The sequence below is a fragment of the Streptomyces cylindrosporus genome (assembly GCF_022698165.1).
In the GTDB taxonomy this organism is placed as follows: Bacteria; Actinomycetota; Actinomycetes; order Streptomycetales; family Streptomycetaceae; genus Streptomyces; species Streptomyces cylindrosporus.
In genome coordinates, this window is record NZ_JALDAY010000011.1 from 1 (window position 1) to 230,686 (window position 230,686).

Annotated in this window: 193 protein-coding genes, 5 pseudogenes and 2 riboswitches (1 of these 200 cut by a window edge); of the genes and pseudogenes, 87 read left to right on the forward strand and 111 right to left on the reverse strand. The window is 70.9% G+C overall.

The genetic code is table 11. The features are described 5' to 3' along the window. Positions 1-202 precede the first annotated feature (202 nt). A complete protein-coding gene (locus tag MQP27_RS32995; RefSeq protein ID WP_242771311.1) occupies positions 203-1,192 on the reverse strand; it encodes a response regulator transcription factor in 990 nt (329 codons plus the stop codon). 201 nt (positions 1,193-1,393) lie between these two features. Here MQP27_RS32995 and MQP27_RS33000 point away from each other — a divergent pair, with 201 nt between their 5' ends. Then, positions 1,394-1,942 (forward strand): TetR/AcrR family transcriptional regulator, encoded by a 549-nt coding sequence (locus MQP27_RS33000; RefSeq protein ID WP_242772754.1) that lies wholly within the window; start codon positions 1,394-1,396, stop codon positions 1,940-1,942. Positions 1,943-2,038: 96 nt separating this feature from the next. Here the strand turns inward: MQP27_RS33000 and MQP27_RS33005 are convergent, their stop codons facing one another. Next, positions 2,039-3,007 (reverse strand): DeoR/GlpR family DNA-binding transcription regulator, encoded by a 969-nt coding sequence (locus tag MQP27_RS33005; protein ID WP_308290026.1) that lies wholly within the window; start codon positions 3,005-3,007, stop codon positions 2,039-2,041. A 166-nt stretch (positions 3,008-3,173) separates the two neighbouring features. Further along, positions 3,174-4,622 (reverse strand): NAD(P)H-quinone dehydrogenase, encoded by a 1,449-nt coding sequence (locus MQP27_RS33010; protein ID WP_242771315.1) that lies wholly within the window; start codon positions 4,620-4,622, stop codon positions 3,174-3,176. A gap of 106 nt (positions 4,623-4,728) precedes the next feature. Here MQP27_RS33010 and MQP27_RS33015 point away from each other — a divergent pair, with 106 nt between their 5' ends. From MQP27_RS33015 to MQP27_RS33025, 3 genes are all read left to right on the forward strand, one after another. Next, complete coding sequence (locus MQP27_RS33015; protein ID WP_242771318.1) at positions 4,729-5,166, forward strand: gamma-glutamylcyclotransferase family protein; 438 nt, start codon at positions 4,729-4,731, stop codon at positions 5,164-5,166. Between the two features lie 146 nt (positions 5,167-5,312). Then, complete coding sequence (locus MQP27_RS33020) at positions 5,313-6,137, forward strand: purine-nucleoside phosphorylase (RefSeq protein ID WP_242771349.1); 825 nt, start codon at positions 5,313-5,315, stop codon at positions 6,135-6,137. Positions 6,138-6,392: 255 nt separating this feature from the next. After that, positions 6,393-8,024 carry a phospho-sugar mutase gene (locus MQP27_RS33025; RefSeq protein WP_242771352.1) on the forward strand — a complete coding sequence of 544 codons (1,632 nt, stop codon included), beginning with the start codon at positions 6,393-6,395 and terminating at the stop codon, positions 8,022-8,024. Positions 8,025-8,297: 273 nt separating this feature from the next. Here the strand turns inward: MQP27_RS33025 and MQP27_RS33030 are convergent, their stop codons facing one another. Beyond that, positions 8,298-9,944 carry a hypothetical protein gene (locus MQP27_RS33030; RefSeq protein WP_242771368.1) on the reverse strand — a complete coding sequence of 549 codons (1,647 nt, stop codon included), beginning with the start codon at positions 9,942-9,944 and terminating at the stop codon, positions 8,298-8,300. 164 nt (positions 9,945-10,108) lie between these two features. Beyond that, positions 10,109-10,747 carry a PH domain-containing protein gene (locus MQP27_RS33035; protein ID WP_242771371.1) on the reverse strand — a complete coding sequence of 213 codons (639 nt, stop codon included), beginning with the start codon at positions 10,745-10,747 and terminating at the stop codon, positions 10,109-10,111. 204 nt (positions 10,748-10,951) lie between these two features. Here MQP27_RS33035 and deoC point away from each other — a divergent pair, with 204 nt between their 5' ends. Genes deoC through MQP27_RS33050 form a run of 3 tightly spaced genes read left to right on the forward strand, consistent with a single transcriptional unit; the run spans position 10,952 to position 14,222 of the window. Next, the gene (gene deoC / locus MQP27_RS33040) at positions 10,952-11,905 is read left to right on the forward strand and encodes a deoxyribose-phosphate aldolase (RefSeq protein WP_242772756.1); all 954 of its coding nucleotides are present in this window, start codon (positions 10,952-10,954) and stop codon (positions 11,903-11,905) included. Positions 11,906-11,911: 6 nt separating this feature from the next. Then, positions 11,912-13,342 (forward strand): aldehyde dehydrogenase family protein, encoded by a 1,431-nt coding sequence (locus tag MQP27_RS33045; protein ID WP_242771374.1) that lies wholly within the window; start codon positions 11,912-11,914, stop codon positions 13,340-13,342. After that, complete coding sequence (locus MQP27_RS33050) at positions 13,335-14,222, forward strand: aldehyde dehydrogenase family protein (protein WP_242771390.1); 888 nt, start codon at positions 13,335-13,337, stop codon at positions 14,220-14,222. Before MQP27_RS33045 ends, MQP27_RS33050 begins: the two co-directional genes overlap by 8 nt. Positions 14,223-14,297: 75 nt before the next feature. Here MQP27_RS33050 and MQP27_RS33055 read toward each other — a convergent pair whose 3' ends face one another. Next, positions 14,298-14,705, reverse strand: coding sequence for a hypothetical protein (locus tag MQP27_RS33055; RefSeq protein WP_242771392.1), 408 nt, complete (start codon positions 14,703-14,705; stop codon positions 14,298-14,300). A gap of 138 nt (positions 14,706-14,843) precedes the next feature. Here MQP27_RS33055 and MQP27_RS33060 point away from each other — a divergent pair, with 138 nt between their 5' ends. Further along, a complete protein-coding gene (locus MQP27_RS33060; RefSeq protein ID WP_242771394.1) occupies positions 14,844-15,482 on the forward strand; it encodes a uridine kinase family protein in 639 nt (212 codons plus the stop codon). Here MQP27_RS33060 and MQP27_RS33065 read toward each other — a convergent pair. Then, complete coding sequence (locus MQP27_RS33065) at positions 15,464-15,748, reverse strand: hypothetical protein (RefSeq protein WP_242771396.1); 285 nt, start codon at positions 15,746-15,748, stop codon at positions 15,464-15,466. The genes MQP27_RS33060 and MQP27_RS33065 overlap by 19 nt on opposite strands. Positions 15,749-15,819: 71 nt before the next feature. Further along, the gene (locus tag MQP27_RS51475) at positions 15,820-22,395 is read right to left on the reverse strand and encodes an RHS repeat domain-containing protein (RefSeq protein WP_308290027.1); all 6,576 of its coding nucleotides are present in this window, start codon (positions 22,393-22,395) and stop codon (positions 15,820-15,822) included. 472 nt (positions 22,396-22,867) lie between these two features. Here MQP27_RS51475 and MQP27_RS33080 point away from each other — a divergent pair, with 472 nt between their 5' ends. Continuing rightward, positions 22,868-27,901, forward strand: coding sequence for a LamG-like jellyroll fold domain-containing protein (locus MQP27_RS33080; protein WP_242771411.1), 5,034 nt, complete (start codon positions 22,868-22,870; stop codon positions 27,899-27,901). Between the two features lie 225 nt (positions 27,902-28,126). Here the strand turns inward: MQP27_RS33080 and MQP27_RS33085 are convergent, their stop codons facing one another. Further along, a complete protein-coding gene (locus tag MQP27_RS33085; RefSeq protein ID WP_242771414.1) occupies positions 28,127-28,870 on the reverse strand; it encodes a SigE family RNA polymerase sigma factor in 744 nt (247 codons plus the stop codon). A gap of 231 nt (positions 28,871-29,101) precedes the next feature. Between MQP27_RS33085 and afsQ1 the strand changes: the two genes are divergently transcribed. From afsQ1 to MQP27_RS33110, 5 genes are all read left to right on the forward strand, one after another. Next, positions 29,102-29,779, forward strand: a complete 678-nt coding sequence (afsQ1, locus tag MQP27_RS33090; protein ID WP_242771417.1) for a two-component system response regulator AfsQ1 — start codon at positions 29,102-29,104, stop codon at positions 29,777-29,779. Continuing rightward, positions 29,776-31,338: an ATP-binding protein gene (locus MQP27_RS33095; RefSeq protein ID WP_242771420.1), complete on the forward strand. Its 1,563-nt coding sequence runs from the start codon at positions 29,776-29,778 to the stop codon at positions 31,336-31,338. The genes afsQ1 and MQP27_RS33095 overlap by 4 nt, the downstream gene beginning before the upstream one ends. Before the next feature lie 398 nt (positions 31,339-31,736). Next, positions 31,737-32,300, forward strand: coding sequence for a hypothetical protein (locus tag MQP27_RS33100; RefSeq protein WP_242772758.1), 564 nt, complete (start codon positions 31,737-31,739; stop codon positions 32,298-32,300). Between the two features lie 225 nt (positions 32,301-32,525). Further along, complete coding sequence (locus MQP27_RS33105) at positions 32,526-33,083, forward strand: VanZ family protein (RefSeq protein WP_242772760.1); 558 nt, start codon at positions 32,526-32,528, stop codon at positions 33,081-33,083. Between the two features lie 93 nt (positions 33,084-33,176). Beyond that, entirely contained in the window at positions 33,177-33,380 is a 204-nt protein-coding gene (locus tag MQP27_RS33110; RefSeq protein ID WP_242771423.1) for a PspC domain-containing protein, read from the forward strand. Between the two features lie 80 nt (positions 33,381-33,460). On the opposite strand, the gene MQP27_RS33115 is transcribed toward MQP27_RS33110, so the two are convergent. Next, complete coding sequence (locus MQP27_RS33115; RefSeq protein ID WP_242771426.1) at positions 33,461-33,820, reverse strand: ATP-binding protein; 360 nt, start codon at positions 33,818-33,820, stop codon at positions 33,461-33,463. Between the two features lie 139 nt (positions 33,821-33,959). Continuing rightward, positions 33,960-35,117, reverse strand: coding sequence for an adenosine deaminase (locus MQP27_RS33120; RefSeq protein WP_242771429.1), 1,158 nt, complete (start codon positions 35,115-35,117; stop codon positions 33,960-33,962). A 113-nt stretch (positions 35,118-35,230) separates the two neighbouring features. Between MQP27_RS33120 and MQP27_RS33125 the strand changes: the two genes are divergently transcribed. Further along, positions 35,231-35,992 carry an alpha/beta hydrolase gene (locus MQP27_RS33125; protein ID WP_242771432.1) on the forward strand — a complete coding sequence of 254 codons (762 nt, stop codon included), beginning with the start codon at positions 35,231-35,233 and terminating at the stop codon, positions 35,990-35,992. A 70-nt stretch (positions 35,993-36,062) separates the two neighbouring features. Here MQP27_RS33125 and MQP27_RS33130 read toward each other — a convergent pair whose 3' ends face one another. Next, the gene (locus MQP27_RS33130) at positions 36,063-37,013 is read right to left on the reverse strand and encodes a LysR family transcriptional regulator (protein WP_242771435.1); all 951 of its coding nucleotides are present in this window, start codon (positions 37,011-37,013) and stop codon (positions 36,063-36,065) included. A gap of 63 nt (positions 37,014-37,076) precedes the next feature. Here MQP27_RS33130 and MQP27_RS33135 point away from each other — a divergent pair, with 63 nt between their 5' ends. Both MQP27_RS33135 and MQP27_RS33140 read left to right on the forward strand, forming a co-directional pair. Continuing rightward, positions 37,077-38,345: an MFS transporter gene (locus MQP27_RS33135; RefSeq protein ID WP_242771452.1), complete on the forward strand. Its 1,269-nt coding sequence runs from the start codon at positions 37,077-37,079 to the stop codon at positions 38,343-38,345. 105 nt (positions 38,346-38,450) lie between these two features. Continuing rightward, positions 38,451-39,473, forward strand: coding sequence for a sigma-70 family RNA polymerase sigma factor (locus MQP27_RS33140; RefSeq protein WP_242771455.1), 1,023 nt, complete (start codon positions 38,451-38,453; stop codon positions 39,471-39,473). On the opposite strand, the gene MQP27_RS33145 is transcribed toward MQP27_RS33140, so the two are convergent. After that, the gene (locus tag MQP27_RS33145) at positions 39,357-39,743 is read right to left on the reverse strand and encodes an STAS domain-containing protein (RefSeq protein WP_242771471.1); all 387 of its coding nucleotides are present in this window, start codon (positions 39,741-39,743) and stop codon (positions 39,357-39,359) included. The two genes, MQP27_RS33140 and MQP27_RS33145, sit on opposite strands and share 117 nt — an antisense overlap. A 120-nt stretch (positions 39,744-39,863) precedes the next feature. On the opposite strand from MQP27_RS33145, the gene MQP27_RS33150 reads away from it, so the two are divergent. Beyond that, the gene (locus MQP27_RS33150; RefSeq protein WP_242771474.1) at positions 39,864-40,784 is read left to right on the forward strand and encodes an AEC family transporter; all 921 of its coding nucleotides are present in this window, start codon (positions 39,864-39,866) and stop codon (positions 40,782-40,784) included. Positions 40,785-40,791: 7 nt separating this feature from the next. Here MQP27_RS33150 and MQP27_RS33155 read toward each other — a convergent pair whose 3' ends face one another. The 8 genes from MQP27_RS33155 to MQP27_RS33190 form a co-directional block, all read right to left on the reverse strand. Next, the gene (locus MQP27_RS33155; protein ID WP_242771477.1) at positions 40,792-41,379 is read right to left on the reverse strand and encodes a Uma2 family endonuclease; all 588 of its coding nucleotides are present in this window, start codon (positions 41,377-41,379) and stop codon (positions 40,792-40,794) included. A 95-nt stretch (positions 41,380-41,474) separates the two neighbouring features. Continuing rightward, positions 41,475-42,758: a thymidine phosphorylase gene (locus MQP27_RS33160; protein WP_242771507.1), complete on the reverse strand. Its 1,284-nt coding sequence runs from the start codon at positions 42,756-42,758 to the stop codon at positions 41,475-41,477. 21 nt (positions 42,759-42,779) lie between these two features. Beyond that, the gene (locus MQP27_RS33165; protein ID WP_242771526.1) at positions 42,780-43,172 is read right to left on the reverse strand and encodes a cytidine deaminase; all 393 of its coding nucleotides are present in this window, start codon (positions 43,170-43,172) and stop codon (positions 42,780-42,782) included. Further along, positions 43,169-44,455 (reverse strand): ABC transporter permease, encoded by a 1,287-nt coding sequence (locus tag MQP27_RS33170; RefSeq protein ID WP_242771529.1) that lies wholly within the window; start codon positions 44,453-44,455, stop codon positions 43,169-43,171. Before MQP27_RS33170 ends, MQP27_RS33165 begins: the two co-directional genes overlap by 4 nt. Next, positions 44,455-45,582, reverse strand: coding sequence for an ABC transporter permease (locus MQP27_RS33175; protein WP_242771532.1), 1,128 nt, complete (start codon positions 45,580-45,582; stop codon positions 44,455-44,457). Before MQP27_RS33175 ends, MQP27_RS33170 begins: the two co-directional genes overlap by 1 nt. Then, on the reverse strand, positions 45,579-47,126 hold the full coding sequence (locus MQP27_RS33180; RefSeq protein WP_242772761.1) for an ABC transporter ATP-binding protein: 1,548 nt from the start codon (positions 47,124-47,126) through the stop codon (positions 45,579-45,581). The genes MQP27_RS33175 and MQP27_RS33180 overlap by 4 nt, the downstream gene beginning before the upstream one ends. Before the next feature lie 203 nt (positions 47,127-47,329). Next, entirely contained in the window at positions 47,330-48,388 is a 1,059-nt protein-coding gene (locus MQP27_RS33185) for a BMP family lipoprotein (protein ID WP_242771535.1), read from the reverse strand. 387 nt (positions 48,389-48,775) lie between these two features. Beyond that, on the reverse strand, positions 48,776-49,996 hold the full coding sequence (locus tag MQP27_RS33190) for an amidohydrolase (RefSeq protein WP_242772762.1): 1,221 nt from the start codon (positions 49,994-49,996) through the stop codon (positions 48,776-48,778). A 295-nt stretch (positions 49,997-50,291) separates the two neighbouring features. On the opposite strand from MQP27_RS33190, the gene MQP27_RS33195 reads away from it, so the two are divergent. Together MQP27_RS33195 and MQP27_RS33200 are read left to right on the forward strand one after the other, a co-directional pair. Beyond that, positions 50,292-50,549 (forward strand): hypothetical protein, encoded by a 258-nt coding sequence (locus MQP27_RS33195; protein ID WP_242771538.1) that lies wholly within the window; start codon positions 50,292-50,294, stop codon positions 50,547-50,549. A gap of 14 nt (positions 50,550-50,563) precedes the next feature. Continuing rightward, a complete protein-coding gene (locus MQP27_RS33200; protein WP_242771541.1) occupies positions 50,564-51,232 on the forward strand; it encodes a class I SAM-dependent DNA methyltransferase in 669 nt (222 codons plus the stop codon). 24 nt (positions 51,233-51,256) lie between these two features. Here MQP27_RS33200 and MQP27_RS33205 read toward each other — a convergent pair. Further along, positions 51,257-51,382 (reverse strand): annotated as a pseudogene (locus MQP27_RS33205) (ATP-binding protein); the annotation flags it as partial. 31 nt (positions 51,383-51,413) lie between these two features. On the opposite strand from MQP27_RS33205, the pseudogene MQP27_RS33210 reads away from it, so the two are divergent. Both MQP27_RS33210 and MQP27_RS33215 read left to right on the forward strand, forming a co-directional pair. After that, a pseudogene (locus MQP27_RS33210) lies at positions 51,414-51,551 on the forward strand (DUF397 domain-containing protein); the annotation flags it as partial. A 40-nt stretch (positions 51,552-51,591) separates the two neighbouring features. Next, positions 51,592-51,952, forward strand: a pseudogene (locus tag MQP27_RS33215) (hypothetical protein). Positions 51,953-52,157: 205 nt separating this feature from the next. Here the strand turns inward: MQP27_RS33215 and MQP27_RS33220 are convergent. From MQP27_RS33220 to MQP27_RS33245, 6 genes are all read right to left on the reverse strand, one after another. After that, positions 52,158-52,655 (reverse strand): hypothetical protein, encoded by a 498-nt coding sequence (locus MQP27_RS33220; RefSeq protein ID WP_242771560.1) that lies wholly within the window; start codon positions 52,653-52,655, stop codon positions 52,158-52,160. After that, a complete protein-coding gene (locus MQP27_RS33225) occupies positions 52,655-58,858 on the reverse strand; it encodes a DNRLRE domain-containing protein (RefSeq protein WP_242771579.1) in 6,204 nt (2,067 codons plus the stop codon). The genes MQP27_RS33220 and MQP27_RS33225 overlap by 1 nt, the downstream gene beginning before the upstream one ends. A 347-nt stretch (positions 58,859-59,205) precedes the next feature. After that, a complete protein-coding gene (locus MQP27_RS33230; RefSeq protein WP_242771582.1) occupies positions 59,206-60,270 on the reverse strand; it encodes a hypothetical protein in 1,065 nt (354 codons plus the stop codon). Between the two features lie 40 nt (positions 60,271-60,310). Continuing rightward, positions 60,311-61,249, reverse strand: coding sequence for an N-acetylneuraminate synthase family protein (locus tag MQP27_RS33235; protein ID WP_242771585.1), 939 nt, complete (start codon positions 61,247-61,249; stop codon positions 60,311-60,313). 15 nt (positions 61,250-61,264) lie between these two features. Then, a complete protein-coding gene (locus tag MQP27_RS33240; protein ID WP_242771588.1) occupies positions 61,265-62,530 on the reverse strand; it encodes an N-acylneuraminate cytidylyltransferase in 1,266 nt (421 codons plus the stop codon). Between the two features lie 140 nt (positions 62,531-62,670). Beyond that, positions 62,671-64,017: a DUF6716 putative glycosyltransferase gene (locus MQP27_RS33245; protein ID WP_242771592.1), complete on the reverse strand. Its 1,347-nt coding sequence runs from the start codon at positions 64,015-64,017 to the stop codon at positions 62,671-62,673. A gap of 198 nt (positions 64,018-64,215) precedes the next feature. Between MQP27_RS33245 and MQP27_RS33250 the strand changes: the two genes are divergently transcribed. From MQP27_RS33250 to MQP27_RS33275, 6 genes are all read left to right on the forward strand, one after another. After that, a complete protein-coding gene (locus MQP27_RS33250; protein ID WP_242771595.1) occupies positions 64,216-65,202 on the forward strand; it encodes a glycosyltransferase family 2 protein in 987 nt (328 codons plus the stop codon). Further along, positions 65,202-66,539, forward strand: a complete 1,338-nt coding sequence (locus MQP27_RS33255) for an alpha-2,8-polysialyltransferase family protein (RefSeq protein WP_242771610.1) — start codon at positions 65,202-65,204, stop codon at positions 66,537-66,539. The genes MQP27_RS33250 and MQP27_RS33255 overlap by 1 nt, the downstream gene beginning before the upstream one ends. A 142-nt stretch (positions 66,540-66,681) precedes the next feature. Continuing rightward, on the forward strand, positions 66,682-67,656 hold the full coding sequence (locus MQP27_RS33260; RefSeq protein ID WP_242771613.1) for a class I SAM-dependent methyltransferase: 975 nt from the start codon (positions 66,682-66,684) through the stop codon (positions 67,654-67,656). Between the two features lie 74 nt (positions 67,657-67,730). After that, positions 67,731-68,723: a glycosyltransferase family 2 protein gene (locus MQP27_RS33265; protein ID WP_242771616.1), complete on the forward strand. Its 993-nt coding sequence runs from the start codon at positions 67,731-67,733 to the stop codon at positions 68,721-68,723. Next, a complete protein-coding gene (locus MQP27_RS33270; protein WP_242771619.1) occupies positions 68,713-69,114 on the forward strand; it encodes a GtrA family protein in 402 nt (133 codons plus the stop codon). Before MQP27_RS33265 ends, MQP27_RS33270 begins: the two co-directional genes overlap by 11 nt. Next, the gene (locus MQP27_RS33275; RefSeq protein WP_242771622.1) at positions 69,111-70,382 is read left to right on the forward strand and encodes an NAD(P)/FAD-dependent oxidoreductase; all 1,272 of its coding nucleotides are present in this window, start codon (positions 69,111-69,113) and stop codon (positions 70,380-70,382) included. The genes MQP27_RS33270 and MQP27_RS33275 overlap by 4 nt, the downstream gene beginning before the upstream one ends. Here the strand turns inward: MQP27_RS33275 and MQP27_RS33280 are convergent. Genes MQP27_RS33280 through MQP27_RS33290 form a run of 3 tightly spaced genes read right to left on the reverse strand, consistent with a single transcriptional unit; the run spans position 70,372 to position 75,868 of the window. Next, a complete protein-coding gene (locus MQP27_RS33280) occupies positions 70,372-72,078 on the reverse strand; it encodes a hypothetical protein (protein ID WP_242771636.1) in 1,707 nt (568 codons plus the stop codon). The genes MQP27_RS33275 and MQP27_RS33280 overlap by 11 nt on opposite strands. A 2-nt stretch (positions 72,079-72,080) precedes the next feature. Beyond that, entirely contained in the window at positions 72,081-74,405 is a 2,325-nt protein-coding gene (locus MQP27_RS33285; RefSeq protein WP_242771652.1) for a glycosyltransferase, read from the reverse strand. Continuing rightward, a complete protein-coding gene (locus tag MQP27_RS33290; protein ID WP_242771668.1) occupies positions 74,402-75,868 on the reverse strand; it encodes a glycosyltransferase family 29 protein in 1,467 nt (488 codons plus the stop codon). The genes MQP27_RS33285 and MQP27_RS33290 overlap by 4 nt, the downstream gene beginning before the upstream one ends. A gap of 142 nt (positions 75,869-76,010) precedes the next feature. Here MQP27_RS33290 and MQP27_RS33295 point away from each other — a divergent pair, with 142 nt between their 5' ends. After that, complete coding sequence (locus MQP27_RS33295) at positions 76,011-77,126, forward strand: acyltransferase family protein (protein ID WP_372511392.1); 1,116 nt, start codon at positions 76,011-76,013, stop codon at positions 77,124-77,126. 13 nt (positions 77,127-77,139) lie between these two features. On the opposite strand, the gene MQP27_RS33300 is transcribed toward MQP27_RS33295, so the two are convergent. Then, entirely contained in the window at positions 77,140-77,793 is a 654-nt protein-coding gene (locus MQP27_RS33300; protein ID WP_242771671.1) for a TetR/AcrR family transcriptional regulator C-terminal domain-containing protein, read from the reverse strand. Positions 77,794-77,864: 71 nt separating this feature from the next. On the opposite strand from MQP27_RS33300, the gene MQP27_RS33305 reads away from it, so the two are divergent. Further along, the gene (locus MQP27_RS33305) at positions 77,865-79,295 is read left to right on the forward strand and encodes an FAD-dependent oxidoreductase (RefSeq protein ID WP_242771674.1); all 1,431 of its coding nucleotides are present in this window, start codon (positions 77,865-77,867) and stop codon (positions 79,293-79,295) included. Here the strand turns inward: MQP27_RS33305 and leuE are convergent. From leuE to MQP27_RS33320, 3 genes are read right to left on the reverse strand one after another with little or no spacing between them, the layout of a single operon-like run. After that, the gene (leuE, locus tag MQP27_RS33310; protein WP_242771677.1) at positions 79,292-79,939 is read right to left on the reverse strand and encodes a leucine efflux protein LeuE; all 648 of its coding nucleotides are present in this window, start codon (positions 79,937-79,939) and stop codon (positions 79,292-79,294) included. The genes MQP27_RS33305 and leuE overlap by 4 nt on opposite strands. Positions 79,940-79,983: 44 nt before the next feature. After that, complete coding sequence (locus MQP27_RS33315) at positions 79,984-80,562, reverse strand: Uma2 family endonuclease (protein WP_242771680.1); 579 nt, start codon at positions 80,560-80,562, stop codon at positions 79,984-79,986. A gap of 56 nt (positions 80,563-80,618) precedes the next feature. Next, a complete protein-coding gene (locus MQP27_RS33320) occupies positions 80,619-82,199 on the reverse strand; it encodes an acyl-CoA mutase large subunit family protein (RefSeq protein ID WP_242771683.1) in 1,581 nt (526 codons plus the stop codon). Positions 82,200-82,348: 149 nt separating this feature from the next. Between MQP27_RS33320 and MQP27_RS33325 the strand changes: the two genes are divergently transcribed. Beyond that, positions 82,349-83,218, forward strand: coding sequence for a L,D-transpeptidase family protein (locus tag MQP27_RS33325; RefSeq protein ID WP_242771686.1), 870 nt, complete (start codon positions 82,349-82,351; stop codon positions 83,216-83,218). A gap of 229 nt (positions 83,219-83,447) precedes the next feature. Here MQP27_RS33325 and MQP27_RS33330 read toward each other — a convergent pair whose 3' ends face one another. The 6 genes from MQP27_RS33330 to MQP27_RS33355 form a co-directional block, all read right to left on the reverse strand. After that, a complete protein-coding gene (locus MQP27_RS33330; protein ID WP_242771690.1) occupies positions 83,448-84,185 on the reverse strand; it encodes a hypothetical protein in 738 nt (245 codons plus the stop codon). A 662-nt stretch (positions 84,186-84,847) separates the two neighbouring features. After that, positions 84,848-85,510, reverse strand: a complete 663-nt coding sequence (locus MQP27_RS33335) for an RNA polymerase sigma factor (RefSeq protein ID WP_242772763.1) — start codon at positions 85,508-85,510, stop codon at positions 84,848-84,850. Positions 85,511-85,811: 301 nt separating this feature from the next. Further along, positions 85,812-86,489, reverse strand: coding sequence for a hypothetical protein (locus MQP27_RS33340; protein WP_242771706.1), 678 nt, complete (start codon positions 86,487-86,489; stop codon positions 85,812-85,814). Between the two features lie 144 nt (positions 86,490-86,633). Next, the gene (locus MQP27_RS33345; RefSeq protein WP_242771709.1) at positions 86,634-87,017 is read right to left on the reverse strand and encodes a hypothetical protein; all 384 of its coding nucleotides are present in this window, start codon (positions 87,015-87,017) and stop codon (positions 86,634-86,636) included. A gap of 162 nt (positions 87,018-87,179) precedes the next feature. Then, positions 87,180-87,797 carry an RNA polymerase sigma factor gene (locus MQP27_RS33350; RefSeq protein ID WP_242771712.1) on the reverse strand — a complete coding sequence of 206 codons (618 nt, stop codon included), beginning with the start codon at positions 87,795-87,797 and terminating at the stop codon, positions 87,180-87,182. A 100-nt stretch (positions 87,798-87,897) separates the two neighbouring features. Next, complete coding sequence (locus MQP27_RS33355) at positions 87,898-88,347, reverse strand: hypothetical protein (RefSeq protein WP_242772764.1); 450 nt, start codon at positions 88,345-88,347, stop codon at positions 87,898-87,900. A gap of 254 nt (positions 88,348-88,601) precedes the next feature. On the opposite strand from MQP27_RS33355, the gene MQP27_RS33360 reads away from it, so the two are divergent. After that, a complete protein-coding gene (locus tag MQP27_RS33360; protein WP_242771715.1) occupies positions 88,602-90,710 on the forward strand; it encodes a peptidoglycan recognition protein family protein in 2,109 nt (702 codons plus the stop codon). A gap of 28 nt (positions 90,711-90,738) precedes the next feature. On the opposite strand, the gene MQP27_RS33365 is transcribed toward MQP27_RS33360, so the two are convergent. Next, positions 90,739-92,211, reverse strand: coding sequence for an MFS transporter (locus MQP27_RS33365; protein WP_242771718.1), 1,473 nt, complete (start codon positions 92,209-92,211; stop codon positions 90,739-90,741). A gap of 108 nt (positions 92,212-92,319) precedes the next feature. Next, complete coding sequence (locus MQP27_RS33370) at positions 92,320-92,724, reverse strand: hypothetical protein (protein WP_242771721.1); 405 nt, start codon at positions 92,722-92,724, stop codon at positions 92,320-92,322. Between the two features lie 167 nt (positions 92,725-92,891). Between MQP27_RS33370 and MQP27_RS33375 the strand changes: the two genes are divergently transcribed. Beyond that, positions 92,892-93,377 (forward strand): DUF1877 family protein, encoded by a 486-nt coding sequence (locus tag MQP27_RS33375; RefSeq protein ID WP_242771724.1) that lies wholly within the window; start codon positions 92,892-92,894, stop codon positions 93,375-93,377. Between the two features lie 23 nt (positions 93,378-93,400). Here the strand turns inward: MQP27_RS33375 and MQP27_RS33380 are convergent, their stop codons facing one another. The 3 genes from MQP27_RS33380 to MQP27_RS33390 all read right to left on the reverse strand — a co-directional run bounded on the left by MQP27_RS33380 (position 93,401) and on the right by MQP27_RS33390 (position 96,346). Next, a complete protein-coding gene (locus MQP27_RS33380) occupies positions 93,401-93,991 on the reverse strand; it encodes a hypothetical protein (RefSeq protein WP_242771741.1) in 591 nt (196 codons plus the stop codon). A gap of 116 nt (positions 93,992-94,107) precedes the next feature. Continuing rightward, on the reverse strand, positions 94,108-94,611 hold the full coding sequence (locus tag MQP27_RS33385; protein ID WP_242771744.1) for a hypothetical protein: 504 nt from the start codon (positions 94,609-94,611) through the stop codon (positions 94,108-94,110). 109 nt (positions 94,612-94,720) lie between these two features. Then, positions 94,721-96,346, reverse strand: coding sequence for a beta-N-acetylhexosaminidase (locus MQP27_RS33390; RefSeq protein ID WP_242771775.1), 1,626 nt, complete (start codon positions 96,344-96,346; stop codon positions 94,721-94,723). Positions 96,347-96,555: 209 nt separating this feature from the next. Here MQP27_RS33390 and MQP27_RS33395 point away from each other — a divergent pair, with 209 nt between their 5' ends. The 7 genes from MQP27_RS33395 (at position 96,556) to MQP27_RS33425 (ending at position 101,807) form a co-directional block, all read left to right on the forward strand. Beyond that, positions 96,556-97,104, forward strand: a complete 549-nt coding sequence (locus MQP27_RS33395; RefSeq protein WP_242771791.1) for a 2-oxo-4-hydroxy-4-carboxy-5-ureidoimidazoline decarboxylase — start codon at positions 96,556-96,558, stop codon at positions 97,102-97,104. Between the two features lie 191 nt (positions 97,105-97,295). Beyond that, entirely contained in the window at positions 97,296-97,676 is a 381-nt protein-coding gene (gene sdhC, locus MQP27_RS33400; protein ID WP_308290031.1) for a succinate dehydrogenase, cytochrome b556 subunit, read from the forward strand. Positions 97,677-97,681: 5 nt separating this feature from the next. Continuing rightward, a complete protein-coding gene (locus tag MQP27_RS33405; protein WP_242771794.1) occupies positions 97,682-98,164 on the forward strand; it encodes a succinate dehydrogenase hydrophobic membrane anchor subunit in 483 nt (160 codons plus the stop codon). Positions 98,165-98,186: 22 nt separating this feature from the next. Further along, a complete protein-coding gene (gene sdhA, locus MQP27_RS33410; protein WP_242771813.1) occupies positions 98,187-99,941 on the forward strand; it encodes a succinate dehydrogenase flavoprotein subunit in 1,755 nt (584 codons plus the stop codon). Beyond that, complete coding sequence (locus tag MQP27_RS33415) at positions 99,941-100,702, forward strand: succinate dehydrogenase iron-sulfur subunit (RefSeq protein WP_242771816.1); 762 nt, start codon at positions 99,941-99,943, stop codon at positions 100,700-100,702. The genes sdhA and MQP27_RS33415 overlap by 1 nt, the downstream gene beginning before the upstream one ends. 158 nt (positions 100,703-100,860) lie before the next feature. After that, positions 100,861-101,463 carry a hypothetical protein gene (locus MQP27_RS33420; RefSeq protein WP_242771819.1) on the forward strand — a complete coding sequence of 201 codons (603 nt, stop codon included), beginning with the start codon at positions 100,861-100,863 and terminating at the stop codon, positions 101,461-101,463. Beyond that, complete coding sequence (locus MQP27_RS33425) at positions 101,460-101,807, forward strand: hypothetical protein (protein WP_242771822.1); 348 nt, start codon at positions 101,460-101,462, stop codon at positions 101,805-101,807. The genes MQP27_RS33420 and MQP27_RS33425 overlap by 4 nt, the downstream gene beginning before the upstream one ends. Positions 101,808-101,826: 19 nt before the next feature. On the opposite strand, the gene MQP27_RS33430 is transcribed toward MQP27_RS33425, so the two are convergent. Next, complete coding sequence (locus tag MQP27_RS33430; RefSeq protein WP_242771825.1) at positions 101,827-102,720, reverse strand: hypothetical protein; 894 nt, start codon at positions 102,718-102,720, stop codon at positions 101,827-101,829. A gap of 289 nt (positions 102,721-103,009) precedes the next feature. Here MQP27_RS33430 and MQP27_RS33435 point away from each other — a divergent pair. Together MQP27_RS33435 and MQP27_RS33440 are read left to right on the forward strand one after the other, a co-directional pair. Then, a pseudogene (locus tag MQP27_RS33435) lies at positions 103,010-103,330 on the forward strand (hypothetical protein); the annotation flags it as partial. An 86-nt stretch (positions 103,331-103,416) separates the two neighbouring features. Then, the gene (locus MQP27_RS33440) at positions 103,417-103,959 is read left to right on the forward strand and encodes a hypothetical protein (RefSeq protein WP_242771839.1); all 543 of its coding nucleotides are present in this window, start codon (positions 103,417-103,419) and stop codon (positions 103,957-103,959) included. A gap of 3 nt (positions 103,960-103,962) precedes the next feature. Here the strand turns inward: MQP27_RS33440 and MQP27_RS33445 are convergent, their stop codons facing one another. Further along, positions 103,963-106,452, reverse strand: a complete 2,490-nt coding sequence (locus tag MQP27_RS33445) for a DUF4132 domain-containing protein (protein WP_242771841.1) — start codon at positions 106,450-106,452, stop codon at positions 103,963-103,965. Continuing rightward, entirely contained in the window at positions 106,452-106,844 is a 393-nt protein-coding gene (locus MQP27_RS33450; RefSeq protein WP_242771844.1) for a hypothetical protein, read from the reverse strand. The genes MQP27_RS33445 and MQP27_RS33450 overlap by 1 nt, the downstream gene beginning before the upstream one ends. A gap of 68 nt (positions 106,845-106,912) precedes the next feature. Between MQP27_RS33450 and MQP27_RS33455 the strand changes: the two genes are divergently transcribed. The 4 genes from MQP27_RS33455 (at position 106,913) to MQP27_RS33470 (ending at position 109,138) form a co-directional block, all read left to right on the forward strand. After that, on the forward strand, positions 106,913-107,323 hold the full coding sequence (locus tag MQP27_RS33455; protein WP_242771847.1) for a VOC family protein: 411 nt from the start codon (positions 106,913-106,915) through the stop codon (positions 107,321-107,323). A gap of 129 nt (positions 107,324-107,452) precedes the next feature. After that, on the forward strand, positions 107,453-107,860 hold the full coding sequence (locus MQP27_RS33460; RefSeq protein ID WP_242771850.1) for a hypothetical protein: 408 nt from the start codon (positions 107,453-107,455) through the stop codon (positions 107,858-107,860). A 5-nt stretch (positions 107,861-107,865) separates the two neighbouring features. After that, the gene (locus MQP27_RS33465; RefSeq protein WP_242771853.1) at positions 107,866-108,366 is read left to right on the forward strand and encodes a thiol-disulfide oxidoreductase DCC family protein; all 501 of its coding nucleotides are present in this window, start codon (positions 107,866-107,868) and stop codon (positions 108,364-108,366) included. 10 nt (positions 108,367-108,376) lie between these two features. Further along, a complete protein-coding gene (locus MQP27_RS33470) occupies positions 108,377-109,138 on the forward strand; it encodes a TetR/AcrR family transcriptional regulator (protein WP_372511379.1) in 762 nt (253 codons plus the stop codon). Positions 109,139-109,143: 5 nt separating this feature from the next. Here MQP27_RS33470 and MQP27_RS33475 read toward each other — a convergent pair whose 3' ends face one another. Next, a complete protein-coding gene (locus MQP27_RS33475; RefSeq protein WP_242772768.1) occupies positions 109,144-111,549 on the reverse strand; it encodes an MMPL family transporter in 2,406 nt (801 codons plus the stop codon). A gap of 167 nt (positions 111,550-111,716) precedes the next feature. Between MQP27_RS33475 and MQP27_RS33480 the strand changes: the two genes are divergently transcribed. Both MQP27_RS33480 and MQP27_RS33485 read left to right on the forward strand, forming a co-directional pair. Beyond that, the gene (locus MQP27_RS33480; RefSeq protein WP_242771856.1) at positions 111,717-112,406 is read left to right on the forward strand and encodes a response regulator transcription factor; all 690 of its coding nucleotides are present in this window, start codon (positions 111,717-111,719) and stop codon (positions 112,404-112,406) included. Beyond that, positions 112,403-113,866, forward strand: coding sequence for a sensor histidine kinase (locus MQP27_RS33485; RefSeq protein ID WP_242771859.1), 1,464 nt, complete (start codon positions 112,403-112,405; stop codon positions 113,864-113,866). Before MQP27_RS33480 ends, MQP27_RS33485 begins: the two co-directional genes overlap by 4 nt. 175 nt (positions 113,867-114,041) lie before the next feature. Here MQP27_RS33485 and MQP27_RS33490 read toward each other — a convergent pair whose 3' ends face one another. The 4 genes from MQP27_RS33490 to MQP27_RS33505 all read right to left on the reverse strand — a co-directional run bounded on the left by MQP27_RS33490 (position 114,042) and on the right by MQP27_RS33505 (position 118,201). Further along, on the reverse strand, positions 114,042-114,443 hold the full coding sequence (locus MQP27_RS33490) for an ATP-binding protein (protein WP_242771862.1): 402 nt from the start codon (positions 114,441-114,443) through the stop codon (positions 114,042-114,044). 96 nt (positions 114,444-114,539) lie between these two features. Further along, a complete protein-coding gene (locus MQP27_RS33495) occupies positions 114,540-116,096 on the reverse strand; it encodes an ABC transporter substrate-binding protein (RefSeq protein WP_242771865.1) in 1,557 nt (518 codons plus the stop codon). Positions 116,097-116,309: 213 nt separating this feature from the next. Beyond that, positions 116,310-117,902 (reverse strand): metallophosphoesterase, encoded by a 1,593-nt coding sequence (locus tag MQP27_RS33500; protein WP_242771868.1) that lies wholly within the window; start codon positions 117,900-117,902, stop codon positions 116,310-116,312. Positions 117,903-117,961: 59 nt separating this feature from the next. Continuing rightward, complete coding sequence (locus tag MQP27_RS33505; RefSeq protein ID WP_242771871.1) at positions 117,962-118,201, reverse strand: SCO4848 family membrane protein; 240 nt, start codon at positions 118,199-118,201, stop codon at positions 117,962-117,964. A gap of 91 nt (positions 118,202-118,292) precedes the next feature. On the opposite strand from MQP27_RS33505, the gene MQP27_RS33510 reads away from it, so the two are divergent. Then, complete coding sequence (locus MQP27_RS33510) at positions 118,293-119,639, forward strand: D-alanyl-D-alanine carboxypeptidase family protein (protein ID WP_372511380.1); 1,347 nt, start codon at positions 118,293-118,295, stop codon at positions 119,637-119,639. On the opposite strand, the gene MQP27_RS33515 is transcribed toward MQP27_RS33510, so the two are convergent. The 4 genes and pseudogenes from MQP27_RS33515 to MQP27_RS33530 form a co-directional block, all read right to left on the reverse strand. Then, positions 119,587-120,540, reverse strand: a complete 954-nt coding sequence (locus MQP27_RS33515; RefSeq protein WP_242771877.1) for a YihY/virulence factor BrkB family protein — start codon at positions 120,538-120,540, stop codon at positions 119,587-119,589. The two genes, MQP27_RS33510 and MQP27_RS33515, sit on opposite strands and share 53 nt — an antisense overlap. Continuing rightward, positions 120,528-120,941, reverse strand: a pseudogene (locus MQP27_RS33520) (GtrA family protein); the annotation flags it as partial. The gene MQP27_RS33515 and the pseudogene MQP27_RS33520, both read right to left, overlap by 13 nt. A gap of 173 nt (positions 120,942-121,114) precedes the next feature. Further along, entirely contained in the window at positions 121,115-122,128 is a 1,014-nt protein-coding gene (locus MQP27_RS33525) for a decaprenyl-phosphate phosphoribosyltransferase (RefSeq protein ID WP_242771880.1), read from the reverse strand. Continuing rightward, a complete protein-coding gene (locus tag MQP27_RS33530; RefSeq protein WP_242771883.1) occupies positions 122,121-122,639 on the reverse strand; it encodes a phosphatase PAP2 family protein in 519 nt (172 codons plus the stop codon). The genes MQP27_RS33525 and MQP27_RS33530 overlap by 8 nt, the downstream gene beginning before the upstream one ends. A gap of 133 nt (positions 122,640-122,772) precedes the next feature. Between MQP27_RS33530 and dprE1 the strand changes: the two genes are divergently transcribed. Together dprE1 and dprE2 are read left to right on the forward strand one after the other, a co-directional pair. Further along, the gene (gene dprE1, locus MQP27_RS33535; RefSeq protein WP_242771886.1) at positions 122,773-124,128 is read left to right on the forward strand and encodes a decaprenylphosphoryl-beta-D-ribose oxidase; all 1,356 of its coding nucleotides are present in this window, start codon (positions 122,773-122,775) and stop codon (positions 124,126-124,128) included. 11 nt (positions 124,129-124,139) lie between these two features. Then, the gene (gene dprE2, locus MQP27_RS33540) at positions 124,140-124,895 is read left to right on the forward strand and encodes a decaprenylphospho-beta-D-erythro-pentofuranosid-2-ulose 2-reductase (protein ID WP_242771889.1); all 756 of its coding nucleotides are present in this window, start codon (positions 124,140-124,142) and stop codon (positions 124,893-124,895) included. A 203-nt stretch (positions 124,896-125,098) separates the two neighbouring features. Here dprE2 and MQP27_RS33545 read toward each other — a convergent pair whose 3' ends face one another. Together MQP27_RS33545 and trpS are read right to left on the reverse strand one after the other, a co-directional pair. Further along, complete coding sequence (locus MQP27_RS33545; protein WP_242771903.1) at positions 125,099-125,677, reverse strand: 2'-5' RNA ligase family protein; 579 nt, start codon at positions 125,675-125,677, stop codon at positions 125,099-125,101. Positions 125,678-125,814: 137 nt separating this feature from the next. Then, a complete protein-coding gene (gene trpS, locus MQP27_RS33550; RefSeq protein WP_242771906.1) occupies positions 125,815-126,828 on the reverse strand; it encodes a tryptophan--tRNA ligase in 1,014 nt (337 codons plus the stop codon). An 89-nt stretch (positions 126,829-126,917) separates the two neighbouring features. On the opposite strand from trpS, the gene MQP27_RS33555 reads away from it, so the two are divergent. The 4 genes from MQP27_RS33555 to MQP27_RS33570 all read left to right on the forward strand — a co-directional run bounded on the left by MQP27_RS33555 (position 126,918) and on the right by MQP27_RS33570 (position 130,341). Continuing rightward, positions 126,918-127,520, forward strand: a complete 603-nt coding sequence (locus tag MQP27_RS33555) for an RNA polymerase sigma factor (protein WP_242771909.1) — start codon at positions 126,918-126,920, stop codon at positions 127,518-127,520. Continuing rightward, complete coding sequence (locus tag MQP27_RS33560; RefSeq protein ID WP_242771912.1) at positions 127,507-128,511, forward strand: hypothetical protein; 1,005 nt, start codon at positions 127,507-127,509, stop codon at positions 128,509-128,511. Before MQP27_RS33555 ends, MQP27_RS33560 begins: the two co-directional genes overlap by 14 nt. Before the next feature lie 403 nt (positions 128,512-128,914). Then, a complete protein-coding gene (locus tag MQP27_RS33565) occupies positions 128,915-129,343 on the forward strand; it encodes a hypothetical protein (protein WP_242771915.1) in 429 nt (142 codons plus the stop codon). 338 nt (positions 129,344-129,681) lie between these two features. After that, positions 129,682-130,341 (forward strand): hypothetical protein, encoded by a 660-nt coding sequence (locus MQP27_RS33570; RefSeq protein WP_308290045.1) that lies wholly within the window; start codon positions 129,682-129,684, stop codon positions 130,339-130,341. A 51-nt stretch (positions 130,342-130,392) separates the two neighbouring features. Here the strand turns inward: MQP27_RS33570 and MQP27_RS33575 are convergent, their stop codons facing one another. Continuing rightward, entirely contained in the window at positions 130,393-131,844 is a 1,452-nt protein-coding gene (locus tag MQP27_RS33575; protein ID WP_242771918.1) for a glycine hydroxymethyltransferase, read from the reverse strand. A gap of 43 nt (positions 131,845-131,887) precedes the next feature. After that, positions 131,888-131,977: riboswitch (ZMP/ZTP riboswitch) on the reverse strand. A gap of 102 nt (positions 131,978-132,079) precedes the next feature. On the opposite strand from MQP27_RS33575, the gene rocD reads away from it, so the two are divergent. Beyond that, entirely contained in the window at positions 132,080-133,285 is a 1,206-nt protein-coding gene (rocD, locus tag MQP27_RS33580) for an ornithine--oxo-acid transaminase (RefSeq protein ID WP_242771922.1), read from the forward strand. Between the two features lie 7 nt (positions 133,286-133,292). On the opposite strand, the gene MQP27_RS33585 is transcribed toward rocD, so the two are convergent. Together MQP27_RS33585 and MQP27_RS33590 are read right to left on the reverse strand one after the other, a co-directional pair. Next, complete coding sequence (locus MQP27_RS33585; RefSeq protein WP_242771925.1) at positions 133,293-134,477, reverse strand: glutathionylspermidine synthase family protein; 1,185 nt, start codon at positions 134,475-134,477, stop codon at positions 133,293-133,295. A 34-nt stretch (positions 134,478-134,511) separates the two neighbouring features. Then, positions 134,512-134,865 (reverse strand): hypothetical protein, encoded by a 354-nt coding sequence (locus MQP27_RS33590; RefSeq protein WP_242771928.1) that lies wholly within the window; start codon positions 134,863-134,865, stop codon positions 134,512-134,514. 152 nt (positions 134,866-135,017) lie between these two features. On the opposite strand from MQP27_RS33590, the gene MQP27_RS33595 reads away from it, so the two are divergent. Continuing rightward, positions 135,018-135,839, forward strand: a complete 822-nt coding sequence (locus MQP27_RS33595; protein ID WP_242772772.1) for a DMT family protein — start codon at positions 135,018-135,020, stop codon at positions 135,837-135,839. A gap of 99 nt (positions 135,840-135,938) precedes the next feature. On the opposite strand, the gene pdxR is transcribed toward MQP27_RS33595, so the two are convergent. Next, positions 135,939-137,327 (reverse strand): MocR-like pyridoxine biosynthesis transcription factor PdxR, encoded by a 1,389-nt coding sequence (gene pdxR / locus MQP27_RS33600; RefSeq protein ID WP_242771931.1) that lies wholly within the window; start codon positions 137,325-137,327, stop codon positions 135,939-135,941. Positions 137,328-137,373: 46 nt separating this feature from the next. Between pdxR and MQP27_RS33605 the strand changes: the two genes are divergently transcribed. Genes MQP27_RS33605 through MQP27_RS33615 form a run of 3 tightly spaced genes read left to right on the forward strand, consistent with a single transcriptional unit; the run spans position 137,374 to position 139,045 of the window. Then, positions 137,374-137,871, forward strand: a complete 498-nt coding sequence (locus MQP27_RS33605; protein ID WP_242771934.1) for a carboxymuconolactone decarboxylase family protein — start codon at positions 137,374-137,376, stop codon at positions 137,869-137,871. Beyond that, positions 137,868-138,317, forward strand: a complete 450-nt coding sequence (locus MQP27_RS33610) for a carboxymuconolactone decarboxylase family protein (protein WP_242771937.1) — start codon at positions 137,868-137,870, stop codon at positions 138,315-138,317. Before MQP27_RS33605 ends, MQP27_RS33610 begins: the two co-directional genes overlap by 4 nt. A gap of 5 nt (positions 138,318-138,322) precedes the next feature. Next, complete coding sequence (locus tag MQP27_RS33615; RefSeq protein WP_242771940.1) at positions 138,323-139,045, forward strand: isocitrate lyase/PEP mutase family protein; 723 nt, start codon at positions 138,323-138,325, stop codon at positions 139,043-139,045. Positions 139,046-139,048: 3 nt separating this feature from the next. Here MQP27_RS33615 and MQP27_RS33620 read toward each other — a convergent pair whose 3' ends face one another. The 5 genes from MQP27_RS33620 to MQP27_RS33640 form a co-directional block, all read right to left on the reverse strand. After that, positions 139,049-140,011, reverse strand: coding sequence for an ABC transporter substrate-binding protein (locus MQP27_RS33620; RefSeq protein ID WP_242771943.1), 963 nt, complete (start codon positions 140,009-140,011; stop codon positions 139,049-139,051). 1 nt (position 140,012) lies between these two features. Further along, positions 140,013-141,953, reverse strand: coding sequence for an ABC transporter permease subunit (locus MQP27_RS33625; RefSeq protein ID WP_242771954.1), 1,941 nt, complete (start codon positions 141,951-141,953; stop codon positions 140,013-140,015). Continuing rightward, a complete protein-coding gene (locus MQP27_RS33630) occupies positions 141,953-143,020 on the reverse strand; it encodes a quaternary amine ABC transporter ATP-binding protein (RefSeq protein ID WP_242771956.1) in 1,068 nt (355 codons plus the stop codon). Before MQP27_RS33630 ends, MQP27_RS33625 begins: the two co-directional genes overlap by 1 nt. Positions 143,021-143,025: 5 nt before the next feature. Continuing rightward, the gene (locus MQP27_RS33635) at positions 143,026-144,555 is read right to left on the reverse strand and encodes a GMC family oxidoreductase (protein ID WP_242771958.1); all 1,530 of its coding nucleotides are present in this window, start codon (positions 144,553-144,555) and stop codon (positions 143,026-143,028) included. A 113-nt stretch (positions 144,556-144,668) separates the two neighbouring features. Beyond that, on the reverse strand, positions 144,669-146,198 hold the full coding sequence (locus MQP27_RS33640) for an aldehyde dehydrogenase family protein (protein WP_242771960.1): 1,530 nt from the start codon (positions 146,196-146,198) through the stop codon (positions 144,669-144,671). 228 nt (positions 146,199-146,426) lie between these two features. Between MQP27_RS33640 and MQP27_RS33645 the strand changes: the two genes are divergently transcribed. Then, on the forward strand, positions 146,427-147,197 hold the full coding sequence (locus tag MQP27_RS33645; RefSeq protein WP_242771968.1) for a hypothetical protein: 771 nt from the start codon (positions 146,427-146,429) through the stop codon (positions 147,195-147,197). A gap of 22 nt (positions 147,198-147,219) precedes the next feature. Here MQP27_RS33645 and MQP27_RS33650 read toward each other — a convergent pair whose 3' ends face one another. The 3 genes from MQP27_RS33650 to MQP27_RS33665 form a co-directional block, all read right to left on the reverse strand. After that, a complete protein-coding gene (locus MQP27_RS33650; protein ID WP_242771982.1) occupies positions 147,220-147,870 on the reverse strand; it encodes a serine/threonine kinase C-terminal domain-containing protein in 651 nt (216 codons plus the stop codon). A 1,130-nt stretch (positions 147,871-149,000) separates the two neighbouring features. Continuing rightward, positions 149,001-149,387 (reverse strand): hypothetical protein, encoded by a 387-nt coding sequence (locus MQP27_RS33660; protein WP_242771985.1) that lies wholly within the window; start codon positions 149,385-149,387, stop codon positions 149,001-149,003. Beyond that, entirely contained in the window at positions 149,377-151,158 is a 1,782-nt protein-coding gene (locus MQP27_RS33665; RefSeq protein WP_242771988.1) for an AbeC-like domain-containing protein, read from the reverse strand. Before MQP27_RS33665 ends, MQP27_RS33660 begins: the two co-directional genes overlap by 11 nt. Positions 151,159-151,331: 173 nt before the next feature. Here MQP27_RS33665 and MQP27_RS33670 point away from each other — a divergent pair, with 173 nt between their 5' ends. Further along, positions 151,332-152,243, forward strand: coding sequence for a bifunctional helix-turn-helix transcriptional regulator/GNAT family N-acetyltransferase (locus MQP27_RS33670; RefSeq protein WP_242771991.1), 912 nt, complete (start codon positions 151,332-151,334; stop codon positions 152,241-152,243). Between the two features lie 54 nt (positions 152,244-152,297). On the opposite strand, the gene MQP27_RS33675 is transcribed toward MQP27_RS33670, so the two are convergent. After that, positions 152,298-153,266 carry a LysR family transcriptional regulator gene (locus MQP27_RS33675; protein WP_372511382.1) on the reverse strand — a complete coding sequence of 323 codons (969 nt, stop codon included), beginning with the start codon at positions 153,264-153,266 and terminating at the stop codon, positions 152,298-152,300. A 118-nt stretch (positions 153,267-153,384) separates the two neighbouring features. On the opposite strand from MQP27_RS33675, the gene MQP27_RS33680 reads away from it, so the two are divergent. Next, positions 153,385-154,788: an MFS transporter gene (locus MQP27_RS33680; protein WP_242772001.1), complete on the forward strand. Its 1,404-nt coding sequence runs from the start codon at positions 153,385-153,387 to the stop codon at positions 154,786-154,788. 60 nt (positions 154,789-154,848) lie between these two features. Further along, positions 154,849-155,544, forward strand: coding sequence for a siderophore-interacting protein (locus tag MQP27_RS33685; protein ID WP_242772003.1), 696 nt, complete (start codon positions 154,849-154,851; stop codon positions 155,542-155,544). Positions 155,545-155,550: 6 nt separating this feature from the next. Here the strand turns inward: MQP27_RS33685 and MQP27_RS33690 are convergent, their stop codons facing one another. The 6 genes from MQP27_RS33690 to MQP27_RS33715 form a co-directional block, all read right to left on the reverse strand. Continuing rightward, positions 155,551-156,597, reverse strand: coding sequence for a serine/threonine kinase C-terminal domain-containing protein (locus MQP27_RS33690; RefSeq protein WP_242772005.1), 1,047 nt, complete (start codon positions 156,595-156,597; stop codon positions 155,551-155,553). Positions 156,598-156,764: 167 nt separating this feature from the next. Continuing rightward, positions 156,765-157,754 carry a malate dehydrogenase gene (locus MQP27_RS33695; RefSeq protein ID WP_242772016.1) on the reverse strand — a complete coding sequence of 330 codons (990 nt, stop codon included), beginning with the start codon at positions 157,752-157,754 and terminating at the stop codon, positions 156,765-156,767. A 370-nt stretch (positions 157,755-158,124) separates the two neighbouring features. Beyond that, positions 158,125-159,375: a helix-turn-helix domain-containing protein gene (locus tag MQP27_RS33700; protein ID WP_242772019.1), complete on the reverse strand. Its 1,251-nt coding sequence runs from the start codon at positions 159,373-159,375 to the stop codon at positions 158,125-158,127. A 238-nt stretch (positions 159,376-159,613) separates the two neighbouring features. Continuing rightward, positions 159,614-160,078, reverse strand: a complete 465-nt coding sequence (locus MQP27_RS33705; protein ID WP_242772022.1) for a helix-turn-helix domain-containing protein — start codon at positions 160,076-160,078, stop codon at positions 159,614-159,616. Positions 160,079-160,298: 220 nt separating this feature from the next. Then, complete coding sequence (locus MQP27_RS33710; RefSeq protein ID WP_372511393.1) at positions 160,299-160,772, reverse strand: DUF3017 domain-containing protein; 474 nt, start codon at positions 160,770-160,772, stop codon at positions 160,299-160,301. A gap of 388 nt (positions 160,773-161,160) precedes the next feature. After that, positions 161,161-162,015, reverse strand: coding sequence for a bifunctional methylenetetrahydrofolate dehydrogenase/methenyltetrahydrofolate cyclohydrolase (locus MQP27_RS33715; protein ID WP_242772025.1), 855 nt, complete (start codon positions 162,013-162,015; stop codon positions 161,161-161,163). Between the two features lie 245 nt (positions 162,016-162,260). Here MQP27_RS33715 and MQP27_RS33720 point away from each other — a divergent pair, with 245 nt between their 5' ends. The 5 genes from MQP27_RS33720 (at position 162,261) to MQP27_RS33740 (ending at position 166,938) form a co-directional block, all read left to right on the forward strand. Continuing rightward, the gene (locus MQP27_RS33720; protein WP_242772028.1) at positions 162,261-162,974 is read left to right on the forward strand and encodes an RDD family protein; all 714 of its coding nucleotides are present in this window, start codon (positions 162,261-162,263) and stop codon (positions 162,972-162,974) included. Positions 162,975-163,105: 131 nt separating this feature from the next. After that, positions 163,106-163,867, forward strand: coding sequence for an FHA domain-containing protein (locus MQP27_RS33725; RefSeq protein ID WP_242772031.1), 762 nt, complete (start codon positions 163,106-163,108; stop codon positions 163,865-163,867). Further along, the gene (locus tag MQP27_RS33730; protein WP_242772037.1) at positions 163,864-165,396 is read left to right on the forward strand and encodes a protein kinase domain-containing protein; all 1,533 of its coding nucleotides are present in this window, start codon (positions 163,864-163,866) and stop codon (positions 165,394-165,396) included. The genes MQP27_RS33725 and MQP27_RS33730 overlap by 4 nt, the downstream gene beginning before the upstream one ends. Positions 165,397-165,529: 133 nt before the next feature. Then, positions 165,530-166,429, forward strand: a complete 900-nt coding sequence (locus tag MQP27_RS33735; RefSeq protein WP_242772040.1) for a hypothetical protein — start codon at positions 165,530-165,532, stop codon at positions 166,427-166,429. Positions 166,430-166,467: 38 nt separating this feature from the next. Beyond that, entirely contained in the window at positions 166,468-166,938 is a 471-nt protein-coding gene (locus MQP27_RS33740) for a hypothetical protein (protein ID WP_242772043.1), read from the forward strand. Between the two features lie 64 nt (positions 166,939-167,002). Here MQP27_RS33740 and MQP27_RS33745 read toward each other — a convergent pair whose 3' ends face one another. Further along, complete coding sequence (locus tag MQP27_RS33745; protein WP_242772045.1) at positions 167,003-167,425, reverse strand: ATP-binding protein; 423 nt, start codon at positions 167,423-167,425, stop codon at positions 167,003-167,005. Positions 167,426-167,628: 203 nt separating this feature from the next. Here MQP27_RS33745 and MQP27_RS33750 point away from each other — a divergent pair, with 203 nt between their 5' ends. Further along, positions 167,629-168,471, forward strand: a complete 843-nt coding sequence (locus MQP27_RS33750; protein ID WP_242772054.1) for a helix-turn-helix domain-containing protein — start codon at positions 167,629-167,631, stop codon at positions 168,469-168,471. An 8-nt stretch (positions 168,472-168,479) separates the two neighbouring features. Then, a complete protein-coding gene (locus tag MQP27_RS33755; protein ID WP_242772056.1) occupies positions 168,480-168,695 on the forward strand; it encodes a DUF397 domain-containing protein in 216 nt (71 codons plus the stop codon). A gap of 14 nt (positions 168,696-168,709) precedes the next feature. Here the strand turns inward: MQP27_RS33755 and MQP27_RS33760 are convergent, their stop codons facing one another. The 5 genes from MQP27_RS33760 to purN form a co-directional block, all read right to left on the reverse strand. After that, positions 168,710-169,666 (reverse strand): DUF3710 domain-containing protein, encoded by a 957-nt coding sequence (locus tag MQP27_RS33760; RefSeq protein WP_242772059.1) that lies wholly within the window; start codon positions 169,664-169,666, stop codon positions 168,710-168,712. Positions 169,667-169,737: 71 nt separating this feature from the next. Beyond that, positions 169,738-170,070 (reverse strand): hypothetical protein, encoded by a 333-nt coding sequence (locus tag MQP27_RS33765; RefSeq protein ID WP_242772073.1) that lies wholly within the window; start codon positions 170,068-170,070, stop codon positions 169,738-169,740. 98 nt (positions 170,071-170,168) lie between these two features. Beyond that, complete coding sequence (locus MQP27_RS33770; RefSeq protein WP_242772075.1) at positions 170,169-170,726, reverse strand: hypothetical protein; 558 nt, start codon at positions 170,724-170,726, stop codon at positions 170,169-170,171. Between the two features lie 17 nt (positions 170,727-170,743). Then, the gene (purH, locus tag MQP27_RS33775; protein WP_242772085.1) at positions 170,744-172,318 is read right to left on the reverse strand and encodes a bifunctional phosphoribosylaminoimidazolecarboxamide formyltransferase/IMP cyclohydrolase; all 1,575 of its coding nucleotides are present in this window, start codon (positions 172,316-172,318) and stop codon (positions 170,744-170,746) included. After that, entirely contained in the window at positions 172,315-172,953 is a 639-nt protein-coding gene (purN, locus tag MQP27_RS33780) for a phosphoribosylglycinamide formyltransferase (RefSeq protein ID WP_242772087.1), read from the reverse strand. Before purN ends, purH begins: the two co-directional genes overlap by 4 nt. 305 nt (positions 172,954-173,258) lie before the next feature. On the opposite strand from purN, the gene MQP27_RS33785 reads away from it, so the two are divergent. Next, positions 173,259-174,080, forward strand: coding sequence for a hypothetical protein (locus tag MQP27_RS33785; protein ID WP_242772090.1), 822 nt, complete (start codon positions 173,259-173,261; stop codon positions 174,078-174,080). 24 nt (positions 174,081-174,104) lie between these two features. On the opposite strand, the gene MQP27_RS33790 is transcribed toward MQP27_RS33785, so the two are convergent. After that, entirely contained in the window at positions 174,105-175,937 is a 1,833-nt protein-coding gene (locus MQP27_RS33790; RefSeq protein WP_242772100.1) for a cell division protein PerM, read from the reverse strand. 45 nt (positions 175,938-175,982) lie between these two features. On the opposite strand from MQP27_RS33790, the gene MQP27_RS33795 reads away from it, so the two are divergent. Beyond that, entirely contained in the window at positions 175,983-176,909 is a 927-nt protein-coding gene (locus tag MQP27_RS33795; RefSeq protein WP_242772111.1) for an RNA polymerase sigma factor, read from the forward strand. A 51-nt stretch (positions 176,910-176,960) separates the two neighbouring features. Here MQP27_RS33795 and sucD read toward each other — a convergent pair whose 3' ends face one another. The 7 genes from sucD to MQP27_RS33830 form a co-directional block, all read right to left on the reverse strand. Further along, a complete protein-coding gene (sucD, locus tag MQP27_RS33800) occupies positions 176,961-177,845 on the reverse strand; it encodes a succinate--CoA ligase subunit alpha (protein WP_242772113.1) in 885 nt (294 codons plus the stop codon). 22 nt (positions 177,846-177,867) lie between these two features. Beyond that, on the reverse strand, positions 177,868-179,046 hold the full coding sequence (gene sucC, locus MQP27_RS33805) for an ADP-forming succinate--CoA ligase subunit beta (protein ID WP_242772115.1): 1,179 nt from the start codon (positions 179,044-179,046) through the stop codon (positions 177,868-177,870). 748 nt (positions 179,047-179,794) lie between these two features. Further along, positions 179,795-181,897: a hypothetical protein gene (locus MQP27_RS33810; RefSeq protein WP_242772118.1), complete on the reverse strand. Its 2,103-nt coding sequence runs from the start codon at positions 181,895-181,897 to the stop codon at positions 179,795-179,797. 321 nt (positions 181,898-182,218) lie between these two features. Beyond that, positions 182,219-183,367: a hypothetical protein gene (locus tag MQP27_RS33815; protein WP_242772120.1), complete on the reverse strand. Its 1,149-nt coding sequence runs from the start codon at positions 183,365-183,367 to the stop codon at positions 182,219-182,221. A 212-nt stretch (positions 183,368-183,579) separates the two neighbouring features. Then, on the reverse strand, positions 183,580-184,734 hold the full coding sequence (locus MQP27_RS33820) for a VWA domain-containing protein (protein ID WP_242772774.1): 1,155 nt from the start codon (positions 184,732-184,734) through the stop codon (positions 183,580-183,582). A 256-nt stretch (positions 184,735-184,990) separates the two neighbouring features. Further along, complete coding sequence (locus MQP27_RS33825) at positions 184,991-187,495, reverse strand: DUF5682 family protein (protein ID WP_372511384.1); 2,505 nt, start codon at positions 187,493-187,495, stop codon at positions 184,991-184,993. Between the two features lie 202 nt (positions 187,496-187,697). Further along, positions 187,698-188,837 (reverse strand): ATP-binding protein, encoded by a 1,140-nt coding sequence (locus MQP27_RS33830; RefSeq protein ID WP_242772124.1) that lies wholly within the window; start codon positions 188,835-188,837, stop codon positions 187,698-187,700. Between the two features lie 158 nt (positions 188,838-188,995). On the opposite strand from MQP27_RS33830, the gene MQP27_RS33835 reads away from it, so the two are divergent. Together MQP27_RS33835 and MQP27_RS33840 are read left to right on the forward strand one after the other, a co-directional pair. Continuing rightward, positions 188,996-190,351 carry an SWIM zinc finger family protein gene (locus MQP27_RS33835; RefSeq protein WP_242772126.1) on the forward strand — a complete coding sequence of 452 codons (1,356 nt, stop codon included), beginning with the start codon at positions 188,996-188,998 and terminating at the stop codon, positions 190,349-190,351. Between the two features lie 79 nt (positions 190,352-190,430). Further along, on the forward strand, positions 190,431-192,047 hold the full coding sequence (locus MQP27_RS33840) for a DUF5691 domain-containing protein (protein WP_242772128.1): 1,617 nt from the start codon (positions 190,431-190,433) through the stop codon (positions 192,045-192,047). Here the strand turns inward: MQP27_RS33840 and icmB are convergent. After that, positions 192,044-192,478 carry a coenzyme B12-dependent isobutyryl CoA mutase small subunit gene (icmB, locus tag MQP27_RS33845; protein WP_242772130.1) on the reverse strand — a complete coding sequence of 145 codons (435 nt, stop codon included), beginning with the start codon at positions 192,476-192,478 and terminating at the stop codon, positions 192,044-192,046. The two genes, MQP27_RS33840 and icmB, sit on opposite strands and share 4 nt — an antisense overlap. Positions 192,479-192,828: 350 nt before the next feature. Between icmB and MQP27_RS33850 the strand changes: the two genes are divergently transcribed. Together MQP27_RS33850 and MQP27_RS33855 are read left to right on the forward strand one after the other, a co-directional pair. Then, positions 192,829-193,686 (forward strand): lipase family alpha/beta hydrolase, encoded by an 858-nt coding sequence (locus MQP27_RS33850; protein ID WP_242772132.1) that lies wholly within the window; start codon positions 192,829-192,831, stop codon positions 193,684-193,686. A gap of 198 nt (positions 193,687-193,884) precedes the next feature. After that, entirely contained in the window at positions 193,885-195,417 is a 1,533-nt protein-coding gene (locus MQP27_RS33855; RefSeq protein WP_372511385.1) for a M23 family metallopeptidase, read from the forward strand. 60 nt (positions 195,418-195,477) lie between these two features. Here the strand turns inward: MQP27_RS33855 and pcrA are convergent, their stop codons facing one another. After that, positions 195,478-198,000: a DNA helicase PcrA gene (gene pcrA, locus MQP27_RS33860; RefSeq protein WP_242772135.1), complete on the reverse strand. Its 2,523-nt coding sequence runs from the start codon at positions 197,998-198,000 to the stop codon at positions 195,478-195,480. A 242-nt stretch (positions 198,001-198,242) separates the two neighbouring features. Further along, a riboswitch (cyclic di-AMP (ydaO/yuaA leader) is annotated at positions 198,243-198,414 on the forward strand. Positions 198,415-198,422: 8 nt separating this feature from the next. Between pcrA and MQP27_RS33865 the strand changes: the two genes are divergently transcribed. Continuing rightward, positions 198,423-199,565 carry a C40 family peptidase gene (locus MQP27_RS33865; RefSeq protein ID WP_242772138.1) on the forward strand — a complete coding sequence of 381 codons (1,143 nt, stop codon included), beginning with the start codon at positions 198,423-198,425 and terminating at the stop codon, positions 199,563-199,565. 113 nt (positions 199,566-199,678) lie between these two features. Further along, a complete protein-coding gene (locus MQP27_RS33870; protein WP_242772140.1) occupies positions 199,679-200,668 on the forward strand; it encodes a tellurite resistance/C4-dicarboxylate transporter family protein in 990 nt (329 codons plus the stop codon). Here the strand turns inward: MQP27_RS33870 and MQP27_RS33875 are convergent. After that, the gene (locus MQP27_RS33875; protein ID WP_242772142.1) at positions 200,646-200,999 is read right to left on the reverse strand and encodes a hypothetical protein; all 354 of its coding nucleotides are present in this window, start codon (positions 200,997-200,999) and stop codon (positions 200,646-200,648) included. The genes MQP27_RS33870 and MQP27_RS33875 overlap by 23 nt on opposite strands. 436 nt (positions 201,000-201,435) lie before the next feature. Between MQP27_RS33875 and MQP27_RS33880 the strand changes: the two genes are divergently transcribed. Next, complete coding sequence (locus MQP27_RS33880; RefSeq protein ID WP_242772144.1) at positions 201,436-202,509, forward strand: C40 family peptidase; 1,074 nt, start codon at positions 201,436-201,438, stop codon at positions 202,507-202,509. Here MQP27_RS33880 and MQP27_RS33885 read toward each other — a convergent pair whose 3' ends face one another. Continuing rightward, the gene (locus tag MQP27_RS33885; RefSeq protein ID WP_242772146.1) at positions 202,510-203,232 is read right to left on the reverse strand and encodes a LuxR C-terminal-related transcriptional regulator; all 723 of its coding nucleotides are present in this window, start codon (positions 203,230-203,232) and stop codon (positions 202,510-202,512) included. Continuing rightward, positions 203,229-204,521, reverse strand: a complete 1,293-nt coding sequence (locus MQP27_RS33890) for an ATP-binding protein (RefSeq protein ID WP_242772148.1) — start codon at positions 204,519-204,521, stop codon at positions 203,229-203,231. Before MQP27_RS33890 ends, MQP27_RS33885 begins: the two co-directional genes overlap by 4 nt. Positions 204,522-205,000: 479 nt before the next feature. Here MQP27_RS33890 and MQP27_RS33895 point away from each other — a divergent pair, with 479 nt between their 5' ends. Together MQP27_RS33895 and MQP27_RS33900 are read left to right on the forward strand one after the other, a co-directional pair. Continuing rightward, positions 205,001-206,416, forward strand: coding sequence for a PspC domain-containing protein (locus tag MQP27_RS33895; protein WP_242772778.1), 1,416 nt, complete (start codon positions 205,001-205,003; stop codon positions 206,414-206,416). Further along, complete coding sequence (locus MQP27_RS33900) at positions 206,403-206,648, forward strand: hypothetical protein (RefSeq protein ID WP_242772150.1); 246 nt, start codon at positions 206,403-206,405, stop codon at positions 206,646-206,648. Before MQP27_RS33895 ends, MQP27_RS33900 begins: the two co-directional genes overlap by 14 nt. A 57-nt stretch (positions 206,649-206,705) precedes the next feature. Here MQP27_RS33900 and MQP27_RS33905 read toward each other — a convergent pair whose 3' ends face one another. Then, positions 206,706-207,236: a DoxX family protein gene (locus MQP27_RS33905; protein WP_242772153.1), complete on the reverse strand. Its 531-nt coding sequence runs from the start codon at positions 207,234-207,236 to the stop codon at positions 206,706-206,708. A gap of 140 nt (positions 207,237-207,376) precedes the next feature. Then, positions 207,377-208,666: a hypothetical protein gene (locus MQP27_RS33910; RefSeq protein ID WP_242772156.1), complete on the reverse strand. Its 1,290-nt coding sequence runs from the start codon at positions 208,664-208,666 to the stop codon at positions 207,377-207,379. Positions 208,667-208,855: 189 nt separating this feature from the next. Here MQP27_RS33910 and MQP27_RS33915 point away from each other — a divergent pair, with 189 nt between their 5' ends. Then, complete coding sequence (locus MQP27_RS33915; RefSeq protein ID WP_242772159.1) at positions 208,856-209,737, forward strand: DUF4429 domain-containing protein; 882 nt, start codon at positions 208,856-208,858, stop codon at positions 209,735-209,737. On the opposite strand, the gene MQP27_RS33920 is transcribed toward MQP27_RS33915, so the two are convergent. After that, a complete protein-coding gene (locus tag MQP27_RS33920; protein ID WP_242772174.1) occupies positions 209,734-210,528 on the reverse strand; it encodes a class II aldolase/adducin family protein in 795 nt (264 codons plus the stop codon). The genes MQP27_RS33915 and MQP27_RS33920 overlap by 4 nt on opposite strands. Before the next feature lie 152 nt (positions 210,529-210,680). On the opposite strand from MQP27_RS33920, the gene MQP27_RS33925 reads away from it, so the two are divergent. Continuing rightward, the gene (locus MQP27_RS33925) at positions 210,681-211,154 is read left to right on the forward strand and encodes a pyridoxamine 5'-phosphate oxidase family protein (protein WP_242772184.1); all 474 of its coding nucleotides are present in this window, start codon (positions 210,681-210,683) and stop codon (positions 211,152-211,154) included. 20 nt (positions 211,155-211,174) lie between these two features. Here MQP27_RS33925 and guaA read toward each other — a convergent pair whose 3' ends face one another. Then, positions 211,175-212,743 carry a glutamine-hydrolyzing GMP synthase gene (guaA, locus tag MQP27_RS33930; RefSeq protein ID WP_242772203.1) on the reverse strand — a complete coding sequence of 523 codons (1,569 nt, stop codon included), beginning with the start codon at positions 212,741-212,743 and terminating at the stop codon, positions 211,175-211,177. Between the two features lie 279 nt (positions 212,744-213,022). On the opposite strand from guaA, the gene MQP27_RS33935 reads away from it, so the two are divergent. Beyond that, positions 213,023-213,289 carry a chorismate mutase gene (locus MQP27_RS33935; protein ID WP_242772206.1) on the forward strand — a complete coding sequence of 89 codons (267 nt, stop codon included), beginning with the start codon at positions 213,023-213,025 and terminating at the stop codon, positions 213,287-213,289. A gap of 569 nt (positions 213,290-213,858) precedes the next feature. Here MQP27_RS33935 and MQP27_RS33940 read toward each other — a convergent pair. Then, positions 213,859-215,004: a hypothetical protein gene (locus MQP27_RS33940; protein WP_242772209.1), complete on the reverse strand. Its 1,146-nt coding sequence runs from the start codon at positions 215,002-215,004 to the stop codon at positions 213,859-213,861. 197 nt (positions 215,005-215,201) lie between these two features. On the opposite strand from MQP27_RS33940, the gene MQP27_RS33945 reads away from it, so the two are divergent. Then, entirely contained in the window at positions 215,202-216,257 is a 1,056-nt protein-coding gene (locus MQP27_RS33945; RefSeq protein ID WP_242772212.1) for an LAETG motif-containing sortase-dependent surface protein, read from the forward strand. 111 nt (positions 216,258-216,368) lie between these two features. Here MQP27_RS33945 and MQP27_RS33950 read toward each other — a convergent pair whose 3' ends face one another. The 4 genes from MQP27_RS33950 to MQP27_RS33965 all read right to left on the reverse strand — a co-directional run bounded on the left by MQP27_RS33950 (position 216,369) and on the right by MQP27_RS33965 (position 223,305). Beyond that, positions 216,369-218,141, reverse strand: coding sequence for a GMC family oxidoreductase N-terminal domain-containing protein (locus tag MQP27_RS33950; RefSeq protein ID WP_242772223.1), 1,773 nt, complete (start codon positions 218,139-218,141; stop codon positions 216,369-216,371). Positions 218,142-218,161: 20 nt separating this feature from the next. Further along, positions 218,162-219,775 carry a succinic semialdehyde dehydrogenase gene (locus MQP27_RS33955; RefSeq protein WP_242772225.1) on the reverse strand — a complete coding sequence of 538 codons (1,614 nt, stop codon included), beginning with the start codon at positions 219,773-219,775 and terminating at the stop codon, positions 218,162-218,164. A gap of 159 nt (positions 219,776-219,934) precedes the next feature. Continuing rightward, complete coding sequence (locus MQP27_RS33960; RefSeq protein ID WP_242772228.1) at positions 219,935-222,352, reverse strand: serine/threonine-protein kinase; 2,418 nt, start codon at positions 222,350-222,352, stop codon at positions 219,935-219,937. A 47-nt stretch (positions 222,353-222,399) separates the two neighbouring features. Further along, positions 222,400-223,305, reverse strand: coding sequence for an MBL fold metallo-hydrolase (locus tag MQP27_RS33965; protein ID WP_242772231.1), 906 nt, complete (start codon positions 223,303-223,305; stop codon positions 222,400-222,402). Between the two features lie 72 nt (positions 223,306-223,377). On the opposite strand from MQP27_RS33965, the gene MQP27_RS33970 reads away from it, so the two are divergent. Next, positions 223,378-224,280, forward strand: coding sequence for an AraC family transcriptional regulator (locus MQP27_RS33970; RefSeq protein ID WP_242772233.1), 903 nt, complete (start codon positions 223,378-223,380; stop codon positions 224,278-224,280). Here MQP27_RS33970 and MQP27_RS33975 read toward each other — a convergent pair. From MQP27_RS33975 to MQP27_RS33990, 4 genes are all read right to left on the reverse strand, one after another. Further along, on the reverse strand, positions 224,249-225,802 hold the full coding sequence (locus MQP27_RS33975; protein ID WP_242772237.1) for a serine/threonine-protein kinase: 1,554 nt from the start codon (positions 225,800-225,802) through the stop codon (positions 224,249-224,251). The two genes, MQP27_RS33970 and MQP27_RS33975, sit on opposite strands and share 32 nt — an antisense overlap. Before the next feature lie 92 nt (positions 225,803-225,894). Further along, positions 225,895-227,499, reverse strand: coding sequence for a serine/threonine-protein kinase (locus tag MQP27_RS33980; protein WP_242772240.1), 1,605 nt, complete (start codon positions 227,497-227,499; stop codon positions 225,895-225,897). Between the two features lie 81 nt (positions 227,500-227,580). Then, a complete protein-coding gene (locus MQP27_RS33985; protein ID WP_242772243.1) occupies positions 227,581-229,293 on the reverse strand; it encodes a serine/threonine-protein kinase in 1,713 nt (570 codons plus the stop codon). Between the two features lie 154 nt (positions 229,294-229,447). Further along, positions 229,448-230,686, reverse strand: the end of a protein-coding gene (locus MQP27_RS33990) for a serine/threonine kinase C-terminal domain-containing protein (protein WP_242772246.1). 1,980 nt of this gene lie beyond the right edge of the window; 1,239 of the gene's 3,219 nt are visible here — the last part of the coding sequence; its start codon lies beyond the right edge, outside the window — the gene reads right to left on this strand; the stop codon is at positions 229,448-229,450.

The window sequence follows — 230,686 nt, forward strand, 5'->3', positions numbered from 1 at the left end:
AGCCACCCGCACCTCGACGAGGCGCCCGCCGGACCGGAGCAGTCGGTCCAACGGGCGCCTCGTCTTTCTCCCCGTCCCCCGCGACGGTGGTCGAAGGCGGGGGCGCCGACGACAGCGAGCCCCCGCTGATCCCAGTGAAACGGCACCCACCACGGACCACCAGCCGTCAATCTGACGTATCGCGACATGACGCCACGCCGGCTCAGTCACCGATCAGCCCGAGATCCCGTCCCCTCCTCAGCAGCGCGGCCGTGTGTCCCGCCTCCAGCTTGCGGTGAAGGGAGGCGATGTAGCCGCGCACGGTGGCGGGCGCGAGCCGCATCCGGCGGGCCGCCTCGGTCGCCGTATGCCCCTGGTGGAGGTGGAGAAGTGTGCGGTGCTCCTGCTCGGTGACCCCCAGCACCCGTGCGACGGCCCGCGCCCGGGCGAGGTCCCGCAGGAGCAGCATGGCGGGCAGTCCGGGCGTGGCGGCCGGGACGTACCGCACCTCGATGTCCCGCGCGGTGAACGACTCCCCGCGGGACAGCCGGGGATCGTCCTGTACGACGGCCAGCAGGCCCGCGGCGACGGCGTTGAGGGCGTAGGGCCGGCCTTGTCCGTCGAAGGAGACGACGCCTTTCTCCTGTCCGCCCGCGAGTTCCAGGGCGAGGGCGGACAGCAGCCGCAGTTGCTCGCGCTCCCGCAAGGTCCGCTCGGCGACGGAGAGTTGGAGCTGGGCGAAGCCGAAGAGGTCCCGGTCCCGTTCGCTGAACTCGGTGCCCGAGCGGGTGAGCGCGTATCCCTCCACGACGGTCATGTCCGAGCCGGCGGAGGCGACCAGGTGGCGGCGCATGCCGAAGGGCCGGAAGTCCAGGTTGTAGCAGTGGGTGCGCTGCCACTGCCGGTCCCCGGCGACATCGCTCACCCGCCATGCCTCCGAGGTCGGCGTCTGAAGCATCACCTCGGTCAGCGGGTGGTCGAGCGGATGGTCGTAGATGACCATCGGGTCCGCGTGGAAGGATTCCTGAGGCAGTGACAGGGTGGTCAGGCCCACCCCGTCCACCGAGAGGCGGTAGCACTGAGCGGCGTCGGCCGCGATCAGCCCCAGTAATCCGGGCAGGGCCCGTTCCTGCAACTCGCGGACGGAGTCCGCCTCTTCTAGCTCTCGTACGAGCGTCAGCACGCGACGCGCGTCCACACCGCTGATGTCCATCGCATTCCCCCGGCGCTGCTCCCGCCTGAGAAGAAGGTACGGCTTCCGCGGGGCGCGGGGAGCCCGTGTGCGTGTGCTCGATGGCATCCTTGAAGCACGAACGGCGCACAGAGGGAGCAGGTGGGAGGCATGGTGGGCGCAACCTCGTCCGAGGCCCGGGAGGACCGGGGCACGACGGTGACCCCTGAGCCTCCGCGCGCCATGCGTGCCGACGCCCGCCGCAACTACGAGCGGCTGCTCGCCGAGGCCCGCGCGGCCTTCGCGACGCACGGCACGGACGCCTCCCTGGAGGACGTGGCGCGCCGGGCGGGCGTGGGCATCGGCACCCTGTACCGCCATTTCCCCAACCGGCACGCCCTGCTCAGCGCGGTCTTCGAGGACGCGGTGAACGATCTGCTGACCCGCGCGCAGGAGCTGCGGCACGCGCCCGAGCCGTGTACGGCCCTGGTGACCTGGCTGGGCGAGATGGTCGCCCAGGCCGGGGAGTACCGGGGTCTGTCCCGGGCCCTGATGGCGGTGACGTCGGACCGGACCTCACCGCTGTCCCGGTGCAGCGCGCCCATCCGCGAGGCGGGCGAGGCCCTGCTCAGACGGGCTCAGGAGGCGGGCAGGGTGCGGAAGGACGTGGCGATCACGGACCTCCTCCAACTGACCCACGCGATCGCCCTGGCCGCGGAGGAGTCCCCAACAGACCCCCAACTGGCCGACCGCTTGCTCCACTTGACGCTGCGGGGCTTGAAGGCGACTTGAGGAGCAGCCAACCCAAGGGGCGCGGGGAACTGCGCAACCAGCCACGACGGCGCCGCACCCGACCCACGAGCCGTCGCCGCCCACCCAGCGGAGCGCCTAGCGTCGCCGCAGATCAGCAACCCGCGCCCGCTGCTCGGCCCCCGGCCCGGTCTCACCGAGCACCGTCGCGGCCCGCAGTCCCGGTCCCGCCCCGGGCACCTGTCCGCGTCGAGGCCCCGGCAGAGCCACGTCCCGGCGCGGTTGACGCGGGGGGACGGAATCACCGCCCGTACCCGAGCCCCCCGAACCTCCGGCGACGGCGATCTGCACACCCTGGTCGGCGAGGGCCTGGAGCTCGGTGGCGGCGCGGTCGTCATGCCCTGGCGGCTCGTCGGTCACCAGCCGCGTGATCACATCCGTGGGCACGGTCTGGAACATGGTGTCCGTACCGAGCTTGGTGTGGTCGGCGAGGACGACGACCTCCGCGGCGGCCTGCACCAGCGCCCGGTCGACGGACGCGGAGAGCATGTTGGAGGTGGACAGCCCGCGTTCGGCGGTGAGCCCGCTCCCGGACAGGAAGGCCCTGGAGACCCGCAGCCCCTGCAGGGACTGCTCGGCCCCGCTGCCCACCAGGGCGTAGTTGGAGCCGCGCAGGGTTCCGCCGGTCATCACGACCTCGACCCGGTTGGCATGGGCCAACGCCTGTGCCACCAGAAGGGAGTTGGTGACGACGGTCAGCCCGGGGACCCGGGCGAGCCGGCGGGCCAGCTCCTGTGTGGTGGTCCCCGCCCCCACGACGATGGCCTCGCCCTCTTCCACGAAGCCCGCGGCAAGGTCGGCGATGGCCGTCTTCTCGGCGGTCGCGAGATGTGACTTCTGCGGAAAGCCGGACTCCCGCGTGAAACCGCCCGGCAGTACCGCACCGCCGTGCCGGCGGTCGAGGAGTCCTTCTGCCTCCAGCGCGCGCACGTCCCGCCGTACGGTCACTTCGGAGGTCTGGACGACGCGGGCGAGCTCACGGAGCGATACAGCCCCATTGGCTCGCACCATTTCGAGGATCAATTGGCGACGTTCTGCAGCGAACACGAAACTGACAGTAACCCCAACGACCGTCTGCTTTCAGCAGTATGCGCCGAATAAACGAAGTTGTTCGCACACAAGGGCGGGAAGTGGTATAGGGCCTACCCGCCCCGACTATGCCGTACGCATGCTCGACAACTCCCCGTGACCAGCGGGGAATCGGTTTCGGCCGTCAGACGTCCCCGCCCGTCTTACGGGTGTGCAGCTGCCGCGCGACCTCCGCGATCGACCCCGAAAGGGAGGGATACACGGTGAACGCGTTCGCGATCTGTTCGACCGTCAGATTGTTGTCGACGGCGATCGAGATCGGATGGATCAGTTCCGAGGCACGCGGCGAGACGACCACACCGCCCACGACAATGCCCGTTCCCGGCCGGCAGAAGAGCTTCACGAAGCCGTCCCGGATGCCCTGCATCTTGGCGCGCGGGTTGCGCAGCAGCGGCAGCTTCACCACCCGGGCGTCGATCTTCCCCGCGTCGACGTCGGCCTGCGTGTACCCGACGGTCGCGATCTCGGGATCGGTGAACACGTTCGAGGACACGGTCTTCAGGTTCAGCGGAGCCACCGCGTCACCGAGGAAGTGGTACATGGCGATACGGCCCTGCATGGCGGCGACCGAGGCGAGCGCGAAGACCCCGGTCACGTCACCGGCGGCGTACACGCCCGGAGCGGTGGTCCTGCTCACCTTGTCGGTCCAGATGTGCCCGGACTCGCGCAGCCGCACCCCCGCCTCCTCCAGCCCCATCCCCGCGCTGTTGGGGATGGCGCCGACGGCCATGAGGCAGTGCGACCCGCTGATGACCCGCCCGTCCGACAGGGTCACCTCGACCCGGTCGCCGACGCGCTTGGCGGCGGCGGCCCGGGACCGGGCCATGACGTTCATCCCCCGGCGCCGGAAGACGTCCTCGAGAACCGCGGCGGCGTCCGGGTCCTCCCCCGGCAGCACCCGGTCCCGGGACGAGACGAGGGTGACCTTCGACCCGAGCGCCTGATAGGCGCCGGCGAACTCGGCACCGGTGACACCTGACCCGACCACGATCAGCTCTTCCGGCAGCTCGGTGAGGTCGTAGACCTGGGTCCAGTTCAGGATCCGCTCGCCGTCGGGCTGCGCGTCGGGCACCTCACGGGGATGCCCGCCGGTGGCGATGAGCACGGCGTCGGCGGTGAGCGTCTCCTCGCTCCCGTCCGCGGCGCTCACCACGACCTTCCGGGACCCGTCGAGCCCCTGCATGCCTTCGAGCCGCCCGCGCCCGCGCATGACCCGCGCACCCGCACGCGTCACCGAGGCGGTAATGTCGTGCGACTGGGCAAGCGCAAGCCGCTTCACACGCCGGTTGACCTTCCCCAGGTCGACCCCCACCACCCGCGCCGCCTGCTCCAGAGGCGGAGTGTCATCGGCGACGATGATCCCCAGTTCCTCGTAGGACGAGTCGAAGGTCGTCATGACCTCAGCCGTTGCGATAAGGGTCTTCGACGGCACGCAGTCGGTGAGCACCGACGCCCCGCCCAGACCGTCGCAGTCGACGACGGTCACCTCCGCGCCGAGCTGGGCGGCCACCAGGGCCGCCTCGTATCCGCCGGGTCCGCCACCGATGATCACGATCCGAGTCACGTACCCCATTGTCCCGCACGCTTCAAGGTGCTACCGCCCGGGGGCGGGGCAACGGGTCGGCAAGGGGCGCCTGATCCCTGTGAGTCCCCTGTTGCCACTGCCGTACCCTCGACCCATGTCGCTCTACGCCGCGTACGCCGGCAATCTCGACGCGCGGCTGATGACCCGCCGCGCTCCGCACTCGCCCATGCGTGCCACGGGCTGGCTGAACGGATGGCGGCTGACCTTCGGCGGCGAGCACATGGGCTGGGAGGGCGCCCTGGCGACGATCGTCGAGGACCCGCTCTCCCAGGTCTTCGTGTCGCTGTACGACATCGCCCCGCCGGACGAGGAGTCGATGGACCGCTGGGAGGGCGTGGGCCTGGACATCTACCGCCGCGCCAGGGTCCGCGTGCACACCCTGGAGGGCGAGGAGCAGGCGTGGGTGTACGTCCTCAACGGCTACGAGGGCGGCCTCCCGTCGGCCCGCTACCTGGGCGAGATCGCCGACGCGGCGGAGTCCGCGGGAGCCCCGCACGACTACGTGATGGAGCTACGGAAACGCCCCTGCTGATGCCACAGCGGACCCACACCGAACCCACAGACGCCACAAAGGTCCCCTTCCTCCCCATCTTTCGTTGGAAACGACAAGACAACGATCGCCATCCCGTGAGCTCTGTCATCTACGCGCGTAGGCCCTGACCGGCTACCCTCGACCGCGTGAACGCATCTCTTCTTCCGGACGACATCCAGGGCGACCCCCACGCCGCCGCCGACGCCGCCGCCGCGCGCCTGCGCGAACTGACCGGCGCCGAGACCCACGACGTCGCCCTCGTGATGGGCTCCGGCTGGGGCCCGGCCGTCGACGCGCTCGGCAGCCCCGATGCCGAGTTCCAGGTCACCGAGCTGCCGGGCTTCCCGCCGCCTGCGGTCGAGGGGCACGGCGGCAAGATCCGCTCGTACAGGATCGGCCAGAAGCGCGCGCTCGTCTTCCTCGGCCGCACCCACTACTACGAGGGCCGCGGCGTGGCCGCCGTCGCCCACGGCGTCCGCACGGCCGTGGCCGCCGGCTGCAAGACAGTGGTCCTCACCAACGGCTGCGGCGGCCTGCGCGAGGGCATGCGCCCCGGCCAGCCGGTCCTCATCAGCGACCACATCAACCTGACGGCGACCTCCCCCATCGTCGGCGCCAACTTCGTCGACCTCACCGACCTGTACTCGCCGCGCCTGCGCGCGCTGTGCAAGGAGATCGACCCCACGCTCGAAGAGGGCGTGTACGCGCAGTTCCCCGGCCCGCACTACGAGACGCCGGCCGAGATCCGCATGGCCCGTGTGATCGGTGCGGACCTGGTGGGCATGTCGACAGTGCTGGAAGCGATCGCCGCGCGCGAGGCGGGCGCGGAGGTGCTCGGCATCTCCCTGGTGACCAACCTCGCCGCGGGCATGACCGGTGAGCCGCTGAACCACGAGGAGGTTCTGCAGGCGGGGCGTGACTCGGCGACGCGGATGGGGGCGCTGCTGGCGCAGGTACTGGGCAGGATCTGATCGTCGCAGGAGGGGGTGCCAGGATCGGTCACAGGGCGACTGCGGGTCCGTAGGGGCTGGTCGCGCCCACGCGGCGGAGCCGCAAATCGATACAGCCCCGCGCCCCTTTGGGGCGCTGCAGCCGCCGTCACCTTCTCGGTCGACCGATTCCGCCCCGACCCACAACCGAACCGGCGGCGCTACGCGCACCCCCACCGAAGCCGCAGCGGCGCCGCAGGCATCCCCACCACGCACCCGAGATCTTGGAGACCGACCGTGCACGACGATCTCATCGCCCGCGCCAGGACCTGGCTCGCCGAGGACCCCGACGCGGACACCCGCGACGAACTCGCCAAGCTCATCGAGGCCGGCGATGTCACCGAGCTCGCCGACCGCTTCGCCGGCACGCTCCAGTTCGGCACCGCGGGCCTCCGGGGCGAACTCGGCGCCGGCCCCATGCGCATGAACCGCTCCGTCGTCATCCGCGCCGCGGCCGGCCTCGCCGCGTACCTCAACGCCAAGGGCCAGACCGGCGGCCTGGTCGTCGTCGGCTACGACGCCCGCCACAAGTCCGCCGACTTCGCCCGCGACACCGCGGCCGTGATGACCGGCGCCGGCCTCCGGGCCGCCGTACTCCCCCGCCCCCTCCCCACCCCGGTCCTCGCGTACGCCATAAGGCACCTCGGCGCGGTGGCCGGCGTGGAGGTCACCGCCAGCCACAACCCGCCCCGCGACAACGGCTACAAGGTCTACCTCGGCGACGGCTCCCAGATCGTGCCCCCCGCGGACGCGGAGATCGCAGCCGAAATCCAGGCGATCACGTCCCTCCACGACGTCCCCCGCCCCGACACCGGCTGGGAGACCCTCGACGACTCCGTCCTCGACGCCTACCTGGTCCGCACGGACGCCGTACTCGCGCCGCACTCCCCCCGCACGGCCCGCACGGTCTACACGGCGATGCACGGAGTGGGCAAGGACGTCCTCCTCGCGGCCTTCGCCCGCGCGGGCTTCCCGACCCCCGCCCTGGTCACCGATCAGGCCGACCCCGACCCGGACTTCCCGACCGTCGCCTTCCCCAACCCGGAAGAGCCCGGCGCCATGGACCTGGCCTTCGCCAAGGCCCGCGAGACGGACCCGGACCTGATCATCGCGAACGACCCGGACGCGGACCGCTGCGCCGTGGCGGTCAGGGCGGACGACGACTGGCGCATGCTCCGCGGCGACGAGGTCGGCGCACTGCTCGCCGCCCACCTGGTGGCCCGCGGAGCGCAGGGCACCTTCGCGGAGTCGATCGTCTCCTCGTCCCTCCTCGGCCGTATCGCCGAGAAGGCGGGCCTCCCCTACGAGGAGACCCTCACCGGCTTCAAGTGGATCGCCCGCGTGGACGGCCTGCGCTACGGCTACGAGGAGGCCCTCGGCTACTGCGTGGACCCGGACGGTGTAAGGGACAAGGACGGCATCACAGCCGCCCTCCTGATCACGGAACTGGCGTCCACCCTGAAGGAGGAGAACCGCACCCTCCTCGACCTCCTGGACGACCTCGCGGTCGAGCACGGCCTGCACGCCACCGACCAACTCTCGGTCCGCGTGGAGGACTTGGGGATCATCGCCCAGGCCATGAACCAACTCCGCGAACACCCGCCCACCCACCTCGCGGGCCTGCCGATCACCAACGCGGAGGACCTCACCCGGGGCACGGACAAGCTCCCGCCCACGGACGGCCTGCGCTACACCCTCGACGGCGCCCGGGTGATCGTCCGCCCGAGCGGCACGGAACCAAAGCTCAAGTGCTACCTGGAGGTGGTGGTCCCCGTCCCGACGCACGCCGACCTCCCCACGGCCCACGCCACCGCGACCGGCCTCCTCACCGCGATCAAGCGCGACCTGTCGGCGGCGGCGGGCATCTGAAGCCAGTGTCCGGCCTGCGTACCGCCTGTTCAGCATGGGGCGGACGCGGCCGGGGCGGGCTGCCGGGGAGCATGCGGCAAATCGGCGGTGCGTTTGTCTGCCACCGTTTCCCGGGCTCCCTGGCGGGCCGTACAGCCTGCGTCAGCAGTCCTCGGCAAATCACCCGATGGGGTGCTCCGCCGCCGTATCGCTGCCGGGTGCACGGTCCCAGAGCGGCCGGGTGCCGTCCCCGGCGGAGCCGACCCCGCACAGCAGTCAGGGCACCTACCGCGCTCACGGCCCGTACAGCAGCAGCGCCAGCCAGGCCAGGAGGACGAGGACGCCCGCCGGCCACAGCAGCCGCCCGCGCTCCCGCTCGCCGGCGGCGCCGAGCGGCCGTAGCGAAGGATCGCGCCACATCGCGTCGATCTCGGCGGCAACGCGCTCGTAGGGGTGGACCATCCCCAGCTTCCGCTCCAGCCACGGCCAGCGGAAACCGAAGACCGAGAACTCGTCGAACGACGCCCGGTGACTGTCGATCTTCAGCTCGCTCCCCTTGCACCGGACGACCCGTATGTGGTCCCAGGCGACGTGCTGGGCACGCCGGAACCCGTTGAACCACAGCCCCTCCTCGTCGGCCGTGACGCGCCACGCCAACCAGCGCGGTGCCACCAACGCGACCACGACACCCACGGCACCGCCGACGACGTACCGGAACACCCCGGTCTCGCCCCAGACCGAGAAGTGCACGGCCCACACCAGGGCCGACGCCCCGGTCAGCCAGTCGGGCCAGCCGGCCCGCCAGCGCAGTACGCCCTTGCCGCCGAGCCGGTACGGATCCCCGGCCACGGCCTGCTCCGCCGACCGGCTCAGCTCCTCGTACACCGCGTCGAGCTTCGCCTTCTGCTTCTCCAACCGGAGCCCGAACCGCACCCGCCCGTCCGACACGGGCCGTACGGGCCCGATCGACCGCTCCACCACGGGCGGCGCGCCCGGCCCCTCGGCGGCGCTGACGATCAGCACCTCGGCGCCCTCGTAGGGGGCGCCGTAGAGAACCGCCTCACGGAGGGACCCGGGCTGCTCATGTTCCGCGTCGGGGTCGTCGTCCACCTTCGTCACGGCGACCGTGAACAGCGGCCGCAGCGCCCCCAGGTCGTCGGAGGCGAACACCTCGGTGTCCACGGAGTTCCCTTCCCGCACCAGCACCTTGAGCACCGGCGCGGGCGCCGACCGCAGCGCCGCGGCCCTACGGCGTCCCAGGAACCCGGAGAACGACACGGTGAGGCCGACCCCGGCGAGGAAGAGGCCCGCGACCGCCCCCGCCCGCCGGTCGTCCGCGGCGGCGGCCAGCGGCGCTGCGGCGGTCAGCGCGGCCCCGGCGGCGAGGAGCACCAGCCCGAGCCGGCCGAACAGCTTCCCCCGCCGAAGCGGGCGCTTCGCGTCCGGGAGTACGGCCGTGACGCCGCCGACCGCCGCGAGCGCCTCGTCCCGCTGCCGCTCCCGGGCCCGCAGCCGCACGTGGGCCGCCCAGGCGAAGGCACCCGCCAGCAGCACGCCGGCGGGCTCCAGCAGCCGGGCCGGGTCCGGCGGCAGCCAGACGACCAGGGCGATCTGCAGTACGGCGGTGAACCGGACGACCTCGGGCCGCACCAGCAGCCACAGCAGCTGCAGGGCGAGGACCGCGGCGACGGCCGGGGCCGCCGTGCCGCCGACTGCGAGCCCGCAGCCGCCGAGCAGGGCGAGGACGGCGAACGCGAGGACGAGCCGGCGGGGCACCCGCACCGGGACCCAACGGGGTGCGAGCGCGCGCGTCCAGCGGAGCGTCTGCGTGCTGTCCCAGGGCAGGCAGCCGTCGGGCAGCGCAGAGACGGGCAGCCGCGAGGGCCGCCGGGGCGTCGTATTCGGCGTATTCGGCGTATTCGGCGTATTCGTCGGACTCATGGATTCCCAGCCGGTCGGGACCACCGAGGTGGCAGCGGTCCTCGGTTCCGTCCGGGTGGGGGGCGGCCGTCGTGGCCCGAGGTGTGACGTGGCGCAGAGCATGCCCGGGAAACCTGTGAAGTTCCAGGTCGGGGCAGTACCGGTGCGGGCGTGGAGGGCGGTCGTCAGCCGACGGCGAAGAGGATCGCCAGTACGACAGCGCCCGCGAGCGCCGGGCCCACGACCTCGTACGCCCAGCGGACGGTGATCTCGCCCTGGGCGCTCTCCTTCTCGCCGCGGGCCTCAAGGAGCTCGCGCAGGTCGTCCATGGCACGGTCGGACTCGGCGCGGTCGGCGCCCTCGGGGAACTGCCGGGTGGCGGTGAAGCCGCCGATCCCGCCGATGCCGGGGCGTACCTGGCCGCTCGCCTGCGCGGCCCTGCGGGTGGCGCGCCGGGCGGCCTTCTTGCGGGCGCGCAGGGAGACCGGGAGGGCCCACAGCTGGTACTTGGTGCCGGACTTGGCGACGACCTCGTTCGAGTACGCCGATCGCAGGGTGGCGATCTCGGTCCACGGCAGGACGATCACCCGGAAGGGGTTGCGGATGCGGAGGCGTTCGTCGTTGGTGTGGACGGCGGGGCGGAGGGTGAAGGCGACGATCAGGGGGACGGCGAGGATCAGGCCGGCCAGGGCGAACCACGGGGTGCGGCCGTGGCCGGTGACGAGTGCGTCGATGCCCAGCCAGGCGGCGATGGCCAGCAGTACGGCTCCGCCGATGATGCCGGCGCTGGAGCGGTAGGTGCGGTCGCTTTGCTGGGTCGTCATGTGGGCGATTGTGCCTTAGAGGTTCGCCTAATCGCCGCGGGGGCGTGTGTACGTGTGCGAGTGCGCGTTGTGTGTGGCTGGTCGCGCAGTTCCCCGCGCCCCTTTGGGGGCGCTCACCTTCCCTGCGCCGAGAGGAACCGCATATCCAAGAGACCCACCGGGCTGTACAGCCGCTACGCGCGTAGATATGCTCGTCTGGTGACCATGCCCACCACTGCACCCCACGCACTTGCTGACGTCACCGCGTCCGGCAGCACGCTGCGCCGTTTCCTTCACGGGCTGCCCGGCGTCGACGCGGTCGGACTGGAGGCGCGTGCCGCCTCGCTCGGCACCCGTTCCATCAAGACCACCGCGAAGGCGTACGCCATCGACCTCGCCATCTCGATGGTCGACCTGACGACGCTGGAAGGCGCGGACACCCCGGGCAAGGTCCGGGCGCTCGGCGCCAAGGCGGTCCACCCCGACCCGACCGACCGCACGACCCCGGCGACCGCGGCCGTCTGCGTCTACCCGGACATGGTGGCCACCGCCAAGGAGGCCGTCGCCGGGTCGACCGTGAAGGTCGCCTCCGTCGCCACCGCCTTCCCGGCGGGCCGCGCGGCCCTGTCCGTGAAGCTGGCCGACGTGCGGGAAGCCGTCGCCGCGGGCGCCGACGAGATCGACATGGTCATCGACCGCGGGGCCTTCCTGGCGGGGAACTACCTGAAGGTGTACGACGAGATCACCGCCGTGAAGGAGGCCTGCGGGGCGTCGGCCCGGCTCAAGGTCATCTTCGAGACCGGTGAGCTGTCGACGTACGACAACATCCGGCGGGCGAGCTGGCTCGGCATGCTGGCGGGCGCCGACTTCATCAAGACGTCCACCGGCAAGGTGGCGGTGAACGCGACGCCCGCGAACACCCTGCTGATGCTGGAGGCGGTGCGCGACTTCCGCGCCCAGACCGGGGTACAGGTGGGCGTGAAGCCCGCCGGCGGGATCAGGACGTCCAAGGACGCGATCAAGTTTCTGGTTCTGGTCAACGAGACCGCGGGCGAGGACTGGCTGGACAACCACTGGTTCCGCTTCGGCGCCTCCTCGCTTCTGAACGATCTGCTGATGCAGCGCCAGAAGCTGGCCACCGGCCGCTACTCCGGCCCCGACTACGTGACGGTGGACTGATCGATCATGGTTTTTGAGTACGCACCCGCACCCGAGTCCCGTTCCGTCGTCGACATCGCCCCCTCCTACGGCCTGTTCATCGACGGCGAGTTCACGGAGGCGGCGGACGGCAAGGTCTTCAAGACGGTCTCCCCCGCGACCGAGGAGGTTCTCTCCGAGATCGCGCAGGCCGGTGCCGAGGACGTCGACCGCGCGGTGAAGGCCGCCCGCAAGGCCTTCGAGAAGTGGTCCGCGCTGCCGGGCTCCGAGCGCGCCAAGTACCTGTTCCGCATCGCGCGGATCATCCAGGAGCGCAGCCGTGAACTGGCCGTCCTGGAGACCCTGGACAACGGCAAGCCCATCAAGGAGACCCGCGACGCCGACCTCCCCCTGGTCGCCGCGCACTTCTTCTACTACGCGGGCTGGGCCGACAAGCTGGAGCACGCCGGGTACGGGACGAACCCGAGGCCCCTGGGCGTGGCCGGCCAGGTCATCCCCTGGAACTTCCCGCTGCTGATGCTGGCGTGGAAGATCGCCCCGGCGCTCGCGACCGGCAACACGGTCGTCCTGAAGCCCGCGGAGACCACCCCGCTGTCGGCGTTGTTCTTCGCGGACATCTGCCGCCAGGCGGGCCTGCCCAAGGGCGTCGTCAACATCCTTCCCGGTTACGGCGACACGGGCGCCGCGCTCGTCGCGCACCCGGACGTGAACAAGGTCGCCTTCACCGGCTCCACGGCCGTCGGCAAGGAGATCGCGAAGACGGTCGCGGGCACCCGCAAGAAGCTCACCCTCGAACTGGGCGGCAAGGGCGCCAACATCGTCTTCGACGACGCCCCGATCGACCAGGCGGTGGAGGGGATCGTCAACGGGATCTTCTTCAACCAGGGCCAGGTCTGCTGCGCGGGCAGCCGCCTGCTGGTCCAGGAGTCGATCCAGGACGAGCTGCTGGACTCCCTCAAGCGCAGGCTCTCCACGCTCCGGCTGGGCGACCCGCTGGACAAGAACACGGACATCGGCGCGATCAACTCCGAGGAGCAGCTGGCCCGTATCACCACGCTCGTCGAGCAGGGCGAGGCCGAGGGCGCCGAGCGCTGGTCGCCGGCCTGCGAGATCCCGACCTCCGGCTACTGGTTCGCGCCGACGCTCTTCACCAACGTCACCCAGGCGCACCGGATCGCCCGGGACGAGATCTTCGGCCCGGTCCTGTCGGTCCTCACCTTCCGCACGCCGGACGAGGCCGTCGCCAAGGCCAACAACACGCCGTACGGCCTGTCGGCGGGCATCTGGACCGAGAAGGGATCGAGGATCCTGGCCGTCGCGAACAAGCTCCGCGCGGGCGTCGTCTGGTCCAACACGTTCAACAAGTTCGACCCGACCTCGCCCTTCGGCGGCTACAAGGAGTCGGGCTTCGGCCGCGAGGGCGGCCGCCACGGCCTGGAGGCATACCTCGATGTCTGATCGCCTGTCTGTCTTCAAGACCTACAAGCTGTACGTCGGCGGGAAGTTCCCGCGTTCCGAGAGCGGCCGGGTGTACGAGGTGACCGACGCAAAGGGCAAGTGGCTGGCCAACGCACCGCAGTCCAGCCGTAAGGACGCCCGGGACGCGGTCGTCGCCGCCCGCAAGGCCTTCGGCGGCTGGGCGGGGGCCACCGCCTACAACCGCGGGCAGGTCCTGTACCGGGTCGCGGAGATGCTGGAGGGCCGGCGGGAGCAGTTCGTCCGCGAGGTGTCCGACGCCGAGGGGCTCGGCAAGTCCAAGGCGGCCGCGGTCGTGGACGCGGCGGTCGACCGCTGGGTCTGGTACGCGGGCTGGACCGACAAGATCGCCCAGGTGGTCGGGGGCGGAAACCCGGTCGCGGGCCCGTACTTCAACCTCTCCTCGCCCGAACCGACGGGTGTGGTGGCGATCCTGGCCCCGCAGGAGTCGTCGTTCCTGGGCCTGGTCTCGGTGCTCGCGCCGGTGATCGCGACCGGCAACACGGCGATCGTGATCGCGAGCGAGAAGTCCCCGCTCCCGGCACTGTCGTTGGGCGAGGTGCTCGCCACCTCCGACGTGCCCGGCGGCGTGGTCAACGTCCTCTCCGGCCGTACGGCGGAGATCGCGGCGCCGCTCGCCGCGCACCAGGACGTCAACGCGATCGACCTCGCGGGCGCGGACGACGTACTGGCGAAGGAGCTGGAGATCGCGGCGGCCGACAACCTCAAGCGCGTCCTGCGTCCACAGCCTGTGGACGACTGGGCCGCGACGCCCGGCATCGACCGCATGACGGCGTTCCTGGAGACGAAGACGGTCTGGCACCCGACCGGGTCGCTGGGCGCGTCGGGCTCGTCGTACTGACGACTCCCCTCCCCAAGCCGAGAGCCGCGCTTCCCCTCCGTCCGGGGGAGGCGCGGCTCTCTTGTGGGCATGGCCTCAGTGGTTGAGCAGGCTGGCTGCCTGGCCCAGCACCGGGATGCTGCCGATCGACTGCGCCTGGGCGACCGGGCCGGTCAGGGCCTGGGAGGCGAGGGGCTGGAAGTCGGCGAGCTGGGTGGCGACGCCGTTGTCGAGGGGGTCGACGCCCGTGCCGGCGAGGGGGTTGGGCTTGAGGCCGGAGACCGGGCCGGTGACGTAGCCGACGGTGCCGGTGAGGGCCTGGAGGCCGGACTGAGGGTCGATCCTGCCGAGGGAGGTGGGTCGGGTGTGCACCACCTCGTTCAGCACCGGCTCGGTGTCCGCGGAGGCGGTCGCGGCCCCCGCGCCGAGCGCCACGCCTGCCGTCGCGAGGGCGACCAGGGCGCGCTGGGCGGTCGGGGTCGGGGAAGACGTGTGTCGTGCCATTGCTGGTGCCACCTTCTACATGCTTTGCACTGCACAGGGTAATGAGGTCGACACGTAGGGTAGTTGAGGTGTGACGCGCGCTCCAAAGACGACCCGCGGGGTCGGCAGGGCGTACGGAATACGTCAAACTGGTGTCCCGTGAGCATCCATCTCCCCTCCTCCGCCCGCGTCGTGCTGCTCTGCGGCCCCTCGGGCTCGGGCAAGTCCCTCGTCGCCGCCCGCTCCGGCCTTCCCGTGCTGCGCCTCGACGACTTCTACAAGGAGGCCGGGGACCCGACACTGCCGCTGGTGGCGGGGAGCTCCGACATCGACTGGGACCACCCGGACTCGTGGGACACGGAGGCGGCGGTGGCCGCGATAGCGACCCTGTGCCGCACGGGCCGTACGAAGATCCCGGTCTACGACATCTCGCTCTCGGCCCGCACGGGAGAGGAGACCGTCGACATCGGCAGGACGCCCCTGTTCATCGCGGAGGGCATCTTCGCGGCCGAGATCGTGGACCGCTGCCGGGAGTTGGGGCTGCTGGCGGACGCGCTGTGTCTGAGCCGGGGCCCGGTGCGCACCTTCCGCCGCCGCTTCCTGCGCGACCTTCGGGAGGGCCGCAAGTCGATCCCGTTCCTGCTCCGCCGCGGCTGGCGCCTGATGCGCCAGGAACGCACGATCATCGCCCGCCAGACCACCCTCGGCGCCCACCCCTGCGACCGCGACGAGGCCCTGACCCGCCTGGCATCGGCAGCGGTGGGCCGCCGCCCGGCGAGTCAGCTCAACAGGTGGTAGACGGCGAAAGCGAGAATCGCCGCTCCGACGATCGAGAAGATCACACCGAAGGTGCGGATGAACCCCCGGCCGGGGAACCCCTCTTTGGCTCCAGGCCCATAAGAGACTCGGGGCACCCTGGTCTGCAGTGCGGCAGATATACCGTTCGACGCGGCGAGGAAAGTCACACCCACGGCAAAGAAAACCAGGCCAATGAATCCGAAGAAGAAGGCCGAGGGCGTTGAAAGGTTCTGACTTTCACCCGCCGCGAAAACGAGGTATTTCATTGGTCGCTTCCATGTTGACTCTGCCGATTTTGCGTGATCTTACCGGACGGCGACCACAGGGTCAATGAAATCTAGTTGAAGCGATGAAGTATGAAGGTGTCGGATACGCCGCCTGTGATATTGGCTGGAATTGCCGGCGGAATGAAGTCAACACCTCCACCGAGTCCGACCTGCGCCATGTACACCAGCGCTCCTTCACTGTTCTTGGATCCACCCGTACCGATGGCGGCGTGGCCGAGCAAACCTTCACCCGCGGTCCCCTCCAGCTGTCCTCCCCAGCCCGTCAGCTGACTCACGTCGTCGGCGTTCGTGTAAACCGTGTCGCCGGCGACCGAGAATCCGAACAGGCCGAGACCGACGCCTCCGGATCCGGTCAGTGTTGTGTGGCTCACACCGTCATGGCCCTTGATGGAGACCAGGCAGATACTCGCGCTCACGGAAAGTCCCGCGGAGACCCCGAAACTTCCGCAGAGCCCCTCTCCATGCGGCACGAGTCCGTGGAAGAACTTGGAAATGCCACAGGTGAAGCCACAGCTTTTCTGCTTGTCGGCCGCGGCCGCCGCCATGCGGCGCGCTCGGGCGGAGGCTGCCTTTTCACGAGCGGCGGCCTGCTGGGCCTGTGTCGTCTTGGTGGTGTTCCCGCTCGTCTGCTTGCTGACATTCCCGCTGTCACTGCTCGCCGTGCCGCTGCTGCATTTGTGCGTGTCGCAGTAGTGGCTGGAGCCCTTGTAGTCCTTCGACGCGGGGTCGTTCTCGGAGTGATAGGTGCCGTACGTGCCGTTGCTGCCGGAGCAGAAGTGCGGGTAGCAGGATTCCAGGCCGGTGGGATCGCTCTCGGTGACGGGATTGTCGCCGGCGTAGGCGTAGCCGTTGAGTTCCTGGGAGCTGTCGGCCTCGAACACCGGGTCGAGGCTGATGAAGCGGCCGATGGTGGGGTCATACTCGCGGGCGCCGACGTCGGTGAGGGCGGTGGCGGTGTCGGTGGGCTTGTCGAGGAAGGTGCGGTTGTCGACCCAAGTGGCCGTGGTGCCGCGAGAGTTGCCGTAGGGGTCGAACTGGCGCCAGGTGGGGGTCTGGGCGGTGGAGTCGAGGTAGAGGCTGTTGGTGCCGTGCTGGTCGGAGGCGAGTTCGAAGCCGTAGTTGGTTCCGGTGCCGGTGCGGACGACGGTGGCCCCGCCTGGGAGGGAGTAGTAGCGCACGCCGGTGGCGGTGCCGGCGGAGGTGTTGAGGGTGATCTGCTCGCTGCCGAGGTACAGCGTGGTGGTGGTGGGGTCGATCTGCAGCAGCAGGTTGCCGTCGGCGTCGTAGATGTAGTTGGTGGAGGTGCCGGTGGTGCTGTTGGAGACGGTGGTCAGCTGGTCGCTGTTGTTCCAGACGAGGCTCTGGTTGCCGGTGCTGGTGTCGCGGGTAGTGGTGTTGCCGGCGTCGTCGTAGCCGTAGCTGGTGGAGGCGGTGGTGCCGCCGGTGGTGGTCGTGCCGGTCAGGGTGTTGGGCTGGCTGCTGGAGTAGGCGTTGTGGGTGACGGTGTCGGCGGCGGTTCCGGAGACGGTGTGCTGGGTCTGGGTGTCCCGGTTGCCGATGGCGTCGTAGGTCCAGCTGGTCCAGTACGCGCCGCCCGTGATGCCGTCGCCGACCGTGCTGTGACTGCTGCTGGTGGGGGTGGCCGCGCAGGCGTCGGTGGCGGTCCAGGCCGTGGTGAGGCGGTCGAGGGCGTCGTAGGTGAAGCACTGCGTCTCGGCCGTGCTGCTGGAACCGGAGCGGGTGTCGGTCTGCTGCGTGGTGTTGCCGGCCAGGTCGTAGGTGTAGGCCGTGTCGTCCACGGTGGCCGGGGTGGTGGTGGAGCGGGTGACGAGCTGGTCCGACAGGTCCCCGGTGTGGGCGTCGTAGGTGTCGGTGACGGTGGCGTAGGAGGTGGATGAGCCGAGCTTGACCTGGGCGACCTGGTCGTAGGCGCTGTAGGTGGTGCTCTGCAGGTAGCCGTAGGCGCCGGCCAGCGCGTTGGGTTCGTCGTCGTTGTTGTAGCCGTGGGTGACGGTTTCGGCGGGCAGGCCGCCGCCGAGGGCGTAGCCGTCGGTGTACAGCAGGCCGTTGACGCTGGTGTAGGAGTGGGTGATCTTCCAGGTCTTGCCGAGGACAGTGCCCTGTGCGGCGGAGGGGACGATGGTCTCCTCGCCCAGGGATTCACCGAACACGTTGAAGTTGACGGCCTGTTGGACATAGGCGTAACCACCGCTGTAGGAGGTCGCCGTGGTGACGTGCCCAACCGGGTAGGTCATGCCGGAGATCGCGGTGTTGGCGTTGTCGTAGACCCAGGACGCGGTCTGGTTGCCGGGCGAGCTGGTGGAGGCGTAGGCGACCTGGGCGGCGCTGGCGGCCGCGTACTCGCCGGTTTTGCGGTCGAGCGCGTCGTAGGTGTAGGAGACGTACTCACCGCGGGAGTCCTGGGTCTGCAGCAGGTTGCCGTCCGCGTCGTAGCCCATGGTGGACTTGCCGGCCGTGGGGTCGGTCTTGGAGACCACCTCCCCGGCCAGGTCGTACGTGCTGGTCCACTTGTCGCCGTTGGCGTCGGTGACGGTGGACTGCTGGCCGTGGCCGTCGTAGCCGTACTTGGTGGCGCTGGTGGTGCCGCCGGTGAGGTAGAAGATCCCGGTGCTGGTGTTCGACGGGGTGGTCAGCGTCGGCGCGGCGGTGTACTCGTCCAGCTCGCTGTCACGGCCGAGCGGGTCGGTGTAGGTGGTCTTGGTGACGCCGCCGGTGGGCGGGATGACGGTGGTGGAGTCGCCGTTGTGGACCGTGGTGCTGGTCGAGACGACCTTGCCGTACTCCTCGGAGGTGTCGTAGATCTGCTGCCCGAGCCCGTCATAGGTGTAGACGTCCTGGTCGGCGACCTGGTTGTCGGCCACCGAGTCCAGCGCCAGCGTCGGCGTGGTGGCGGAGTCCCAGTAGCCGGTGTTCTTCTTCGCCGTCCAGCCGCGTGAGTCGTACAGGGTGTCGTCGATCAGCCGGCCGCCCTGCGGGGTGTACGTCTGGGTCTGGCGGGCGCGGCCGAAGGAGTCCTCGATGCTGACCGAGGTGAGGTATCCGCTGTTGTCGTTGAGGGTGTTGGTCACCACACCCGACAGCGCGGTGTTGGACAGGGTGTACGTGTAGGTCTCGTTGGCCAGTGCGGTGGTGGCGCGGTTGTTCTTCCACACCGAGGTGGTCCGGCCGAGCGCGTCGTACTGGGTGGTGGTCACCACGTGGTTGGCGTCGGTCGCGGTGAGGGTCAGGCCCCGCTCGGGGTCGAGGGTGGAGCTGCTGGTGTGGGCGACTCCGCCGACCGTGGGCTGGGTGACGGTCTGTCCGGTGGTCAGGTAGGCGGAGTTGACCGTGTAGGCGGTCGTGGTGGTGTTGCCGTCGCCGTTCGTGGTGCTGTTCAGGCGGTGGTAGGTGCTGTCGTAGGTGTTCTGCGCGGTGGTGCGCCAGGTGAAGGAGCCCGTGCCGTAGTCGGTGGCCGTGCGGGTCATCGTGACCAGGCCCATGGTCGGGGCGCTGGCCTGCGGGAACGTGGTGGAGAAGGTGGTGTCGTCGTAGAACGTGCGAGTGGCGGAGACGACCTGGTCGGGCCGGGTGACACTACTGGGCGCGCCGAGCGTGTTCAGTCCGCTGGGGACGGACGCGGTCGCCCCTTCGGTGAAGCCGGAGCAGGCGACCGAGTCCTGTTCGGTGCCGGAGACCAGGCCGACGATGTTGGCGCTGGTGTTGGCGGGTGCATAGGTGGTGCTCGTGCACTGGTCGTAGGCGGTGTCGGCCGGCACGGTGTGCGTGTATTCGTAGGTGGGCAGGGCGAAGTCGTCGTCGGAACGGGTGGCGTCGTAGGTGGTGTCGGTCTCGGTGTAGCGCCAGCTGGTGGTGCCGCCGTCGGTCAGCCGCTGCCGGGTCCACTCCTCCGCGGTGCCCGTGGCCCTCGCTGTCAGGTCCGGCAGCCCGGACCGGGCGCGGGTCGCGGTGGCCGCGGAGACCCAGTACGAGTAGATCGTGGAGTGGTCGACACTGCCGCCGTCGCCGAGATAGGACGCCGACTCCAGGAGGCTGCCGGAGAGTTGGGCGGAATCGGTGTGGCTGCCACCCTGGGAATCGGTCAGCGACACGCTCCGGGTCGAGGTCGAGGACAGCCAGTCGCCGTCCATGCCCTGGTAGTAGGAGTCGACCTGCTTGGTCCGGGCGTCGCCGGAGCCGTTGCCGGTCGTGGTGGTCACCTGCCGGTAGCCGCGCCACTGCCCGTACGTGCGGTACTTGGCCTTGGTGTTCTCGTCGTCGTCGTAGTGCCAGGCCGCGCCTGAGTACGCGTAGTCGGTTTCCTTGGTCGCCGAGCCGCCAGTGGTGTCGGTCTCCAACACCTCCTGGACCGCGTACTTGTTGAACCAGTCCCGCATCGGGCTGATGTAGCCGCTGGGCGTCCAGTACTCGGGGAAGCAGGAGGCGGTGTTCGAGGACGGGGTGGCCGAGGTCGAGCACGCGGTCGGCAGGCTGTAGGAGACGCCGATGACCCCGCCCAGCTCGTTGGTGATCGCCGTGATGCGGTAGCGGAACAGGCCCGGGTAAGTGGAGGTGTCTACCCGGTTCTCCAGGGCTGAGCCGGTGAACTTCACGGCCGGCATGGTGATCGAGGAGGTCGAGCCGCCCGCCGTGGTGTCCGAGCCGGTGCGCTGAATGGCGGACAGCCACAGCGTCGCGCTGGTCGCATCGCCCGTCGAAGGCTCCGTCTGGGTCAGCGCATAGGAGTCGACGGTCGCATACGCGCCGGCGGAGACCGAGTACTGCTGGGTGGTGATCGACGTCAGGCGGACCGTGGAGAAGAACGACGGCCCGTACGCGCTGCAGGTCGCGCCCGACGCGCAGATGAGGTCGTAGGGGACGTCCGGGTAGTACGAGGCGTTGGACGAGGTCTCCGCACTGCCGCAGTTGGTGCTGGTGGAGGTGCAGCGCACCGACGTGCCGTAGACGATCTTGTCCGGGACGGTGCCGTAGGGGCCGGTGGCCGTGGTGAAGCCGTAGTCGATGTGCGCGAGGTAGGAGTCGCGCACGTACTTGACCTCGGAGGCTCCCTTGTAGGCGCCGTAGTAGTTGGTGTCCTGCTTGTAGTAGTACGCCATCGCCGCACCGGTGGCGGTGGTGACGTAGTCCAGGTGCCACTTGTACGCCATGGTGCAGTAGCTGCTGGTGGCGGTGGAGTCGTAGCAAGGGTCTCCGGAGTGCGCCGCGTACACGCGCTCGGAGTCCACCGAGTTCGTCGTGTCGTCGCCGGATGTCCAGCCGGGCAGCTCGTTGCGGCCGAAGTAGTACTTGGTGCCGTCCCGCTCCGTGATCACCCAGTACGAGGTGTCGTACGTACCCGATCCGTTCGACGAGCCGGTCACCTTCGTGACCGTGGAGCCGTTGTCGTTGGCCAGTTTGTAAGTGGAGGTGGACGAGTCGTAGACGATCGAGGTCGAGGTCCCGTTCAGGGACAGCGTCAGGACCGGCCCGTCGTAGCACTCGTCCGATGTGGTCACCGACCCGGCACTGCCCTCCGGAGAGTCGGCGCACGGGGTGAACGCCTGTGCCACGAACGAGTCCTGCGTGCTCCAGCCGTCACCCACCCAGGAGGCCTGGGCCTGGGTGTTCGCCGTCTTGCCGTCGACGCTGCCGGAGTCGTACGACAGCGACGGGTCCGGCGCCAGCGAGGTCGATGCACCCAGCGCTTCGACCTTGTAGGTGTAGGTGAAGTCACCCGAAGACCCTGACTGGGACCAGGAACCCGCGGAAGACAGGGTGGAGGCGTAGTTTCCGCCCGCCCCGCCTTCCTGGCCGGTGGAGTCCGTGGCCGCGATCACGGTCGCCGCACCCGAGGTCGAGGCCGTCTGCGCCGAGGCGGAAGCGGAGACCGATCCGGTGTACTCCGCCGAGACCACCGACGCGGTCGCGGTCCGACGGCCGTCGAGGGAAGCGGTGTTCGCCACCGGAGCCTTCGTGGCGAGGGTGAGCTCCGCCGAAACAGCCGCCTTCTTGGGGTTGTTGACCGACGTCAAGGGTGTCTGCACACGGCACTCGGCCAGTTGAGGAGTCGTCAAGGCGCAGGCGGGCAGCTCCACCAGCCGCAGCCGGGAGGCGTAGTTGCCACCGATCGCCTGGCTGAACGCGCCGTAGTCCAACCCGACTTTCACCCGGCCCGAGCCGGATGCGCCGGCCCCGGCGCCCTGGCCGGTGGCGAGCGACCAGACCGGGCCGGAGACACCCAGGCGCGCGGACAGCGAGCGCGACTTGACCGAGACTCCCAACGTCGTCGGGCCGATGTAGGTGCCCTTACCGGGGGCCACGGCCTGAGCCCAGACCGGGGTTCCCGCCGCGACCGCCTTGGTTCCCGCGGCGGCCGTGCCCTTGGGCGCCGTCAGGTGAACCGTTCCACCACGAGCCCTGGGCCAGGCAGTCCGGGTGGGTGTGACGGTGTGCCGGGTGACGGTGGAGATGTGCACCTGCTTGTGCGGGACCGGCTTCAGGCCGGTGACCGAACGGCCGACGTCGACCTTCGGCTTGGCGGCCGGCTCGGTGAGCAGTGGTAGTGCGCTCGCTGTCGGCCCGAGGGCCAGGCCCAGGGACCAGGCCAGCACCGTGGCCCATCCCGTCACTCGGCTGATTCTGCGCACGCGTCTACCGGACACGGCCTCCCCCTCGTCGCACCCCATGCCGAAATGCCGGACGACGCCAAGGAGTACCTGAAATTTCAACTCCAGAGAATAAGGAATTCGAAAAGAACTCACAGCTATGCGTCGGCAAATAACAACAGAAGCAGACATCTTCGACATGGACATGCAGTGATCTGAATCACAGCAGCCTGCGCAAGGGCCTCAACTGCCCATACGGTGACGCGGCTTCAGGCACTCAGCTACACGAAGCAGGGATCTCGGGAATTTCTATGAGGAGGCTGTGAGTAATACCAAAGAGCTCTCAACTCAAATTTGCGAACACTTGGCCGTTCCCGGTGTTCCACCAGATGCGGCCGGTCGATCACGCTCGGTTTTTTCAGCAGAACGAAGAATTGGGGGAAAGTAAATGCAAAAGACTAAGCAGGCTTCACCGCCTCGCCCATGGGCTCGCCGGGTGATCACCGGCGCCGCCGCTCTCGCGATCACCGGAGCGCTCGGCCTCCCCGCCCTCGCCCAGGCGGCCACCCCGACGACACGGGCCTCCGCCGCCCGGGCATCGGCCGGCTCCTCCCCGGGGCTGAGCGAGCAGCAGGCGCTGGCGAAGGCCCGGACCACCGGCAAGCCGGTGCGGGCCTCGGCCGCCACGACGGACTCCTCCACGCTCACCGCCAATCCCGACGGGACGCTGACGCTCAGACAGACGGTCGCGCCCGTACGCAAGTTGGTGCACGGCAGATGGAAGTCGCTGGACGCGACGCTGGTCCGGCACGCGGACGGCACCATCTCCCCCAAGGTGTCGACCAGTTCACTGAGCCTGTCGGGCGGCGGTACGCACACCCCGCTGGCGACCATGCGAGCCGGCAGCGGCTCCCTGGGCGTGTCCCTGCCGGCCGGATTCACCCTCACCGCACCCACCCTGTCCGGGGCCACCGCGACCTACCACGACGTCCTTCCCGACGTGGACCTCGCGGTCACCGCCCAGGACACCGGCGGGTTCAGCGAGGTCCTGGTCGTCAGGAACGCCACCGCCGCCGCGAACCCGGCGCTGGCCGACCTGACCTTGTCCACCAAGGCCACCGGCGTCACCCTGGCCGACGACGCGGCCGGGGACATCACCGCCAAGGACCGCGCCGGGCGCACGGTGTTCTCCGCCACCGCGCCCACCATGTGGGACTCCAGCCGCCCCGCGTCGAACACGCCGAGGACCACCGACCCGCACACCGGGCAGACCGTCGACAAGCGCAGCGGCACGCCACTCGCCTCCAGCACCATCGCACCCGGCAAAGCCGCCCGCACGGCGAGCCTCAAGGCCGCCTACCACCACGGCCGCATCAGCCTCTCACCCGCGCGCGCCCTGCTGACCGGAAAGAACACCGTCTACCCCGTCTACATCGACCCCACCTTCACCGCCTCCGGCCAGACCGACACCGTCCAGGCCTGGGCGTTCGTCGACAGCGAGTGGCCGTCGACCGCGTTCTGGAAGCCCGCGGCCTCCACCCCCGGTCCCCTGCACGTCGGTTACACCGACTGGACCTCCGACGTCTCCACCAACCGGGCCTTCTACCAGACCAGCGTCCACAGCGGACTCTGGGGCGCCCAGGACGTGATCTCCTCCGACATCTCCTTCTACGAGAACTGGTCGGCCTCCTGCACCAAAGAGGACGTCGACTTGTACTGGACCGGATCGATCAGTTCCAGCACCACCTGGAACAACCAGCCCGCCCGCCTCAAGTCCCTCGGTTCCCAGTCCGCCGCGCACGGCTGGTCCACCTCTTGCGGCCCCGCCGACGTCACCTTCGACATCACCTCGCTGATGCAGCAGGCCGCCGACAACAAGTGGTCCAAGGCCACCTTCGAGCTCAAGGCCGCCGACGAGAGCAACGACCTGGCCTGGAAGCAGTTCAGCAAGCAGGCCACCATCACCACCACCTACGACCACACCCCCAACACCCCGACCGCACTGACCACCAGCCCCACCACCAGCTGCACGGCCACCACGCCCACCTCGCTGGGCCTGGGCGACGTCACCCTGCGCGCCGGAGTCTCCGACCCGGACGGCACCACCAGCCCGCTCACCGCGAACTTCACGCTGAAGAACATGGCGAGCAACGCCACCTACACCCGCGCGATCAACGCCACCAGCGGCACCACGACCAGCACCCTCTTCTCCCACACGAGTGCCTCCGGGCCCTTCGCGGCGCTCACCGCGAAAACCGAGTTTGCCTGGTATCTCACCGCCACCGACCAGCATCTGACGAGCAGTCAGTCGAAGACCTGCCACTTCTACTACGACCCCACCGCGCCCGGCGCCCCCACCATCACCCCGGTCACGTCCACCACCAGCCAGTGCCCCGAACTCACCGACAGCCCCTCGGGCGACAGCCTGTGCACGGTGGGCACCGCCGCGAGCTTCACCATCACGGACACCAACAGCAGCACGGCGCCCGGCAGTTACCGCTACCAGCTCAACGGCGGCAACCCCGTCAGTGTCACCGCCTCCACGTCCAGCCCCTACACCGCCACCGTCTCCCTCAAGCCCACCACCCAGACCAACACCCTCACCGTCACCGCGGTCGGAAGCAGCGGCAACGTCGGTGACACCTACGACTACCGCTTCATCGCCGGCGCCCCCGCCACCGCCTCCGGCGACGACCTCAACGGGGACGGCAACGCCGACCTGCTGACCGTCGGCGGGAAGAACTCCCTGCCCGCAGGGCTCTGGCAGGCCACCGGTACCGGCAGCGGCAAGGTCAACCCGGTCGCCCGGAACATCGGCATCGACGGCAACGGCGTCTCCACCACTCAGACCGCCACCTCCTTCACCGGCACCCAGGCCATCACCGGACACTTCTTCACCGGCGCCGGCTTCAACGACGTCCTCGACTACGGCTACGACACCTCAACCGGCGCCGTCACCGGCGAGATCCTGCGCGGCCAGGGCGACGGCACCGACCTCCAGCCCGTCGACACCCTCCCCGTCACCAACTCCACCGGCGTCTTCGCCCTGACCTCCACCACCTTCAACGACGACGGCACCACCACCGACACCACCACCCCCGCAACCTCCATCGCCAACGGCGGCGGCCTCTACTACACCGTCAACGGAGAGACGCCTTCGGGCTACCCCGACCTCCTGCTGGTGATCAACGGCTCGCTGTACGACGAGAACTCCGCGCCGGCCCAGGGCCTCTACCCCGGCGCCGACCAGGCCACCGACCTGGCCGACTACAACCCCTACTGCCTCGCCCAGAACACCTCCACCACCACCGGTTGCACCACCGGCTGGAGCGGCTGGACCATCACCAGCACCCTCGACGCCAACGGCCTGCCGGAGCTGTTCGCCCGCGACACCAGCACCGACACCAGCGACCCCTCACACGGCCAGCTCTGGTACCTCAGCCCGTCCAACCTCCAGACCCTCACCTACGATGCACTCTCCAACGGCGCGACCGACACCAACCTCACCTCCGTCGAGGCCGCGAGCACCGGCTGGGACTCCAGCAGCCAGCCCACCCTCCAGGCCGCCGACATCAACAACGACGCCACACCCGACCTGTGGACCGTCAGCAGCACCGGCACCGCCGCCGCCCATGAGATGACCCTCTCCGGCACCACCGCCACTTGGACCACGCCCTCCGGTCAGTCCCTGAGCACCGACACTCACGACTGGCCGCTGAACGACTACGACACCACCGCCCACACCGCCGACGACTCCGCCACCAGCGCGATCACGCTCACCGGCACCAGCGGCGTCACCGCCCCCACCGGCGGCCTGTTCGACCCCGACGTCCAGCTCGACGCGAGCGACCACGACTACCTCCAGGGCAGCAAGGCCCTGGACCTGACCAAGTCCTTCACCGTGTCCGTCTGGGCCGACCCCACCGCCTACGGCGGCGCGGTCCTCTCCCAGAGCGGCAGTGCCGACTCCGGCATCCTGCTGCTGCCCACCAGCGACGGCTGGCAGTTCAGCCTCAACACCGGCTCCGGCACCGCCTGGAGCTTCGACACCGTCACCGGCGGGACCGTCCACCTCGGTACCTGGGCCCACCTGACCGCCACCTACGACAAGTCCACAGGCGTGATGAGCCTCTACGTCGACGACGTCTTCGTCGCCACCGGCGATCACACCGCGCCCGGCACCGGCGCCGGGGGCAACTTCCAGCTCGGCGACGACTGGCACACCAGCGCCCGCGCCGACTACTTCACCGGGGAGCTGGCCCGCGTCCGCACCTGGACCAACGCCGTCGTGCCCCCGGCCCAGCCCTACACCCCGGCCGGCTACCACCAGTCCGTGACCCCCACCCGCATCCTCGACACCCGCAGCAGCAGTGGCCTCACCTACACGAGTGGCGTCACCGCGGGCTCCAGCACCATCACCGACGGGTCCGTCACCCATTTGAAGATCGCCGGCGACAGCGTCACCACGCCGGTCAGCGGCGCGCCCACCACCATCCCCAGCACCGTCACCGCGGTCGCCGTCGACGTCACGGTGACCGGCGAGACCGACCACGGGTACGTCACCACCTACGCGGACGGCACCCAGCGCCCGATCACCTCGTCCACCAACTTCGCCGCGAGCACCACGGCGACGGGCTACCAGGTCGTCCCCGTCGGCAACGACGGCAAGATCGACCTCTACACGAACCTGGGCAGCAGCAGCGCCACCACGGCCCTGATCGTCGACGTCACCGGCTACTTCAGCAGCGACGCCACCCTCACCGGGAGCCAGACCTACACCCCGCTGTCCAGCGCGGTCCGCGCCCTGGACACCCGCTCCAGCGTCGCCCACACCAACCTGACCAGCACCGGCACCGTCGCTGTCGGAACCAACTTCACCCTGCAGATCACCGGCCAGAACGGTGTACCGAGCAACGCCACCGGCGTCGCCGTCAACCTCGCCGCCGCCAACGCCGCCGGCACCGGCTACCTTCAGGCCTACGCGACCGGATACGCACCCACGGCCGACACCAGTCTCAGCTTCAACACGGGCAACGCCATCGCGTCGCTCTCCGGAGACGTCCCCATCGGCACCTCGGGAACGATCACCATCTCGGTCCACGGCAACGACACCGCCGTCGTGGCCGACGTCCTCGGCTACTACACGACCGGTACGACGGGCCAGAAGTTCCACACCCTCAACCCCACCCGCCTGGTCGACACCCGCAGCGGCATCGGCGGCAGTTCCGGCGCGATCGCCGCGCTGGCCGCCTACACCCTCACCACCGGCACCACCCAGCAGGTCACCATGGCCGCCACACCCACCCTCGCCACCATGCTGACCGTCACCGACACCGCGGGCTCCGGGTACGCCGTCGCCTATCCCACCGGAGTCGGCAAACCCGCCACCAGCAACCTCAACTGGGGCACCGGCGACACCCTCGCCAATCTCGCCCTGACGCCCACCGACACCAACGGCCAGATCAGCGTCTACAACAACAGCTCCGGCACCGTCGACCTGGTCGTCGACTGCAGCGGCTACTACGTCTGACGGTCCCGGCACGAAAACGAAGGCGGGAAACGAAAGCGGGACTGGACGGACCCCCCGGCCCTCCAGTCCCGCTCTCCCCCGTTCCCCCCGTGCTCCCCCGATTTCCCCCGTTTTCCCCGTGGGTACTTCCCCCGTCGGTCCCCCGTGACCCCCGTGGCCCCCTCGGGTCGTGCTCCCCCGTTTTTCCTGTTCCCCCGTTACTTGCTACTTGCTTCCCCCCAACCCTCAGGCGACGAGCTCCCCGAAGGCGTCCTCCTCGTCACGGCCGAAGCTGAGGACCTCGTCCTCGCGCAGCCGGCGGAGCGACCGCCAGATGCTCGACTTCACCGTGCCGACACTGATGTCGAGGATCTCCGCGATCTCCGGGTCCGTGCGGCCCTCGTAGTAGCGAAGGACCAGCATGGTGCGCTGGAGTTCGGGGAGGCGGGCGAGCGCCTGCCACAGGACCGCGCGCAGTTCCGTGCCGCGCATCGCGTCCGTGTCGCCGGGCGTCTCCGGCAGTTCCTCGGTCGGGTATTCGTTCAGCTTGCGGCGGCGCCACGCGCTGATGTGCAGGTTCGTCATGGTGCGACGGAGGTACCCGCCGACGGCCGCCTTGTCGCTGATGCGGTCCCATGCCTTGTACGTCGAGAAGAGGGCGCTCTGGAGGAGGTCCTCGGCCTCGAAACGGTCACCGGTCAGGTGGTAGGCGGTGGCGTACAGGGAGGCGCGGCGCTCCTGGACGTAGGCGGTGAACTCCGCCTCCGACAGCGACCGACGCTCCCCCGTGTCCTCCCTGTACGCGCTTCCCCCGTGCGGTTCCCCCGTGAAACCGTCAACCACCGTCATGTAACCGGTGTGCTGACGCCCGGCGCCGCGAGCGCACCCCCGCCCGCTCACGGCGCCGGACTCCTTTGAACCCCGGCCCCCGTTCACGTCGTGCAGGCGCGTGATCACTGCGCTGTTGCTGTTGCCGTGCAGCGTGTTCATCTCGCGCCCCCCGTCGTGGACTTCCGGTGTTCGGTCTTTCCGGGCGGTGGTTCCTTGCCCGTGCCGAAAAGCTTGCCCTCGCACCTTCATGGCCGTGTCCGCCGACTGTCACAGACCTGTCACAGGGCCCGGCCGCAGGGAAGACACAGCCCGATCACAGAGAGAAGCGCTACGTGCACGTAGGTGTACAGGAGTCGAAACACCGACCCCGCATGGGCCAGAATGAGCCCCGTGCCTTCCCTGTTGCTGATCGAGGACGACGACGCCATCCGTACGGCCCTGGAGCTGTCTCTTACGCGCCAGGGACACCGGGTTGCCACCGCTGCCACCGGTGAGGACGGTCTGAAGCTCCTGCGCGAGCAACGGCCGGACCTCATCGTGCTGGACGTGATGCTGCCCGGCATCGACGGGTTCGAGGTGTGCCGGCGCATCCGGCGCACGGACCAGTTGCCGATCATTCTGCTGACCGCGCGCAGCGACGACATCGACGTGGTCGTCGGACTGGAGTCCGGCGCCGACGACTATGTCGTCAAGCCGATCCAGGGGCGGGTGCTGGACGCCCGGATCCGGGCCGTGCTGCGGCGCGGGGAACGCGAGTCGACCGACGCGGCGACCTTCGGCAGCCTGGTCATCGACCGCGCGGCGATGACGGTCACCAAGAACGGCGAGGACCTCCAGCTCACGCCGACCGAGCTGCGGTTGCTCCTTGAGCTGAGCCGGCGGCCCGGTCAGGCGCTGTCCCGGCAGCAGCTGCTGCGGCTGGTGTGGGAGCACGACTACCTCGGCGACTCCCGGCTGGTGGACGCCTGTGTCCAGCGGCTGCGCGCCAAGGTCGAGGACGTACCGTCGTCCCCGACGCTGATCCGTACCGTGCGTGGCGTGGGCTACCGGCTGGACACGCCTCAGTGACCGAAGCGCAAGGGGGGGTTCGCGGCTGGGCCGCGACCCGCAAGGGACATCTTTCACGGCTGCGGTTCACGAGCCTCAGGCTCCGGCTCGTCGTCGTCTTCGGCCTGGTCGCCCTGACCGCGGCCGTCTCCGCGTCCGGCATCGCGTACTGGCTCAACCGCGAGGCCGTGCTCACCCGCACCCAGGACGCGGTGCTCGGCGACTTCAAGCAGGCCATGCAGACCCGCGCGGGCTCCCTGACCACCAACCCCAGCCAGGACGAACTCCAGCGCACGGCGGGCCAGATGGCCAACAGCAGCCAGCGCTTCAGCGTGCTGCTGGTCGCGCGGGACTCCTCCGGCAAGACGGTGTACGGCAGTTCGGGCGCCCTGGACGGCTTCTCGCTGCAGGACGTGCCCAAGTCGCTGCGCGCGGCCGTGAACAAGCGGCAGAAGGTCGACTCCGGCAACAAGTACGCGTACCACCTGTACTGGCAGCGCGTCGTCGACAACGGCACGCCCTATCTGGTCGCCGGCACGAAGGTGATCGGGGGCGGGGCGACCGGTTACATGCTCAAGTCCCTCGAGCCGGAGGCGAAGGACCTCAACTCCCTCGCCTGGTCGCTCGGGATCGCCACCGGCCTCGCGCTGATCGGCTCCGCGCTGCTCGCGCAGGCCGCGGCGACGACCGTACTGAAGCCGGTGCACCGTCTGGGCGTCGCCGCCCGGCGGCTCGGCGAGGGCCGGCTGGACACCCGGCTGAGGGTGTCGGGGACCGACGAACTCGCCGACCTGTCCCGGACGTTCAACTACGCGGCCGAGGCGCTGGAGAAACGGGTCGAGGACATGGCCTCGCGGGACGACGCGTCCCGGCGGTTCGTCGCCGACATGAGCCATGAACTCCGTACGCCGCTCACCGCGATCACCGCCGTCACGGAGATCCTGGAGGAGGAGCTGGAGGCCGAGTCGGGGTCGATCGACCCGATGATCGAGCCGGCCGTGCGCCTCGTCGTCAGCGAGACCCGGCGCCTGAACGACCTCGTCGAGAACCTCATGGAGGTCACCCGCTTCGACGCGGGTACGGCACGCCTCGTCCTGGACGACGTCGACGTCGCCGACCAGATCACCGCCTGCATCGACGCGCGCGCGTGGCTGGACGCGGTGGACCTGGACGCCGAGCGCGGCATCCACGCCCGGCTCGACCCGCGCCGCCTGGACGTCATCCTCGCCAACCTCATCGGCAACGCCCTCAAGCACGGCGGCTCCCCGGTGCGGGTCGCGGTGCGCGCCGCGACCGACGAGGTGGTCATCTCGGTACGGGACCACGGGCCCGGCATCCCGGAGGACGTCCTCCCGCACGTCTTCGACCGCTTCTACAAGGCGAGCGCCTCCCGGCCGCGCTCCGAGGGCAGCGGCCTGGGCCTGTCCATCGCCCTGGAGAACGCCCACATCCACGGCGGCGAGATCACCGCCGCCAACTCCCCCGACGGAGGAGCGATCTTCACCCTCCGCCTCCCACGCGACGCCTCAGCCCTCACCCAGGACCCGGCAGCCGCCGACCCGAAGAAGGACGACGCGTGATGCCCGCACACCGCCGCCCACCGACCAACGCCCACCCCGCCCCCCAGCCGACCCCCTCCAACGGCCCGGCAGACAACCGCCAGTCGATGCCCGCCCACAAGCCGCTCCCCGAACGACAGCCCACGCCCACGGACAACCCGCTCCCCGGACAGCAACCGACCGCTCCCGACGGCCCCCTGGCCGCCCAGCAGCCGACACCCTCCAACGGCACGACAGACGACCGCCAGTCGCCAGCCGCCCACAAGCCGCTCCCCGGACTGCAGCCCGCGCCCACCGACAACCCGCCCGCCCGACAGCAGCCCACGCCCACCGGCAACCTGCCCGCCCGACGGCATCCGGCGTCCTCCCTCCGGCGCCGGGCGGCCCTCCGCGCCCTTCTCGTCCTCCCTGCCCTCGCCCTGCTTCTCTCCGGCTGCGGGATCCGTTCCACTGAGGTGCCCACCGACTTCGGGGCGGCGCCCTCCAAGGTGCTCTGTTCGCTTGCCGAGCCGGGCAGTAGCGCGGCGGCGCCGCGGGGGCTGCCGGTGCAGGTGTTTCTGCTGTGCGGGTCGTCGCTCGTCGCCGTGGACCGGACCGTACGGGTCCCGGACGGTACCGCGGACTCCCAGCGGCGCGTCCTCGTGGCGCAGGGTCTGCTCGACCAGCTCGCGGCGACCCCGTCGGCGGCCGAGAAGGAGGCCGGCTACACGACCGACGTGCGCGGCGGCATGAACGTGAGCGGCCCCCGCTCCGGCGACCCCGACGACACGCTCCGGCTGAGCACCCCGCCCGCCGACCTGACCCCCTTCGCACTCGCCCAGGTCGTCTGCACGTTCTCCGACTCCGCCGCGGCCGAGGGCGACGGCTCGGTCATCCTCGGCGGCCCCGGCAAGGAACCCCTGCGCCGCTACGAGTGCACGGACGACGTCCGTTCCCGCCCGGGCAGCGCCCAGCCGCCCTCCGGCGAGGTGACGGACGGCTGACGTACCGGTGAGGCGGGCGTGTGGTGGAGGCCTCATCGAGGTGCTTGGGGCCGAGCCGGAACCGATCCTGCCGGACGCCGCGTCTTGGGGATCGTGCAGCGTCAAGGCGGGACCGGTGAAGCCCGGTGCGATACAGCGCCCCGCGAGGGGCGCGGGGCTGTGTCGTCACGCGGCTCCGCCGCGGGGAGCGACCAGCCGCCGACAGCCCGCGGATTCCGGATCGGCCTGCCGGCGGAGCGCCCCGGCCTCATCGGCGGCAGCGCCGCGGTCCGCCTCCGTGTGACGGGAGGGCTCCTCCTCGTCGCACACCTCGCGTTCGTCGCCTGGCTCACGCTGCGCCCGCTGGACGTCCCCTGGGTGCAGCCGCCCAACCTGCGCCCTTTCGCCGGCATCCGCGCCGACCTCGCGCTGGGCTGGCCGGTGGCGGCCCACCGCATCGGCGAGGCCGTCGCCCTCCTCGCCCCGCTCGGCGTCCTGCTCCCGATGACCCACGGCAGGCTGTCCGTCTCGCCGCTCGCCTCGCTGGTCCGCACCGCCCTCGCCGGCGCCCTGGTCTCGCTCGGCATCCTGCTGCTGCAGACGGGCGTCCCCGGGCGCGTCCCGGACATCGACGCGCTGCTCCTGAACACCGCGGGCGTGGCCCTCGCGCACGCCACCGTGGTCCCCGCCGCCCGCGTCTGGCTCCGCCGCAGGTCCGAGCGCCGGGAACACGCCGCCCGCCGCCAGGAGGAGGCGACTCAGGGTCGGACCCCGACGTTTCCCAGGGTCGGGATCGCACCGTAGAGCGACGCTTCGCCCCCTTCGTCTCCGTAGCGTTGTAGGCAGATGAGGACGCCACCAGGGCAGCCTCACCCGACGCTCACGAAGGAGCCGCACATGTCCGCCCTCGTCCGCCCCACCCACGGCCGCATGATCGGCGGCGTGTGCGCCGGTCTGGCGCGGCGCTTCGGCACCTCCGCGACCACGATGCGGGTGATCTTCCTGCTCTCCTGCCTGCTGCCGGGCCCGCAGTTCCTGCTCTACATAGCCCTCTGGGTCCTGCTGCCCTCCGAGGACAAGGCGCCCAGCACCGCCTGGTGAGCCCGGTGAACCCTTTCGCGCGTACGCCGATGGGGCGCACCCCGTGTCCAGGGGGTGCGCCCCATCGGCGCGTTCAGGGGTCAGCCGAGCGGGAGGCCGTTCACCGGGAGGCCGTGCGTGGGCAGGCCGGTCTGGCCGACCGGGAGTCCGCCGAGCAGGCCGGCGACCGGCGCGGTCGGGCCGTCGGCGAGCACCCGCTGGGCGGCCGGCTGCACGGCGGCCAGCCCCGACGCGAGCGCGGGCTGCGCCTGGCTCACCGCCTCGCCGGCACCCGGCAGCGCCTTGGAGATGTTCTCCGCCGGGAGCGTCTTGGTGACGGTGTCCAACGCCCCGTTGGTGTCCGGAAGCGCCGGGGCGGCGTTCGCGGCGCCGGCACCCGCGGCGGCGAAGGCGGCACCGAGGGCGGCGACACCGAGGGTCTTGGCAGCAGACTGCTTCATGGAATGCGTCCTCGAAATGGGGTTGCGGAGATGTGAGCGGTCCACGACCGTAAACATGCGCACCCGCCCGCCGCAAACATCGAAATGCGGACGGATTGTGAATACCCGCCCGCATTCCGTGCCGCCCATTACCGCCCGATCAGCCCTCCTGATCCACAGAACCGCTGGTAGAGACGGTCTGCTGGAACAGCCATTCGGACTTCAGCTCGGCATATCCGGGCTTGATGACGTCATTGATCATCGCCAGTCGTTCATCGAAAGGAATGAACGCTGATTTCATCGCATTGACGGAGAACCACTGCATGTCGTCGAGCGAGTAACCGAACGCGTCGACAAGGTGCTCGAATTCCCGGCTCATACTGGTGCCGGACATCAGCCGGTTGTCGGTGTTCACGGTCGCCCGGAAGTGCAGCCGCCGCAGCAGCCCGATCGGGTGCTCGGCGTACGACTCGGCGGCCCCGGTCTGCAGATTGGAGCTGGGGCACAGCTCCAGCGGGATGCGCTTGTCCCGTACGTACGAGGCGAGCCGCCCGAGCTTGACCGAGCCGTCGGCCTGCACCTGGATGTCGTCGATGATCCGCACGCCGTGCCCGAGCCGGTCGGCGCCGCACCACTGCAGGGCCTGCCAGATCGACGGCAGCCCGAAGGCCTCGCCGGCGTGGATGGTGAAGTGGTTGTTCTCCCGCTTGAGGTACTCGAAGGCGTCGAGGTGCCGGGTGGGCGGGAAGCCGGCCTCGGCGCCGGCGATGTCGAAGCCGACGACGCCCAGGTCCCGGTAGCGGTTGGCGAGTTCGGCGATCTCCAGGGCGCGGGCGGCGTGCCGCATGGCGGTCAGCAGGGCACCGACGCGGATCCGGTGGCCGTTCGCCCGGGCGAGCCGCTCGCCTTCCCGGAAGCCCTCGTTGACGGCCTCGACGACCTCTTCGAGGGTGAGCCCGCCCTCCAGGTGCTGCTCGGGCGCATAACGCACCTCGGCGTATACGACCCCGTCCTCGGCGAGGTCCTCGGCGCACTCGCGGGCGACCCGGACGAGGGCCTCGCGGGTCTGCATCACGCCGACGGTGTGGGAGAAGGTCTCCAAGTACCGCTCCAGCGAACCGGAGTCGGCGGCTTCCCGGAACCAGACGCCGAGTTTGCCGGGGTCGGTCTCGGGGAGGCGGGTGTAGCCCGTGGCTCGGGCCAGTTCGACGATCGTCCCCGGGCGGAGGCCGCCGTCGAGGTGGTCGTGCAGCAGAACCTTCGGCGCCCGGCGGATCTGATCCGGCGTCGGGTTGTTCGAGATGGTCTGGCTCGTCATTTCCGCACTCTAACTCCTACGCGCGTAGATCGCCCGCTGTACAACTCCGTCGATACGTAACGGTGACCGCGAGGACGGGTCGCGTACACCCACCCTTCTGACACTGTTCTGTCATGGCACACCAAGCGACGCCGGTTCGACGGGCCCGGCTGGGGAGGGCGATCGGCCCGGAGCCGACGGCGGTGAGCGGCGTCGTACTGCTGCTGCCCGGCGGCGACGAGGAGTCGGCCCGCCGACCGTCACCCATGCTGGCCGCCGCGTCCGTAAGGGCGTTGGGGCGCAGGCTGGCGCGGGCCGGCCGCGACGAGGGGCTGGCCGCGCATGTCGTCCACTATCGCTACCGCGGCTGGAACGGCAGCGAGGCGCACCTCGCGCGGGACGCGTCCTGGGCCGCCGACGAGGCGCTGCGGCTGTACGGAGACGTGCCCGTCTGCCTCGCCGGGATCGACATGGGCGGCCGGGCGGCGCTGCGGGCGGGCGGGCACGGGGCCGTCAACTCCGTGCTGGCGATCGCCCCTTGGCTGCCGGAGGAGGACGTGGCGGCTTCGCCTGAACCGGTGAAGCAGTTGGCGGGCCGGCGGGTGCTGGTCGTGCACGGCACGAACGACGACGTCTCCGATCCCGAGCTGTCCTTTCGGCTGGCGGCGCGGGCGAAGAAGGCGAACCGGGACGTGTGCCGGTTCGAAGTGCACTCGGACGGGCACGGGTTGCATCAGTACCGGAGTGAAGTGCAGGCGCTGGCCGAGGACTTCGTGATGGGGAGTCTGTTCGGGCGGGCGTTCTCCCGACCGTTGGAGGACGCGTTCGCCGCGCCGCCGCCGTTGGGGTTGCGGATGCCGTTGGCGGCGGGGTTCGGGAAGTCGTTGAAGCGGTAGGGGGTGGGGGGCTGCGGTTGTGTTCGGGGTGCGGGTGGTTGGTGGCTGGTCGCGCAGTTCCCCGCGCCCCTTAGGTGAGCAGACTTCCCCTTCTTGCCAGCAGGAACTTCTTGAAGGCTGCCACCGGGGGCGTGTCCGAGTGGCCCTGCAACCACGCCACGCCGATCTCGCGTACCGCCCGCGGGGCCGTCACCGTCAGTTCCACAACCCCCGGGCGGGGGAAGGCCGGTGGGGGCAGGAGGGCCACGCCCAGGCCCGCGGCCACCAGGCCCCGTAGCGTCTCCGCTTCCTCTCCCTCGAAGGCGATCCTCGGCTTGAAGCCGGCCTCTTGGCACAGGTCGTCCGTGATGCGGCGCATGCCGTAGCCGGGTTCCAGGGTTACGAAGGTCTCGTCGGCCGCCTCGGCGAGGCGGATGCGTCTGCGGGACGCCAGGGGGTGGTCGGCGGGGACGACCAGGCGGAGTTTCTGTTCGTCCAGGCGGCGGCCCACGAGGTCGGGGGCGTCGGGGACCGGGGAGGTCAGGCACAGGTCCAGTTCGCCCGCGCGCAGCTTCTCCAGCATCGCCTCGCCGTAGTTCTGGACCAGGCTGAAGCGGACCCTCGGGTGGTCCGCGCGGAAGGCCTGGATGAGGGCGGGGACCGTCTCGGCGCCGAGGGTGTGCAGGAAGCCGAAGGCGACCTTGCCGGTGGTGGGGTCGGCGTCGGCGCGGACCTCCTCGGCGGCCCGCTCGATCTCCGCGAGGGCCCGCTCGACGTGGGTGAGGAAGGTGCGGCCGACCGGGGTGAGGGAGACCGTGCGGCCGCGGCGCGCGAACAGGTCGACGCCCAGGTCCTGTTCGAGCCGGACCATCGCGCGGGACAGGGTCGACTGCGGGACCTGGAGCTCCTGCGCGGCCCGGGTGACGTGCTCGGTGCGGGCGACCCCGGCGAAGTGGGCCAGCCTGGGGGCGAGCAACATCCCCATGTCTTCTCCGTCACTGGACGGTGACAGCCGAGGCCGTGAGCTGTGTTGATGCGCCATGGGAACGATTATGGCGGTTTCATGCATTGGACGGATGAAGGAAGGCGTACGTAGCTTCGAGGCATGTCTCCCGCCAGTACCGGGGCGTCCGCCGTCGTGGGCGCCCGATCGCCTGTCCCTGTCACCGACTCCCGTATGGCCCCCGGCGGTCCCGGCTACCGCCGGATGAGCTTCGCCCTCTTCCTCGCGGGCGTGGCGACCTTCGCGCTGCTCTACTCCACGCAGGCCCTGCTGCCGCTGATCTCCGGCGAGTTCGGGGTGGCGGCGAGCGAGGCGAGCTGGACGGTGGCGGCGGCGACCGGCGGCCTCGCGCTGTTCGTGCTGCCGATGAGCGCGCTGTCGGAGCGGTTCGGGCGCCGTACGGTGATGACCGGGTCGCTGGCGGTCGCGGTGGCCGTCGGACTGCTGGTCCCCTTCGCGCCCTCGCTGCCCGCGCTGGTCGTACTGCGGGCGGTGCAGGGCGCGGCGCTGGCCGGGCTGCCGGCATCGGCGACCGCGTATCTCGCCGAGGAGGTCCGCCCGAGGGTGCTGGTCACGGCGATCGGGCTGTTCGTGGCGGGCAACAGCGTCGGCGGGATGAGCGGCCGGGTCATCACCGGCTGGGTCGCACAGGAGTGGGGCTGGCGGGTGGCCGTCGGCGTCATCGGCGCGATCGCGGTGGCCTGCGCTGTGGCCTTCCGGCTGCTGCTGCCGGCGCCGAAGCACTTCACCGCGGGCTCACTGAAGCCGCGCGTGCTCCTCGGCACGGTCCGCCGGCACCTCTCCGACCCGCTGCTGCGCCGTCTCTACGCCATCGGCGCCCTGTTCATGACCGTCTTCGGCGGTGTCTACACGGTGATCGGCTACCGGCTGACGGAGGCCCCCTTCTCCCTCCCCCAGGGCATCATCGGCTCGATCTTCCTGGTGTACCTGGTGGGCACGGTGTCGGCGTCCACGGCGGGCCGCCTGGTCGGCCGCCTGGGCCGTCGTGGCGCCCTGTACCTGGCAGGCGGTACGACGGCGACGGGCCTGGCCGTGTCCCTGGCCCCGTCGCTGCCGCTGGTCCTGCTGGGCCTGGTCCTGATCACGGCCGGCTTCTTCGCGGGCCACGCGGTGGCGTCCTCGGCGGTGAGCAGGACGGCCACGACAGGGCGTGCGCAGGCCTCGGCGCTGTACCAGTCGGCGTACTACATCGGCTCCAGCGCGGGCAGCACGGTGGGCGCGATCGCCTTCCACGCCGGGGGCTGGGCCGGGACGGTCGCGGTCGGGCTGCTGGCGGTGCTGGGGGTCGTGACGATCACGGTGATCGGGACGCGGGCCGCCCGCGCGGTCGCCGTCGGCCAGCCCGCCTGACCTGCGCCTTTCCCCGCTCGGCACGCCATTGTCAGTGCCCTGCGCTAGCTTCGGACGTGCTGGGCGCAAAGGCGCGTGACAGGAATGCCACAGGGGTGGGTGGACATGAGCGACGGTACGGCGACGACCACGACGACAGACCTCGACGTCAGGCTGGAGAAACACCGGGTCGAGCTGACCGGCTACTGCTACCGCATGCTCGGCTCCTCCTTCGAGGCCGAGGACGCGGTGCAGGACACGATGGTCCGCGCCTGGCGGAGCTACGAGAAGTTCGAGGGCCGCTCCAGCCTCCGCTCGTGGCTGTATCGCATCGCGACGAACGTCTGCCTGGACATGCTGACCGCGGGCAACAAGCGCGCCCGCCCGATGGACCTCAGCGAGTCGACCCCGCTCGCCCAGGCCGCCCTCTCGCCCCGCCCGGACAACACCTGGCTGGAGCCGATGCCGGACAACCGGGTGCTGCCCACCACCGACGACCCGGCGGAGGCGGCCGTGGCCAAGGAGTCCGTGCGGCTCGCCTTCATGGCCGCCCTGCAGCAGCTGCCCGCCAAGCAGCGGGCCGTGCTGATCCTGCGCGAGGTGCTGGCCTGGAAGGCGAGCGAGGTCGCCGAGCTCCTCGACACCTCGGTCGCGTCGGTCAACAGCGCACTCCAGCGGGCCCGCGCGACGCTCGCCGAGCGGGAGGACAGGGCGGCGGGCGCTGCCGTCTCCGACCCGCTGGACGAGGACCAGCAGAAGCTCCTGGACCGCTATGTGGCGGCCTTCGAGGGGTACGACATGACGGCCCTGACGGCGCTGCTGCACGAGGACGCGGTCATGACGATGCCGCCGTTCGACCTGTGGCTGACGGGCCACGACGACATCACGGGCTTCATGACCACGCTCGGCTCCGCCTGCGAGGGCTCCCGCCTGGTGCCGGTGCAGGTCAACGGTCTGCCGGGCTTCGCCCAGTACAAGCCGGACCCGGAGGAGGGCGGCTACACCCCGTGGGCCGTGCAGGTGCTGGAGATCTCAGACGGCCGTCTCACCGGGTTCCACTTCTTCCTCGACACCAAGCGGTGGTTCCCGCTGTTCGGGCTGCCGCTCCACCTCGAAGCGGAGGCCGACCAGGTCCAGAAGGGCGAGTAGCGAGGGCGCCGGATCGCGGAGCCGGATCCGTCCCCCGGCCCGCCGGGCGGCGAGCTGAAGCCGCGCCAGCAGGTCGACGGCCCCGAGCCCCGGCGGCCCGACGCCCGCGACGTCCACCACCACGACGCCCGCACCACCGGCCTCCAACAGCGCCCGCACGCTGTCGCACAGCCCCGTCACCTCGTCCCGAGTGACGGGGCCGGCCAGCACGAGTACGGCAGGTGTCATGGCGTCCACGAGCGGTAGACCGGGCGGAGGCGCGGAACTCATCGGGATCCGCTCAGGGTCACGTTGACCTGGGGCGGGCCTTCCCCGGAGGGTTGGGTGCATGCCCCACGGATCAGCACCTCCCCGGATACCCCACTGCCTCCTCACCGCCGGGGAGGCCCCGTGCAGGGCGTGCTGACCGGCTTCGCGGTGATCGCCGTCGTCATCGGCGTCGGTTACGTCATCGGCCGCCGCGGCCACCTCGGCGAGCACGGCCGCGAGGTCCTCACCAAGCTGGCCTTCCACGTCGCCTCCCCCGCCCTCCTCTTCACCACCCTGGCCCGCGCCGACCTGTCGGTGATCTTCTCCAGCCGGCTGCTGGTGACGGCGATCAGCACGGCCGCGGCGGCGGGCGTCTTCGTCGCGGTGGGTGTCGCACGGGGCTGGGGCCTGGGCCGTACGACCATCGGCGCCCTGGCCTCCAGTTACGTCAACTCGGGCAACCTCGGCATCCCGATCGCCGTGTACGTGCTCGGCGACGCCTCGCTGGTCGCGCCGGTGCTGCTGTTCCAGCTCCTCGTGGTCTCCCCGATCGCCCTGACGGTCCTCGACCTGTCCGGCACGGGCGAGAAGGGCCCGCTCTGGCTACGGCTGCTGACTCCCCTGCGCAATCCGATCGTCGTCGGCTCGCTGGCCGGCGTCGCGGTGGCGGGGAGCGACGTCCACGTCCCGAGCCCGGTCATGGATCCGCTGACCCTGATCGGCAACATGGCGGTTCCCGCGGTGCTGCTGGCCTTCGGCATCTCGCTGTGCGGCAGCACGATGCCGGGGCGCGGCGCCGACAGGTTCCCCGTGTTCCTCTCCGTCGCGCTGAAGGCGGTGGGCCAGCCGGTGGCGGCCTGGGCACTGGCGGTGGGGATGTTCGGGCTGCACGGCCACCAACTCCTCGACGTGGTCGTCACGTCGGCACTCCCGGCGGCGCAGAACCTGTACACGTACGCGAGCCGCTACCGGGTGGCCGAGGGCCTGGCCCGGGACTCGATCCTGCTGTCGACGGTGCTGTCGGTGCCGGTGCTGGTGGGAGTAGCGGCGGTGTTGGGATGATCAGCTGTCAGCCGAGCGGGAAGATGCCGGTGTCGAGGGTCAGCTTGAACGGTGCGGGCAGCGTCAGCTCTTCGCCGTACTCCACCGAGTCGAGGACTCGATATGTGCCGCTCTGCGGTTCTCCATAGAGCGTCGCCGTGGGACGCCCCGACTGCCAGGCGTCCAACAGGAGGTAGAGCGGCACGCCTGCCACCGCGTAGCCGTGGGCCTTCTTGATTCGGTCGTGGTTCGCGTTGCTCTTGGACGTGACCTCGACGACGAGTTCGGCTTCGCCCGCATGCACGCGCGTTCCGCGGCGCAGGGCAGCCCTCGGCACCACGCACAGATCTGGCATGAAGAGGCCACCTGACTCCGGGCACGTGAGGCCGAGTGTCTGATAGACACCCCAGTCGTCCGGAATCGCTGTGTACAGGCGACGCTGCACCAGCTCAGCGGTGTCGTTGTGCTCTTCGGACGGTGGAGGCGGCACGGTGACGATCCCCTCGATGATCTCCACCTTGCTGCCCTCGGGGGCGTCCGTCTCTTCCCAGACACGGACGATCTCGTCCCAGTCCGTACCCTCAGGGGTTCCGGACTCGGCGGCGAGTGCGCTCATGGCGGTCTCCGTTCGTTACGTCACCGATCCCAGCATGCCGAACGGGACCGGCGGCGGTCCACCGATCCCGTTCGCCCGAATGAGGAAATTCCAGGTCAGGCGATACGTTCCAGCACGACAGGCGACGCCGTGAACGTCGTGTCCGCCGCCCCGATGTCGTAGGCCCCCTCGACCGACTGCAACGCGTACTCGAAGCGTTCCGGGGTGTCCGTGTGGAGGGTCAGGAGTGGCTGGCCCTCCTTCACCGTGTCGCCGGGCTTCGCGTGCAACTCCACGCCCGCGCCCGCCTGCACCGGATCCTCCTTGCGTGCGCGCCCCGCGCCGAGGCGCCACGCGGCCACGCCGATGTCGTACGCGTCGAGGCGGGTCAGGACGCCCGAGGACGGTGCCTTGATGACGTGCTGTTCGCGCGCCACCGGCAGTTCCGCGTCCGGGTCGCCGCCCTGGGCCGCGATCATGCGGCGCCAGACGTCCATCGCCGAACCGTCGGCCAGGGCCTTCGCCGGGTCGGCGTCGCGCACGCCCGCCGCGTCCAGCATCTCGCGGGCCAGCGCGAGGGTGAGCTCGACGACGTCCGCCGGGCCGCCGCCCGCCAGGACCTCGACCGACTCGCGGACCTCCAGGGCGTTGCCCGCGGTCAGGCCCAGCGGGGTGGACATGTCGGTGAGGAGCGCGACCGTCTTGACGCCGTGGTCGGTGCCCAGGCCCACCATCGTCGACGCCAACTCCCGTGCGTCCTCGATGGTCTTCATGAAGGCGCCGGTGCCGACCTTCACGTCCAGGACCAGGGAGCCGGTGCCCTCGGCGATCTTCTTCGACATGATCGAGGAGGCGATCAGCGGGATGGCCTCGACCGTGCCGGTGACGTCACGGAGGGCGTAGAGCTTCTTGTCCGCGGGGGCCAGACCGTCGCCGGCCGCGCAGATCACCGCGCCCGTGCCGTCCAGTACGGAGAGCATCTCCTCGTTCGACAGCAGCGCGCGCCAGCCGGGGATCGACTCCAGCTTGTCCAGCGTGCCGCCGGTGTGGCCGAGGCCCCGGCCCGAGAGCTGGGGGACGGCCGCGCCGCACGCGGCGACCAGGGGGGCCAACGGGAGGGTGATCTTGTCGCCGACGCCGCCCGTGGAGTGCTTGTCGGCGGTCGGGCGGGACAGGGACGAGAAGTCCATGCGCTCGCCGCTCGCGATCATCGCCGCGGTCCAGCGGGCGATCTCGCGGCGGTTCATGCCGTTGAGGAGGATCGCCATGGCGAGCGCGGACATCTGCTCGTCGGCGACCTCCCCGCGGGTGTACGCGTCGATGACCCAGTCGATCTGCTCGTCGGTGAGTTCGGCGCGGTCCCGCTTGGTGCGGATGACCGAGATGACGTCCATCGCCATGGCGTGCGTTCCTTCCGGGAATTACTTGGTGAGGTGCTCCGGCCCGAAGGCCTGCGGGAGCATCTCGGACAGCGGGAGGATCCCCGCCGGGGTCTCCAGCAGCAGGTCGGGGCCCCCGAACTCGTACAGGAGCTGGCGACAGCGACCGCAGGGGACGAGCACCTCGCCCCGGCCGTCCACGCAGGTGAAGTGTGTGAGACGGCCGCCCCCCGTGTTCTGCAGCTGCGAGACCAGACCGCACTCCGCGCACAGGCCGAGGCCGTAGGAGGCGTTCTCGACGTTGCAGCCGGTGATCGTACGGCCGTCGTCGACCAGGGCGGCCACCCCGACCGGATAGCCGGAGTAGGGGGCGTAGGCCCGGGTCATCGCGTCCCGGGCCGCTTCCCTGAGCGCGCCCCAGTCGACGCCCGTCACTTGCCCTGGCCCTTCCGGTAGCGCATGCCGTCCGCCTTGGGCATCCGCAGGCGCTGCGCGGACAGCGACAGCACCAGCAGCGTGACGACGTACGGGGTGGCGCCCACGAAGTCGCTCGGGACCTCGTCGGTGACCAGGTACCAGACCAGGACACCCGCGGCCACCAGCAGGCTGATGCCGCCCTGCCAGTGGGCCTTCTTGTAGAGCTTCCAGCCGGCCATCGCCACGAGCAGCACGAACAGCAGGAGCAGCAGCGCGTGGACGGTCTCGCCGCCGTTGCGCAGCTGGAGGGCGTCGGAGTAGCCGAAGAGGCCGGCGCCCATGGCGAGGCCGCCGGGCCGCCAGTTGCCGAAGATCATGGCGGCGAGACCGATGTAACCGCGGCCGCCGGTCTGGCCTTCGAGGTACGTGTGCGAGGTGACCAGGGCGAGGAAGGCGCCGCCGAGGCCCGCGAGGCCGCCGGAGACGGCCACGGCCACGTACTTGTACTTGTAGACGTTGACGCCGAGGGACTCCGCGGCGATCGGGTTCTCGCCGCAGGAGCGCAGGCGCAGGCCGAACGGGGTGCGCCACAGCAGCCACCAGCTGCCGACGAACAGCGCGACGGCGAGGACCGTCACCACGGACAGGTCGGTGACCACGCCGCCGAGGATGCCGGCGATGTCCGAGATCAGGAACCAGTGGTGGTTCTCCAGGGACTTGAGGCCGTCGGAGAGGCCGGGGATGTCGAAGTTGGGCAGCGAGTCCACGGGCGGGGACTGCTTGGGGTTGCCGCCCGCGTCGGCCGCCTTGCCGTCCGAGAAGAAGAGCTTGGCGAGGTACTGGGTGGTGCCGAGCGCGAGCAGGTTGACCGCGACACCGGAGACGATGTGGTCGACGCCGAAGGTGACGGTCGCGACCGCGTGCACCAGGCCGCCGAGGACACCGAAGCCGATGCCGCACAGCAGGCCGAGCCAGGGGTTGGACTGCCAGCCGATCCAGCCGGCGCCGAAGGTGCCGAGGATCATCATGCCTTCGAGGCCGATGTTGACCACGCCGGAGCGCTCCGACCAGAGGCCGGCGAGGCCCGCGAGGCCGATCGGGACGGCGAGGCCGAGGGCGGCCGAGACCTGGCCCTCGGAGGTGAGCTGGTCGGAGCCGGTGATCATCCGGACCGCGGCGACGAGCAGCAGCGCACCGGCGACGATCATGAGGATCTGGCCGAGCGAACGGCCCGAGCTCTTGGCGGCGGAGTCCGCCTTGGGGGCCGCGGGGGGCGGCGTGTCGGTCATCGTGGCAGTCATCACGCCACCTCCTGCTTCTGGGTCGGGGCGGCGGCCTGGGCGGCGAGCTCGGCGCCGACCCGCTGCTGCTGGCGCTTGAGGCCGTAGCGGCGTACGAGCTCGTAGGCGATGACGACGCACAGGACGATGACGCCCTGGATGACGCCGAGGATCTCCTTGTCGTAGCCCTCGAACTCGAGGTGGTTGGTGGTGCGCTCCAGGAAGCCCCACAGGAGCGCGCCGAGCGCGATGCCGACCGGGTGGTTGCGGCCGAGCAGGGCGATGGCGATACCGGTGAAGCCGATGCCGGTCGGGAAGTCGTTGCTGAACTGGTGGCTGTCGTTCAGCAGGGTCGGCATGCCGATCAGACCGGCCACCGCGCCCGAGATGACCATGCTGGTGGCGACCATCTTCTTCACCGAGACACCGCTCGCGGTGGCCGCGGACTCGGACTGGCCGACGGTGCGCAGGTCGAAGCCGAAGCGGGTGCGGCCGAGCACGAACCAGTAGGCGATGCCGACGACGACGGCGATGACGATGAAGCCCCACAGCATGCCGGCCGCGCCGGTGTCGATCTGGAAGAAGTACGAGTCCTTCGGCAGCGGCTTGGTGGAGATGACCGTGCCGCCGCTCTGCAGTTCGGCGAGCTTTCCGGGCTGCAGCAGGTAGGCGATGATCGCGGTGGCGATCGAGTTCAGCATGATCGTCGAGATGACCTCGCTGACGCCCCGGGTCACCTTGAGGACGCCCGCGATGGCCGCCCACACGGCGCCGGTGCCCATGGCGCACAGGATGATCAGCGGGATGGAGATCCAGCCGGGTGTGGTCAGCGCGCCGCCGAGGACGGCGGCGAAGAACGCGGCGATGCGGTACTGCCCGTCGACGCCGATGTTGAACAGGTTCATCCGGAAGCCGATGGCCACCGCGACGCCCGCCAGGTAGTACGTCGTCGCCTTGTTGAGGATGTAGACCTGGCTGTCGCTGGCGGTGCCGTAGGTCAGCATGTCGTTGAAGGCCGCGCCGGGGTTCTTGCCGGTGGCGAGGATCACCAGGGCGGTGACGACGAGCGCGGCGACGATCGCGAGCAGCGGGGCCGCGATGCCGAGGAGCAGCCGCTCCTTGTCGATGCGTTGGGTCAGCTTGTTCATCGGGCGTCGTCCTCGTGGTCCGCTGCGGAGTCCTCGGTGTGCTCCAGGTGACCGGTGGCCGCACCGGTCATCGCGGAGCCCAGCTCCTCGGGGGTGATGGTCGCGGGGTCGGCGTCGGCGACCAGCCGGCCGCGGTACATCACCCGCAGGGTGTCGGACAGGCCGATCAGCTCGTCCAGGTCGGCGGAGATCAGCAGTACGGCCAGGCCCTCGCGGCGGGCCTCGCGGATGTGGTCCCAGATCGCGGCCTGCGCGCCGACGTCCACACCACGGGTGGGGTGGGCGGCGATGAGCAGCTTGGGCGCGTGGCTCATCTCGCGGCCGACGATCAGCTTCTGCTGGTTGCCGCCGGACAGGGAGGCGGCGGTGACGTCGATGCCGGGGGTGCGGACGTCGTACGCCTGGATGATGCGCTCGGTGTCGGTGCGGGCGGCCTTGATGTCGATGAGCTGGCCTCGGGAGTTGGGCCGCTCGGTGACGTGGCCGAGGATGCGGTTCTCCCACAGCGGCGCTTCGAGGAGCAGGCCGTGGCGGTGGCGGTCCTCGGGGATGTAGCCGACGCCGGCCTCGCGGCGGGCGCGGGTGGGGGCGTGCGAGATGTCGGTGCCGTCGAGGCTGATCACGCCGGCGTCCGGGTCGCGGATGCCCATGATCGCCTCGACCAGCTCGGACTGGCCGTTGCCCTCCACGCCGGCGATGCCGAGGACCTCGCCCTTGTGGATGGTGAAGGAGATCTCGTCGAGGATGACGCGCTCGATGCCGTCGAGGTCGGTCTGCGAGAGGTGCAGGCCGTCCACCTTGAGCAGCGCGACGTCGGTGACCGTGGACTCCTCGGTCTCCGGGGTGGGCAGTTCGCTGCCGACCATCAGCTCGGCGAGCTGCTTGGGGGTGGTGCCGGCGGGCTCGACCGTGCCGACGGTGGTGCCGCGTCGGATGACGGTGATCTCGTCGGCGACCGAGAGCACTTCACCGAGCTTGTGCGAGATGAAGATGACGGTGAGGCCCTCGGCCTTGAGCTCGCGCAGGTTGTCGAAGAGGGCCTCGACCTCCTGCGGCACGAGGACGGCGGTGGGCTCGTCGAGGATGAGGGTCTTGGCGCCGCGGTAGAGGACCTTGAGGATCTCCACGCGCTGGCGGTCGGCGACGCCGAGCTCTTCGAGGAGCACGTCGGGGCGGACGTTCAGGCCGTACGCGTCGGAGATCTCCTTGATCTTCGTGCGGGCCTTGGCGCCGATGCCGTACAGCTTCTCCGCGCCCAGGACGACGTTCTCCAGGACGGTGAGGTTGTCGGCGAGCATGAAGTGCTGGTGGACCATGCCGATGCCGCGGGCGATGGCGTCGGCGGGGTTGTTGAAGGTGACCGTCTCGCCGTTCACCGTGATGGTGCCCTCGTCCGGCTGCTGCATGCCGTAGAGGATCTTCATCAGGGTGGACTTGCCGGCACCGTTCTCACCGCAGAGGGCGTGGACGGTTCCGGTACGGACGGTGATGTCGATGTCCTTGTTGGCAACGACGCCGGGGAAACGCTTGGTGATGCCGCGCAGTTCGACGGCAGCGGGAGGGCTGGACGCGTTGATGGCGCACTCTCCTCGGGGAAAAGGGGCTGCGTAGGGGAGGGCAGGCGTCGGCGACGCTAGCGCGGCAACTCCATGCTACACGCGTAGAGTTGACACATTGTTATGGCTCGACGAGGGGGTCTGTCGAACGCCCCCTCGTCGAGCCGAGGCTGCGACGGAGAACCGTCGGATCAGCTGGTCTTGACCTTGACGGTGCCGTCGACGATCTTCTTCTTCGCGGCGTCCAGCTGGCTCTTGATGTCGTCGATGAAGCCACCGCTGGTGGCCAGGCCGACGCCGCCCTTGGCCAGGGAGTAGACCTGGTTGCCGGTCAGCGGCTTGCCGTCGTGCACGGACTTGATGAAGTCGTAGACACCGACGTCGACGTTCTTGACCATCGAGGTCAGGATCGAGTTCTTGTACTTGCTCAGACCCGGGATGTTGTACTGGTCCGAGTCCACGCCGATGGCCCAGGCGCCCTTGACGCCGGAGACGGCCTCGATCGCGCCGTTGCCGGAGGAGCCGGCCGCGGAGTAGATCACGTCGGCGCCGTTGTCGAGCATGCCGGACGCGGCCTCCTTGCCCTTGTCGGGGCTGGCGAAGCCGGACAGGTCGGAGCCGTGGGTCAGGTACTGGACGTCGACCTTGACCTTGGAGTTGGTGTCCTTGACACCCTGCTCGTAGCCCGCCGCGAACTTCTTGATCAGCGGGGTGTCGACGCCGCCGATGAAGCCGACGTGGTCCTTCTTGGTCTTCAGCGCCGCGGCGACACCGGCCAGGTAGGAGCCCTGCTCCTCGGTGAAGGTGATGCTGTCGACGTTCTTGGCGGTCGCGACGGAGTCGATGAGGCCGAAGCTGACCTTCGGGTACTTCGCGGCGACCTTGTCGACCGAGGTGGCGTAGGAGAAGCCGACGGCCACGATCGGGTTGTAGCCGGCGTCGGCCAGGTCGGTCAGGCGCTGCTCACGGTCGGCCTCGGTGTCGGAGCTCTTCGCGGTCAGCTCCTTGATGGAACCGCCGAACTCCTTCTCGGCCTTGTCCGCGCCGCGCGCGGCGGAGTCGTTGAAGGAACGGTCACCACGGCCGCCGACGTCGTAGGCGAGGCCGATCTTGATGCCGCCCTTGCCGCTGCTGGAGGAAGCGGAGGACGAGCTGTCGTTCTCGGAGGAGGTGCTGCCACACGCGGTGGCAGTCAGTGCGAGAGCTGCGGTCGCGATACACGCAGCGGAAAGCTTGGCTACCCGGCGCACGGGAGGCTCCTTCACCTGACCTGAGCGCCTTGTCGGCGCTTCATGTGAGCACCTTGCCAGTGCTCGGGCCTGGACGCCCCTGCGGCGTCGGCTTCGCGGCATCGTAACGCGCGTAGATGTCGGAAACAGACCTCTTCCGAAGCCGTTATCGATTCGAGGCAAACACCGTCTGAACTCGGGCTCCGGTCCCTTCACACACCCGGATTTCGAAGTGCGCACGATTGGCTTACGACCATGTTGCGCCGGACGGCGGAAGGGGTTCCGGGGAGCCGCTGGAGAGGGGTCGAGCGGGCCGCGCCCCAAGGGGCGCGGGGAACTGCGCGACCAGCCACGACGAAGCCGCACCCGCCTGACGGCCCCCCACGGCACCCCCGTAGGCGCCCGGCATCAGCCCGCAGCGTCGATGATTGCCGCCGCCGTGAACAACTCCACCCCCACAGTGATCGCCGACTCATCCGCATCGAAGTCACCCTGGTGCAGATCCCGCACAGTCCGCTCCCCCGGCGTCCGAACACCGAGCCGGGCCATAGCGCCGGGGACGTGCTCCAGGTACCAGGAGAAGTCCTCCCCACCGAGGCTCTGCTCGGTCCCCTCGACCGACTGCGCCCCACGGCGGGCCGTCATCGCGTCCCGCAGCAGCCCGGTGACGTCACCGTCGTTGACGACCGGCGGCACCCCGCGCACGTAGTTGATCTCCGACTTCGCCCCGTGCAGGTTGGCGACCTCGTCGATCGCCGCGACCACCAGGTCCGGCGCCTGCCGCCACGCGGCGATGTCGAGGCAGCGCACGGTCCCGGAGAGCTCGGCGTGCTGCGGGATGACGTTCGGGGCGTGCCCGGACTCGATCCGCCCCCAGGTCACCGCGAGCCCGCTGCGCGTGTCCGCACGGCGCCCGACCAGCGCGGGCACGTCGATCGCGACGCGGGCGGCGGCGGTGACGAGGTCGGTGGTCAGGTGCGGCCGGGCGGTGTGGCCGCCGGGGCCGTCCAGCGCGACCTCCAGCCGGTCGCAGGCGGACGTGATGGCGCCCTCGCGCAGCCCGATCCGCCCGGCGTCGACCTTGGGGTCGCAGTGCACGGCGACGATCCGCCCGACCCCGTCCAGCACCCCGCACTCGATGGCGTCGGCGGCGCCGCCGGGCAGCACCTCCTCGGCAGGCTGGAACAGCAGCCGCACCGGCCGCGGCAGCTTCCCCTGCTTGTGCAGCTCGGCGAGCACGAGCCCGGCGCCGAGCACCACGGTCGTATGAACGTCATGACCACAGGCATGCGCCCGATCGGGCACGGTCGAGCGGTACGAGCACTCACTCTTCGTGTCCGGGATGGGCAGCGCGTCGATGTCGGCGCGCAGCGCGAGCATGGGCCGCCCGCCGTCCCACTCCCCGATGTCACAGACGAGCCCGGTCCCGATGGCCAGGACGCGCGGCTTCAGGCCGGCCTTCTCCAGTCGCGCCTTGATCGCCGCCGTCGTACGGAACTCCTGGTTGCCGAGTTCCGGGTGCATGTGCAAGTCGCGGCGGAAGGCTACGAGTTCGGCGCGCAGGGCCTCGGGCAGCGCACCGGGAAGCTCGGCTTCCCCGGGGAGATCGACCTCGGACTCCAGTGACATCAGTTGCTTCACCCTCTAAAGGGTAGGACGCCGGTGTGGTCAACCACCCCTCGATCAACAAAAGTTCAACCCGTCAGGGGAAGAAAATCTGACCGCGCGACGCATGAGTACGGTTGGAGATGGGTAGGACCATCTTTTCTCTACGCATACCACGCCCCGCCCTTCCCCGGCGGTTCTGTTCACCTGTCGGGACCGCACTGCGGGACAATCGGTCCCGTATCCCGGAATCATCACCACCGCGCGACGTTTCCGACACACAGCGTGCACGGGGGCCGGTGGCGGGCAGGCTGGCCGTATGGAGGCCTGTGGGTGCGGCGAGGAGCAGATCCCCTGGACGCTGGCGAAATTCGGGGTGCTCGGTACGGCCGGGCTGGTGCTGGGGCTGCTGGTCGTGATGATGCTGGCGGGCTGGCTGCTGGTGCTGGCGGTGTCGCTGTACCAGCGGTGGCGCCACCCGCCGGTCGAGATCGACACCGGGGCCGACGATGCCGAGGTCGCGGAGAGTTCGCGGGACCCTCTCGGCGATTTCACCTGGCGGCCCGAGGACGGCTAGTAGGGTGCGGGCCCGTGAGCTCCGAGATACCGGGCAGTCCGGATTTCCTGCACGCCACCCGTTCCTCGTACGACGCGATCGCCCGCCCCTACAGCGAGCAGTTCGCCGACTGGCTGGGCGACAGACCCCTCGACCTGGCGCTGGTCCACGGCTTCGCCGAGCTGGTGCGTTCGGCGGGTACGGCGCCGGTGGCGGACGTCGGCAGCGGTCCGGGCCATGTCACCGCCCGCCTGGACGCCCTCGGCGTGCCGGTGTTCGGCGTCGACGTGTCGCCCCGGATGGTGGCCCTGGCCCGCGAGACGCACCCCGCGCTCCGCTTCCACGTGGGCTCGATGACGGCCCTCGACCTGCCGGACGAGACGCTCGGCGGAATCCTCGCCCTGTACTCGATCATCCACGTCCCCGACGACCATCTCCCCACCGCCTTCGCCGAGTTCCACCGCGTCCTGGTCCCCGGCGGCCATGTACTCCTCGGCTTCCAGAGCGGCGAGGAGGAGGGCCACCTGCACCTGACGGAGCGCTTCGAGCAGCAGATCTCCCTCGACTACTACTGGCGCACGCCGGACGCGGTCGCGGAACAGCTGGCCAAGGCGGGGCTGCGACTGCACGCGCGCGTGCTCCGGGAGCCGTACGAGGACGAGACGCGTCCGCGGGCGTATCTGCTGGCCCGGAAGGACGGCTGACCGCGCATCACTCACGAGGTCGCCTTACGCGGCCCCGAGCCGGCACCAGACATACTTCCCGCGATCCCCGAACCTGGCCGAGGGCCGCCACCCCCACTGCTCCGCGCAAGCCATGACCAACCCGAGCCCCCTCCCACCCTCCAGCTCCGCGGCGAGCGGTTCGGCGGTGCCCACGAGCCCGATCAGCCCCGATCTGTACGGGCTGGACATCGACGAGGCCTCTTTCGTGAAAGCATGCGGAGGACCCTGTACCGGAGGGTGCGTGGCCCCGCCCCGTATCGGCGACAACGCTTGGGCCCTGGGCGACAGCAAACGGCCAGTCCCGTTCCCAAAGGGAATCGGGACCGGTCAATGAAGCCCTGCGGCGTCCACCGCACCCTCAGCCGCCTCCGGCCGGAAGCAAGCCGGAGTTGATCCAACGCTGTCGCGAGGTGACGGCGGAGTTCCCGACCGTGGATCTCCCGCCGCTGGAAACGGCGTACTGGCTCGTCAAACCACGTACCCCGGTGCGTGGCACATGGGACGCGCCCCGCTTCGGCTCAGAGACAGACCGAGACGTGGCCCGTCTCGCCTCGCTTGTCAACTTCCTTTAACCAGACTGGATTGGGGAGCCGACGTCTCACTCGAGTATCACCCTGAACGCGCCTCGTATCTGTCGCTCTCGGTGGTGACGTGCTCTCCGTACCGCACGAGCCCGAACTGACATGCCCTGTCGGGTGACCCGGCCGCTGAGTGCGCCGAGCAGCGGCCCTCAACCGGTACGGAGGACCTTCAGGCTGAGGTGATCCGCTGGTATCAGGACGCTCAGCACGGCAAGGCGTGCGTCCCGGTCGGCCAGAAGTGCACGAAGACCTTCAACACTACGAAGAGCCCGCCGGAGGGAAAACCTCCGGCGGGCCGTTCGTTCGTCATCCGAGAGGCGCTGTCACGCCGCCACGAGGAGGGCCACAGCAGCCGGAAGCTGCGGCAGCAGCGCCAGGACGCCGAAGAGCAGGGCGCTGTTACGTGCGATGTCCGCGCCTTCCCCTCGCAGCCTCGACCAGGCCCATGCCACGGCACAGGTCAGCAGCGGCAGGGCGGCTACCACCACGCAGGTCGCCGCGTACAGCGCCGACTTGCCGGTGGCCGCACTCAACAGAGGCCAGACGATGCTCAGATCGATGAGCAACAGGACCAGCAGGCCCGCCCTCACACCTCGCGCCTCCCTGCCCTCGGGGCGCCCGATGTGCACGGCACCGTAGATCGCGGAGTGGATCACGGCCACGAGGGCGCAGAAGAGCACCGTGGTCAGAGCCCAGTCACCCAGAGTCGCCAGAAGCTTCCCGGACCGCAGGTTCTCGACGACGCTCGTCACGAGATCGACGATGCTGACCCCGAGGACGACCAGGACCGAGATACGCAACTGCTTGATGAGGCCGCGCATCACAACGCCGACGTGATTCTGCGCGCGAGGTGCGTGGTGAAGGGCCTGATCTTGGGAACCTTTCTGCCCATCTTGATGATGTAGTTTCCGATCCTTCGGACAGCCTTCCGGCCGCCCCGCCTCTTCGAGATCCACTGCCCGGCTGCACCTGCCGTCATGCCGAGTGCCGCTCCGACGACGAACTCCTGGAAGAACTTGCTCCAGGTGAACCCGCCGTCGAACTTGGCGTCGATGGCGTACGCCACCGCCGCCGCCACGCCCAGCACGATGCCGGAGCAGGCCCATAGAATCGCCGCCGCATAGGCCAGGCAGAGAGTCTCACCCACCGCCGTGATGACCGTGCCGGCGAGCCATTTGAGGCCTTCACAGGCGTATTTCGCCGCGAGGTGCTTCCACCCGCTCGGGCAGGTGCCGTCCAGATCGGTGCAGTTGGCGCTGTCCGCGTTGCAGTAGTCGTACGAGTTCGCACTCCCGCTGTATACCGGGTCGGCCTGAAGGAAGCGGCCGGTGGCGGCGCTGTACAGGCGGGCGCCCATGACGCTGACTGCGCTCGCCGTGTCCGTCCTGAGCTGGTACGAGCCGAGCCAGCCGAAGGCGAGCGAGGTCGTGTCGCTCTGGACGTTGCCGTACTCGTCGTAGTGGCTGACCGTGGCCGTGCCGGAGTCGTCCAGATTCAGGGTCACCGCGATGTCGCCGTGCAGGTTCTGCATCTGGAGCACCGGCGAGCCCGCGTCCGTCACCCTGGCCGCGAGCGCGCCCGAGAGGTCGAGGACGTCCCTGGTGACACTGCCCGAGCCAGTCTCGGACCAGGCCGTGGAGTCACTGTCGTTGGCATAGTGACTGGTCGTCACGGTGTCCGTCGTCCAGGTGGTCCCGCCGTCCGCAGTGCTCGCGGCCGTGGTCACGGCGGGCCGGCCCGCCGCGTCCAGACCATAGCTCGTACGGCTGGTGCCGGTGGTGATGGACGCCGCCAGGTCGTTGGCGTAGTACGTGTACGTGCTGGTGCCGTCGGCGAGGGTGCGACCGAGGGCGTCGTAGGTGTAGTCGTCGTCCACGAGACGGTCGGCGGAGTCGTAGCTGTGACTGGTCGTCGCGGTCGTGGTCGTGCTGCAGTCGGCGACCGTGCTGGCGGTGGTGGCCAGCGCGGTGCGGTTGCCGGACGCGTCGTAGGTGTACGCGCGGGTGGTGCAGCCGGTGGCCGTGGTGTCCGCGGCCCGGGTGATGCGGCCCTGGTCGTCGTACGCGTAGGCGGTCTCGACGGAGGAGCCTTCGGTCTGCGTGTGCCCGGCCTGCTGCCCCGTGATGAGGTAGTCGGCCGAGTCGGACAGGACGGTGGTTCCCGCGCTGTCCTCGTACACCCGCGAGGTGGTGTTGCCGACCGGGTCGACAGTGACCGTCTCGGTGTAGTCGCCGGGCAGCGTCTGACCGGTCAGGTGCCCGTCGGCGTCGTAGGCACCGGTGAAGGTGCCCGCCTCGGAGTCCTTGGCGGTGGTGGTGTTGCCGTCGGCGTCATAGCTGTACGTAGTGCTCGCCCCCGTGGAATCGACCGAGGAGACCAGCCGGCCCAGGGAGTCGTACGAGTAGGTGGTCGTGTCGCCCGCCCCGTCGTCGTACGAGAGCAGCCGCCCGAGACGGTCATAGTCCGAGACCGCCGTCTGGCCGTTCGCCGTTTGGGAGAGCATCACCCCGGAATCCTCGTCGTACGTGTACGTCGAGGCGGTCACGCTCTTGCCGAGGTCACCGGTGACCGTGACGGACGTCAGACGGCCCGCCGTGTCGAAGGCGCTGACCGTGGTACGAGCCGAACTCCCCGCGGTCTCCGTCGCCTTGGTGAGCTTGCCCCACCGGTTGTACTCGTAGGTGGTGGTCGTGGCCGCGGTCGGATTGCTGCCGCCGCCCGTGATCGCCGCCGCCGGGCTGGTCCGGCACAGCTGTCCCGCCCAGGCCACATTCACACAGGTGCCGGAGCCGGAGGCCGAGTAGTACTCATACTCCAGAGTCGCCGCGTCCGAGCCGGACGAGCCCGCGGTGCGCGAGGTGGCGATCCGTCCGCTGTCGTCGTAGGTGTAGACGTGGTCGGTGGCCGAGCCACCCGTGAACGAGCTCTTCACCTCTCCGGTCGCCCAGTCGTAGCTGGTGGCCGTGGTCACGGTGTCGGCGTCCGGGCCCACCCCCGGCACCGAGGCCCCGGTGGTGGAGGAGGTCTCCAGATCGGAGACGGCCGCGTCCGAGGGACGGTCCTCGTCGTACCGGTACGCGCTGTGCTCACGCGCCGGCACGGTGTCTCCGGCGGCGTACGAGCCGGCAGCCGCGGCAAGCGTGATGACATGCAGCGGGCCGTAGGTGCCGGTGATCCGCTGGCCGTCTGCCGAATACTCGGTGACCTCCGCGAGTTCCTCCGCGCGGTCGGCCGTCGACAGCGCGGTCAGGCCCAGTTCCGCAAGCCGCGTGTCGGCGTCGTCGCCGGTGCCGAGGGCCAGTTCACGGTTGGCGGCGGACAGCGAGAACACCTCGTTGCCGTACAGGTCGTACGTCGTGGTGGTGATCGCGCCGGACGGGGTGACCGTGTCGACCGCGTTGCCGTTCGCGTCCATGTAGGTGGTCGTGGCCGCACCGTAGGCGTCCGCACTCAGGTCCGCTCCCGCGTGGGACGCGGCGACCGCATCTTGGACGAGCACCGCCGTGGCGTCGGTCGGGACGTCGCTCTGTGCCCAGGTGGCCACGGTGTCCGCGTCCATCTGATGGGGCGCGCTGCTGCCGGACAGCGGTACGTCATACACCACGCTCTGGGTGGTGCTGGAGCCGTCGACCGTGTCCTTGCCCGAAGCAAGAGTCGCACGGGACGCCGACAACAGCATGCCCGCACCGGCGGTCAGCGCGGAGCCGGCCTTGCCGTAGGTGAAGGTCCAGGGCAACTGACCCGGCTCGGTGAGGGTTTCGACGCGGCCGTCGGAGTCGTAGGTGTACTCCGTCTTCAACGCGGGGCTGACCCGCGGGTCCCAGACCTGGCGGAGCTTTCCGGAGGTGCCGTACGCGTAGGAGGCGAGGGTTTCGGAGGTGGCGGTGCTGTCGCCCGGGGTGGTGGCCCACAGCTTGATTGCCTTTACCTGGCCGGCATAGTCGCCGAGCGAGGAACTGGTGGCGGTGGTGGTGGACGCGTAGACGTACTCCAGGACACGGCAGCCCTTGGTGCTGGGCTCGGTCTGGCAGGCGGCCGCGGTGACCGCGCCGGTCGGTGAGATGACGTACTTCGGGCGGGCGAGGGTCTCGCTGCCGGAGACGACGGTCTCCGACGCGATGGTGACGGTGCTGTCGTCGATGGCGGAGGCCGAGGAAGACAGGGTCCAGGTCGTCGCCGCGGACGCCGCCTTCTGGAACACCGTGGTGTTGGCGGCCGTGTCGGTCAGCGTGAACTTCGAGCCGGACAGGGTGCCGGTCAGGGTCAGGGTCTCTGCACCGGTTTGCGGGCTCCAACCGCCATCCGAGTCCAGCGTGAACGCAACCGCACTGCCGTCGGCGCTGAGCAATTCCACCGAGGTGTCGGAGGTCTTGCGGATCTGGGTGTACCCGCTCGCCTCACCGGCCACGGAGGAGGTCCAGCCGGGGCCGAAGATCTCGGCCTGGCCCTCGGCGTCCGTGTCGTTGGCGCGCGAGGAGTACGTGCGGCCCACGCTCGCGTCGAAGACGCTCGCGTCGGTGGCCGACAGGGTGTAGTCACCGGTCAGCTGGTTCACCGAGCCGGGGCCGACTTCGGCGGTCGGGGCGGTGCCGGCGTCGCGGTCGAGGGTGACCTCGACGGTCTGGGAGTGGCCGGTGGTGGTGCCGTCCGTGAAGGCGGCGCGCAGTTCGATCGCGCCGTCCTCGGCGAGCGTGCTCACCGTGTTCCACACCAGCTTGGTGGCGGTGCCGTCGGTGACGGTGACCGGCCAGGCGGAGACGGAGTCGCTGGAGGCGGTGACGTCGCCGACTGGGACGGTGTGCCAGTCGTCGGTCTCGCCACGGCGATACTGCCAGGTCACGCCGGTATACGTGGTCAGACCCTTGGCCGAGAGGGTGAGGCGGCGGGCGGTGGTGTCGCCGTCGGACGGGGACAGGATGGCCGCGCCGTCTTCGCCGACGCCGAAGGCGTACTTGGTGGTGGTCGAAGAGAGGTTGCCGCCGGAGTCCACCGTGCGGGCGTACAGCGTGTGCCAGCCGTTCGCCGGTTCGATCGAGACGGTGGCCGAGTCGCCGCCGGTGCCGTCCGTGGTGTCCAGCTTCTTGTTCGGCAGCAAGGAGTTGTCCAGACCCCAGTAGTAGCCGGCACCGTCCGACGACGAGGTGTCGATGGTGCAGGAGACGGCGTCGTCGGCCTTGGCCGTCCAGCCGCTCTCCTCGTACGTGTCACACGACACGGTCGGGGCGGCGGGCAGGCCGGTGTTCATCACGAACGTGGTGTAGCCCGACCAGGAGCCGTAGTCCGTCCCGTCGTACGCCCGAACCCGGTAACGCAGATGTGTGCCCGCCGGGAAGGCGGAGGCGGACGGGATCGTCAGCTTGGCCGTCGAACCCGAGGACACCGGCGAGGAGATGCCGGTGTAGGAGTACGTGGTGTCCGCGTACGTCGGGTCGGCAGTGATCTCGAACTGGCCCTTGGTGCTGGAGCCGTCCGGGTCGGTCACCTTCGCCGACAGCGTCGGGGTCAGCGAGGTCACGTACCGCTTGCCGTTGTACGTGTTGACCTGCGACGGGGAGATCGCCGACGAACTCGGCGTCGAGGGGTAGGAGTTGTAGGTCACCGTCAGATGCGGCTCGGTCGAGCCGTCACCGGAGACGTAGTTGGCGGAGCGGAACCGGCGCCAGGTCAGCGAGTCCGTCTCGTCCACACCCCGGATCAGCAGGCCGTAGTTGGCGGTACCGTCCGCCCACGCCTGGGTGATGGCGTCGATGTCGAAGTTCATCGTGCCCGCCGGGCAGGAGCTGCTGTAGCCCAACGCCGCGGTGTTGACGACCTGACCGGTGGTGGTGCCGGCCGGCTTGGTGGACCAGGTGACCGAGGAGGAGTCCCAGTCCTCGGTGACCCGGCGCACCACCGTGCCCGAGCCGGTCGTCGAGCAGGTCGAGGAGTAGTACGAGTACAGGGCCAGGTTGGTGTCGGTGATGTGCTTGCCCTTGAAGGCCGACACGTCGAACTTCAGATACGAGCGCGCCACGTCGGTGCCCGCGTCGTAGGTGCCTGACTTCAGCTCGGTCGAGGAGACCTGCGAGTCGGTGTAGTCCGGGGTCTGCACCCAAGTGTCGGTGGTCACCGCGAGAGTGGAGGTCGGGTCGACGGTGACCGGGTAGGTCAGGTCCTGGGCGAAGTAGTCCGCGTCCGGAGTCAGCACCAGGGTCTGGGAACCGTCGTCGGCGGTCTCGACCTTGGTGGCCACCTTCGCCTGGTGCCTGGACTCGCCCGAGGCGTCGTCCTTGGAAGAGTCCCACATCATCGGCGCGGGCGCCTCGGCGACCAGCTTGCCGTCGGAGTCCTTCAGCAGCAGATGGCCGGAGTCGGCCACCGAGAGGGTGAGCCCCTCCAGCTTCAGCGGGATCCGGTACTCCGGGGCGCTGCCGGGCTTGGCGTCCAGGACCACGCTCTGGCTGAAGCCCTGCGCCAGCGCGGTGACCGTCAGCTTCTGTCCGTCGCCCAGATCGTAGGAGGCGGTGGCGTCCTTCACGGTCGGGGTGGGCAGCTTCGACTCCCAGCCCAGCCCGAAGGACTCGCTCCCCTTGTCGACCGACACCAGCGCGGTGTCACCGCCGTCCGAGACGGCGATGTCCGCCGCCGCCACATCCGGCTCCAGCGACGCACCCGTGTCCGACAGCGAGGTGTCAATGTCCTTCCAACTGCCATCCACCTTCTGCCGGATCGGCCCGGCATAGGTGGACGTCTGCAACTCACCGGACGGCAGCGCATACGTCGTCGCGGTCGCCGACCGCTCCGACAGCACCTCGATCTTCCGATCCTGCAACCGCGCCATCAACAACGCCGCCGCCACCGAATCCGCCGACAAGGCAGCCGACTTCGTGTCGGAGGCCACCGTCACCTCGGTCGTGTTCGAGCCGGCGGCGAACGCCGTCCCCGTCTCCAGCGATATCAGCGCCGTTTCCGCCGCCATCATCACCGCGACCGCCAACGCGGTCTGTCTCAGCGACGGGAAGACTCTTCTCCCCTTGAGTCTCATCACAGCTCCTGCGCTCACACGGCGGCGCCGAGTGCGCCGCAGGTGGGCGTGATCAAAAGTCAAGAACCTGTGAAGAGATCCAAACGGGTGAGTCACGAAATCATCAAGAGTGGAGCGAGTGACCGTTCTCGCCGTTGACCTGACTGGAATTCAATATTCTGGAGGTTCTGCATCCTGTGGCTGATCGGTGCGACTCCTGTCGGGCAATACAGGAACAGACTCACCAAGCCACCCATATGCCGCACAAATTCTGTGAAGTTGCTATCGTGAAGATTGTTATTGCCTTGTGACGGCGCTCAGTTCGTTCCTCCGGCCGGCGCGGAGTACCGCACAAGAGGGACCCCGCATCACACCGCCGAGACCGCCTGCAACCGCGTAACATCCCGAGCCGTCCCCGTGACCCCCGACAGGAAGCCCTGCGCCCTCGGCGACGCGTTGTCCGTCAGCCACGCCGGGTCGATGTCGCAGACCGCGACGCGGACCTCCGTGCCGGCCAGGGCCAGTGGGAGGGTGTGGACGACCGTGGAGGGGAAGCTGAGGATCGTGCGGCCGACCGGGCCGCGGCGGGCGATCAGTTCGAGGGGGAGGTCGGGGCGGACGATCTCCAGGCCCGTCTCGGCCGCGAGGCGGTGGAGCTTGGCGGTGCTCTCGCGGCGGTGGGCGAAGTAGCGGGTGGCGCCGTGGGCCTTGGCGAGGTTCTGGACGGCCTCCAGGTAGCGGTCGCCGTCCACCACGCCGGTCTCCACCAGCGAGGTGCCGACCATGTCCGCGCCCTTGGTGATGCGGGGCGGGCCGAAGCGGAAGCGGGTCCAGGCGAAGTCGTTGGCGTGGACCGTGACGCCGGGCGGGGTCTGATCCATCGGCATCGAGGAGAAGATCTCGACGTTGCGCCTCTCGCTCGGGGTGAGGCGGCGGCGGGCCGAGGAGGAGACCGGGGCGAAGAGCAGGTCGCGGGCGCCGGGGCGGCCGCCCTTGCGATGCCAGCGGACCAGGCGCTCGCCGCTGGCCAGTTGGGCGACGAACTCCATCGTGGCCGTACCGTCGTCGACGACGACGAGGTCGCGCGCCTTGGTGATGGTCAGCAGGAGCTGTACGTAGCGGGAGAACGGGTCGCCCAGGACGACCCGTTCGGCCCGGCGGAGGCGGCCGGTGAGGCCGCCGATCGTCTGGAAGGGGGCCGCCGGACCGCCGCGGGCCTCCTCCCAGCGGACCTCGTGGCCTTCCTCGCGGGCGAGTTCGGCCATGCGGCGCAGCTGGCCGCGGGTCATGGGGTCGGTCGGGGACAGCACGACGAGGGTGAGCCCCGCGCCGGGCGCATGGGCGTGCGCCCACTCCAGCACGTTCAGGAGCTGTACCGGGCTCTCGACGAACGCGAGAGTGGAGTGGCCGGCGGATCCGGCGCGGCGGCTCATCGACGTATGACCGTCCCCTTGATCAGTTGCCTGTTGGTCCTCAGACCGAGACCGGCTCGCCCGCGGCGGCGGCGATCTCCGCCTCGGCGACGACACCGGCGACACGGCGCAGCTTCTTCATCGGGCCGAGCTCGGAGTCGTAGACCTTCTTGACGCCGTCACCGAGGGAGGCCTCGATGGTGCGGATGTCGCGCACCAGGCGCTGCAGGCCCTGCGGCTCGACGGAGGCGGCCTGGTCGGAGCCCCACATCGCGCGGTCGAGGGTGATGTGGCGCTCGACAAAGGTGGCGCCGAGGGCGACCGCCGCGAGGGTGGTCTGCAGGCCGGTCTCGTGGCCGGAGTAGCCGATCGGGACGTTCGGGTACTCCTCCTGCAGCGTGTTGATCACGCGCAGGTTGAGCTCCTCGGCCTTCGCCGGGTACGTCGAAGTGGCGTGGCAGAGCAGGATGTTGTCGCTGCCGAGGACCTCGACCGCGTGGCGGATCTGCTTCGGGGTCGACATGCCGGAGGACAGGATGATGGTGCGGCCGGTGGCGCGCAGGGCGCGCAGCAGCTCGTCGTCGGTCAGGGAGGCGGAGGCCACCTTGTGGGCGGGGACGTCGAACTTCTCCAGGAAGGCGACGGCCTCGGTGTCCCACGGGGAGGCGAACCAGTCGATCCCCTTCTCCTTGCAGTACTCGTCGATCTGGCGGTACTCGTCCTCACCGAACTCCACGCGGTGGCGGTAGTCGATGTAGGTCATCCGGCCCCAGGGGGTGTCGCGCTCGATGTCCCACTGGTCGCGCGGGGTGCAGATCTCGGGGGTGCGCTTCTGGAACTTCACCGCGTCACAGCCGGCCTCGGCGGCCACGTCGATGAGCTTGAACGCGTTCTCCAGCTCACCGTTGTGGTTGATGCCGATCTCACCGCAGATGTACACGGGCTGACCGGGGCCGGCGGTACGCGAACCGAACTGGCGCAGACGGGAGTTGGTGCTCATGGCAGTGAACTGTCCTTACTTGTCGAGGGAGTCGAGAGAGGGGCCGAGGATCCAGCTGGCGATCTCTCGGATCGCGCCGTCGCCACCGGGAACGGTGGTGACCGCACGGGCGGCGCCGCGTACCACGTCGTGGGCGCTCGCGACCGCCACGGGCCAGCCCACGAGGGCGAAGCACGGGAGGTCGTTGACGTCGTTGCCGACGTAGAGCACGCGCTCGGGCGCGATGCCCTGCTCCTCGCACCACTGCTTGAGTGCGAGGTCCTTCCGGTCGATGCCGTGCAGCACGGGGAGCTTCAGCTTCCGTGCGCGCGCGGCCACGACCGGGTTCTGCTCCGTGGAGAGGATCAGCATCTTCAGGCCGCTGTTGCGCAGCGCCGCGATGCCCAGCCCGTCCCCGCGGTGCACGGAGACGAACTCCTTTCCATCGGCGTCGATCAGCACCCGGTCATCCGTCTGGGTGCCGTCGAAGTCCAGTACGACCGCGTCGATGTCGTCGGCGCTCGGCAGCGAACCGGGCCGGTCCGCGTCGAAGAGGGGCGCGAGGGCACGCGCCCGCGCCATGTCGTGCGGGTCGTCGATCTCCAGCACCCGGGCGGGGTCGGTGCGCACCAGCTCGGTACGGCCGAAGAAGCGGTGCTGGTGCTTGCGGAAGCCGGGCGCGTCCATGCCGTAGACGGCGCCGGTCTCCAGGAAGTCCTGGGGGCGGTCCTGGCGGCGCGGGCGGAAGGACTTGTCGTGGTTGACGCCGTAGCCGCCGCCGGTGGCCGCGTCCGCCTCGGCGACGCTGCCGGCCGCGACCTCGTCGTCGGCGTCCCGCCAGACGAAGCCGTGGAAGGGGGCCACGGTCAGCGCGGTGTCGGCGCCGTTGTCGACGACGGCCTCGACGACGCCGTCCACGTCCTCGCGGATGATGAACGGGCTGGTGCACTGCACGAGCAGCACCACGTCCACCGACGCGCCGTGCAGGGCCTCGTGGGCATCCATCGCGTGCAGCACCGCGGCCTCGGAGGTCGCCGTGTCCCCGGCGATGGCGGCGGGCCGCAGCACGATCTCGGCACCGGCCTCACGCGCCGCGGCGGCGATGGCCTGGTCGTCGGTGGACACCACGACATCGGTCACCAGCCGGGCCGCCAGACACTCCCGCACGGCCCGCGCCACCAACGGCACACCGCCGACGGGCAGCAGATTCTTCGCGGGCACACCCTTGGAGCCCCCGCGAGCGGGAATGACGGCGAGAACACGGCGCACGGTGGCCCCGGCGTCGGCCGGTGAGTCGGACATGGCTTGCACTCCTTGCGCAGGGTTCACAGAGATAGGTGGAGGGCCGGCGAAGCCGCCCTCCAGGGGCGCGGGGAACTGCGCGACAAGCCCAGACGGCGCCGCACCCGCCGAACGACCGCCCCCGGCACCCCCGATGCCGCTCACAACTCCCCCATCCGCCGAATAACAGGCGCCACCCGCTGCACCCCATGCCGATAGGCCCCCCGAGCCGCCCGCCGCACGATCTGCCTCACCGGCCCCGGCTCCTTGTCAGCCGCAGGCGCACCCGGCAGCGGACTTCCGTCCGGCCCGAGGTGATGACGAGCGAGAATCCCCGGCAGATACCCCGGCGCGGTGGCCGGCGTGTAGTAGGGGGTCAGCGGCGCCAACCCACCGGGCCGGCCAAGCAACTTGGCGATCCGCTCACGCGCCGCGTCGAAGGCGTACGCGTACGACCCGTCCGCCGCGACCCCCTGCCGGGCCACCCAGTCCTGGTCCGGCACCGGCCGGTACCCGGAGTCCAGCTGGTCCCAGGAGGCCAGGCACCCGGACCCGACGAAGTGGTGGTTGCCGAGCGTCTCGCGCACGCCGAGATCGGTAAGGATCACGGTCGGGACACGCCGGTGCAGCGACTCCAGCGCGGCCGTCGAACTGATCGTGACCAGCAGGTCGGTGCGGTCGAGGACTTCGCCCATGTTCCCGTACACCAGGCGGAAGTTGGCCGGCGGATCGAGCCGCTGGACCAGCTTCTGGTAGGGCTGCTCCTCGATGTGGGTGGTGTGCTCCCCCGGCTTGGAGCGCAGCTTCAGCAGCACCTCGCGCTCGGGGTGCAGCCTGGCGTGCTGGATCAGCCGGTTGAGCAGGTACGTACGGTCCTTGCGGCTGTCGGGGACGGACGGCTGCACGGCGAACACCACGGTGTACGGGTCGTGTTCACCCTCGTACGAGGCCCCGCCGAGAAACGGGAGTGCCACCTCCGTCACCGACGAGGCGTCGGCGCCCACACCCTCGTACACCGCTCTGAAACGCTCCGCGTCCTGGCGGGAGTTGGCGAGGACGAGGTCCGCGCCGTGCCGCAGCAGGAGGCCGTCGGCGAGCTTCTCGTAGACGACGCCGACATAGCCGGTGACGACGACGGGGCGCCGCTCGCGGCCCTCCCACACGCGCTTGAGGCCGTGCAGCATCGCCTGGACGCCGCCGCCGACGAGGGCGAGGACGACGACGTCGTACTCCTCCTCGGCCATGGCGCGCAGGAACTCGACCGACGTGACCTCCTTGAGGGAGTCGGCCGTGACACCAACTTCCGCGAGCTGTCGCGCGGTCGGGGTGGCCCGTCCGCGCAGCAGGAAGCCGCTCAGCCGGAGGCCGACTTGCGCGTCCTCGCGCGGTGCGGCTTCCATGGACGGACCCGGGGCGATACGGGCCGCGGTCAACGCACCCCATTTCCAGCGGGTGTCGGAGTCCGCGAGTACGGCGATTCGCGTGGGCTTCGTTGTACTTGGTGGCACGACAGAGACGCTAGGAAGCAATTCCGAGGCGCGGCCCAACCGCATCTGTCCAAAAAGTTAACAACACCCCGCCGAGAGCCGAACTGGCTCACCGAAGCAGCGAAAGTACAGGGGATGCACCGTTCCGACACATTGAGTTCACCCCCCGTACGGGCACCGGAAAGACTCGCTGCTGGGCCGCCTCCTAGGCTCTCGACCGTGCCAAAGCTCTCCGTGATCGTGCCGTTCTACAACGTGCAGCAATTCGCCCCGGACACCCTCAGAAGCCTCCGCCTGAACGCCCGCAAGGATTTCGAGTTCATCCTGGTCGACGACCATTCCAAGGACGGAACTCCGGCCATTCTCGAACGCGCGGCCGAAGATCTTTCCGATGTCGCGCAGGTGCGCCATATCCGCCACGAGAAGAACGGGGGTCTCGCCACCGCGCGCAACACCGGCCTGGACGCGGCGCAGGGCGAATACCTCACGTTCCTGGACGGCGACGACTGGCTGGCCCCCGGCTACCTCGCCGAACTGGTGGCCGCCATCGAGGACTTGGGCTGCGACTTCGTCCGTACCGACCATGTGCAGGCGACCGCCCGCGCGCGCACGGTGCACAGAGTGCCGATCGGGCGCCGCTGGGAGGCCTTCGACCCGCGCGCGGCGATCCTGCCCGCGGACCGCACGACCTCGGTGGACTACGCCTACGCCTGGGCGGGCGCCTACCACCGCCGGCTGCTCGACAAGGGCCTGCTGCACTTCACCGACGGGCTGCGCACGGCCGAGGACCGGCCGTGGATCTGGAAGCTGCACCGCGAGGCGGAGTCGTTCGCCGTGATCAGCCTGCTCGGCGTCTTCTACCGGCGCGGGGTGGCCTCCTCGCTGACCCAGATCGGCGACGTCCGCCAGCTCGACTTCATCCGCGCCTTCGACCAGGTCATCGAGGAGACGGCGCAGGACCCGGACGCGGACAAGCTGCTGCCGAAGGCGGTACGGACGTACTGCGCGATCATCGCCCACCATCTCGCCGACGAGAGCAAGTGGGAGCCCGCCGTGGCCAAGCAGCTGCGGACCATGAGCGCGGCGGCGATAAAGCGTATGCCGCAGGACGCGCTCGGCGACGTCCTGGAGACGATGGACATGCACCGCTCCTCCAAGCTGCGGCGGCTGCGGCGCCGCGTCACCACTGCGAAGGCGGCCGCCTGATGTCCCGTACCACCCGCATCTTCTGCGTCTCGACGCTGTACGGCGCGACCACGCTGGCCGCCGCGCTGGAGTCGGACTGCTTCACGGAGACGGACGGAGATCGCCGGCTGCTCCTCGTGTTCAACAACTCGGCGACGCCCGAGACCACCCCGCCGGTCGACGCGATGCCCGGCTTCGAGCCGCTGCGCGACCACTTCGACGAGGTGCTGTCCTGGAACGAGGCGATCAGCCCCTTCCACCCCGGCGCCTGGGCCCCGCGCCCGGACGACATCCCGCTGTTCGAGCGCTATCTGCGGCTGCTGTGGAAGCTGGGCGACGACCGGGTGGAGCTGGTCCTGGAGTCGATCCAGGTCAGCCCGGCGCTGACGGTCGCCCAGCTGTTCACCGACGCCCCGATCCACGTCTACGCCGACGGCCTGATGAGCTACGGCCCCACCCGCAACAAGCTCGACCCGCTGGTCGGCACCCGGGTGCGGCGGCTGCTCCACCTGGACCTGGTGCCCGGCCTCGCGCCGGTGCTGCTCACCGAGTTCGAGGTGCCCGCTCAGATCGTGCCGACCGAGGCCTTCCTCAAGGCGATGGGCGAACTCACCGCCTCCGTCCAGGACCTGCCGTTGCTGCCGTCCGACTCGGCGCTGCTGCTCGGCCAGTACCTGTCCGCGCTGAACATCCTCTCCCCCGAGGAGGAGGAGAACCTCCATGTGCGGATGATGCGCGGGGCGGTCGAGCGCGGTCACCGGTCGATCGTCTTCAAGCCGCACCCCACCGCGCCGGCCCGCTACAGCCGCGCCCTGGAGGCCGAGGCGGAGAAGCTGGGCGTCGACCTCACCGTCCTGGACCTGCCCGTCCTCGCCGAGGTGCTGTTCGAGAAGTCGCCGCCCGCGCTGGTCGTCGGCTGCTTCTCGACCGCGCTGTTCACCGCGTCCGCGTTCTACGGCCTGCCGGTCGCCCGGATCGGCACCGAGCCGCTGCTAGACCGCCTGACGCCGTACCAGAACAGCAACCGGGTCCCGGCCGTCCTCGCCGACGCGCTGATCCCGGACCTGGAGGGCCGAGGGAGCGAGGAGACGGTCCCGGCCGACACGCTGAGCGGGCTGGTCGACGCGATCAGCTTCACCATGCAGCCGCAGATCCACCCGGGCCTGCGCCCGGCGGCCGAGCGCTACCTCGCGAAGCACTTCGGCCCGCGCACCAAGCGGTACTTCAAGCGCAAGCGGCTGACCTCGCTGGGCCTGCCGGGCGGCATCCCGGAGCGGCTGTCGTTCCTGCCGCGCAGCTCCACCGCGCGCCGGGTGGTGCGCCGGGCGCGGGCGTTGCGGAAGGTCGTGAAGCGGTAGGCAAACCATCGGCAAACCCGGCGTAAAGCTGATGGAAATGCAAGGCGATGATTGACTTACTCATGTGATTCAACGGTAAAGCGGCTTCCGGATCCCTAGGATCTCGGAAGCCGCCCCGTCGACTCCTCCCGTGAGGCACTCAATGACGAACCTCGCCCGGCTCTACTCCCTCTTCGACAGCGTCGAGCTGCCGGAGGACCTGCCCTACACGCAGTGCAGCACGTGGGAGCTCCAGTTCCTCTACCTCGTGGGACGCCACCGCCTCACGGGCCGGGACCGGATCGTCGAACTCGGCGCCGGCGGCGGCGGATCGACGTACATGCTGGCGATGGGGCTGGACGAGAACCCGGCCTTCGACCGGAGGACCGGGCGGCTGCACGCGTACGACTTCTTCCGGGTCGGCAAGGGGACGTTCGCCTCGGAGAAGTTCTTCACGGCCGGGCACAAGCCGGAGGACGACAACTCCTTCCTGAACGACTTCCGCGAGCGTCTCTCCCCCTTCCTGCCCTTCCTGGAGATCCACGCCGGCGACCTGTGGCAGACCTCCGACCCGGACGACACCAGCCCGGTCGAGTTCCTGCACATCGACATCGCCAAGACGGCCAGGGTCTTCCGCTGTGTGTCCGAGCGCTTCCTGACCCGGCTGCAGCCCGGCTCGGTCGTCCTGCACCAGGACTTCGCGGGACCGCGGCTGCCCTGGCTGCACCACAGCACGGGCGCCCTGCTGCCGTACATCGAGATCGCGGGCCCGCCGATCCGCTCCACCCTCGCCTTCGAGGTGACGAAGCCGATCCCCGGGGACGTACTGAAGCGCGTCTCGGAGGACGCCTACACGGTCGACGAGAAGCTCGACCTGATCACCGCCGTCCAGGACCGCGTCGACCGCGACCACACCGACGGCATCCCCTTCAAGTCCGTGCTGGAACTGGCGAAGGCGTACGTCTGCCACTACGACGGGCAGCACAGGCGCGCCTGGTCGATCGCCAAGCCCCTCCTCACGGACGAGTACCTGAGCCGCACCCGGGCCGACCACTTCGCGCAACTGCGCAAGGCGTACGAGGCCGAACCGAAGGTGTCGCCGATGTCCCGGCTCAAGCGGCTGGTGGGCATGGGGTGAAGCGCAACGGGGAAGCCCTCCTTCCGACGCGGGCTGTTTGGGTGCGGTTAACAGAAGCTCCATAGCTTCCGTCAATGCACATAGCCCCCGTCACGCTGGCGACGGTCGAGCCGGTGCCGGCCAGGCGGCCGCTGATCTCGTACGTCCTGCCCGTCTACAACGAGCAGGACGGCATCACCGCCTTCCACACCGAGCTCACCGCCGCCCTCGCCTCCCGGCCCGAGCTGGACTTCGAGCTTGTCTACGTCAACGACGGTTCCGCGGACGGATCGTTGGCCCTGCTGAAGGAGTTCGCCGAGCAGGACCCACGGGTCCGGGTCGTCGACTTCGCCCGCAACTTCGGCCACCAGATCGCCATCACCGCGGGCCTCGACATCGCCTCGGGCGACGCGGTGATCGTCATGGACACCGACCTGCAGGACCCGCCGAAGGTCAGCCTGGAGCTGGTCGACGCCTGGCGGGAGGGTGCCGAGATCGTGCACGCCCGGCGCCGGTCGCGGCAGGACACGCCGTTCAAGAAGGCCACCGCGCACCTCTACTACCGCCTGCTGCGGTCCTCCACCGAGGTCGACATCCCGCTGGACACCGGCGACTTCCGGCTCCTGGACCGCAAGGTCGCCGACGAGCTGCGCAAGTACCGGGAGCGGAGCCGGTTCGTGCGCGGGATCGTCGCCTCGATGGGGTACACCCAGACCGAGGTGGCCTTCGACCGGGACGAACGTTTCGCCGGTGAGACCAAGTACCCGCTGCGCAAGATGGCCCGCCTCGCGGTCGACGGCATGACCAGCTTCTCCACGGCCCCGCTGAAGATGATCACGCGCCTGGGTTTCGTGGTCCTCGCGCTCTCCCTGCTCGGCATCCTCTACGCCCTCGGCATGAAGTTCTTCCGCCCCGAGATCACCGTCTCCGGCTGGACGATGCTGATGTGCGTGGTGCTGTTCCTGGGCGGCACGCAGATGCTGTCGCTGGGCGTCATCGGCACGTACATAGGGCGCATCTACAGCGAGGCGCAGGGGCGTCCGCTGTACCTGGTGCGCGAGGTGATCGGCGGGGACGATGACCGCTGAGGCCGCGACCGCCCCGCCCCAGGTCTCCCGCCAGCTGATCCGCTACACCCTCATCGGCGGCAGCGGCGTCGCCCTCGACCTCGTCGTCTTCCTGCTGCTGCACAACCTCGCCGGCATGGACGAGCAGCTCGCCAACGGCATCAGCACGACCCTCGGCATCGCCAACAACTTCGTGCTGAACGCGAAGTTCACCTTCGAGCGCCGCGACCGGCTCTTCGTGCGCTTCCTGCGCTTCTACGCCGTCGGCCTGACCGGCATCGCCTTCACCGACCTGCTCTTCCTCGCCTTCACCGACGGCCTGGGGATCGACGCCAACCTGGTCAAGGCGGGTTCGCTGCCGCTGGTCCTGGCGCTCCAGTTCGTGCTCAACAGAAAGTGGAGCTTCGCATGAACCTCGGCATCATCGGCGCGGGTGCCACCGGGCTGACCGCCGCCTGGGACGCCGTACGCGCCGGCCACCAGGTCACCGTCCTGGAGGCGGCCGACGAACTCGGCGGTCTCGCCGCCTCGTTGGAGGTGGGCGGCGTCCCGCTGGAGCGCTACTACCACCACATCTTCAAGAGCGACAAGGCGATGATCGCCCTGATCGAGGAGCTGGGCCTGGGCGAGGCCCTGCGCTTCCACAAGCCGACCACCGGCATCTACCGCGGCGGCAGGCTGATCGACTTCACCACCCCGTTCGACATGATCCGCTTCCCGGAGTTCTCCCCCGTCGACGCGGTGCGCTTCGCGGGCTCCTCGGCCGCGCTGAAGGCCGTGCGCGACGGCGAGCGCTTCAACGACCTCACCGCCCTCGCCTGGCTGCGCAAGTGGGCCGGGAAGAAGGCCACCGCGGCGGTCTGGGAGCCGCTGCTGAAGGGCAAGTTCGGCGACCGCGCCGAGCAGGTGTCGATGGCCTGGCTGTGGGCCCGCATCCACTGCCGCACCTTCGAACTCGGCTATGTGGACGGCGGGTTCGAGCGGGTCTACGCGGCGCTGCGGGACGGCATCGAGGAGCGCGGCGGGAAGGTCGAGTTCGGCAAGGCGGTGGAGGCGATACGGCAGGACGGCGACGCCTCGCCCGCGGTGGTGAGGTGCGCGGACGGGTCGTCGTACGACTTCGACCGGCTGATCGTCACCACCCCGCAGCCCGCCTTCGCGAAGGCCGCCGGACTGCCCACCGACAACGCGGTGTGGAAGAACCAGTACCTCGGCGCGACCTGCTTCGTGCTGGAGCTGGACCGCAGCGTGATCCCGTACTACTGGCTCAACATCAACGAGCCCGGCTTCCCGTTCCTGGCCGTCGTCGAGCACACCCGGATGATCGACCCGTCGGTGTACGGCGGCCGGCACATCCTCTACGTCGGCAACTACGTCGAGCGCGAGGACTGGCGGTTCACCACCGAGCCGGGCGAGCTGCTGACCCGGTTCGTGCCGTATCTGCGGAAGATCAACCCGGAGTTCGACGCCTCCTGGATCAAGGACTGGCACTTCTCGAAGGCCGGGTTCGCGCAGCCGGTGGTGACGCCGGAGTACCGTGCGCTGATCCCGGCCCACGAAACGCCCATGAGCCGGGTCACGCTGGCGACGATGGCGCAGATCTACCCGCAGGACCGCGGGCAGAGCTACTCGGTGGCCATGGCCCGCAAGGTCACCGGGTCGCTCGGCCTCAACGCCTGACGCAGAGCACGATCCTCGGCCCGGGGCTCGCCGTCCTGGGGCAGTCGTAGACGGCCTTGATACGGCGCCACAGCTCCGGGTCGACCTTTCCGGGCCGGAACCACGGCCGCTCCAGGACCGCGTACGGGGCCGGGTGGTGGTCGACGCAGTCGGCGTTCTCCTTGAACGACTTCAGGTCGGCCACGTCCGGGAGGTAGCGGGTGCGCTGGAGGAAGGTCGAGATCGGGTAGCGGCACTGGGCCGCGTGGTCCACGTAGTACGTGGTGTCGCCGAAGGCGAGGTAGAGGACCGGGGCGTTCGCGGGCATCTCGGCCCGCACCCGGTCGGCCTCCTTCTGGGTGGCCCGCATCCCGGCCAGGTACTGGCTGCTGGTCTCGGTCACCTTGCCGTCGAAGACGAGGTGCGGGGAGCCGGGCCAGATGGTCGCGGCCAGGCACGCCAGGCCGGTGAGGGCGACCAGGACGGCCGGTGCCACGCCGTCCGAGCGGGGCCGCCGCTCCAGCACCGCGTCCACGAGGGCCGCGAGCAGCGCGAGAAGCCCGAACGCCCAGATGACGTACGGGCGTTGGTCGGCCTTGGGCGCCTGCGCGTACAGCACGGGCAGCACGCCGTACGCCAGTGACACGGCGGCGAAGAGCCACGGCACCTTCCGGCGGGAGCCGCTCACCGCGAGGCCCCACAGGGCGGCGGCGAGGACCGGCATCTGGGCCGCGTGGTAGAGGAACCAGTTGCCCTGCACGACCACGACCGCGAGGGCGGCTGAGCCGATCAGCAGGGCGACGAGCAGGATCTCGGCCCGTCGCAGTCGGCCCTGGACACGGCTGAGGACCAGCAGCAGGGCGCCCGGCGCGAGCAGCAGCACCGGAGTGGCGATGGCCCGGTCGGCGAGGAACTCGTAGGACCGGGTGAGGATGAAGTGCGGGTGGATGCCCGTTCTGCTGAGCGCCGACTGGTTGATCAGCGGCATGTCGTGGGTCCACTGCAGCTCGTGCGAGCCGCCGAGGGCGCTGAGCCCGAACAGGGCCGCCGACGCCGGTACGGCGATCAGCGCGGCCCGGACCGCGCGGCCCCGGTCGACGACGTACACGAGCAGGATCCCAATGGCGGCCGTGGCTGCCGTGGAGTACTTCATCATCACCGCGAGGCCCAGCGGGAGGCACGCCAACAGGGCCGCCCGCCAGGGCCTTTCGGGGCCGAGGGCCGCGGCGACGCCGAAGACGGCCAGGACGACCGCGGTCCACTCCGGCTGGAGGAAGTCGTTGCGGGGCGCGAGCGCCAGGGCAAGGCCGGTGGCGCCCGCCGTGAGGGCCGCCTCCCGGCCGGTGACCCGGCGTTGCAGCGCGAGGAAGAGGGCGTGTCCGGCCGCGGCGGCGAGCAGGACGCCGGCCGCTCCCATCAGGGCCTCGCGGACCGACGTACTGCCCCCGAAGAAGGAGGTCAGGTCGTCCAGGAGGGCGATGAACCAGCGGTAGAAGAACGGGCGGTGGGTGAAGACCTCGGACGGCGAGTAGCCGGCCTTGCCGCCGGTGCGCAGGGCGGCCAGGACGTAGTGCAGGTCCCCCGTGAGCCGCCGGGTGGCCACCGTGTAGACGACGGCCACCGCGGACGGCAGGGCGACCGCCGCCCACCACAGGGGTGAGCGGCGGCCGCCTGCCACGGGCCGGACGACCTTGTCGTCGGCCAGAGTTGTCGCCATCGTCAGCTTCCCAGGATGACCCGCAGGTCGGAGGCGTTGGCCTCGGTGACCTTCCACAGCTCCTGCTGGCGGCCGTGCACGTCGGCCACCGTCTTCGCGTGGTCCGCGAGCAGGTCCCGGGAGCGCTCGACCAGGCGGGCGGCGAGATGGCGGTCGTGGACGGAGACGCCCCACTCGGGCCGCTCGATGTCGTTCAGGAAGTACGCCATCTTCGGGTGCGAGATCAGACTGATGATGGGCGTGCCGACGCCGAACGGGATCATGCCCGCGTGGCCGCGCATGCCGATCACCAGCTTGGTGCGGGCGTAGAGATCGAGGATCTCCTTGTTCTCGAAGTCGTACATCGGGATGACGGGCATCGAGATGCCGTGCTCGCGGCGCAGGTCGAAGGCGATCTTCTCGTCGTCGAGGGAGTGCGCGACGCACTGGACCTCGGCCAGCTCGCCCAGGTCCCGTACCGCCTTGGCCATCTGGGCCAGGAAGTAGTCGTAGTCGTGGCCGAAGCGCAGGCCCGCGCGGTCGTAGGCGGCGTTGATCAGGATCGTGTCGTCCCGCTTCGCCGGGTCCTGCCAGCCGGGCGTCAGCTGGCGGGTGACCGTGGTGGGGCAGGGCTGGAAGCGGATCTTGTCGTGCAGGTGGGCCGGGACCATGGCCCGCACCTTCGCGATCGAACCGTGGTTGCGCAGGCCGAAGAAGGAGGACTGCTCGACCAGCAGGCGCAGCGACTCGCGGAAGCGGCCCGCGCGGTAGGACTGTCCGTCGAAGGCGTTGAAGCCGACGGCGAAGACCGCGATCGGCACGTCGATGCGCTTCATCAGCTCGTCCGGGACGTTCCACTGCCAGGCGCTGTTGCCGTTCGGCATGGTGTCCGGGATGAACAGGCCACCGCCGCCGATGACCAGGCCTCGCCGGCGGTTGACCCGCTCCAGGGCGGCCTCGTCGAAGAGGCGGTGAGCATGCACGGAGTGCCAGCGCCGGGAGGTGGTGTCCGGGCCGAAGGCGGAACGGACGGACTCCGGGAGCAGCTTGTCGCCCGCGTTGCCCTGCCGGTCCATGTAGAAGGCGACGTGCGCCAACTGGTCCTCGGGGGCGCCGAGTTCCTGCGCCGGGACGCTGGCGGCGCGCTGCACCCACAGGCGGCTGGGCCGGTGGGTGGGGTCGACGGAGATGCCTGCCGTGGCGTGCTTGAGCGCGGTGGCGTTGTCGCCGTGCACCCAGGCGATCTGGGCGAGCCGGGCGTACGCGGTCGCGGCCCGGTTGGGGGCGGCGGTGGCGAGCAGCAGCTGGGCCTTGGCCTCGTCGTAGCGGGAGACGCTCATCAGGGCGTGGCCGAGCACCTCGTGCGGCCAGGCCTCGTCGAGCGGGATGCGCACGCTGGACAGGATGTCGACGGCGTCCTGGTAGTCGCCGTTCGCGATGTGCGCGGCGGCGACCTTGCGGGCGACCTCGACGTCGCCGGTGCGGGCGACGTGCGGGGTGCCGTAGTGGACGAGCAGGTCGTGGTGGAGGCCGCCCTGCTGCTCCAGGTAGGCGGCGTGGAACTCGGCGTCGGTCAGCTCGAACTCGCGCCAGCGCTCCTCGGCCTGCGCGTACCCGGCCTCGCCGCCCTGCCAGGGCTTGTGGCGGCCGGTGAAGTGCAGGATCGCGGTGTCCTCGGGGACCGGCAGGTCGCCCGACAGCCGCCGCTTGACGAAGTTGTAGCGGGCGTCGAGGCGGACGAAGTCGCCGTCCAGGACGGAGTTGAGGATGCCCTGGTCGTGCTTGTCGAGCTCGTAGTCGCCGGAGCGGCCGCACTTGTCGAGCTTGGCGCAGAAGGCGTCGCTCAGGTACTCGCGCTGGATGACCAGCAGACCGGAGTTGAGCTTGTGCTGCCCGTAGAAGAACTGCGGGACGGCAGCCAACCCCTCGCGCAGCTGGAGGAGTTCGGTCAGGTCGCCCAGGACCACCATGTCGGTGTCGAGGGTGATGACGGTGTCGTACTCCCGGATCCTGAAGACGTCCAGGATGAAGTACGCCTTGCGGACCAGGTAGTTGTCCTGGTCGCCCTTCTTGTACGAGTCGTAGTGGTCGGCGTCGACCCGCTTCATCACGATCCGCGGGTGCAGGGCGCGGATCTTGGCGATCGAGCCGGGGCGCAGGTCGTCGTAGAGGACGACGAAGTCCTCGCACACGCCCGGGTTGGACAGCGCGAGGCTGCGCAGCAGGGCGAGGAAGCCGGGCAGGTAGTTCTCGTCGACGAAGCTCGCGAAGGCGATCTTCCGTTTGCCGGTGAGCGCAGAGGCGTCGGTCACCGGGCCCTGGGCCGCGGACAGGGTGGTGGTCGTCATCGCAGGGATATCCTCATGTCGGTCACGCTCTGGGCACGCTGCATGACCCAGTCCTTCTCGCTGGTGTATTCGTGCACGGACGTGATGGCCAGCTTCATGGCCTCCTGCACGCGGTAGGCGCCGCTCTCGTAGAAGTCGAAGCCGATCAGGTCGAGCTTCGGGCTGACGTCCAGGAAGTCCAGCAGCCACAGCATGTTGAAGCCGGTGGTCGGGATGCCGGACCAGGCCTCGGTGGGGACCTTGCCGATGTTGCGCATGGGCCAGCGCAGCGACTCGTCACCGAGGAAGGTCTGGGCGCCGGGCACCAGGCGGTTGCGCAGGGAGTACTTCCAGTCGCCGGAGATGCCGCCGAAGACCAGGCGGGTGGTGACCTGCTTCTCCCAGTTGAAGCCGTGCTTGTGGATGGTGGCGTGGATGTCCGTCTTGCTGCCGGTGTGCTTCGGATCGATCTTGTACGAGTTGAAGCGGACGACCAGGTCGTACGCGTCGATCTCGGCGCCCATCGAACTCTCGCCCACCCGGCCGGAGTTGGCGATCAGGCAGATGGACTTGCCGGCGATCTGGTTGCGGAACTCGCCCAGGCTGATCCACTGCACGCCGCCGATGGTGGGGTCGGCGACGGGTCCGCGCATCCGGGCGCGGCGCTGCTCGGCGTAGAGCGCGAGGGCCTCGGTGAGGGCGGGCAGGTCGACGCCGGGGGCGGTGGTGCGCAGGTCCAGGTACTGGCTGAGCAGCTCCTGGCGGTCGCCCACGGGGGCTTCCTCGTCGGCCAGCCGCAGCAGCGCGCCCACCAGGCGGGGCTCGGCCTCGGCCCAGTCGCCGACGGCGTGCGCGGCGAGGCCCTCGGCCCACACGTCGGTGGCGGGGCGGCGGGTGAACTCCTCGGCGCGCGGGACCTGGCGGCGCAGCAGGGCGAGCAGCTCGCGCTCCTTCTCGCCGGCGATGCGCAGGCCGGCGATGCGGTTCTTGACGCCGAAGCCGTCGTCGTTGGTGAGCTCCAGGTACTTCTCGTACGCCTCCAGCGCCTCCGCCTCCTCGCCGAGGGCCTCCAGGAGGCGGGCGCGCAGCCGCCAGCCGGCGCGGGAGTTCTTGCGCTGGGCGAGGACGGTGTCGCTGATCACCAGGGCGAGGTTCAGCTCGTCGTCGTAACCGGCCTCAAGCGCCTTGTTGGCGACGGCGAGGAGTGCGTCGAGCAGTTCGTTGCCGATGGTGGCGGAGGGGGTCGCGGCGCCCTTCACGGCACGCTTGAGCAGCGCGGTGGCACCGCCGGCCGGGGCGGGCGCGGGTGCGCCTGCGGCCGTCGTGCCCCACACGACGAGCAGCTTGCGCAGCTGCTCGGCGAGTTCGACGCGGCGGCGGTCGATGCTGCCGACGAGTTTGCCGCTGTGCGCGGCGCAGGCCCGCAGGCAGTCGTCCAGCTCCCCTCCGCGTACGCGTGCCCGTCTGTTCTGGACCCTCGTCATGGCGCTCCTGGGTATTGACCAACTCATGCTGAGTCATTGCTGTGAAGTAGCTGCGGATGACCGAGTCGCTCGACGGGTTTACCGCGCTAAGGGGGGATGCTGGGAAAAATTAGGTAGCGAAAACGACATTCAGGTGAACCGATTGGTACTGGAGAGAGAATCGTTTGCTCGTCAACCAAGCCTTCTTCACGATTCGGGCCAATCGTGCAGGGGCCGGCTGCGGGCGCTGGACGGACTGCGACTGATCGCCGCGCTGATGGTGGCGGTGTATCACTTCGGCGGGCGGGACGGCGAGGTGAGCAGGGCCTGGGGAAGCTCCGCGCGCGAGCAGTTCCCCACCCTGCACACGTATTTTGCCTACGGCTGCCTCGGTGTGCAGGTGTTCTTCGTCATCAGCGGATTCGTGATCTCCCTGAGCGGCTGGGGCCGCCCGCTGAAGTCGTTCTTCGCCTCGCGCGCGGCCCGGCTGCTGCCCGCCTACTGGGCGGCTGTCCTGCTCGTCACGGCGGTGTTCGCGCTGCCGGTGGTCGCCTTCGAGACCGTCTCGCCGAGTGACGCCCTGGTGAACCTGACGATGCTTCAGCAGCCGCTCGGCGCGGACCGGGTGCTCGGGGTGTGCTGGACGCTGTGGGCGGAGGTCCGCTTCTACGCGCTGTTCGCCCTGCTGGTCGTGGCGCCGGGCGCGACCCGGCGCCGGGTGGTCCTGTTCTGCGCGGGCTGGACACTGGCGGCGGCGGTCGCGCGGGGCGCCCACGAGCCGCTCCTCGACATCGTCCTGATGCCCGAGCACGCGCCCTTCTTCGTCGGCGGCGTCGGCCTCTACCTGGTCCACCGGGACCGGCGGGACGTGTACGCGTGGGCGATCGTGGCCGGGAGCTGGCTGATCGGGCAGCACCACGCGGTGGCGGGGCTGTGGCGGGCGCCGAGCGCGGACGCGTTCGCCAACCGGTCGGTGCTCGGGATCATGCTGGTGGTGACCCTCGGCTTCGCCGCCGTCACGGCGATCGCGCTCGGCCGCCTCGGCTGGGCGAACTGGCCCTGGCTGACCGCGGCGGGCGCGCTGACGTACCCCTTCTACCTGGTCCACGAACATCTGGGCTGGCCGGTCGTCCGCCTGCTGCACGCGACGCTCGGCGTACCCGCGGACGTGACCCTCGCCCTCACCGTGCTGTCCCTGCTGGGCCTGGCCTGGCTGCTGCACCGGTTCGTGGAGGTGCCGTTCGGACCGCGGCTGAAGCGGGCGTTGGAGTCGGCGTGAGCGGCTCCGACCGTCATAGTGAGGGCCGATAGCGGGCCTCGATGCCGGCGATGACCAGTGCGAGCCCCTCCTCGAACCCCTCGTCGTAGCCCTGGAAGATCTCCTGGCCCACCGCGGCCGACAGCGGGAAGTCGGCCAGCAGCCGGGCCCGTTCCTCGATGTCGTACCCCTCCCGCCGCTCGTCGGGCATGGGCCTCACGCCCTGCTCCTCTGTGACGAAACCGATGGTGTACGCGTGCGCGGTCGAGGCGGCCCGCGCGGCCTCCGCGAGGCTGAACCCGGCCGCCGTGAACAGCCGCAGGTTCTCCTCCATCTCCCGTGCGTGGTCCGTGCCCGTGAACCGTGAGCCGCTGTAGACCTTGGCGCCGTCCCGGTAGCCGAGCAGCGCGGCACGCAGTCCGCGGTTGGCCTTGAGCAGTCGCTCCTGCCAGGTGTCGTCCGGATCCAGCGCGGCCCCGGCGACCATCCGGCGGTACATCTCCGTCGCCATCTCGTCGAGCAGCGCCTGTTTGTCCTTGAAGTGCCAGTACAGGGCGGGTGCCTTGACGTCCAGCTCGCGGGCGATGACCCGCAGGCTCAGGCCGTCCAGGCCGACCTCGTTCAGCAGCTTCAGGGCGGTGTCGGCGACCCGCTTGCGGTCGAGGGGCGCGCGTTTCTCCGTACTCACGCTTGACAGCTTAACAGCGTTAAGGCCATTCTCGGAGTCAACGGAACTTAACAGCGTTAAGGAGATGGATCATGAGCGGGACGACGGACGTCGTGGACGTGGTGGTCGTGGGCGCGGGCCCGACCGGGCTGGCCCTCGGGATCGACCTCGCGCGGCGCGGGGTGGACGCGGTGGTGGTGGAGAAGGCGGACGGGCTGTTCCCCGGCTCGCGCGGCAAGGGCATCCAGCCGCGCACGATGGAGGTCCTGGAGGACCTCGGCGTGCTGGACGGGATCCGCACTCACGGCGGGCCCTACCCGACCGGGATGATCTGGCAGGACGGCAAGCGGGTCGGCGAGCACAAGATGTTCGACGAGGACGAGGTGAAGGCGGCGTCGGCGGGCTCGGCGTTCAACGTGCCGTGGATGGTGCCGCAGTGGCGGACGCAGGAGATCCTGTTCGGGCGCCTGGCGGAGCTGGGCGGCCGGGTCGAGTTCGGCCGGGAGGTCGTCGGCGTCGAGCAGGACGAGAAGACGGTGACGGTCCGCTTCGCGTCGGGCCCGGAGGTGAGCGCCCGGTATCTGGTCGCCGCGGACGGCGGCCGTTCGGTCGTACGGCGAACGCTCGGCATCGGCATGACCGGCGAGACGGTCGACCCGGACCCGGTCCTGGTGGCGGACGTACGCATCACCGGTCTCGACCGCGACAACTGGCACGTGTTCCCGCCGAGCGCGGACGGCGAGGTCGGCTTCATGGCGATCTGCCCGCTGGCCGGCACGGAGGACTTCCAGCTGGTCGCGCAGTTCCCGGAGGGCACGGCGATGGACCTGTCCCTGGACGGCATCCGCAAGGTGGCGGCAGCGCGCTCGCACCTCTCGCCCGAGGACGTCACGGAGGTCCGCTGGGCCTCGGACTTCCGCCCCCGGGCGGCCCTCGCGGACGCCTTCCGCAGCGGCCGCGTGTTCCTCGCCGGGGACGCGGCGCACATCCACTCCCCCGCGGGCGGGCAGGGCCTGAACACCAGCGTCCAGGACGCGTACAACCTGGGCTGGAAGCTGGGGGCGGTACTCCGTGGCTCCGCACCGGCTTCGCTGTTGGACACCTACGAGGAGGAGCGCCGCCCGATCGCGGCACACATGCTGGGCATCTCGACGGGCGTGCACCGCGGCGAGGTGAGGCGGGGCGCGGCGACGATCCAACTGGGGCTGGGCTACCGGGAGTCATCGCTTACGGAGGAGACGCGGGCGAGCATGTCCGAGGTGCGGGCGGGCGACCGCGCGCCGGACGGCACGATGGAAGGGGTACGGCTCTTCGACACGTTCCGCGGACCGCACTGGACGCTGCTGGCGCTGGGCGTGGAGGCGCCCGAACTGCCGGAGGGGGTGCGGGTGGTCCGCGGTCCTGCGGCGCAGGAGTCGTACGGCACCGGTCTCTTCCTGGTCCGGCCGGACGGTTACGTCGGCTGGGCGGGCGACACCTCGACCGGTCTCGCGGGCTACCTCACCCGACTGGGCATCCGCTAGGCACTGGCAAGCGACAGCTTCACCGCGAAGCCCAGGAACAACGCTCCCGCCGCCGAAGTCGCCGTGGCCGAAAGCCGCTTACGGCGACGGAAGGCGGCGGCCAGCTTGGTGCCGCCGAATATCAGCGCGCTGAGGTAGAGGAAGCTGGCGAGCTGGGCGAAGGCGCCGAGGACGACGAAGGAGAGGGCGGGGTAGGCGTACCCGGGGTCGACGAACTGCACGAAGAAGGCGACGAAGAAGAGGATCGCCTTGGGGTTGAAGAGGCTGACGACGAGAGCCCGCCGGTAGGGCCGCTCGTACGAGACGCCGGCCGGGCTCTCCTCGACGGCCTGTTCCCTGCGCGCCTTCCACATCCCCCACGCGGCCCGCATCATCCCGATCGCGAGCCAGGTCAGGTACCCGGCGCCGGCGTACTTCACGATCCCGAACAGCACGGCGTTGGCCTGCAGCAGGGAAGCGACCCCGGCGGCGGAGAGGGTCATCAGCACGGTGTCCCCGCACCAGACGCCGGCGGCGGCGGTGTACCCGGCCCGGATGCCCTTGCGCGCGGCGACGGACAGCACGTAGAGCGAGTTGGGCCCGGGCAGCAGGACGATCAGGACGAGGCCTGCCAGGTAGGTGGGGAGATCGATGACGCCGAACATGAGAAGGAGTGTCGCATGCGGGTACGACACCCTTCATCCGGGTTTCAGTCGTCGCCGTCGAGGAGGGTGTCGACGGAAAGGTCGAGCGTCACACCGACGGACTCCGGAACGGGGACGGACTGGCCTCGCTTGTAGCGGGCGGGGTCGGGGTATTTGCCGTCGACCGGGTCGGTGTAGAGCAGAACCTCGTCGTGTTTGCGGTCGGCGATGAGGTAGGCGGGGATGCCTGCCTGGGCGTAGCACTCGGCCTTGGGGCCGAGATCGTCGGACCAGTTGTCGGCGGTCACTTCCATTACCAGCCGGAATCCATCCGGTGCGTAGCAATTGTGCTGGACATGCTTCCCTCGGAAGTCCTGCTCGACCACGGAAAGGTCCGGGACCGCGAAGTCGTCCGAGCCTGTCGGCAACCAGAGGCCGATGCCCAGTAGACATTTCAACCCGGCCTCGCGGGCGCCGGCCCCGGAGAACGCGTGTGCCACGTCGGTCAAGATCACCTGATGCACGGCGTCAGCCAAGGGGGTCGCGGTCAGCCGTCCGTAGAGCACCTCCCCGCGATACCCCTCCAGCTCCCGGGTCAGCCAGGCTTCAGCTTCAAGCACACCGGTCCGCCGCGACCATGCCATGCCGACGACTCCTCTCCGGACAGGGACAGTCACTTAGCGCATCCAACAGTAGATCCTCAAAACACCTCGCTCGGCACGTAAGTCCCCCAGACCTCCCGCAGCGCGCCACACACCTCCCCCACCGTCCCCCGAGCCCTCAACGCCTCCCGCATCGGATACAGGACGTTCTCCTCCCCCTCCGCCGCCTTCTTCAGGGCCGCAAGCGCAGAGTCCACCGCCCCCTGGTCCCGCTCCGCCCGCAGCCGCGCCAGCCGCTCCGCCTGCTGGGCCTCGATCGCCGGGTCCACCCGTAGCGGTTCGTACGGTTCCTCCTCGTCCAGCTGGAAGCGGTTCACGCCCACCACCACCCGCTCCCCGGAGTCCGTCTCCTGCGCGATGCGGTACGCGTTGTGCTCGATCTCGTTCTTCTGGAAGCCGTGCTCGATGGCCGAGACCGCGCCGCCCAGGTCCTCCACCTTGCGCATCAGGTCGAGCGCCGCCGCCTCCACGTCGTCCGTCATCCGCTCGATCACGTACGAGCCCGCGAAGGGGTCGACGGTCGCGGTCACGTCCGTCTCGTACGCCAGCACCTGCTGCGTACGGAGAGCGAGACGCGCGCTCTTGTCCGTCGGCAGCGCGATCGCCTCGTCGAAGGAGTTGGTGTGGAGGGACTGGGTGCCGCCGAGGACCGCCGCGAGGCCCTGGACCGCGACCCGGACCAGGTTCACCTCCGGCTGCTGGGCCGTCAGCTGGACGCCCGCGGTCTGGGTGTGGAAGCGCAGCATCTGCGACTTGGGGTCGCGGGCGCCGAACTCGTCCCGCATCACCCGCGCCCAAATGCGCCTCGCCGCACGGAACTTGGCGACCTCCTCCAGGATCGTCGTACGGGAGACGAAGAAGAAGGACAGGCGGGGCGCGAAGTCGTCGACGTCCATGCCCGCCGCGACCGCCGTGCGGACGTACTCGATGCCGTCGGCGAGCGTGAAGGCGATCTCCTGCGCGGGAGACGCCCCCGCCTCCGCCATGTGGTAGCCGGAGATCGAGATCGTGTTCCACTTCGGGATCTCGGCCCGGCAGTACTTGAAGATGTCCGCGATGAGGCGGAGGGAGGGCTTGGGCGGGAAGATGTACGTCCCTCGCGCGATGTACTCCTTCAGGACGTCGTTCTGGATCGTGCCCGTCAGGCGGTCGGCCGCGACCCCCTGCTCCTCCGCCACCAGCTGGTACAGCAGCAACAGCAGCGCGGCCGGCGCGTTGATCGTCATCGACGTCGAGACCTTGTCCAGCGGGATCCCGTCGAACAGAACCCGCATGTCGTCGATCGAGTCGACGGCCACCCCCACCTTGCCCACCTCGCCGTGCGCGATGGGGGCGTCGGAGTCGTGGCCCATCTGGGTCGGGAGGTCGAAGGCGACCGACAGTCCCGTGGTGCCGTGGGCGATCAGCTGCCGGTAGCGGGCGTTGGACTCCGTCGCCGTGCCGAAGCCGGCGTACTGGCGCATCGTCCAGGGGCGGCCCGTGTACATCGACGGGTAGACCCCGCGGGTGAAGGGGTACGAGCCCGGCTCGCCCAGCTTCTCGGCCGGGTCCCAGCCCGCCAGGTCCGCGGGCCCGTAGACCGGTTCGATGGGCAGTCCGGACTCCGACTCACGCGCCATGGGTGTGATGCCTCCCTCGCCGACGGCCCCGTCGCAGTCCAGGTCACCTCAATGCGCCGCCGTTCGCAACCAGTCGCCCGCGGGCAGCATCTGAAGTGACATGCGTGCTCATCGGTGAGACGGCGGGAGTCGTGTTGCGTACTACCGGCATGGGGAGAGCGAGCGCCGCGGCCGCGGTGGTGGTGGCGGCGGGTCTGGTCGCCGCGAGCGGGTGCACGGTGCAGGGCGCCGACGGCAAGGGCCACTCGCCCGTACACATCGAACTGCCGAGCACCAAGCCCCCGTCGTCCCCTTCATCCTCTTCGTCCTCTTCATCCTCGTCGTCCTCGTCGACGAAGGGGGACGACAAGCCGAGCGGGACTCCGACGGCCACGGCGGGAGCCCTCGCCCCCGTGCTGTGGAAGCGCGGCGACTCGGGACGTGACGTGCGGGAGCTGCAGGCCCGGCTGCGGCAGGTGGAGTGGTTGTTCGACGGGCCGACGGGGACGTACGACGACCTCACCGAGGACGCGGTCAAGGGTTTCCAGGGCAAGCGTGGGCTGCCGAAGACCGGCGAGACGAACACCGTCACCTGGCAACGGCTGACGAAGATGACGCACGAGCCCGGGAAGTGGGACCTGTACCTGATGGGCGGGCAGCCCGCCGGCGCACCCGATCCGCGGTGTCTGACCGGGCGGGTGCTGTGCATCGACAAGACCACCCGGACCCTGCGCTGGATGATCGACGGCCGGACGGTGTCGGAGATGTCCGTACGCTTCGGCGCGACCGGCACCCCCACCCGCGAGGGCGTCTTCCACGTCTACTGGAAGTCGCGCCACCACTGGTCGACCCTGTACGACTCCTCGATGCCGTACGCCATGTTCTTCAGCGGCGGCCAGGCCGTGCACTACTCCTACGACTTCGCGGCACGCGGCTACTCCGGCGGCTCGCACGGCTGCGTCAACGTCCGGGACGAGGCGGCGATCGCCGATCTGTACGCGCAGGTGAGGAACGGCGACAAGGTCGTCGTGTACTGGTGATGTGCGGGGCGCGGGCGGGACCGGGGGAACGTGTCCCGCCCGCGCCGAGGTGCACGAGCCGTGGGTACGGGGGGAACCCCGGCTCTGTGCGACGGCCGATGACCAGTCGGCTCACTCAGTACTGCGTCGCCGCGGCCGAAAACGTTACTGACCCGGCCGAAAAAACTTCGGGTGGTACGTCATCGCAGGTCATCGCAGGTCATCGTGGGTCGCCGCGGGTGCGACAGGCTCAGAGCGCGCTGTACGTGGGGTCCGGCACCGGCGCCGGGGACTCGGTCGTCAGGACATGCCCGGGGAGCAGGGGCGTGACGGTGTCCTGGACGTCGCCGCCATCGCCGGAGCCGCCCTCACCGGGGGCTATGTGATTGCCGTCGTCGTCACCGCCCTGACCGCCGCTGTTCCGGCCGCCGCCCTGCTCGCCCTGACCGTTGCCGGTGCCGTTGCCGTTGCCCTGGCCGCCCTGCTCACCCTGGCCGCCGACGCCGGCCCCCTCCTGGCCCTTGCCGCTCTTCTTGCCGTCGCGGGAGGTGGCGCCGGTGCCGGCGAGGACGTTCTTGCAGTACTTCCGGACGCGGTCGGGGGCCAGGCCGCCCGCCGCGGTCTCCAGCGCCTGCTTGCGGTTGGGTTCGAGTTCCTTGCCGCCGAGCGCGTCGCGGCAGGTGGACGGGGCGTGCTGCTTCCACCACCAGGCACCGGCCTCGGCGCCGGACTTCTCCGAGGAGCCGGGGCTCGGCGTGTGCTGCGGGGTGGCGCTGCCGTCGGCACCGGTCGAGCCGTCGGGGGTGGGCTTGCCCAGCAGGCCGTTCGGCGAGGGCGAGACCAGGGGGCGGTCCGGGGTGACGGCGGCCGAGACCGAGGCGGCGGGGTTCGGGTCGTCACCGCCGATCGGCAGGATTCCGCTCGTGGCCGCGACACCGACGCCACCGGCCATGCCGGCCGCCAGCACGGCAGTGAGCCCGAAGCGCATGGGCCGGCTCAGGGCACGCCGCCTGTCGTCCCCGCCAACCCGCCCACCGATCCGGACAAGCCCGGCGTCAGAGGCATGCCCCCGGGCACGCCGCCCGGCAACGGCCTGCTCGACACGGGCGCGCCGCCCGGCGGCGGTACCTGAGGTGGGGACGTCCGCCGAAGCGTGGGCATCCATGGAGGTCCGGCCATCCGCGGAAACGCGGCCACCCATCGCGGTGCGGCTGTCCGCCGAATCACGGGCGTCCGTCGAAGCGCGGTCATCCGCCGAATCACGGCCGCTCATCGACGTGCGGGCGTCCGTCGACGCGCGGGCATCCGCCGATGCACGACCCCCCATCGAGGTGCGGCCATCCGCCAAAGCACGGGCGTCCGTCGAGGCGCGGCCATCCATCGACGCGCGGGATTCCGACGCCCGAGACTCCGACGCGCGAGACTCCGACGCGCGCGTCTGGGACCTCGCCGTGCGGAAGGCGGCCAGTGCGGCGGCCTCGCCGGGGAGTTCGGCGCTGGTCGGCGAGGGCTGCGAGGTGAGCGACTCAAGGGCCTTCGCGAGGCGTTCGGCCTGGTCACGGGCGGTCGCGTCGACAGCTTCCAGTGACTCGCCGCGCAGCAAAGCCTCCGCCGTTGCGCGGTTCAGCCACCTGTACTGCTCGTCGGCCATCACATGTCCTTCTGCGTCCGCGCGCGCATATGCGTCACACTCGCGGACGTCACCGCGCGGTCGCGCGGTTCTCGCTGGGGCGGCAGCGCGTCGAGCCCGCCGCTCGATTCCGGATCCTCACCGAGCAGTTCGGCCAGGCGCTTGAGACCGCGGTGCGCCGCCGTGCGTACGGCACCGGGCCGCTTGCCCAGCGTCTCCGCCGCGGTCTTGGCGTCGAGGCCCACGACCACCCGCAGTACGACGGCCTCGGCCTGGTCCTGCGGGAGTCTGGCGATGAGGGAGAGCGTGTGGTCGGTGGCCAGGGCCTCGATGGCCTCGCCCGCGGTGTCGGACTCGGCGGCCTTGCCGGTCAGCTCGGTCTCGTCGCCGCCTATCGCGGGACGGCGGCCACGCATGCGTATGTGGTCCAGGGCGCGGTTGCGGGCGATCCGGGCGGCCCAGCCGCGGAAGCGGTCCGCGTCGCCGTCGAACCGGTCCAGGTCACGGGCTATCTGCAGCCAGGCCTCGGAGGCGACGTCCTCCGCGTCCGGGTCGCCGACCAGGGTGCGGACGTAGCCGAGCAGCCGCGGGTGCACCGCTCGGTACACAGTCCGGAACGCGGTCTCGTTCCCGTCCTGTGCCGCAAGCACCGCGGCGGTCAGCTCCGCGTCGTCCCCCAGCACCCGATGGTTCCTCAGTCGATGGTCGCGGTTGTGGCCGCCGGTCGTTGCGATGGTCACTCGTCATCCGCGTCCGGCGCGAAAGGCACGTTACGACCTGAAACCGCTGCTCGTCCATGTCCGTACAACCTGCAACCACCTTGTGACGGGGCGGCTCGCGTGCGGGTGTGACAGAAACCGCAGTCATGGCGCTGTAGGAAGTACGGGCCGCCGCGCGGCCCGACCGCGCGACGGCCGGGGCCTCTCCTGTGGGGGGTGGCGGCCCCGGCCGTTGCTTCGGTGCCGAACTCCCGGGCCCGCAGGGTCAGTTGTTCTTGCCGTTGCCCTTGCCGGCACTCTTGCCGTTGTTCGCCTTCACGGTCGCGTCCGACTCATCCGACTTGTCGGCCTTGCCGCTGTTGCCCTGCTTGGTCGCCGATGCCGTGGCCGTCGGCTCTCCCAGTTGCTCGGCGCAGTAGGCGGCCACGTTCTGTTCGCCGCCCGCGGCCTCGATCAGCCGTTGCCAGGCCGTGGACTGCAGGGCCTTGCCGCTGTCCTTGACGTTCTCGTACGCCCGGCAGTGTGCCGCGGTGTCCTTCGCCGTGGCCGGACGGTCCGGCGTGGCGGCGGAGGTGCCCGGTGTGCGCGGGGCCGAGGCCGAGGGGCCGGTCGGCGGGTGCTCGTGCTGCCGGGCCGCGTGGCCGTCGTCGTGTGCGGAGCCGCCGCCCGTGCCGATCGCCGCGTACGCGACACCGCCCAGGGTGAGACCGGCCAGCGCCAGCGAGAGCGTGACCTTCAGGGAGCGGCGGGTACGGCGCTGCTCACGCGGCCGCCAGTCGTCGCGGCGCCGGGTCCGCGCCTTGAGCGCACCGGTGTCCCGGGCGGCCCGGAACGCCGCCACCGCCTGCTGCTCGGCCGAGGTGTCCAGCGCCTCGGGGCGCATCGCGCCGGCCAGCAGTTCCTCCAGCGCCGGGCCGGCCGCCCGGTCCTCGGGGCCCGACACGGCGCCAGGGTGCATACGCCGAGGCCCGTGCGCCCCGCCGTCGCTCCGCCGCTCACCCATGTCCGTATCCGTATCCATCCATGTACGACGACCGTCCGCCGCCACCACTCCTGCCACCCATGACGGCCCACCCGCCACGAGCGTTCACCCGACCACCGCCACCCGACCGGCCACGCCCACCGCACCTACGACCGAGACCGCGCCGACCAGCACCACCGCCGCGACCAACGCCCTGCCGAGCGCCACCGCCACTCCCACCGCTCGCGCCCCGGCATCCGCCGCCGCTACGACCGGCACCTCGCCGACCGCCACCGCCGCCGCGGCCGTGCGGCTCCCAGCCACCGCCACCACTGCGACCAACGCCCTGCCGAGCGCCACCGCCACCACCGCGACCGACACCCTGCCGAGCACCACCGCCACCACCGCGACCGACACCCTGCCGAGCGCCACCGCCGCCGCTACGACCGACACCCTGCCGACCAGCGCCGCCGTTCCGGCCTTGTGCCTCCCGGCTACCGCAGCTGCCACGACCGGCACCTCGTCGGCCACCGACGCCGCGACCGTTCGCCTCCCAGCCACCGCCACCGCCACCGCCGCCGACGGCGATCCGATCGCCGCCTCCGTCGCCGCAGCTGACCACCCGGTCGCCACCGGTCTCGCGGCCGTTGACGTTCCCGCCGCAGTCGTCCTTCATTTCGACTCCCCCAGCGTCCGGGGATCCTCATTCGTCACACCCGCGCCGCCGAGCCGGTCGGCGAGGCGCTTCAGGCCCCGGTGGGCCGCGGTGCGTACCGCGCCGGGGCGCTTGCCGAGGACGCGGGCCGCGGCGGGGCCGTCGAGGCCGACCACCACACGCAGCAGCACCGCCTCCGCCTGGTCGCGCGGCAGGCTGCGGACCAGCTCCAGGGCGCGCTCGGTGGAGAGCGCCTCCAGGGCCTGGTCGTGGGTGCTGTGCGGGCCCGGCAGCTCCAGTACGTCCTGTTCCAGCGCCGAGGAGCGCGGCCGTACCTTCTGCCGGCGCAGGTGATCCAGCGCCCGGTGCCGCGCGATCGTCGCCGTCCAGCCGCGGAAGCCCGCCCCGTCACCCTTGAACCGTCCGAGGTCCCGGGCGATTTCCAGCCATGCGTCGGAGGCCACGTCCTCGGCGTCGTCGCCGACGATCCCGCGCAGATAGCCGAGCAGTCCGGGCTGCACGATCCGGTACGCGACCGCGAACGCGGCCTCGTCGCCCTCCTGGGCCCGCGCGACGGCCGCGCCCAGCTCCCCGTCGTAAGCCTGTGCGCGGCGGGGTTCCCGTCCCTGGCCCAACAACTGTCCTCGTCCGTACGAGTGCGAAGGGGGCTCTGCCGAACCCGTACCGCGCGCCATCCGTCCGTGCGCACGCCTCCACCGACCTCTGCGTCCGGCGTCACGGAAGTGTCACAGGGGGCCGGCGGGATGGGCGGGTCCGGCCGTGCAGGGTCAGGTAGAAGGTGCGCAGGGAGTCCTCGGGGTCACCCGTAGTGAAGCGGTTATGGACCCGGCCGACGGGGTTCCACACCCGCCCGTCCGGCATCCGCACGCCGACCGGCTGGCCGAAATACGCCCGCTGGTCGGCGTCGAGGTCCACCCACACCGCCCCCGCCCGGCGCACCAGCACCTCACCGACGTACGCCCCGAGCCCGAACAGCGTCTCCCGGGCCCCTTCGAGGTCGGCGCCGCCTTTGCGCAGGCCGTCGACCAGGAAGTCGACGATCCGCAGGCTGCGCTCGGAGTAGTCCAGCGGCAGTCGGTTGCGGGCGGTCACGCGCGCGACGAAGCCCGTCGCACACGCCCGCATCCCGTCCGCGCCCGGAACGCGCTCGTCACCCGTACTCATGCTCATGGGTCCCCACCCCTCACTCGACCTGCGGGAGGCTCCCCACCTCCCGTTCAGCAAGCGGATGCGGGGCCGGGAACGTCACGGGCCGCGAAAGGTGTGACGTTTGGCCAGAGGTCGACGCTGAGTTCTAAGTGCCACCTGTGTCACGCGTGTGCTGTGTGTGACAGGTGGCACTGGTGTGACTTCATGGTCTTTTTCTAGGGGTGGGGTAGTTGAGTCCTCGTGGGACGCGTGCGTACAGACCGCTGAGCATGAAGAAGCGGGCCTGGCTGACGCTGGGGGCGGTCGTCCTGGGCGGCGGGGGTGTGGTGTCGTACGCCGTCGCCAGCCCGTCCTCCGGCCAGGGGGCCGTGGGGCAGGCCAAGCGGCCGGTGAAGGTGTACGACCTGTCGCTGAAGGGCGGCGCGAGCGGCAGGCGGGAGCTGCCGCGCACGGAGACCAAGCAGTTCTCGATGCTCGGCGTCTCCTGGACCGGCGCGAAGGCGCGGCTGCACGGAACCGCCCAGGTCCGTACCCGCAGTGTCGAGACCGGCGAGTGGACGGCCTGGAAGGACCTGGAGGCGGATGTCGACCCGCTGCAGGACCCGGAGGCCGGCGCCGACGCGCGCGGCGCCTCCGAGCCGCTGTGGGTCGGCCCCTCCGACGGCGTCCAGGTCCAGGTCGTCCACAAGGACGGCTCCACCAGCACGGGCCTGCCCAAGGGGCTCCAGGTCAACCTGGTCGACCCGGGCGTGGCGACCGCCGCCGAGCAGAAGGCGCCGGCGCCGGCCGCGTTCGTGGCCGAGGAGTCCCCGAGCGCCACCCCGTCGGCCACCACGAGCACCCCGACCGCGCCGCCGTCCACCGTGCCCGAGCCGTCGATCACCTCGCGCGCCGACTGGGGCGCGGACGAGTCGCTCAGCCCGGATCCCTCGGAGTACAACGCCGATGTGAAGGCCGTCTTCGTGCACCACACGGACGGCACGAACGACTACTCGTGCGCCGACTCCGCGGCGATCGTGCGGGGCATCTACGCGTACCACACGCAGACCAACGGCTGGAACGACATCGGCTACAACTTCCTGGTCGACAAGTGCGGCACGATCTTCGAGGGCCGCAAGGGCGGCGTCGACCTCCCGGTGCTCGGCGCGCACACCTACGGCTGGAACCGTGAGTCGGCCGGCATCGCGGTCCTCGGCGACTACACGACGACGGGTGCGAGCAACGCGGCCCTGGAGTCGGTCGCCCGGATCGCCGCCTGGAAGCTCGGCCAGTACGACGCCGACCCGGCGACGACCGTGCAGCTCAAGGCGGGTGCGACCCAGACGAACTACTTCGGCACCAGCTTCACCAGCGGCAGCTCGTACACCTTCAACCGGATCTCCGGGCACCGCGACGGCTACAACACCCAGTGCCCCGGCAGCTCCCTCTACGACCAGCTGCCCACCGTCCGCGCCTGGGCGTCCGGCCCGGTGCAGGGCCTGAAGCTGACCTCGCTGTCGGGCGCGGGCCTGTCCGGCTCGACGTACTACACGAAGGGCGCGATCACCGCCAAGTGGTCGACGACCACGCCGGGTTCGCTGATCTCCAGGTTCGAGCTGCTGGTGGACGGCCAGGTCGCCGCCTCCGCCTCCGGCACGTCCACCTCGGTCGGCGCCACGCTCGCCGCGGGCAGCCACACCGTCGCCGTACGGGCCGTGCACCAGTCGGGCAAGACCACGACGACCGCCGCGGTGAAGGTCGTGACGGACACCACCGCGCCCACCTTCTCCACCGCGCCGAGGCTCTCCCTGCGCACCGGCACGGTCAACACCACCGCCGTCCCGGTCACCCTCGGCTGGAAGGCCGCCGACAGCCAGGCCCTGAAGTCGGTGAGCCTGCTGACGCCGACGACGGCCACCTTCGGCCCGACCACGACCAGCTCCCAGCGGACCGCCAAGTCCGGTACGGCGTCCACCTGGTCGATGAAGGCGTACGACTACGCCGGCAACACCCGCACCTCGTCGCCCTCCTTCACGCCGGTGATCCTCCAGGAGACCTCGGCGACCAAGTCCGGTACCTGGACGAGCCGTTCGTCCACCAGCTACCTGGGCGGGAAGTCGTACTCCAGCAGCTCCAAGGGCGCCAGCCTGAGCTGGACCTTCACCGGGCGCTCGGCCTCCTGGGTGGTCAGCCGGGCATCCAGCAGCGGTCAGGCGTACGTGTACGTCGACGGCGTGAAGGTGAGCACGGTGGACCTCAAGTCCTCGACGACCGCCTACCGTCAGGCGATCTGGACGAAGACCTGGTCGAGCAGTGCCAAGCACACCGTGAAGATCGTGGTCGTTGCGACCAGCGGCCGCCCGACGATCACGACGGACGGCCTGGTCTATGTCAAGTAGCCATCAAGCAGCCATCGAACAGCCGTGATCAAGTAGCCGTGTCGACCGGTTCGGGCGTCCGCTCCTGCGTGGCTTGCGGGGTGGGCGCCCGGTCCGCGTTCACGACCAGGCCCGCGATCGCGGCGGCCAGCAGCAGCGCGGCCAGTGCCCAGTAGGTGGCGACGTTGAAGCCGTGCACGGTGGCCTTCGCCGCGAGCAGCCGCCGGTCGACGCCCGGGCCCGCGTGGGCCGTCACATAGCGCGCGGTCACGCTCGCGGCGATCGTGTTCAGCAGCGCCGTACCGATCGAACCGCCCACCTGCTGGGCCGTGTTGAAGGTCGCGGAGGCCGCGCCCGAGTCACGCGGCGCGACGCTTCCGGTGGCCAGCGACACCGAGGTCATCATCGCCGTGCTCATGCCGAGACCCAGCATGATCATGCCGGGCAGGACATGGGAGGCGTACGCCGGTTCCACGCCGACCTGGGCGATGATCGCCAGCCCGCCCGCGGCCACCAGCAGCCCCGGCACGATCAGGAACCGGGGCGGCACCTTGCCCAGCAGCCGCGCGGCGACCTGCGTCGAGCCGATCACCATCGCGACCGTCATCGGCAGGTAGGCGACGCCGGTCTTCAGCGGCGACCAGCCGAGGACGCCCTGGAGGTAGTAGGTCAGGAAGAGGAAGGTGCCGAACATGCCGATGGTGACGAACAGCGTGGTCAGGAAGGCCCCGACGCGCTGCCGGTCCCTCACCACGGACATCGGCAGCAGCGGCACCTTCGCCCGGGTCTGCCACAGTCCGAAGAGGCCGAGCAGTACGACGCCGGCGACCAGGAGCGTCACGACCAGACCGTCGTGCCAACTGCGCGACTCCGCCTCGGAGAAGCCGTAGACGATGGACAGCATGCCGGCCGAGCCGAGCAGCGCGCCCGGTACGTCGAGCCGGGCGTCGGGATGGCGTTCGCCGACCTCCAGCAGCGCGAGCGCGCCGAAGAATGCGACCAGCGCGATCGGGATGTTGACGTACAGGCACCAGCGCCAGTCGAGGTACTCCGTGAGGATCCCGCCCGCGAGCAGGCCGACCGCGGCGCCCGCGCCGATGATCGCGCCGAAGATGCCGAAGGCCTTGCTCCGGTCCTTGGGGTCGGTGAACGTCGTGGCCAGCAGCGACAGCGCGGACGGCGCGAGCAGCGCGGCGAACACGCCCTGCAGGGCCCGCGCCCCGAACAGCATCCCGGAGTTGGCGGCGGCCCCGCCGAGCGCGGAGGCGGCGGCGAAGCCGAGCAGGCCGATCACGAAGGTATTGCGGCGGCCGACCAGGTCGGCGATCCGGCCGCCGAGCAGCAGCAGTCCGCCGAAGGCCAGGGTGTACGCGGTGATGACCCACTGCCGGTTGCCGTCCGACATGTTCAGGTCGGCCTGCGCGGAGGGCAGCGCGATGTTCACGATGGTCATGTCGAGCACGACCATCAACTGGGCGAGCGAGATGACAACCAGCGCCCACCAGCGGCGGCTTTCGGCCATGGAGGCCTCCCGAGTCGAGCCGAGTCGTACCGTCCCGAGGTCGACTCCATGCTCCCTCCAGGATCCACCGTTTGGGAACGCCAGCGTTTCTTATTACGCCGATTTTGCCTACGCGGATCCCCGCGGGCCGCCGGTCGCGTCCCGGCACAGCAGCCGCAGCGAACCGTCGTCGAAGAAGCAGCGCCGGGCCTCGTCGAGGGGGTCCCACAGCCGCCCGTCCGGCGTCCGCACCCAGTACTCGCCGCCGCTGGCCCACCACTCGCCACCGGTGTGCCGGACGACGACCTCACCGGCGTAGGCGCCGAGCCCCCGCAGCACGCTCTCCACCGCGGCGTACGGCGCGCCTTCCCGCCGTATGTCCTCGATCACCCGGTCCACCCGCCACAGACTCTGCGCCGAGTAGTCGAGGCGCAGCCGCGCCCCCTCGCGCATCGTCGCCACCGCGTCGGCCGCCCAGCGCGCGGGCCTGGCCGCGGCCGAGGGCCGCCCTGTCGTCACATGCTGCGCTGTCACACCCCGGAAAGCGCTCGGGGGAAGCGATTCGTCACGTGGATTCCGGGGGCTTCCCCGGACCGGTGCAGGACCGCCGCACCTCCGCCCCACGACGGCCACAGTCCCCTCTCACATGGGGCTTTCGCCCGGGAGTGACGCTTCGCCCCTTCCGTGCGCTCCTCTCACTGATGAACGTGTACTTCCACCTCCGCGCGGTGCCGCCCTCGGCCCTGCGCAACAGCGCGAACTGGATGCAACGGCTGTTCGAGGACGACTGGAACGCGGTGCGCGAACGAGTGGACCGCCACCGCGAGGAGTTCCTGGACCGCCGTTATGCCGACCACGACGTCCTCTACACCGGCGCGGATCCGGACGAGGGCCCACGAACCCAGGTGGTCCTGGGCGGCCACCCGATACCCCACCCCGACAAGGAAGCCCCGCCGTTCCTGATGCTGACGGCGGCACAGACGGCCAGGGTGGCCGCATTCCTCACGACAGCCGACTTCGAGTCCCTGTGGAACCTGGCAAGGGCCGAACTGCTCCCGCGCTACGGCGGCACGGAATCGGAGCAGGAGGCAAGAAGCGTCTTCGCCTCGACCCACCGAGACCTGACGGCGTTCTACGCCCAGACGGCGGAGTACGGAGACGCGGTGGTGAAGTGGGTGCTCGGCTGAGTACTTGGGTAACTGCAGGGGCTTCAGGGGCGCGGGGAACTGCGCGACCAGCCACGACGAGCCCGCCGCGACACAACGGCCCGCAACACCCGCCGTCCCTCGGTCGAAACCTCCATCGCCCGGCGCAAGCCACCCGCACCATGCCCGGCCAGAACCTCCAGCACCGTCACCTGCCGCCGCAACTCCGCCGCCACCAACGGCGAGATCCCCTCCGTACGCCCTTCCCTCCGCGCATCCACAGAGGCCCCTTCGTCGTCCAGCGGATCAAGCAGCCGATGTATCTGCAACGCGGCGACGGAACACCCGTCGGCCCACACGCGCACCACACCCGCGTCCCACTCCACCGGCGCAGCCGCCAGCATCCGCCGCGCCAGCACCGCGGCCTCGTCCTCAAGGGACTCCGCGTACTCCTCCGGCCCGGCAAGCTTCCCGCGCACCTGCTCCAGCCGCCCGCCCCACTCCCCGGCGTCACCGTCGTCCGCGAGGCACCCCCACAACGGCCGCAGCACCTCGTCGTCGGCCCCCAGCAGCGGCACGCACCGATCCAAACAAGCCAACCCGCTGGCGGCCAGCCCACGCTCGTCGGCCTGAGCGATCAGTTCCACCAGACTCATCCGGCTCTCCTTCTGCGGCGCGTCCACAAGGCGCGACGGGCGTCGTCCATGGCCGTCCATGGCCGTTCATGACGGAACCCGCACTTCCCCTTACTGCGTGCGACGGCCCGGGAGTGTCACAGCGGCACCACACCCAGCCGGTCGAGCAGCCGGAAGAAGAGGTTTTCGGCCAACGGGTCGGGGTCGGCGGTCAGTACGTCGACCAGCGGCCCGGCGTCCACCTCGTGCCCCGCCTCCGCGGCCCAGGCGACGGCCCGGTCGGCCGCGTCGCGCGGCTCCAGGAAGTAGTCCTCGAGCGTGAGCCCCTCGTTGCCGGCGTTCAGGTACCCGGCCATCGCGGCCCGCGCCAGACAGGTGGTCCACGCGCCGCTCTCCGGCGCCGCCGCCTCCACGACCACCGAGGCGCTGTCCATGACGTACCCGAAGAGCGCGGGTGCCCCGCTCTGCGCGGCGAGGACGTTCATGTTCCCGACCTCGCCGTCCCCGCTCGGGTACTCCCACACCTGCCAGCCGCCGGGCGCCTCGGCCCGTAACTCCATGCCCTTGGCGCCGGCCAGCGCGTCCAGTTCGGTGAGCGGCCGCTCGCTGCGGCCCACGACGTAGTACCCCCAGTAGCCCATGTCCCGTTCCCCCACGGCTGTCTCGGCTTCGGCTCGCGCCGAATACACCACAGCCGTACGGCAGTTCGCAGCAGTACGGACAAGAAGTCCCGGCGTCGGACGCCCGAAGTCAGCCGAGTTTGTCGGCCAGCGCCTTGAACTGGGCCCACGTCGTCCGTGGCCGCCCCGGATCCCACAGCTTCTGCACGGTCGCCCGCAGCGGCATCCGGATCCCGGCGGCGACCTGGTCCTGCGTCTGCGCGTTCGCGAGATCGCACCACACGGCGAAGGTCCCGCCGAGGATCTGGCCGTCGTACCTCGACGGCACCGCCTGCGTGCCGCGCACGACGAGCGGCGTCCACTGCTCGTAGATGCGCTGCCCGGTCGGGTAGACGAAGTTGTTGGGCTGCCCGAGCACGTAGTAGAGGAACTCGTCGTTGTAGTTGACGACCTTCCGCCCGGCGCTCAGGTACTCCACCGGCTGCCGCGCCCCGATCTCCTTGCCGGTCCAGTACCCCACCCGCAGGTCCTTGGCCGGCTGCACGGACGTACCCCTGAAGAACCCGTCGTTCCACACGCGCATGGTCCGGTCGTGCTGCCGGACGGTGTCGGCACGGTCGTTGAGCCAGCCGGTGGTCAGATCGGCGACGGTCGCGCCGGAGCCGTACCTGCTCTTCGCGGCGGCGGAGAGCTGGGGATAGGAGGTCGCCGGGCTGGACACCGTCAGCGCCTGGTACTCGTCCCCGCCGAGATTCCACTGGTCACCGGGAAAGAGACCGGCGTATTCGTTGAGCAGGTCGTCGACGATCTGGGCGGCGGCCGGCTTGGAGATGTCCACCGCCCCTCTCGTCGCCACCCCCTGCGCGTTGCGGAGCTGGAGATCGGGGTGAGCGGCGATGACCGCGCCGAGATGCCCGGGCGAGTCGATCTCGGGCACGACGGTGATGTGCCGGCTCTCGGCGAGCGCGACGATCCGCTTGACCTCGGCCTTCGTCAGATGCGGCTGGGAGACGACCTCGGGGTGGCTGTCCGACTCGATCCGGAAGCCCTGGTCGTCGGAGAAGTGCAGCCCCAGCTCGTTGAACTTCAGATCGCCGAGCTCCCGGACCCGGTCCTCGATCCACTTCGCCGTGTAGTGCTTGCGCGCGATGTCGAGCATGAACCCGCGCACCGGCTTGGCGGGTTCGTCCCGCACGACACCCTCCGGCGCCGTACCACCGCCGTGGACCTCCTGCTTCAACGTCCGGGTGCCGTAGAACACCCCCGCTTCCCCCGGCCCGCTGATACTGACCCGCCCGCCGCGGACGGTCATGCTGTACGACTCCGGGTCCGCGCCCTCGTCGTCGTTCAGCGCCAGCCGCACGTCCCCGGCGCGCACGTCGTCCTTCTCACCGGCGTACGTCAGTCCCAGCTCGGAGGCGATCAGGCGGCCCTCGTCGGCGAGTTCCGCGTCGTTCACGACCACGCGCTCGGCGCGCGCCGGACGCCAGCCGGGCCCGCGCGCAGCGGTGTGCGAGCGCACGGCGGGGATGGTCCTGGGTGCCTGCGAGAGGGGGTACGACCGGGACGGGCTCGGCGAGGGACTCGCGCTGCGCGCGGCGCCGGGCGAGGAGGCCGACTTGGCGTCGGTGGGCCGTTCCTGCCGCTGGGCCGACCCCGCCGGGCTGCTGTCGTCGCCGGAGGCCCACAGTCCGAAGCCCACCCCGGCGCCGACCGTCACGGCGAAGGCCGTGCCGATCACCACCCGCGTCCTCATGTTCCGCGCCGGTCGCCGGCGCCTGTGCTGGCTCACCACGCCAACCTAAGACCCTCGGAGGGCCGGATGCGTCCACCACACGTTCCGAAACTCTCCCCTCCGGGTGAAATTCGGGCATCCGTCGGACACGTCACGCCCACGACCGATAACGTGACGCAACACCCTTCACAGCTTCCCCTGCCCACTCTGCCTACTCTGCCGAAACCCACGTGACACCCACACACCTGCCTGGCCGAGTGGCCATACCGTCCCTGCCCAGCGTCCTGGGCGCGTTCAACTCCGCGCCATCGGCCGACGCCCGCAAACTACTGCTGGACTGCCTCCGCAGCCTGCGCTGGGCGGACCGGATCGCGGCGCACCGCCCGTATCCCGACGTCGACTCCCTCCTGGCGGCCTCGGACGAGGCGGCGTACGACCTGTCCCCGGGCGACCTGGCGGAAGCGCTGGTCGCGGAGACCCTCCCCACCCTGCCGGACGGAACGTACTCGGCCGCCCATACCGCCATGAGTGCCGCACATGCCGCATACGAGGCGAAGTTCGGCCACGCCTTCGTGATCTGCCTGGAGGGCCTGCCGGCGGAGGAGGCCCTGGACCACGTACTGGAAGGTATCCGGTCTCGTTTGGCCAACGATCCGGAGGAGGAACGGGTGGTGGCGGCAGAGGAACTCCGGCGCCTGGCAAAGGAGCGGCTCGGGGATCTGCTCAGGGGCGCGGGGAACTGCGCGATCAACCCCCACGGTGCCGCACCCGGCAATTAACAGGTCACACCACCCCAGAAGCCGCTTTTTCTAACCCATCCGCGTGCCACTTTGATCACACCGGTAGGCCCCGCGTAAGCGCCGCAGGCAACCGTCGTTAGGATGCTGGGGGCCGGTGGACCGTACCCGGCCGGGCCCGACCGACAGGCAAAGCCGGCGCGGCCCCAATCCCCGCTCCCGGAGGGACTTCCGTGCCGGCTGGAACGCTGTACCGCGGCCGGGAAGGAATGTGGTCCTGGGTGGCTCACCGAGTCACCGGCGTCCTCATCTTCTTCTTCCTGTTCGTTCACGTGCTGGACACCGCTCTCGTCCGTGTCTCCCCCGAGGACTACGACAAGGTCGTAGCCACGTACAAGACCCCGATCGTGGGACTGCTGGAGTACGGCCTCGTCGCCGCCATCCTCTTCCACGCGCTCAACGGCCTGCGCGTCATCGCCGTCGACTTCTGGTCGAAGGGCCCGCGCTACCAGAAGCAGATGCTCTGGTCCGTCGTAGGCATCTGGGTCGTGCTCATGCTCGGGGCGATCTACCCCGTCCTCGGGCACGCCGCTCGTGAACTGTTCGGGAGCTGACACCGATGGCCACCACTGAATCCAAGGCGTCCGGGATCGGTCCCGTCGAGGGCGAGTCGCTCTACAACGTCGACAACCCGGCCCCCTTCATCGAGGCCCCGCGCAAGCGCACCAAGAAGACCCCGAAGTCCACCCGGGGCAACTTCGAGATGTACGGCTGGCTGTTCATGCGCCTGTCCGGCATCGTGCTGGTCGTCCTGGTCCTCGGCCACCTGCTGATCCAGCTCGTGCTGGACGGCGGCGTGTCGAAGATCGGCTTCGCCTTCGTGGCCGGCCGCTGGGCGAGCCCCTTCTGGCAGGTCTGGGACCTGCTGATGCTGTGGCTCGCGATGCTGCACGGCGCCAACGGCCTGCGCACGGTCATCAACGACTACGCGGAGCGCGCGAACACCCGCCTGTGGCTGAAGGGCCTGCTCTACACCGCCACGGTGTTCACCATCCTGCTGGGCACGCTGGTGATCTTCACCTTCGACCCGAACATCCGCTAGGCACGGGGCTGAGGTACTCCTGATGAAGATCCACAAGTACGACACCGTCATCGTCGGCGCCGGTGGCGCGGGCATGCGCGCGGCCATCGAGTCCACGAAGCGCAGCCGCACCGCGGTCCTGACCAAGCTGTACCCCACCCGCTCCCACACGGGCGCCGCGCAGGGCGGCATGGCCGCCGCGCTGGCCAACGTGGAGGAGGACAACTGGGAGTGGCACACCTTCGACACGGTCAAGGGCGGTGACTACCTGGTCGACCAGGACGCCGCCGAGATCCTGGCGAAGGAGGCCATCGACTCGGTCCTCGACCTGGAGAAGATGGGCCTGCCGTTCAACCGCACGCCGAACGGGACCATCGACCAGCGCCGCTTCGGCGGTCACAGCCGTAACCACGGTGAGGCCCCGGTCCGCCGGTCCTGCTACGCCGCGGACCGCACCGGCCACATGATCCTCCAGACGCTGTACCAGAACTGCGTGAAGGAGGGCGTGGAGTTCTTCAACGAGTTCTACGTCCTGGACCAGCTGATCACCGAGGTGGATGGTGTGAAGCGGTCGGCGGGCGTGGTCGCGTACGAACTCGCCACCGGCGAGATCCACGTCTTCCAGGCGAAGGCGGTCATCTACGCCTCCGGCGGCTGCGGCAAGTTCTTCAAGGTGACGTCGAACGCGCACACGCTGACGGGTGACGGTCAGGCGGCGGTCTACCGCCGGGGCCTGCCGCTGGAGGACATGGAGTTCTTCCAGTTCCACCCGACCGGCATCTGGCGCATGGGCATCCTGCTGACGGAGGGCGCCCGCGGTGAGGGCGGCATCCTGCGCAACAAGGACGGCGAGCGCTTCATGGAGAAGTACGCGCCGGTGATGAAGGACCTGGCGTCCCGTGACGTCGTGTCCCGCTCCATCTACACGGAGATCCGCGAGGGCCGGGGCTGTGGCCCCGAGGGCGACCACGTCTACCTGGACCTCACGCACCTCCCGCCGGAGCAGCTGGACGCGAAGCTCCCGGACATCACCGAGTTCGCGCGTACGTACCTCGGTATCGAGCCGTACACCGACCCGATCCCGATCCAGCCCACCGCGCACTACGCGATGGGCGGCATCCCGACGAACGTCGAGGGTGAGGTCCTGGCGGACAACACGACGGTCGTCCCGGGCCTGTACGCGGCCGGCGAGGTCGCCTGCGTGTCCGTGCACGGCGCGAACCGCCTCGGCACGAACTCCCTGCTGGACATCAACGTGTTCGGCCGCCGGGCCGGCATCGCGGCGGCGGAGTACAGCCAGAAGGCGGACTTCGTCGAGCTGCCGGAGAACCCCGCGGACCTCGTCGTCGCTCAGATCGAGCAGCTGCGTACGTCGACGGGCACCGAGCGGGTGTCGGTCCTCCGCCGTGAGCTGCAGGAGACCATGGACGCCAACGTCATGGTGTTCCGCACCGAGCAGACGATCAAGACGGCCGTCGAGAAGATCGCCGAGCTGCGCGAGCGCTACAAGAACGTGGCGATCCAGGACAAGGGCAAGCGGTTCAACACGGACCTGCTGGAGGCCATCGAGCTGGGCAACCTGCTGGACCTGGCCGAGGTCATGGCGGTGTCGGCGCTGGCCCGCAAGGAGTCCCGCGGCGGTCACTACCGCGAGGACTACCCCAACCGCGACGACGTCAACTTCATGCGCCACACCATGGCGTACCGCGAGGTGGGCGACGACGGCGCCGAGTCCATCCGTCTCGATTACAAGCCGGTCGTCCAGACCCGCTACCAGCCGATGGAGCGTAAGTACTGATGGCAACGCCTGTTCTGGACAAGGTGGAGGCAGAGTCCGCCGCGTCCCCCTACATCACGGTCACGTTCCGGGTCCGCCGCTTCAACCCGGAGGTCTCGGCCGAGGCGACGTGGGAAGACTTCCAGCTGGAGATCGACCCGAAGGAGCGCGTCCTCGACGGCCTCCACAAGATCAAGTGGGACGTCGACGGCACGCTGACCTTCCGCCGCTCCTGCGCCCACGGCATCTGCGGCTCGGACGCGATGAGGATCAACGGCAAGAACCGTCTCGCGTGCAAGACGTTGATCAAGGACATCAACCCGGAGAAGCCGATCACGGTCGAGCCCATCAAGGGCCTGACGGTCCTGAAGGACCTGGTCGTGGACATGGACCCGTTCTTCCAGGCGTACCGGGACGTGATGCCCTTCCTGATCACGAAGGACACGAACGAGCCGACCCGCGAACGCCTCCAGTCGGCGGAGGACCGCGAGCGCTTCGACGACACGACGAAGTGCATCCTCTGCGCGGCCTGCACGTCGTCGTGCCCGGTCTTCTGGAACGACGGCCAGTACTTCGGCCCGGCGGCGATCGTGAACGCCCACCGCTTCATCTTCGACAGCCGTGACGAGGCGGGCGAACAGCGCCTGGAGATCCTGAACGACCGCGACGGCGTGTGGCGCTGCCGCACGACCTTCAACTGCACGGACGCGTGCCCGCGCGGCATCGAGGTGACGAAGGCGATCCAGGAAGTGAAGAGGGCACTGATCACGCGCCGCTTCTGACCTTCTCGCCCCTGCCTCAGGGCCCTGTTTCCGTCACTTCGGAAACAGGGCCCTCTGGTGTTTTGGCCGGTTTGTGCTCCTGTCAGGGGGCACATCCCGCCGTCACACTCCTCTCGAATACCCAGACGGTCAGAAGGTGTTCGAGAAGGCGGGGGAATGTGGGAACGCCTCCAGACGATCTGACATTCGGCTGGCAGCAGCCGACCCCGTTGGGATACGGGCAGGGAGCCAAGGAGGCTCAGTTCGTCGCCGCTCCGTTGCTAGCCGCAGCCGCTCTCGGCCTCGCCGGAGTGGTGGCGGCGGCAAAGGACAAGGTATTCCTCCTCCCTGGACCGACGCTCCTCGTCCTCGTCCTGTCGGCCATGGCCCTCATCTACAGCATTCAACTGGCCTATCACGCACGTAAGTTCCTGTACTCACAGCAGGACGTCCTCGACTGGTTCGGTGCGGAGATCATCGACAACGATCTGCTGTGGCAGGAACTGCGCGAGGCCCAGAGTGGCGACTACAAGCTGTGGGAGAGGTACAACAACCAAGCAAACCGCCTCTTCAACTGGGGCACCGTGCTCCTCGGATTCGGCGTCGTCGCAGCTTTGGCCCCCGGCCGAGACAGCAGCCAACCGTACTGGCGGTGGTCGGCGGCAGGCATCGTCCTGGCCTGCACCTTCGGAGAGATCTACTGGCAGCGGAAACTCAGGCGCCAGGTCAACATCCGAGCCCAGCGCAAGCGTCCAGGAGTCAGCCAAGGAGGCTCATCATGACCATGCACGCAGTGGTACTCCCCGGTTATCAGCAGAGTCCGACCGTCTGTCTCATCGACGGCTGCCCCGCAAACCTGGGCATCGTGAGCCGCCGCGGGCATTGGCTGCGGGAATGGGAACGCTCGGTCGACTGTGGCCCGACCGCCATCGACGCGTTTCTGGCTAAGCACAACGCCGCCTTCCGAAGCAGGCACAAGATCGGCTGCCCTCTCGCGGATTTGCCGCCCGTAGTGCACGCTTCGTACCCGAATCCCGCGGATGGCAGGCCGCTGGGCGACCAATTGCGGGAAGTACTGCAGAAAGTGGCCGATGCCCGAACCCGGGGCGACCGACCCGACTGCTGAAGGGAATCCCGTACGCCGTTCATGTGCTCCCGCCATCGTTGCGCTTCGGGTGGTCGTACGTGCGGCCTTCCAGGGGCAGCCCGACGAACAGGTCCGACACGTCGGAGAAGACCTCCTCCTCGGCAGTGCGATCCGCCGGCAACTGATAGTGAAGCGCATCCAGCAGATCGAAGCGGTGCAGGTCGTACACGATGTGCATGAGGCCCGAGTAGGCCTGTGCCGCTATCACCGCGCCCTTGTACGCCACGCCCGCCAACAGCAGGGTTACAGGGCACAGCCACCAGCCTGTTGGTTCGTCGCACAGGGCGCAGGCGGCTACGGCGGTAAGCGCGAGGAACGACCAGCAGAGGTTCACCGCCGTGTCGAGAGCGTCCCGGGCAGAGCTGAGCACCTCTGCCATGCGGTCGGACACCTGCAGGTAGATCCGCGGCCACGAGGTCAGCGTCGTCAGACCGTAGCGTTCTCCGGCACTCAACTCCCCTGCGCGCAGAGCGTTTCCGAGTGCGGTGGGCAGGAGAGCATCCGCAGGGGGGTATGCCGCGAGGCGACGGCGGGCGTCGGCCTGCACCCGCAAATCCCAGTCCCTGCCCTCCTCAGTCCCGTGGGCCTGCCGACGTAGGACCTCCCATCGCCGCCGCTGCCTCCGGGTCAACATCCCCGCAAGCTTCGCCGTAAACGACCAGCGATCCCAGTACCCCTCCAGAACGCGTACGGCTCGCACCTGGAACGGATGCATCAGCAGAGCAAGCAGGGAAGCGCAGGCGATCACCATCACCAGCAGGCCCACCAGCACTACCGACCGTGCAGGCCACACTGCTCCCCAGTCACTACGCCCCGAAAAACTCCCCGACCGCACCAGCGCGAGCACCCCGGCGACGAACAGCGCGCGCGGCGCGATGTGCACCGTGAGCACCCGTCGCACCTAGCCCGCCTTCCCCATATGCCCCTGAGCGCTGTTCAGTATGGAGCGCGATGTCGAGTCGGGCGAAGGGAGGTTGGCTCGGTCTCCCCTGCGGCTGGGCCATGGATCCGCCTCGCGATCAGGAGACGGACTGCATGTTCGCCGGCCAACCCCCATGAGATTCAAGCCACTTGTGTGACTTCAACCGCAAAGGACCCGCCGGCCCTCCTGAGAGAAGCCACCGCCACGCTCTCCGCTGCGGCGGCGGCACTGCTCGCCATACCCCCACTGCCTTCGCGACTGGGGCGTCGATTCGGACCTCGGCCCACTGGTGACTGGACGAATTGGAAGACCTCAGCGCCTGCCGTCGCCGGTCGGTGGCAGCGCGTCGAATTCCGACTGGACGCGAGCGACAACCGGGCCAGCGTTCATTCCGACGGCGTGGAGCAGACCGATCTCACCGTCTCCACCAAGAACCACGGCGGCCGACTTCGTGTTCTCCGCCTTCGACAAGCTCAAGCTGGGCTGGCAGCTCTATCAGGACGACCCCACCCCGTCCTCCTACGACATCCGCGTGGACGACATCGCGTCGAGCACACGGCGTGCGGGTGGGTGTGACTGATTACGCCTTCCGGGGAAGAACTGGCAGGATGATGCGCTGGTTCAACAGCCTGATCCGGTATGGCGGGGAAGACGGGGGACGAGAGTATGACCGAGCCGAACTCCTATCAGGGCGGCGACAAGCAGTGGGGTCCCGGACAGCCGCCTCCCGCGCAGCCGGCCGTCCCGCCCTCCACCCCGCCGCCCGGCTATGGATATCCCGCCAACGCCGCGCCGGCCTACGGCAATCCCACGCCCGCGTACGGCTATCCCCACCAGCCCGCGGCCCCAGTCCCCATGGGCGGGGCCCCCGTCCTGGCCATCGGGGACATCACGGTGATGGGCGACCAGATCATCACGCCGGCCGGGAGCCTGCCCCTGCGCGGCGCGGTGTGGAACGCCACCGACATGTCGCACACCGAGGAGAAGATCCCGACCGTCGCCATCGTGCTCGCGATCGTGTTCTTCATCTTCTGTCTGCTCGGCCTGTTCTTCCTCCTGATGAAGGAGCGGAAGACCACGGGCTTCATCCAGGTCACCGTGACCAGCGCGGGCCGGCACCACTCGACGATGATCCCGGCGCTCGGCCCGCACACTTTCCCCGCCGTCATGGGCCAGATCAACTACGCCCGGTCGCTTAGCAACATGTAGCGCTCACAGCTGGCTCAGGATCGTCGGATCCGTGATCCTCGTGTCGTCCGCCAGCATGATCGCCTTGCTGAGGATCACCCCCAGCATCCGGTCCCCCTCGTACGGCAGGTAACCCGCCTGTGGGGCAGTGGGGTTGGACTTCGGGACGATGCACAGGTACTGGTCGTTCGGGGTCATGAGGATGTTGCCCGAGCCCAAGTGGATTTTGTACGTGTGGCGTTCGCCCTTCACGTGCAGGAAGCGGCCCTCGATCGTGCAGCGGTCGGCGATCGCGAGGCGGGGTATGAGGCGGTTCAGCAGGGCGCGGCGGGTTTCGGCTGTGGCGTTGAGGTCGCCGAAGCCGTACGACGTCCAGTACTCCTGGAAACGGCCGCCGGGGCCGCCGTCCTGCCAGGTCGGGTCGTTGCCGACGCTCGCCACGCCGACGAACAGGTCGACGTCGCGCAGGACTTCGGAGAGGACGAGGGGCGGGATCTCCGCCAACGGCAGCGGGTCCACCGGATCGGCGCCGTCCCGCAGCCACATCCTGTACTCCCCGCCGCAGCAGTGCGCCGAGTTCTCCGGCGCGTCGATCGGGTAGAAGCGGACCTGGTCGGTGCGCAGGCGGAGGTAGCTGCCGGACTCCGTGGTGTCGTTGCCGTAGCTCTCGCCCTCGCCCTCGATCCAGTACTCGGCGCGCAGGCCCCACTGCGGCAACTCGCGCATGGCCGGCGGTGCCTCGTCGTCGACCATCAGGCGCAGTCTGTTGCGCCAACCCCTGATCGCGGCCAGGGAGTTGAACTGGTGCTGGCGCAGCACGTGTGCCGCGAAGCGGTTCGAGTACGTGCCTGTCGCCCGCTCGGCGTCCGTGAGGAGGTACACCTCGCGGTGGGCCTGTTTGAACGGCTGGGTGACGCGGTGGCGCTCCAGCCAGTCCCGCCACGCGACCGTCTCTGCGGGGTCGTGGCCGACCGGGTGCCAGAGGCCGACTTCGGTGCCGTCCGTCACCGCGTCGTCGGTCAGGGTGCGCAGTTCGCCGTCCGCGTAGCCGACCGTCCGGCCGTCCACCGTCCACAGGAGGCGGCGGGCCAGGGTGCCGACCAGAGGATGGTCCAGGTAGCGCTTGCGCCAGGCCGCGTACGGCCACGTGCGGCGCGCCAGGAACTGGCGGTCCAGGCGCTCGCTCTGGGCCGAGAGCATCTTGTCGATGTCCTTGACGGAGGCCTTCAGCTCCTTGAGCTCGTCGGCGTGGTCGCGCTTGACGGCCGCCGGGACGCTCTTCACCGTCCTGCCCGCCGCGGTGCGCCAGCTCAACTGGGCTCTCGTACCGTGCACTTCGAGGACGGCGGTCGTCTCACCCAGGGCGAATTCCGCACGCCCGACCTCCGTCAGGCCGTACGCGGGCACCGCCAGTTCCTCGATCTCCTCGCGGCTGAGGCCGAGGGCGGTGGCGCGGGCGTCCAGTGCGGTGTTCAGCACCTTGAGCGTGCCCTTGTAGGTGACGCGGGTGGCCAGGCGGGCCAGTTCGGCTAGCGAGGTCTCGCCGTCGATGCGGGCGAGGGCGTTGACCGAGGCGTTGGCGACCTTCGGGTTCATCGGTCCGATCCCCTGGACCTTGCGCAGGGCGGTCTCGACCAGGGCCCCGAGCACGCGGTCGGAGTCGGGCCGGCCGGGCAGGAAGGAGAGCAGCCAGGTCAGACCGCGCAGCGCATCGGCGTTGTAGGCGTCGAGGGTCGCGTTCGGGTCGGCTCCCCAACCTCGGTCGAGGAGGGGGTGCGTACGAGGTCTGCCCACCAGCCGCAGCCACGCCGTCACCCGCTCACGCACCGCCTCGGCACCGAGCCCCTCGATCAGCGCCGTCGCGGTCTGCTCCCACTTGGTCGAGGGGCGGGCGGAGTTGGCGGTGGCCGCGTGCGCGAGCAGCCGCTCCCAGCCCGGGGCGAGGTCGGCGGCGTCGGCCAGGGCGCGGTCCGCCCAGGCCTCCCCGGGGTTCACGACGGGCCGGCCGAGCCGCGCGACCAGCGGGCCCAGCTGCGCCTTGCCGTTCCACAGGGCCAGATGCGTGCGTCGGACCACGGCCACGAACTCCCCGGGCAGCTCATGGCCGTCGGCCAGTTCGAGCTCGGCCAGCCGGATCAGCTCCCCGACGCTGTAGTGCACGTCCTGTTCGCCGGCCAGGCGGATCAGCACCGCGCGCGTGTCCAGGGGCTGATCGTCGCCGTGCGGCTCCGGCAGCTGCAGACTGCCGAGCAGGGCCACGACGCTGCGCCGAGCGGGCGTACCCGGCTCCAGCTCGTGGAAGCGGGCGGCCAGCGCGTGCACCAGGCGCTGCTGGAAGGGGCCGTCCGCGTCGCGCACCGCGTCGATCACCTTGCGGTGCTGCGAGCCCCAGTGGTTGCCGACCATCTCGGCGTGTGCGAGCAGTAGGGGGACGAGGCCGTCGGCGTCCCCGGCCGCGACGAGGGCGCGTACGTCCCGGACCAGCCGCGAGTACTCGGCAGGAGATGTGATCATCAGCCACCCACCAGCGGTACGAGCTTCAGGAACGTCACCTCGGTGCCGAGCGGCAGCTCGACCTCCTCGTCCACCTCGGTGACCTGGCGGTCGCCGACCAGCACCAGGAAGCCGTTCCCCGCGAACGCCTGCAGCGCCAGCTCCGTCTGCGCCTCGGGGTCTATGCGGCGGGGCGTGCGCAGCGCGTACCCGTTCAGCACGCGCTCCGCGTCGCGCGGCTGCACCAGGCCCTGGAACACCTCCGGCGTACGCGCGTTGTACTCGGCGACCTCCTGGAACACCCGGCGCCGGATCAACTCACCCACGGTGAGCCGCTCCTCGGCGACCTCCAGCTCCCAGCCGGCGCCCCGCTCCCCCGCAGTCGTCTCGTCGACGAACGTCACGAATCCCATGCCGACGACAGTAGAGGCCGCCACTGACAATCACCGGCTCCGGACGATCCGACACCTATTCTGACGGTATGTCAGATGACCAGTCGTACGAACTGCTCGGCTTCGACAACGTGCTGCTTCCCGTCGGGGACCTCGGCACGGCCGTCGATTTCTACGAGCGCGCCGGGTTCGCGGTGGGGTTCCGGTTCGACGAGGCCGGGATCGCGCTGCTGAAGGTCGGGGGCGAGACGCCCGGGATCCTGCTGCGGCAGGAGGAGGCGCTGGGTCACCGGCCGCCGCCGTGGCCGTCCCCGCGGCTGTGGATCGAGGTGGCGGACGCGCGGACGGCGGCCCGCAGCCTCGCCGCGGCCGGGATCCCACCCCTCGACGAGCCCTTCTCCGTGGCCACGGGCTGGACCGTCGAGGTCGCCGATCCATGGGGGAACGTCATCGGGTTCACGGACTACTCGAAGCGGCCGGAGCTCGGCCGCCGGCCGTGAGGCGAACTGCGGCCCGGCCATGGCGCGTTCCGTGACGCAGACCCCATCCCATCCAGCTTGAACGCGTTCAAAAAGAGGTCTACAGTCCTTCCTGTCAGCGTTTTGAACGCGTTCAAGAAGGGGTGGGGCATGGACCGCACGGTCATCGCCTACGTCATCTACCTGCTGGTCAGCATCGCGCTGACCATCTGGGTGGCCCGCACGCTCAGCCGCAATGGGCGGATCTTCCTCGCCGACGTACTGCAGGGGAACGAGAAGCTCGCCGACGCCGTCAACCACCTCCTGGTGGTCGGCTTCTACCTCGTCAACCTCGGCTTCGTCGCCCTCTACCTGAGCGGCGACGAGACCATCGAGGACACCCGGGGAATCTTCGAGGCCCTGTCGACCAAGCTCGGCGTGGTGCTGCTGGTGCTCGGTGTCATGCACCTGGGGAACGTGTACGTGCTCAACAGGATCCGGCGCCGTAGCGTCATGGAGCGCGAACAGGTGCCGCCGGTCGGGCCGCAGGACTGGGTCGCTCCGTCGGTCGGGGCGTGAGCGCCGTGACGACACTCCAGGGCCGGGACGCCAGGCGCGTCCCGGTCCGCCGGCTCACGGTCCTGTACGACGCGGACTGCTCGCTGTGCACCTTCCTGCGCGACTGGCTGACCCGGCAGCCGCAACTGGTGCCCCTGGAACTCGTCCCCGCCGACTCGGAGCGGGCCCGGCAGCGCTTCCCGGGCCTCGACCACCGGGCCACTCTCGACGACATCACCGTCGTAGGCGATTCCGGTCAGGTCTACCGGGGGACGGCAGCGTGGATCGTCACCCTGTGGGCGCTGCGCGAGCACCGGCCGCTGGCGCACCGGCTGAGCACGCCTTCGGGGATGCCGTTCGCCAAGGGCGCGGCGCTGGCGGCGGCCAAGTGGCGGGGCTCGCAGCGGGGGCAGCGGCAGTGGGGCGGGACGGGGTACCACGCGGTGGACGGGTGGTCTTACGACCCCGCGGTGGGCTGGACGTACAGCGCACCGGGCTGCGGCGACGGTACCTGCGTCACCCCGTAGGCTCTCGTCCGTGCCTGCGATGAACGACAGCCCGAACAGCGACCACCCGCACGGTGAAGGGCCCGAGGGGGGCGGGGCGCCCAGCAAGTCCGAGCAGACCCGCGCGCTGATCCTGGAGACCGCGATGCGGCTCTTCCAGGAGCGGGGCTACGACAGGACGACCATGCGGGCGATCGCCACCGAGGCCGGGGTCTCGGTGGGCAACGCGTACTACTACTTCGCCGGCAAGGAACACCTCATCCAGGGCTTCTACGACCGGATCGCCGCCGAGCACCAGGTGGCGGTCCGGGAGGTGCTGGACCGGGAGACCGACCTGGAGGCGCGGCTCGCGGGCGTCCTGAAGGCGTGGCTGGACATCGCGAAGCCGTATCACGAGTTCGCGGTGCAGTTCTTCAAGAACGCGGCGGACCCGGACAGTCCGCTCAGCCCCTTCTCCCCCGAGTCGGAGCACGCGCGCGTGGAGGCCATTTCCGTGCACCGCGAGGTCCTGGCGGGCGCGACGAAGACCAAGGTGCCGGAGGAACTGCGGGACGTCCTGCCCGAGTTGATGTGGCTGTCCCAGATGGGGCTGGTCCTGTACTGGATCTTCGACCGCACGGAGGGCCGCGAGCGCAGCTACCGGCTGGCCGAGCGCGGGGCCAAGCTGACCGCGCGCGGGGTGTCGCTGGCGCGGTTCCGGGTGCTGCGGCCGCTGGTGCGTGAGGTGCACGAGCTGTTCACGGACTTCCTGCCGGGGATGACCAGGGTGCTGCCCACCCCCGGCAAGTCCTGACGCGGTCAGTTCACCGCGTCCACCTCACCCTCGGCGAGCTCGACGTCGTACACCAACGGGCCGTCCGCGACCTCCACATGGGCCGCGCGAGAGCCGTACGACGTCGCCGTCGTCGCCAGCAGGTACGTCCCCGGCGCCGGCACCGAGACGATGTAGGAGCCGTCGGCGAGCGACTCGACCCGGTCCAGCTGGCGGCCGCCCTTCGACAGCAGGGTCACCGAGGCGCCGTCCACGGGCTCGCCGTCGGCCGTGCGGATGAAGCCGTGGACCACCGAGGCAGGGCCGTCCGTGGCCAACGCCTCGACGGCGTCCTCCCTGGGCTCGACCGCGAGGTGCGGCAGCCGCTTCTCCAGCCAGGACGGCAGCCACCAGTTGGAGTTGCCGAGCAGGTGCATCGCGGCGGGCACCAGTGCCGTACGGAGGATGAAGGCGTCGAGCGCCACCGCGGCCGCCAGGCCCACGCCCGCCATCGCCGCGCCCGAGTCGCCGCTGAGGACGAAGGCGAGGAAGACGCAGACCATGATGAGGGCCGCGGAGTTGATGACCCGGCTGGTCTCGGCGAGGCCCACGCGCACCGCGCGCGCGTTGTCGCGCGTGTGCACCCACTCCTCGTGCATCCGGCTCACCAGGAAGACCTGGTAGTCCATCGAGAGGCCGAAGAGCAGGGACAGCATGATGACCGGCAGGAACGCGTTGATCGGGCCCTCCTTGCCGAGGCCGAGGAGGTCCAGGCCCCAGCCCCACTGGAAGATCGCGACCAGGACGCCGAAGGAGGCCGCCGCGGCGATCAGGTTCATCAGGGCGGCCGTCAGCGGCACGACCAGGGAGCGGAAGGCGACCAGCAGGAGCAGGAAGCCGAGGCCGATGATCGTCGCGATGAACAGGGGCAGCCGGTCGCCCGTGACGGACGCGAAGTCCTTCGACACGGCCGTCACACCGCCGACGTGGGCCTGCGCGCCGGCTTCCGGGATCACCTTGTCGCGCAGGGTGTCGATGAGGTCGTCCGTCGCCTTGGACTGCGGTGACGTCGTCGGCACGACCTGGATCACCGTGACGCCCTTCGCGGGCGGCAGCGCGGCGACCCGGGCGACCCCGGAGGTCGACTCGATGCCCTTGACGAGGGCGGTCGTGTCGCCGCCGACGGTGACCACCTGGAGCGGGCCGTTGAAGCCCGGTCCGAAGCCGTCGGCAAGGAGGTCGTACGCCTTCCTGGTGGTCGTGGACGCCTGGTCGTTGCCCTGGTCGGTGGCGCCGAGGCGCAGCGACAGCACGGGGATGGCCAGGACGGCCATGACGACCAGGGCGAGCGCGGCGATCCGGCGGGGGCGCTTCTCGACGTTGACCGACCAGCGGGCGGCCAGACCGCTCGCCTTCTCCGGCGCGGGGCCCTCCGCGGCCAGCTTGCGGCGCTGGCGGCGGCTGAGCACGCGCGGGCCCAGGAAGCCGAGCAGCGCGGGCAGCAGGGTCGTTGCGGCGAGGACGCTGAGGACGACCGTGAGGGAGGTGCCGACGACGACGCCGTCCAGGAAGCGCAGTCGCGTCACGAGCATGCCGGCCAGGGCGATGCAGACCGTGCCACCCGCGAACAGCACCGCGCGTCCGGAGGTGTTGAGGGCGGTGACCGCGGACTCCTCGGGGTCCAGGCCGCGCTCGATGCCTCGCCGGTGCCGGGTGACGATGAACAGGGCGTAGTCGATGCCGACGCCGAGGCCGATCAGGGAGGCGAGCAGCGGGGCGATGTCGGGGATGTCGGTGGAGTGGCTGAGCAACTGGGTCGAGAACAGGCCCATGCCCACGCCGAAGACGGCGATGGCGATCGGCAGCATCATCGCGAAGAACGAGCCGAAGGCCAGGAACAGCACGACGGCCGCCGCGATGATGCCGACCATCTCGGAGAGGCCCTGCGGGGGCTCCTGGACGCGCTGGATGGCCTGGCCGCCCAGCTCGACCTGGAGGCCGCTGCGTTCGGCCGCCTGGGCGGTGTCGAGGACCTTCTGGACCTGCTCCTTGGGGATCTCGTTCGCCCGCTTGGTGAAGGTGAGCTGGGCGTACGCGATCCTGCCGTCCTTGCTGATCTGCGTGGCCCCCTGGGCGCCGGCGTAGGGGCTGGTGACCGCGCCGACGCCGGGCAGCTTCGCGATCTTGTCGAGGGCCGGCCGGACGCGGTCCTGGACGGCGGCGTCCTTCACCGAGCCCTGGTCGACCTTCCAGACCACGGTGTCCGTGTCACCGGACGTGTTCGGGAAGGCCTTCTCCATCAGGTCGTACGCGCTCTTGGAGTCCGTGTCGGGGAGGGAGAAGACGTTCGCGTAGTTCGTCCCCGCCGAAGAGGCCGAGAAGCCCAGGCCGAACAGTGCCCCCACCCACAACAACAGGACCACCAGCCGGTGCCGATAGCACCACCGTGCCAATGCCGCCACGATCAACGCTCCTTAGTCGGTCGTCGGTTGGTCCCCCAGGTCCTGGGCAACAGAATTGGGGGCGGCACGCGCGCGTGGACACGACTCGGCCATGACTCTCAAGGAACTCCAAAGACCGATCCGGCCCGGCTGTCAGTGGCCCGCCCGATACTGGGGGCATGACGACGGCTCCAGGCACCGTGCTGGTGGTGGAGGACGAGCCGAGCATCGCGGACGTCCTCGCCATCGCCCTGCGCTTCCACCACTTCGAGGTGATGGTCGCGGGCAGCGTCCGCGAGGCCCGCGCGCTCGCCGAGCGCACCCGGCCCGACGCGGCGCTGCTCGACGTCATGCTGCCGGACGGCGACGGGCGCGCGCTGGGCCGGCAACTGCGCGCCGAGCGGCCCGACCTGGCAATCGTCTTCCTCACCGCGCGCGACTCGCCGGCCGAAGTCGTCGGCGCCCTCGGCTTCGGCGACGACTACATCACCAAGCCGTTCAACATCGACGAGGTCGTCGCCCGCATCACCGCGGTGCTGCGCCGCACGCGCGCGTCGGACGTCCTGCCGCAGCGCCCGCCCCTGCGCTACGGCGACCTGGAGCTGGACGAGACGACGTACAGCGTCCACCGCGCGGGCCGCAGCGTCGAGCTCACCCCCACCGAGTACGCGCTGCTGCGCTTCCTGGTGCGCAACGGCGGCCGGATCGTGCCCAAGGAACAGCTCCTGCGCCATGTCTGGCAGTACGAGCACACCCCGCCCGAGTCGACGGTCGTCGAGACCTACATCAGCTATCTGCGGCGCAAGCTGGACGCCCTGGGGCCGCCGGTGATCACCACGCGGCGTGGTGTCGGATACGGGCTCGCATGAGCCTCAAGGAGCGGCTGCGCTGCCACCACGGGATGCACTCGCTGCGCGCCAAGCTGACCCTGACGAACGTGGCGCTGCTCGCCCTCGGCATCGTCGCGACCACCGCCATCAGCCTCATGGGCATGCGGTACTACCTGATCGACCAGATCGACTCCCAGCTCACCAAGATGCGCGACTCCCTGGGCGGTTCGCAGCTCACCATCCGGCAGATCGACTCACTCGGCGCGCTGACCTTCGTCCACGACCGGCTGGTCCCGGACGACACCGAGAAGGAACGCTCGACCCCGGACTCGATCTACGCGGCCGTCAACGGCAAGGGCGCCGCCGTCGGCATCCTGGGCGTCCAGCCCACCGAGGCGCAGCGCGGACTGGCCCACGCGGTCGGCGACGCCGCGGCGCTCGCCAAGGACGCCGATCCGCACGACGTGAAGGTGCACGGCACCTCGTACCGGGTCACCGCCGTCCATCTCGCCGACGGCACGTACGTCCTGATGGCCACCTCCACCGAGGCCCTGCACACGGGCATGGCCAAGGCGCTCAAGCTGGACTTCGCCGTCGGCGGCACGCTGCTGGCGCTGCTCGCCTGTCTGACCCTGTTCAGCGTCAGCCGCCGGATGCGGCCGCTGGAGGACATGGTGGAGACCTCGTCGGCGATCGCCGAGGGCGACCTGGCCCGGCGTGTGCCCTCCAGCACCCACCCCACCCAGGAGGTCGAGCAGCTGCGCGTCGCCCTCAACTCGATGCTCCACCAGGTCGAGTCGGCCTACCGCACGCGCGAGCACAGCGCCGCCCAGCTGCGCCGCTTCGTCGCGGACGCCTCGCACGAGCTGCGCACCCCGCTGTCCGCGATACGCGGCTATCTCCAGCTCTACGACAAGGGGATGCTCTCCGACCCCGACGAGCGCAAGCGGGCCTGGGAGCGGGTGCTGGCCGAAACCGACCGCATGGGGCGCCTGGTGGACGAGCTGCTCACCCTGGCCCGCCTCGACCAGCAGCCCGAACTGCGCTTCAAGAACGTCGACGTGAGCCGTCTGGTGCGGGACGCCGCCGAGGATCTTCGGGTGCAGCAGCCGGACCGGCCCATCGAGGTCACCGCCGACGGTTCCTTGCTGGTGCACGCGGACGAGTCGGGGCTCAGACAAGTGCTGGGCAACCTGGTGGGCAACGTCCGCACGCACACCCCCGCAGAGGCGCCGGTGCGGCTCGGCGTGGAGCGGGAGGACGGGATCGTACGGCTGTGTGTCGCGGACGAGGGTCCGGGGCTGTGCGAGGAGGACGCGGCGCGGGTCTTCGACCGGTTCTTCCGGGCGGGCGGGGGCGCGGGCAGCGGACTCGGCCTGGCGATCGTGCAGGGCGTCGTACAGGCCCACGGCGGCGAGGTGGCGGTCCGCACGGCACCGGGCGAGGGGCTGGCGGTGACGGTCACCTTGCCGGCGCGGACGGCGGCCGTACGGGCATGACTTCCGTTACGACGGCTGTAGTGCCGCCGAGAGCCCTCTCACGACGGCTGTAGTGCCGCCGATTGCCTTCTCACGACAGCTGTAGTGACGGCGGCAGCCCCGTGACGACAGCTGCAGTGACGCCGGCGACCCCACCACGACAGCTGTAGTGGCGCCGTAACTCCCGCTGCGTTGTTCAGGTGTTGGCCATGACCAGCGCCCACACCGTCTTTCCGTGGCGACCCCTGGTCCACACGCCCCAGGCCGCCGCGATGCCCTCCACCAGGTGCAGGCCCCGGCCGGTCTCCTCCCACTCCTCGACCACCCGCAGCCGGGGCACCAGTTGGCCCTCGTCCGAGACCTCGATGAGACAGGAGCCGTCGGCGAGCGCGGTCACCGCGACCTCGAACTCCCGCTCCAGGAGCGGACCGTGGCGTACGACGTTGGTGGCGAGCTCGGACACCAGCAGGACCGCGTCCTGCAGGGCGGGGTCGTCAGGCCCGTGACCCCAGTCGGCCAGATGGTCCCGCACCCTGCGCCTGGCGAGACCGACGGAAGCCGGATGCCGGGGCAGCCGGAAGGAGTTGCGTCTCAGCACGTTTGCTCCTCACCCCACGCACACCTCCGTCACATCGTCCTGCGTCGGGTGGATGCCCGGCGTCACTCGGGCGAATACCAAAGCCGCGAGACCACGTCAGATCCAGTCCAGACTCCACAACCGGAACACGCCGGTCCCGTCGTCCAGATACTGGCTGCCGCCGACGTCCTCGCTGCTGAGGACGTACTCCTTGCCCTGCCACAGCGGGATCACCGGCACGTCCCGGGCGACGTCCTGCTGGACCGTGGTGAAGTCGGACGTGGCGTCGCCGCGGTCGGCGTACTGCTGGCTGTTCCGGATCAGCTGGTCGACGACCTTGTTGCTGTAGCCGGTGTTCATGGTGCCGTCGGTGCCGATGAGCGGGGCGCCGAAGGTGTCCGGGTCGGGGTAGTCGGCGACCCAGCCGACGGCGTACGCGTCGAGCTTGCCGGTCGCCCAGTGCTCCTGGAAGTCGGTCCACTCGTAACCCTTGAGCGTGACCTTGAACAGGCCGCCCGCCTCCAGCTGCTTCTTGAGTGCCTCGGCCTCCTCCTGGGAGGAACCGCGGTTCTTGGCGTAGCCGTACGTGAAGCTGACCGGCACGCTCACGCCGGCCTCGGTGAGCAGGGCCTTCGCCTTCGTGACGTCCTGCTTGGGGTAGGCGTCGAAGAACGACGTGGTGTGGCCGGTGATGCCCGTCGGGATCAGCGAGTACAGCGGGTCCACGGTGCCCTCGTAGACCGTCGCGGCGAGCTCCTCGCGGTTGATCAGCCAGGCCATGGCCTGCCGGACGCGGACGTCGTGCAGGGGTGAGCTCGCGCGGGTGTTGAGGTAGAGGTTGCGGGTCTCGGAGCTGTCCGACTCGGAGACGCGCTGGTTCGGGTCGCTCGGTGACAGCGCGGACAGCACCTTGGGCGGCAGCTGGCGGGTGGCGACGTCGATCTGCTTGTCGTCCCACGCCTTGTTCAGGGCGTCCGCGTCGGTGTAGTAGAGCAGGTCGATGGGCCGGCCGGTGCCGGAGAGCGCGCCCTTGTAGTTCTCGTTCGGGCTGAGGACGGCCTTCTTGTTCTTCTTGTACGACGTCAGCGTGTACGGGCCGGTGCCGTCGACGCCCTGGTCGGTGCGCAGGCCGTTGCGCGGGTACTTGTCCTTGTCGACGATCGCGCCCGCCCCGGTGGCCACCTTGAACGGGAAGGTGGCGTCCGGCGAGGACAGGTGGAAGGTGACGGTCATGCCGTCCGCGTCCACCGACTTGAGCGTGGACAGCAGGGAGGACGGGCCGACGTCGGACTTGATCTTCTTGACGCGGTCGAAGGAGTACTTGACGTCCTCGGCGGTCATCGTGCGGCCGCTGGGGAACGTGAGCCCCTTGCGCAGCGTGCAGCGGTACGTCTCCAGGTCGCCGCCGACGAATCCGCAGCTCTCGGCCGCGTCCGGTACCGGCGCGGCGCCGCCCGGCTCGAAGGTCAGCAGCGACTGGAAGACGTTGCTGAACAGCGCCCAGGAACCCGCGTCGTAGGCGCCGGCCGGATCGAGCGCCGTGACGGCGTCCGTGGTGCCGACCGAGATCGCCTTTCCCTTGTCCTCCTGTGACGGCAGCAGCTGCCAGCCGCCGACTCCCACGCCTGCCAGTACGAGCAGCGTCGCGAGAATCCGCATGCGAACCGAGCGCATCGGTTGCCCTCTCCGGGCCCCACAGGCCCCGCCCCACATGCCACTCCCCTAGTGGCGCGGCTCACCTAATCACACGGGTTTCACCTGGAGGAAGAGGAGTTTATTGAATTGAGAAAGAAGTTACCGCAAGGGGTTTCCAGCAGATTTCACAGCGCTCTCACAGCCTCTGCGGCGAATCGTTTCCACTCGTTTGCGCCGGGCCGAACATTTCGGTCACGCGCGCGTGGAGGCCAACTCGATCACCGTGATGTCCGACGGCGCGCCCACGCGCGTGGGCGGACCCCACGCGCCCGCGCCCCGGCTGACGTACAACTGCGTGTCGCCGTAGCGGTCCAGGCCCGCGACGGTCGGATTGGCGGCCGCGGCGAGGAAGTTGCCGGGCCAGAGCTGGCCGCCGTGGGTGTGGCCGGAGAGCTGGAGGTCGACGTCGTGCTTGACGGCCTCGTGGATCTGGACCGGCTGATGGGCGAGGAGCACGCACGCGCGTGCCGGGTCCCGGTCGCCGAGCGCCTTGGCGAAGTCGGGGCCCTGCCCCTCGCGCTCGCCCGCGATGTCGTTGACGCCGGCGAGGTCGAACCAGGGGAGTTCGGTACGGGCGTTCTCCAGGGGGTGCAGACCCAGTCGGCGCACCTCCTGGACCCACTGCTCGGCACCGGAGAAGTACTCGTGGTTGCCGGTGACGAAGTAGGACGGCGCGTTCAGCCGACGCAGCGGGGCCGCCGCCGGGCCCAGGTCCTTCACGCTGCCGTCCACCAGGTCGCCGACGACCGCGACGATGTCGGGCTGGGTGGAGTTGATCGTGTCCACGACCTGCTGAGCGAAGCCGCGGCCGAGGATCGGGCCCAGGTGGATGTCGCTCACCACGGCGATGCGATAGCCGTGCGCCGCGCGCGGGAGCTTGGCGAGCGGCACGGTGACCCGTTTGACGCGGGGGCCGCGCAGGACGCCGTAGGTGCCGTAGCCGACGGTCGCGACGGCGGCGATGGCGGCGGCTCCGGCGATCACTCGGGAGACGAAGAGGCGGCGGGTGGGGGTGGTGAGGGGTGTGGGTGTGGGTGTGGGGGCGGGTGTGGGGGCGGGCGCGGGCTCTTGGGGGCGCGCGGGGTGCGAGGCGGGCACGGGCTCCTGAGGGCGCGCGGGGTGCGAGGCGGGCACGGGCTCCTGAGGGCGCGCGGGGTGCGAGGCGGGCACGGGCTCCTGAGGGCGCGCGGGGTGCGAGGCGGGCGTGGGTTCCCGGAGGGGCGCGTGGGTGGTGAGGGGCGCGCGGGAGGGCGCGGGCTCCTGGAGGGGCGTGGGTTCTGAGGTGGGCGCCGGCTCGGGGGTTGTGCGCTCCGGCATGGGCGCGGTTTCCGGGGCGGGTGCGGTGTTGAGCGCGGTGTCCGACGTGGACACGGCGTCCGGGGCGGGCGCGACGTCCAGGGTGGTGTGCACGAGCTCGCGCTCCGGCGCGCGCTCCGCTTCACGCGCCCGCCGCGCACGCCCCGCCCGCCGTTCCAACGCGCGCCGCAGCAGCGGTCGTACGACCTCTCCCGCCACCACTGCCAGCAGCAGGTAGATCGACAGCGCGAGCCACAGGAAACCCGGCCAGGCGAGGACCTGCTGGAGCCAGAACGGGGCGCCCGCGCGCTCGGCCACCAGGGCGCCGATCGCCGCCACCCAGCCGCCCGCGACGAGCACCACACCCGCGCGGCGGACGAGACCGGGCCCCCGGGTGGTGTCGCGGAACAGGCGGCGCCACAGGTACCAGTTGGCGGCCACTAGGACGCCGAGAGCGAGCAGCGCGAAGACGCCGAAGACAATGCCCACCGTGGAGTGAACCCCCGCTGTCGGTTCCGTTGCCGCCCGGTTTGTCGCGGTACGGCCGGTTATGAAGTGCGGCGCAATGCGCGCAGTCCGCGCAACCCGATGCCCCCGATGACCGTCCCCAATACGAAGGAGACGACGGCGAGCGTCAGATGCACCCAGAAGAACGCTGTCGGGTGGCCGTCGTCGAAGGCCTGCCCACTGCTGTCCTTGACAAGGTTTTTAACGAAAGTGACCCAGATGACCCAGCTCCACACCCCGAAGGCGAGCAGGAACCAGGAGACCGGGCGGCTGAGCTTCATGGCTTCAGTATCGCCGCCCCGCTTCCGGCTCCGTCCCCGGGGTGGAGTGCCGGGCGCGACTTCACATCCCGTGGCATGTACGTTCTCGTCCGTGCCCGCACCCAAGAAGACCGTCAGGCGATCCCTGCTGGTCACCTCAGCCGCCCTGTCGTCGCTCGCGCTGACCGCGCCCGCAGCCCTCGCGGCCCCCAGCCCCTCGACGAGCCCGTCCCCGAGCGCCTCGGCGAGCCCGTCCCCGAGCGCCTCGGCGAGCCCGTCCCCGAGCGCCTCGGCGAGCCCGTCGGCCACTCCCCCGGCGAACATGTCGAGCGTGGGCGGCACGCGCCTGGGGCAGCCGGGCACCCAGGTCGACCTGGGCAGCGGCGCCCCGGTGATCCCCAAGGACATCACAGCCCGCTCCTGGATCGTCGCCGACGCCGAGTCGGGCGAGGTGCTCGCCGCGCACAACGCCCACTGGCGGCTGCCCCCGGCGAGCACGATGAAGATGCTGTTCGCCGACACGGTGCTGCCGAAGTTCCCGAGGAGCGAGAAGCACAAGGTCGTCCCCGCCGACCTGGCCGGCATGGGCGCCGGCTCCAGCATGGTCGGGATAAAGGAGGGCGAGACGTACACGGTCCACGACCTGTGGCTCGGCGTCTTCCTGCGCTCCGGCAACGACGCCGTGCACGTACTGTCCGCGATGAACGGCGGCGTCGACAACACCGTCAAGGAGATGAACGAGCACGCCGAGGAGCTCCAGGCCCTCGACACGAACGTGGTCACGCCCGACGGCTACGACGCTCCCCGGCAGGTCTCGTCGGCGTACGACCTGACGCTGTTCGCGCGCTCCGGGCTGCAGAAGAAGGACTTCCGGGAGTACTGCTCGACAGTCCGCGCCAAGTTCCCGGGCGAGACGAAGAAGGGCAAGAAGGGCAAGTCGGTCCGGGAGTCCTTCGAGATCCAGAACACCAACCGGCTGCTCAGCGGCGACTCCGACGTGCCCGTCTACCAGGGCATCGCCGGCGTCAAGAACGGCAACACGACCAACGCGGGCGCCACCTTCACCGGCGTCGCGGAGCGCAACGGCCGGGTGCTCCTCGTCACGGTCATGAACCCGTCCAAGGACGAGCACAACGAGGTCTACAAGGAGACCGCCAAGCTGTTCGACTGGGGCTTCCAGGCGGCCGGCAAGGCGCGTGCGGTGGGCGAGCTGGTGCCGCCGAAGAGCGCCGCGCAGGCGAGCGCCCAGCCCGGTGCGAACGCCTCGGCGGGCCAGGCGGGCGGCGGGGACTCCTCGACCGTGCCCAGGACGAAGGCCGCGGCCGAGGAGTCCTCCGGCGGCATGGGGATCGCGTTCGCGATCACCGGCGGGCTGCTGGTGCTGCTGGCCGCCGCCGCGTTCCTGGTCAACCGCCGCTGGCCGCTGCCCGACCTGGTACGTCGTCGTCCTCGTCCCTGACCTTGCGGACGACGCCCTCCTGGTCCTCGCGGCCCCATTCCTCGATCTCCTGCTCCTTGCTCTGCGTCGCCGTCCAGGCGGCGCAGAACAGGACCAGCTTCGAGGTGAAGTTGATCCACAGCAGCAGGGCCACGGGGACGCCGAAGGCGCCGTACATGCTCTTCGCGGCGACACCCTGCATGTAGCCGCTCAGCAGCGTCTTCAGCAGCTCGAAGCCGACCGCGCCGATCAGTGCCGCGACCATCAGGCGGCGGCGGTGCGGTTCGACGCCGGGCAGCAGCGTGAGGACGTACAGGAGCAGCAGGAAGTCCGCGAACACGGCGACGGAGAACGCGGCGACATAGAGCAGGATCCCGCCCCAGCCGCCCTTGTCGATGCCGAACTGCTCGGTGATCCAGCCGACCATCGCGGAGGCGACGGTGGAGGCGGCGAGCGTGATGAGGACGGCGCCGCCGAGACCGATGAGGATGCCCAGGTCCTTCGCCTTGCGCAGGAGCGGGTTCTCCTCCCCGTCGGGCAGCTCCCACACCGCCCGCAGGCACTCGCGCATGGAGCCGGCCCAGCCGATGCCGGTGAACAGCAGCAGGGCGCCGGCGATGAGGCCGATGGTGCCCGCGTTCTCGACCAGGTTGTTGATGTCGAGCTGGTCCGAGATGCCGGGCACCTGCTCGGCGATCTTGTCCTGCAGATCGTTCTGCTGCTGTTTGCTGAGCGTGGCGGCGGCGATCGCCGCGGCCACCGTGAGCAGCGGGAACAGCGCGATGAAGCTCGTGAACGTCATCGCGGCCGCGAGTCGCGTCCACTTCACGCGGTCGAGCCGTTCGTACGACCGCCACGCGTGCGTGGCCGTCAGGCGCGCCACCAGCGGCCCGACGACGGGGAGCTTTTTCAGCCAGTCCATGATCCGACTCTGCCCTCGGTGCGGAAGACCAATGTGCGAGTACCCCAAAAGCGCAGCACTGTGGCGAGCGCCATGCCGATTCCCGCTCCGGATACGGTGTCCGCACGCTGCGAGGTGAGGCCGAGGCCGTAGTGGCTCACGGCCAGGCACAGTAGTTGTACGGCGGCTCCGGCGATGTTCACCGCGAGGAACACGGCACAGGAGCGCACGCCCTTCACGCGCGCGTGCCGGTACGTACCGAGCGCGTTCCCGGCGTACGCCACCGAGCAGCCCGAGAGGAACGCGAGCGCCTTGGCGGTGATCGGGCCGAACCCGGCGGGTCCGCGCAGGCAGGTGAACAGGGCGAGGTCGACGGCGTAGGCGAGGAGGCCGACGGCGGCGAAGCCTGCGAGTTCACGGCGAGGTGGGGAGTTCCGGCGACGCGGAGGACCCGGACGGGATGGGGCGCTCGGGCGGGACGGAGGACTCGGCCGGAGCTGCGGGCTCGTGCACGCGCGCGAGGTCGACGATTCGCCGCCGCTCCTCCACGCGCGCGTGGCCGGCGGTTCGCTTCGGGCCGTCCACGCGCGTGTGCTCACCAATTCGCCACCGCCAGGCCGTACATCGCGAGCCAGACCAGGCCGATGAGGGCGAGGGCGCGGTCGCGCAGGACGACGTCCTCGGGCTCGCCCGCGGTGCCGCGGTCGGCGAAGACGGCGTATCTGAGGATCGCGAGGATGAAGGCGACCATGGACAGCTGGCGCCAGGGCAGCACGCTGGTGTGCGGGACGCCGCCCTCCTCGAGTGCCCACAGGCAGTAGCCGAGCACGGCGACACCGGCCGCGAGCTGCCACACGAAGCGCAGGTAGCCGGTGGTGTACTCGGTGAGCAACGCGCGCGTGGCGCCCGCCTTTCCGGCCATCTGCACCGCCTCGGAGTAGCGCTTGGCCGACACCATGAACAGCGCCCCGAACCCGGTCGTGATCAGGAACCAGCGGGAGAGCGGGATCCCCAGGGCCAGCCCGCCGATCATGGCCCGCATCAGGAACCCGGTGGTGACGACCACGAGGTCGACGACCAGGACGTGCTTGAGGCTGACGCAGTACGCCAGTTGCATGCCCAGGTAGGCCGTCAGCAGCGCCGCGACGACCGGCGAGACCAGCCAGGCCGCGGCGACCGGCGCGAGCACCCCGAGGGCGCCTCCGACGGCGTACGCGACGGGCACGGGCACGTCTCCCGCGGCCACCGGACGGTGCCGCTTGGTCGGGTGCGCGCGGTCGGCCTCGGCGTCCCGGGCGTCGTTGATCAGGTAGACGGCGGCGGCGCACGCGGTGAACAGCGCGAAGACCAGGGCGAGTTGGGCGAGGGCATGGCGTGAGAACAGCTGCCCGGCGGCGGCCGGGGCGGCGACGACCAGGAGGTTCTTGACCCACTGCTTGGGGCGCGCGGTCCTGAGCAGGCCGCGCAGGAGCGCGCCGGGGCCGCCGCCGCGCGGGGCGCGGGTGCCTTTGTGCTGGGGTGGTGCGGGGCTTCGCTGGGGCGTGCGTTGTTCGAGAAGCGCCGTGTCGTGGGTGCGTGCGCCTCCCGTGAGGGGCGCTGTCTCAGTCATGCGCGCCCCCTGCCATCCAGCGCGACCCGATGCGCGCCGTGAGCGCCCCGAGGGCCGCGCCCGCCGCCACGTCCGAGGGGTAGTGGACGCCGACGACCAGGCGCGAGAGGCACATCGCGGCGGCGAGCGGCGGGATCGCGTGGGCGCCGAGCGCCCCGTAGGCGACGGCGGCGGCCGCGGCGGAGGTCGCGTGCGAGCTCGGGAAGGAGTGTCGGCCAGCGGTGCGCACGAGGGGTTCGACGTGCGCCGGGCGCGGACGGCGCACCACCCTTTTCACGCCCATGCTGACGAGGTGCGCGCCCGCGGTGAGCGCCGTGCCGCGCAACCAGGCGCCGCGTCGCGCGCCGTTCACGGCGGCTCCCGCGAGCCCGGCCGCCAGCCACAGCGCACCGTGCTCTCCGGCCCACGAGAGGGCGCGCGCGGCACCGGCGACGCGCGGGTCACTGCCGTACGCCCGGAACACGGAAAGGATTCGGCGGTCCATATGGTCCATGTCATCCATGTCGTCCATGCGGACTCACTGTTCACGTCAACACCGCCGGAACTCCGGCAATATTGAGCGACATCCCATTAATCACCCATTTCGGGGAGGCTATTCACGTTTCAAAACCAATCGCTCATGGATGGGCGATACGGTCACCGTCATGCCTGCCGACACCGCTCCCGTGATCGTCACCGGATGGGGCCGCACCGCGCCCACCGCGGCCCGTCCGATCCGCCCCCGGACGTACGAGGAGGCCGTGGCCGCCGTCCGGGGCTGCGGGGCCCGCGGGGCCGTCCCCAGGGGCCTGGGGCGGGCGTACGGGGACGCTGCGCAGAACGCCGGCGGAGCGGTGCTCGACATGACCGGCCTGGACCGTGTCCACGCGATCGACGCCGACGGCGGCACGGTGCTGTGCGACGCGGGCGTCTCCCTGCACCGGCTGATGGAGGTGCTGCTGCCGCTGGGCTGGTTCGTGCCGGTGACGCCGGGCACGCGTTACGTGACCGTCGGCGGAGCGATCGGCGCGGACATCCACGGCAAGAACCACCATGTGTCCGGCTCCTTCTCCCGGCACGTCCTGTCCCTCGAACTCCTCACCGCCGACGGCGAGATCCGCACGGTGAGCAGCGGCACGCCCCTGTTCGACGCGACCGCGGGCGGCATGGGCCTCACCGGCGTGATCCTGACCGCCACCATCCGGTTGCTGCCCGTCGAGACGTCCCTGATGTCGGTAGACACCGAGCGCGCGACGGACCTCGACGACCTGATGGCGCGCCTGACCGCCGACGACCACCGCTACCGCTACTCGGTCGCCTGGATCGACCTGCTGGCGCGCGGCGCGGCGACCGGCCGCGCGGTCCTCACCCGCGGCGACCACGCGCCCCTGGACGCGCTGCCCGCACGCGCGCGTAGAGCACCGTTGGATTTCCGGACCCCGCAGTTCCCGGCCGCCCCCGCCCTCTTCCCGGAGGGCCTGCTGAGCCGCACGACCGTGGGCCTCTTCAACGAGCTCTGGTACCGGAAGGCACCACGCGCGCGTACCGGCCAACTGCAGAGGATCTCCACCTTCTTCCACCCCCTGGACGGCGTGCCCCACTGGAACCGCGTCTACGGCCGCGGCGGCTTCGTGCAGTACCAGTTCGTCGTCGGTCACGGCCGGGAGGACGCGCTGCGCCGGATCGTACGGCGCATCTCCGAGCATCGCTGTCCGTCCTTCCTGGCCGTCCTCAAGCGCTTCGGGGAGGCCGATCCGGGCTGGCTCTCCTTCCCGGTGCCCGGCTGGACGCTCGCCCTGGACATCCCGGCCGCGCTGCCCGGCCTCGGCGGCTTCCTGGACGAGCTCGACGAGGAGGTCGCCGCGGCCGGTGGCCGGGTCTACCTCGCCAAGGACTCCCGGATGCGCCCTGAACTCCTCGCCGCGATGTACCCGCGCCTCGACGACTTCCGTGCCCTGCGCGCCGAACTCGACCCGCGCGCGGTGTTCACCTCGGACCTGTCCCGCCGTCTCGCCCTCTAGGAGCTGCTGTCGTGAAGGACGCCTTCGGTCTCCCCCAGTCCCTGCTCGTCCTCGGCGGTACGTCCGAGATCGCGCTCGCCACCGCCCGCCGCCTGATCGCGCGCCGCACGCGCGTGGTGTGGCTCGCCGGCCGTCCCTCGCCCGCCCTGGAGCAGGCCGCGGAGCAATTGCGCGGCTGCGGCGCGGACGTGCACACCGTCGCCTTCGACGCGCTCGACCCCCACTCCCACGAGACCGTGCTCGGCAAGGTCTTCGCGGAGGGCGACATCGACATGGTGCTGCTCGCCTTCGGGATCCTCGGCGACCAGGCCAACGACGAGCGCGATCCGGCCGCCGCGGTGCGGGTTGCGCAGACCAACTACACGGGCGCGGTGTCGGCGGGCCTGGTGAGCGCACGCGCGTTGCAGGCACAAGGGCACGGCTCCCTGGTGGTGCTCTCCTCCGTCGCCGGCGAGCGGGCCCGGCGCAGCAACTTCATCTACGGCTCCAGCAAGGCCGGCCTGGACGCCTTCGCGCAGGGGCTGGGCGACGCGCTGCACGGCACGGGCGTGCACGTGATGGTCGTACGTCCCGGGTTCGTGCGCTCCAAGATGACCGCCGGTCTCCCGGAAGCACCGCTGGCGACGACTCCGGAGGCGGTCGCCACGGCCGTGGAGCTGGGGCTGCGGCGGCGCTCGGAGACGGTGTGGGTGCCGGGCACGCTGCGTGCGGTGATGTCGGCGCTGCGGCACGTCCCGCGCGGGGTGTTCCGCCGGCTGCCGATCTAGGCGCGCTCTTGCCGATCCAGGCGCACTGTTGCCGATCCAGGCGCGCTCTTCCGGCCGGGCGTCGCCGGCCGGCGCGGCGAGCACCCGCCTGGGCATCCCGGCGCCCTCTCCACCGACCCGTGTCGGGGGCCGCGGCGAACCCGGCGGCTACCGGCTACCGGCTACCGGCTACCGGCTACCGGCTACCGGCTACCGGCTACCGGCTACCGGCTACCGATGGTGCCGTGCTCCACGTGCCCGGCCTGCGGCGGCACCACGGCGCCCCCGAAGGCGTACTCGCGCAACTTGCGCCACACGCCGTCCTCGCCCTGTTCGTACAGCGCGAAGCCGGTGCACGGCCAGTCGGCCTCGTAGTCGGCGAGCTCCTCGAAGGCGCGGTCCATCGACTCCTCGTCGATGCCGTGCGCGACGGTGACGTGCGGGTGGTACGGGAACGCCAGTTCGCGCGCCACCGGGCCGGAGGCGTCGCGGACCTGCTTCTGCAGCCAGGTGCAGGCCTCGGCTCCTTCCACGACCCGCACGAAGACGACGGGCGACAGGGGCCGGAAGGTCCCGGTGCCCTGCAGCCGCATCGGGAACGGCCGACCGGCCGCGGCGACCTCGGTCAGGTGCGCCTCGATGGCCGGCAGAGCCGCGCTGTCCACCTCGGTCGGCGGCAGCAGGGTGACGTGCGTGGGGATGCCGTGAGCAGCGGCGTCGCCGAAGCCCGCGCGCAGCTGCTGGAGCTGGCTGCCCTGTGGCTCCGGGACCGCGATCGACACGCCGATCGTTACGGTCCCCACGTCGTCTCCTGTCGTCGTGACGGATTTGTTCCCGGCCGTCGGCTATCGACTGTACGGCCACGGCTGTGTTGCGGGCAGGCGCAACCATAGTGATGTGCAGCGCTCTGCCCGGTGGTACTTCTGTGCGAAGGTGCGCGTCAGTGCTTGGCAGGCAGGAAACCCACCCGGTCGTAGGCCTGGGAGAGGGTCTCCGCGGCCACGGCACGTGCCTTCTCGGCCCCCTTGGCCAGAATCGAGTCCAGCGTCTCCGAGTCGTCCAGGTACTGCTGGGTGCGCTCCCGGAAGGGCGTCACGAACTCGACCATGACCTCGGCGAGGTCGGTCTTGAGCGCGCCGTACATCTTGCCCTCGTACTCGCGCTCCAGGTCGGCGATCGGCTTGCCGGTGAGGGTCGAGTAGATGGTGAGCAGGTTGCTGACGCCCGGCTTGTTCTCGGCGTCGTAGCGGATGACGGTGTCGGTGTCGGTGACCGCGCTCTTGACCTTCTTCGCGGTGGCCTTGGGGTCGTCGAGGAGGTTGATGAGGCCCTTCGGCGTGGACGCCGACTTGCTCATCTTGATCGACGGGTCCTGCAGGTCGTAGATCTTCGCCGTCTCCTTGAGGATGTACGGCTTCGGGATCGTGAAGGTCTCGCCGAAGCGGCCGTTGAAGCGCTCGGCGAGGTCGCGGGTCAGCTCGATGTGCTGGCGCTGGTCCTCGCCGACCGGCACCTCGTTGGCCTGGTACAGCAGGATGTCCGCGACCTGGAGGATCGGGTACGTGAACAGGCCGACACTGGCGCGGTCCGCGCCCTGCTTGGCGGACTTGTCCTTGAACTGGGTCATACGGGAGGCCTCGCCGAAGCCGGTGAGGCAGTTCATGACCCACGCGAGCTGGGCGTGCTCGGGGACATGGCTCTGGACGAACAGCGTGCAGCGCTCCGGGTCGAGGCCCGCGGCGAGCAGCTGGGCGGTGGCGAGCCGGGTGTTGGCCCGCAGCTCCGCCGGGTCCTGCGGAACCGTGATCGCGTGCAGGTCGACGACCATGTAGAACGCGTCGTGGGACTCCTGCAGGGCCACCCACTGGCGGACGGCGCCGAGGTAGTTGCCGAGGTGGAACGAGCCTGCGGTGGGCTGGATTCCGGAGAGCACGCGGGGACGATCAGAGGCCATGCTCACCATTCTCTCAGGTGCCGGGGGCCGATCCGGAACTGGTCGGAAACAGATGGGAACCGATCTGTCCGCCGCGGTGTAACAAGAGTGTGAGAACGCGGGAGGGGGGCCGCATCGTCGATGAGGCCGCGGTGATCGCCCGCGTACGCGCCGGAGAGCCGGAGGCGTACGCGGAGCTGGTGCGGGCCCACACGGGCATCGCACTCAGGGCGGCCGCGGCGCTCGGGGCGGGTGCGGACGCAGAGGACGTGGTGCAGCAGGCCTTCGTGAAGGCGTACTGCGCGCTGGGCAGGTTCCGGGACGGCTCGGCCTTCAAGCCTTGGCTGCTGTCGATCGTGGCCAATGAGACGAGGAACACAGTGCGCACGGCGGCGCGGCAGCGCACGCTCGCCGGCCGGGAGGCGGCCTTCGTGGAGGCGGAGCCGCTGATACCGGAATCGGCGGACCCGGCGGTGGCGACCCTCCAGACCGAGCGCCGCGCGGCCCTCCTGTCCGCCGTCGAGAAGCTGAGCGAGGAGCACCGCCTGGTCGTGACCTACCGCTATCTCCTGGAGATGGACGAGTCCGAGACGGCCCAGGCCCTGGGCTGGCCTCGCGGGACGGTCAAGTCCCGCCTCAACCGCGCCCTGCGCAAGCTGGGCCGACTACTGCCGGATTTCGAGCCTCGGGAAGGGGGTGATGAGCGTGAGTGAGGGACGGGAGTCGTACGGCGGTGAGGGCGGCCGTGGCCCGGAGGGCGCCGGGGGCCGGGGGCCGCGCGGGCGTGGCGGTGACCGGGGTCCGGGTGCGCGGGGACGCTCGCGTGAGAGGGGACACGAGGGTGTGTCCCGGCTGCCGGAGGAGCTGAAGGCGCTGGGCCGGTCGCTGGACCCGGCCGACGGTTCGGGGGGCTCGGAGACGATGGTCGAGCGGGTGCTGGGTCAGATACTGGCCGAGCATGTGCCGGTCCCGGTGGCCGAGCCACGGGGCGCCCGCGAGCGGCTGCGGGCGGCCCGGCGCTGGACACGGCTGAGGTGGCGCTCGCTGACCGCGACGCTGTGCGGCCTGCTGACGGTGCTCGCGCTCACGCCCCCGGTGCGGGCCGCGGTGATCGACTGGTTCGACTTCGGCGGTGTCGAGGTGCGGTACGACCCGTCGGCGGTGCCCTCGCCGGGCGCCGAGGTGCCCGGCTGCGGGAGATCCGTGTCGCTCGGGCAGGCCGAGCACCGGGCCGGCTTCCAGCCGGTGGTACCGGACGCGCTGGGTGTGCCGGACACGGTGGCGGTCACCGGCGAGCCGCAGGGACGATTCCTGGTCAGCCTGTGCTGGCGCGAGGGCGGGCATACGGTCCGGCTGGACGAGTTCCCCGCCTGGCTGGACGTCGGCTTCGCCAAGACGCTGCGGGATCCTCCGGAGTGGCTGGAGCTCGGCGGAAAGCCGACCGCGGACGGCGTCCAGGAGTACGCCCTGTGGTTCCCGCGCCCGCATCTGCTGAGCTTCTGGCTGGTCGACGCGGACGGGGACCGTTTCACCCGCAAGGAGAGAACCGCCGGACCGACTCTGCTGTGGACCCACCGGACCGGCGACGGGGCGGTGACGCTGCGGCTGGAGGGCGTGGCGTCGAAGGCCCGTGCCGTGCAGATCGCGAAGTCGCTGGAGGAGTCGGCCGCACAGTCCGGGAAGTCGGGGAAGTCCGCCAAATAGTCCGCGGATGGCGGGAACCCCGGCGGCTCGGGCGGTGTACCAGAAGTGACACGCGGCTCGCGGACGGGCCGCAAGGGACGACTGGTTGGGGGATGCGATGCGTGGATGGAGGCGCAGGATTCATGAACTGGCGGCGCTGACCGGGGCGTTGTCAGCAACGCTGGCACTGATGGTGTGGGGCGCGTCATCGGCATCGGCGGGCGGCCCGACAAGCGTGCTGGTGACTTCGCCGTCGAGCGGGGAGGCCGAGGCGCTGTATTACTCGGACAAAGAGTACGGAGAGTTGGCCCAGCTGCTGGGCCCACCGGACACAGGAACCCGGGAGATACCCCCGGGAAGCGATCTGGCGAACGCCCGTCAGATAAACGTCACTTGGCTCGCCCACGACATATCACCCTGGCGGATGGACCGGGTCTTCCCCGGCGACTCGGGAACCGGGGCCGTATGGATCCACACGGCGGCGCACGTGCCGGACACCATGAACGGCTACTGGCACCGCGCCGACCACCCGACCGAGCTGCGCGCCCTGCTCAAGCAACTTGGCGTGATGGGCAAGGACACCAAGGGCGAGGGCTACTCCGGAATCTTCCCGGCGCCTTGGGAGTCGGAGGGGGTGGACGCCGACGCCGGGACGGCCTCACTGACAGTCGGCGCGGCCACACCGGACGACGGCACGGACTGGTGGACCAACTGGTGGTGGACGCTGCCGGGAGCGGCGACCGGGGCGGGACTGGCGCTCGGGCTGCGGCGGTACGCGTCACGGCTCTCTGACGGCGACGGGTGGAGGCGGACGCGGGAGGACGGGCCGAAGCAGGAGCTGCGGGACGTATGAGAGGTGGTCGCTGGAGAGGAGGACGGATGAGGTGCCGGAGGGAACGGGACGGAGAGGGGACGGGCAGGAGGAGGACGCAGGCGCAGGTTGTTGCTCTGGTACCTGCGGTGATGGCGCTCGGGGTGTGTGGGGCGCCGGTGGCGTACGCGGGTGCGGCGGGCGGCTCGACGGGCGGGGTGATTGTCGCGGGCCTCACGGCGGACAGAGCCGTCGCCGCTGGCCCTGTGGCGGACGAGGTGCTGCCTGCGGGGCGAGCGGCTGGTGGGCTGGTGTCTGCGGCACCGGCGGTGACCAAGCATCCGTCGGCTTCGCCGGCCCGGGCTCGGGATGTTCCCGATGTGGACGTCCGCGATGCGGGTGTCCGCGCTGTGGATGTCCCCGATCTGGCAATGATCGTCGCGGGCGGCAGTGGGCGGACGACGGTTCTGCAGTCGGGTGAGCCGGCCTTCGCCCGGCTGCGGCAGTTGCTGCAGCCCGGCTACACCGGGACGGAGCGGGTGCCGGAGGCGTGGAGCGAGGGGCGTTATCCGCCGGTGGCCTTCACGGTGATGTGGGGGCTGACGGGGGTCGGGGGCTGGCCGCAGACGAACCGGGCGCCGGGAGGTGATGTGGCCGTCGAGCGGCAGGACCAGGTGTTCGTGGCGGCGGACGGTACGCCCTGGATACGCAGCGATCCCGCGCCGGATGTGGCCGACGACGACATCCGCTGGCATCGGGCCCCGCGCTCGGTGTTCGCACAGCTGGAACAGGAGAAGGTACTGGTCGGGCTGGGTGAGGGGGTGGCTGCGGCTGGAGGCACCGGAGAAGGAGGAGCCTCGGGGCAGGTTGCCGGGGAACGGGGCGGCGGGGGCCACGGCAGTGTCTGGTGGGCGGCGTCGGGGCTGGCTGTCGGGGTTGTGGTCGGGGTCGGCGGGAGCCTGCTGATACGCCGCGCGGCGGCCCGGACGGGTGCCGGACCGCCGCCGGAGGAGCCACGACAGGAACTCATCGATCTCTGAGAGCCGATCCTTGACAACTCAAGAGGGAGCGCAGGTCGGCCGGGGGCGCGCTCAGCCCAGGTCGATCTCCGGGTAGAGCGGGAAGCCGGCCACGAGGTCGGTGGCGCGGCGGGAGATCTCGCCCGCGATCTTCGGGTCCAGGACGTGCTGGGCCTTGGAGGGGGCGCCCGACTTGGTGGTGCCCGGCTCGGCGGTGGTCAGCACGCGGTCGATGAGGCCGGCGACCTCGTCCATCTCGGCGGTGCCCAGGCCGCGCGTGGTCAGCGCGGGAGTGCCGATGCGGATGCCGGAGGTGTACCAGGCGCCGTTCGGGTCGGCGGGGATGGCGTTGCGGTTGGTGACGATGCCGGACTCCAGGAGCGCGGCCTCGGCCTGGCGGCCGGTGAGGCCGTAGGAGGTGGCGACGTCGATCAGGTTGAGGTGGTTGTCCGTGCCGCCGGTGACCAGGGTCGCGCCCCGGCGCATCAGGCCTTCCGCCAGGGCCCGGGAGTTGTCGACGATGCGCTGGGCGTAGTCCTGGAAGGAGGGCCGGCGGGCCTCGGCGAGGGCGACGGCCTTGGCGGCCATGACGTGCGGGAGCGGGCCGCCGAGGACCATCGGGCAGCCTCGGTCGACCTGGTCCTTGAGGGAGTCGTCGCACAGGACCATGCCGCCGCGCGGGCCGCGCAGCGACTTGTGGGTGGTGGTGGTGACGATCTGGGCGTGCGGGACCGGGTCGAAGTCGCCGGTCAGCACCTTGCCCGCGACCAGGCCGGCGAAGTGCGCCATGTCGACCATCAGGGTCGCGCCGACCTCGTCGGCGATCTCGCGCATAATGCGGAAGTTCACCAGGCGGGGGTAGGCGGAGTAGCCGGCGACGATGATCAGCGGCTTGAACTCGCGGGCGGAGGCACGCAGGGCCTCGTAGTCGATGAGGCCGGTGGCCGGGTCGGTGCCGTAGGAGCGCTGGTCGAACATCTTGCCGGAGATGTTCGGGCGGAAGCCGTGGGTGAGGTGGCCGCCCGCGTCCAGGGACATGCCGAGCATGCGCTGGTTGCCGAAGGCCTGGCGGAGTTCGGCCCAGTCGGCCTCGGTGAGGTCGTTGACCTGGCGGGCGCCGGTCTTCTCCAGGAAGGGGGCCTCGACGCGGTCGGCGAGGACCGACCAGAAGGCGACGAGGTTGGCGTCGATGCCGGAGTGCGGCTGGACGTAGGCGTGGCGGGCGCCGAAGAGCTCCTTGGCGTGCTCGGCGGCGAGGGACTCGACGGTGTCGACGTTGCGACAGCCGGCGTAGAAGCGGCGGCCGATGGTGCCCTCGGCGTACTTGTCGCTGAACCAGTTGCCCATCGCGAGCAGGGTGGCCGGGGAGGCGTAGTTCTCGGAGGCGATCAGCTTGAGCATCTCGCGCTGGTCGTGGACTTCCTGGCCGATGGCGTCGGCGACCCGGGGTTCGACGGCGCGGATCACGTCGAGGGCGGCGCGGAAGGCGGTGGACTCGGTGGAGAGGGGCTGCTGCTCTGACATGTCGTCGGCCTCCGGACGGCGTGGCTTGAAGCGTTCACGGTTCACGGTTGGCCCAGGCGCACGGCACTCGCTCACACACAGGCCGCTCCCCGATGGTCGGTCCCATCCCAGCGCGCCAGTCACGGCCCGCCGGTCAGCCTACCGGGCGCGTCGAAGAGCCGAGGTCCCGCGTCCACCATGCGAGCGACGATAGGAAAGGGGGCACCCTCAGCACTCGGCACCTTCGGGAGACCCCGTGACCACTACGGAGACACTCATCGCCGCCGCCGAAGCGCACAGCGCGCACAACTACCACCCGCTGCCCGTGGTCGTCGCCTCCGCCGACGGGGCCTGGATGACGGATGTGGAGGGGAGGCGGTTTCTGGACCTGCTGGCCGGTTACTCGGCGCTCAATTTCGGCCATCGCAACCGGCGACTGGTGGAGGCGGCGAAGGCGCAGCTGGAGCGGGTGACGCTGACGTCGCGGGCGTTCCACCACGACCGGTACGCGGCGTTCTGCGAGCAGCTCGCCGGACTGTGCGGCATGGAGATGGTGCTGCCGGTGAACACGGGCGCCGAGGCGGTGGAGACCGCGGTGAAGACGGCCCGGAAGTGGGGCTACAAGGTCAAGGGCGTGCCCTCGGAGATGGCGAAGATCGTGGTCGCGGGCAACAACTTCCACGGCCGTACGACAACACTGATCAGCTTCTCCACCGACCCGGAGGCGCGGGCGGACTTCGGGCCCTACACGCCGGGCTTCGAGATCGTGCCGTACGGGGACCTGACGGCGATGCGGTCGGCGGTCACGGAGAACACGGTCGCGGTGCTGCTGGAGCCGATCCAGGGCGAGGCGGGGGTGCTGGTGCCGCCGGCAGGCTATCTGCCAGGGGTGCGGGAGCTGACGCGGGAGCGGAACGTGCTGTTCGTCGCCGACGAGATCCAGTCGGGGCTGGGGCGGACGGGGAAGACCTTCGCGTGCGAGCACGAGGGTGTGGTGCCGGATGTGTATGTGCTCGGGAAGGCGCTGGGCGGGGGGATCGTGCCGGTGTCGGCGGTGGTGTCGAGCGCCGAGGTGCTCGGGGTGTTCCGGCCCGGGGAGCACGGGTCGACGTTCGGCGGCAACCCGCTGGCCTGCGCGGTGGCGCTGGAGGTGATCGCGATGCTGCGCACGGGCGAGTTCCAGGCGAGGTCGGCGGAGCTGGGTGAGCATCTGCACCGCGAGCTGGGGGCGTTGGCCGGTACGGGGCGCGTGACGGCGGTACGGGGACGGGGGTTGTGGGCGGGCGTCGACATCGCCCCGGGCCACGGGACGGGGCGGGAGGTGTCCGAGAAGCTGATGGACCGGGGAGTGCTGGTCAAGGACACGCATGGAGCGACGGTGCGGATCGCACCGCCACTGGTGATCGGAAAGGAGGATCTGGACTGGGGGCTCGCTCAGCTGCGGGCGGTTCTCGGGATGTAGAGCGCGGTCAGCGGATCACATGGGGCAGGAAGCGCGCGTACTCGTCCGTGATCAGGCCCGAGGACTCGCGGATGCCGAGGCCCGCCGACTCGTTCTCGACGACCCATGCGCCGAGGACGACGCGGTTGCCGTCGAAGTCGGGCAGGGGGGCCAACTCCTGGTAGCAGCACGGCTCTTGGCGCAGGACCGGCTCGCTTCCGGGTTCGTGGACGGTCACTCCGGCGCCCTCGCGGCCGAGCAGGGGCTTGGCGACGTAACCGGTCGTCGTGGCGAGTTCGCGCGGGCCGTCGAGGTAGGACGGGAGGAGGTTCGGGTGGCCGGGGTGGAGGTCCCAGAGGACGGCCAGGAGGGCCTTGTTGCTCAGGAGCATCTTCCAGGCCGGTTCGATCCACAGGGTGGTGCCGGTGCCGCCGCCGTTGTCGAGGGTGTCGAGGACGTGGCCGGCGAAGGTGTCGGTGGTGAGCCACTCCCAGGGGTAGAGCTTGAAGCAGCTGCGGATGAAGCGGAGTTGGTTGTCGACGAAGCGGCCGGAGAGGTGGTCCCAGCCGATCTCCTCCATCGAGATCCAGTCGGTGTCCAGGCCGGCCTGTTCGGCGGTCTCCTTGAGGTAGGCGACGGTCATCAGGTCCTCGCCGAGCTCGTCGTCCGAGGAGTGCGCGAAGTAGAGGGGGCTGCCGGGCGGGAGGAGAGCGGACTGTTTCCTCCAGGCGGCGACGAGGCGTTCGTGGAGGGAGTTCCACTGGTCGGCGCCCGGGAAGCGTTCCTCCATCCAGAACCACTGGGGTGAGGCGGCCTCGACCAGGGACGTGGGGGTGTCGGCGTTGTACTCCAGCAGCTTCGCCGGGCCAGTGCCGTCGTAGCGGAGGTCGAAGCGGCCGTAGAGGGACGGGAGTTCGTCGCGTCGGCGCCAGGCCTCCGCGACCGCTTCGGCGACGCGCGGGTCGGTGATGCCGAGGTCGGCGAAGCGGCCGGCCTCGACGATGTGGTCGGCCGCCGCGAGGCACATCGCGTGGAGTTCCTCGACGACCTCCTCCAGGGCTTCCACCTCGGGGAGCGTGAAGGAGTAGTAGGCGCTCTCGTCCCAGTAGGGGCGCAGGGAGCCGTCGGGGTGGCGGGTGAGCGGGTAGACGAGGCCCTGTGCCTCGACGGTCTGCTGCCAGTCGGGGCGCGGGGTGATGGTGTGGCGTTCCATGGTGTACGGGGTCTGCTCCGGTCCGGGATCCTGGTCAGCCGCCGGAGCTGCCCTTGCCGCTGCCGAAGCCGCCGCGGGAGACACCGTGGCCGCCACTCGTTCCGCCGGAGCCGCTGGAGGCCTTGCGGGGCTTGGTGAAGGAGCCGCCGTCGACCCAGTTGCCGCGCTTCTCGCCCTCGTAGTACCAGGCGCTGTCGGCCGAGGACTTGGTGGTCGTGCAGTTCTTGTCGGCGACGACCTTGTAGCCCTTGGTGAGGTTGTAGCTGTCGCGGTCGACGCAGCGCTTGTCGGGGTCGTCGGAGGAGCAGGCGGTGAGGGCGGCGGCGAGGAGGCCCATGCCGCCGAGGACGACGGTGCCGGAGCGGAGTTGTCTGCGTGCGTCAGCCATGTGCGTGTCTCCCCGTTGGTGTTGCCGGTGTTCGATCTGCTGGTGCTGCCGGTGTTCGGTCTGCGGCGGCCAGCCTAAAGATCGGTGTGAGGCCGGGCGCAGGCACCCCGGTCCTAGCGCCCCTCCCCTACAGTCACTTTGTGATCTTTGGGATGGTGTGCGCGCTCGGGGCGGCGGTCTGCTTCGGTACGGCGACGGTGCTGCAGGCGGTCGCCGCGAGGGCGGCGAGCACGGGTGAGGGTGGGGACGCGGCGCTGTTGCTGCGGGCCGTGCGGCAGTGGCGGTATCTGGCCGGGCTGGCGCTGGACGGGCTGGGGTTCCTGTTGCAGATCGCCGCGTTGCGGTCGATCCCCATCTACGCGGTCGGGGCCGCGCTGGCCTCCAGCCTGGCGGTGACGGCAGTGGTGGCCGCGCGGCTGTTGCGGGTACGGCTGAGCCGGAGCGAGTGGGCGGCGGTCGGGGTCGTGTGCGCCGGGCTCGCGATGCTGGGGCTGGCGTCCGGGGGCGAGGGGGATCAGGAGGGGACGACGGCGCTGAAGTACGCGATGCTCGGCACCGCCGTGGGGGTGCTGCTGCTCGGGCTGGTGGGTGGCCGGTGGTCCGGGCGGGGGCGGGCGCTGGTGCTCGGCCTGGGGGCCGGGTTCGGGTTCGGGGTGGTGGAGGTGTCGGTGCGGCTCATCGACTCGCTCGCGCCGTCGGTGCTGCTCACCAACCCGGCGACGTACGCCCTGTTGCTCGGCGGGGGCGCCGCGTTCCTGCTGCTGACGTCGGCCCTGCAGCGCGGCTCGGTGACCACGGCCACGGCGGGCATGGTGATCGGGGAGACGATCGGGCCGGCGGCGGTCGGCGTGGTGTGGCTCGGCGACCGGACACGAGAAGGGCTGACCTGGCTGGCGGTACTGGGGTTCGCGGTGGCCGTGGCGGGAGCGCTGGCACTGGCACGGTTCGGGGAGGCGCCGGCGGAGGAGACGTGAGCGTCCCTACGCCCCTGACCATGCACCCCGTCCCTACGCCCCCCGACCATGCACCCCGTCCCTGCCCGCCCTCGACCACGCACCCCGGGGAAGTCGTATTCACGAATGCAGTGAAGCGCACAGTGCGTCGAGTGCGCCCGACCACGCGTGGTCCGGCGGTGTCCCGTATCCGACGACCAGCGCGTCCCGGCGCTCGACGGCCGCGTCCGGGTGCTGGTAGCGGTGCAGTTCGTGCAGGGCGAGCCCGTGCCAGGCCGCCGCGCGCAGCGCCGCCTGCTCGGTGCCGGGCGGCAGTCGCAGCACCAGGTGGAGGCCGGCCGCGATGCCGGTGGCGTGCACCTGCGGGGCACGGCGGGCGAGCTCCGCGACCAGGGCGTCACGTCGGCGCCGGTAGCGCAGCCGGGCGGCGCGGACATGGCGGTCGTAGGCGCCGGAGACGATGAACTCGGCGAGGGTCAGCTGGTCCAGGGCCCCGCAGGAGTCGGTACCGCCCTTGGCCCGTACCGCCTCCTCCATGACGCTCGGCGGCAGCACCAGCCAGGCCAGACGCAGGCCGGGGGCGAGGGACTTGCTGGCGGTGCCGGCGTAGACGACGTGGTCGGGGTCGAGGCCCTGGAGGGCGCCGACGGGCTGGCGGTCGTAGCGGAACTCGCCGTCGTAGTCGTCCTCGATCACCACTCCCCCGGTGCGCCGCGCCCAGTCGACGACGATCGCGCGCCGGTTCCGGTGCAGGGTGCCGCCGATCGGGAACTGGTGGGCGGGCGTGAGCAGTACGGCGGCCTCGTCGCCCAACTCCCTCGGGTCCGTGCCGAGTTCGTCGACAGGCAGCGGGACCGTGCGCAGACTGGCGTCGGCGAGCAGCTTCCAGTGCACGTCGAGGCCGTACGACTCCACGGCGACGGTGTGCCCGCCGCGCCCCCGCAACACCGCGGCCAGGATGCGCAGGCCGTGCGAGAACCCCGCGCACACCAGGATGCGTTCGGGGTCCGCGCGCACGCCCCGGGCCCGGGACAGGTATCCCGCGAGGGCGGCGCGGAGTTCGGGGCGGCCGCGGGGGTCGCCGTAGTCGAGGGCCTGGTACGGGGCCGCCGTGAGGGCGCGGCGGGCGGCCTTGAGCCACTCGGCGCGGGGGAAGGTGGTGAGATCCGGGGTGCCGGGGATCAGGTTGTAGGCGGGTCGGCTGTGGGCGCGGGGGCGGGGAGCGGGGTTCGCCGGTGGTACGACCCTCCGCTCGGCGACGCGCGTGCCCGAACCCTGGCGTGCCGTGAGCCAGCCCTCCGCCACCAGGTCGGCGTACGCGTCCGCGACCGTGTTGCGGGCGATGCCCAGGTCCGCGGCGAGCGTGCGGGAGGAGGGCAGCCGGGTGCCGGGGGCGAGCCGGCCGGTGCGGACGGCCTCGCGCAGGGCGTCGGTGAGGCCCCGGCGCACGCCCGCCCCGGTCGGTTCCAGATGCAGGTCGACGCCGAAAGTGGCCCATGATTCTGCCATGGAAATGGACCATACCCTTGGGCAGCCTCGATCCTAGGGTCGAGACATGACCACAGAGGAGATCACCGATCACGCGGCCGAACGGCCGGCCCGGATGCACTGGGCGCAGCTCGCCCCCGAGGTGTACAAGGCGATGGCCCGCCTCGACACGGCAGCCAAGCAGGGCCTCGACCCTAGCCTGGTGGAGCTGGTGCGGCTGCGCGCCTCCGCCCTCAACCACTGCGCGTTCTGCCTAGACATGCACACCAAGGACGCGCTCGCGGCGGGCGAGAGCGTCCAGCGGATCGTGCAGCTGAACGCGTGGGAGGAGTCGCAGCACTTCTACACGGAGAAGGAGCTCGCCGCGATCGAGCTCACGGAGGCCGTGACCGTCCTGACCGACGGATTCGTGCCCGACGAGGTGTACGAGAAGGCCGCCAAGCACTTCGAGGAGGCCGAGCTGGCGCAGCTGATCGCCACCATCGCGGTGATCAACGCCTGGAACCGGTTCGGCGTGACCACGCGTATGGTGCCGGGCCACTACCAGCCGGGAGACCTCGGGTGACGGCTCGTACGCAGCTGCTCGACCGCGCGGTGGCACAGGCGATGTCCGCGGTCAGCGCCGCCGCCAAGCGGGGACTGGGTGACCCCGCGCTCGCCGAACTGGTCGCCATCCGCGCCTCGCAGCTCAACCACTGCGCCTTCTGCCTCGACATGCACCTCGAGATCGCCCGCAAGCACGGGGTGCGTGAGCAGCAGCTCGACCTGCTCGCCGCCTGGGAGGAGGCCGGGGACGACCTCTTCGACGAGCGGGAGCGGACCGCGCTCGCGCTGACCGAGGCGGTCACGGTACTCACCGACGGCTTCGTGCCGGACGACGTGTACGAGCGGGCCGCCAAGCACTTCGGCGAGCGTGAACTCGCCCATCTCATCGGGTTGATCGTCGCCATCAACAACTGGAACCGCGTGATGGTCAGCCGCCGTGTCCCGCCGGGGGGTTACACACCGTGAACGCCATGAGCAAGGTCGAGATCTTCCGCGCGCTGCACAAGGGCCGCCTCCCCGGCGGCCCCCTCGTGCTGCCGGGCCCCTGGGACGCGGTGAGCGCGCGGGTGCTGGAGGAGGCCGGGTGGCCGGCCCTCGCGACACCCAGCGCGGGAGTCGCGGCCTCGCTCGGGTACGAGGACGGGTCCACGCCGGCCGAGGAGATGTTCGCCGCGGTGGCGCGCATCTGCCGGGCCGTCGACGTGCCCGTGTCGGCCGACGTCGAGGACGGGTACGGGCTCGCGCCGAAGGAGCTCGTGGAGCGGCTGCTGGAGGCGGGGGCCGTCGGCTGCAACCTCGAGGACTCGAACGGGGGTGTCCTCAAGGACCCGCGCGAGCACGCCGACTGGCTCGCGGAGGTGCGGTACGAGGCCGGCGACCAGCTGTTCGTCAACGCCCGCGTCGACGTCTTCGCGTACGGCGACGGCGATCCCGAACGGGCCATCGAGCGGGCCGCGTTGTACGTCGCCGCCGGCGCCGAGTGCGTCTATCCGATCGGCGCCCCGACGGACGTACTGCCCCTGCTGCGGTCCGGGATCCAGGGGCCGGTCAATGTGCACGGCACGCTGAACGGCGGCCCCTCACCCGCCGAACTCGGCGAACTCGGGGCCACCCGCGTCACGTTCGGGCCGACGCTGCAGCGCTGGGCGGCGCTGGCGTTCAAGGGAATGGCCGACGAGCTGAAGAAGCGCTGACGGTCAGGACAGCCACGCCTTCCACGTGGACGCGTGGCCGTCCACCCACTTCTTCGCCGCCTGCTCGGGCGTGAGCTTCTGGTCGGCGATCATCAGGGAGACCTCGTTCTGGTCCTCGGTCGTCCACTTGAACTTCTTCAGGAAGGCCGCAGCCTTGCCGCCCTTCCTGGAGAAGTCGGCGTTGAGGTACTTCTGCAGCGGGGTGTGCGGATAGGCGCAGGCGACCTTCGCCGCGTCGGCGTCGCAGCCCTCCTTGTACGCCGGCAGCTTCACCTCGGTCATCGGGACCTTCTTGAACAGCCACTGCGGCGCGTACCAGTACGTCAGGAAGGGCTTCTTCTCCTTGGCGAACTGCCTGATCTGCGTGATCTGCGCCGCCTCCGAACCGGCGAACACCACCTGGTAGTCCAGCTTCAGGTTGCTCACCAGCGCCTTGTCGTTGGTGACGTACGACGGTGAGCCGTCCATCAGCTGACCCTTGCCGCCGCTCTCCGCGGTGCGGAACAGGGAGGCGTACTTGTTGAGGTTCTTCCAGTTCGTGATGTCGGGATGCTGCTTCACGAGGTACGTCGGCACGTACCAGCCGATGTGCCCGGTCACCCCGAGCCCGCCGCCGCGCGCGATCGTCTTCTTGTCGTCGACGTACCGCTTCTCCTGGTCGGGGTGGCCCCAGTCCTCCAGGATCGCGTCGACGCGGCCCTGGCTGAGCGCGTCCCACGCGGGCACCTCGTCGACCTGGACGGTGTCGACGCGGTAGCCGAGCTTGTGCTCCAGGAGGTACTGGGCGACGGCGACGTTGGCCTGCGCGCCGACCCAGGACTGGACGGACAGGGTCACGGTCTTGGCGCCCTGGGCGCCCGCGAAGGGGGAGGCCTGCTTGGTCATGTCGGCGGCGCCGCAGCCGGTGAGGAGGGCGAGGGAGGCGGCCGAAGAAACGATCAGAGCTGTGCGTTTGCTCAGTACCATGTCACATACCACTCTTCGTGCGGCGTTCCGTCGGTTGCGTCACCCGGTCGAGCATCAGCCCCAGGCAAACGATCCCCACCCCCGCGACCAGCCCCGTCGCCAGATCCCCCTGCGCCAGCCCGAACACGGCGTCGTACCCGAGCGCGCCGCCCCCGACCAGGCCGCCGATGATGACGACGGCGAGGACGAGCACGACACCCTGGTTGACGGCGAGCAGCAACGCGGGCCGGGCGAGCGGGAGTTGGACCTGCCGGAGCTGCTGGGCGGGGGTCGCGCCGAGCGAGCGCGCCGACTCCAGGGCGGCGGGGTCCACCTGGCGCAGGCCCTGGGTGGTGATGCGTACGACGGCGGGCAGCGCGTAGACCACGGCCGCCGCGACCGCCGGGGCGCGGCCCACGCCGAAGAGCGCGACGACCGGGATCAGGTACACGAACTGCGGCATCGTCTGGAAGACGTCCAGGACGGGCCTGAGCAGACGTTCGAAGCGGTCGCTGCGGGCCGCCGCGATGCCGGTCGCGAAGCCCAGGACGAGGGTGACGGCGACGGCGGCGAGGACCTGGGAGAGCGTGTCGAGGGCGGGCGTCCACACGCCGAGCACGCCGATCGCGGCCATGGCGAGGACCGCGGTGAGCGCGGTGCGCCAGGTGCCGATCAGCCAGGCGAGGGCGGCGACCAGGAGCAGCAGCGACCACCAGGGCAGCCACTGGAGGCCGGAGCGGACCGGGTTGAGGACCCAGGTGGTGAAGTGGCCGGCCCAGTCGGCCGTACCGCCGATGTACGGGACGCCCGAGTACAGGTGCGCGGTCATCCAGTCGACGGCGCGGTTGACCGGCTCGGCGATGTTCATGGTCCAGGCGTCGGGCCAGTCGAGGCGCCCGGCCAGCCGTCCGGCGACCGCGACGGCGACCGCGGCGAGGGCCGCGTACAGCCAGAGCCGGCGGGTGTTCCCGTGCTCCTCGCCGACGTTCTCGCCCGCCGCGCCGGTGACGCGGTCCAGGACGACGGCGAGGAGCACGATCGGGATGCCGGCCGCCAGCGCGGCGCCGACGTCGACCGACGCGAGCGCCTGGTAGACACGGTCACCGAGGCCGGCGGCGCCGATGACGGAGGCGATGACCGCCATCGACAGGGCCATCATGATCGTCTGGTTGAGGCCGAGGAGGAGTTCCTTGCGGGCCAGGGGGACACGGGCGGTCAGCAGCCGTTGGCGGGCGGTGGCGCCGAGCGAGTCGACCGCCTCCAGGACCTCCTTGTCGGCGCCGCGCAGGCCGAGGGCGGTGAGGCGGGCCATGGGCGGGGCGGCGTAGACGACGGTGGCGAGGACGGCCGCGGGGACGCCCATGCCGAAGACGAGGACGACCGGCAGCAGGTACGCGTAGGCGGGCAGCACCTGCATGGTGTCCAGGACCGGGCGCAGGGCACGGTCCATGCGGTCGGAGAGCCCGGCGGCGAGACCGAGCAGGACGCCGACGAGCACCGACGCGAGGACGGCGACGACCATGAGGGCGAGCGTCTGCATGGTTGGCACCCACATGCCGAGCAGCCCGCAGGCGAGGAACGCGGCGCCCGTGCCGAGAGCGAGCCGGACGCCCGCGACGCGCCAGGCGACGAGCGCGCCGATCGCGGTGACGCCGGCCCAGCCCGCGGCGAGCAGGACGAGATAGACGGCGCGTACGGAGACGACGACGGCGTTGCTGACGTAGCCGAAGCCGTAGAGGAACAGGGGGTGGCTGTCCCGGTTGTCGATGATCCAGTCGCTGGCGCCGGTGAGCGGCTTGGAGAGGTCGACGGTCAGGGCGTCGGGCCAACTGCCGCTGGCCCACTGGGCGTTGGCGAGCGGGATGAGTACCGCCGCGGCCAGGGCGAGGAGGAGCAGCTTCTGCACGGACCGGCGTTTGAGGAGGCCGCCGGAGAGCGGGACCGACGCAGTGAGGGTAGCCATCAGGCCGCCTCCTTCCGCGGCTCCGTTCCGGCGACGGCACCGGGCTCCGTTCCGGCGACGACGCCGATGAGCCTCTCGTGGTCGACGACGCCCAGGCAGTGGCCGTCCTCGACGACGCAGGCCGCACTGCCGCTGCGGGCGACGACCTTGATGGCCTCGGCGACGACCTCGTCCGCGGCGATGGCGTTGGGGTGCTCGGGGCTCTTGCACTCACCCGGCCGCATCGCGCTCCGTACCGTCATCACCTGCTCGCGCGGCACGTCCCGGACGAACTCGCGGACGTAGTCGTCCGCCGGACTGCCCACGATCTCCTCCGGGGTGCCCAGCTGGACCACGCGGCCGTCACGCATGAGGGCGATGCGGTCGCCGAGTTTCAGGGCCTCACCGAGGTCGTGGGTGATGAACACCATCGTGCGGCCCTCCTCGCGGTGCAGCCGGACCACCTCCTCCTGCATGTCACGCCGGATGAGGGGGTCGAGGGCACTGAACGGCTCGTCGAACAGCAGGACTTCGGGGTCGACGGCGAGCGCCCGGGCAAGGCCCACGCGCTGCCGCTGCCCGCCGGACAGCTGGGCCGGGCGGCGCTGCTCCATGCCCTCCAGGCCGACCTTGGCGACGACCTCCCGCGCCCTGGCCCGGCGCTCGGCCTTGCCGACGCCCTGGATCTCCAGGCCGTACGCCACGTTGTCGAGGACCGTGCGGTGCGGGAGCAGGCCGAAGTGCTGGAAGACCATCGCGGCGCGGTGGCGGCGCAGTTCGCGCAGCCGGGAGCGGTCCATGGCGCGGACGTCCTCGCCGTCGATGGCGATGGCGCCGGCGGTCGGCTCGATCAGCCGGGTCAGACAGCGCACGAGGGTGGACTTGCCGGAGCCCGACAGGCCCATCACCACGAAGACCTCACCCTTGCGGACGTCGAAGGAGACGTCCCGGACGGCGGCCGTGCAGCCGGTACGGGCGCGGAGTTCGGCGGGGTCGAGGGCGGTCAGCTCGGGATCGCCGGGGACGGTGTCCGCCTTCGGGCCGAACACCTTCCACAGACCCTCGACCGAGAACACTGCTGTACTCATACTCATCACGCATCACTTCCGATCAGGTCGACGGCCTTCTCACCGACCATGAGCACGCCGATCATCGGGTTCACTGCGGTCATGGTCGGGAACACGGAGGCGTCCGCGATCCGGATGCCGTCCAGTCCGCGGATCCGCAACTCCGGGTCCACGACGGCGAGTTCGTCGTCGGTTGCGCCCATACGGCAGGTGCCGGCCGGGTGGTACACGGTGTGGGCGACACTGCGCGCGTACACGCTCAGCTCCTCGTCGCCGGTGATGTGCCGGCCGGGGGCGACCTCCCGCTTGAGCCAGCCGGCCAGCGGCTCCTGCTTGGCTATCTCGCGGGCGATGCGGATGCCGTCGACCAGGGTCCGGCCGTCGTAGTCGTCCTCGTCGGTGAAGTAGCGGAAGTCGAGGGCGGGCTTCACGGCCGGGTCCGCGCTGGTCAGGTACAGGCGGCCGCGGCTCTTGGGCTTGGGGATGTTGGGGGTCATCGAGACGCCGTACGCGGGGCGTTCGTAGCCGATGCGCTCGGGGTTGTCGGTGAAGGGGACCTGGTAGAAGTGGAACATCAGGTCGGGGCCCGCGTGTTCGGGGTCGCGCCTGACGAACAGGCCCGCGTCGGAGTCCATCGCGGAGTTCTCCGGGATCGGCCCGTTCGTCTCCCAGACGATCACCGACTCCGGGTGGTCGAGCAGGTTCTCGCCGACGCCGGGCAGATCGTGGGCGACCGGGATGCCGAGCGCTTCGAGGTCCTCGCGCGGGCCGATGCCGGAGTGCAGGAGCAGCCGCGGCGAGTCGACAGCGCCGGCGCACAGCACGACCTCGCGCCGGGCCCGTACGAGGATCTCGGCGCCGTCCTTCGTTCGGACGTGCACGCCCTCGGCGCGGGTGCCGTCCAGCTCCAGCCGGTGGGCCCAAGTCTCCAGCAGGATCGTCAGGTTGGCCCGCTCGTCCATGACCGGGTGCAGATACGCCACCGAGGCGCTCGACCGCTTGTTGTCCTCGGGGTGGTAGGCGAGGTCGAAGAAGCCGACGCCCTCGTCGAACGGCTTCTTGTTGAAGCCCTCGACGCGGGGGACGTCCAGCGCCTTGTGCGCCGCGTCGACGAAGTCGCGGGCGATGGCGTTCCGGTCCTTCTCGTCGACCGGGACGATGTTGTTCTTCAGCCGCGCGTAGTACGCCTCCATCGGCACCGCGCCCCAGCCCTTGGCGCCGGCCGCCTCCCACTCGTCCCAGTCGGAGGGCAGCGGCTTGAAGGCGATGAGGGTGTTGTGGGAGGAGCAGCCGCCCAGCACCCGGGCGCGGCTGTGCCGGATGTGGGAGTTGCCGCGGGGCTGGCGGGTGGTCGGGTAGTCGTAGTCCAGCTCGCCGCCGAGCAGGCCCATCCAGCGGCGCAGGGTCAGGACGTCCTCGCGGCCGACGTCGCTGGGGCCGCCCTCGATGACGGCGACGGTGACGTCGGGGTTCTCGGTGAGGCGGGAGGCGATGACCGAGCCGGCCGTGCCGCCGCCGATGACGACGTAGTCGTAGACATGGGGGTTCTCGGGCATGTGGGGCTTGCTCCAAAGTGCTTGAACTGCTTGAGACCGCTTGAAAATTATCGAAACCGCTCGAAACAGCTTGAGATATCTCGAAACCGTTTGAGGTGTACGGGTGTTGGGGCTCAGCCCGCGAACCAGCGGACCGGCCTCGGCGTCAGGTTCTGGTAGATGTGCTTCGTCTCGCGGTACTCGGCGAGGCCCGCGGGCCCGAGTTCGCGGCCCACTCCGCTCTTGCCGAAGCCGCCCCACTCCGCCTGGGGGAGGTAGGGGTGGAAGTCGTTGATCCAGACGGTGCCGTGCCGCAGCCGGGCGGCCACTCGCCGGGCGCGGCCGGGGTCGGTGGTCCAGACGGCGCCCGCGAGCCCGTACTCGGTGTCGTTGGCGAGCGCGACCGCCTCGTCCTCGGTACGGAAGGTCTCGACCGTCAGCACGGGCCCGAAGACCTCTTCGCGTACGACCCTCATCTCGCGGTGGCACTGGTCGAGGACCGTCGGCTCGTAGAAGTAGCCGCCGGCGGGCCGGATCTCGGAGGGCTCCGGGCGCCTGCCGCCGGAGCGCAGCACCGCGCCCTCGGCGAGCGCGGAGTCGACGTACGCCTCGACCTTGGCGCGCTGCTGCTCGGAGACCAGCGGGCCGCACTCGACGCCGTCGGCGGTGCCGCGGCCGAGGCGGATCTTCGCGGCGCGGCGGGCGAGCTCGGCGACGAAGCGCTCGCGGACCGGCTCCTCGACGATGAGGCGGGCGCCCGCGGAGCAGACCTGGCCGCTGTGGATGAAGGCGGCGTTGAGGGCCTGGTCGACGGCGGTGTCGAAGCCCTCCTCGGTGGCGCAGGCGTCGGCGAAGACGACGTTGGGGTTCTTGCCGCCGAGTTCGAGGGCGACCTTCTTGACGGTCGGCGCGGCGGCCTGGGCGACCTTGGTGCCGCTGACCAGGCCGCCGGTGAAGGAGACGAGGTCGACGTCGGGGTGCTCGGCGAGCCTCGCGCCGACCGAGTGCCCGGGGCCGGTGACGACACCGGCGACGCCTGCCGGCAGCCCGGCCTCGGCGAGCAGGTCGATCAGGGCGACGGTGGTGAGCGGGGTGATCTCGCTGGGCTTGACGACGAAGGTGTTGCCGGCCGCGAGCGCGGGGGCGATCTTCCAACTGGCCTGGAGGAGGGGGTAGTTCCAGGGAGTGATGAGCGCGCACACGCCCACCGGTTCGTGTACGACGACGCTGTGGACGTCGCTCGACCCCGCGTCGACGACCCGTCCCGGGGCCTCCCCGGCGACCAGGTCGGCGAAGTAGCGGAAGGCGTCGGCGACGCAGTCGATGTCGACGCGGCCCTCTGCGAGGGTCTTGCCGGCGTCCCGGCTCTCCAGCGCGCCGAGCCGTTCGCGATCGCGCACCAGCAGGTCGGCGACCCGGCGCAGCAGGGCGGCGCGTCCGGCGGCCGGGGTGCGCGGCCAGTCGCCGTGGTCGAAGGCCCGGCGGGCCGCGGCGACCGCCAGGTCCGTGTCCTTCTCGTCACCCTCCGCGACCAGAGCGAAGCCCAGGCCGTCCGCGGGGTCGATGATCTCGCGCGTGGCTCCGGAGACGGCATCCCGCCACTCCCCGGCCACGTGGATGGTCGCCTGCGCGTCCAGCCCCTGGGTTTCCGCTCTCTCCGACATGATCCGTACTTGCCTTCCGTTCCTGGTCCGTGCCTCTGAGTGACACGGATGTCACTCACGAGGACCGTGAGCGCCTGCCCCTCGGCCCGCGTTGCATGCGCAATCCATGTCCGGAAGTGGGCCGTGTCACTGAACATGCGGGCAAATAGGGCGAACCGTACGCTGAGTGGGGTGATGCGGAGTAATGCGGGGGTGATGCGGGGTGATGCGCACCACGGAGGTGACGCCATGGCAGGCATCGCGACCAACCGGAGGGCGCTCGTCTGCGCGGCGGCGGGCGCGGCCCTGCTGCTGTCGCCCGGCCCGGCCGCGGCGGACGACGGCGGGGACCTCTCCGCTCGGCAACTGGCCCAGCAGGCGAAGAAGAACCTCCTCGACGCGAAGTCGGTCCACCTGAAGCTGACGGACCGCAGCGCGGGGACGTCCGCGAGCAGGACCCAGCCGACCTCGATGGATCTGGCCCTCGACCAGGACGGCAACTGCGTGGGCACGCTGCGGATGGCCGGGAAGGGCGGCAGCGTCGAGCTGGTCAAGCGCGGCGAGGAGGTGTGGATGAAGCCCGACAGCGCCTTCTGGAAGTCACAGGTCCCCGGCGGCCAGGGCAACGCGGTGGCGGAACTCTTCAAGAACCGCTACATCCACGGCTCCACCAAGGACGCGATGCTGAAGGGGCTGGCCGACACCTGCGACCTCGGGGCCTTCCAGAAGGAGGTCGACAGCGGGTCGTCGAGCGAGGGCAAGTCACTGAAGAAGGGCGCCGAGACCGAGGTCGAGGGCACGAAGGTAATCCCGCTGACGGGCAGCGAGGGCGGCAAGAGGGCGGTCCTGTACGTCACTTCGGACGCGCCGCACCGGCTGGTCGAGGCGACGCAGCGGGGTGGCGGGACCAACACGACGCTGACGTTCACGGATTACGACAAGCCGGTGCCGTCGAAGACGCCCTCGCCGGGCGAGACGGTGGACATCGGCAAGCTGCAGCAGGAGCTCCAGAACACGTGAGGGGTGGTGTGCCCGCGCTGCTTCAGTCGGTGCCGGCGTCCGCGTCGCAGGTCGTGTACGGCGGGCAGAACCAGTCCAACGCCGTGGTGAGGTTGGTGAGTTCGCTGCCGCTGCCGTCGGCGTCGGGGCCGTAGGCGGCGATGGCGTAGATGTTGCCGTCGGCGGCGACGAAGCGTTCGTCGTAGACGTGCCAAGTGCCGATGTCCGGCTCGCCGTTGAGGGAGTCGGCCACGTACTCCAGCCGGGAGCCGGTGAACTCGCCGTCGTCCAGGGTCTGCAGGTCGAGCTTCCTGAAGCCCGGGGGCTTGGGGACCTGGTCGGAGAGATACAGCTTGAAGGAGGCGGCGGGAGAGGCCTCGGCGACCTGGTAGACCTGCAGTCGGTGCTCTCGGTCGGGGCTGCGGTAGTTGACGACGGCGATCCCGTGCTGCGAGGCCACGCTGCTGCGCGACCACCCTTCGGGCACGGCGATCCGGAACCCCTCGGTGTCGTCGCTCAGTTCGTACCCGGCAGGGGGTGCGGAGGCGGAGGGCGACGGAACGGCGGTGTCCTCAAGGGTCGGCGAGGTCGAGGGCGAGACGCCGGTCGAGGAAGCGCTGACGGAAGGACTGGCCGCGACGACTCGCTTGCCGTCATCGCCGCCGCCGTCCTTCCCCACGACGAAGGTCAACACGAGACTGACGGCGACACCGACGACAGCGGCCCCGACAACGACGGACCAGACGAGCCGCCGATGGAGCCCGGCAGAGGGGACGGGAGCGGTGGGCTGGCCGACGGGGGGCCAGGAGGCGCCGGTGGTCCATTCGGGGGTGGGCCAGGTGTTGGGGGCGGCGGAGGTGCCGGGGGTGGGGGTTGACCAGCCGGCCGGAGTGTCCGGGGGTGGGGTGGACCAACCGTCTGGGACGGCGGGAGACGGGGACGCGGGAGCGGCAGACCCAGCGGACGCGACCGGGGGTGTGGAGGTGGCCGGGGGCCAAGTCCCGGCGCCCGGGCCGACCGACTCGGTGGGAGGCCACGTTGCGCCGCTGCCACCGGCAGGACCCGCCGAGGGCACGGCGCCGCCGGCCGCCGCCGCATCCGACGGCGAGGTGCCGCCCGAACCGGCGTCCACCACGGTGCCGCCGGCCCCGGGCCCGTGCCAGGAGCTCTCGGCGCCGCCACCGGGCCAGCCGCCTGGGCTCGGCGAGGTCGCCGGAGCTGAGAGGGGCCTGGAGGAGTCCTGAGCGCCGGGACGCGACTCCTGGGCGCCCGCGGCCGAGTCACCGGCGGACGCCACCGGCCGCGCCGGACCATCGGCACCCGGCTCCACCGCGGCGTCGGTACCGCCAGCCGCCTCCTCGGCCGCCGCCCCGGAGCCCGAGCCGTCGGCAGCCCCTGCACCCGCAGCCGCGCTCCCGACACCCGAACCGCTCCCCGCAGCCGACGCCCCGGACCCCGAGCTGTCGGTCACCGCGTGCGAAGCCGAAGTCGGCGCTGAACGCGGATCGGAAGCCGAACCCGAAGCCGAAGGTGAACCCGGATCTGAAGCTGAACTCGGATCTGAACCCGAAGCCGAACCCGGTCCCGAGGCCCCCGTGCCGGAGGCATCACCATCCCCCGCAGCCCCCGCCACCCCCGGCTCAAACCCCGGCAGGGCAGGCGGCGGCAGGGTCGGTTCCGGTAGCGGGACGCTTCCCGTGCCGTCGCCGTCCTCCCACCGCTGGGTGTCCTCGTTCCAGTACCGCGGTCCCCCACTCATCTACCGCCAGCCCCCACTCGTCCCACCCCTCCCGCATCCCCGACAGGCCAACCGAACCGGGCCACTCACAGCCGCAGCCCCACCAGACCCGCCACCGTCCCCGCCGACGCCAGGACCGTCAGCAACGCCTGGGAGTCGGTGAGGAGTTCGCGGAGGCGTTCGCGGCGGGTCGGGGTGGCCTGGCCCGTGGTCGTGAGTTCCGTCTCCGTCTCCGCCAGCGCCTCGTCCAGAGCCACCGTCTGCTCACTGCTGCGAACCTTCTCCCGAAGGTCGGCCCGGAGATCGCGCACGGCCTTCAGCAACTCAGCCGCGGAATCGTCGAGTTGCCCGGCCCCGCCATGGTGCACGTGATGGCTCTCGGCACGCGCATGGCTGCCCACGGCGAACGTGTTGTTCCCCGAGATGTTCCCGAAGTTGACACTCGGCTCACGCCCCGCCGACTCACTGCCCATCACTCGCCGCTCCCTTCGACGGCCCCGCGCCGCCCGAGACATTGGTGGAGGCGGCGGACGCATGGCTGCCCACCGCGAAGGTCGACCCCTCGATCCGGCCGATGTTCACGTCCCCGTTGCTGATGTTCACGACCTTCTGCACGAACTCCCCGGTCTCGTAACCGGATTCGGCGAGCGCGATCCGCACACCGTTCGCCACCCGGTCCTGCACGCTCTTCAGATACCGCCGTACGTCCATCTCCTGGAACGTCGACCCGACCGCCACCGAGCCCAACTCGCGCACGGACAAGGCCGGCCCGTCCGGCAGCGCCCCCGCGTATCCCCCGGTCAGCAGCCGCCATACGTACACGGCACCCCGCCCGAGCTGGGCCAGCGCCCGCCCCGCCGACCCCGGCACCAGCGTGGCCGCCCCGGCCGCCTTGCCGAGCGCGTTGTTGTTCCGGAACCGGTGCGCCGTACGGTCCGCGTCCTTGAAGTCCGAACGCACCGGCGTCAGCACATGCGGCGCGATCTCCAGCATCAGCATCCGCCCCTGCGTGTGGATCCGCACGAAGACCGTGACGACCAGCTCCTCCTCCCAGCCCCCGACCCGGATGCGCAGGAAGTGCCGCCGCTTCTCGGCACCTTCCTCGACCGCCCGCGCCCGGTGCTCCTCGAAGGCCTGCTGGTTGTACGGCGCCTGCTCGCGGCTGAGCAGCCCCTCGGCCGGCAGGAACACGCACTCGTCGATCTCCAGCCACCGCAGCCGGTCACGCACGCCCTGCCCCGCGAACTCGGCCGGGATGCGCAGCTGTTCGAGCAGCGGCCGGACCCGCTCCAGGATGGCCCGGTTGCTGAGCGGCTGCTGCTTCTTCAGCTCGTCCGGGCGCAGTTCGACGGCGAGCACCCACGTGTCGTACGCCGCTCCGGCCCCGCAGAACGGCCGTGCCTCGTGGTACATGATCAGCGGCGCGTGCTGCTCGGCCCGGATGCGCTGCTTGAGCCGCTGGAAACGGTGGTTGTCGGCCTGCTCGGCGGGGTCACCTGCAGCGTCCGGGAAGCGCTGCGCGGAGAGCTCGGCGGCCAGCGCCCGGCTGAACTGGTTGCGCTGCGCGTGCACGCACCAACCGATCAGCGCGAACACGGCGAGCGTGATCCAGGCCTGCCAGGGGTGGACGGCACCGGCGATGTCGCTGGGCCCCGGCACCAGGTCGCTGACGCTGTCCGGGCCGGAGGAGTACGGGTCGTAGGGGTCGTACGAGGAGTCGTACGACGAACTGCTGTACCCGGAACCGCTGTCCGAACCGCCCCCGAAGGCGGCCATGACGGTGACGACGAACAGGAAGGTGAAGAAGGCGCGGCCGCTCCAGCGGAACAGGAACGCGAAGATCCGCCGGTACAGCGGCGGTTGCTCCGCTCGCCCCCTGATCCAGGGCGCGAGCGCGAGATAGAAGCTCGGCCCGAGGAAGAGCAGCAACAGGCCCCCGCTCAGGGGTACGCCGACCACCCACAGGCCGATGATCGCGCCGGCCCACATCAGCTCCTGGCGGCGGGCGCGCAGGGCGTGGGCGAGGACGCGGGCCGCGTCGAAGCCGAGCGAGGGCGCGACGATCCGCTGCTCGTTGAGGTGGAGCTCCTCGATGACGCGGTCGCGGTAACCGGAGTCCAGATAGGTGCCCGCGCACAGCAGCCGGGTGGCCTCACTGGCGTGCGGCGGTGCGGGCGGCGCGGCGGGCGGGGCCCCGGAGGGCGTCGACGGCTGTGGTTGCTGTGGCACGAATGCGGTGCTCACGCCAATCCCCCGATGCGTGGAAAGTTCCTTGTCATACGTTCAGTTGACAAACCATCAGCATAGAGCGACGAGTGGGGGCGGCGATACCGGAATGCCCGGAGGTGAGGGTGTGGAAGCTATGCGCCCCGTCTCCACTGGACCTCCCAGAATCCTTTGACTAAAGTCAAAGAACTATGGAGACCGAATCCGTACCGGCGGCACAGGTCGCGGCCCTGCGCCGTTTCAACCGCTACTTCACGCGCCGTATCGGGGCCCTCGACGACCACTACCTCGGCCAGAACCGCCCGCTCGGCGAGGCCCGCCTGCTGTTCGAGATCGCCGAGAGCCCGGGCGGGGTGTCCCTGCGCGACCTCCGGGGCCGCCTGGGCCTGGACGCCGGCTACCTCAGCCGCATGGCCAAGGCCCTGGAGAGCCAGGGCCTGGTCCGCCTCAGCGCGCACCCCGAAGACAACCGCCTCCGCATGATCGAAACGACCCCGACCGGGCTCACCGAGGTCAAGGAACAGAACCGCCGCGCCAACGCCCTCGCCGCGGGCCTCCTGGACACCCTCACCCCCGCCCAGCGCGACCAGCTCATCGAGGCGATGACGACATCCCAGCGCCTTCTCCGCCTGGCCGCGATCACCGTCGAACGAGTCGACGCCGCCACCCCGGACGCCCGCGCCTGCCTGGACGCCTACGCGGCCGACATCGACGCCCGCTTCCCCGAGGGCTTCGACAAGTCCGACCTGGTGAGCCCGGAGGAGGTCTCGGGCGAGGCAGGCGCGTTCTACGTGGCGTACGAGGAGGCCCGCCCGATCGCGTGCGGGGCGCTGCGCCGCCTGGAGCAGGGCGTGGGCGAGATCCGCCACGTATGGGTCCACGAGCAGGCCCGCCGCCTGGGCCTGGCCCGCCGCATCCTGGAAGCACTGGAGCAAGAGGCCCTAACCCGAGGCCTCACGGTCGTACGCCTGGACACCCACGCCACCCTGACAGAGGCCCAGGCGATGTACCGGGCATGCGGCTACACAGAGATCCCCCCGTACGTGAATCACGTATATGCCGATCACTGGTTCGAGAAACAGCTGAACAACGCGCCCCGATAGGGGCGCGGGGAACTGCGCGACCAGCCACAACAAACCGGCAGACTGCGACGAACCCTAACCCCCACCCCCTGCCCAGTCGGCCAAAACTTCCCGCACCGCCCCCCGCAACCACGCATGCGCCGGATCCGCATCGTGCCGCGGATGCCAGGCCAGCCCCAGCCGCAGCGGCGGAAGCGGAAGCGGCACCTCGAAGGTGACCAGACCCAGGTGGGCCACCAACGGCAGCGTCCACGAGCTGACCAGCCCGACCAGATCGGTGTCCCGTACCACGAAGAGCGACGCGGGGAACGTGCCGACGGACCCCACCACCCGCCGCGTCAGGCCGAGTTCGGCCAGAGCCGTGTCGACGGGCCCGTGCAGCTTGCCCCGTCGAGACACGATCAAGTGATCGGCCTCCGTGGCGAACCGCTCCGGCGTCAACTCGCCCTCCAGCAGCGGATGCCCGGACCGCACGATGCCCATCATCCGGTCCACGTACAGCGACTCCACGTGCACCTCGGGCGCCACCGTGTCCACGACCCCCACCTCCAGGTCGGCGGTCCCCTCGCGCAGGAACGGCGCGTCCACGTGGCTCTCGGACAGGAACCGGACACGGATGCCGGGCGCCTCGGCGGCGGCGCGCGCGAAGAGCGCGGGGCCGCACACGGCGGCGATCGCGTCGTGGCCGAGAATCGTCAGGGTGCGCCGCACGGTGCGCAGGTCCGCGTCCCGCCCCGGCGCGAACAACGCCCGCGCCCTTTCCACCACCGCACTCACCTCGGCCCGCACGGCCAGCGCATGCGGCGTTGGCACCATCTGCCGCCCGGCCCGCACCAGCACCGGATCGCCCAGCGCCTTGCGGATCCGCCCGAGCGTGCGGCTCATCGCCGGCTCGGACAGGTGCAGCCGCCGCGCCGCCCCGCCCACGCTCTGCTCCTCCAGCAGCACGTCCAAGGCGACCAGCAGATTCAGATCCATCCCCACCGGACCACCCACCGGACCACCCGCCGAACTGCCCGGATTCCCGGATTGCGTCACACGCATCGTCCCCTTGCAAAGCTTGCACTGGAGTCAAGGACCGACCCGAGCCTACGGTGACAGGGCATCCCACACCAGCCACCGAACTCCCACCGAGCTCCCATCGACTTCCCCCGGAGGAGCCATGCCCTCGCACGCCCTGAAACGGTCGACCCTGCTCGCGTTGTGCGCCTGCGTCCTCGTCGCGCAGTCCATGGTCGCCGCCATCAACCTCCTCATCCCCCAGCTGAGTTCGTCCTCTCTCCACCCCTCGCACACCGAGATCCTGTGGACCGTCGACGCGTACGTCATCGTCTTCGCGTCCCTCCTGATCCCGGCCGGCGCACTCGGCGACCGCCACGGCCGCAAGGGCGCCCTCCTCACCGGCCTCGCCCTCTTCGCCGCGGGCGCCGCCACCAGCGCCCTCGCCACCGGCCCCGCCCTCCTCATCGCCGGCCGGGGCGTCTCCGGCGCGGGCGCGGCCCTGATCACCCCGGCCACCATGTCGATCCTCATCCGCCTCGCCGGTCCCGAGCGCCGCGCCCAGGCCATGGCCTCCTGGACGCTCGCGATCGGCCTGGGCGGCATGTTCGGCAACCTCGGCGGCGGTCTCGTCGGCCAATTCCTCACCTGGCGCGCCCTGTTCGCCGCGATGGTCCCACTGGCCGCGCTGCTCGCCCTCGCCGTGGCGCTCACCACCCCGCGCACGGAACGCGCCCCGGCCAACCACCCCGACCCCCTCGGCACCCTCCTGCTCACCGCGGCCCTGGTCGCCGTCCTCTTCGCGGTCATCGAAGGCCCCACCTACGGCTGGACCTCCGCCCGCATCCTGTCCGCCCTCGCCGCGGGCGCCCTCCTCGCCGCCGCCTTCACCCGCCACGCCCTCCGCTCCCGCACCCCCCTCTTCGACCCGCGCGTCTTCAAGTCCCCCCGCCTGCGCGCCGCTTCCCTCGGCATGGCCACCGGCTTCTTCGGCCTGTTCGCCCTCTTCTTCGTCAACTCCCAGTACCTGCAGGACGTGAAGGGTTACGACCCCGCCGTCACCGGCGTCGCGATCGTGCCGCTGATCGTCGGCATGGCGCTCGTCCCGAAGCTGGCGGCACGCTGGGCCGCGCACCCGCGCCCGGTGATCGGCGCCGGGCTCGCCCTGATCGGCCTGGGCCTGCTCGGCGCGTCCACCGCGAACGCGGGCACGCCCTACCCGGCGTACGCCTGCTGGCTGTTGGTGATCTCGGTCGGCACCGGCCTGTCCATGCCCGCGCTCACGATGGGCGTGGTCACCTCGCTCCCCGCCCACCAGGCGGGCCTCGGCTCCGGTCTCGGCACCTCGGCCCGCGAGGTCGGCGCGGCGCTCGGCGTCGCGGTCGCCGGCACGGTCCTCGCCTCCCACCCGGACCTCGCCCACGGGATGGGCCCGGCCCTGCGCACGGTGGCCCTGCTGGTCCTGGCGGCGACGGCGGTGGTCGTGGCGGGCTACCGCGACAACGCGGAGTCGCGCACTATCGCGTCGAGCCAGAAACGCGTACTATCGCGTTCGGGCCGTTCGTGAAAATCCCTCGGCGAATCCCAACTGCCCCCACTCGTCCCCGAGTTCCCCTGGAGCATCCCCATGCCTCCGACTCTCCTGGACCCGGTCCTGGATCTGCTGATGCTGCGCGGCACGGTCACCGAGGCCGAGCCGATCGCCGCCCGGATGCGCCGGCTGCGCATCGAGGACGACTCGCTGGCCGGCCTGACCGTCCGCCCTGGACAGCAGGTGCGGGTGCTGGTCGCGGGCAGCCTGACCCGTCGTACGTACTCGATCTGGCGCTACGACCCCTCCGGCGCGGTCGAGTTGTGCGTGCTGGACCACAACGGGGCGGGTCCGGGCGCCCGTTGGGGCCGTGAGGTCGAGGTGGGCGAGCGGGTCCGGCTGGGCAGGCCGGAGGGGTCGTTCACGCTCCGGCCCGAGGCCGCACACCATGTCTTCGTCGGCGAGGAGACCGCCTCGGTGGCCTTCGGGCCGATGCTCGCGGCGCTGCCGCCGGGGGCGCGGATCTCGGGCTGCGTGGAGACGGAGTCGGCCGCCGACCGTCTGCCCCTCGCCCACGCCGACCGCCTCAACTGGCTGACCAGGGGCGCCACTTCACTCCCCGAGGCGATACGGCTGCTGCCCCCGGCGCCGGACGGCGGGATCGCCTACGTCGCGGGCGAGGCGCGCACCGTACAGCAGGTGAAGCAGGTGCTCGTCCGGGAGGCGGGGTGGGACCGGCGGTCGGTGCTCACCAAGCCGTTCTGGACACCCGGCAAGCGCGGCCTCGAATAGCGGAGGCTAGGTGCACTGCGCGCCCGACGGGCAGAAGTACCGCACCGCCATCCGCAGCGGATCCCGCACCTGCTCGGGGTCCAGGTCCGCCGAGCCGCTGGAGCGGATCGCGTACAGGGTGCCGTCGGCGGCCTCGAAGCGGTGGTCGATGACCTGGCGGGTGCCCTTGTCCGAGTCGTCGTAGAGGTAGGAAAGCTCGGCCCAGGTGTCGCCGTGGTCGCGTTCGACGACCTGGTAGCCGGGCTGCTTCGCGAAGCCGAAGCCCGGGTCGGTCTCGGCGAGGGTCAGGGACTCGTACGGCGTGGACTCCGTGACCTCGAAGATCTGCAGCTGGCGGCCGTCGTCGGGCGAGTCGTAGAAGACGACCGGCGCGAGCTTGCCCTGTTTCTCGCGGCGGGTCCAGCCGTCGGGGACGTCGATCGCGTAGCCGACGGGGTCCTGGGCGGTCTCGTAGCCGGGCGCCGCGGAGTGGGCGACGAGCGTCGAGCCGGTGGCGGTCGTGGTCGCGGACGCGGTGGCGGACGGGGTCGTCGGCGGCGGCGAGGTGGGCGGCGACGAGGACCGCACGCTCGCGCCGGCCGTGGGACCCGCCTGGCCCCCGGTGCCGTGATCACGGGTGAGATACCAGGCACCGGCGCCCGTACCCCCGCCGATCACGGCGACGAGCACGATCACGGCGAGCAGCCGCCCGGCACCGCGACGGGGTGCGGGGGGCGGTGGAGTGGGGCTCAGGGTGTACGGCGGTGCGGCAGGCGAGGTGTACGGCGGCGGGTACGCGGGGCCGGGCGGAGGCGCCTGGCCTGCGGTCGGCGGAGGCGTGGGACGCGGGCCGGGCGGGGGTGTTCCCCAGGGCGGGGGCGGGGTGCCGCCCGTGCGGGTCTCGGCCGATGCCCAGGGCGGCGGGGTCGTACCGCCCGTCTGGGTTTCCGCCGAGGCCCACGGCGGGGCCGCGCCCGTCTCGCCGTCGGACCAGGCGGCCCGGCCTCTCTCCTCGCTCGGCTCCCGCTCCGGGCCGGAACCCGAAGCCGCGTCGTACTTGTCCCGTGCACTCATCACGAACCCCCCGAATCACCCCACCGGGTACTGCTTCAGAAGGTAGCGGCCGAAACGGGAACAGGCCCCGTTCCGGCCGAAAACCGGAACAGGGCCCGTGCACTCTCGTGACAGAGCCGTCGAGAACTCGCGGACGGAAATCGTCGGGAACTCCCGTGCGGGAGCCGTCAGATGAGGCCGAGGCCGCGGACCGCCTCGCGCTCCTCCTCCAGCTCCTTCACCGACGCGTCGATGCGGGCGCGGGAGAACTCGTTGATGTCCAGGCCCTGGACGATCTCGTACTGCCCGTCCTTGGTGGTGACCGGGAAGGAGGAGATCAGGCCCTCCGGGACGCCGTAGGAGCCGTCCGACGGGATGCCCATGGAAGTCCAGTCGCCGTCCGCGGTGCCGTTGACCCAGGTGTACACGTGGTCGATGGCGGCGTTGGCGGCGGAGGCGGCCGAGGACGCGCCACGGGCCTCGATGATCGCGGCGCCGCGCTTGGCGACGGTCGGGATGAAGTCCTCGGCCAGCCACTTCTCGTCGTTCACGGTCTCGGCGGCGTTCTTGCCGGCGACCGTGGCGTGGAAGATGTCCGGGTACTGGGTGGCGGAGTGGTTGCCCCAGATCGTCAGGCGCTTGATGTCGGCGACCGTGGTGCCCGTCTTCTTCGCGAGCTGGGTCAGCGCGCGGTTGTGGTCGAGGCGGGTCATCGCGGTGAAGCGCTCGGCCGGTACGTCCGGCGCGGCGGCCTGCGCGATCAGCGCGTTGGTGTTGGCCGGGTTGCCGACGACGAGGACCTTGATGTCGTCCGCGGCGTTGTCGTTGATGGCCTTGCCCTGCGGCTTGAAGATGCCGCCGTTGGCCTCCAGCAGGTCGCCGCGCTCCATGCCCTTGGTGCGGGGGCGGGCGCCGACGAGGAGGGCGACGTTGGTGCCGTCGAAGGCGACGTTCGGGTCGTCCGTGATGTCGATGCCCTGGAGGAGGGGGAAGGCGCAGTCGTCGAGCTCCATCGCCGTGCCCTCGGCGGCCTTGAGCGCGGGCGTGATCTCCAGGAGACGCAGCTTGACCGGCACGTCCGCGCCGAGCAGCTGGCCGGAGGCGATGCGGAAGAGGAGGGCGTAACCGATCTGGCCGGCCGCGCCGGTGACGGTGACGTTCACGGGAGTGCGGGTCATGGCGTTCTCCGTAGACAGCTGGCGGTGGGCGTCCTTGCCCTGGGGTGCGGACGGACGTACAAATGATCGATCTCTTGGCATCGAGAGATCCACCGCTCAGGCTATCGCGCATCCGGAATCCCGGACGTCCGGGTCCGTGTGGCCCACCCCACAGAGTGGACCACCGCACCGGGGCCGCGAAAAAACGCAGGCGGAAACAGGCGGAAAAATGCGGGCGGAAAAATGTGGGGCGGCGTGAATAGCCGCCCCCATCCCGGGCACGCGAACCGTACCCCCACGGGAGTCCGGCACGTTCGGTCCCCCTCACCGGCGGCCGCCTCCGTCTCTCCTCTCCCGGACGACGGGCGGCCGCCCCCCTCTCTTCCGGCTGCTACGGGGTGCAGCCCTTCGTCCCGGACGCCAGCGTCGCGCACGCCGTCGCCTCGCCCGCGTCCTTCACGGCGACCATCGGCGTGTACGCGATGGTGTCCCCGGCCTGCGTGATGCTGTCGGTCTCCTTGGCCTTGCCCGCGGTGACCTGGACGGCGTCGCCCTGCGCGGCCGCGGTGATCCGGCCCCACGCGGCACCGCACGTCCTGCTGTAGCGGACCTCGACCGTGGCCGTGCCGACGACCGCGGTCTTGGCGGTCGTCACCGCCGCCGCGTCCTTGGTGCAGCCCATGGCCTCCGCGTCCTTGCCGGTGCAGGAGGCGCCGCTGCACTTCACGCCGGCCGGCAGTTCGGCCGTGCTGACGGACGGCGAGGGCGAGGCCTTGCCGCCCTCGTTCTTCTTGCCGCCGCCGTTGTCGGTCAGGAAGAACACGGCCGCCATGACGACCAGTACGCCGACGACGCCCGCGAGGAACATCGTCAGCCGCCGCCGGCCGCCGCCGGAGGAGGACCCGCCGCCGGGCCGCGGCCCCTGCGGAGGTTCGCCGTACGGGCTCGGCGTGCCCGGCGTCCAGCCGGGACCGCCCGGCGCGGGCGCCGCGGGCTGGGCCGCGCCCGGCGGGGTGGTGCCGACCACGGGCGCGCGCCCGGCGGTCTGCGACGGTCCCTTGTATCCGGCCAGCCGCCAGGAGTTGGCGGCGGACGAGCCCTCCGAGGAGGCGGAACCCGCGGCCCCGCGCTCGGCCGGGCGGGATTCCGGTACCGCGTCGGCCGGCTCCCGGTGGTCCGGCGACGCCGGCTGCGGCGGCACCGTGGGTGCCACGCCCGCCGGTCCCGCGACCCCCGGCGTCGCCGTCGCGCTGCCGGACCTACGGGCCGTCTTGCCGCCCTTCGCGTTGGCCGGGGGCGCCCCGAACTCCCCGAGCGCGGCGCGCGCCTGGGAGATCCGGATGGCCTCCATGGTCATGTCGTGGCGCATCTCCGACTTGCTCCAGGCCCGCTCGGCGAGCTCCCACATGGTCGTCAGATGCACCGGGTTGGTACCCGTCACCTCGGCCAGCGCCACGATCGCGCCCTTCGGCGCGAGCAGCCGGCCGTTCAGATAGCGCTCCCAGGACGTCTTGCTGTATCCCGTCCGGTCGGCCACCGACGCGATGCTCAGGCCACTGCGGTCCACGAGCCGCCGCAGCTGGCTCGCGAACTCCCTGACCTGCGGATCGAGTTCGTCCGGCAAGGCCCTCCAACGAGGCATTGCTTCCCCCTCTTCCCCCCGGTTCGGTGCTGGTCTTCCTCGCCTCTTCCCCCTCGTGCAAGGATCTCAGCTCCTTGGGCAGGGGCGCACGGGTGCATCCCCTGTCGGACTCGTCACGCTAGCCCCCGCTTCGAACAACTCAGTATCAGATCCGCAAACTTGCCAATACATCGACACCGCAGCCACACACGGACAACCCCACCCGTCACGGTCGCATTCATCTCACCTCACCAGCAACTCACCCAAGCGCGACAGCCCCGACGACGGCGATCAACAGCATGAGGAGCAGCAGGAGTACGGCGTAGATCAGCAGCCGTCCGCCCGGTCCGCGCCCGTCGCCCACCTCCTCCGGGGTGTCCCACCAGGGCAGTGTCGGGTCGTCCTCGTAGTCGCCGGACGCGCCCTCCTCGCCGGCGGGTTTCGGTGGGCGGGGCCAGGCCTGGACGGCGAGTTCCCAGCGCACGGCGAAGCGTTCGGTGTCCGTGCCGTCGAGGCCGGCGATCCGGCACAGGGCGGCGACGGCCTGCCGGGGCGGCGGCTGGGTGCCGTTGAGGTAGCGGTGCCAGGAGGATTTGCTGTACGCGGTCCTGGCGCCGAGTGCGACGAGGCTGAGCCCCGTGCGGTCCTTCAGGAGCCGCAGCTGCTCCACGAAGTTCCGCGCCTCCGGCGGCAGATCGTCCGGCAGCGGCTGCCAGCCGCCCATCACACACCTCCAGCATCGCTCGGTCTGAGCAGGTGACGACGCCGGCCCGCCGATGGTTCCCGCGTTGCGGAACGGTCACCTCCGTGCCACAGCGCGCTGACAGCCGTTGAACAGGCGGTTCGCCGTGCAGGAGGGTGGTTGTGGCGACGGCCCGTCCTTGCTCGGGGGAGAGGACGGGCCGTCGTCGTGAAAGGTTCCGCAATCCGTCAGCCGTGATCCATCAGCCACTGCTGACGGTGAAGTGCAGGGTGTCCTTGAGGAACGGGATCTGCAGCCACGGGTTGGGCTGGACCATCATCGCCATCAGGACGATCGCGGCGCCGAGGAGGCCGTACGTGGCGATGTCGGTGAAGCGGGAGCGCACGGCGAGCATGCCGACGTCCGGCAGGACCCACCGCATCACCCCGCCGACCAGCAGGGCGACGCCGACCAGCAGGCAGCCGACGCGGAAGAAGTCGAGCGCGGTCAGCAGCAGCCCGATGGCGACCAGTCCCAGCACAGCGAGGATCGGCCACTGCCGCGCGGGCGCCGGAGCGTCACCGGGCGCGGCCCGGCCGCCCCCCTCGGGCCGCGCGGTGTCCCGCGTGAACAACGGAAACCGCCGGGTGACACGCCGAGGCTGCCCACTGGCATCGGGCGCACTGATGGCATCCCGCACGGTCACTTCGGCCTCCACCTCGACATCGGCCTCCACCGCCGACGCCGCCTCGCCCCTGTCACCGACGTCACCAGCGACATCCCGCGCCGGCTCCCGCACCGGCCTCTCGGAGCCGCCACGCGAGCCGGCCTCGGAGCCAGGCGCGGGCCCCGCGGACACCGAGCCTGGGGTGGCCCCCGCCGACTCCGAGCCCGAGCCGGCCTCGGAGTCGCCCCCGGTCGAGGCCTCCGCCTCACCGCGCGCAGCGCCCTCGCCCCTCTCCCGCTCCCGGCGCGCGGGGTCCTTGGCGCCACTCCCGGCCTTTTCCGGGTCCCGGCGCGCCGCGCCCGTGGTGCTCGTCCCGCTGATCGCCTCGCGCATCGCCGTCTCCGCCTGCCGCTCGGGGTCCTGCGGCTCGGCCGGACGGCGGGCGGCGTCCCGTGGGTCAGGCGACACTGCGCTCCGCCGCCTCGACCACGTTGACGAGCAGCTGGGCGCGGGTCATCGGACCGACGCCGCCGGGGTTCGGGGAGATCCAGCCGGCCACCTCGGCGACCCCGGGGTGGACGTCGCCCACGATCTTGCCCTCGGCGCTGCGCGAGACACCGACGTCGAGGACGGCCGCACCCGGCTTCACGTCCTCGGGCCGGATCAGATGGGCGGAACCGGCCGCGGCGACGATGATGTCCGCGCGCTTGAGGTGGGCCGACAGGTCCCGCGTGCCCGTGTGGCACTGGGTCACCGTCGCGTTCTCGCTGCGGCGGGTCAGCAGGAGGGGCATCGGGCGCCCGATGGTCACGCCACGGCCGACGACCACCACCTCCGCGCCCTTGATCTCGACGCCGTACCGGCGCAGCAGCGTGAGCACGCCGTTCGGGGTGCACGGCAGCGGCGCGGGCTCGTTCAGGACCAGCCGCCCGAGGTTCATCGGGTGAAGCCCGTCCGCGTCCTTGTCCGGATCCATCAACTCCAGGATCCGGTTCTCGTCGATGCCCTTCGGCAGCGGCAGCTGGACGATGTAACCGGTGCACGCCGGGTCCTCGTTCAGCTCCCGTACGACCGCCTCGATCTCCTCCTGCGTGGCGGTGTCCGGCAGTTCGCGCTGGATGGAGGCGATGCCGACCTCCGCGCAGTCGCGGTGCTTGCCGGCGACGTACTTCTGGCTGCCGGGGTCGTCCCCGACGAGGATCGTGCCGAGGCCGGGCGTGACGCCCTTCTCCTTCAGCGCCGCCACGCGGGCGGTCAGATCGGACTTGATCGCGGCTGCGGTGGCCTTGCCATCGAGAATCTGGGCGGTCATGGCCCCATCCTCGCGGATGACCCGCCCCCGGTTCCAATCCGGGTGCCACCCCCGCGCACGTCCATGATCAGCGAGGTTGCACTTGCACAACACATGCGAAATCCGTCTGGACAAGCCACTCAGGGGTGAAGAACGATGAACGGCGCAGTACCGCGGTTCGTGTTCGGGGGGCAAAACCGCTCACATCGTGTGATTCCTCCGCGCAATCCGCATCGTCCCCGCAGCGCAACGGAGGAAGACCGGCCATGAGTTACGGCCCCAACAACCCGTACGGCCAGCAGCCGCAGAACCCCCAGCAGGGTTACGGCTACCCGCAGCAGCCCGGCGGCCAGCCCGGTCAGCCCGGCTACGGCTACCCGCAGGCCCCCCAGGGCGTCCCGCCCCAGCAGGGCTACGGCTACCCCCAGCAGCCCGGCTACCCGCAGCAGGGTTACGGCTACCCGCAGGGCGGCGGCTACCCCGGCGGCCCGGTGCCCAACCTCGCCTCGATGGGCCGCAGGTTCGGCGCCCGCGTGATCGACGGCGTGATCTTCGGCGTCGTGTACTTCGTCCTCGTCTTCGCGGGTGCCGCCGGTGCCGCCAACTCCTTCCAGGACTGCGACCCGGCCGCCACCGACTACGACACCTGCATGAACAACGCCGGCTCGGACTTCATGGGCAAGTTCCTGGTCGTCATCGGCATCCTGTCGCTCTTCGGTCTGCTCTACGAGTGGCTGATGACCGGCCTGCTCGGCGCGACCCTGGGCAAGATGGCCGTCGGCATCCGCGTGGTGAAGGCCGACACCGGCCAGAAGCCGGGCCTGGGCTCGGCGTTCATCCGCTGGATCATCCCGATGGTCGGCAGCCTCCTGTGCGGCATCGGCCAGCTCCTGGTCTACCTCTCCCCCTTCTGGGACAAGTCCGGCCGCCAGCAGGGCTGGCACGACAAGGCCGCGAGCACGATGGTCATCCAGAACTGACGGCCGGATCCGACTGAACAGTTCGCGCCAATAAACGCCGAGGGCCGTGTCTCACCCTTCCGAGGGGGACACGGCCCTGGCGCGTCCCCCTAGTCTGACGTGGGTAGCTGTCAGGCACGGGGAGACGCACCTTGTACAGCATCATCGTGGTACCTCCGCCGACCCCGGAGGACGAACGAGACCGCACGCAGCTCCAGCTCGCGCCGGGTGAGCACCTCACGTTCGGACGCGCCGCACCCGACGTCGACCTGGCGATCGCGCACGAGGGCGTGTCCCGAAGGGCCGGTGAGATCACCGCGCAGGGCACCTACTGGACCCTCAGCAACCTCAGCCGGGAGCAGACATACGTCGTCGAGAACCCGGAGGGCGCCGGCGAGCACATCAAGGTCGGCCCGGGCCGCCTCGACGCCCCTGTCCCCTTCGAGTTCTCGCGGATCGTGCTGCCCGCGGCCGGCGACCTGCTCCCCATCGAGGTGTGGGCCCCGCGCCACGACTATCTGAGCGCCACGGGCGGCGGCGACAACGCTGTCGGCGACACCACCGCCCCCGCGTTCTCCGTCGACCGCACCAAGCGCTACTTCGCGGTCCTCGCCGCCCTGTGCGAGCCCCGGCTGCGCGGCGAACCGCACGCCCCGCTGCCCACGGTCGACCAGGTCGTCGACCGGCTGCGCCCGAACTGGCCCGCCGCGTCCCGCACTTCGGTGCAGTGGAACATCGACTACCTGGCGGTGAAGCTGCGCCTCAAGCCCGCCCCGGAGGAGGCCGACCAGGGCCCGCGCCTGAACGGCAAGAAGGAATCCCTGGTCTCCCTGGCGCTCCGCTTCGACCTGGTACGCGAGGATGACCTGATCGTCCTGTCCGCCGCCGCCCCGTCCGGCCGGGTGGCCCGATGACCGAGCCGTACGCCGTCCTGGTCCCCCGGGGCTACCGGGTCGGCGACTGGGAAGTGCGCGAGCCGATCGCGACGGGCGCCTTCGGCAGCGTCTACGAGGGCCGGCGGGCCGAGGGCGACCCGCGCACCGCCGCCCTGAAGTTCCTGCCCACCGGCACGGCCACCCCGCGTCAACTCGCCCACCTGCGCGAACTCATCGACCGCGAGGTCGAGTTGCACCGCCGGCTGAAGCAGCCGCGGCTGATCCGGATGTACGGCACCCTCGTCGTCGACGACCCGGCCCGCCCGGACCTCGACGGCGCCACCGTCCTCGTACTGGAGAGAGCGGAACGCTCCCTGTCCGCCCTGCTGTCCGCGTCACCCCGCCCCGCCGCCGGACCAGCTCTCCTCGCGCAGATCTGCGAGGGCCTGGCCCAGCTGCACCACGCGGGCTGGGTGCACGGGGATCTGAAACCGGCCAACGTGCTGCTGATGAAGGACGGTTCGGCACGGCTCGCGGACTTCAACATGGCGGCCGAGCTGGAGGGCACGCACGCGTACACGCCCGCCTTCTCCACGCCCGACTACACACCGCCCGAGCTCCTCTGGTCGGAGATCGGCGAGCGTGGCCGCCGTATCCGCCCGTCGTCGGACATATGGGCCTTCGGAGTCCTCGCACACCTCGTCCTGACCGGCTCCTTCCCCCTCCCCGGCGGCACCCCGACGGCCCGCCGCGACGCGGCCGTCGCCTACGCCCACGGCACCGAGGAACTCCGCCTCTCCCCCCAACTCCCGGACGCCTGGCGGGAGATCGTCCGCTCCTGCCTGTCCCGTACGCACGCCGATCGCGTCGGCACGGACACGCTGCTCAGACGGGTCGAGGCGGCAGCCGGTACGGCCCGCTCGCCCCGGCTGCCCCGCACCCTGCTCCGGCGCCCCCGCTCCCGCCGCGCGGCGGCCCTGTCCGCGGCGGCCGCGACCGTCGCCGTGGCGGCGCTCGGCTACGGCATCAGCGACTGGGCGGACGCGGGCGCCGGAAGCAGCTCCGCCCCGACCTACGGCGCCTCCGAACTCCGTACCGACAAAGGCATCCCGGTGCAGTACCGCCGCCTGATCGTCGACTCGGCGCACGAGTGCCCCCGGCCGAACGTCACCCCGGCCCTCATCGCGGCGATGCTGAAGGCGGAGAGCAACTTCGACCCGAACCTCTCGGACCCGTCCGTACCCGGCGGCGGGGAGTACGGCATCGCCCGCTGGACCCCGGCCGTACTGCGCTGGTGGATCCGCGCCGACGGCACCCCGGCCTCGGCGACCCCCACCCCTCCTCTCACCCCCGCCCAGTCCATCCCGGCGATGGGCCGCTACCTGTGCTTCATCGACCGCGGCCTGAAGACCTCCCTGAAGGGCGACCGCCGCCTCCTGATCGCCGCCGGCTACCGGACGTCGTACAAGAAGGTGAACGCCGCGGGCGGTGTTCCCCCGCAGAACCGCGCCTACACCGCCCGCGTCGCCCACTACCTCAAGGAGTACGCGCCTTCCGGGAAGAAGTGACCCTGAGAGTTCTCAGGTGTCCCGCGCTGTCGGCGTGCCCCATGGTGTGAGTGTCGCTCCGGACGGGGTGGCAGGGGGAAACGGGGGACGCGTGATGAAGCGTGCGTTCGCTTCGCTGTGTACGGTCGCGGCGTTGACGGGGGTCGTCGCGACCGGATGCGGTCACGGCTCGGACGCCGACGGCACGGGGTCGGCCACCACGGCGGCCCGCGGGGCCGGGGCACGGCCGCTGACCTGGCAGCAGGAGCTCCGGATCGGCGACGCCCAGCAGCGCCTGACCAGGCGGTGCATGAACAGACACGGGTTCGCGTACTGGGAGGACCGCACGCTGACCCTGCGCGAGAGCATGACGGTGCGGTACGTGCAGGACGACGTGGCGTGGGCCCGGCAGTACGGCTACGGCGGCCGGATCGAGGCGGAGCAGGACCGGGTACGGCTGCACAACCCCATCGCGGCGTACCGCGCGGGCCTGCCGACCGCGCGCCGGGCCGCCTTCGACAAGGCGCTCGACGGCGGCACCGACTTCCAGGTGCTCTCGGCCCGGCTGCCCGGCGGCGACCGTGAGGTCCGCATGCGGCTCGGTGGCTGTACCGAGGAGGCCGTCAAGGCCCTGTACGGCGACCCCGCCGAGTGGTTCCGCGCCTCGAAGACGGCCACCGGCCTGCCCGCCCTGTACGAGAACGACCTGATGCGCGACCCACGGTTGACCGCCGTCGTGGGCGCCTGGTCGCGGTGCATGAAGAGGGCCGGGCTGTCCTATCCCGACCCGCAGGCGGCCCGGGACGCGGTGCGGGAGAACACCGCGCGGCTGGGCGCGGCCGGCGCGGACAAGGCGTTCGCGGCCGAGCGCAGGACCGCGGTCGCCGACGCCACGTGCGCCCGCGCGACCTCTTTGAAGACCGTGGCCGCGGACCGGGAGACGCACTACGTCGACCGACTGCGCGGCCGGTACGGCGAGGCGCTGGACACCTACCGGCGTCTTGAGCGGCAGGCGTACGACCGGGCGGTACGGATCGTGCCGCAACGCGCCTGACGCAGACCCGCATCACACACAAAACGAGGGGATCCATCATGCGCAAGCTCGCCATCACGGCGGCCGTCATCGGCCTGACCGCGCTGGGGCTCGGCGTGCCCGCCACGGCCGCCCAGGCGGCCGACACCGGCGCCCAGGTCACCGGCTGCAACAACAAGTGGCCGGGCCGCAACGGCAACGTCTACGCCTGGGACGGCCAGGACTGCCAGGGCACGCTCCTGGGCGTCACGGCCGGCAACGACAGCGACTGGAACGCGGCCGGCGGCGGCTTCGCCGGTGCCTGGGACAAGGCCTCGTCGGTCATGAACGCCGGTTACACCGGCGGCAACGACGTCGTCCAGTTCTGGTACCTGACCGGCTACAGCGGCGGCTACACCTGCCTGTCCCCGAACGAGTACTTCGCGGACAACCTCACCGACAACACCTTCAGCAACGGCTTCACCGTGGACAACAACATCCGCTCCCACAAGTGGGTGACGTCCGGCGCCTGCTCGGTGTGGCTCACCTGATCCACACCGGCACGTTCGTCCCTGCGGCCTCCGGCTCCCTCTGAGGGTCGGAGGCCGCGGCCTTTTACGCTGCCGGGGAGGAAGTCAGCTCACACCACACGTACTTGCCGCGACGACCGCCCCTGGCCAGCGGCTGCCACCCCCACAGGCTGGAGCAAGCCCGCACGAGCGCGAGCCCGCGCCCCTCCTCCGCCTGCACGATGCGCTCCAACTCACCTGGTGGCTCAGGCGGTTCGGGATCGGCGTCCCACGCCCCGATCCGCAGCACACCCATCGACCAGGACACTCGCAGCGCGGCGGGCCCTTTCGCGTGGCGTACGGCATTGGCGACCAGCTCCGTCGCGAGCAGTTCGGCGGTGTCCACGAGGCCGATCAGACCGTGCAGGGTCAGGATCAGACGGAGGGTGCGGCGACATACGGTGACGGCACGGAGGTCGTTGGGGATGTACAGCCAGTACTCCCAGGGTTCCGACTCGTTTTCGGGCATGGGTGAACTCCGCTCGGGTGGTGGGGGGTTGCGGTTGCGGTGTCATTGCCGCGTCGTCGCCGTGGCAGGGCGGAGCGGTGCACTTCCGCAGGGTGTGCGTTGCGTCACCGACGGTAGGTCTTACCGTTTAAGTTTTGCAAGCCGATCACGTACTCTGCCCCCTGAACGAGTCGTGCCTACAGGCATGTTGGGAGGGGCATTCCATGGCCTTGAGGAGCGAGCCAACAGCACGTCAGCTGCGCCTGGCGGTCGAGCTTCGGAAGCTCCGTGAAGCGGCCGGCCTCACCACCCGCGAGGCAGCGGCGCTGCTCGGAGTGAGCTCTGCCCAGATCAGCCAGATCGAGTCCGGCGTCGCAGGAGTGAGCGCGAAGCGGTTGCGCCTCCTCGCGTCCAACTACTCATGCACAGACAACGAGTTCGTTGACGCACTGATCACCTGGGCGACCGACAGAACGCGCGGCTGGTGGCAGGAGTACCGGGGCCTGCTGCCCATGCCGTTCCTCGACCTCGCCGAACTGGAGCACCACGCCACGTTCCTGCGCGAGCTCCAGTTTCTGTTCGTCCCCGGCCCGCTGCAGACCGAGGACTACGCCCGCGCGGTCTTCTCCTACCGGATCCCCGAGCTGCCCGAGGAAGAGCTCGAATTGCGTGTCCGTCACCGGATGCAGCGCAAGGTGATCCTTGAGAGCACGCCCTACGAGGCGGTCATCCACGAGGCAGCACTGCACATCAACGTCAGCAACCGCGCCGCCTCACGAGCCCAGCTCTCCCGCCTCGCCGAACTCTCCGAAGCGGATCACATCACCGTACGGATCATCCCCTTCGCGCTGGAGGGCTTCGCCGGTGCCGCCAGCGCCATGGTGCACGCGGGCGGTACCGTACCCAAACTGGACACCGTCGTACGCGATGCGCCCCACGGCACAGCGCTTATCGACTCCGAAGCCCAACTCGGCGCCTTTCGAACGCTCTTCCGTAAGGTAGAAGCTGCGTCGCTCGAACCCGACGGGTCGCGCGACCTCATCCACCGGCTGACAAAAGAGCTGTGAGGCACCCCATGGACACCCCCGGCAACTGGCGGAAGTCGTCCTACTCAGGCCCGGGCGACGGCAACTCCTGCGTGGAAATAGCCGACCGCCGATCCCACATATCCATCCGCGACTCGAAGGACCCAGCCGCCGGCACCCTCACCTTCCCGACCGGCACCTTCACCACGTTCATCGAAGTCCTCAAGTCCCAGCCGCCGGTCTGTAGTCACGGCCGAACTCAGTGACGTGCTGCCGCGTCTCATTCCTCCACCGGCCAGCGCACCTCTAGGTACGTGATCTCCTCGGTGTCCGTTCCTCCCTCCGCTGCCGACAGATCCACCACGGTCTGAGTGAAGAGGTGACGGGCGCGCGGATCCACCAGATCCGTCAGTGCCGTCGGCCCGCCGTAGCCACCACGTAGCAGCCATCCCGGCCCGTCGCACCCGAAGATCCGCGTCGGCTGAAGGACTCGCTGCCCGTCCCTGACCACAGGGATCCGCGCACGGACCTCGGGTCCGAGGCTGCTCTCGGCGTTCTCCGCCGTACCACCCTGATCCAGGATCCCCTGGACGATCTTCGGGCGGACCTTCTCCCATATCGGCCCCTGAGGGACTCTGAACGCTTGGAGACTGAGGGCGTGATCACCGAGGGAGACGACCACCCCGACGGCACGTCCATCAACCTTGAATGGATGGATGCGCGCACCCTCCAACCGCGGCACCCTCAGCACGCCGTAGTCGAGCCGCTCCACGCCAGAGGGCACCGGCGTCTCGGTCGAGTCCCAGGGACCGAACTCGCCGTTCCTCACCTGAGGACGGGTCATCTCGCCGGAATCAATCACGTCAACCCAGAGGTCTTCCGCCTCGGACAACAGAACGTCGAGGGTGTCCGCCGCCGCCCCGGGGCGCCGGACGTACTCCGAGAGCCGGGCCACCGCCTGCTCCCAGCCCACGGCAGCATCCGCGGTGCCCAGTTCGATCGCGCTGAAGTCTCCCGAGATCAGCCGCAGCACCACCGAGTCGCCTGACTCCGCGATCCGCTCAGCGAACGCCGGGTCTTGAACCGTGACAAGGCCAAAAGCCATGACGATGAGCACCCCCGGAGTCAATTGGTCCCAGACACCCAACTCCGCCGAAGCGAGGCTCTCCGCGGAGAGGCATCCGTCCCGGCCGTACTGCTTGACGATTTCCTCAGCACCCGCCCTGGCCCGGTTCATCAACCACCCTCCGCCGCCCGCACCACAAGCACCACAGTTCATCGGTGACCGTAAACAGTCACGATTAAAGATCAGCACTCCTCGGCGCTATCACTCTTCTTCGCTGTCGACTTTCCACGAGTAAAGACAGCGATGTCGTCGAGGGCGTCTTCAGCCCGCCCCCCCAACACAGGGTCATCAAGCAGTTCTTCAAGCCGTCGAACGATACGCCCACTAACCTCGCGACGGATCCTGGCCAGATGCCCCAGGCAGGTCACCGCCAGAGCTCTGACCTGAGGATCCGCGCCGGGGGACAGACAATCGAGCACGACGGCTTCCACCCAGGCGCGATCCGGATCGTCGCAGGTCAGCCTCAACAAAGCCTTGGTGGACAGCCGGACACTCGGACTCCGGATGTCCGCCATCAATCCGGCCCGCCATCTGTCCAGCTCCGACTGTCTTCCAACTCTCATGGAAGCTCTGACCATACGGCCACCATGCCGTCACAACCCTCCGACGGATTTCAAAAGGCTCGGCGTACCCGCAGCGTCACCTTGGCGTTTCCGTCAAACTCCCCGAAATCACGATAACGGTACCGCCGCCCGTTATCGTCAACGTCGACCCCACAGAAGTACCGTGCACCCGGAGCTTTCCAGAAAAAGTGATCCAGGTTTCCCAGAGCTTTCTCCGTCTCGCAGAGGAGGCCAGGCTGAGCTGGAGTGAAGAGCACCAGCAAGTGAGTGTGCAATGGCGCTCCCAACTCTCTGGCCACGACCGCGATCTCTGAATCCTCGATCTCGTCCAGATCGATCGCCACGTGCTCCACCGCGTTCCAGTCGATTCGCGTCGGCAGCCAGGGGAACTCCAACAGGACGTCATGGAAAGCGCGGCAGACGTCAACCGGGACCACCAATGCCTGACCGCTCTCGATCAAGCTCGCCAGGTGTTCACTGTCAACATAGTTCTCCGGACTCTGCACTTTGCCCCCTGTGACGGATACGCCGCCTGCACAACCATGGTCGAACCAGAACCGCCCGTACGCGGCGCGAACCGCGTACGGGCGGAAGGAGAGCAGCGGCACCGGCGTACCGCCCGCGGCTAGTGGAAGAAGTGCCGCGTCCCCGTGAAGTACATCGTCACGCCCGCCTTCTTCGCGGCCTCGACCACCAGCTCGTCGCGGACCGAACCGCCGGGCTGGACGACCGCCTTGACGCCGGCCGCGGTGAGGATCTCCAGGCCGTCGGGGAAGGGGAAGAACGCGTCGGACGCCGCGTACGAGCCCTGTGCGCGCTCCGCGCCCGCCCGCTCGACCGCCAGCTTCGCGGAGTCGACGCGGTTGACCTGGCCCATGCCGACGCCGACCGAGGCTCCGTCCTTGGCGAGGAGGATCGCGTTGGACTTGACCGCGCGGCAGGCCTTCCAGGCGAAGGACAGCTCGGCGAGTTCGGAAGGCGAGAGTGCCTCGCCCGTCGCCAGTGTCCAGTTCGCCGGGTTGTCGCCGTCCGCCTGGAGGCGGTCCGTCACCTGGAGGAGCGCGCCGCCGTCGATCGGCTTGACCTCGGCGGGATGCGAGGGCGCGGCCGGCGCCTTCAGCACGCGGATGTTCTTCTTCTTGGCTAGGGCTTCGAGCGCGCCGTCCTCGTAGTCGGGCGCGACGATGACCTCGGTGAAGATCTCCGCGACCTGCTCCGCCATCTCCTTCGAGACGGGGCGGTTGACCGCGATCACGCCGCCGAACGCCGACAGCGGGTCGCACGCGTGCGCCTTGCGGTGCGCCTCCGCGACGTCCGAACCCACCGCGATACCGCAGGGGTTGGCGTGCTTGATGATCGCGACGCACGGCTCGTCGTGGTCGTACGCGGCACGGCGCGCGGCGTCCGTGTCCGTGTAGTTGTTGTACGACATCTCCTTGCCGTGCAGCTGCTCGGCCTCCGCGAGACCGCTGCCCGTGCCGTCGACGTAGAGCGCGGCGGGCTGGTGCGGGTTCTCGCCGTAGCGCAGGGTGCTCTTGCGCTCCAGGGCGGCCGCGATGAAGGAGGGGAACTGCGAGTCGTCGGCCGGGGCGTAGGCGCTCGCGAACCAGCTCGACACCGCGATGTCGTACTCGGCGGTGTGCCGGAAGGCCTCCGCCGCGAGACGCTTGCGGGTTACGAGGTCGAAGCCGCCGTCGGCAACAGCCGCCAGGACATCGGCGTACCGCGCCGGGCTGGTGACGATCGCGACCGACGGGTGGTTCTTGGCGGCGGCGCGGACCATCGACGGGCCGCCGATGTCGATCTGCTCCACGCACTCGTCGGGGGTCGCGCCGGAGGCGACGGTCTCCCGGAACGGGTAGAGGTTGCTGACCACGAGGTCGAACGGCTCGATGCCCAGTTCGGCCAGCTGCTCGCGGTGGCTCTCCAGGCGCAGGTCGGCGAGGATGCCCGCGTGCACGCGCGGGTGCAGGGTCTTGACCCGGCCGTCCAGGCACTCGGGGAAGCCGGTGAGCTCCTCGACCTTGGTGACGGGGACGCCCGCGGCGGCGATCCGGCCGGCGGTGGAGCCGGTGGAGACGAGCTCGACACCGGCCTCGTGCAGGCCGCGCGCGAGCTCCTCGAGCCCGGTCTTGTCGTAGACGCTGACGAGCGCGCGACGAATCGGCCGCTTGCTGCTCTCGATGCTCTCGGCGGTCACTGGATAACTACCTTTCGTCCCTCAATGCGATAGCCGTTGCGGGCGAGGCGCCCCACGACATCGACGAGCAGCCTTCGCTCGACTTCCTTGATGCGCTCGTGCAGAGCGCTCTCGTCGTCCTCGTCCCGGACCTCCACCACGCCCTGAGCGATGATCGGTCCGGTGTCGACGCCGTCGTCGACGAAGTGGACGGTGCAGCCGGTGACCCTGGCGCCGTACGCGAGCGCGTCACGCACACCGTGGGCCCCCGGAAAACTGGGCAGCAGGGCAGGGTGCGTGTTCACGAACCGGCCGCCGAAACGGGCCAGGAACTCCTTGCCCACGATCTTCATGAACCCGGCGGAGACGACGAGGTCGGGTTCGTGGGCCGAGACGGCCTCGGCGAGGGCGGTGTCCCACTCCTCGCGGGTCCCGTGGTCCTTGACCCGGCACACGAAGGTGGGGATGCCGACGCGCTCCGCACGCGCGAGCCCCTCGATGCCCTCGCGGTCCGCCCCGACGGCCACGACCTCGGCACCGTAGGCCTCGGTCCCGGTGGCCGCGATCTCGTCGAGGAGCGCCTGCAGATTGGTGCCGGATCCGGAGACCAGCACGACGAGGCGCTTGGCCTGCTTGGCCACGGGCTTGGCGGCCACGGTGGGGCCCTTTCTCGGGGGATCGATTCCGTACGGCCGGCTCGCACGGCGATTCGCTTGTGCATTCGTACGAATGCATCGCGCCCCGGGATACGGGGAAGTCTACGAAGCGGCCGACCGTCAGCAACGATACCGGCACACGGGGCGGCCCCCACGGGACGGGGGCGTGGCCGGAAGGTAGCGTCTGGGAGGAGCCGGTTCGGGAACGAGCTTGTCGTGCGGTGCGTTCACGAAGTGACAGCTCATGCAAGACCCGTCGAGTTCACCAAGTCCACCAAGTTCACCAAGGGGAAGACGCTCTCTTGATGCCGGACCGCAGCCTGCGACTCCTCACGCTCCCCCCGCTCCCGGCACAGGGAGGGGAGCGGGACGCCGTGCTGCTGCGGGAGCGGCCGGCCTCACCGCCGGACGCGCCCTCGGACCGCGGATCCGGGGACGCGCAGGGTGACGACAGCCGTGACGGCGCCCGCGACGGCGCCCGCGAGGACAACCCCTTCGCACCGCCGCCGGAGGGCACCCCGGACCGGCCCTGGCAGCCGCGGCGCCCTGCGGGCGGCGGTGACGGCGGCGAGGGCGAGGGCGAGGGCTCCGACCGACGCACGCCCTGGGGCAGCCAGTGGAGCGACCGCCAGCCGGGCCGCTCCCCCGGCGGCTTCGGCGAGCGCCCCGGCGGGCCGAACAACGGGCCCGAGGGCCCCGGGGGCCAGCCCCCGAACCAGGGCATGCGCTGGGACCCGACGGACCCGGCGCAGCGCCGCGCGCGCTACGCCCTCCTGTGCGGCATGTGGGCCTTCTTCTTCGCCCTGTTCAGCTGGCCGTACGTGGCACTGCTGCTGGGCGCGCTGGCCCTGTACTGGGGCGCCAGCGCGCTCCGTTCCAAGCCGCGCACCCCCGACAACAGCACCTCGACCCACGACCCGTCGGCCCGCCCCCAGACGACGGCGGCGGTGAGCGGCCTGGTCACGGCGACGCTCGCGATCGCCCTGGTGGCGGCGACGTTCACGGCGCAGATGGTGTACAGCGACTACTACACGTGCACGAACGACGCGCTGACGAACGAGGCGAAGCAGTCCTGCACGCAGCTGCTGCCGAAGGAGCTGCGGGGGCTGCTGGGGACCAACGGCTGACGGCGGGTCCGCCAAGGGTGACCTTCAGGTGAGGTTCGTGGGCTCGGGTGGCTCGGGTGGATCGGGTAGCTCCCGGGGTTCCGAGGGCTCCGAGGGTTCCGGCAGGTCCGACGCCTCCTTCAGTGCGGCCCAGCGGGTCTCGCGCCAAGCGTCGTCGTGCCAGGGGGCGGCCTGCGGGGCGTCCGTCGGTGTGGGGTCGGTGGGCAGGAAGTCGTACGGCTTGAGCGCCGCGTCCTGCTGGTCGCGGACCAGGCCGTAGGTCTCAGCGCCGTATCCGTCGTCCTCGTCGTAGGGCAGGAGCGGTGTGCTGTTCACGGGCTCGCGTACGACGTGATCGCCGGAGTCGGCACCCTGGGCACCCTTGGGCTCGCCGCCCTGCTGGATCCCGAGCCACGCCCCGGCCCCCGCCAACGCCGCCCGGATCCCCCGGCCACCGGAAGCCCGCTCCCCCGGCGCCCCCGTCGTCTCCGACCTCGGCGCGGCGATCTTCGGCCCGTCACCCGTGTCCGCCCCGCCCCTCCGCCTCCGGCCCCGCCAGGCCCGCAGCCCCAGCGCCGTCGGCACAGCCACCGCCCCGATCCACAGGAACGCCGCACCCCCGGTCTCCCACCACACCGGCCCGAACCGAGCGAGCGCCCCGACCCCGAGCCGCCCACCCGCCAGCGCCGCGAGAACCCCGACACCGACCGCGCACAACAGAGCCGCGAGCCCGGCAGTCCCGGCGGTACGCCCGCGTGTCCAGGCGGCGGCCTCCCGAACGGTCCCCGTATCCGCGCCATGCGTACCCGAGCCACCCCTCGCTTCCGCACCCCCCGCCCCCACAAACCACCCCACCGTCACCCCAGCCACCACCGGCACCACCCCCACAGCCCAGTTCAGCCACCCCCCGTCCCCCGCATCCGGCACCGCCGCCAGCAACGGGAACGGTGGCAGCAGAGGTGCCGGGGCCGAGGACAGGGGCCAGACCACATGGCCCGTGCCCAGCAGGAAGCCGGGGCCCAGGGAGTACGACGCCCCCCACACCGCCCCGTTCGGCACCAGGGACGCGCACAGCAGAAGGACCGCGAACCGCCCCGACAGACCCTCCGTCAGGTGCAGGAAGGACGCTCGGGCGAGGTCGCCGTGCCAGGCCAGGGACGCTCCCAGCAGCAGGGCCCCGCCGCCGGTCAGCACCGTCACTCCCGCGAGCGCGGCCCGCGCCGCCGTGGCCGACCGGGCCCGTGCGACCGGCCCGAGGACCAGGCGCCGTACCCCTGCCGGGAGATGGATCAGCACCTCGTCGACGGCTTCGCGCGGATGGCCGTACGCCGTCCAGACCCCCGCCCCCGCCGCCGCCGTCACCAGCAGCGGCACGCACACCGCCGTCCACGCCCAGGCCGGCCGCAGTTCGCCCCCGGACGCGTACAGCGCCGCCGCCGTGCCCACGCCGAGGTAGCCGAGGACGACCCCGGACCACGCCGCCCACCCCGACGTCTCCTCGGCGCCCTCCTCCCCGGCGTCCACCGCGTCGCGTGCCGCGCGGTGCACCAGCCACACCGGCAGCGCGAGCAGCAGCAGCGGCGTGACACCGACCGGCGCGGGTACCCCGGACAGCGTGTCGGTGCGGACCAGTTCGGCGCCGTGGGCCAGGAGCCAGAGCGCCGCCGCGACATGCAGCGCGCCCCCGGGCCCGCTGTCCGGGTACGGCGAACTGATCCACAGCACCATCACGAGCACGGCGAACGACCCGAGCCCGAGACCGGCGGCCACCGCACCACCCAGGAGGCTGGCAGCCAGTCCGGGCGATCGGTCGCGCAACCGGGTGAGCAGGGACGACAACGGCGATCGGCGAGCGGTCATCTGGATCACGACCGTCATGCTCCCAACGACACGCGCTTTCTCGTCGTAACAGGCGAACCCCCGATGTGTCGCTCAATATACGTTTATGTACTTTTTCGTACGAAGGGGCGCCCTGTGACGCAGAGCCGCGCGTCGGAGTCCACGGAGGCACCCGTGACGGAGCTTCAGCCGACGCCGGAGCCGGCGCCCGCCCCGCTGACGCCCGCTCAGGCCTTCGACGCGCTCTACGCGTTCTGCGCGCCGGCCCTCGTGCGGCAGGCCTACCTGCTCACCGGGCGGCGCGAACTCGCGCGCGAGTCGGTCGAGCGGGCCTTCCAACTCGCCTGGCAGCGCTGGCCGGAGGTGGCCGTCGACCGTGACCCGGCGGGCTGGGTGCGGGCGGCGGCGTACGACATCGCCCTCTCCCCCTGGCACCGTTTCCGCCCCCGCTACCGCCACCCGGAACCCCCGCCGCCCGACGCCCCCGACCGCGCCCTGCTGTCCGCGCTCCTGAAACTCCCGCCGCCGTACCGTCGAACGCTGTTGTTGTACGACGGTGTCGGCCTCGACCTGCCCGAGACCGCGGCGGAGACGGAGGCGAGCACGCCGGCCGCCGCGGGCCGTCTGCTGCACGCGCGCGAGGCGATCGCCGCCCGGCTGCCGGAGCTCGCGGACTCCTCGGAACTCCACCGCCGACTGGCCGAACTGGCCTCCACGGAGCGGCTGCGCGCGGCCAGGCCGCCGACGGTGCGGAGGGGAGGCGAGCGCAGGACGCGCTTCTGGACGCGGGCCGCCATCGCCTTCACCGTGGCTCTGATGGGCACCACCACGTTCGCGCTGCGCACGGCCCCGACGCAGTACGAGCCACCGGTCTCACCGGGTGTGCGGGTGCAGGGGGTTCCGCCGCGGGTGGCGCCGGGGGCGTTGTCGGAGGCCGAGGTGGAGCTGCGCGCGAAGCTGCGCCGGGAGGCGGAGCACGGTCCGGACCGGCTTGTACCCGTGGCACGTTGAAGGGCCCGTCCCCCACCCGGGGAACGGGCCCATCAAGCACTGCTAAAGGGTTCAGCCGGCCAGGATCTCGCGCGCCAGCTTGGCCGTCTCGGTCGGGGTCTTGCCGACCTTGACGCCCGCGGCCTCCAGGGCCTCCTTCTTGGCGGCGGCCGTGCCGGAGGAGCCGGAGACGATGGCGCCGGCGTGGCCCATGGTCTTGCCCTCGGGCGCGGTGAAGCCCGCGACGTAGCCGACGACCGGCTTGGTCACGTTCTTCTGGATGAAGGCCGCGGCCCGCTCCTCGGCGTCGCCGCCGATCTCGCCGATCATCACGATCAGGTCGGTGTCGGGGTCGGCCTCGAACGCGGCGAGCGCGTCGATGTGCGTGGTGCCGATGATCGGGTCACCACCGATGCCGACGGCCGACGAGAAGCCGATGTCACGCAGCTCGTACATCATCTGGTACGTCAGCGTGCCGGACTTCGAGACCAGGCCGATGCGGCCCGGCTTGGTGATGTCGCCCGGGATGATGCCGGCGTTGGACTGGCCGGGGGTGATGAGACCCGGGCAGTTGGGGCCGATGATCCGCGTCTTGTTGCCCTTGCTGACCGCGTAGGCGTAGAAGGCGGCGGAGTCGTGGACGGCGATGCCCTCGGTGATGACGACCGCGAGGGGGATCTCGGCGTCGATGGCCTCGACCACGGCGGCCTTGGCGAAGGCCGGCGGTACGAAGAGTACGGACACGTTCGCGCCCGTCTTCTCGATCGCCTCGGCGACGGTGCCGAAGACCGGGATCTCGGTGCCGTCGATGTCGACGGACGTGCCGGCCTTGCGGGGGTTCACGCCGCCGACGATGTTCGTGCCGTCGGCCAGCATGAGCTTGGTGTGCTTCATGCCCGTGGCACCGGTCATGCCCTGGACGATGACCTTGCTGTCCTTGTTGAGGAAGATAGCCATGGCTGTCTGAGTCCCTCTTCCCTTACTTCGCAGCCGCGAGCTCGGCGGCCTTGTCGGCCGCGCCGTCCATGGTGTCCACGCGCTGGACCAGCGGGTGGTTGGCGTCGGAGAGGATCTGACGACCCAGCTCGGCGTTGTTGCCGTCCAGACGCACGACCAGCGGCTTGGTGACGTCCTCGCCGCGGTCCTCCAGGAGCTTCAGCGCCTGGACGATGCCGTTGGCGACCTCGTCGCACGCGGTGATGCCGCCGAAGACGTTGACGAAGACGGACTTGACGTCCGGGTCGCCGAGGATGATCTCCAGGCCGTTCGCCATGACGGCCGCGGAGGCGCCGCCGCCGATGTCGAGGAAGTTGGCGGGCTTGACGCCACCGTGGTTCTCACCGGCGTACGCGACGACGTCCAGGGTGCTCATGACGAGACCCGCGCCGTTGCCGATGATGCCGACCTCGCCGTCGAGCTTGACGTAGTTGAGGTTCTTGGCCTTGGCGGCGGCCTCCAGCGGGTTGGCCGACTCCTTGTCCTGGAGGGCCTCGTGCTCCGGCTGACGGAACTCGGCGTTCTCGTCCAGGGAGACCTTGCCGTCGAGGGCGATGACGTCACCGGAGGCGACCTTCGCGAGGGGGTTGACCTCGACGAGGAGGGCGTCCTCCTTGATGAAGGTGTCCCACAGCTTGACGAGGACGTCGGCGACCTTGTCGGCGACCTCGGCCGGGAACTTGGCGGCCGCGACGATCTCGCGGGCCTTCTCCTCGGTCACACCCTCGTTGGCGTCGATCGGGGTCTTGGCTACGGCCTCGGGGCGGGTGGCCGCCACCTCCTCGATCTCCATGCCGCCCTCGACGGAGGCGATGGAGAGGAAGGTGCGGTTGGCGCGGTCGAGGAGGAAGGAGACGTAGTACTCCTCCACGATCTCGGGCGCGGTCTCGGCGATCATCACCCGGTGGACCGTGTGGCCCTTGATGTCCATGCCGAGGATGTTGGTCGCGTGCTCGACGGCCTCGTCGGGGGTGGCGGCGAGCTTGACGCCGCCGGCCTTGCCGCGGCCGCCGACCTTCACCTGGGCCTTGACGACGGACTTGCCACCGAGGCGCTCGGTGGCTGCGCGGGCCGCCTCAGGCGTGTCGATGACTTCACCGGCCAGCACCGGTACATCGTGCTTGGCGAAGAGGTCCCTCGCCTGGTACTCGAACAGGTCCACGCGCTTCCGTCCCTATCGTGATCTCGCGGTTCGTTGGATGCGTGGGCGTGCCGCGATGGGCAACGTGACGTCCGACGTCTGTCACAAGGGAGGCGCACACGGTGTCCGAGCGCGCGGCATGTCCGTCTCGCAGGTTATCGCTGCTTGCAGGAGGCCCCTAAATCGAGGGTCACACCTGAGCGGTGATACCTGTCACATGATGCCGCGCTCACTGGCACGGCGTGCCGGGTGTGAGGGGGCGGCGTCCCCGATGTGGGGGTTTCGAAGGGGCCGACGGCGCCGGGAGTGGTCCGGACGTCACGCTGAGGAGAGGGCGGGGAGAACCCGGGAGGGAACGGGGAGGGATCGGGGAAAGCGGCCCTGAGCAGCCGGAAACCGGCCACGCTGGGAGGGCCGGACGAGGCGGGGCCCCACCGGGCTGGGGTTGGCCCGGTGAGGCCCCTGGTACGGCCCCGAGGTCGCTCGAAAGCGCCAAGTCACGGGGCCTGGCCGGGCGCTCCCCACCCCAATGGGGAGCGCCCGGCCCGTTCCGTGAGGTTCGGGTGGACGGACCGACGGCTTTCGGCCGTCCGAGTGCTTCGTCCTCACGGAGCCGGTCGGTCGGCGCACTCATTGCGTGCGCCGGTGGTGATGGTGATCACCGGGGTTGGCGTGCGGTGCGTTCTTTGCAGGCGGTGCAGGCGGTGCACGCGGTGCGTGCGGTGCGTGCGGTGCGTGCACTTCGCACGCCGGGTATGGGTCGCGGCGGTCAGAGGCGGTACGGGGCGCCGTGCGAGGAGTCGTACGAGGTGCCGTGCGGGAGGTCGTACGAGGTGCCGTTCCGCACGTCCTGGAGGTAGCCCGGTGTGACCGACTCGGCCACGCCCTCGGCGCCGGTGACGGCGTGGCCGGCGAGCGGGCCCGCGGTGCTGCGGACGGTGCCGGTCAGGTCCTCGGCGAAGGGGGCGACCTGGCCCGTGACGCCGTGCGCGAAGGGGGCCACGTCGCCGACGACGTCGTACGCGAAGGGCGTGACGTCGCCCGTGACGCCGTACGCCAGCGTCGTCGCGCTGCCGGCGACGCCCTGGACGACGGGCTCGACGAGGTCGACGACGGGCGCGGCGGCCTCGGTGACCCCCTGCGCGAACTGCGGCACCTGGCCGGTGACGCCGTACGCCAGGCCGGTCGCGTGCCCGGCGACGCCGTACGCGAGCGGCGGCACCTCGCCGACGACGCCGTCGGCGAAGGGGGCAACATCCCCCACCACGCCGTACGCCAGGCCACCGGCGTCACCCACGGCCTGCCCGGCGACGGGCAGCACGCCGTGCACGGCGGTACCGACGACCGGCGGCAGCACGGCCCCGGTCGCGTCCTCAGCGACCTCACCGACCAGTCCGGTGGCGTACGACGGCACGTCGGCGACGACTCCACCGACGACGGGCGTCACGCCGTGCACGGCCCCACCGGCGACGCCCTGGACGTCGGACACGGCGCCGGTGGCGACGGGGAGCACGCCGCCCACCGCGCCGGTCGCGACCGGCTGGACGCCCGTGACGACCCCGCCGGCGACGGGCTCGACGTCGGCCACGACGCCGTACGCCAGCGCGGTCGCGGCACCGACCGCGTGCCCCGCGGTCTGCTCGACCCCGCCCACGGCTCCGCCCGCGACGGGCAGCACGCCGCCAACCGCACCCGTGGCGACCGGCGTGACGCCGTCCACCGCGTGATGGGCGGTGGGCAGGACACCGGCGGCGGCCTGACCGGCGACCGGGACGACGCCCGCCACGGCCTGACCGGCGACCGGCAGCACGCCGTCCACGGCGGAGCCCGCGAGCGGCGGGACGACGGCGGTGACCGTCTCGTCGACGACGGGGGTGACTGTGCCGGGGATGGTCTTGACCGTGCCGGGGACGCTCTTGACCGTGCCGAGCGCGAGGTGGTCGACGCCGTTGACCGTTCCGACAGCCCGCTGCTCGACGCCGCCGACCGTGCCGATGGCCTGCGCGCCGACCCCGTCGACCGTGCCCGTGACGTGGCTCGGGATCGCTGCGACGGAAGCCTGGGCGGCGGAGGTCACGGTGCCGGTCTCGCCCTGTGCGACCGAGGCCACGCCGGTCGCCCGGCCCTGTGCCTTGCCGACCGCGCCCTGCGCACCCGCCGTGGAACGGCCCGCGCCCGCGACGGTCTGCTGAGCCTTCGTCCGTACGACGCCGTCGACGCCCTGCGTCTGCGAACGCGCCGCCGACTGCACGCCCTGCAACTTCGTCTGCGCGGCGGCGAGTGCCTGCTCCACCTCGGGAGCGAACACGGCGAGCGGGCCGAAGAGGTAGTCGATCTCGCCCTGCGGGGAGTCGGTCGCGTCGGAGGCGGCGGCATGCGCCTGCTCCGCCGTGCCCCGCGCCTGCCCGGCGGCGTCGTTCGCCCTGGCCTGCGCGGCCTGCGCGGCCCGTGCGGCCTTTGCGCCCTGGATGGCTGCGGCGCCCTTGATCTTCGTGGCCTTGGAGGCCGAGGCCGTCGACGGCACCGAGACCTTGGCGTCGACGTACTTGCGGGCCTGCTCGGCCGCCCCGCCCGCCTTCCCGGCCCCGGTCGCGGTGTCGGCGGCCCCGGACGCGGTGGACGTGGCCCGACCCGCACTGTCGTCGACCGTCCCGGTGGTGTCCGCCACGCCGGTGACCACGCCGTCGACCGTGCCGGTGACGGTGTCGGTCAGCGTGCCGAGCGTGCTGTCGGTGCCGGTGTCGGCGGTCGTGTCCGATGCGGACAGGGAGGAGGCCGGCAACTCGTCCGCGCTGGCGACGGCGGACCCGAGCGCCCACGCGCCGGTGACACCGGCGGCTATGACTATGGAGCGGCGGATGTTCTTGTTCATGCTTACGTCAGATCCTTCGGATCGGATCCTGGGAAGCGCCTGGAAGCACGGTGGGCTTCGGCGTTTCGTCGGACGGCTTGGGGACAATTCCGGCGCCGATTCCGTGCGTGGTCCGGGAGTTCGCGAGCTCGGGAGCTCAGGAACTCGGGGGTTCGGGAGCTCAGGAACTCGGGGGTTCGAGAGCTAGGGAACTCGGGGGTTCAGGAGCTCGGGACCAGCGGAGTCGGCGGCTTCCGTCCGGAGTTCGGAGAGGGATCCGGACGGGCGGGCAGACCTGTTCCGCCCCCGCGCGGCAGGCCTACGGCGGGGGAAGTGCCTGTCCTACGCGGGGGATACGGGAATGTCCCGGTGCCGGTCCCGAAGACCGGCCGCGTCCGTACGCGCGGCACCGCCGGGCAGCAGCCGCAGCGGCACCCGACGGCTCAGGGCCACGGCGTGCGCGTCACCGTGCCTCGGCGTTCCGTTGTCCATGGCGGAGTGATTGTCCAGCGCGCCCGTCGGGTCACCGCCCGGCGCCTGATGGACCGGCGCGTACCCGGCCCCGGTCGCCGACTGCCCACCCTCGTGCGCCGGCCCGTGGGCGGCACCGGCGTCGCCGCCGAGTCCCGGCCCGTACGCAGCACCGCTCACCACCGCAGCGGCGTCACGTCCGCCGTCATGCCCACCCTGTGTCTGATCCCCCGCGGCGCCGCCCGGCACCGTGACGGGCGCCGGCAGGGTCTGACCCGGCTGTGCGGGCAGCGAAGGCAGTCCGGGCACCGTCGGCAACGACGGAAGCGCAGGCAGGGTCGGCAACACCGGTATCTGCGCGGTCGCCTTCCCCAACTCGTCCGTCACGGTCTCCACCAGCCCACCGACCGGCCGCAGCACCCCGTCACCGACGGCCTGGACGACCTGAACCACCTGATCGGTGACAGGCCGAAGCACCGCGTCGTCCGCACCCGGCTCCGAGAGCGCTCCGGTGAGGGCCTCGGTGATCGGGTCGGCGGAGGGCTTGGGGGCACGAAGGTTGGGGGTGCGGTGATTGGGAGCGGCGGGCCTGGGGGCAGGGGGCTTGGGGGCGTGAGGCTTCGGGGCGTGAGGCTTCGGGGCTGCGGGCGCCGGCGCTGGCGCCGACGCCGGGGGCACGACGGGAGCCGTCGGCTTCGACTGCGCCGGAGCGTCCATACCGGTCTTGTCGGGGTCACCGGCGATACCGCTATTACCGGCCTCACCGCCCGTCAGCGACCCGATCACCCCGTCCGCCAACGACCGCACACCGTCGCCCACCGCCGCCGGAACCACCGGCCCGACCGGCACCACCTCGGCCGAGGACGCCACCGGCGCCCCCTCCGCCGCGTGCGCCTGCTCACCGCACAGGAACCCGAGCGCGAACAACCCGCCCACCACCAGGACCACTTGCAGCGCACGCCGCCCGGCCGCCGTGCGCATCACGCGCAGTGCGGCGGGCAGGGCGGCCGGCCAGGTCAAGGCGGAGGATCCTCCAGTGCGGCGGAACGGTCTGTCGGACTCTGGGCTGATGAGGCGTCGATCCTCGCACGCCCATCCGGACGTTGCGCAAGCCCTCCGTTACCGATGGGTAGTCATGTCCCTTTTGCTGGGCGAAGTCGGACGACGATGGATCGACAAATCGTCAGCGACCGCCCGCAATCCGCCGCCCGCACTCAATCCGACGCCCGCCCTCACGCCGTGTCCGGTATCGGCAGCGGCCGCTTCTCGATCGCCGCCGCCATCACCTCCGGGAAGAGGTCGGGGGTGCACGCGAACGCCGGCGCCCCGAGCGCGGCGAGCGCCGCCGCGTGCTCCCTGTCGTACGCGGGCGCCCCCTCGTCGGACAGGGCGAGCAGCGCCACGAACTGCACCCCGGCCGCCTTCATCGCCGCGACCCGTTTGAGCATCTCGTTGCGGATGCCGCCCTCGTAGAGGTCGCTGATGAGCACGACCACCGTCTCGGCGGGCCGGGTGATCTGCGACTGGCAGTAGGCGAGCGCCCGGTTGATGTCCGTACCGCCGCCGAGCTGGGTGCCGAACAGGACGTCGACCGGGTCGTCGAGCTGGTCGGTGAGGTCGACCACCGCCGTGTCGAAGACGACGAGCCGGGTGTCGATCGACCGCATGGACGCGAGCACCGCGCCGAAGACGGAGGCGTAGACGACGGACGCCGCCATCGACCCCGACTGGTCGATGCAGAGCACGACCTCCTTCTTCACGGACCGGGAGGCCCGCCCGTAGCCGATCAGCCGTTCGGGCACGATCGTCCGGTACTCCGGCAGGTAGTGCTTGAGGTTGGCCGCGATGGTACGGTTCCAGTCGATGTCGTGGTGGCGCGGCCGGTTGATGCGAGCGCTGCGGTCGAGGGCGCCGGTGAGGGTGGCCCGGGTGCGGCTGGCGAGCCGCTTCTCCAGGTCCTCGACGACCTTGCGGACGACCGCCCGGGCCGTCTCCTTCGTGGTCTCCGGCATGGCCTTGTTGAGGGAGAGCAGTGTGCCGACGAGGTGCACGTCGGCCTCCACCGCCTCCAGCATCTCCGGCTCCAGCAGCAGCGTGGACAGCCCGAGCCGGTCGATGGCGTCACGCTGCATGACCTGTACGACGGAGGAGGGGAAGTACGTCCGGATGTCCCCGAGCCAGCGCGCCACGGACGGCGCGGACGCCCCCAGCCCCGCCGAACGGTCCCGCCCCGGCTGCCCCTGCCGCTCGGCCTTCCCGTACAGCGCGGCCAACGCCCCGTCCATCGCCGCGTCCTGCCCCGACAGCGCGCACCCGGTCCCGTCGGCGGCGTCCCCGCCGAGCACGAGCCGCCACCGCCGCAACCGCTCCGCCGCGGCCTCCTCCATCTCCACGACCGTCCCCCGTTCACTCACCCGCAAGCCTCCGCAACATCCCGCTCCCAGAGCGGCACCACCCGCACACCGCCCGAACCGCCCGTCTCCCGGGGCCCGTTCCCGCCGCACCGGGCCCGCCGGGGCAGGGCCGTGCGCCCGCTTCCACGGCCGAGCCCGCAGCCGCCACCGGAACCACCGGAGCCCTGCCCGTGTCCGGGCTCCTGCGTCTGTCCAGGCCCCTGCCCGCCCGACCCGGCCGCCTTCGTCATCACGCCACCCCCGCGAGGTTCTTGTCGTCCCTGTCGTCGTCCGTGTCGTCGTCCGTGTTCTCCACGTGCCCCCGACTGCCGCCGTCAAGCCCGAGCAGCAGCCGCACCACCGGCACCACCGCGTCCGCCCGCTCCATGTCGAGGTCGGGTGCGAAGCCCGGCGGCGCGGAACCCGCGGCGGTCGCGCTCGCCCGCTCGCCGGGTCCGCGTCGGACGAGTTCGCCCAGCGTCCGGCGCACCCCGGGTTCGTACGCCGAGAACGTCCGTCGCAGCAGCGGCAGTACGTCGGTGAACGCCTCCGCCGGCACCCCGGTCAGCCACGCGTCGACCAGCCCGAGCAGCCGCTCGTCGTGCACCAGGAGCATCCCGCCGCCGGAGCCCCCGCCGACGAAGCCCTCGATCCACGCGGCGCCCTCCGCCGGCGGCGTCCCCGGCGACAGGACGAGCCCCATCAGCCGCGCCGCCTCGTCCTGCGCCAACTCCCCTTCGTCCAGCAGCAACCGCACGGCCCGCCCGCGAAGAATCCCGGAGACGGTGTCCCGTACGGACAGCAGCCGCAGCACGGAGTGCCAACGCCCGCGCAGGTCAGGGTCGGGGCGGTCCGCCGCCGGATCGCCGGCCGGGGGCGCCTCGGCGAGGAGCGCCACCGCCCCCTGCACGGCGTCCACGTGCCGTCGCATCTCCTCGGCCGCGTCCGCGTCCAGCCCGACGCAGGCCGGGGGCAGGCCGACGAAGATCCGCTCGGCGAGCCCCGCGGCGACCTCCGCCAGCGCCCCGGTGTCCGTGCCCCGCACATCGCCGTACCGCAGGGAACGGACCAGGGCGGGCAGCGCCTGGGCGAGGTGGCCGACGTCCGCGTCCAGCGCCGCCCGGTCGGCCAGGACCCGCATCACCACGGGCAGCGCGTCCGGCAGTTCCGCCAGCAGGCAGCGCTCCGCCAGCGCGGTGACCTCGGCGAGGCCCTGTGCGCTCACGGCGTCCGCCTCCGCCTTGGCCGTCGCGGCGCCGAGCACCGTCGTACCCCACACCCCGGCCTCGGCGATCCGTACCGACAGCTCCGGCTCCCAGCGCAGCCGCCACGTCTCCCGGAAGGTGCCCGTGCTCCCCCACGAGGCCACCGCTTCTCCCCACGCGACGCCCAGCAGCCGCAGCCGGTGCAGCAGCGTGCTGCGCCCGGCGTCGGTCTCCTTGCGCAGGTCCAGCTCCAACTCCCGCTCCAGCGCCTCCGGCCTGAGCCGCAGCCGGCGCTGGATCCGGTCCAGGTCCCGCTGCAACGGCACCGCCGGCGCCGCTTGCGGCACCTCCCCCAGTACGTCCCCGACGACCAGCCGGTCGTGCACCAGGGCGAGCGGCACGTCGGAGCCCTCGCACATCACCGCGCGCACGGCGTCCGTGGTCTCGCCGAGACCCGGCAAGGGGCGGCCCCGCATCACCGCGAGCGTCTCCGCCAGCCGTACCGCCTCGATGACGTGCGCCGAGGAGACGATCCGGTCCTCGTCCCGCAGCAGCCCGGCCACCTTGGTCATCCACCGCTCGACGGGCCGGTCCGGCGCGCTGAAAAGGTGCCCGTACCACCCGGGCGAGTCGATCCCGGCGCCGTACCCGCTGACCCGCGCGAGCCGTCGGTTCGTCCACGGCACCCATGTCATGTCCGCCTTGACCTTGGGCAGCCCCTTCACCAGCGCCCGGTCGGCGGCGACGGTCGTCTTCTCCCGCAGCGCGGGCACGTGCCAGGCCCCGCACACGACGGCCACCGCGTCCCCGAACTCCCGCTGCGCGGCCCGCACCTGAAGCCGCATGTACGCCTCCCGCACGAGATCCCGCTCGTGCCCTCCCGTGCCGTACACCTCCCGCAAGGCCCCCATGGCCTCTTCCAGCACGACGAACGGCGCGAACGCGTCCCGCTCCCCCGTCCCCCGATGCTCGACGACGTCCTCCCACCACCGCTCGGGATCGTCATAGCCGGCGGCATCGGCAAGCACGGCCAACGGGTCGACACGGACGTCCGCCTCGGAGGCCGGAGGTGGGGCCGGGGAAGGGGCAGAGGGTGAGAGGGGCGCGGACGCATGCCCATCGGCACCACCGGACCCGGCGTCCGGTGTCCCGTCGGTCTCCTCGCCCACCGGCTCGTCGCGCCCGTCCCTCCCCCACGCCAGCGTGTGCGTCGCGGGCAGGTCGATGAAGCGGGCCGGGACTTCGTGCCGCAGGGCCCAGCGGATCGCGACCCACTCCGGGGAGAACTCGGCGAGCGGCCAGAACGCCGAACGGCCGGGCTCGTCCACCGCGTGCGCGAGGAGGGCGACGGGCGGCCGCATGTCCTCCTCGGCGGCCAGCGGAATCAGCGAGTCGGCCTCCGGCGGCCCCTCGATCAGCACGATTCGCGGCCGGGCCGCTTCCAACGCGGCCCGCACCGCCCGCGCCGACCCGGGCCCGTGATGCCGCACCCCGAGCAGCAGGGGCCCGCCCCCGGCCACCCGGCCCGCCCCGCCCTCGACCCCTGTCACACGGTCCCCCTCACCATCGCGACCACCAACCGCCCTCACCGAAGGCCTCCCCGCCATCCCGCCCACTCCCGCGCGCCACCCGAGCCCGGCACCACCCCACCGGCACCCCCGTCCGCACCGCACACCGAGCCACCGGCCCCCTGACCGCCGCCCGCCCCCTTGCTCCCGCCGCTCCCCGCCGAGCGCCCCCACCCCAGGTCGTTCACGCACTCACCTCGCGGCACGCCCGGTAGAAGTCCGTCCAGCCGTCGCGTTCGCGCACGACCGTTTCCAGGTACTCCTGCCAGATGACCCGGTCGGCCGCCGGATCGCGGACGACGGCGCCGAGGATGCCCGCGGCGACGTCGCCGGCCCGCAGCACGCCGTCGCCGAAGTGGGCCGCCAGCGCAAGCCCGTTGGTGACGACGGAGATCGCCTCGGCCGTCGACAGCGTGCCGCTCGGCGACTTGAGCTTCGTACGGCCGTCCGCGGTCACCCCGTCACGCAGCTCGCGGAAGACGGTCACCACGCGGCGGATCTCGTCCACGCCGTCCGGCACGGACGGGAGATCCAGGGAGCGGCCGATCTGGTCCACCCGGCGCGAGACGATGTCGACCTCGGCGTCGGCGCTCTCCGGCAGCGGCAGCACCACCGTGTTGAAGCGGCGGCGCAGGGCGCTGGAGAGGTCGTTGACCCCGCGGTCGCGGTCGTTGGCCGTGGCGATGAGGTTGAAGCCGCGGACCGCCTGCACCTCCTGCCCCAACTCCGGTATCGGCAGCGTCTTCTCGGACAGGATCGTGATGAGCGTGTCCTGCACGTCGGCCGGGATCCGGGTCAGCTCCTCGACCCGCGCCGTCATCCCCTCCGCCATGGCCCGCATGACGGGGCTGGGCACGAGCGCGTCGCGGCTAGGACCGTGCGCCAGCAACTGCGCGTAGTTCCAGCCGTACCGGATCGCCTCCTCCGGCGTGCCGGCGGTGCCCTGCACGAGCAGGGTCGAGTCGCCGCTGACCGCCGCGGCCAGATGCTCGGACACCCAGGTCTTCGCGGTGCCCGGCACGCCGAGCAGCAGCAGGGCGCGGTCGGTGGCGAGGGTCGTGACGGCGACCTCGACGATGCGGCGCGGGCCCACGTACTTCGGCGTGATGACGGTCCCGTCCGGCAGCGTGCCGCCGAGCAGATACGTCGCCACCGCCCACGGCGACAGCTTCCAGCGGGCCGGGCGCGGCCGGTCGTCCTGCGCGGCCAGCGCCGCCAGTTCGCCGGCGAAGGCGTCCTCGGCGTGCGGCCGCAACGCCTCGGCCGGTTCCTCGACCACTGCTTCTGCTGCTTCGACGGTCGTCGGTTCGACGGACACAGACATGGCGGAGAGCCCCCTCCAGCTCGGCCGGTTCGGATCTGTGACCAACCGTGCACCACGCCACTGACAATCCGTTCCGACCTGCGGAAACGCCTCCGCGAGACCGATCGCCGGGCCGAGCGCCGGACCGATTGTCAGTGGTGGGACCTACCGTCGAGGACATGACTCAGCAGGGGGCGCGCTGGAGCGCGGAACAGGTGCTGGCACTGGCGCCTGACGCCGCGTCACGCAAAGCGGGAAGCAAACTCGGCGCGGCGGGGCCGTGGTCCGAGGCGGGGAGTTCCGGCGAGGGGACGGTGTGGGGGCTGTGCAAGGGCAGCGGCAGCAAGCCGTATCAGACGGTCGTCGACATCGCGGACGCGGCGGGCCCGGCGTACAAGTGCAGTTGTCCGAGCCGCAAGTTCCCGTGCAAGCACGCGCTCGGGCTGCTGCTGCTCTGGGCCGGCGAGGACGGGGCGGTGGGGGCGGGGGCGCCGCCGGACTGGGCTGAGCAGTGGATAGAGGGGAGAAGGCAGCGCGCGCAGGAGAAGCGGTCGGCGGGCCCGTCCGGTTCCTCGTCCGCGGCCGGCGATCCGGAGGCGGCGCGGCGACGGGCGGAGCGGCGGGCCGAGCGGGTCACGGCGGGCGCGACCGAGCTGGAGCAGCGGCTGGCGGACCTGCTGCGCGGCGGACTGGCGAGCGCGGAGCAGGCGGGGTACGGGCTGTGGGAGGAGACGGCCGCCCGCATGGTCGACGCCCAGGCCCCCGGACTCGCTTCGCGGGTGCGGGAGTTGGGGTCCCTCCCGGCGTCCGGCCCCGGCTGGCCGGTGCGGCTGCTGGAGGAGTGCGCGCTGCTCCATCTCCTGGACCAGGGCTGGCTGGGCCGTGAGCGGCTGCCGGAGGGCCTTGCGGCGACGGTCCGTTCCCGCATCGGCCTGCCCGGCTCGGCGGACGGCCCGCCGCTGCGGGACCGCTGGCTGGTCCTCGCCCAGTACGACACGGCGGACGCCCGTCTGACGACCCGCCGGATCTGGCTGCACGGCGCCGACTCGAACCGCACGGCACTGCTCCTCTCGTACGGCGCCGCGGGCCGTTCCCCGGAGCTCGCGCTGCCCGTGGGCCTGACCCTCGACGCGGAGCTGTCCGCCTACCCGGGTGCCGGACAGCTGCGGGCGGCCCTCGGCGAGCAGTTCGCCCCACCGGCGCCCACGGCCCAACGCCCGCCGGGGATGACGACCACCCAGGCCGCCGCCCGTTACGGCACGGCCCTGCGCGACGACCCGTGGCTGGACTCCGTCCCGGTGACGCTCGACCGGGTCATACCGGCCCCGGACGGCACCTCCTGGCAACTGGCGGACGCCGACGAGGACACCGCACTGCCGCTCACGCACACCGCCGCCGCCCGCCCCGGCCTCTGGCGCCTGGTCGCCCTCTCGGGCGGCGCTCCCGTCAAGGTCTTCGGCGAGTGCGGCCACCGTGGCTTCACACCGCTGACGGCCTGGCCGGAGGACAGCGGTGAGCCGGTGCGACTGTGCTGAGCGGACCGCACACCCTGACCGCACACGCCCACCACCCGCTTCCCCTCCCTCTCCGGGACAGCCCGACGAAAGGAACCTCATGAACAGGACGTCCGCACCCGTGGACGCGCCCGCGCCGGGCGTCTGGGAGGAGCTCGTCACGGCGGCGCTGCTGGGGACGGAGCGGCGTACGCCGCCGGGCGGGGCCGCAGGCCGGGAGGCGCCGGTGGCGCTGCTGGACGCGGCGGCCGTGGAGACCGTACGGCGGCGGGCCGGGCTGCGTCCCGCACGGGCGGCCGTACGACCGGAGCCGGCCCCCGAGGACGCGCGCGCCGCGCTGCCCGCGGCCGCCGCCCGCCGGCTCGCGCTGCTGCTGGCGGACCGTGGCGGTACGGCGGGCGGCCGCAGGGGTACCGCGCCGGACCTCACGGAGCTGCTGCCGCAGTGGCTCGCGGCGGCGAACGCCCGAGGGTTCGCGGCCCCCGCGCACCTGCTGCCCGCGCTGCTGGACGCGGCGCGCGGGCGTACGGATCTGCGGCCGGCGGCGCTGGCGTTCGCGGGTCTGCGTGCCGTGTGGCTCGCCCGGCTGAACCCGGACTGGCGGTTCGCCCTGCGGGCCACGCCGGGCGGGGGCGCGGCGCTGCCGCGGCTGGAGGACGAGGAGCAGACGCGGCGGCTGTGGCAGGAGGGCCTGTTCGCCGAGCGGGTCGCGCTGTTGTCGGCCCTGCGCGACCGCGACCCCGCCGCCGCGCGCGAGCTGCTCGTCACGACCTGGCAGACGGAGCGGGCCGAGGACCGCCTGATGTTCCTCGACTCGCTGCGGACCGGACTCGGCCCGCAGGACGAGCCGTTCCTGGAACAGGCGCTGGCCGACAGGAGCCGCAACGTCCGGGCGACGGCGGCCGAGTTGCTCTCCGCGCTGCCGGATTCGGCGCTGGCCGCGCGCATGGCGGTCAGGGCCGGGGCGTGCGTGTCCGTCGACCGCACCCATGCCGTACCGACGATCACCGTGCAGGCCCCGCGCGAGTGCGACGCGAGCATGGAGCGAGACGGTGTCGTGGCCAAAGCTCCGGCGGGACGGGGTGAACGGTCGTGGTGGTTCGGCCAGTTGGTGGAGGCGACACCGCTCGCGACTTGGTCCGGGCGGCTCGGCGGACGTAGCCCGGGCGAGATCGTGGCGCTGCCGGTCGCGGACGACTGGCAGGGCGAGCTGCACGCGGCGTGGTGCCGGGCCGCCGTACGACAGCGGGACCCCGACTGGGCCCGCGCGCTGCTGGGCGCGCCCTCGGCCCCCGAGGCGGGCGGCCCGGGAGCGGTGTCGCTGGCGGAACGGGCCAAGCTGCTCGGCACGCTGGACGCCGCCGAACGGGCCGACTGGGTGGCCGGCTTCATAGCGGCGCACGGGCTGTCGGAGGCGTTTCAGCTGCTCGGGGTGTGCGCGGTGCCGTGGGCGGCACCGCTGGGGCGATCGGTGGTCGACGCGCTCGATATCGCGCGGGACGCGGGGAGTTACCCATGGAGTTTCAGCGGAGTGATGGGTCTGGCCGAACGCTGCCTCGACCCTGCCGAGGCAATCCACCTGGACGGCCTCCAGGCAGTCCCGGACGAGTCGGAGCACGCGTCACCGGGAGCGGGCGGCTACTGGGCGGAGGCGTTCCAACGCCTCGTCACGACCTTGCGGCTGCGGGCGGCGATGGCGGAGGAACTGGAGGGCTAGGACCGCACCTCTTCAGCGCCGCCCGTCGGCTGCGACACATGCCCCCGAACCCAGTCGACGATCGACTGGGTCGTCGCCCCCGGCGTGAAGATCTCCGCCACGCCCTTCTCCTTCAGCGGCGGGATGTCCGCCTCCGGGATGATCCCGCCCCCGAAGACCAGGATGTCCTCCGCGTCCCGCTCCCTGAGCAGGTCGATCACCGCGGCGAAGAGCGTGTTGTGGGCGCCGGAGAGGATGGACAGCCCGATCGCGTCGGCGTCCTCCTGGATGGCCGTGTCGACGATCTGCTCGGGCGTCTGGTGGAGCCCGGTGTAGATGACCTCCATACCCGCGTCGCGCAGCGCCCGCGCGATGACCTTGGCCCCGCGGTCATGGCCGTCGAGCCCCGGCTTGGCCACCACGACGCGGATCGGACCGGCTGCCACACCCATCACTGCCTCCATGAAGCGACTGCGTCCATCCCTACCGACAAGTACCGGCGTACCCGAACCGGCCGGGAAAGTGAACGAACGTTATCTCCAGCATCCCGCAACCGGCAGTTTCGCGCTGTCGGCCGAGGGGGAAATCACACGGTGGGACACGTTCACCGCGCGACGTTCCGGCAGGAACACGCGCAACGGGAGCCGCAACGAGGTCGCCGTACCACCGCGCCGCAGGCCGCGCGCCGTGGCGGTACGGCGTGTCGACGTCGGTACGTGCAGTCGACAGCCTGGGCCGCGACCTCCCATGAGGGCACACGGGGGACAGAGCCGTCCTCCAGCGTGCCGACAGGAGGTCGGCCATGAAGGTCACCAGGGCAGTGCACCCCTTTCTCCCGCTCGGCAGGCGCCTGCTCCCGAGCAGGCTGGCCGGACTCTCCCTCGCCCTGCTGAAGGCGACCGCCCTGGAGCTCGCGATCCTCGCCGGACACCTCCTCCTCTATCCCTCGGGAATCACCCAGGAACGCCGCGCCCCGCTCCCGTCACCCGACGGCGCCGCCCAGTTGCCGACCGGGACGAAACCCCCGGTCGTCCTGCTGCACGGCTTCATAGACAACCGCTCGGTGTTCGTGCTGCTGCGCCGCAGCCTCGCCCAGCACGGCAGGCAGCGGATCGAGTCGCTCAACTACTCGCCGCTGACCTGCGACATCCGCACCGCGGCCGAGCTGCTCGGCCGGCACATAGAGGAGATCTGCGAGCGCACCGGCAGCAAGCAGGTCGACATCGTCGGGCACAGCCTCGGCGGGCTGATCGCGCGCTACTACGTGCAGCGGCTCGGCGGCGACCTCCGCGTCCGCACGCTGGTCACACTCGGCACCCCGCACTCCGGCACCCGCGTGGTGCCGCTGGCCGACGCACACCCGATCGTGCGCCAGATGCGCCCCGGCTCCGAGGTGCTCCAGGAGCTGACGCTGCCCGCGCCCGGCTGCCGTACCCACTTCGTCAGCTTCTGGAGCGACCTCGACCACCTGATGGACCCGCTGGAGACGGCCTGTATCGACCACCCCGACCTGCTGGCGCAGAACGTGCGGGTGAGCGGGGTCGGCCATCTCGCCCTGCCGGTGCACCCGGCGGTCGCCACCGGGATACGCCAGGCCCTCGACGCCACCCGGACAGGAGCCGAGGCCGCCGCCCACGCCGGCGGCCTGACAGTGGCCTGATGGCCCCCTGACAGCCGCCCCACATCGAACGCTCTTCGAACACAAGGCCAAACCCACGCCCGCACTCCCCCGAAACACGGCCGAATGCCCGTTTCCTGCGCGCCCGAAACCAGTTGAAGATTGTCGCGCCCGCATACCGCCGGGTACAGTCACCGCACTGCTCTGGCAGCCCCTGTTGTCGAGGCGAAAGAGAAGTTGGTGAACGACCGTCACCCGTCGGGGACCATGACCACCCCGGCTCCGGCTTCCGATGCCGCCTCGGCGCACTACGCGTCCTACGGCACACAGGAAGCCCAGTACGGCGACTTCACCACGTACGGCACCTACGACGCGAGCAGTTTCGCGACCGGCGCGCACGCCACGGCGACCTTCGACGCCGACCCCCTCTTCGGCAGCCTCCCCGACGACGGCACGACCGGCTCGTACGACTCCGGGCAGTGGGCCACGGGCGGCCACCAGACCCTGAACTACGACATGTACGCGGCCCAGCACCACGCCGCCTACGACACCGGCGCGTACGAGACGACGGCCTGGGGCACGGACCAGCAGCAGCTCTCGGCCATCCCGCCGCAGTCCACCGGGCACGACACCTCCGGCCACTGGGACGCGAGCGCCTGGCTCCAGCCCGACCACTCCGGCACCCCGGCCGACCAGACCCAGCACTGGGAATGGGGCACGCAGGCCTTCGAGACCGGCGTGTACGACGCCACGCAGTGGAACTCCGACGGCTCGGCCGCCGACGGCACCGCCGCCACGGACGGCTACGAGCAGTCAGGCGAACCGTTCGACCAGCAGGCGACCTCGGTCTTCGAGCAGGTCGAGCACGGCGCTTACGAGGAACACGAGCAATACGAGGGATACGAGGAGTACGCGGAACACCCGCAGGACGACGGCGAGTTGGCCGGCACCGGTGAGCTGCCCGCCGTGACGCCACTGCTGGACGACCAGGAAGAGGTCACGCCGGCCCCGGGACCGCGCGCCGCCGCCCGGAACGCGTCCCGCTCCCGCCGCCGTACGCCCCCGAAGCGCTCCGCGCTGCTGACCATCGCCGTGCCCTCGGCGTGTGTGATGGGCGTGGCGGGCATCGCCGCCGCCTCCGTGGGCACGCTGACCGGCGACAAGGACAGCTCGACCACCGCGTCCGACACGCACTCGGTGAAACCGGCCGCCGCCAACAACAAGCTGGACACCCAGCTCGAAAGCCTCTCGGCGGGCGCCGACGACTTCGCCGACCGGGCCAGCCGGACGCAGGAGCGCATCGACCTCAAGGCCCAGCAGGAGGCCGAGAAGAAGAAGGCGGCGGCGGAGGCGGCCCGCAAGGAGCGGCTGCGCCCCAAGTACGCCCTCCCGGTCACCCAGAAGGGGCTCAGCGCCTACTTCGGCCAGGCCGGCATCAACTGGATGTCGGTGCACACCGGCATCGACTTCCCGGTCTCGTACGGCACCACGGTGATGGCCGCGACCGACGGCACCGTCCGCACGCAGTGGAACAGCGCCTACGGCAACATGATGGTGGTGACCGCGAAGGACGGCACGGAGACGTGGTACTGCCACCTCTCCAGCTACCGCGTGGCCTCCGGTACGACGGTCAAGGCCGGCGACCCGATCGCGTACTCCGGCAACTCCGGCAACTCGACCGGCCCGCACCTGCACTTCGAGGTGCACCCGGCGGGCGGTTCGGCCATAGACCCGCTGCCGTGGCTGCGCAGCCACGGGCTCAACCCGACGTAGACCCGCCGAACCCGCCGAACCTCGCTGTGAGCCCCCGCTGACCGGCGGGGGCTCGGCGCGTTACAGCTTCTCCACCGGCGCGTACCGCAGCAGCAGCCGCTTCGGCTTGGCGTCGCCGAAGTCGATCGTCGCCTCCGCGTTCCCGCCCGTGCCCTTCACCGCCACGACCGTGCCGAGGCCGAACTGGTCGTGCGTGACCCGGTCGCCGACCGCCAGCGCGACCACCGGCTTGTCGGAGGCGCGGCTCGTCGCGAAGCCGGACGCGCCCGAGGCCGAGGAGCGGGAGCGCGAGGAGGACAGCGAGGACGCCACGCCCGAAGCCGGGCCGGAGGAGACCGGGGCCGTGGCACCCGTGCGCTTCCAGTCGACGTGGTGGGCCGGGATCTCCTCCAGGAAGCGGGAGGGCGGGTTGTACGAGGGCTGCCCCCAGGCGCTCCGGAGGGCGGACCGGGTCAGATACAGGCGTTCACGGGCGCGCGTGATGCCGACGTACGCGAGCCGGCGCTCCTCCTCCAGCTCCTTGGTCTGGCCGAGGGCGCGCATGTGCGGGAAGACGCCGTCCTCCATGCCGGTCAGGAAGACGACCGGGAACTCGAGGCCCTTGGCGGTGTGCAGGGTCATCAGGGTGATGACCCCGGAGCCGTCCTCGTCCTCGTCGGGGATCTGGTCGGAGTCGGCGACCAGCGCGACCCGCTCCAGGAAGTCGGCGAGCGAGCCGGACTCCTCGCCCTCTCCTGACTCCTGCTCGAACTCCAGGGCCACGGCGGCGAGTTCCTGGAGGTTCTCGATGCGGGTCTCGTCCTGCGGGTCGGTGGAGGCCTGCAACTCGGCGAGGTAGCCGGTCCGTTCGAGGATCGCCTCCAGGACGGTCGCCGGGCCGGCGCCCGACTCGACGATCGTACGGAGGTCCTCCATCAGCGTGTTGAACCGCTTCACGGCGTTCGTGGAGCGCGCGGCCATGCCGTACGCCTCGTCGACGCGGCGCAGCGCCTGCGGGAAGCTGATCTTCTCGCGCTGGGCGAGCGCGTCGATCATCGCCTCCGCGCGGTCGCCGATGCCGCGCTTGGGGACGTTCAGGATGCGGCGCAGCGGCACCGAGTCCTCGGGGTTGGCGAGCACCCGCAGGTAGGCCAGGACGTCCCGGACCTCCTTGCGCTCGTAGAAGCGGACGCCGCCGACGACCTTGTAGGGCAGGCCGACGCGGATGAAGACCTCTTCGAAGACACGGGACTGGGCGTTCGTACGGTAGAAGACGGCGACGTCGCCGGCCTTCGCGTCCCCCGCGTCCGTGAGGCGGTCTATCTCGTCGGCGACGAACTGGGCCTCGTCGTGCTCGGTGTCGGCGACATAGCCGGTGATGCGCGCGCCCGCGCCCGCGTTGGTCCACAGGTTCTTGGGGCGGCGGGACTCGTTGCGCTCGATGACCGCGTTGGCGGCGGAGAGGATCGTCTGGGTGGAGCGGTAGTTCTGCTCCAGGAGGATCGTCGTCGCGTTCGGGTAGTCCTCCTCGAACTGGAGGATGTTGCGGATCGTCGCGCCGCGGAAGGCGTAGATCGACTGGTCGGCGTCACCCACGACGCACAGCTCGGCGGGCGGCAGGTCGTGCTCGTTCGGTGGTACGTCCTCGTCGTGGGCGCCGGTGCCGACCAGCTCGCGCACGAGCGCGTACTGGGCGTGGTTGGTGTCCTGGTACTCGTCGACCATGACGTGGCGGAAGCGGCGGCGGTAGTGCTCGGCGACGTCGGGGAAGGCGCGCAGCAGGTTGACCGTCGTCATGATCAGGTCGTCGAAGTCGAGGGCGTTCGCCTCGCGCAGCCGCGACTGGTACATCGCGTAGGCCTGGGCGAGGGTCTTCTCGAAGCCGTCGGCGGCCTGGGCGGCGAAGTCCTCCTCGTCGATCAGCTCGTTCTTCAGGTTGCTGATCTTGGCGCTGAAGGACTTGGGCGGGTATCGCTTGGGGTCGAGGTCCAGGTCCCGGCAGACGAGCGCCATCAGCCGCTTGCTGTCGGCGGCGTCGTAGATCGAGAAGGAGGACGTGAAGCCGAGCTTCTTGCTCTCCCTGCGCAGGATCCGCACGCAGGCGCTGTGGAAGGTCATCACCCACATCGCGTTGGCACGCGGGCCGACCAGCTGCTCGACGCGCTCCTTCATCTCGCCCGCGGCCTTGTTGGTGAAGGTGATCGCGAGGATCTGGCCCGGGTGCACGTTCCGCTCGGCGAGGAGGTGGGCGATGCGGTGCGTGAGCACACGGGTCTTGCCGGAGCCGGCGCCGGCCACGATGAGCAGGGGTGTACCCGCGTGCACGACGGCGGCGCGCTGGTTCTCGTTCAGCCCGTCGAGCAGCGCGGCGGGGTCGATCACCGGCCGCGGGGCGCCGTCGCGGTAGTAGGCTCCCCCACTCTCGGCTTCGCTCGAGCGGGGGGACCCCCATCGGTCCGGCGGCACGTCGAACCTCCCGCCGAACAGATCGTCCGGAACCGGTTCCGGTACGTGATCGTCCTCGGGCGGCGGTGGGGGTTCCTCCTCGTGGCCACGGGGTGCCTTGAGGTCCGCCAGGAAGCTGTCGTCAAAGAGGCTGCTCATCGCTCTCCGAGTCTAGGGCGCCCCACTGACAACCCGCTGCCGCCCCGAGAACATCGCGGGATCCGGCGAGACCGACACGCTCCCGCACCGGTCCGTCACGATACGTGACCGACCCTGCCGCGCTGACCAAAGGTCACGAAAATGTATCGGGCATATCGAACATCAACCTTCACACGGGCCACACGAGTTGGCTACCGTTCCGAGCAGGCCGTACGACCCCCACCGGCGAACCTCGCCGGGCCGTGCGGCCTCCGCCGAGTCCGGGGCGCCGCCGCGCAGCCGGAGCCGGGGACCCACCTCGACCTTGGGGTGAATCGGTCCAACTCCCTTGAGGGACACGGACCGTAGGGCAACCCTTCCGAACCACCCGCCCGAACCCGACAGCTAACCCGGTAGGCGGATCATGGAAGGAGTCGCCTCCCTTGGCGTCGCACCGCAAGTCGCGCCCCGCGGGTACGCGCGTAGCCGGCATACGCACCCCCGCTCTCGCCACGGCCGCCCTCACCTCCGTGGCCCTGCTCTCCCAGACGGCCAACGCCGCGCCCTCGGCCGACGGGAACCCCTCCCTCGAAGAGGTCGAGAAGAAGGTCGACGACCTGTACCGCCAGGCCGAGTCGGCGACCGAGAAGTACAACGCGGCGAAGGAGAAGACGTCCAAGCAGCGCAGGCGCGTGGACAGCCTCCTCGACGACGTCGCCAAGCGGGCCCAGAAGCTCAACGAACAGCGGGAGCGGCTCGGTTCCTTCGCCGCCGCCCAGTACCGCACCGGTGCCGCCGCGCCCGACACGGCGACCTTCCTGCTCGCCGACTCCCCGCAGGACTACTTCGACCAGACGCAGCTGATGGGCCGGCTGACCTCCCGTCAGAAGAGCGAGGTCGACGACTACTTCAGCGAGCAGTCCGCGACGATGAAGAAGCGCCGGGAGGCCTCCGAGAGCCTCCAGTCGCTCACCGAGTCGCAGAACGACCTGCAGACCGCCAAGTCCACCGTCCAGAAGAAGCTCTCCGACGCGCGCGAGCTGCTGTCGAAGCTGACGGCGGAGGAGAAGGCGCGGCTCGCCGCGATCGAGAAGCAGAAGCAGGAGGAGGCCGCGCGCAAGGCCGCGGAGCTGGCGAAACAGCAGGCGGCCAAGCAGAGCGACTCGTCCACGTCCGACTCGGGCACCTCGGGCACCTCGGGGAGCACCTCCACCGACTCCTCGTACGCCACCAAGGCCGCCAAGGCCCTCGCCTTCGCGCGCTCGCAGATCGGCAAGCCGTACGTCTGGGGCGCCACCGGCCCCGACTCCTACGACTGCTCCGGCCTCACCCAGGCCGCGTGGAAGGCCGCGGGCGTCTCCCTCCCCCGCACCACCTACGACCAGGTGAACGCCGGCACGACCGTCTCCCTCGCCGACGCCCAGCCCGGTGACCTGATCTTCTTCTACGACGACATCAGCCACGTCGGCCTCTACATAGGCAACGGAATGATGATCCACGCCCCCAAGCCGGGCGCGTACGTCCGCGAGGAGTCGATCTACTACGGCGGCGAGTCGATCATCCACAGCGTGGTACGACCGGCGTGAGACGGGGGCGCGCGGACGTGGCGTGAGGTAGAAGCGCACCCCCGCGCCGATTTCCTCGCGCACGCGCGCGTGCCCCGGCCGCAAGCCGGGGCGTGCTCCTTAGCATCGGCTGCATGGCTGCCCCTTCCGCCGATGCGTCCGTTTCGTTCCGTGCCTGGTGGGCGGGGCGTCCGCCGGCAGCCGGGGGTGCCGTGATGGCGACCGGCATCGTGTCGGTCGGGCTGCATCTCGCGGGGTACGAGGTGGTGTCACGGGTCGCGCTGGTGATCGCCTGCGCGGCCTGGCTCGGGCTGGCGGCGGACTTCGCGGGGCGCCTGGCGTGGGACCGGGAGCGGTGGCGGGCCGAGGCCGGGTCCCCCGCCGCGCTCACTGCCGTCGCGGCGACCACCGTCCTCGGGACGCGGTTCTCCGCGCTCGGGTGGCAGACGCTCGCCGAGGCCCTGCTGGCGCTGGCGGTCGTGCTGTGGCCCGTGCTGCTCGTGGATGTCGTACGACACTGGAGTCGGCGCATGCCGGGCGCGGTGTTCCTGTGTTGCGTGGCCACACAGGGGCTCGCCGTGCTCTCAGCCGCGCTGGCCGGCGCTGAGGCCGTGGCCTGGCTCGCGCACGCCGCGCTCGTGCTGTTCTGGCTCGGTCTCGTCCTCTACGGCTTCGCCCTCGCGCGTTTCGAGCTGCGGCAGGTCGTCGAAGGTGCCGGCGACCACTGGGTCGCGGGCGGCGCGCTCGCCATCTCGGCGCTGGCCGGGTCCAAGCTGGTGGCCGCCGACAGCGCGCGCCTGTATCTGTGGAACGACGACGACCGCGGCGTCCTGCGCACCGTCACCCTCTCGCTGCTCGTGCTCGACCTGGCCTGGTACGCCGTACTGCTGGTCGCGGAGGCCGCGCGGCCCCGGCTCCGCTACGACGTGCGGCGCTGGTCCACCGTCTTCCCGATGGGGATGACCGCTGCGGCGACGCTGTCCATCGCCGCCGCCCTCGACGTCTCCTGGCTCGACGGCCCGGGTCGGGCGCTGCTGTGGATCGCGGTGGCGGCGTGGCTCGCCGTCGCCACGGGGGCCGTCGCCGCCGCCCGCGCCGGGGTCAGGTCCACAGCACCGCGATGAAGACGTTCGCCGTGGTGAGCGCGCCCACCAGCCCGAACAGGCTCTTGTCGACCTTCTCGTCGTCCCGCTTCACGTAGACCAGGCCGAGGATCACGATCAGCAGGGCGAGCTTCACGCCGATCTTGATGTTGTTGACGTGCTGGTTGTCGGCCTGGTTGAGGCCGACCAGGATCGCGCCGGTGACCAGCATCGTCAGCGCGCCGTGCAGCATCGCCGGGACGAAACGGGCCTCGCCGCGGCCCATCGCCTTCATCTGGGTGAGGAAGCCGCCGAGGAGCGAGGCGATGCCGACGATGTGCAGGCCGACGAAGAGATGGATGAGTACGTCCATGAGGCCGGAGCTTAAACAGGGGCGCACGGTGCGTCCGACACCGGCCCCGCCGCGAACCGCCCGTCCGCCCGGCGTGACTGGATCTTGCATATATGCGGCCCGTAGCAGCCCGTCACCCGTACGTGTCCCGGAACCGTCACATCGGTCAGCCCACTGCGTGAAGTCGACGGCTCCGGAACGGGATCACGGTCGTTTACGGTCATCCGCCGATCGACCCCCGGCACTTCCGCACATTGCGTTACCAAGCCGACACAGCCGGGTTTAACGTCCTCCACCAGGTGACCGGCTCCCCACCGCCGCCCGGGCCAGGGGCGGCAGTCGATCACCACCGCCGAGAAGGTCCGGCGGCGGCCCGCTCCCCCTGTGCGGGCCGCCGCCGGACGCGTAAGTCGCCCCGTCCCCCCACGGGGGTCGTACGAAAGGACGTGCAGTCCACGTGGCAGCTCATCGCAGGCCCGGTCGGCGCTCGATCAGTGGCCATACGGCCCGTACCGCGTTCACGATCGCGCTGGCGGGCGCGGCGACCGCGACGGCCTTCGACGGGACCGGCGACGCGGCACCCCGGCTGACGCCGGCGCAGGTCAAGGCGAAGGTGGACAAGCTGTACCAGGAGGCGGAGGCCGCCACCGAGAAGTACAACGGCGCGAAGGAGAAGGCGGACGCGGCCGAGCGGCGGCTGTCCGGGCTGCGCGACGAGGCCGCGCGCAGGACGGACAAGCTCAACTCGGCCCGGGACGCGCTGGGTTCGATCGCGGCCGCGCAGTACCGCGACGGCGGCATCGACCCGGCGCTCCGACTCGCGCTCTCCGACGACCCCGACCACTACCTCGACGGCGCCGAGTTCGTCGACCGGGCGAGCACCCGGCAGGCCGCGGCCGTCGCGAGCGTCCGCAAGCAGCTGCGGGACATCGAGCGGCTGCGCGGCGCCGCGCGCGTGGAGCTGACCTCGCTGAAGTCCCGGCAGGCGGAGCTGCGGCGCGAGAAGAAGACGATCACCGGCAAACTGGACGCGGCCCGGCGGCTGCTCGCCCAGCTGTCGGCCGAGGACCGCGCCCGGCTGGACGGCGACGCGGGCGGAACGGGCCGCGCGTCACGCTCGTCCGCCTCCGGCTCCCGCGTCGGCCTGGAGGCCCCTTCCGGTACGACGGCCAAGGCGCCCAACTCCCGCGCCGCGGCGGCCGTTTCCTACGCCTACTCCAAGCTCGGCAGCCCCTACGTCTGGGGCGCCACCGGCCCCGACGCCTTCGACTGCTCGGGCCTCGTCCAGGCCGCCTACCGCTCCGCCGGCATCTCCCTCCCCCGCACGACCTACGCCCAGATCGACGCCGGCCACCGCGTCTCCCGCTCCGAACTCCTCCCGGGCGACCTGGTGTTCTTCTACTCCGGCATCAGCCACGTCGGCATCTACATCGGCAACGGGCAGATGATCCACGCCCCCAACCCCTCGGCCCCGGTCCGGATCGCCCCGATCGACGAGATGCCGTTCGCGGGGGCGACGCGGGTCGCGTGATCACACCAGCCGCCGGGCCGTGGCCCACCTGGTCAGCTCGTGCCGGTTCGACAGCTGCAACTTCCGCAGCACCGCCGAGACATGGGACTCGACCGTCTTCACGGAGATGAACAGCTGCTTGGCGATCTCCTTGTACGCGTACCCGCGCGCGATGAGCCGCAGCACCTCCCGCTCCCGCTGGGTGAGGCGGTCCAGGTCCTCGTCGACCGGCGGGGCGTCGGTGGAGGCGAAGGCGTCCAGGACGAAGCCGGCCAGGCGGGGCGAGAAGACCGCGTCGCCCTCCTGGACCCGGAAGACGGAGTCGACCAGGTCCGTGCCGGTGATCGTCTTGGTGACGTAGCCGCGCGCACCGCCGCGGATCACGCCGATCACGTCCTCCGCCGCGTCCGACACGGACAGCGCGAGGAAGCGGACGGGCTGCTCGGCGTCGGCCATCAACGCGGCGCAGCGGCGCAGCACTTCGACCCCGCCGCCGCCCGGCAGATGGACGTCGAGGAGGACGACCTCGGGGCGGGTCGCGGTGATGACCGTGACCGCCTGGTCGACGTCGGCCGCCTCGCCGACGACCTCGACGCCGGTCTCCTCGGTGCGGCCGATCTCGGCCTGCACACCCGTACGGAACATGCGGTGGTCGTCGACGAGGACCACGCGCACGTGCCGCTCGCCGGTCCCGCCGCCGGTCGGCTCCACGGGCTCCGCGTTCGCCTCGGTCGGGTCGCTCATGACGTCTTCTCCGCCCTCTCCATCTCCAGCTCGACCTCCGTGCCGCCGTCCGGCACCGCGCGCAGCCGCGCCGTGCCGCCGTGCCGCTCCATGCGGCCGATGATCGATTCTCTGACGCCCATGCGGTCTGCGGGTATCGAGTCGAGGTCGAAGCCGGGGCCGCGGTCCCGCACCGACACGAAGACCGTCCTCCCCTCGACTTCGGCGTAGACCTGCACCGCGCCGCCCTCGCCACCGTACTTGGCGGCGTTCACCATCGCCTCGCGCGCGGCCTGCATCTGTGCGCCGATCCTGTCGTCGAGCGGGCAGTCGCCGACTATGACGACCTCTATGGGGACGCCGTGCTTGTCCTCCACCTCCGCGGCGTTGCGCCGCACCGCGTCGGCGAGGTTGGTGGGTTCGTCCTCCTCGTCCTTGCCGGTGCCCTCCGGTTTGTAGAGCCAGGTGCGCAGGTCGCGCTCCTGGGCGCGGGCCAGGCGGCGCACCTCGTTCGCGTTCTCCGCGTTGCGCTGGATCAGCGTCAGGGTGTGCAGCACGGAGTCGTGGACGTGGGCGGCGACCTCGGCGCGCTCCTGGGCGCGGATGCGCATCAGGCGCTCCTCGGAGAGGTCCTGGGTCATACGGACGAGGTACGGGCCCGCGAGCAGCGTTATCCCGACGAGGACCGCGAGGGCGGCCTGGAGGACGGAGCCGAGGTGGGCGGCGGAGCCCTGGAGGACGAAGACTCCGGTGACGCCGGCGGTGACGAGGAGGACACCGCCCGCCGCGCGGAGCAGGCTGAGGGTGCGCTTGCGGCGGCCGACCTCGACCCAGCGGGCCCGCCGCGCGTTGTCCGCCTGGCGCCAGACCAGGGCGACGCCCGCGCCGACGAGGACGACCGGCCAGAGGTAGACCTTGGCGCCGCCGCTCAGATTCACGTTGCCCACGAAGATCATGGCCACCACGACCATGAGGAGCAGGGCGACGATCTGGCCCTTGTCCGGCTTGCGGGCGACCAGTCTGCGGCGGCCGTCGGGCGAGGTCTCGGTGGTGACCAGCGACGGGGGCCGCTGACCGCCGACACCGCCGATGCCGAGCGGTACGAAGAACCAGAACGCGGCGTACAGCAGCGCGCCGAGGCCGTCCGCCATGAACAGGCCGACGAAGACGAGCCGCACCCACACCACAGGCAGCCCGAGATGCCCGGCGAGCCCCCGCGCCACGCCACCCAGCCAGCGTCCGTCACTGCTGCGGTAGAGCTTGCGCGGCGGCCGCGGTTCGACGATGGGCGCTGCAGCGGCTTCCGGCATGCCACCGATACTCACACGGGCGGCGGACCCAGGCATCAGGGTCGACCCCCGAGACTCCCCTGATCTTCGAGGCCAGGGCCCGTCGAACGCTTCCCCGGCGCCGGCTCAGGGGCGATATCAGGGTCCGGCCAGGGTCGTTCCGACTCCCGTCGGGGCGGTCGGCCCGTCACCATGGACACATGACAGATCACGAGCGCGCCACGACGGGTCCGGGAGCCGACGCCGACAGCGGCACCCCGGCCGACGCGCCCGCACGCGTGCACGCGCAGGCGCACGCACACGGGCAGGCGGGCGCGCGCGGAGAAAGCGGAGAAAGGGGAGCGGCAGCCGGGCACGCCGGGGGACCCGACGCAGGGGCTGGTTTCGGTGCGCGGGACGCAGGGGCTGGTTCCGGTGCGCGGGACGCAGGCGCCGCTTCCGGTGCGCGGGACGCAGGCGCCGCTGCCGACACGGGCAGGCCGGCCGAAGGCCACCCGACGATCGCTGCGGGCTCGCCGAGCGAAGCGGCTCCCGCGACCGGCGAGGGCTCGCCGCGCCGAGGCCGCCCCGCGGCAGGCGAGGGCGGACCGGCCGAGGAAGAAGCCCCCGCCGCGGCGGACCCCGTCGCGGCCGACCCTGCCACGGCCCCCCGCAAGCTCCGGCGGGACCGGCAGTACAAGGTGCTGGCCGGGGTGTGCTCCGGGCTCGGGCGGCAGTGCGACATGGACCCGGTGATCTTCCGGATCACCCTCGTCGTGCTCTCCGCGACCGGCGGCCTCGGCCTGATCTTCTACGGCTTCGCCTGGCTCCTGGTGCCGTACGAGGAGGACGAGCAGAACGAGCTCCGCAAGCTGCTCACCGGCCGGGTCGACGGCCAGGCGCTGACCGCGGTGCTGTTCGCGCTGGTCGGCTGCGGGGTGTTCCTGACGATGCTGAGCAACGGCGGGGTGCTGGCCTTCGCGGTCGTCCTCTCCCTGCTCCTCGCGGGCGCGGGGTACTGGTCGCGGCAGCGCGGCGCCCCCGACCCCGACCCGCTGGCCGCGCAGGCCGCCGCCGACGCCCCGCCGGAGGCCCAGGCGCCGCCGGTCCCCGCCGCCTACCCCTCCTGGTGGCGCGACCCCATCGTCAAGGACGGCACGCACTACGGCGGCACCGGCTACCTCTGGGGCCCCCGGGACTCCCGCGACCGGGACATCGCCGCGGCGGTCAACATCAGCCATGGCAACTCCTGGGCCCCCTACGCCGACCTCCGCGCCACGCACACCCCGGCGCCGCGACCGCGCGGCCCCCGCTGGATCGGCGGCTGGGTCTTCCTGCTCGCCCTCCTCGCGGGCGGCCTCGCCACCGCCGCCACCTGGGACGACCACGCCCTCGGCACCAGCCTGCAGGCCGGCCTGGCCGCCGCGCTGATCGTCTTCGGGCTGGGCATCGCGCTCAGCGCGTTCCTGGGGCGGACGGGAGCGGGGTCGATATTCATGGCCGTCGTCACGGCGGCCCTGCTCGCCTCGTCGGCCGCCCTGCCCAAGGACATCACCACTCACTGGACGCGTACGACCTGGCAACCGGCCGCGGTGGCCGAGGTCCAGGAGATGTACAACCTCGGCACGGGAGTCGGCACCCTGGACCTCAGCCGGGTGCAGCTGACCAAGGGGCAGACGGTGACCACGGGAGCCGATGTCGGGGCGGGCCGGCTGAAGGTGATCGTGCCGAAGGACGCGACCGTGAAGCTGAGCATCGACGTGGGGGTGGGGGACATCCAGTTGCCGGGCGACGAGAGCAAGGACGTGGACGTGGAGCCGGGCAAGCACAAGGACGTGACGCTGACGCCGGCCTCCGGCGCGAAGAACAGCGGCACGCTGGAGATCGACCTCCAGGTCGGCGTCGGACAGGCGGAGGTGGCCCGTGCTGCGTCATGAGTTCCAGCCCGGGAAGCTGGTCGCCGGCTTCTTCCTCACCCTCGCGGGTGTCGTCTACGCCGGTGACGCGGGCGGGCTGTGGGAGACGCCGTGGTTCGCGGTCGTACCGATCGTCGTGATCGGGCTGTTCCTCGCCGGTGTGGTCGGGGCGATCAGCGGCGGGATACGGCGACGCCGGTCGGTGACGGCACGCAGGGACGGCGCGGAGCCCGAGCCGAACATACCGGGCTGACTCCGCCGCTCCACGCCCCCGGCGGCTGCGTCACCGGTAGCCCCCGCCGACCAGGAGCTACCGGTAACCTCCCGCCCGCTGCCTTCGGCGCGCGCGGAGTGCCGAGTCCAGGGAGAGCATCGGGGCGCCCGCCAGGACGAGGGGGAGCCAGGCCATCAGGTAGGCGAGGTCGTTGCCGTAGTAGTACGGGTCGGAGGCCCAGCTGACGGTCATCCACAGGCTGAAGGAGATCAGCGCGCCGCCGAGCGCCGCCAGGCGGGCCAGCAGACCGATCAGGGTGCCGATGCCGACGGCCAGTTCACCGAAGGCGATGGCGTAGCCGAAGCCGGTGGGGTTCTTCAGGGCCAGGTCGATCAGGGCCGGGATGGCAGCGGAGTCGCGGGCCGAGCGCATCGTCTCGCCGATGGAACCGGCGCCGGAGGACTTCATGAAGGCGCTGTCGGTGAGCTTGTCCAGGCCGGCGTAGATGAAGGTGACGCCCAGGAAGATCCGCAGGGGAAGGAGGGCGTATCGGGTGGCGGTGTCACGCCAGTTGCGGTCGCCGTCGACGTAGGGGGTGTATGTGTCCGTGCGCATGCCGTGAGTCATCACTGTCGCCTCTCGCCCGGGGTGCCGGAGCCCCTTAAAAGACCATACGTACGAAAGTGAGGGTGCGCTCAATGCGTTCGTGCGGATTTGCTGTCGATCCGCTGTCGATGTGGACCCGCCCCGGATCGGGGTGCCGGCCCTCAGTCCGTCACGTCGATCGCGTACCGGTTGGTCTCCACGCCGGCCGCCGTCACCACCTGTACCTCCACCCGCCCGGGCTCCACGTCGGCCGGTACGGGCACGGTCAGTACGGCGTCGGTCGGGTTGCTGAAGCCGCCCGCCACCGGGACCAGCGGCACATGGACGTTGACCGCGCCGATGCGGACGACCATGCGGGACAGCCGGTCGGCGCCCTGGGCGCCGGGCGGGACGAAGCCCGCGCCCCGGATCTCGATGTCGTCGCCGGTGCGGATCGGGGCGTCGAGGTCGCCGGCCTCGCGGGCGCGGACCACGGAGAGGATCACCGGGCGGCCGCCCTCGGCGTACTTGCCGGCCAGGTAGGTCGCGGCCGAGATCAGGACCACCACCGCAAGCCCCCAGGGGAGGTCGGGGAGCTGGTCGGGACGGCGGGCCAGCCGTACCGCGGCGAACAGCACGGCGACGGCGCTGATCACGACGTACTGGATGTCGGCGAAGGTGCCGCGGCCCGCGTCGTCGGTCAGCAGGTCGGAGGCGCGCGGCCGGTCCGCGCGTACCTTCTGCAGCCGCTGGCCGAGGATCCGCAGCCCGATCACCCGCCGCACCAGGACCGCGATGCCGCACACCACGGCGAGCACGGTCACCATGCCCGCGCCGCGGGCGAGTTCGAGGCCGGAGATCAGGGTGTCCCGTTCGGCGTGGCCGGAGGCGGCGGCCAGGCGGCCGACCAGCACCAGGACCGCGTAGGCGACGAAGAGGACCCAGGCGGCGGCGACCGCTCTGGACGTGGAGAGGCGGTTGTCCTCGCCGATCACCGGGGCCAGCGCGCCGCCCCGGGCGCGGTGCAACCAGGAGGCGGTGGTGAGGGCTCCGGCCACCAGCAGGGCCGCGAGCAGGCCGGCCGTGCGCGCGGAGGTCCAGCCCGCGCCGATCGCCGTCAGCGACTGCACCAGCAGCAACAGCACCACCAGGGCCCACACGGCGATCGCCGTACGGCGCCACAGGCGGGCCAGCCAGGCCTCGCCCTCGGCGCGGCCACGCTCGGCGACGAGTTCCGCGGACTGGGTGAGTTCCTCCGAGACCCACTGGCGGGAGGCCTGGGCGGAGTGCGCCACCGCGGCGGGCAGCCCCTGTCCGGCCGCGAAGCCGTCGCGCATCAGCAGGAATTCGGCGACCGCCCGCCGGTGTCCCTCACGCGCCCCGTGCGGGCAGTCCCCGCAGGTGCAGCCGCCCGCATGCGCCCCACCGTGCGCAGCCGCGTCCGCGCCCCCTCTCGCCTCCTGCACCGCCACCGACGTCCGCCTTCCCAGCGACCACGACCCGATCGACCGGCGTCCCTGCCCAGCAGTAGAACGCCGTCCTGCAACTCCCCTGCGATGACAGCGAATTGTGCCCTACGCCACCCCGGTCGCGTCCGGCAGGTCTGGTCACGGCGGGTGAAGCGGGGGCCGCCGTGTTGACCCGGCTGCGAGAATTTCCCTATGGCCGAGATCATCCAGCGGGACGGGACCTGGGCCTTCGACGGCACCACGGTCAGGATCACGCCGGGCCTGCACCGCTCCGTGCCACTGTTCCGGCAGACGTACGGAGAGGTCGCCGTCCCCCTCGAAGCCATCGCCGGCGTCGTCTTCGAGCCCGAGCGCAAGCGCGGGCGGCTGCGGATGCGGCTGCGGGAAGGGGCGGATCCGCTGCTGCAGGCGACCGGCGGACGGCTGCCGGATCCGGCCGATCCGTACCGGCTGGTGGTGGACGTGGACCGGGCGGGGGTCGCGGAGTACGTCGCCGAGGAGATCCGGCAGGCGCTGATGCTGGACCAGATCCCCAAGGAGCCGACCAAGGCGTATCTGCTGCCGGGGCCGCCGGTGCCGGTGTCGGTGCGCTCCTCCGACGGGACCGTCTCCTTCGACGGCACCCGGGTGCGTATCGACTGGGCCGACACCTCGGACCGGGTCAAGCGGGCGACCGGGCCGCGGATCATCGCCCTCGGTGATCTGGTGCAGGTGGAGTGGCTGCCCAACTCCGGTTACGAGGACGGCTTCCTGCGCTTCGTGACCCGGGAGACGGCGTTCTCCAAACTGCCGCCGGAGAAGGATCCGTACGCCCTGGATCTGTGGGGCAGCGCGCGCCGCGATCTGCTCACCGCGCTGGTCGCCACCGCGGTCACCGCGCGGCTGCCGCACCCGTCCACCCGGGGCGGCGAGTTCGCCGACCGGCAGCGGCCCGCCGGCGCGGTGCCGCCGTCGGCCGACCATCACGACGTACTCCTGCGCAGGCTGCGGGAGTTGGGCGAGCTGCACCGGGAGGGGGTGCTCACGGACGAGGAGTTCGCGATGACCAAGGCGGCGGTGCTGCGGGGGTTCTAGCTCAGCAGATCGGGCTCGCTGCGGCTGATGTCCTGCCACAGGGGCTGGTAGTTGATCCACGCGACCAGGTCGCCGCCGAGCTGTTCGCGAGTCGCCACGGCCAGCTTGTGGTCGATGAGGAGGGGGCGGCCGGCCGCCTTCGCGGTGAGCTGGACCTGGCTGGAGCGTTCCATGGACAGGAACCACCAGGCCGCCGCGTCCACCGAGTCGCCGACCGTCAGCAGGCCGTGGTTGCGCAGGACGAGCGCCTTGCGGGAGCCGAGCGCGGTGGCGATGCGGCGGCCCTCCTCGGCGTCGACGGCGACGCCGGTGTAGGCGTCGTAGAGGGCGTGGTCCTCGTAGAAGGCGCAGCTCTCCTGGGTGATCGGGTCCAGGAGGTCGCCGAGTGCGGACAGGGCGCGGCCGTGCACGGAGTGGCAGTGGGCGACGGCGACGACGTCCGGGCGGGCGGCGTGCACCTGGGCGTGGACGGTGAAGGCGGCCTGGTTGACGTGGTAGCGGCCCTGGATGACCTGGCCGTCGGAGTTGGCGAGCACCAGGTCGCTCACGGTGACGTGCTTGAAGGGCATGCCGAAGGGGTTGACCCAGAAGCAGTCGGAGTACTCGGGGTCGCGCGCGGTGATGTGCCCGGAGACCCCGTCCTCGAAGCCGAGCCGGCCGAACAGCCTGAGCGCACCGGCCAGCCGTTCCTTGCGGTGCCGCCGCTCGTCGTCCAGCGATTCGTGCATCGGCGGCATGGCGAACTGCAGCCGGTCGTTGGACAGGGGCAGCGGTGGGGTCGGCCCGTGCATGTGTCCCTCCAGCACTGGGTTGCTTTACGAGGCGGAAGTTACCGTCGGTCAGCGCAGGAGAACAGAGCTGAGTTGTAAAGATGACGCACGCGAGATGCCGCCCGCCGCGATACCCGACAGCGGATGTCCGGTATCGGCGTGAGACTCGACGTATGGCATGGAACTGGGCGGCCTTCAGGGCCGCCGAACCCGAGTTCGCGAAGACCGCCGAGGAGCGCTTCGGGGCCTTCACCCACCACGTTCTGGCGACCCTCCGCAAGGACGGTTCGCCGCGCACCACCGGCCTGGAGGTGCGCTTCCTCCACGGTGAGCTGTGGCTCGGCATGATGCCGGACTCGCTCAAGGCGCTCGACCTGCGGCGGGATCCCCGGTTCGCGCTGATGGCGAACCCCGGGGAGGGGCAGTCGATGGGCGGGGGTGACGTACGGGTCTCCGGGCGGGCGTTCGAGGTCGAGGACCCGGAGGCCAAGGCCGCGTACGGCGAAGAGGTGGAACCGCCGGAGCCGTTCCACCTCTTCCGTACCGAGCTGACGGAGGTCGTGCGGACCTACGTCGAGGACGAGAAGTACCTCGTCGTCCAGGTCTGGCAGCCCGGTGGGCCGGTGCGCGTGATCAAGCGCACCTGAACCGCTTCAACAAGCGGGGCCTACTCCCACTCGATCGTGCCCGGCGGCTTCGAGGTCACGTCCAGGACGACACGGTTGACGTCCCGCACCTCGTTCGTGATCCGGGTCGAGATCTTCGCCAGGACGTCGTACGGCAGTCGCGACCAGTCGGCGGTCATGGCGTCCTCGGAGGAGACCGGGCGCAGCACGATCGGGTGGCCGTAGGTACGGCCGTCGCCCTGGACGCCCACGCTGCGGACATCCGCGAGCAGGACCACCGGGCACTGCCAGATGTCCCGGTCGAGACCGGCCGCCGTCAGCTCCTCGCGGGCGATGGCGTCCGCGTTACGGAGCAGGTCGAGCCGCTCCTTGGTGACCTCGCCGACGATCCGGATGCCGAGGCCCGGACCCGGGAAGGGCTGGCGCTGGACGATCTCGTCCGGGAGGCCGAGCTCCTGGCCGACCATCCGGACCTCGTCCTTGAAGAGCTTCCGGAGGGGCTCGATCAGCTTGAACTCGAGGTCCTCCGGCAGCCCGCCGACGTTGTGGTGCGACTTGATGTTGGCCGTGCCCGTGCCGCCGCCGGACTCGACCACGTCCGGGTAGAGGGTGCCCTGGACCAGGAACTCCACCGCCGGACCCGCGTCCGCGATGATCTCCGCCTGCGCCTGTTCGAAGACCCGGATGAACTCCCGGCCGATGATCTTCCGCTTCTCCTCGGGGTCCGAGACCCCCTTGAGCGCGGTCAGGAAGCGCTCCTCCGCGTCGACGACGACCAGCTTGACGCCGGTCGCGGCCACGAAGTCCTTCTCGACCTGCTCGGTCTCGCCCTTGCGCATCAGACCGTGGTCGACGTACACGCAGGTCAGCTGGTCGCCGATGGCGCGCGCGACGAGGGCCGCGGCCACGGCGGAGTCGACGCCGCCGGACAGGCCGCAGATGGCGCGCTTGTCGCCGACCTGCTCGCGGATCGCGGCGACCTGCTCCTCGATGACGTTGCCGGTGGTCCAGTCGGGGCTCAGGCCCGCGCCCCGGTACAGGAAGTGCTCCAGCACCTGCTGGCCGTGCGTGGAGTGCATGACCTCCGGGTGGTACTGGACGCCGTACAGCTTCTTCTCGTCGTTCTCGAAGGCGGCGACCGGCACGACGTCCGTGGAGGCCGTGACGGAGAAGCCCTCGGGGGCGGCGGAGCAGGCGTCGCCGTGCGACATCCACACGTGCTGCTCGGCCGGGGTGCCCTCGAAGAGGGTGGAGGACGACTTCGATACGTGCAGATCGGTACGGCCGTACTCGCGGGCGCCGGTGTTGTCCACCGTGCCGCCGAGGGAGCGGGCCATCAGCTGGAAGCCGTAGCACATGCCGAAGACGGGGACGCCGGCCTCGAAGATCTCGCGGTCGAGGCTCGGGGCGCCCTCCTCGTACACGGACGAGGGGCCGCCGGAGAGGATGATCGCCGCCGGGTTCTTGGCGAGCATCTCGGCGACCGGCATGGTGCTCGGCACGATCTCGCTGTAGACCCGGGCCTCGCGGACGCGGCGGGCGATGAGCTGGGCGTACTGCGCGCCGAAGTCGACGACCAGGACGGTGTCGGGGGCGGATGCTTGTGACACGGGAGCCTTCCGGCGGCTGGGCGGGGGTCTGTGGTGCCGATTCTACCGGGGTGGGCGACCCGGTCGGCCGAGAAGGTTCTGTGGCATACTCCCCCCATGCTCAAGACCGCGACCTTCCTCTTTACCTATGGCACCGGGCCCACCGGCTGCCATGGTCGTGCTGCTTGAGCAACTGACAAGCGACTTCCCAGGCGCCCCGGGCCGACAAGGTCCGGGGCGCCTGGTGTTTCCGGACCTTGCCGCTCCGGGGCACCCCTCACCTCACCGAGGAGCCCCGACATGGCCGACCTGACCACCACCGCGCCGGAAGCGACCATCGCGGACGCCCGTGCGCGCATCGACGCCCTCGACGACCGGATCATCGGTCTCATCCAGGAGCGGATGGCCGTTTCCGCCGTCGTGCAGCAGACCCGGATCGCCGCCGGCGGCCGGCGCGTGAACCTCTCCCGCGAGATGGAGGTCCTCGGCCACTACAGCGAGGCCCTCGGCAAGCCCGGTACGTCCCTGGCGATGACGCTGCTCGAACTGTGCCGCGGTCGCATCTGAGTTCGGGTCCTTCTCACCCGTACGGCGCCGTGACCGCCCCGCGAACCGCTTCGTTGGTGCTGGTGTCCGTGCCAGCCAGGGGCGGGCCCGAAAGAACCACGCGTGGCTTGCCGGAGCGATGAGACGTACGGGTCGTGCCGTATGTCGTGGGACCTCGCTCCGGAGTTGGGACCGGACGGCAGGGGACAGCAGCCCGGTCACCCAAGTAAACGGTCGGTCCCGGGGACGCCCGGGGCCGACCGGCGGAAAATGCAAAAATGCACAACCCTGGGTCAAACGGTTGCGTAGGCCGCGTCCATCCAGCACGATGCGTACAAAGCCCAAGTCCCGCCGCAGGCACCCGCATTGCACTGCACTTCCGTACCGCCAGAGGTACAGACCATCCGCGCGCCCCACGCGCGCCGGGGCGGCGACCCAGGGCACACAAGGGCACACGAGACAAGCGGCGCAACCCCCCGGCGCCGCTCCCCAGGCACCGGCGCTGCCCTGACGTCGGTGCTGACGGAGAAGGGCCCCGCGGCCAGGTTTCCGCGGGGCCCTTCGCATGCCACGGCCCCATGGGCACGGCTTCAGACCCGGGACACCGTCCCGCAGCCCCTCCCCTGGTCGTCGATGCCCTTGCTCCGGTCGTACGGGTCCGTCGTCGGGCCCGTCGGAGCGGCGCCGGTCGGGGCGTCCGAGCTGAACTCGGGGTGCAGATAGCCGTCGTAGACGTCGCAGGCGGAGTTGCCGATGTCGCGGTCGTAGCGACGGATCGTGATCTTGCCGGGGGTGACCCGGTAGCGGGTCGGGTCGGACACCTGGATGTCGAGGATGCGGCGGACGATGGTGCGGGTGACCTCCTTCGAGCCGCCGGCCCGGACGACCGGGTAGACGAAGGTGTAGTCGGCGTGCACGGCGACCGACGCCTGCTCGCCGGCCTTGAAGGTGATGCGGCCGCGGGTCTTGACGACGTCGCCGACGAGCTTGATCTCCGCCGGGTCGAAGCGGCTGAACATCGCGAGCGGGTCGTGCTTCTCGTCCGGTTTGCCGAGCGAGGTGTTGAGCTGCGTCAGCAGATCCGTCTGCTTGGGTTCGATCACGCCGAGCGCGGTGGTGGGGCGTTCGCCGCGCAGGGTGGCCGCGTTGAGGTTCGCGTCGACCAGGAGGGTCCTTGTCTGCTGGAGGGCCTGTTCGACCTGGGCCTTGGAGAGCGTGCCGACGGGGGTCGCCTTCGGCAGGACGATGCCGGCCGCGCCGTCGGCCCAGCGCTCGGCCGGGGAGCCCGCGAACGGCCGGGCGAGGGTGGGGACTTCCGGGTCGGGCCGGGTGGGCGGGGCGGTGGGGGCCGCGGTCTCCGGCGGAAGTGGTGAGGCACCGGAGGCGGAGGTGCCCTTGTCGTCCTTGGTGCCGAAGGGGTCGCCGGGGATGACCGACGGTTTCACGGCCACTACGGCGACCGCTGCGGCGAGGAGGACGCCGAGCACCGGCCAGACACGGCGGCGGCGCCGTTCCGGGCGGGCGGCGGCGCCGACGCGCCAGCTCTCCGGGCGCTCACCACGGGCGTCCTGCTGCCGCAACCGCTCGGTGACCATGCGGGCGCGGGCGGAGGGCTCCTTGGGGGCGGAGCCGATCCCCGCCTCGGACTCCTTGAGGAACTTGTCCCACACGTCGTCGGGTATGGAGGGCTCCTCGCCGGAACCCGGTCTCGGCTCGTCGGACGGTCTGTCGGCCACGGCGCCGGCACCTTTCTGCGTCACTCGTACTGTGAGTCGCCTGTCGAGCAGCAGAGCGTACGTGACTCGGCGCACATAAAAAATCTGTTAGTCCGAGCGCAACCATTCACAGGTGTTACGGATCCAACCATGCGAACCAAGGGCCACACCCGCGCCCCACACGCGGAGCCCTCCACACTGGACTCCTTGAGGTCTTCATGAAGCTTCGCCGTGCCATGGGTGTGGCCGCCGCGACCGCGGTACTCGCTCCACTCGCCCTGCTGTCCGCCCCCGTCGCGTTCGCGACGGACGAGACTCCGGACACGTCCACGAGCAGCCCCGCGACCGACGAGAGCACCCCGGCAGCGGACGACACCACGCCCGCCGCCGACGACACGACCCCGGCCGCGGACGACACCACGCCCGCCGCGGACGACACCACCCCGGCCGCCGAGGACACGACCCCGGCCGCGGGCGACACCACCCCGGCCGCCGACGACACGACCCCGGCCGCCGCCGAGAGCAGCTCCTCCGCCACCCCGACGCCGAGCGCGAGCGAGACCGCCCCGGAGGACGGCGGCGAACTGTGCGTCGACGACAACGGCGACAGCACCGCCGAGCTCAGCGCCGACCTGAAGAGCGGTCTGTCGGGCCTGCCCGAGACGATCGTCGCCGGCGGCGGCTGGACCGCGTTCTCCTTCAACGTCTCCAACAAGGGCGACGAGGAGATCAAGGACATCAAGCCGCTGATCGGTGTCGCCGCGATCGGCTGGGAGGACGAGAAGGACTACTCCGGCGAGATCCAGGTCCAGGTCTTCGACAAGTCCTCCAAGACCTGGCAGACCATCGCGGACGCGGCGGGCGAGGGCGGCACCTTCCCGGCGTTCTCGCTCAGCGGCGGCCAGTCGGTCTCGTACCAGCTGCGGCTGAAGGTCAGCGGCAAGGTGCCCGACTCGCTCGGTCTGACCGGCGGTCTCGCCGAGTACCAGGACGAAGAGGGCTGCTGGGTGGCCGACGACCCGAACGGCTGGATCTACTTCTTCGACATCCTGGCCGCCGGCTCCGACGCCGGGAACCCGGACGACGCCAAGCCGCAGACCGGTGGCATGAAGCCGCTGGAGGACGTGAGCGACGTCGACGCCACCGGCAGTCTCGCCGAGACCGGCTCCAGCTCCGCGCTGCCGATGATCGCCCTGACCGGCGGCGCGGCGGTCGCGCTGGGCGGCGGCGCGGTGTTCGCGGTGCGGCGGCGCAGGGCCGGGACGCACGCGTAACCAGACCTGCTGCAAGAAGCCAGACCTGCTGCAAGAAACAGAAGGACCCGCACTCGGAGGGGGGTGCGGGTCCTTCTCGTCCGTCCGGAACGGCTACTTCTTCGGCACCGTCTACTTCTTGGGCACCGTCGGCATCCCCAGGAACGGCAGCCGCAGCGCGCCGAACGCCTCCGCCGGAACGGCCGGCGTCTTCGGCTCGACCGGCTGCAGACGCTCGTACGCCGCCCCCTGCGCCGGACGCGGGTCCGGCTCCCCCTTGTTGGGCCAGTACGACATCGCGCGCTCGGCCTGCGCGGTGATCGTCAGGGACGGGTTCACGCCCAGGTTGGCCGAGACCGCGGCGCCGTCGACGACCGAGATGCCGGGGTGGCCGTAGAGGCGGTGGTACGGGTCGATGACGCCGGTCTCGCGGGAGGAGCCGATGGGGCAGCCGCCGAGGAAGTGCGCGGTGAGCGGGGTGCCCATCAGCTCGCCGACGTTGGAGCCGGCGAAGCCGTTGATGTCGGCGGCGATGGCGGTGGCGCTCTCCGAAGCGGCCCTGATCTGCTTGGGGTTGGGGGCGCCGTGTCCCTGCCGGGCGGTGAGCAGGCCCTTGCCCACGCCGTCCGGTTTCAGGTACGTCGTCAGGGAGTTGTCCAGCGACTGCATCACCAGGCCGATGATGGTCTTCTCCGACCAGCGGCGGTTGGAGAGGGAGCGCAGCACGAGGAGGGGGTGCCGGGCCGCGTTCGCGAGCCAGCCCATGACCCTCGACGAGCCTTCCGCGTACGGCACTTGGAGGATGGACAGGCTGCCCATCGAGTTGGATCCCTTGCCGTAGCGGACCGGCTCGATGTGGGTGTTCTCGTCCGGGTGGATCGAGGACGTGATGGCGACACCGCGCGTGAAGTCGACCTTCGGCGCGCCGGTCGCCTTGCGGTAGCGCCGGTTGTCGGTCTGCGCGCCGACCAGGGCCTCCGAGTTGGTGCGGGTCAGCTCGCCCAACCTGTCGGAGATGTACGGCAGTTGGCTGCCCGCCTTCATGCGGTGCAGCAGGGTCTGGGTGCCGTAGGTGCCGGCCGCGAGCACCACGCGGCGGGCCTTGAAAGTGCGGCCCTCGCCCTTCTTCTCGTCCGTCGGCAGGGTGGCGACCGCGAACCCGCCCTGCGAGTCGTCCGTCACCGACACGACCGTCGTCAGCGGGTGGACGACCGCGCCCGCCTTCTCGGCGAGGTAGAGGTAGTTCTCGTTCAGGGTGTTCTTGGCGCCGTGCCGGCAGCCGGTCATGCACTCCCCGCACTCGGTACAGGCCCTGCGGTCCGGGCCCGCGCCGCCGAAGTAGGGGTCGGCCACCTGCCCGCCGGGCGCCGCCTTCGCCTTCCCCTCCGCGTCCTTGCCGTCCCCGAAGAAGACGCCGACCGGGGCCATGTGGAAGGTGTCGCCGACGCCCATCCGCTCGGCGGCCGCCTTCAGATGCACGTCGGAGGGGGTCATCGTCGGGTTGAGCCGTACGCCGAGCATGCGCTGCGCCTGGTCGTAGTACGGCTTCAACTCCTCCTGCCAGTCCGTGATGTCCCGCCACTGCGGGTCGTCGAAGAACGGCTTCGGCGGTACGTAGAGGGTGTTGGCGTAGTTGAGCGAGCCGCCGCCGACGCCCGCGCCGGCCAGGACCATGACGTTGCCCAGCAGATGGATGCGCTGGATGCCGTACATGCCGAGCTTCGGCGCCCAGAGGTAGTTCTTGAGGTCCCAGGAGTTCTTGGGGAGGGTCTCGCGGGTGAAGCGGCGGCCGGCCTCCAGGACACCTACGCGGTAGCCCTTCTCGGTGAGGCGGAGGGCGGTCACCGAACCGCCGAAGCCGGATCCGACAACGATGACGTCGTAGTCGTAAGCGTCATTGCTCACGCGCACTCTCCTCTTACCTCTTACCGGAACCGGAACGCCTTCATCAGCCGCAGACTGCGGCTCATGAACTGGGCGTACTTCTCGTCGTCCATGCCGAGCGAGGGCGCCATCGGCAGCAGCCGCTGCTGGGCCACCGTCTGGGCCTCCGTGTACTTGAGGATGCCCTCGGAGCCGTGGCGGCGGCCGAGCCCGGAGTCCTTCATGCCGCCCATGGGCGACTGGACGCTGCCGTAGGCGGAGGCGTAGCCCTCGTTGACGTTGACGGTGCCCGCGCGGACGCGGGAGGCGACCTCGCGGCCGCGGGCGGCGTTCTTCGTCCAGACCGAGGAATTCAGGCCGTACGGCGTGGAGTTGGCGTGCTCGACCGCCTCGTCGTCGGTCTTGAAGCGGTAGATGGAGACGACCGGGCCGAAGGTCTCCTCGGTGCAGACGGCCATCGGCTCGGTCACGCCGTCGAGGATGGTCGGCTCGAAGAAGTACGGGCCGACGTCCGGGCGGGCGACTCCGCCGGCGACGACCTTCGCGCCCTTGGCGACGGCCTCCTCGACGTGCCGGGTGACCGTCTCCAGCTGCCGCGCCCCCACCAGCGAGCCCATGTCGGCGCCGTACGCGAGGGAGGTGCCCAGCCGCATGGCCTTGGTGCGGGCGGCGAAGCGGTCCAGGAAGGCGTCGGCGATCGACTCGTGGACGTACAACCGCTCGATGGAGATGCACAGTTGGCCCGCGGAGGAGAAGCAGGCGCGGACCGCGCCCGCGGCGGCCTTCTCGATGTCGGCGTCGTCGAGGACGAGCATGGCGTTCTTGCCGCCGAGTTCGAGGGAGACGCCGACGAGCCTGGCGGCGGCGCCCTGCGCGACTTCGCGGCCGGTGCGGGTGGAGCCGGTGAAGGAGACGTAGTCGGCGTGCTTGACGACCTCGGGGCCGACCACCGGGCCCTCGCCGAGGACGACCTGGAAGACGTCGGCGGGGAGACCCGCCTCGATGAGGAGGTCGCGCGCCCAGAGAGCCGTCAGGCAGGTCTCCGTGTCCGGCTTCATGACGACCGCGTTGCCCGCGACGAAGGCCGGGATGGCATCGCCGACCGAGAGCTCCAGGGGGTAGTTCCAGGGGGCGATCTGGCCCACCACACCGCGCGGATGGCGCAGTTCGGTGACCTTCGTCAGCGTCGGCATGGCGCCCGCGTGCCGCTTGGGGCGCAGATAGGCGGGGGCTTTACGGCCGTAGTGGCGGGCCGCGACCGCGACGGCCTGGACCTCCTCGTGGGCGTGCAGCCGGGCCTTGCCGGTCTCCAGCTGGATGAGGTCGAGGACCTCGGCCTGGCGCTCCAGGACCAGGTCGTGGAAGCGGAGCAGGACGGCCGCGCGCTGCCGTACCGGTGTCTGTGCCCAGACGGACTGCGCCCTGCGGGCCGCGTCGAAGGCCTTGGCCACGTCCTCGGGGGTGGACTCCGGCAGGTCGGCCAGCTTCTCGCCGGTGAACGGCGTGTGGTTGGCGGTGCGGCCGGAGCCGACCACGCCCTTGGTGAGCTGGGCGACCAGCTCGGGGGTGACCACGTCGGCGGCGGTGCGGGCGCCTTCGGGGGCGGGGGCGAGGGGGTTCGTGCCGGCCTTGGTCTCGGCATGCGCTTCCGTCATGAGGCGCAGGGTATGCCGGAGCGGAGGCTTTGGGTACCCGTCGGTAACGCGGCTTCACGGAGTGCACACACGGCGCCAGTGGTCACTGGCAAGGTTTGCGCTGATCAGGCTGTTGTAGGGGTACGACCACGGATGGTTCAGCTTTTTCCGATCACCCGATCACCCGATCACGAGCCGATCACGCGCGCCCTTGAAGAGGGCGGTGCCTTTCTTCTCGTCCGGGGTGCCCTTGGGCATCTGCACCTGGAGCTGGTACATCCGGTCGTCGGCGGTACGGACGACGAGCTTGAGGACGCGGACCGGCTTGTCGTCGGGGTCGTAGGTGACGTCGGACAGCGCGGCCCGGTCGCCGTGGAAGGTGGTCGCGGTGTACTGGCCTGCCCTGTGCTCGTGCCCCTCCATACCCACCGCGGTCTCCTTGGCCTCGGCCATCGGCGCGGCGGGCGCCTTCGTCCACTCGGTGAACTGGACCCCGATGACCCCGTCGGCGCCGTCGTTGTAGACACTCAGCCGGGAGGGGTCGCCGGCCTCGCCGACCCGGTACAGCTCCCGGTACCGCTCGGGCAGATAGAGGACGGCGTCCACGGCCGGCTCCCGGCGGGCGGTCCAGGTGACGGCACTGCCACCCCCCTCCCGGGCGGGCGCCTCGGTGAGGGTCGCGGTCCGCTGCGTAACGTCCTTGCCCCCGGACGCGGAGAAGTGCGACGCGCCGACCCAGGTCCCGGCGACGAGGAGGACGGCGATCGCGGCGAGGGGGGCGGGGCGGAGGCGGGGGGTGGGCTTGGGGGGACGTGGGCGGGGGGTGGGCTCGGCGGGATGCGGGCGGGGGGTGGGCCCGGCAGGACGCGGGCGGAGGGTGGGCTCGGCAGGACCTGGGACGCGCGCGGTCGCGGAGCTGTCAGTGGGTTCGGGGCCGCCCGCGGTTCCGGACTCGCCGGCCGGCGTCGGCATCCCGTCGGCGGCTACGGCATCGGGCCCTGGCGCGGTACCGGCGGAGCCGGTGTCCAGCTCTGACGCCGTATCGGTGGGGCTGGCGTCCGGCCCCGCCGCGGCACTGGCGGAGCCGGCGCCCGCCCCCGACGCCCTGCCCCCGGAGCCGGCGCCCGCCCCCGACGCCCTGCCCCCGGAGCCGGCGCCCGCCCCCGACGCCCTGCCCCCGGAGCCGGCGCCCGCCCCCGACGCCCTGCCCCCGGAGCTGACGCCCAGCCCCGAAGCGGTACTGGCAGAGCCGCTGTCCATCCCCGACGCCCTGCCCTCAGAGCCCGCGCCCAGCCCCGAAGCGGTCCCAGCGAAGCCGTCGTCCAGCGCCGACGCCCTGTTCCCGGGGCCGGGCGTCGCCCCCGATGCCCTGTTCCCGGGGTCAGGCATCGCCCCCGGCCTCCGTCCCCCGGAGCCGGCACCCGCCCCCGACGCCCTGCCCGCGGAGCCGGCGCCCGACCCCGACGCGGTGCCCCCGGAACCCGCGCCCAACCCCGACGCGGTGCCCGCAGACCCAGCGCCCGACCCCGACGCGGTGCCCCCGGAACCCGCGCCCAACCCCGACGCGGTGCCCGCAGACCCAGCGCCCGGCCCCGACACGGTGACCCCGAAGCCCCCGCCCGCCCCCGACGCCGTTCCACCGGCCCCCGTGCCCGACCCCGCCTTCACCCCCAGCCGTACGGTCCCCGAGTCGTCGGACAGTTCCCGTAGTCGCGACGCGTCCCGAGCCCCCGTCACCCCGCCGTCGGTGCCCGGTGTCGGCCGGCCCTCCGTCACCGCCTCCAGCACGGCCGCGCACTCCTGTGCGCCGGGCCGTCCGGCGGGCTCCTTCATCAGGAGCCGTGCGATCAGTGGTCCGAGCGGGCCGGCCTGTTTTGGCTCGGGCGGATCCGAGGCGAGGACGGCGGCGAGTGTGGACTCGACCGTCGGACGCCTGAAGGGGGAAGCGCCCTCCACGGCGGCGTAGAGGAGCACGCCGAGGGACCACAGGTCGGATGGCGGGCCCGCGCTGCGTCCCGACATTCGCTCCGGTGCGACGAACTCCAGGGAGCCGACGAACTCGCCGCTCGCCGTGAGCGACTCCTCGCCCTGGACGTGCGCGATGCCGAAGTCCGTGAGGACGACGCGGCCGTGGGGGCCGAGGAGGACGTTGGCCGGCTTGACGTCGCGGTGGACGATCCCGACGCTGTGCGCGGCGTGCAGAGCCCCGAGCACCGCCAGGCCGATACGCGCGGCCTCCGCGGTGTCGACCGGCCCGCGTCGGAGGATCTCGTGCAGGGACTCCCCGCGGATCAACTCCATGACGATCCACGGGAGTCCGTCGTCGTCCACGACCACGTCGTGGATGGAGACGGCGGCCGGATGGTCGACGCGCGCGGCGGCGCGGGCCTCGCGGTGGAGGCGGCTCGCGGCCCGCCGGCGGTGCTCGTCCTCCGGGTCACCGGGCAGCCGCGGCTGCTTGACGGCGACGTCCCGGCCGACGAGTTCGTCGTACGCCTGCCAGACCGTGCCCATGCCGCCGGAGCCGATGCGCTCGGTCAGCCGGTAACGCCCGCCGAGCAACCGGCTCTCGCGCGCCTGTTCGCCGCCAGCACTCATGCCCCATCAGTACCTTGCGGAACGGGGACTTGTCGACGCGGCTCCGGCTACAGGGTCCGGTTGGTGAAGGCGAGCGCGTCGCCGACCCGCCGTACCTCCACGACTCCCGAGCCGCCGAAGTGCGCCGGAATCACCAACTCGCCCTGGTCGACGGCCCGTTCCAGCACCCGTCGGCGACTCGCGGCCGCCCGCGCCGGGTCCAGGCAGAAGCAGCTGCTGCACTCGGGGTGCAGGATCTGGACGGGGCTGTGCAGCAAGTCGCCGACGAGAACGGCCCGTTCGCCGCGGGAGGCGACGCGCAGGACGGACGAGCCGGGAGTGTGGCCGGGCGCCTGCTCCAGCGTGAGGCCGGCGTCGATCCGGTGCTCGCCGTCCCACAGCACGGCCTGCCCGGACCGGCGCACGGGCGCGATGCTGTCCTCGTAGATCAGCTTGTCGTCGGGGCGGACACCGCCGCCGTAGCCGCCGTCCGGGCCGAAGTGGTGGTCGTCGGCGGCGGGGAGGAGATAGGTGGCGTTCGGGAAGGCGGGCGCCCAACCGCCGTTCACGTCATGGGTGTTCCAGCCGACGTGGTCTCCGTGGATGTGGGTGTTGACCACGACGTCGACGTCCTCGGGCCGCACCCCGGCCCGCTCCAGGCGGTTGAGCAGACCGTCGCCCTGCTGCCGGTGGAACAGCGGGTTGCCCGGCCGCTCCCGCCCGTGGCCCACCCCGGTGTCCACCAGCACGGTCCGCCCGCCGCTGCGCAGCACCCAGGTCTGCAGGGCCACCACGGCACGGTCGCTGCCGGGCTCCCAGTGGTCCGGGGTCAGCGCCTGCCGGTTCCCCTCCCACACCTCGGGCCCGACGCCCGGTACGAGGTCGCGGGCGGGGGCGTACGCCGCCTGCCACTCCACGACCCGGAGCACCTCGACGTCACCGATCACGAAGCTCTGTGCGTTGTCATCAGCCATACCTCGAACACTAGAAGCGCCGCCATGAGCATCCCAATGCCTGCTCGGCTCAGTTCGATACGCTTACGTCTCATGGACGTGGTCAGCGACGCGATCTCCGCCGTACGCATCGGGCAGCCCTCCTCCAACCGGCTGCGGGTCGGCGGCAGCTGGTGCACCCGGCTGGCTCCCTACGAGGGGGCCGGGTTCCATGTGGTGCTCGCGGGCGGCTGCTGGCTGCTGCCCGACGGGGGCGGTGAGCCGGTGACGCTGGGCGCGGGGGACGTCGTACTGCTGCCGCACGGGGCGGGGCACGTGCTCGCGGACGCGCCCGGGGACACGGCGCGGGCGGTGCCGTTCGAGGAGATGACCCGGCCGGCGGGCGGCAACGGGCGGGAGGTGGAGCTGCTCTGCGGCAAGTACCGCCTGGACCACGCCCGGGTGCACCCCCTGCTCGCGGAGCTGCCGCAGGTCGTCCATCTGCCGAACCGGGTCGGCGCGCACCCCGAACTCCGGTCCGCCGTCGACCTGTTGGCCCGCGAGGTCGACGAACGCCGGCCGGGCGCCTGCCTGGCCCTGCCGAGCCTGCTCGACCTGCTGCTGATCTACATGGTGCGGGCGTGGATGACGGAGTCGGCGACCGGTTCCTGGCCGGCGGTCCTGAGCGACCCGGTGACGACGGCGGCCCTGCGCGCCCTGCACTCGGACCCGGCGGCGCCCTGGACCAACGACCGGCTTGCGGCGGAGGCGGGCGTGTCCCGGGCGACCCTGGCCCGCCGTTTCACGGCCCTGGTCGGCCGACCGCCGATGGCCTACCTGACCTGGTGGCGGCTGACCCTGGCGGCGACCCGGCTGCGGGACACGGACGCCCCGCTGGCGGCGGTGGCCAGGGAGGCGGGGTACGGGACGCCGTACGCGCTGTCCCACGCCTTCAGCCGGGAGTTCGGGGTGACGCCGGGGCGGTTCAGAGCTGGTGGATCTTCCAGTTCGCGATGACCTTCGCGGCGATCTCGCGGCCCTCGTCCGTGAAGTAGCCCCTGGCCGGGTAGTCGATCCACAGGCGGTACATGTCGCCCTCGCCGTTGCGGTAGTAGCGGACCTGGGCCTCGCGCCGCTGCCCGTCGTCCGTCGAGCTGTAGGAGATGGTGTTCTCGGCGGCCTCGCGGCCGTCGAAGGTCGTCTCCTTCGGCTCGCCCTTCGGGACCGGCTTGTCGGCGATGCCCCACGAGTACTCGCCGTCCTTGAGCGTCGCCCACTCCGCGAAGGCCCGGGCCGCCGCGGACTCCTGGATCTCGTTGCTCTTGTCGTCGGCCTTGAGGTCACGGTCGACGGTGAGCCAGACCGCGCCACTCGGGTCCGTGAAGGTCACGCTCGTGTCGTCCGTCTCGGTGGTCGGCTTGCTCACCACGAAACCCGCGGGCATGCCGATGGTGGAACCGACCTTCGCGCCCAGGTCCTTGGTCTTCCAGCCGTCCGGCAGCGTCCCCGCGAAGGGATCGGCGGTCAGCAGATACGCCGCCAGCGCCGCCGCGACCACGCCCGCGCCGATGCCGAGCCACGCCTTGCGGCCGAGGGTGACTCCTCGTCGTACCACTTGCACGACCTGTGTGGGCGCCGGTGCCGGAGGATTCGCGGTCTCGGTCAGCAGGGCTCTGACCTGGGCCGCGTTCGGTCTGTGGGCCGGGTCCTTCTGGAGCAGGCCGGTGATCACCTGGGCGAGCGGGCCCGGCACCGAAGCCGGCGCCGTGGGCGTGGCGTTGAGGACCGACTGGAGGGTGGCCGGGGTGTTGCTGCGGCGGAACGGGGAGACGCCCTCCGTCGCCGCGTACAGGACCACGCCGAGCGACCACAGGTCCGAGGCGGGGCCCGGCCGCTGGCCCAACACCCGTTCGGGGGCGATGTATTCGGGCGAGCCGACGAAGTTGCCGGTGTCCGTCAGGTTCGTCTCGCCCTCGATCTGGGCGATGCCGAAGTCGGTGAGGACGACCCGGTCGTGCCGGCCGAGCAGGACGTTGTCGGGCTTGACGTCCCGGTGCAGGATGCCCGCCGCGTGCGCGGCCTCCAGCGCGCCCAGCACCTCCAGGCCGATGCGCGCCGCCTCGCGCGCGCCCAGCGTGCCCTCCTCCAGCGCGCTGCCCAGCGAACGGCCCTGCACCAGCTCCATGACGATCCACGGCTGACCGTCGACCACGGCCACGTCGTGGACGTTCACGACCGCCGGGTGGTCGAGGCGGGCCGCGGCCCGCGCCTCGCGCCGCATCCGCTCGAAGACGTTGGCCCGTTCGCGTTCGGGAAGGTGGTCCGGGATCCGGGGCTCCTTGACGGCGACCTCACGGTCGACGGTCTCGTCCTTGGCCCGCCACACCGTGCCCATACCGCCGTGCCCGAGCTTCGACAGCAGCCGGTAGCGGCCGGCGATCAGCCGCCCGGTACCGAACTCCTGCTGGGGCTGCGGTGGTTGCAGGACGAAACTCGTCGTGTCGTCGAACTGGTTGCCGTGTCCCCCGCTGCTGCTCATGCGTCCATCCATATCGCGGCAACCGCCCCAGGATCCACCGGGAATGCTTTCCGGTCACAGACCCGTGACCATCCTTACGTGCCTCGCATGCCTTACGTGCCGACAAAGGTGTCGACCGCGACGTCGAAGTACTCCTTCGCCTCCCGCACCTTCCCGACCGGCGCCGACACCCACACGTCGTACATCCGGCCGCCCTCCTCCCAGCACAGGTCGTAGGTGTGCCGGGGCCCCTCCGCCGTGCTGAAGCCGTTCCAGGTGAACTCCCAGAGCGCGGCCGGGTGTCCGTCATGGGTGGTGGAGGTGACCCGGCCGTCGTGGTAACCGGGGTTGCTGTCCGGCCCCTTGGCCGCCGAGCGCCGCATCACGGCGAGCGGGCCGTCCGGATCGGGGTCGGCGAGCTTGATGCCGAGGCGGAAGGTCTCCCCCGGCGACATGTAGAAGACCCGCTCGCCCTGCGGCTCGCGGGTGAAGCCCTCCGGCACGGCGAGGGAGAAGCCGGCCGGGTCGTCGGCGACGCGATAGCCGGAGGGCGCGGAGGGGCGGGTGGCGGTGACGGACGGGGTTGGGGTCGGGGTTGGGGTGGGGGTCGCGGTGGGGCTCGGGACGCCGGTCGTCGGCGACGCGCTCACGGACGTAACCGGCCCCGAACTCGTCGGCGTACGGCCGCCCCCGTCGTCCCGGTTCATCAGCAGCGCCGCCGCCGACACGCCCGCCCCGGCCGTCGCGGCGACCAGCAGCGCGGCGATCAGCACGCCCCGGGTGGAGCGGCGGGTCTCGACCGTGGGCGAGGGCGCGGGAGCCGGCGTCGGCGGGCGTGGCACGTCCCGCTGCGTCGGGCTGTAGCCGGGCGGCGGCTGCGGGGTGCGGCCGGTGTCGCGGAAGGCGCGCAGCATCCGCTCGGCCTGCGCCGCGTCCAGCCGCCGGTCCGGATCGCGCTCCAGCAGCCCTCGTACGACGGGCAGCAGCGGCCCCGCCTGCGCGGGCGGGCGGATGTCGTCGAAGACGACGGCGTGCAGGATGCCGCCCAACGAGTCGCGCCGGAACGGGGATTCACCGCTGAGCACCGTGCACAGCAGCGCGCCCAGCGACCACAGGTCGGACTCGGGCCCGGTGCGGGCCCCCGACATCCGCTCGGGCGCGGTGTACTCGGGCGAGCCGACGAAGGACCCGGTCTCGGTGAGCGTCGTGGCGCCCGCGACCTGCGCGATGCCGAAGTCGGTGAGCACGACCCGGTCCGAGCCGGACTCCATGAGGACGTTGGCCGGCTTGATGTCCCGGTGCAGGACACCGGCGGCATGCGCGGTGCGCAGCGCGCTCAGCAGCCCGATCCCGATCCGGGCGGCCTCGTCCGCACCGACCGGCCCGCGCGCGGAGATACGGTCGGCGAGCGAGCCGCCGTCGATCAACTCCATGACGATGTACGGCCGTTCGTCGTCCTCGACCACGTCGTGCACGACGATGATGTGCGGGTGCCGCAACTGCGCCACCGCCCGCGCCTCGCGCAGCGTCCGCTCACGCCGGCTCCGGGCCTCGTCGTCGGAGAGCGTGTCGTCGAAGGGCAGTTCCTTGACGGCCACCTGACGCCCCAGCAGCTCGTCGGTGGCGCGCCACACCACACCCATGCCGCCACGGCCGAGCCGCGATTCGAGCCGATACCGGCCCGCGATGACGCGGACGCCTGCCCCCTCGGTCCCCATGCGCCCCATCATGCCGCACCGGAGAGACCGGCTCCGGTACACCGACCGGCCAACCGCCCGGACGGCCCGCCGCCGCGCGCTCTACTGCTGGGTCTTCTCCTGCCAGCCCTGCAGCACCGACTTGAACTGCTTGCTGGTGGTCGCCCAGTCGTCCGCGGGCGAGGAGACGTAGATCGCGTACTCGGTGCCCTCCGCCGACATGTATGTCTCCTCGACCGCGCGCCGCGGTCCGGGGAAATCGGCGGCCGTGCCCTCGGTCCAGGTGTACTCCCAGATGCCGCCGGGGCGGTCGCGGTAGGTGTTCTTCTCCAGCCGCACCCGGTGGTAGTCGGAGATGCGCTTGGTGAGCTGCCCCTCCAGGTTCAGCTGGTGCGAGTAGGCGTCCGCGAAGTCCGGCGAGGTGTCGATGGCGATCCGGACGAAGTGGTCGCCGCCGTCCGGCGTGTAGTCGACCTGCCTGATGTCGCCGTCCACGCCGAAGACCTTCCGCGACCAGCCCTCGGGCAGGTAGACGCTGAAGCCCCAGGGGTCGTCGTACCGCTTCCAGCTGGCGGGAACGTTCCCGTTCGCGTTCCCGGTCGGCGAGCTCGACGCCGACGGGCTCGGCGAGGTGGACGGGCCCACGCTTCCGGAACCGCCCGTGTCCCGCCCCTGGTCCCACTGCTGGTACGCGAAGGCCGCGCCGCCACCCACGACCGCGGCGAGGACGAGCGTGAGGAGGGCGGTGCGCAGCCGCCGGCGCTTCTTCGGCGCGGGAGCGGTGGCCGAGGGGTGGCCCGGACCGCCCATGCCGGTCGGCCCGATCGTCGTCGGCCCGGTGACCGGGGGGTACGGCGTCGCGGAGCCGGTCCGCGGCGTCGTACCGCCGAATCCGTTCGTACCGGTGTGGCCGGTGTGGCCGGTGTGGTGGCCGCCGGTCCCCGTCTCGTAGCGCGGGCCGCCGTGCTGGGTCGGGACATAGGCCTGCGCCGAGTGCGAGCGGCGGCCCTCGGCCGCCTCGGCGAGCATGTGCTCCGCCTCGGTCGCGTCCGGACGGTCGGCGGGGTCCTTGGCCAGCAGCGCGCGGAGGACGGGCCCGAGCGGACCGGCGTAGCGCGGCTCGCCGGCCTCCTCCTCGACGACCGCCTGCATGGTGGTCAGCGGCGAGGTACGGCGGAACGGCGACCGGCCCTCCACCGCGGTGTAGAGGGTGGCGCCGAGCGCCCACAGGTCGGAGGCGGGGCCCGGGTCATGGCCGCGGACGCGCTCGGGGGCGAGGTAGTCGACGGAGCCGACGACCTCGCCGGTGCGGGTGATCGTCGTATCGCCCTCGATCTGGGCGATGCCGAAGTCGGTGAGGAGGACGCGGCCGTCGTGGCCGATGAGGACGTTGCCGGGCTTCACGTCACGGTGCAGGACGCCCGCGGAGTGCGCGGCGCGCAGCGCCCGCAGCACCCACAGCCCGATCCGGGCGGCCTCAACGGGCTCGACACGGCCGCGCTCCTTGACCGCGTCGGCGAGCGAGTAGCCCTCGACGAGCTCCATGACGATCCACGGCCGCCCGTCGTGTTCGAGCACGTCATGGACGGTGACCACGGCGGAGTGGTTGATGCGCGCGGCGGCGCGCGCCTCGGCACGGGTGCGCGCGAGCAGCCGCTCCCGGTCGCTCTCCGAGACGTAGAGCGCGGCGGTCAACTCCTTGATCGCGACAGCCCGGTGCAGCACCTCGTCGTGTGCGCGCCACACGCGGCCCATGCCGCCGCTGCCGATCGAGTCGGCGAGCCGGTAGCGGCCCGCGACAAGCTGGCCCTGCATCTGATTCACGTTGCCCCGCAATGGTCTTGACAGGGTCAGACTAAGTACCGTGCCCCCGTCCATGGAACCAGCGAAGCCCCAAGGTGACAGCACTGTGACGGTTGTCGCTTTCCGGGGACTCCCCGGAGCTCCCCGGGGCTCCCGGGTGTGACTGTCAGCCCGTGTACGTGTACGTCGCGTAAGCCTGCTCGTACAGCTTCGTCACCTCGTCGCGCTGGGACTCCGGCCCACGCACCTGTACGACGTGGTAGCGCCCGTCGATCAGGATCGCGAGGTTGCGCACATACAGGTCGCGTCCGCTGCCGTCGGTCCAGGTGAACTGTCCCTCGGCCATGGTCCGCGTGCCCACCGTGATGGTCCGCAGCCCGGTCGCGGTGGCCCAACTGGAGCTGCGGTACGGCTGCAGCTCGTGCTCCTCGTCGCGCTGGTACGCCATCGGGTCGCTGCCGTAGGTCACGGCGCCGTCCCGGCCCGGCACGACGATCAGCTCGAAGTCGCCCTTGGAGTAGACGATCTGGTTCCAGCTGTTCTTGTCCGCCCGCGACCAGCCCTTGGCGACGGCGACCTGGAAGCCCTCGGGGTCCTTGCGCAGGGTGAACCCGGCGCCGACGTCGGGGTCGGTGGTCTGCGTCTGCGTGGCCCCCGCCGACTTGGAGGGAGTGGGACTGTCGGCGGCCTTGGTCGAGGACTGATCGGGCTGCGGCTGACTACTGGCACTCTGGTCGGACCGCTCGGGCGCGGGACTGACCTGCCCGGCGGCACCGGTCCTGTCCTCCCCGCTCGCGCCGCTGTCGTCCCCGGCCTTCGGCATGAAGAGCATGGCGTACGCGATGGCGCCAGCGAGCAGCAGCAGGATGAGCAGGAGGAGCGTACGGCCGAGCTTGCGGGGCGAGCCCGCCTGCTCCTTGGCCCGCTTGTGCCGGCCGTGCGGGGTGGTCGCGGGCAGCCCGGCCTTCCGCCGCCGCACGAGCTCGCCCCGCCGCCGTACGACGGGCAGCCGGCTGACGTCGACGGGCGGCGCGGCGACGACGTGCGCGCCGGCGTCGGGCTCCGGCGCGGACCGCACGAGCGAGCGCAGCCAGCCCCTGACTTCCTCGAAGTCCAGCCGCTCGGTCGGGTCCTGGCGCAGCAACGACTCGACGACCGGCCTCAGCGGCCCGCACTCCTCGGCGAAGGCCGGCGGCTCGGCACACACCATCTGCACGAGCTCGGCGGTCGACTCCTCGGGATAGGGCGCATGCCCCTGCACGGCCCGGAACAGCAGTGCCCCGAGCGCCCACAGATCGGTGGCGGGCCCGATCGGCGCCGCCAACTGCCAGTTCTCGTGCACGGGCCCGGCCTGCTCGGGCGCCCACCGCTCGGTGACGGGCCCCACAACAGCCATCCGAGCCTG

Coding starts and splice junctions, on each gene's coding strand:
- MQP27_RS32995 (WP_242771311.1), bottom strand. CDS start 1,192: ATGGACATCAGCGGTGTGGACGCGCGTCGCGTGCTGACGCTCGTACGA.
- MQP27_RS33000 (WP_242772754.1), top strand. CDS start 1,394: ATGCGTGCCGACGCCCGCCGCAACTACGAGCGGCTGCTCGCCGAGGCC.
- MQP27_RS33010 (WP_242771315.1), bottom strand. CDS start 4,622: ATGGGGTACGTGACTCGGATCGTGATCATCGGTGGCGGACCCGGCGGA.
- MQP27_RS33015 (WP_242771318.1), top strand. CDS start 4,729: ATGTCGCTCTACGCCGCGTACGCCGGCAATCTCGACGCGCGGCTGATG.
- MQP27_RS33030 (WP_242771368.1), bottom strand. CDS start 9,944: ATGAGTCCGACGAATACGCCGAATACGCCGAATACGCCGAATACGACG.
- MQP27_RS33035 (WP_242771371.1), bottom strand. CDS start 10,747: ATGACGACCCAGCAAAGCGACCGCACCTACCGCTCCAGCGCCGGCATC.
- deoC (WP_242772756.1), top strand. CDS start 10,952: ATGCCCACCACTGCACCCCACGCACTTGCTGACGTCACCGCGTCCGGC.
- MQP27_RS33045 (WP_242771374.1), top strand. CDS start 11,912: ATGGTTTTTGAGTACGCACCCGCACCCGAGTCCCGTTCCGTCGTCGAC.
- MQP27_RS33050 (WP_242771390.1), top strand. CDS start 13,335: ATGTCTGATCGCCTGTCTGTCTTCAAGACCTACAAGCTGTACGTCGGC.
- MQP27_RS33055 (WP_242771392.1), bottom strand. CDS start 14,705: ATGGCACGACACACGTCTTCCCCGACCCCGACCGCCCAGCGCGCCCTG.
- MQP27_RS33065 (WP_242771396.1), bottom strand. CDS start 15,748: ATGAAATACCTCGTTTTCGCGGCGGGTGAAAGTCAGAACCTTTCAACG.
- MQP27_RS33085 (WP_242771414.1), bottom strand. CDS start 28,870: ATGAACACGCTGCACGGCAACAGCAACAGCGCAGTGATCACGCGCCTG.
- MQP27_RS33110 (WP_242771423.1), top strand. CDS start 33,177: ATGTCCGCCCTCGTCCGCCCCACCCACGGCCGCATGATCGGCGGCGTG.
- MQP27_RS33115 (WP_242771426.1), bottom strand. CDS start 33,820: ATGAAGCAGTCTGCTGCCAAGACCCTCGGTGTCGCCGCCCTCGGTGCC.
- MQP27_RS33120 (WP_242771429.1), bottom strand. CDS start 35,117: ATGACGAGCCAGACCATCTCGAACAACCCGACGCCGGATCAGATCCGC.
- MQP27_RS33125 (WP_242771432.1), top strand. CDS start 35,231: ATGGCACACCAAGCGACGCCGGTTCGACGGGCCCGGCTGGGGAGGGCG.
- MQP27_RS33130 (WP_242771435.1), bottom strand. CDS start 37,013: ATGGCGCATCAACACAGCTCACGGCCTCGGCTGTCACCGTCCAGTGAC.
- MQP27_RS33135 (WP_242771452.1), top strand. CDS start 37,077: ATGTCTCCCGCCAGTACCGGGGCGTCCGCCGTCGTGGGCGCCCGATCG.
- MQP27_RS33140 (WP_242771455.1), top strand. CDS start 38,451: ATGAGCGACGGTACGGCGACGACCACGACGACAGACCTCGACGTCAGG.
- MQP27_RS33145 (WP_242771471.1), bottom strand. CDS start 39,743: ATGAGTTCCGCGCCTCCGCCCGGTCTACCGCTCGTGGACGCCATGACA.
- MQP27_RS33155 (WP_242771477.1), bottom strand. CDS start 41,379: ATGAGCGCACTCGCCGCCGAGTCCGGAACCCCTGAGGGTACGGACTGG.
- MQP27_RS33160 (WP_242771507.1), bottom strand. CDS start 42,758: ATGGCGATGGACGTCATCTCGGTCATCCGCACCAAGCGGGACCGCGCC.
- MQP27_RS33170 (WP_242771529.1), bottom strand. CDS start 44,455: ATGACTGCCACGATGACCGACACGCCGCCCCCCGCGGCCCCCAAGGCG.
- MQP27_RS33175 (WP_242771532.1), bottom strand. CDS start 45,582: ATGAACAAGCTGACCCAACGCATCGACAAGGAGCGGCTGCTCCTCGGC.
- MQP27_RS33190 (WP_242772762.1), bottom strand. CDS start 49,996: ATGTCACTGGAGTCCGAGGTCGATCTCCCCGGGGAAGCCGAGCTTCCC.
- MQP27_RS33195 (WP_242771538.1), top strand. CDS start 50,292: ATGGAGGCCTGTGGGTGCGGCGAGGAGCAGATCCCCTGGACGCTGGCG.
- MQP27_RS33220 (WP_242771560.1), bottom strand. CDS start 52,655: ATGCGCGGCCTCATCAAGCAGTTGCGTATCTCGGTCCTGGTCGTCCTC.
- MQP27_RS33225 (WP_242771579.1), bottom strand. CDS start 58,858: ATGAGACTCAAGGGGAGAAGAGTCTTCCCGTCGCTGAGACAGACCGCG.
- MQP27_RS33230 (WP_242771582.1), bottom strand. CDS start 60,270: ATGAGCCGCCGCGCCGGATCCGCCGGCCACTCCACTCTCGCGTTCGTC.
- MQP27_RS33235 (WP_242771585.1), bottom strand. CDS start 61,249: ATGAGCACCAACTCCCGTCTGCGCCAGTTCGGTTCGCGTACCGCCGGC.
- MQP27_RS33240 (WP_242771588.1), bottom strand. CDS start 62,530: ATGTCCGACTCACCGGCCGACGCCGGGGCCACCGTGCGCCGTGTTCTC.
- MQP27_RS33255 (WP_242771610.1), top strand. CDS start 65,202: ATGTCCCGTACCACCCGCATCTTCTGCGTCTCGACGCTGTACGGCGCG.
- MQP27_RS33260 (WP_242771613.1), top strand. CDS start 66,682: ATGACGAACCTCGCCCGGCTCTACTCCCTCTTCGACAGCGTCGAGCTG.
- MQP27_RS33265 (WP_242771616.1), top strand. CDS start 67,731: ATGCACATAGCCCCCGTCACGCTGGCGACGGTCGAGCCGGTGCCGGCC.
- MQP27_RS33270 (WP_242771619.1), top strand. CDS start 68,713: ATGACCGCTGAGGCCGCGACCGCCCCGCCCCAGGTCTCCCGCCAGCTG.
- MQP27_RS33275 (WP_242771622.1), top strand. CDS start 69,111: ATGAACCTCGGCATCATCGGCGCGGGTGCCACCGGGCTGACCGCCGCC.
- MQP27_RS33280 (WP_242771636.1), bottom strand. CDS start 72,078: ATGGCGACAACTCTGGCCGACGACAAGGTCGTCCGGCCCGTGGCAGGC.
- MQP27_RS33285 (WP_242771652.1), bottom strand. CDS start 74,405: ATGACGACCACCACCCTGTCCGCGGCCCAGGGCCCGGTGACCGACGCC.
- MQP27_RS33290 (WP_242771668.1), bottom strand. CDS start 75,868: ATGACGAGGGTCCAGAACAGACGGGCACGCGTACGCGGAGGGGAGCTG.
- MQP27_RS33305 (WP_242771674.1), top strand. CDS start 77,865: ATGAGCGGGACGACGGACGTCGTGGACGTGGTGGTCGTGGGCGCGGGC.
- leuE (WP_242771677.1), bottom strand. CDS start 79,939: ATGTTCGGCGTCATCGATCTCCCCACCTACCTGGCAGGCCTCGTCCTG.
- MQP27_RS33315 (WP_242771680.1), bottom strand. CDS start 80,562: ATGGCATGGTCGCGGCGGACCGGTGTGCTTGAAGCTGAAGCCTGGCTG.
- MQP27_RS33320 (WP_242771683.1), bottom strand. CDS start 82,199: ATGGCGCGTGAGTCGGAGTCCGGACTGCCCATCGAACCGGTCTACGGG.
- MQP27_RS33325 (WP_242771686.1), top strand. CDS start 82,349: ATGGGGAGAGCGAGCGCCGCGGCCGCGGTGGTGGTGGCGGCGGGTCTG.
- MQP27_RS33330 (WP_242771690.1), bottom strand. CDS start 84,185: ATGCGCTTCGGGCTCACTGCCGTGCTGGCGGCCGGCATGGCCGGTGGC.
- MQP27_RS33355 (WP_242772764.1), bottom strand. CDS start 88,347: ATGAGTACGGGTGACGAGCGCGTTCCGGGCGCGGACGGGATGCGGGCG.
- MQP27_RS33360 (WP_242771715.1), top strand. CDS start 88,602: ATGAAGAAGCGGGCCTGGCTGACGCTGGGGGCGGTCGTCCTGGGCGGC.
- MQP27_RS33365 (WP_242771718.1), bottom strand. CDS start 92,211: ATGGCCGAAAGCCGCCGCTGGTGGGCGCTGGTTGTCATCTCGCTCGCC.
- MQP27_RS33375 (WP_242771724.1), top strand. CDS start 92,892: ATGAACGTGTACTTCCACCTCCGCGCGGTGCCGCCCTCGGCCCTGCGC.
- MQP27_RS33380 (WP_242771741.1), bottom strand. CDS start 93,991: ATGAGTCTGGTGGAACTGATCGCTCAGGCCGACGAGCGTGGGCTGGCC.
- MQP27_RS33385 (WP_242771744.1), bottom strand. CDS start 94,611: ATGGGCTACTGGGGGTACTACGTCGTGGGCCGCAGCGAGCGGCCGCTC.
- MQP27_RS33390 (WP_242771775.1), bottom strand. CDS start 96,346: ATGAGGACGCGGGTGGTGATCGGCACGGCCTTCGCCGTGACGGTCGGC.
- MQP27_RS33405 (WP_242771794.1), top strand. CDS start 97,682: ATGGCCACCACTGAATCCAAGGCGTCCGGGATCGGTCCCGTCGAGGGC.
- sdhA (WP_242771813.1), top strand. CDS start 98,187: ATGAAGATCCACAAGTACGACACCGTCATCGTCGGCGCCGGTGGCGCG.
- MQP27_RS33415 (WP_242771816.1), top strand. CDS start 99,941: ATGGCAACGCCTGTTCTGGACAAGGTGGAGGCAGAGTCCGCCGCGTCC.
- MQP27_RS33425 (WP_242771822.1), top strand. CDS start 101,460: ATGACCATGCACGCAGTGGTACTCCCCGGTTATCAGCAGAGTCCGACC.
- MQP27_RS33440 (WP_242771839.1), top strand. CDS start 103,417: ATGACCGAGCCGAACTCCTATCAGGGCGGCGACAAGCAGTGGGGTCCC.
- MQP27_RS33445 (WP_242771841.1), bottom strand. CDS start 106,452: ATGATCACATCTCCTGCCGAGTACTCGCGGCTGGTCCGGGACGTACGC.
- MQP27_RS33450 (WP_242771844.1), bottom strand. CDS start 106,844: ATGGGATTCGTGACGTTCGTCGACGAGACGACTGCGGGGGAGCGGGGC.
- MQP27_RS33455 (WP_242771847.1), top strand. CDS start 106,913: ATGTCAGATGACCAGTCGTACGAACTGCTCGGCTTCGACAACGTGCTG.
- MQP27_RS33460 (WP_242771850.1), top strand. CDS start 107,453: ATGGACCGCACGGTCATCGCCTACGTCATCTACCTGCTGGTCAGCATC.
- MQP27_RS33480 (WP_242771856.1), top strand. CDS start 111,717: ATGACGACGGCTCCAGGCACCGTGCTGGTGGTGGAGGACGAGCCGAGC.
- MQP27_RS33485 (WP_242771859.1), top strand. CDS start 112,403: ATGAGCCTCAAGGAGCGGCTGCGCTGCCACCACGGGATGCACTCGCTG.
- MQP27_RS33495 (WP_242771865.1), bottom strand. CDS start 116,096: ATGCGCTCGGTTCGCATGCGGATTCTCGCGACGCTGCTCGTACTGGCA.
- MQP27_RS33505 (WP_242771871.1), bottom strand. CDS start 118,201: ATGAAGCTCAGCCGCCCGGTCTCCTGGTTCCTGCTCGCCTTCGGGGTG.
- MQP27_RS33515 (WP_242771877.1), bottom strand. CDS start 120,540: ATGGACTGGCTGAAAAAGCTCCCCGTCGTCGGGCCGCTGGTGGCGCGC.
- MQP27_RS33525 (WP_242771880.1), bottom strand. CDS start 122,128: ATGACTGAGACAGCGCCCCTCACGGGAGGCGCACGCACCCACGACACG.
- MQP27_RS33530 (WP_242771883.1), bottom strand. CDS start 122,639: ATGGACGACATGGATGACATGGACCATATGGACCGCCGAATCCTTTCC.
- dprE1 (WP_242771886.1), top strand. CDS start 122,773: ATGCCTGCCGACACCGCTCCCGTGATCGTCACCGGATGGGGCCGCACC.
- trpS (WP_242771906.1), bottom strand. CDS start 126,828: ATGGCCTCTGATCGTCCCCGCGTGCTCTCCGGAATCCAGCCCACCGCA.
- MQP27_RS33560 (WP_242771912.1), top strand. CDS start 127,507: ATGAGCGTGAGTGAGGGACGGGAGTCGTACGGCGGTGAGGGCGGCCGT.
- MQP27_RS33565 (WP_242771915.1), top strand. CDS start 128,915: ATGGACCGGGTCTTCCCCGGCGACTCGGGAACCGGGGCCGTATGGATC.
- MQP27_RS33575 (WP_242771918.1), bottom strand. CDS start 131,844: ATGTCAGAGCAGCAGCCCCTCTCCACCGAGTCCACCGCCTTCCGCGCC.
- MQP27_RS33585 (WP_242771925.1), bottom strand. CDS start 134,477: ATGGAACGCCACACCATCACCCCGCGCCCCGACTGGCAGCAGACCGTC.
- MQP27_RS33590 (WP_242771928.1), bottom strand. CDS start 134,865: ATGGCTGACGCACGCAGACAACTCCGCTCCGGCACCGTCGTCCTCGGC.
- MQP27_RS33595 (WP_242772772.1), top strand. CDS start 135,018: ATGGTGTGCGCGCTCGGGGCGGCGGTCTGCTTCGGTACGGCGACGGTG.
- pdxR (WP_242771931.1), bottom strand. CDS start 137,327: ATGGCAGAATCATGGGCCACTTTCGGCGTCGACCTGCATCTGGAACCG.
- MQP27_RS33605 (WP_242771934.1), top strand. CDS start 137,374: ATGACCACAGAGGAGATCACCGATCACGCGGCCGAACGGCCGGCCCGG.
- MQP27_RS33615 (WP_242771940.1), top strand. CDS start 138,323: ATGAGCAAGGTCGAGATCTTCCGCGCGCTGCACAAGGGCCGCCTCCCC.
- MQP27_RS33620 (WP_242771943.1), bottom strand. CDS start 140,011: ATGGTACTGAGCAAACGCACAGCTCTGATCGTTTCTTCGGCCGCCTCC.
- MQP27_RS33625 (WP_242771954.1), bottom strand. CDS start 141,953: ATGGCTACCCTCACTGCGTCGGTCCCGCTCTCCGGCGGCCTCCTCAAA.
- MQP27_RS33630 (WP_242771956.1), bottom strand. CDS start 143,020: ATGAGTACAGCAGTGTTCTCGGTCGAGGGTCTGTGGAAGGTGTTCGGC.
- MQP27_RS33635 (WP_242771958.1), bottom strand. CDS start 144,555: ATGCCCGAGAACCCCCATGTCTACGACTACGTCGTCATCGGCGGCGGC.
- MQP27_RS33640 (WP_242771960.1), bottom strand. CDS start 146,198: ATGTCGGAGAGAGCGGAAACCCAGGGGCTGGACGCGCAGGCGACCATC.
- MQP27_RS33645 (WP_242771968.1), top strand. CDS start 146,427: ATGGCAGGCATCGCGACCAACCGGAGGGCGCTCGTCTGCGCGGCGGCG.
- MQP27_RS33660 (WP_242771985.1), bottom strand. CDS start 149,387: ATGGGCAGTGAGTCGGCGGGGCGTGAGCCGAGTGTCAACTTCGGGAAC.
- MQP27_RS33670 (WP_242771991.1), top strand. CDS start 151,332: ATGGAGACCGAATCCGTACCGGCGGCACAGGTCGCGGCCCTGCGCCGT.
- MQP27_RS33675 (WP_372511382.1), bottom strand. CDS start 153,266: ATGCGTGTGACGCAATCCGGGAATCCGGGCAGTTCGGCGGGTGGTCCG.
- MQP27_RS33680 (WP_242772001.1), top strand. CDS start 153,385: ATGCCCTCGCACGCCCTGAAACGGTCGACCCTGCTCGCGTTGTGCGCC.
- MQP27_RS33685 (WP_242772003.1), top strand. CDS start 154,849: ATGCCTCCGACTCTCCTGGACCCGGTCCTGGATCTGCTGATGCTGCGC.
- MQP27_RS33690 (WP_242772005.1), bottom strand. CDS start 156,597: ATGAGTGCACGGGACAAGTACGACGCGGCTTCGGGTTCCGGCCCGGAG.
- MQP27_RS33695 (WP_242772016.1), bottom strand. CDS start 157,754: ATGACCCGCACTCCCGTGAACGTCACCGTCACCGGCGCGGCCGGCCAG.
- MQP27_RS33700 (WP_242772019.1), bottom strand. CDS start 159,375: ATGCCTCGTTGGAGGGCCTTGCCGGACGAACTCGATCCGCAGGTCAGG.
- MQP27_RS33705 (WP_242772022.1), bottom strand. CDS start 160,078: ATGGGCGGCTGGCAGCCGCTGCCGGACGATCTGCCGCCGGAGGCGCGG.
- MQP27_RS33715 (WP_242772025.1), bottom strand. CDS start 162,015: ATGACCGCCCAGATTCTCGATGGCAAGGCCACCGCAGCCGCGATCAAG.
- MQP27_RS33720 (WP_242772028.1), top strand. CDS start 162,261: ATGAGTTACGGCCCCAACAACCCGTACGGCCAGCAGCCGCAGAACCCC.
- MQP27_RS33730 (WP_242772037.1), top strand. CDS start 163,864: ATGACCGAGCCGTACGCCGTCCTGGTCCCCCGGGGCTACCGGGTCGGC.
- MQP27_RS33740 (WP_242772043.1), top strand. CDS start 166,468: ATGCGCAAGCTCGCCATCACGGCGGCCGTCATCGGCCTGACCGCGCTG.
- MQP27_RS33745 (WP_242772045.1), bottom strand. CDS start 167,425: ATGCCCGAAAACGAGTCGGAACCCTGGGAGTACTGGCTGTACATCCCC.
- MQP27_RS33750 (WP_242772054.1), top strand. CDS start 167,629: ATGGCCTTGAGGAGCGAGCCAACAGCACGTCAGCTGCGCCTGGCGGTC.
- MQP27_RS33755 (WP_242772056.1), top strand. CDS start 168,480: ATGGACACCCCCGGCAACTGGCGGAAGTCGTCCTACTCAGGCCCGGGC.
- MQP27_RS33760 (WP_242772059.1), bottom strand. CDS start 169,666: ATGAACCGGGCCAGGGCGGGTGCTGAGGAAATCGTCAAGCAGTACGGC.
- MQP27_RS33765 (WP_242772073.1), bottom strand. CDS start 170,070: ATGGCGGACATCCGGAGTCCGAGTGTCCGGCTGTCCACCAAGGCTTTG.
- MQP27_RS33785 (WP_242772090.1), top strand. CDS start 173,259: ATGCCGGACCGCAGCCTGCGACTCCTCACGCTCCCCCCGCTCCCGGCA.
- MQP27_RS33790 (WP_242772100.1), bottom strand. CDS start 175,937: ATGACGGTCGTGATCCAGATGACCGCTCGCCGATCGCCGTTGTCGTCC.
- MQP27_RS33795 (WP_242772111.1), top strand. CDS start 175,983: ATGTGTCGCTCAATATACGTTTATGTACTTTTTCGTACGAAGGGGCGC.
- sucD (WP_242772113.1), bottom strand. CDS start 177,845: ATGGCTATCTTCCTCAACAAGGACAGCAAGGTCATCGTCCAGGGCATG.
- MQP27_RS33810 (WP_242772118.1), bottom strand. CDS start 181,897: ATGAACAAGAACATCCGCCGCTCCATAGTCATAGCCGCCGGTGTCACC.
- MQP27_RS33820 (WP_242772774.1), bottom strand. CDS start 184,734: ATGGAGGAGGCCGCGGCGGAGCGGTTGCGGCGGTGGCGGCTCGTGCTC.
- MQP27_RS33830 (WP_242772124.1), bottom strand. CDS start 188,837: ATGTCTGTGTCCGTCGAACCGACGACCGTCGAAGCAGCAGAAGCAGTG.
- MQP27_RS33835 (WP_242772126.1), top strand. CDS start 188,996: ATGACTCAGCAGGGGGCGCGCTGGAGCGCGGAACAGGTGCTGGCACTG.
- MQP27_RS33840 (WP_242772128.1), top strand. CDS start 190,431: ATGAACAGGACGTCCGCACCCGTGGACGCGCCCGCGCCGGGCGTCTGG.
- icmB (WP_242772130.1), bottom strand. CDS start 192,478: ATGGGTGTGGCAGCCGGTCCGATCCGCGTCGTGGTGGCCAAGCCGGGG.
- MQP27_RS33850 (WP_242772132.1), top strand. CDS start 192,829: ATGAAGGTCACCAGGGCAGTGCACCCCTTTCTCCCGCTCGGCAGGCGC.
- pcrA (WP_242772135.1), bottom strand. CDS start 198,000: ATGAGCAGCCTCTTTGACGACAGCTTCCTGGCGGACCTCAAGGCACCC.
- MQP27_RS33870 (WP_242772140.1), top strand. CDS start 199,679: ATGGCTGCCCCTTCCGCCGATGCGTCCGTTTCGTTCCGTGCCTGGTGG.
- MQP27_RS33875 (WP_242772142.1), bottom strand. CDS start 200,999: ATGGACGTACTCATCCATCTCTTCGTCGGCCTGCACATCGTCGGCATC.
- MQP27_RS33885 (WP_242772146.1), bottom strand. CDS start 203,232: ATGAGCGACCCGACCGAGGCGAACGCGGAGCCCGTGGAGCCGACCGGC.
- MQP27_RS33890 (WP_242772148.1), bottom strand. CDS start 204,521: ATGCCGGAAGCCGCTGCAGCGCCCATCGTCGAACCGCGGCCGCCGCGC.
- MQP27_RS33905 (WP_242772153.1), bottom strand. CDS start 207,236: ATGACTCACGGCATGCGCACGGACACATACACCCCCTACGTCGACGGC.
- MQP27_RS33915 (WP_242772159.1), top strand. CDS start 208,856: ATGGCCGAGATCATCCAGCGGGACGGGACCTGGGCCTTCGACGGCACC.
- MQP27_RS33920 (WP_242772174.1), bottom strand. CDS start 210,528: ATGCACGGGCCGACCCCACCGCTGCCCCTGTCCAACGACCGGCTGCAG.
- MQP27_RS33925 (WP_242772184.1), top strand. CDS start 210,681: ATGGCATGGAACTGGGCGGCCTTCAGGGCCGCCGAACCCGAGTTCGCG.
- MQP27_RS33935 (WP_242772206.1), top strand. CDS start 213,023: ATGGCCGACCTGACCACCACCGCGCCGGAAGCGACCATCGCGGACGCC.
- MQP27_RS33945 (WP_242772212.1), top strand. CDS start 215,202: ATGAAGCTTCGCCGTGCCATGGGTGTGGCCGCCGCGACCGCGGTACTC.
- MQP27_RS33955 (WP_242772225.1), bottom strand. CDS start 219,775: ATGACGGAAGCGCATGCCGAGACCAAGGCCGGCACGAACCCCCTCGCC.
- MQP27_RS33960 (WP_242772228.1), bottom strand. CDS start 222,352: ATGAGTGCTGGCGGCGAACAGGCGCGCGAGAGCCGGTTGCTCGGCGGG.
- MQP27_RS33965 (WP_242772231.1), bottom strand. CDS start 223,305: ATGGCTGATGACAACGCACAGAGCTTCGTGATCGGTGACGTCGAGGTG.
- MQP27_RS33970 (WP_242772233.1), top strand. CDS start 223,378: ATGGACGTGGTCAGCGACGCGATCTCCGCCGTACGCATCGGGCAGCCC.
- MQP27_RS33975 (WP_242772237.1), bottom strand. CDS start 225,802: ATGAGCAGCAGCGGGGGACACGGCAACCAGTTCGACGACACGACGAGT.
- MQP27_RS33980 (WP_242772240.1), bottom strand. CDS start 227,499: ATGGGGACCGAGGGGGCAGGCGTCCGCGTCATCGCGGGCCGGTATCGG.
- MQP27_RS33985 (WP_242772243.1), bottom strand. CDS start 229,293: ATGCAGGGCCAGCTTGTCGCGGGCCGCTACCGGCTCGCCGACTCGATC.